We start from the raw sequence: 230,686 nt of genomic DNA, 5'->3' as shown, positions 1-230,686 counted from the left end.
TGCCGCCGCGCCGGACCATCCCGAGCGCCTGCGCGAACGCGCTGCGCGACACGGCCGTGACGAGCACGCCGTGCGCGCCGCCGATTTCCTTCTGGATCACTGTTGCGGGGTCGTCGATCGACGCGTCGATCGTCAGGTGCGCGCCCAGTTGCCGCGCCAGCGCGAGCTTGTCGGGGGAAATGTCGATGGCCGCGACGTGCAGGCCCATCGCCCGCGCATACTGCACGGCCACGTGCCCGAGGCCGCCGATGCCGGAAATCGCGAGCCACTGGCCCGGGCGCGTGTCGGTGACGCGAATGCCCTTGTAGACCGTGACGCCCGCGCACAGGATCGGCGCGATCTCGTCGAACGCGACCTGCGCGGGCAACTGGCCGACGTAGTCGGGATCGGCCAGCACGTATTCCGCGTAGCTGCCGTTCACCGAATAGCCGGTGTTCTGCTGACCGTGGCAGAGCGTTTCCCAGCCCGTGCAGCAGTACTCGCAATGGCCGCAGGCCGTATAGAGCCACGGCACGCCGACGCGATCGCCCTCGCGCACGTGCGTGACGCCCGCGCCGACCGCCGCGACGATCCCCACGCCTTCATGGCCCGGGATGAACGGCAGCGACGGCTTGACGGGCCAGTCGCCGTCGGCCGCGTGCAGATCGGTATGGCAAACACCCGACGCCTTGATGTTGACGAGAATCTGGCCGGGCCCCGGTGCCGGAATCGGCACTTCCTCGATGCGCAACGGCGCGCCGAACGCGTGTACCACGGCCGCTTTCATGGTCTGGGTCATGCGTCGCTCCTGTCTGGTCGATGAGCGACTCAGTATCCGGTTCCGGAATCGGAGCACGTTGATACGCGTCAACGCATCGGAACGGATGCAGCAATCGACCCGACGCGCCACGATCGGCATCGTTCGACGTGAAAGCTCGAGCCGTCGATCGCTCGCCGCCCCGCCGCTCGCGCCACCCTTTCACCGCTCCGACGGAAACCCGACGAGATCCCGCCATTCGGCTTGGAATTTGACATGATATAACATATCATTTCGCGTGCTCGTCCGCCTGACGCCGTCCCGACCCGGTGGCCGAGCCTCGCCGAGCCATGTTCCAACGGGTCATTGCGCGTCATAGACGCAACAATATATCGTATCCAGCGGTGACCCGCATCGCTCGTTATCCGATCCGATTCCAACCGATTCACCGACCATGCGCGACCTCCCTCGCTTACCGCTTCGCCCGCTCTCGTCCCTGTCGCTGATGCTGTTCGCCGCCGTCGCCCACGCGCAGACCGATGCACCGGGCGCGTCCGGCACGCCCGCCAACGCATCCGCGCCGCTTGCACCGATCTTCGTGACCGCGAACCCGCTCGGCGACACCGAACTGATCGCCCCGACCGTCCAGCTCTCCGGCGATGCGCTGACACGCCGCCAGGCCGATTCGCTCGGCGAAACGCTCAACGGGCTGCCTGGCGTGTCGACCACCACCTACGGGCCGATGGTCGGCCGGCCGATCATCCGCGGGATGGACGGCGACCGGATCCGGCTGCTGCAGAACGGCGTCGCGGCCTATGACGCGTCGTCGCTGTCGTACGACCATGCGGTGCCGCAGGATCCGCTGTCGATCGAGCGCGTCGAAATCGTGCGCGGGCCGGCCGCGCTGTTGTACGGCGGCAACGCGGTGGGCGGCGTGGTCAACACGATCGACAACCGGATTCCGCGCGAAGCGATCCAGGGCGTGACCGGCGCGCTCGACGCGCGCTACGGCGGCGCGAATTCCGTGCGTGCCGGCGCCGCGCAGGTCGAAGGCGGCAACGGCCGCTTCGCATTTCACGTCGACGCGTTCGATCGCGAAACGAGCAAGCTGCGGATTCCCGGCTACGCGCGCAGCAGCCAGCAACGCGCGATCGACGGTCCCGACACGCCGCAACCGGAAGGCAACGTGCCTAACAGCGACGGCCGCGTGCACGGCGGTGCGGTCGGCGCGTCGTACACGTGGGCGGACGGTTTCGCAGGCCTGTCGTACAGCGGCTACGAATCGAACTATGGCTCGGTCGCGGAAAGCGACGTGCGGCTGCGGATGCGTCAGGAACGCCTCGCGCTCGCGTCCGAGGTGCGCAACCTGAGCGGGCCGTTCACGACGCTGAAATTCGATTTCGCGTACACCGACTACCGTCACAAGGAAATCGACAACGGCGAGACGGCGACCACCTTCCGCAATCGCGGCTACGAGGCGCGCATCGAGGCGCGCCATCGCAAGATCGGGCCGTTCGAAGGCGCGATCGGCGTGCAGTTCGGCCAGAACACGTTCTCGGCGCTCGGCGACGAAATGCTCGTGCCGTCCACGCGCACCAACAGCGTCGCGCTGTTCGGCCTCGAGGAATGGCAGGTGGTCCCGGCGCTGAAGCTGAGCCTCGGCGGCCGCTTCGAGCATGTGAAGGTCGATCCCGATCCCGCCGGCGTCGAGAAATTCGCGGGCGCGCAGCCGCGCGACTTCAACGCGGGCAGCCTGTCGGCCGGAGCGCTGTTCACGCTGACGCCGGTCTGGTCGATCGCGGCGAACGTCGCCTACACCGAACGCGCGCCGACCTTCTACGAGCTGTATTCGAACGGCCCGCACGATGCGACCGGCCAGTTCCTGATCGGCAACCCGAACGCGTCGAAGGAAAAGGCCGTGTCGACCGACCTGTCGCTGCGCTATGCGAGCGGGCCGAACCGCGGCAGCGTCGGCGTGTTCTACAACCGCTTCTCGAACTACCTGACCGAGTACAACACCGGCCGCGTCGTGGACGACGACGGCGAACCGGTCGCGCCCGGCACCGACGGCTCGCTCAACGAGGCGATCTACCGCGGCGTGCGCGCGGAGTTCTACGGCATCGAGCTGGACGGCAAGTGGCGGGCATTCTCGCGGCGCGGCCACACGGTCGATCTCGAACTGACGGCCGACTACACGCACGCGCGCAACGTCGACACGGGCCAGCCGCTGCCGCGCATCGCGCCGCTGCGCGCGACGCTCGCGGCCGACTACGGTTACGGCCCGTTCGGCGCGCGCGCGCAGGTCACGCATGCGTGGTCGCAGCATCGCGTGCCCGACGACGACTTCTCGACGGACGGCTATACGTCGCTCGGCGTGATGCTGACGTACAAGTTCCGCGTCGGCCCGACGCACTGGCTCGCGTACCTGCGCGGCGACAACCTGACGAACCAGGAAATTCGCTACTCGACGTCGGTCGTGCGCGGCTTCGCCCCGCAAGGCGGCCGCAGCGTGATGGCCGGATTGCGCACCACGTTCTGACCCTCGCACGGCTCGCGGCGCCCGCCGCGAGCCTTTTGCCGGCGCGCACCCGAACCGCCCGCGCCTTCCCATTTATCCGTCAATCGATCGCATCGTTTCGCATTGAAACGCACGCCGGATCGCACCCCAATTCGTCCGCAACGAAATTCCGTTATTCACCGGTAAATCAGAAAGAAATCATCAGACAATTATTATAAAGAAGATGGTTTTTGTTTTATCAGTAAAACCGGTTTCAAATCCCCCCGCATAACGCATTGAATAAATGCCCTCCCGGCAGCTTATTGATCGGGATCAAGAATGCCCAAGCGACAAGGCTTTCATCACTCGAAAAGCTAATATCAGGGTTTTCGAAGGGTAAAGAATCATCGCGAATACCCGTTAAAGCCGGCACGAGCCCGTATCTGGTCGAACTAATAAATTCCATTTGCCAACCACACGCACGGGGGCCCAAACGTGAAAATCGCCAGAATGAGCATCAAAACGAAACTCCTCGGCGGCTTCGGCCTGCTCGCCGCAGTCGTCGTGATCGTGTCGGGCATGGCTCTCAAGGCACTGTCCGACACGAACGCCGAGTTTTCACGCTACATGAACGGCATCAACGCACGGGCGAACCTGTCCGCGCACATCCGCACCGCAGTCGACCGGCGCGCGATCGCCGCGCGCAACCTCGTGCTCGTCACCCGGCCGGCCGACGTCGAGGCCGAGCTGGCCGAGGTGAACCGCGCGCACAAAGACGTACAGGACCATCTCGCGAAGCTCAAGGAACTCATGGCGAACGCGACCGACACCTCCGATCGCGCACGCGAACTGGTGGCCGACATCGTGCGCATCGAAACCCGCTACGGACCCGTTGCACTGCGCATCGTCGGGCTCGCGCAGGCGGGCAAGAAGGACGAGGCAACCGCCGACATCGACGACAATTGCCGCCCGTTGCTCGCGCAACTGGTGCGGGCGACCGACGCCTATGCGACTTATACGCACGAACGCGAAACCGAGATCGCGCAGGCCTTCGCGGATCGCTACACGGTCGAGCGCAACCTGCTGGCCGGCATCTGCCTGATCGCCGTCGCGATCGCCGCCTGCGGCGGCCTGTGGCTGACGCGCAAGATCACGGTGCCGATCAGCGCGGCCGTGGACGTCGCGCGCACGGTGGCGAACGGCGATCTCGGCAGCCGCATCGAGGTGCGCGGCAACGACGAAACGCGCGACCTGCTCGACGCGCTGCGGACGATGAACGAACGGCTGATCGGCATCGTCGGCCGCGTACGCGACTCGTCGAACAGCATCGCGCACGCGGTCAGCGAGATTGCGTCGGGCAACCTCGACCTGAGCCAGCGCACCGAGGAACAGGCCGCGTCGCTGCAGGAAACCGCGGCGACGATGGAGGAATTCACGTCGACGGTGCGCCTGAACGCGGAAAACGCGCAACAGGCGAGCACGCTCGCCGCGAATGCGTCGGACGTCGCGCACCGCGGCAGCTCGGTGGTCGGCCGCGTGGTCGACACGATGACGGAGATCGGCCACAGCTCGTCGAAGATCGCCGACATCACGGGCATCATCGAAGGCATCGCGTTCCAGACCAACATCCTCGCGCTCAACGCGGCGGTCGAAGCCGCGCGCGCGGGCGAACAGGGCCGCGGCTTCGCGGTCGTCGCGAGCGAGGTGCGCAATCTCGCGCAGCGCTCGTCGACGGCGGCCAAGGAAATCAAGGAACTGATCACCGCGTCGGTACAGACGATCCGCGACGGCTCGGCGCTCGCGGGCGAAGCCGGCAAGACGATGTCCGACGTCACGCAGGCCGTGGCGCGCGTGACGGACATCATGGGCGAGATCGCGGCCGCGTCGGCCGAGCAGAGCCGCGGCATCGACCAGGTGAACCTGACGATCACGCAGATGGACGAGACGACGCAGCAGAACGCGGCGCTCGTCGAGCAGGCGGCGGCCGCGTCGAAGTCGCTCGAGGCGCAGGGCCGCGAGTTGTCCGAAACGGTCGCCGCGTTCCGGATGCCGTCCGGCGCACATGGCGCGTCGCCCGGCGCGCATGCGCAGGAAGCCGGCCCGCGTCACTGGCAGCCGGCTGCCGCGTAACGGCGGTCGCGAACGAGACGGCGATGCGCACGCTGTTTCGCTTGTGCGCGTGCGCCGCGCTGGCGCGCACCGGACGATGCGCGGCCACGCGCGGCACGCGATGCGGCAGCGCGTCGTCGTCACCCGATAACGCGTCCGGAAGTACGCATGCATGGCGACGCGCATCGCCGCTGCGTGCGACGCGTTTCCGGCACGCGCGCGTGTAGGCCGACACGCCGCGCAGCACAGCCGCATTCCGCATCGAAGGTCAGTGCCGCCGATTCGCGTGCCGTCATGCGCGCACATGGATCGCCGACAAAATCGCCCGCCATGCGCGCCACGCGCCGCCTGGCCTTGCACACATTGCGTCCGCAGCCGTGCGCAAGTTTCGGTCCCGCTCCCGCATCGCGCGTTGCCGTGCCGTCGTCACCGATACCGCGCGACAGGCGGGCCCACCTCGTCCGTCGACACAGACTTTTAAAACGCACGAATGACGAGTATCCTAAAAAAAGCACTTCTCGACCGGACGGCGAATCGCATGCCCTGACTCCCGTCCGATCGCCATGCGGCCCCATCGTATCGCGCAGCGCGCGCCGATGGCGGCGTCTGCCTCTCGCGCCTTGGCCGCACGAACCTTCCCCCAACAATCGTCAGGAGAGCTGGTGAGCCGACTCGTCGTCGTATCCAATCGCATCGCAGATCCCCGTAAAGCCGCGGCCGGCGGCCTCGCCGTCGCCGTGAAGGACAGCCTGCAGGAAACCGGCGGCGTCTGGTTCGGCTGGAGCGGCAGGCTACGCGGCGGCGACGATCAGGCCGCACGGGGCGACGACGTGCAGATCCAGAACGTCGGCGGCATCCAGCTCGCGACGATCGATCTCGATCCGCAGGATTACGACGCTTACTACCTCGGCTACTCGAACAACGTGCTGTGGCCGGTGTTTCACTATCGGCTCGACCTCGCGCAGTTCGACCGGCGCTTCGCCGACGGTTACCGGCGCGTGAACCAGCTGTTCGCGCGCAAGCTGAGCACGCTGCTGCGGCCCGACGACGTCATCTGGGTGCACGACTACCAGCTGATTCCGCTCGCCGCCGAGCTGCGCGCGATGGGGTGCACGAATCCGATCGGCTTCTTCCTGCACATCCCGATGCCGCCGCCGCCGATCATGGCCGCGATCCCGGAACACGAATGGCTGATGCGCTCGCTGTTCGCGTATGACCTCGTCGGCTTCCAGACCGAATCGGATCTGCTGCACTTCGAGCATTACGTCGAGGCGGAAGCCGGCGCGGCGCGGTTGCCGGACGGCCGGCTGCGCGCGTTCGGCCGCACGCTGTCGGCCGGCGCGTTCCCGATCGGCATCAACGTCGACGAGTTCGAGTCGCTCGCGCGCGATCGCGACGGCCTCGACATGTTCGAGCGGATGCGCGACGAATATTCGCGCCGCCAGTTGCTGGTCGGCGTCGACCGGCTCGATTACACGAAAGGGCTGCCGCAGCGCGTGCATGCGTTCCGCCAGCTGCTCGAACAGTATCCGGAGAACCGCGACCGCGCGACGCTGATCCAGATCGCCGCGCCGAGCCGCGAGGATCTCGGCGCGTACGACGACCTGCGGCGCGAGATGGACAGCCTGTGCGGCGCGATCAACGGCGACTACGGCGAGCTCGAATGGATGCCGATGCGCTACATCCACCGCACCGTCGCGCGCAAGCGCCTGCCGGGCCTCTACCGCGCAAGCCGGGTCGCGCTCGTCACGCCGCTGCGCGACGGGATGAACCTCGTCGCGAAAGAGTTCCTCGCCGCGCAGGACGCGGCCGACCCCGGCGTGCTCGTGCTGTCGCGTTTCGCGGGCGCGGCCGAGCAACTGAAGTCGGCGCTGCTCGTCAATCCGTACGACACGCAGGGCACCGCGCAGGCGATCCAGCGCGCGCTCACGATGCCGCTCGAAGAGCGCCGCCAGCGTCACGCGGCGCTGATGGCGATCATGCGCAAGACCGACGTGCACTGGTGGCGCACGCGCTTTCTCGAAGCGCTCACCGAAGCGGCCGAAGTGGCGGCCGCGGCCGAATCCTGACGCGCTGACGCGCGCTCACGCGCCGGTCGTCGCGCATTCGAGCACGACGCCGTTTGCATCGCACGCGTCGACCGAAATCGGGATGCGCGCGCGTCGCGGCCGCGAGGCCGGCCCAGGTCCGGCGGACCGACCGGCGCACGGCCATCGCGCCCACGCGCACCCTGCCCGCTTCGTTCCGCACCATATCGACATCGACATGCGCGGTGTCCGGCTGCGGATCGACGTGCTGCCGCTCCAGCGCAAACGCCACGCGGCGGCTTCAGCGATCGTGTTCATGCGGCCGGCCGTACGCGACGAAATCGCGCTCGACCGCCGACGCCTGCTCCGTTTCGATCGCGCCGCCGCGCGCGCCGGCATCGTCACCGGGCGACGCCGGCGTGGCCGACGACGGTTCGACGCGCCCGTCGATCAGCGCCTGCAGCGCGTCGCGTTCGAGCACCTCGCATTGCAGCAGCCGTCGCGCGATGCGTTCGAGCGCGTCGCGCCGTTCGCCGAGCGTCGCCGCGACGCGCACATGCGCATCGGTCAGCAGCGTGCGCACCTCGTCGTCGATCATGCGCGCGGTATGCTCGCTGCAGCGGCCGTCGGCGCCATGCCATGCGCCCGGCATACCCTGGCGCGCGTCGCCGTCGTCGAACGTCGCGAGCCCGATCTTCTCGCTCATTCCGTATTGCATGACCATGTGGCGCGCCATCGCGGTCGCGCGTTCGAGGTCGTTCTGCGCGCCGGTCGACACATCGCCGAACACGAGTTCTTCCGCCACGCGCCCGCCGAGCAGCGCGTCGATCCGGTCGAGCAACTCGCTGCGCCGCAGGACGTAGCGATCCTCGGTCGGCACCTGCTGCGTGTAGCCGAGTGCGGCGACGCCGCGCGGAATGATCGACACCTTCTTCACCGGGTCGCAATGCGCGCGGCTTTCCGCGACGAGCGCGTGGCCGGCTTCGTGATATGCGATCGTCAGCTTCTCCTGCTCGTTCATCACGCGGCTCTTGCGCTCGAGGCCCGTCAGCGCGCGGTCGATCGCTTCGTCGAAATCGGCCATGCCGATCGCCGGCTTGCCAAGTTCGGCCGCATGCAGCGCGGCCTCGTTGACGACGTTCGCGAGATCGGCACCGACGAAGCCCGGCGTGCGCGACGCAAGCTCGCCGAGATCGACGTCGGCCGCGAGCTTCACGCGCTTCACGTGCACGCCGAGGATCTGGCGGCGGCCGTTCACGTCGGGCCGGTCGATCGCGATGTGGCGATCGAAACGGCCCGGCCGCAGCAGCGCGGGATCGAGGATCTCGGGCCGGTTGGTCGCGGCCATGATGATCACGCCGGAGCCGGCCTGGAAGCCGTCCATCTCGACCAGCAATTGATTGAGCGTCTGTTCGCGCTCGTCGTTGCCCGACATCGGGCCGACGCCGCGCACCTTGCCGAGCGCATCGAGCTCGTCGACGAACACGATGCACGGCGCCTTCTGCTGCGCCTGCTCGAACAGGTCGCGCACGCGCGCGGCGCCCACGCCGACGAACATCTCGACGAACGCCGAGCCGCTGATCGAGAAGAACGGCACGGCCGCCTCGCCGGCCACCGCGCGCGCGAGCAGCGTCTTGCCGGTGCCGGGCGCGCCGACGACGAGCACGCCTTTCGGGATCTTGCCGCCGAGCCGCTGGTAGCGATCGGGGTTGCGCAGGAACGCGACGAGCTGCTGCAGTTCGGCCTTCGCTTCGTCGATGCCGGCGATGTCGTCGAACGTGATGCCGGTTTCCTGCTGCACGTACACGCGCGCCCGGCTCTTGCCCATCCCGGTGAAGTCCTGCAGCCCGCCGCGCTTGCGCAGCATCATGTTCCACACGAACACGAGCAGCATGAGCGGCAGCAGCCACGATGCGAGCGACGCGATCCAGCCGGTGTCGGGCGTGCCGTGATAGCGGATGCCGGCGGCGGTCAGCATGTCGATCAGGTGTTCGTCGGTCACGCGGCTGGTCGTGAAGCGCCACGGTGTGCCGGCCTGCTGCACGACCGCGGCGTCGGACGCCGGCAGCAGCGTGCCGGCCTGCGGCATCTTCAGCGTGCCCGAGATCGACGCGGGGCCGACCTCGAGATCGTCGACCAGCCGCGCGGCGACGAGCCGGTGGAAATCGCTGTATGCGATCGGTGTCGACGTCGGATGCAGCATCAGCAACTGCGCGGCGAACAGCACGAAGAAGCCCGCCGCGATCAGCAATCCCGGGTAGTCGAATTTCCTGTCCATGGCATCGGGCCGGCCGTATCTGCTGCACGGCGTGCGCTCACGCCGGCACGCGCGCGCAACCGGTACGCGGCCGCGGCAGCCATGCGAAAACGCCATGCATCCACGTCATCGTCGCCTCGCTGTCTCGCGTCGTTCGTCGCATCGATGCCGCCTCGGCAACCCGTGGGCCGGCGTCGCCGGGCGATCCTCGCCCGGGCGGCGCGCCGCGACGCGCCGCCCCTGATTCCAGTCTAGTTCGCGCGTGGACGTCGCGCAGCGCTCGCGGCGCAAGCGTCGAATCGTCCGACAAACGGCTTTCATCCGCCCCCTTGCCGCGCTATAGTCGCGTTCATGACATTTTTGTGACAGTCGCATCGTGCCGCCGCGCGCGATGCCGGCCGTTGCATCCCGCGCCGCATTCGCCGCAGCCCGCGCGGCCGCCGGGCGCGCATCGAACGACCAGCCCACCCGCCCACCCGAGGAGCCCACGACGTGAACGACACCCCCGATCGCCCCGACGACCTTCCCGCCGATCCCGACCGCCGCCGCTTACTCGGCGGCCTCGCCGCGCTCGGCGCCGGTGTCGCGCTCGCCGGCTGCGAAACCACCGCGGGCAACGCGCCGCGTTCGGCCGCTGACCTGCGCATCGACGAGGCGTTGCGCCAGCGCGTGCGCCACATCGTCGTGATCTATGCGGAAAACCGCAGCTTCGCGAACCTGTACGGCGATTTCCCGGGTGTCCGTTATCCGCTGAGCGAAGTGCGGCCCGAGCATGCGCAGCAGCTCGACCGCGACGGCAAGACGCCGCTGCCGGTGCTGCCGAAGATCTGGGGCGGGCTCGTGCCGCAGGCGCAGGAAGTGGACGGCAAGCGCTACGCGATCGCCGAGCGCGACATCGACAAGCTGCCGAACGCGCCGTTCCGGATTACCGATGCGCAGGGCAAGCCGCTGCCGAACGGCGTGATCACGCGCGACCTGTGGCACCGCTTCTACCAGAACCAGATGCAGATCGCCGACGGCCGCAACAACCAGTTCGCCGCATGGGCCGATTCGGGCGGCCTCGTGATGGGCCATTACCGCAATTCGGCCGACACGCTGCGGCTGTGGAATCTCGCACGGCAATACACGCTGTGCGACAACTTCTTCATGGCCGCCTTCGGCGGTTCGTGGATGAACCACATGTTCCTGATTTCCGCGCAGCCGCCGCGGTATCCGGACGCGCACAAGCATCCGCATGCGGCGAAGCTGCTGTCGAAGGTCGAAGGCGACGATCCGGCCGGCACGCGCCTGAAGCTCGCCGACGATTCGCCCGCGTCCGCGCTCGACGGCCCGCCGAAATTCGCGGTCGACGGCCCGCTCACGCCGGACGGCTACGGCGTGAACACGATGGCCCCGCCGTACCAGCCGAGCTACGTGCCGCCGCCCGATCCGGGCAATGCCGCGTATGCGGACCCGGCCGACCATCGCGTGATGCCGCCGCAGGGCTACGCGACGATCGGCGACCGCCTGTCGGAAAGGAACATCGACTGGGCGTGGTACAGCGGCGCGTGGCAGTACGCGCTCGAGCATCGCGACACGGGCACGGTGCCCGATTTCCAGTACCACCACCAGCCGTTCAACTACTTCGTGAACTACGCGCCGGGCACCGAAGCGCGCCGCAAGCACCTGCGCGACGCGGGGCTCGGCGACGAGCCGTCGACCAACCACTTCATCGCCGACATCGACGCGGGCCGCCTGCCGGCCGTCACGTTCTACAAACCGCAGGGCAACCTGAACATGCACGCGGGCTATGCGGACATCGAATCGGGCGACCGTCACATCGCGACCGTGATCGACCATATCCGGCGCGGCCCGCAATGGGAGAACACCGTGATCGTGATGACGCACGACGAAAACGGCGGCTGGTGGGATCACGTCGCGCCGCCGGTCGGCGACCGCTGGGGCCCCGGCTCGCGGATTCCGGCGCTCGTGATCTCGCCGTTCGCGAAAAAGGGCTTCGTCGATCACACGCTGTACGACACGAACTCGATCCTGCGCTTCATCAGCCGCGTGCACGGGCTCGCGCCGCTCGACGGCGTGGTCCTGCGCGACAACGCGTTCGCCGCGCGCGGCGCGACACCGCCGGGCGACCTGACGAACGCACTCGAGCTCGGCTGACCGCCATCCGGTCGCCGCAAACGACGACGCCCCGGGCCATCCGATGAATGGTCCGGGGCGTCGTTCGTTTCAGGCCCCGGCGGCGCTACGCGGCGCTGCGCACTGCGTCGCGCACGGCCTGCGCCGCATGACGGCCGGCCTGCCGGCCGAAGAACGTCGCGTCGGCCAATGACAGCCCCGAACTGTATCCGGCGCCCCAGCGCGGCAGCCCGCACGTCGTGCGACCGGCTGCGTAGAGCCCCGGCACCGGCGTACGCGTCGCATCGAGCACCTGGCCGGTGGGCAGCGTATCGAGCCCGCCGAGCGTGAAGTGCGGATAGAACGCGTAGTCGATCCGGCAATCGAGCGCGACGAACGGCGGCTCGATCAGCGGCTGCAGCCACTGCTTCGCCTTGTGGAACAGCGGATCGACGCCGTCGGCCGCATGGCGGTTGTAGACGTCGACGGTCGCCGTCAGCGTGCCGGCCGGCATCCGCAGGTCGCGTTCGACCTCCTCCCAGGTTTCGCCGGCCGCCGCGATGCCGATTCGCGCGATGGCGGGCGGCTCCTGGTACGTCGCGTGATCGACGAGCAGGTAGATGCGATCGTCGGCCTGATGGAACGCATGGTGGCCGGTGCGGCCGTGATAGCCGTCCTCGTTGACGAAGCGCTGCCCGCGCGCGTTCACGAAAATGCCCTTGATCAGCGCTTCGGGCGCGTAGAACGGCAGGCTGACGAAGCCCTCGTCCATGTGGATCGCCGCACCGCCCGCGCTCTGGCCGAGCAGGATGCCCGACCCGTCGTCGCCCGGGCTGCCGATCGGCTCGTCCGAGCGCAGGAATTGCGGCGCATGCCGGCGCACCATGTCGCGGTTCATCGCGAAACCGCCCGCGCACAGAATCACCGCACGGCGCGCACGCACGAACACCGTGTCGCCATACGCGCGCAGCACGACGCCGCGTACCGCGCCGCCGTCGTCGACGATCAGCGCCACCGCGCGCGTGTCGTAGCGCGTGGCCACGCCGAGCGCCGCGACACGCTCGGCCAGCACGCGCATCAGCAGTTGCCCGCCGCCCCAGCCCGGCCATTGCGGCGTGTGGCCGCGCGGGCACGGCTTCGCGGCCTCGCTGAACGGCCAGGCTTCCTCGCTGCCCGACCAGATCAGGCAGTCGTCCGTTTCCGGTTCGACGATCCGCTCGGCGATGAACGTGTTCTTGTACGTCACGCCCTGCGCGACGAGCCAGTCGTGGTGCGCCAGGCTCTCGTTCGCATAGAGGCGCACCTTCGCGTCGTCGGCGTCGCGGCCGCCCGCGAGCATCAGGTAGCGATACAGGTCCTCGGTGTCGTCGGTGAAGCCGGCCTGCCGCTGCGCGGGCGTGCCGCCGCTGCCGCCGAGGTAGATCTCGCCGCCCGACAGCGCGCTCGTGCCGCCGTAGCTCGACGCGCGCTCGACGATCAGCGTGTCCGCGCCGGCGCTCGCGGCCTCGATCGCGGCACACGCGCCGGCCGCGCCGAAGCCGACGATCACGACGTCGTGGTCGGCGTCCCAGCGGTGCACGTCGCGCAGGTTCAGGGGATGGGTCAGGGAATAGTCGAATGACATGACGAATGGATCGGCGTGGAGGAAATCTGCGGGATGCTGCGGGCGCGGCGATGGCCGCCCGCGTGGACGACCTGACGCGAAGCAGCGTGGTCGATACGAAGCCCATGCGCCGCGCGGATGGAACGCCGACGACATGAAACCTGACCGGCTACGCTGCCTGATGCGACACGCCACGTGTCGTATCGCGTGCGCTCGCCGAAAGCGGTCCACGCGCCATCGCGCCGCGATGGCGCCCTTCCTGCGCGGCTCGAGCCCGCACCGGCGTCACATGCCGCGCAGCGCGGCGAAACCGAAGTGCGACGGATCGATCGGCACGCACCCGGTCGGCAACCCGTTCGGATCGACCGAGCGGCATTGCAGGATGCCGGCCGCATACGGCGGCGACGGGACTTCGTCCGCGCCGTATCGCGCCATCGCCATGGCAGCGAACGTGCCCATCGCCAGTACGCACAGCTTGCGAGTCGTCAGTCTCATGATCGTCGTCCCCTCCGGTTGGCCGCTGGTGCGGTTCGTGTCCGGCGTGCCTCGCGTGCCGCACCGGATGACTGCACGGTAGCCAGCGCCAGGCCGGCGGCCATCGTCCGTTTCGACTAGGGGCAAACGCTGAGCGGACCGGGCGCCGCATGTCGCGCCGCAGCATCGATACCGACGGCATCGCATGCCTGCGGGGCAGGCAATCACGTGACACGCCTTGCTCGACCGGTCGCTTCAATCGTCAGACGCATGTCCTGCTTCGTCACCGCATCGCACCATCGACTCGCGCGCGTACGCCGCACGCCGGCCGTCCCCGGTGTTTTCCCCGACCCCGGCCCTGCTCCGTATGGGTGATGAAGGTCGACCGGTCCAGTGCGAACCTGCGCATCGACGTCGCAATGCCGCCGCGTTCGCATACGCGACGCGACCGACTCTTTCCGTTCTTCCACGGGAGCACTGCATGACCGATTCGCATTCGCGCCACGCGCTGTACGAGCTTGCGTGCCGCTACGCCCAGGCCGTCGACCGGCGCGACTGGCCTCGCCTCACCGCCCTCTTCACCGCCGACGCCACGCTGGCCGGCCCCGGCTTCCGCTTCGACGACCGCGACGCGATCGTCGCCGGCATGCGCGTGATCGAGCGTTACGACGCGACCCAGCATCACGTGCACAACCAGCTCGTCACGCTCGACGGCGGCGAGGCCGATGTCGAGACCTACGGCGTCGCATGCCACATGTACGTGCGCGACGGCGTGAAGCGCAAGCTCGACTGGGGGCTGCGCTATCGCGACCGCTGCGTGTTCGACGGCGGCACGTGGCGCTTCGCCGCGCGCACGCTGCACGTCGACTGGTCGCAGGATCTGCCGCTGGAAGGCTGAACGATGCGTGCTTCTGCTCGCTTCGCCGGCGGCATCGCAGATGCCGCGCTGTTCCTTGCCGGCGGGCTCGCGACGCGGATCACCGGCACGATGCGGGACGTCGACGGTGACGCGCTCGCGGCAGTCAGCGGGTATCGCGACCCGAACGGCTTCTAGACCCACTGCCATGCGTCGCGGGCAACGGCTTCGATTTCCGAGCAGCGGCCAGACACACCTGCCGCTTCATCCGTTCATTTCACGCGGCGCCCTTGCGCCGCCACCGGAGACACCATGAAGATCCTGATCGTCGGCGGCACGGGCCTCATCGGCGGCCACGCCGCGTTGCATCTGCACGCGCAAGGCAATCACGTGACGCTCGCCGCACGCAAGCCGGCCGCGGCCGGCAGCGCGCTCGCGCAGTTCGACGTGCTGCAACGCGACTACGTGGCCGGCAATTTCACGCGCGACGATCTCGCGCCGTTCGACGCGGTCGTGTTCGCGGCCGGCAACGACATCCGCCATCTGCCGCCCGGCACCGACGAAGCCGCGCACTGGGAACGCGCGAACGTCGATGCGGTGCCGCGTTTCTTCGCACTCGCACGCGATGCGGGCGTGAAGCGCGCGGTGCTGGTCGGCAGCTTCTACCCGCAGGTCGCGCCGGCGCTCGTCGACACCGTGCCGTACGTACGCTCGCGCCATCTCGCCGACGAACGCGTGCGCGCGCTCGCGACGCCGTCGTTCGCGGTGTGCAGCGTCAATGCGCCGTTCGTCGTCGGGTCGGTGCCGGGGTTGCGCAACGAGATGTTCGCCGCGTACACGGGGTATGCGAAGGGCCAGTTGGCGGGACTGCCGGTGTACGGGCCGGCCGGCGGCAGCAACTTCATCTCGACGCAATCGCTGTCGGAAGCGATCTGGGGCGCGCTGCAGCGCGGCGAGGCCGGCAAGGCCTATCTCGTCGGCGACGAGAACCTGAGCTTCGCCGACTACTTCGCCGCGTTCTTCCGCGCGGCCGGCAACCCGCGCGACGTGCCATCGCTCGACCAGGAGCATCCGCTGCTGCCCGACATCGCGATCTACACGGGGCGTGGCACCGTCGTGTCGTACGAGCCCGATCCGGCGGATATCGCACTGCTGCGCTACCGGCGCGGCGACGTACAGCGCGCGGTCGACGAAGTCGTCGCGCATTGCAGCGCGCGGTGAGCGAACGGGTCAAGCACGGCGTGGATACGAAAACGTCCCGCCGCCGGCAACAAACGCCGGCGGCGGGACGTCAGGGTCGATAACGATGCGTATCGCGTCAGCCGCCGATACGCTGCTCGATCTTCTTCATCGTGTCGGTCATTTCAGCCGGCAAGCGCAGCTTCAGCGTCTCGAACGGAACCACGATTTCTCGTGCGACCTACACGTCCTTCCAGTCGCTGAAATACGGCTATTTGCCCAACGCATTGAACCAGCCCGGACCGATCGGTGCATAGCCCGTGGTGCCTGCCGCCGCGGCCCGCGCATTGATTCCGAAATCAGGCCACGCGGGGTAGTACGCACTCGAGTTCGCCTGTGGCGTTCCTTCGATCTTCGCGGTGCCCGGGGTACCCGTCGAACCAGTCGTCGCACCGAGCGTCACGATGCCGAAGTACGGCTCGTAGATGTTCGTGCTGTTCGGCATCGACAACGCCATATCCGAATAGCAGTATGCGTACACCGGACCGTATGCGCCCTTCGGTTGCTGCGCGATCCATGCCATCAGCGCACGGTATTCACGCGCCTGGTTTGCTTGCGTGAGGAAAGGCGCATTCTGCATGGTCCGGAAATTGGCATTCGTATATTGCGTCGACGAGCCACCCAACGTTCCGGTGAAGTTGGTCGCGCCGTCCGTACCGGTCGTCGGCGCACCGAATTCGGTCAACGCAATGGCCTTCGCGCCATCACCGGCTGCGTTCATCTGGTCACGCAAGCTCGTGCCGGTATAACTCGAAAACGTATTACCGGTACTCGACGGCCACGCGTACGACGGCGACGAAAAGGTATGCCACATCATGTTGAACGCATTCGAGTATTGCGGATATGTCGAGTTGAGCGCCGTGCTCGGGCATTGGTCCTGAGCCGATTGCCAGTCGTCGGAGTAACAGTAAGGATGATGGGCGAGCGCATCGAAATACCCGTGCGCGCCGTTGGCGTACATCACGGCGAGCCAATCGCGCGGATCCCACTGCGTCGGGGCGGGATAGCCCGGGCTGCTCGAATCGACGAGTCCCGCCACGCCGTTCGGTGGCAGTGCACCGCTCGTGTTGTTCGGATACGTCGTGCAGGCCGCGCTTCCGCCCGCATACACATAAGCGCCCGGGTTCGCTTGCTTGATCGCCGGATATGCACTCTTCAGGATCTGTGTATACAGCACCGGATCGTGAGGCATGAAATCGATGCCGCAATTCGGTTCGTTCCAGATTTCCCATGCGTCGACCTGTCCGCCATAGCTGTCGCTGCCGTAATGCTTGGCCGCGGCCCGAGCAAAGTTGGTGTAGTGAGTTGGGTCCGGTGCGCACAGCCATGACGGAACGCCGTTCGCCTGCTGATAGCCGCCCGAGCATTTCGAACTGGCCGCCCACGGCGGGGTCAGCAAAATCAAGCCCAGCACTCGCAGCCCGTTGTTGCGTGCCGCACGGATAACCGTGTCCGTCACGCCCCAGTTCAGTCCATTGCCGCTGCCTGGATTCGGATCGTTGACGTCAATGCTGGTTTGCGACGGTTGAATGCGCGCCCAGTTGATATCGATCCGAACCCAGCGAGCATTCGTCGCGGCAAGACCGGCCATGTAGTTGTTGATCGCTTGCGTCGGGTTGCTGGCGTTCTGATTGATGATGTCGTTGATTTCGCTGCCAAGGTTGATGGCAGGCACCGGCGTATTGGTCTGGCCCATTGCGGGTCGGCCAGCCAGCAGCACGACGACGAATGCGATGCACACGAAGCCGGCCGATCTCGAGTTCGATCGGCCATTCCGGCGGCCGGACAGTACACGACCCGCCACGTCCGATAGCCACCTCATCGATTCAGCAATCATCAACGCCCCCAAGGAGTTTGTATCGGAGCGTCGCCAATTTCGCAGCCAAATTCCGACACGAGAAACGGCGCGCCCAATCCGATAACCGACGACGTCGCTGTGTCGACGGACGAGTCGTGATTGTCCCGAATCGATCGGCGCGCAAGCGTGCGTTATCGCACTCATCCATGTCGGGGAATATGCGAAACGGGCTGTCGCGAGACAGGCTGTGCCGGCCAGCAAAAATCGTTCGCCACGCGAAGCGAAGAAACAAAAACGTCCCGCCGCCGGCAACAAACGCCGGCGGCGGGACGTCAGGGTCGATAACGATGCGTACCGCGTCAGCCGCCGATACGCTGCTCGATCTTCTTCATCGTGTCGGTCATTTCAGCCGGCAAGCGCAGCTTCAGCGTCTCGAACAGCGCCGCATGCAGCTTCAGCTCCTCGCGCCATTCGTCGGCGTTCATCGACGTCACCGCATCGAACTGATCGCGCGTGAAATCGAGGCCGTCCCAGTGCAGGTCTTCATACGCAGGCGACACGCCGAACGCATGCTCGCCGCCACCGCCGGTGCCTTCGAGGCGATCGAGCATCCACTTCAGTACGCGCATGTTCTCGCCGAAGCCCGGCCACACGAACTTGCCGTTCGCATCCTTGCGGAACCAGTTCACGCAATAGATCTTCGGCAGCTTCGCGCCGGCGGCTTCGAGCTGCTTGCCGAGTTTGAGCCAGTGCGCGAAATAATCGCTGACGTTGTAGCCGCAGAACGGCAGCATCGCGAACGGATCGCGGCGCACGATGCCCTGCTGGCCGACGGCTGCCGCGGTCGTCTCGGAACCCATCGTCGCGGCCATGTACACGCCTTCGACCCAGTCGCGCGCCTCGGTGACGAGCGGTACCGTCGTCGAGCGGCGGCCACCGAAGATGAATGCGTCGATCGGTACGCCGGCCGGATTTTCCCAGTCGTCGTCGATCGACGGGCACTGCGCGGCCGGCGCGGTGAAGCGCGAGTTCGGGTGCGCGGCCTTGCGGCCGGTTTCCTTGGCTATGTCGGGCGTCCACGGATTGCCCTGCCAGTCGGTCAGCTTCGCGGGCGGCGTGTCGGTCAGCCCTTCCCACCACACGTCGCCGTCTTCCGTCAGCGCGACGTTCGTGAAGATCACGTTTTCCTTGAGCGTGGCGATCGCGTTCGGATTGGTCTTCACGCCCGTGCCCGGCGCCACGCCGAAGAATCCGGCTTCCGGGTTGATCGCATACAGGCGGCCGTCGCGGCCCGGCTTCAGCCACGCGATGTCGTCGCCGATCGTCGTGACCTTCCAGCCGTCGAAGCCCTGCGGCGGGATCAGCATCGCGAAGTTGGTCTTGCCGCACGCGGACGGGAACGCGGCCGCGACGTGATACTTCTTGCCGGCCGGCGACGTCACGCCGAGGATCAGCATGTGTTCGGCAAGCCAGCCCTGATCGCGGCCCATCGTCGACGCGATGCGCAGTGCGAAGCACTTCTTGCCGAGCAGCGCGTTGCCGCCGTAGCCCGAGCCGAAGCTCCAGATCTCGCGCGTTTCCGGAAAATGCACGATGTACTTGACCGGGTTGCACGGCCACGGCACGTCCTGCTGGCCGGCTTCGAGCGGATGGCCGACGCTGTGCACGCACGGCACGAAATCGCCGTCCTCGCCGAGCACGTCGTACACGTCGCGCCCCATGCGCGTCATGATCCGCATGTTCACCGCGACGTACGGGCTGTCGGACAGTTCGACGCCGACGTGCGCGATCGGCGAACCGAGCGGGCCCATCGAGAACGGCACGACGTACAGCGTGCGGCCGCGCATCGAGCCGCGGAACAACCCGTTGAGCGTCTCGCGCATTTCGGCGGGCTCGATCCAGTTGTTGGTCGGGCCGACGTCGTCGCGCGAGGCCGCGCAGATGAACGTACGATCCTCGACGCGCGCGACGTCCGACGGGTCGGATTGCGCGAGATACGAATTCGGGCGCTTCGCCGGGTTCAGGCGCTTGAGCGTGCCTTGATCGACCATCGCCTGGCACAGCGCATCGTATTCTTCCTGCGAGCCGTCACACCACACGACGCGCTCGGGCTCCGTGAGTGCCGCGATACGCGATACCCAGTCGATCAGCTTGCGATGTTTGACGAAAGCCGGCGGAGCGATCAGCGGGCCGTGTGTCGCTTCGGCCATGGTGTTTTGCGACATGGGGATGTCTCCAGATTATTGGCGGGGATGGGGGATGCGGGGCGAGCCCGCGAGATGGGGAATGCGTGCGGAGCGCAGGAGGATGCGGCGCGCAGGACGGGACGCGCGAGCGGAGCGCGCGTCGATGCCGCGATGCGTGCGAGAGAAGGTGAAGTCTCGTTAGAGGGTGCGAACGCGAGTTTCGCCATGCAAGCAACCTGCCATACAACTCCATGCCGGCCAGCATACCATCGCCGTTATTGGGCGGGCGTTGCGTTGCAACAAGAAACAACTGTGACGGCGCGCCGGCATGCGCGTTGCAGACAGGTCCTTTTTACAGGCGTGGTCGCGCGGGCTTTGGGGACGAAACGGCCGCGACGGCCGCCCCGCAAGGGTTTCGCACGAGCGGCAATTTCACCCTGCCGCTCGTGCGTACTCGCGACGCAAACGCGCGCCGCGCGAATTCGCGTTTTCGCTACTCAGGCAAACCCTGAATTAGGTTGCGTACACAAACATCCTGTTTGAATGCCCGCCACACGTCCCCGCTCAAAACGGTGCGCCAGGCAATCCGGGGTAATACGCGCCCGCCGCCATCCCGCCGTCGACGGCCAGTTCCGCACCGTTGCAGTACGACGCTTCGTCGCTCGCGAGGAACAGCGTCGCGCGTGCGATCTCGTCGGGCAAGCCGACGCGCTGCAGCGGCACGTTCGCATAGTGCCGGTTGATTTCCTCGAGCGGCGCGCCGGTCGGGTTCGACATCGCGGTGTTCACGCCGCCCGGATGGACGGAATTCACGCGCACACCCTGGTGACCGAGCTCGAGCGCGGCGACCTTCGTCAACCCACGCACCCCCCATTTGCTCGACACGTACGCGGCCAGCGCATTCACGCCGCGCAGCCCGTCCACCGACGAGATGTTGACGATCGATCCGCTCTGCTGCGCGATCATGCGCGGCGCGATCGTGCGGATGCCGACGAACGTGCCGACCAGATTGATCGACACCGCCCGCTCGAAATCGCGTTTCGACAGCTCGGTGATGCCGCCGAACGTCAGCACGGCCGCGTTGTTGACGAGCACGTCGATGCGGCCGAACTGCTCGACGGCCGCCTCGGCCACACGCGCCCAGCTCGCTTCGTCGGCCACGTCGAGCCGCACGAAGCGCGCCGCGTCGCCGAGTTCGCGCGCGAGCGCTTCGCCTTCCGCGTCGAGCACGTCGCCGATCACCACGCGAGCGCCCTCTTCGACGAACAGCCTGCACGTCGCGGCGCCCATGCCGCGCGCGCCGCCCGTGACGATCGCTACCTTGCCTGCCAGTCGACCCATGTCGTCCTCTCTCGATTCCGGTTTGCCGGCAGCGCTGCGCACGCATGCGGGCGGCTGCCGAATTGATGATGGGCACACGCCGTGCGACGTCAGCCCCAGTACGCCTGTCCGCCGTCGAGCGGCAGCGTCGCGCCCGTCAGATACGCGGCGTCGCGACTCGCGAGAAACACGATCGCGCGCCCGATGTCCTGCTCGCAATCGCCGACGCGGCCGAGCGGGATCGTGCGGAAGAACGCGGCCGCTTCCTGTGGATGCGCATCGATCCAGCCTTTCAGGCCCGGCGACAACGCATGCGGCGCGACCGCGTTCACGCGGATGCCGTCCGCGCCCCATTCGCATGCGGCAGCGCGCGTCAGCGCACGAATCGCCTGCTTGGTCGCTGCATACGCGCCGTAACCGGACGCATCCCAGCGCACCGCGGCCGACGACGCGAAATTGACGATCACGCCGTCGCCCTTCAGATGCGGATGGCACGCGCGCATCATCCGCAGCGTCGCGATCGGCCCCGATTCGAGTCCCGCCAGAAAATCCGCGTCGCTCACGTCGAGCAGGCGGCCGAGCGGCACGACCTGCGCGTTGTTGATCAGGATCTGCACGCCGCCGCACCGCTCGACGACGGCCTCGACGCACCGCGCGATCTGCGCGGCGTCCATCACGTCGCAAACGAACGCGTCGGCCAGGCCGCCGCGCGCACGGATCGCTTCGCACGTCGCGAGCAGCTTGTCGCGCGTGCGGCCGACCACCGCGACGTGCGCGCCTTCGGCGGCGAGCGCATGCGCGACGCCCTGGCCGACGCCCTGCCCCGCGCCCGTGACGAGCGCGACCTTGCCGTTCAGGATGCCCATGCGTGCTCCTTTAGGCGACGATCGCCGGATGGGCCTGCACCGGCCCGCCGAGCAGTTCGCGGTACGACGGCGGCTGCTTGCCGTCGAGATCGGCGATGCCGTATTGCAACGCGGCTTCCGCACCGACGAGCACCTGCCCCGACAGCGCCATGCGCCGCGGATCGTCGTGGATCGCATGAATCACGCGGCCCGTGAATTCCGGGCTTTCGGCGACGAGCGAAAACTCCTTGTACAGATCCGGATGTTCTTCCCATACGCGCGTCGTGCGCTCGGTGCGCAGCGGCCCCATCCAGATCGACACGGCCGCGACGTCGAAGGGCTTCAGGTCGACGGCCATGTCCTTCGCGAACTTGTCGACGCCGGTTTTCTGCGCGCCGTACGCCGCGCCGTGCATGTAGCAGCTCGCGCCGAACGACGACGTGAACGCGATCAGCCCGCTGCGGCGCTTCGCCATCAGCGGCGCCGCGTGCCAGCTCGCGACGTACGCGGAGCGCAGCCCGACGTCGAGGATGTTCACCAGATCGAGCGATTTCTCCCAGAACGGGCCGGGCAGGATCAATTGATCGTGCAGGTAGGTCGCGTTGTTGACGAGGATGTCGAGCCGCCCGCCGTCGCGCTCGACACGTTCGAACAGCGCCTTCACCTGTGCGTCGTCCGCGTGGTCGCAGGCCACCGCGATCCCGCGGCCGCCGAGCGCGTCGATCTCGCGTGCGGTCTCGTGAATCGTGCCGGGCAGCGGCGCATCGCCTTCGCGCTGCGAGCGGCCCGTCACGTAGACGGTCATGCCGGCCGCACCGAGCGCCCGCGCGATACCCTTGCCGGCACCGCGCGATGCGCCCGTCACGACGGCAACCGGCGCATCGTGGTTCTGTGTCATGTTCGATGTCTCCTGTGGAAGGTTCATCACGCAGCCGGCGGCTGCGCACCGGCGAACAGCACGCCCGGCGCGTCGCCTTCGTAGCGGGCCGACAGCGTCGACGTGACCACGCAGCGCGTGGCCGCGATCTTCCATTCGCCGTCGACCTTGCGATACACGTCGTCGTAGGTCGCGCCGAGCTGCGTGAGCGTGCGCGCGTGCGTGTCGATCATCTGGTAATGCAGGCCCCACGTACCGCGCGCCTGCGTGTCGTCGATCACGGTGATGTCGGGATTCACGCCGTGATGCATTTCAACGATGTGCGGATGGCAGCCAAGCCGCTCGAATACGTCGACGAGCGCGTCGCGCGTGTCGAACGTGCCGATCCGGCCGTAATCGATCTGCACGGGGCCGGCCACGAAGCAGTCGCGCATGCCCTGCGGATCCTTGCGGTCGCAGCACGTGAAGTAGCGCGCCTTCAGCCGGCGGATCGCATCGGCGTCCTCGAGCCTGCGCACGCGCGTTTCGAGCGATTCGATGAGGGTCATCCCGTCTCCTTGTTCGGTGCCCGCGCGGTTCGAAGGCCGCGTCGATGCCACGTTACCGCCGCGCGCTGCGCCGGCCATCACCCGTTCGGATGAAACCGGCGCTTCGTCGAAGCAGCGCGGCGCGCATGCGCACGCGGCTTTCGTCCGAACAGACGATGTGATGCAGGCGGCCTCGTCCCTACCATCGAACGACACCACCACGAGACACGCCGATGGACGACACGACCCGCATGCTCCACGAATACGAGCAGATCCGTCAGTTGAAGTACCGGTATTTCCGCGCGGTCGACACGCACGACTGGACGCTGCTCGCGGCGTGCCTGACCGAGGATTGCGAGGCGCGGCTGTATGGCGGCCGGTATGCGTACGACGGCCGTGACGCCTTCGTGTCGAGCCTGCGCGAACTGATCGGCAAGCCGACCTTCCTGACGATGCATCACGGCCATCACCCGGAGCTCACGCTGGTGTCGGCCGAGCACGCATGCGGCATCTGGTTTCTCGAGGATCATGCGATCAATCTCGACGACGGCTACCTGCTGCACGGCACCGCGTTCTACGACGACCAGTACGTGAAGCGCGACGGCGTATGGCGCATTCATGCGACGCGCCACGAGCGGTTGTTCGAAACCGTCACGTCGCCGATTCCACCGTCGTTCACGCTGACCGCGAACCGCTTCGCCCCCGGTGCGCATCGAGCGGCCGGATCGACCGAAACCGCTTCCTGAACCGCGGCGGCCACGCCGCCGCTCCCGTCATTCCCTTCCCGGAGCCGGAACCATGGAGAAAGTCATTTACGTGTTGTGGCGCGATGCACAGGTCGCGCCCGATCAGTGGAGCCGCGGCGTACGCGCGCAGCTCGCCGACCGGCTGCTGTCGCTCGGCGCGCACGGCGTGCAGGTGAACGTCGCCGATGCCGACGTCGCGCCCGCCGCCGGCCTGAAGCAGACCAACACGCAGCCGGGCATCGACGGGATCGTCGCGGTATGGGTCGACAGCGCGAACGCAATGTTCCGCCAGCCGTTCGACGACGCGGTGCGCGCCGTGGTCCCGCACATGGCCGCGTATCTCGTCACCGAGTCGCAGCCGATTCCGAACACGCGCTTCCCCGCGCGGCCCGGCGAGCGTACGACCGGTTTCTCGCAGCTCGCATTCCTGAAGCGCCCGCCGCGCCTCACGCACGAAGCGTGGCTCGACGTGTGGCACGGCCATCACACGCGTGTCGCGATCGATACGCAGGACAATTTCCTGTACGTGCAGAACGTCGTCGTACGTGCGCTCACGCATGCGGCGCCCGGCTACGACGCGATCGTCGAGGAATGCTTCCCGGCCGCCGCGATGACCGATCCGCACGCGTTTTTCGATGCGGTCGGCGACGAGGAGAAGTTCCAGCGCAACGTGGCCGAGATGATGGACAGTTGCGGGCGCTTCATCGATTTCGACAAGATCGACGTGGTGCCGACGAGCCAGTACGTCGTGAAGGCCGTGCGCGGGTGACGTGCCAGGCTCGGGCAGACAAAAAAAAGCCAGCCCCGCGGGGCTGGCTTCGTGCTTCGGGTCGGACGACGATCAGAACTGGTTCATCGTGTTGTCCTTGCCCGCGGCCTTCAGCGCCGCTTCGCCGCTGAAGTATTCCTTGTGATCGTCACCGATGTCCGAACCGGACATGTTCTGGTGCTTCACGCAGGCGATGCCCTGACGGATTTCCTTGCGCTGCACGCCGGCCACGTAGCCGAGCATGCCCTGGTCGCCGAAGTATTCCTTGGCCAGGTTGTCGGTCGACAGCGCGGCCGTGTGGTACGTCGGCAGCGTGATCAGGTGATGGAAGATGCCTGCTTCGCGCGATGCATCGGCCTGGAACGTACGGATCTTCTCGTCGGCCAGTTGCGCCAGTTCGGTCTCGTCGTATTCCACGCTCATCAGCTGCGCGCGGTCGTAAGCCGACACGTCCTTGCCCGCTGCCTTCATCGCGTCGTACGCCTGCTGACGGAAGTTCAGCGTCCAGTTGAACGACGGGCTGTTGTTGTACACCAGCTTCGCGTTCGGGATCACCTTGCGGATCTCGCTGACCATGCCGCCGATCTGTGCGATATGCGGTTTTTCGGTTTCGATCCACAGCAGGTCGGCGCCGTTCTGCAGCGACGTGATGCAGTCGAGCACGCAACGTGCTTCGCCCGTGCCGGCGCGGAACTGGAACAGGTTGCTCGGCAGGCGCTTCGGACGGAGCAGCTTGCCGTCGCGCTTGATGACGACGTCACCGTTGCCCAGCTGGTCGGCCGACAGTTCCTCGCAATCGAGGAACGAGTTGTATTGATCGCCCAGGTCGCCCGGCTGGTTCGTCACGGCGATCTGCTTGGTCAGGCCGGCGCCCAGCGAATCGGTACGCGCGACGATGATGCCGTCGTCCACGCCCAGCTCCAGGAATGCGTAGCGGATCGCGCGGATCTTCGCGAGGAAGTCCTCGTGCGGCACCGTGACCTTGCCGTCCTGGTGGCCGCACTGCTTCTCGTCCGACACCTGGTTTTCGATCTGGATGCAGCACGCGCCCGCCTCGATGAACTGCTTGGCCAGCAGGTAGGTCGCTTCCGCGTTGCCGAAGCCCGCGTCGATGTCGGCGATGATCGGCACGACGTGCGTGACGTGGTTGTCGATCTTTTGCTGGATCGCGGCCTTGGCGGCAGCGTCCTTCGCGGCATCCAGTTCGCGGAACAGGCCGCCCAGCTCACGGGCGTCGGCCTGGCGCAGGAACGTGTACAGCTCGCGGATCAGCGCGCTGACCGAAGTCTTTTCGTGCATCGACTGGTCCGGCAGCGGGCCGAACTCCGAGCGCAGCGCGGCGACCATCCAGCCCGACAGATACAGGTAGCGGCGTTCGGTGCTGTTGAAGTGCTTCTTGATGGAGATCATCTTCTGCTGGCCGATGAAACCGTGCCAGCAACCCAGCGACTGCGTGTACTTGGACGGATCGGCATCGTACGCGGCCATGTCGGCGCGCATGATCTTCGCGGTGTACTTCGCGATGTCCAGGCCGGTCTTGAACTTGTTCTGGGCACGCATGCGGGCGGCATATTCGGGGCTGATGGCATTCCACGCGCTGCCGTGGTTTTCCTTCAAACCAGCCACTGCCTTGATGTCGTCTTGATATTGGGACATGTCTATCTCCTGGGAACGAAGCGCATTTGAGTAAAGGGTTCAGCGTGCCCGCCGCGTGTGACGAAGCGAACTGCATGGACTCAATAGTAATCCCGTCCAGCGAAATTTCGGTCAAGTCTTATATAAGACATAAGATATAAATTTCTGTTGTTTTTCAATGAGATAGCCAGGCGTTTTTGCGATGCAAAACACGGTTTCAAGCGGCGGTAAAACGCGGCGACAGGAATCCGGCGCGTATCCCGCAATATGAAACGCCCTTTCGGCTGCTGAAGAACGACATGCCTGGGCCGCGGTCGGGCAACGACGAGCGCGCCCCCCTTTGTCACAGCCATGACAAAACGTCTATACTTGGACAATTCTTTGATCCGCGCGCATCGGCGCGCCGGCCTGCCTGCTCCGGAGCACCATGAACGACTCGCCCGTTTTCGACACGCTGTGCGAACTGCTGAATACCGCCGGCGCGCGTTTCCGCGTGCTCGAGCATCCGGCGGAAGGCAAATCCGACGCGATCGCCGCGCTGCGCGGCACCCGTCCCGAACAGGGCGCGAAGGCGATGCTCTGCACGTTCAAGGATGGCGGCGCCGCCACCGCGCTCGCGGTGATTCCCGGCCACCTGAAAATCGACTTCCGCAAGGTCGCCGATGCGCTCGGCCGGCGCAAGGCGACGCTCGCGTCGCCCGACGTCGCGGCCGCCGTCACGCGCTGCGTGATGGGCGCCGTGCCGCCGTTCGCATTCGATTCGAACGTGACGCTCGTCGTCGATCCCGCACTGGTCGAACACAATGACGAGATCGCGTTCAACGCGGGCCGGCTCGACCGCTCGGTCGTGCTCGACGCGGCCGACTACGTCCGGATCGCGCGCCCGCTGCTGGCCGGCATCACGCGATCGGAAACGACGGACACCCCGGCTCCCCAGGACCACGCATGAGCACGAACGACACACCACGGCCGTCGGAACAGGCCTCGCTGATCGAGCAGGTGCAGCGCATCGCCGAAGGGCTCGGCGCGATGTTCGCGCCGTTCACCGAGGTCGTCGTGCACGACCTGCGCACGCCGGAGCACGCGATCCTCGCGATCCACAACAACCTGTCCGGACGCGCGGTCGGCGATCCCGCGACCGAGCTCGGCCTCGCCCGCATCGCCGACGACGATTTCCCGCAGGTGCTCGCGAACTACCCGAACCGCTTCGCCGACGGCCGCACCGCGAAAAGCACGTCGATCGGCATCAAGGATTCGACCGGGCGCTACGTCGCCGCGCTGTGCCTGAATGCCGACGTCACGCTGTTCCGCGGCTTCCAGGGCATGCTGAACCAGTTCTGCCGCACGGACGGCGAGACCGTCGTCGAAACGCTCGACCCGGCCGGCGCGGACGCGATCCGGCAGCGCATCGACGCGTTCGCGACGCGCCTCGCGACGACGCCGCGCGAGTTGAAGACCGACCAGCGCCGCGAGCTGATGCAGACGCTGAAGGCCGACGGCTTCCTCGAAGTGCGCCGCGCGATGGAAATCGTGTCGCAGCATCTCGGCGTCTCGCGCGCCACCGTCTACAACGATGCGAAGTGACGCCGCGCGCCCTGCCGTCCCGTATCGAATTTCCCGTTGACTGACCTTTTCGACCTCTAGCGACCATGAACTCTCCGACTCTCCCCACGTACGACGACGTTGCCGCCGCCGCGGCCCGGCTCGAAGGCCATGCGCACCGCACACCGGTGATGACGTCGCGGACGATCGACGACGCGCTCGGCGCGCAGGTGTTCTTCAAGTGCGAGAACCTGCAGCGCATGGGCGCCTTCAAGTTCCGCGGCGCGTTCAATGCACTGTCGCGCTTCAGCGCGGAACAGCGCCGGCACGGCGTCGTCGCGTTCTCGTCGGGCAACCATGCGCAGGCGATCGCGCTGTCGGCGCGCATCCTCGGCATTCCGGCGACGATCGTGATGCCGCAGGACGCACCGGCCGCGAAGATGGCCGCGACGCGCGGCTACGGCGGCAACGTCGTGACCTACGACCGCTACACCGAGGATCGCGAGCAGATCGGGCGCGAGCTCGCGGAGAAGCACGGGCTCACGCTGGTTCCGCCCTACGATCACCCGGACGTGATCGCCGGCCAGGGCACCGCGGCCAAGGAACTGTTCGACGAAGTCGGCCCGCTCGACGCGGTATTCACGCCGCTCGGCGGCGGCGGCCTGCTGTCGGGCACCGCGCTCGCCACGCGGGCGCTGTCGCCGCACGCGAAGCTGTACGGCGTCGAGCCCGAAGCCGGCAACGACGCCCAGCAATCGTTCCGGTCCGGCACGATCGTGCACATCGACACGCCGCGCACGATCGCCGATGGCGCGCAGACGCAGCACCTCGGCAACCTGACGTTCCCGATCCTCCGCCGCGACGTCGACGACATCCTGACCGCGACGGACGCGGAACTGGTCGACTGCATGCGCTTCTTCGCCACACGCATGAAGCTCGTCGTCGAGCCGACCGGCTGCCTGTCGTTCGCCGCCGTGCGACGGATGAAGGATGCGCTGCAGGGCAAGCGCGTCGGCGTGGTGATCAGCGGCGGCAACGTCGATCTCGAGAACTTCTGCGCGCTGGTGTCGGCACCGGCCTGACCGTCGCGGCGCGCATGAAGATCCTGTCATGCGCGCGCCGCCGACCCTTCACGTCGCGTTAAGTTTCGCGCCCTAGACTGATTACGTCGTCCTGAAGTCAGTCGTGAAGGAGTCACCATGAATACGCACGCGATCGTCGCCGCCGCCCTGGCGGCCGCTTCCCTGTCGGCGTTCGCTCAACCGGGCGTGACGTCATCCGGTTTTCCCGCCGCATCGCCGGCCCCCGCAGTCGCGCAAGCGACGCACCGTTCGCCCGCCGCGTTGCCGCCCGCCGGCTTCGTGTTCGCGAAGATCGATCAGAACAATACGCCGCCCGATCGCGGCGGCGACCCGGGCGGCCGCACGCACGCCGGCACGCATATGTAACGACACGCGCCGGCCGCCGGCATTCAGAACGACGGCAGCGACGGATCGCGGGCGGCGAGGATGTCGTCGGTGCGCCGCTGCAGCGCGCCGTCGAGCGTCTCCGGTTGCGGAATCAGCCAGTAGCGCCCGGCGCGAATACCGTCGAATACCCGCTCGGCGAACGCGTCGGGCGTGAGCCCGTGTGCGTTCAGCATCGTGCGCATCGTGTCGACGAAACCGCGCACCTCGGGCCGGTCGTGCGCAGCGCCGAACGGATCGTTGAAGATGCCCGACAGCACGGGCCCCGGCGCGAGCAGCGACACGCCGACCGGTGCGCCGAGCATCTTCAGTTCGCCGTACAGCGATTCCGTCAGCGCGACCACCGCGAATTTCGTCGCCGAATACGGCGACATCAGCGGGCTCGGCAGGAAGCCGCCGACCGATGCGGTGTTCACGACCCGCGCCGGCGCGTTGCGTTCGAGCATGCGCGGCACGAAACTGCGAATCCCGTTCAGCACGCCGTGCACGTTGATCGCGAAGCTGCGCTCGAAGCGCTCCGGCGTAATTTCCCAACTGAAGCCGGTCGCCATCACGCCCGCGTTGTTGAACAGCAGGTCGACGCCGCCGAAGCGCCGCCATGCGGCTTCGGCCAGCGCGTCGACGGCTTCCGGCCGGCTGACGTCGGTCGGCACGCACAGCACGTCGGTGTCGAGCGTCGCGGCGAACGCGTCGAGTTTCGCCGGATCGAGATCGGCCAGTACGACACGCATGCCGAGCGCGGCCGCGTGGCGCGCCAGCCCGCTGCCGATGCCGCTGGCCGCGCCGGTAATCACGGCGGTGCCGCCGTCGAAGCGAATCGAATCGGTCATGTCGGTCAACGTCCTGTCGGGTCGGATGCGCGGCGCTGCGCGAGCGTGCACTGGCCGGCGAGGAACCGGCTTCGGGTGTCGGTCATGATGTCTCCTGTCATCGAGTGCGGGCCGTTCAGCTCGAACCCGCGATATCCACACGGTGCAATACGCGCCCGGGTTCCGCCTCGCCCGTTTGAACGAGATCGCGCACGCGAGCGGCAGGTTCGAACGGGAAACTGTCGAGGGAAGCGCGGCCCGCGCAACGCGCCGAGCCGGTTCCGGCTCGAGGGCACGCGCTCGCCCCGTTTCGTCAGACCAGACGCACGGCCCGCGCGCATGAAACGAAAGGATCCGGAAAGCTGACGCCGGACAATGACGTTTTTTCGCATCCGCAGGCAGCCGGACGATTGACGTGCCCGAGCGCACGCCATTACCCTTGCGCGCTGATGGTTCCCGGAGACGGGATCAAAAGGGAACGCAGGCGAGGCAACGCCTCGAAGCTGCGGCTGCCCCCGCAACTGTGAGCGGCGAATCCGTGCCACCGCATGCCACTGGGAAACCGGGAAGGCCCGCACGGATGACGACCCGCGAGCCAGGAGACCTGCCATCGACCCGAGGTCCAGGCAGCCGCACCGGGCGGGGTGTCCCGATGCGCCAGGCACCGCCCCCGGGTGGTCGCCCGTTGCATGGACGACCCGACCTCAGGATCCACCAGATGTCCATCGTTCCCGAATCCGCTTCCCGGCCGGAAGCGTCGCACCGACACGCCGTCGGCATCCGTTGCTTGTCCGCCCTCCGCTCACGATCGCCGTACCCGCTACTCGCTTTGTCCCGCCGTCTCATGAACCTTCGTCACCTGCTCGCCACGTCCGCCGCCACCGCGCTGCTTTCCCCGCTCGCCCATGCGGCCGGCGACACGGCGCCTGCGCAGCCCGCCGGGCCCGCGGAAGGGGCGGACCTGCCGACGATCAGCGTGACCGACACGCGGCACCTGCCCGAATCGTTCGACCGGCGCTACGCGTCGACCCAGGTGCTCACGCGCGACGATCTCGACCGGCTGTCGCCGGCCGACCCGAGCATCACGCAGGCGCTCGCGACGCTGCCGGGCGTGACCGTCACGCAGAACGGCGGGCCCGGCTCGTCCGCGTCGGTCAGCATCCGCGGTTCGTCGGCGAGCCAGGTCGCCGTGTTCATCGACGGCATCCGGATCGGCTCGCCGACCACCGGCATCGCGCCGTGGGCCGACCTGCCGACCGACGCGTTCGAGCGCGTCGAGGTGATCTCCGGGCCGGCCGCCGCGTCGTTCGGCAACAACGCGATGGGCGGCGTCGTGCAACTCTTCACGCGCCGCGCCGCCCAACAGCCGAACCAGACCACCGTGTCGTTCGGCGGCGGCACGAACAAGACGTTCGACACGCGGTTCCGCACGTCGGGCACGGTGCCGTCGACGGGGCCGCTGGCCGCGCTCGGCGGGCTCACCTATTCGCTCGGGCTGCACGACTACAACACGGCCGGCATCGACGCGACGCGGCCGTTCTTCTACGGTCACGAAGACGGCCGCAATCCGTATCACGCGCAGGATCTCGACGCGCGGCTCGGCTATGCGCGCGACAACTGGTCGATCTCGACGTTCGCGCTGTACCACCGCTCCGACCTGTCCTACGACAACAGCGGCTACGCGAATCGCGAACTCGATCACCAGCTGACGACCGGCGTCGCGTTCCATCTCGACATCACGCCCGATACGCAATTCGACCAGTCGTTCGGTTATGCGAACGACCGCCAGTTCATCTACGCGGACAACCCGGCCCTCGCGACGGACCAGATCAATTCGCAACGCATCAGCACGTCGACGTCGCTGACCCATCAGGCGCACGGATTTCATCTGTTCGGCCTGCCGCTGTCGGGCGAATCGAAGCTCGCCTACGATTTCACGCGCGAACAGGCGTTCCTGCCGGTCGACATTCCCGGTGGCGTACCGACGCGCAACGATTCCGCGTTCTCGCTGCACCAGTCGGCGACGCTCGGCAGCGTGACGATGTTCGTCGCGGGTCGCCACGAGATCGTCGCCGGGCAAGCGGTGAACACCGGCAACGCCGCGCTGTCGTGGGCGATCACGCCGGTCTACACGGCGCGCGTGTCGTACGGCAATGCATTCCGCCTGCCGACGTTCAACGACCTGTACTATCCCGGCTACGGCAATCCGAGCCTCAGCCCGGAACGCAGCACGTCGGTCGAGGCCGCGCTCGACGCGAACACGGCGTACGGCACCTTCACCGCGGCGATCTACGATACGCGCGTCAACAACCTGATCGCCTACAACCCGGCGACGTTCTCGCCGATGAACATCGGCCGTTCGCACATTCGCGGCATCGACCTGTCGTACAAGGGGACGATCGGCCGTTCAACGCCGGTGAGCATCGCGGTCGGCATCCTGAATCCGCAGGACGAGACCAACCAGACCTGGCTCAGCCGCCGGCCGCGCCAGACGGTCAGCCTGAGCGTCGACCACACGTGGGACGAATTGAAGCTGCACGCGCTGAGCACGGGCGCGTCGCTGCTGTACGGCGGTTCGACGTTCGACGATCCGGCCAACCGGCAGTATCTGGCGTCGTACCTGACGGTGAGCCTGCGCGCGTCGTACCGGATCAATTCGCACCTGACCGTGTCGGCGTCGCTGTCGAACCTGTTCGACCGGCAGTACATGACCGCGTACGGCTACAACACGCTCGGGCGCACCGCGTTCGGCAAGGTCAGCTATACGTTCTGACGAGCTCACGCATCCGCATGAAGCGCCACGCCGGCACGCGCGGAAAATTGACATCGCGGCCAAACCTAATAGAATTAGTTTTTTGACTAATCTGCATAGCATTCGTCATGGCGCGTGCCGGCATTACCGTGGACAAGCTCGTCGAAGCCGGCGCGCGGCTCGCCGATGAAACCGGCTTCGAGCTGCTCACCGGCGCGGCGCTCGCGCGACATTTCGACGTCAAGCTGGCGAGCCTGTATTCCCATATCCCGAGCTTCGACGATCTGAAGAGCCGGATCGCGCTGTTCGCGCTGCAGGAGCTGGCCGATCGCGCCACCGACGCGCTGGCCGGCCGCACCGGCAAGGACGCGCTGGCCGCGCTCGCGAACGTCTATCGCGACTACGCGCGGGCGCATCCGGGCCGCTTTGCGGCCGCGCGCCATCCGGTGAGCGCCGAACGGGCCGCCGAAAGCGCGGGCGGGCAGCTCGTCAGGATGACGGCGGCGGTGCTGCGCGGCTACGACCTGCCGGAAACCGAACAGGCGCACGCGATCCGTCTGCTCGGCGGCTTCTTCATGGGCTACGTGACGCTCGAAAGCGCCGGCGGCTTCTCGCACAGCGCGCCGGATTCCGACGCGTCGTGGTCGCGCAGCCTCGATGCGCTCGACGTGATGCTGCGTCACTGGCCGTCGGCCGCCTGACGCACCGAACGGAACCCGAGCGATGAAAGACAAACCCGACGGCGTCGTACTGCCGAGCCGTGTCGTTCCCTTCCCGACCTCGATCAGCGACGAAGCGCGCGCCGCGCTGCAACGCCTGACCGGCGACGACGGCGTGCCGCTGAACGCGTTGCACGTGATGCCGGCCCCGGACGATATCGACGCATGGATGCGCGTGAAGGCCAGCGCCGACGCACATTACGCGGCCGCGGTCGAGCAGCTCGCCGGCTATCTGCGTTCGAGCGTCGAGACGATCCGCGTCGGCGCCGCGGACGTGCATGTCGCGACACCGGAAGCTGGGGCTTCCAGCGCCTATGCGACCATCGACCTGCACGGCGGCGCGCTGGTCGTCGGCGGTGGCGCCGCGTGCCGTGCCGGCGCGCAGATGCAGGCCGACCGGCTCGGCGTGCGCTGCTACGGCGTCGACTACCGGATGCCGCCCGAGCATCCGTATCCGGCCGCGCTCGACGACTGCATCGCGACCTATGCCTACGTGCTGGAGCGCTACGTACCGGAACACGTCGTCATCGGCGGCCGTTCGGCCGGCGGCAATCTCGCCGCCGCGATGGTGCTGCGCGCCCGCGACGAGGGCCTGCCGCTGCCGGCCGCGCTCGTGCTGCTGTCGCCGGAAGCCGACCTGACCGAATCCGGCGACAGCTTCGAGACCAACCGCCTGGTCGACGTCGTGTTGCCGGGGCCGCTGATGGCGAACAATCTGCTCTACGCGAACGGCGCCGATCTCGCGCATCCGTACCTGTCGCCGCTGTTCGGCGATTTCGCCGCCGGCTTCCCGCCGACCTTCATCCAGAGCGGCACGCGCGACCTGTTCCTGTCGAACGCCGTGCGCCTGCATCGCGCGTTGCGACGCGCGCAGGTGCCGACCGAGCTGCACGTGTTCGAGGGGATGCCGCACGGCGGATTCATGGGCGCGCCGGAGGATATCGAGCTGAGCCAGGAAATCGCGCGCTTCGTGCACGCGCACCTGCACGCATCGAATGGAGCCGGCGATGAATAGAAACGCACCCGGCAACGACATCGGCATCGGCCGGGATCGCTGCGCTGCCCCGCGCGTCTAGATCAGTCCGCGCACGCCCGCGACCAGCTGGATCGCGCCGAATCCCGCGACGATCGCCGCCGACACGCGCGACAGCCCGTGCATGAACCCGAACGGCAGCTTCGTGCGCAGCGCGGCGCTCGTGGTGCTCAGGCACAGCCACCACATGGCCGAACCGATGAACACGCCGGCGACCATCGATCCGACGGTGGCCCCCATCGCGCCTTCCTGCGTGCCCGGCAGCGGGCCGAGCGCCGCGAAGATCCCGACGAACGACACGATCGTCATCGGGTTCGACAGCGTGAGGCCGAACGTCGTCAGGAAATCGCGCAGGACCGTCGTACGCGGCAGCTGGCGTTGCCCCGCCGGCGCGGCCGGCGCCTGGCGCGCGATGGTCCACGCGAGCCAGACGAGAAACGCGCCGCCGCCGATTTTCAGGGCGACGGTCAGCATCGGGAACGCGGTGACGAGGCCCGCAACGCCCAACGCGCCGAGCAGGCCGTAAATCGCGTCGGCGCATGCGGCGCCGATGCCCGTCGCGAATCCCGCCTGGAAGCCGCGGCTCAGGCTGCGCTGAATGCACAGCATGCCGATCGGGCCGACCGGCGCCGCGATCGACCACCCCATCACGACGGATTTGATGAACAGCATCGCCTGCCCCTTGCAGCATCCAGTGGATCGAACAGGCATCGTAGGGAAAGTCCGGCCCCCGCTGAATACGGTTTTTAAGGAAAAATAGGCACTCCACCTTAAAAACGCCCGCCGCGATGGACGATCTGGACTGGAAGATACTGGCGCTGTTGCAGGACAACGGACGCATCAGCTATACGGAGCTCGCGCGCCAGGTCCACCTGTCGGTGCCGGCGGTGACGGAACGCGTGAAGCGCCTTGAAGCAGCCGGCGTGGTCGAGGGCTACACCGCGCGGATCAACCCGTCCGCGGCAGGCTATCCGGTGAGCGCGCTGATCGGCATCACGGTGCAGCAACCGGCGAAAGCGAAGTTCCTGAAACTGCTGGAGACGATTCCCGAAGTCGTCGAATGCCATCACGTGACGGGGGCGGATTCGTACGTGATGCGGTTGGTCGCCGTCAGCATGGCTCATCTCGAACAACTGATCGAACGCATCAACCTGTACGGCGAAACGCGCACGTCGATCGTGATGTCGACGCCGCTGCCGGCGCGCGGGCTCGCACGGCCGCCGTCGAAGCCCGGCGACACGCGCAGGTAGCGGGCCGCGGTTTCAGGCTCCATCGCCGGTCCCGGCCGGGACCGAAGACGACCGATGGCCGGCGTCTCCGGTCATGCGGCCGGGTTCCCGCATGGCGATCGGCACGAGCCGGCTATTTGCCGACCGCGCCGCCGAGCAGGCCACCCACCAGCGACGTCACCGGCGCGAGCGGGTTGGCGAGCGCGCCCAGCGGCGAGCCGCCGCCGCTCGCACCGGTCTCGGCGCCACCGTGCACGGTCGCCGGTATGCCGCCGACCACGCTCGTCACCAGACCGGCGACCGGCACCGCGCCGTTCGGGCCGCTCGGGTTCACGAGGCCGCCCGCATTGGTCACCGTGTTGCCGACCGCCCGGACGAGACCGCCGACCGCGCCGACGATCGGCTGCGGCGACGTGGACGTCACCTTCCATCCGGCCGACGTGATCGCTCCGCCGACCTGCCCGAGCAGGCCCGCGACCGGCTGCCCGAGGCCCGTTGCGGTGCCGGCCTGCTGCGTGAGCTGACCGGCCGTCGTCACGAGCGGCGTGATCGCCGTGCTGAGCGCCTGCGTCGCCTGCTGGACCGGGCCCGACGACAGGGCCGAGCCGAGCATGGTGCCGCCCGACTTCAGGCCGCCGGCCACCGTGTCGAGTAGACCGCCGACGGGCGTCGTAATCGGCGCGAGCGGCGACAGCGGGCCGGAGCCGAGCGCCTTCACCGTTTCGCTGAGACCGTTGACCGGGTTGCTGGTCGAGCCGACGAGGGTGCCGAGGCCCGTCACCGTCGTGCCGACCGGGTTCGGCGTGAAGCCGATCTGGCCGATACCGTTGCTCACGGCATTCGTCGTGTCGCGGATGAGCGTGCCGACGCCGGTGACCGTGTCGGCCGGCCCGGCCGTCATGGTCTTGCCGACGCCGGGCAGTGTCACGTCGCCGAGCGTCGAGCCCGCGGCCAGCACGACTGCGCCGACGGAACTGATGATGCCGTTGGTGCCGGGTGTACCGCTGGTTCCACTCGTGCCGCTGGTTCCGCTCGTGCCGCTGGTTCCGCTCGTGCCGCTGGTTCCGCTCGTGCCACTGGTCCCGCTGGTCCCGCTGGTCCCGCTGGTCCCGCTGGTGCCACTGGTCCCGCTCGTGCCACTGGTGCCACTGGTGCCACTGGTGCCACTGGTGCCACTGGTGCCGCTCGTCCCGCTCGTGCCGCTGGTCCCGCTCGTACCACCGGTTCCGTTCGTCCCGCTCGTACTCGTCCCGATGGTGTTGCCGGCCAGCGTCGGCGCCGTAATGTCACCGCCGCCGCACGCCGCGAGCGCACACGCAGTGGCAATGGCGGCGAGTGAAACGTTCGCCTTGGTGAAGTGATTGTGCATGGAAGCCCCCGTTCGCTATTCAGCTCGATCCACGTCAACAAGCATCTAGCGTGCCATCTCCGTGGGCCTCCTTCACATTGTCACGATCGCCTTTCGATCGCGGTCCGGGCCGCACTGCGCGTCACGGCACATCGCGTGCGGATCGTGCGTCGCGGCGCGTCCCGTCCTGGCATTCCGATCGCGCTGACGTAACACCGGCCCCGCGTTACGTAGCACCGACCGGGAAAAACCGGCAGCATCCTCGTCACGGCCGCTTCACCAGCTTCACGATCGTCAGCGTGCCGTTGACGTTTTCCACCCGAACCCGAACCTTGTCGCCCACATGCAGCGGCGGGATCATCGCCGCGTCGCCGGCCTTGAATGCCATCGTCATCGGCGGCATGCCGATGTTGTCGAGCGCGCCGTGCTTCAGCGTCACGAGCCTGCGGCCGGCATCGATTGCCTTGACTTCGGCATCGGTCAGCGTCGCATTCGACGCCGACATGGTCGCGCCGCCTGCGTTCATGCCCGGCATGTCGCCGCCGGCGAGCGCCGGCATGGCAATGGTCGCCATCGCGCACGACACGACGACAGCGCTAAAACAGGTCTTCATCGAGCATCTCCCGTCGAGCCAGCGCGTTTCCGTCGCCAGCCAGCGCCACGCATCACACGATCAACGTCGCACCGGCCCACGCGATCAGCACGACACCCAGCACGCGGCCGATACGCTCGCCACCGGGCAGCACCTTCTCCACGAACACGAACAGCGACAACGCGACGATCCACACCACGTTCATCACGCCGCCGACGAACAGCAGCGCCATCAGTAACCAGCAGCAGCCCACGCAAACGATGCCGTGCCGCACGCCCAGCAGGAAACTGCCGGCGACGCCCGGGCGCCAGTGCGCGACCAGGAATGCAGCCGGCGCCCGGCATTGCCGCAGGCACGCGCGTTTCAGCGGCGAGAATTGATAAAGCCCGGCCAGCGCCAGCACGATCGCGGAAAGGCGCGCACTCTTCGACCACAGCATCATCGCGGAGATCAGCCCGGCCGGTTGCAGCAGCGCCTGAAGCAGCGCCGCGCCGATCGAGAACGCGAGCCACGTCGTCAGATAGCCGGTCAGCAGCGCCACCGACGTGAACGCCGATCCCGTCGCCCCGTCGCCGTGCTGCCGTAGCACGCGCCGGTACAGCATCACGAGCGGCGCCGCGCCGGGCGTCATCATCGCGATCATCATCACCCACCACATCGCGATCACGGTCGGCAGAGGCGGATCCATGCTGCCCATGCCGTCCGCCAGCCGATGCGGAAACAGCGCGACGGTCGTCATCTCCCGCGCCGACATGCCGGTTCCCGCGCCCGTCCACAGATAGAACCAGCACAGGCCGACGAGCGCGGCCATGCCGATCAGCGTGACGGCGCGCTCGCGGGCGAGCCAGGTGTCGAACGGCGTCATGCCGCGGCGCGATGCCGAATCAGCCCGTGGTTGTTCAGATGCAGCCGCGCGAATTGCGCATAGGTTCCGTCGAGATTCAGCGCGATGTTGCCCTGCGAGCGCCCCGTGCCCGAACCGATCTCGGCCAGCTCGTATTCGAAACCGTGCGGCAGGTCGATCCGCACACGGTGCTCGGCACCCGTCACCGGATTGTGGATGGGTTCGCCGGCTGCGTCGAACACACCGTCCACGTGAATCCGGCCGCGCCGCGCATCGACGTCAACGTCGAAATCGATCTTCGTGAAGATCGGCTCGAACGCGTGCTCGAGCGTCGACGCATACACCGAAAACATCGTCGCGAACGGATCGGTATCCTGACCGGTCATGATCTTCAGCACGGCCTCGCGCTGTGCTGGACTGGCACGCTCGTCGACGATCGGTTGGCACTTGCCCTTGCCTTCGTGAACGGCGCCCGGCCACTGGAACACCACCGCGATCCTGACGCCGTCGAGCACCACGTCGCCGTAGTGGCCGCTGTCGATCGAAATCGCCCCCATCGCTTCGCAGTTGCCGTTGGTCGGCAGCGCATTGAACTGGCAAGGGCAACCGTATGAGCAATTGCAACTGATCATTTCGGTTCCCTGAATTTCCCACGGCGTCATGGCTCCACCTCGCGCTCTGAAACAGACGAACGCTTCGAATCTAGTGCACGCGATCGGGGAAAGCAAAGCGGTCGTGGCGGCGTGAAAACCGAGGGTTCCGGCCTCACGTAAGACGTTTCAGGATGCGTTCGCCGGGTTGCGCCGGAAACCGTCTCGTCCGCCTGTTCTCACACGATCAGCGAAGCAACGATCGCGCACCACACGGCGCCTGCGCCGCACAGAAACACGCGCCGCGCGACGAACATTCGCGACTCGTCGTCGGGGGTTTTCATCGGCGACGTGGCAAGAAACGGCACGCTGGCGAGGCACGCGAAACCCGCCAGCGCGGGCACGATCACGACGTAGTCGCCGAACCGCCAGGGCAGCGCTTCGTGCAACCCCCAGTAGCCGAGAAACAGCATGCCCATCGAGAACATCGTCGCGGCGGCCGAACTGAGCGCGACCACCGATCCTGTCGGAAATTGCACGGGAACCTCCCCTCGCGCGACCCGCGCGCTGACGCCCATCTCGCCGGGGACCGCGATGACGGCGTCTGCCGGCGCAGACTCACGCGTTCATGTCCGGCTCGAACGCATCGCGTGCGCCGTCGCGACCAGGCCGCGAATGCGCGTTGTCACGGATTGACAGGCTCGACCCGATCGAATGGCCATGTCGTACCCGTTTAACGAGGACGTGCGTGGCGCTGCTAACCCGTTTTTTTCGTGCCCTGCGCAACGGAAATCCACCCGACCACCGCCGCGGCGACCCAGCAGCAGGTGATCATCAGGTCCAGATCCATCCAGCCCTCGAAATTCGTACTGTTTTCGAAACTGCAGCGCTGATGGCCCCTGACCCACATGCAGCCGCTGATCAACTGCTGGACATGCATGTAGATGCTGTACACGGCAACGGCCGAAGCGATGATGGCGACCCGCAGGCTTATGCTCTTTTTCATTGACGCTGAAGGCGTGGGATGATTTCCCGACGATCTTAAGCCAATGGCGATGCATGACGCAATCGATCCGGTATCGTCCCGATTGACCCGCATGCGTAAAAGCGCATCGATTGTGGCAACCTCGACGGAAGCCGGCATGCGTCGCGACGGCGGAAGGATTTCGCGCGTTCAGGCGCGATGCCGCATGGATCGCGGGGCGGCTCTCCGCGCCACCGCGCTCAATCGACGACCGGCCTGATCGTCTTCAGGCAATCCGCCGCCAGTTGCTGATAAATCCGCGTGCCATTCGCCTTCGCGTCGATCTCCGCGCCGCTCAGCCGGCGTACGACACGCGCCGGCATGCCCGCCAGCAGCACGCCGCGCGGCACGTCGTAGCCGGCCTTCACGAACGCACAGGCCGCGACGATCGTCGTTGCGCCGATCGTCGCACCGTCCATCACGACCGCATTCATGCCGATCATCGTGTCCGGCTCCAGCGTCGCGCCATGCACGATCGCGCCGTGGCCGATGTGGCTGTTCACGCCCAGCCGGCAGGTCTCGCCGATCCCGACGTGCAGCACGCAGCCGTCCTGCACGTTGCTGCCGTCTTCGACGACGATCGCGCCGAAGTCGCCGCGCAGGCTCGCATGCGGGCCGATGTAGCAGCGCGCGCCGATCGTCACGTCGCCGATCACGACCGCGCTCGGGTCGAGGTACGCGGACGGATCGACGCGCGGCCGCATCCCGTTGAATTCGAACAGCGGCATCGTCAGAGCGCCGCGACCGCTTCCGGCACGAGCGTGAACAGGTCGCCGACGACACCGTAATCGGCCACGCTGAAGATCGGTGCTTCGGGATCCTTGTTGATCGCGACGATCACCTTCGAATCCTTCATGCCGGCCAGGTGCTGGATCGCACCCGAAATGCCGACCGCGACGTACAGCTGCGGCGCGACGATCTTGCCGGTCTGGCCGACCTGATAGTCGTTCGGCACGTAGCCGGCGTCGACTGCCGCGCGCGATGCGCCGAGCGCGGCCTGCAGCTTGTCGGCCAGCGGCTCGAGCACCTTCGTGTAGTTTTCGCCGCTGCCCAGTCCGCGGCCGCCCGACACGACGATGTTCGCGCTGGTGAGTTCCGGCCGATCCAGTTTCGTCACTTCACGGCTCACGAAGTGCGACGTGCCGACGTCTGCCGCTGCGTCGATCCTCTCGACCGTCGCATTGCCGCCTTCCGCCGAAACCGGATCGAAGCCGGTCGCCCGCACCGTGACGACCTTGACCGGATCGCCCGACTGCACGGTCGCGATCGCGTTGCCCGCGTAGATCGGGCGCTCGAACGTGTCGGCCGATACAACGGCCGTGATCTCGGAAATCTGTGCGACATCCAGTTTCGCGGCGATACGCGGCGCGACGTTCTTGCCGTACGCGGTGGCCGGCGCGAGGATGTGCGAGTAGTCCTTCGCGATGTTCAGCGCAGTCGCTTCGACGTTTTCCGCCAGGCCTTCGGCCAGATGCGGCGCATCGGCCAGCAGCACCTTCGAAACGCCCGCGATCTTTGCCGCTGCATCGGCCGCCGCTTGCGCGTGGTGGCCCGCGACCAGCACGTGAACATCGCCGACGCCCACGGCATCGAGCGCCCGTGCCGCGGCCACCGCATTCAACGTCGCGGCCTTGATCGACACGTTGTCGTGCTCGGCCATTACCAGAATCGTCATGTCGTTGCGTTCCCTGTTACAGCACCTTGGCTTCGGTCTTCAGCTTGCCGACCAGCGTCTGCACGTCCGGCACCTTCACGCCGGCTGCGCGCTTCGGCGGCTCGCTCACCTTGAGCACTTTCACGCGCGGTAATACGTCGACGCCGAGATCGTCGGGCTTCACCGTTTCCAGCGGCTTCCTCTTTGCCTTCATGATGTTCGGCAGCGTCACGTAGCGTGGCTCGTTCAGGCGCAGGTCGGTCGTCACGACCGCGGGCAGTCGAAGCGACAGCGTCTGCGCGCCGCCGTCGACTTCGCGCGCCACCGTCGCATGGCCGTCGGCGATCACGACTTTCGACGCGAACGTCGCCTGCGGCAGACCGGCCAGCGCGGCGAGCATCTGGCCCGTCTGGTTCGCATCGTCGTCGATCGCCTGCTTGCCGAGAATCACCAATTGCGGCTGCTCCCGCTCGACCAGCGCCTTCAACACCTTCGCGACGCCCAGCGGTTCGACGCCTTCATTCGACTCGACGAGAATCGCGCGATCCGCGCCGATCGCCAGCGCCGTGCGCAGCGTTTCCTGCGCCTGCGCGACACCCACCGATACCGCGACCACTTCGGTCGCGACTCCAGCCTCCTTCAACCGCACCGCTTCTTCCACCGCGATTTCGTCGAACGGGTTCATCGACATCTTCGCGTTCGCGATATCGACGCCCGTCCGGTCGGATTTCACGCCGACCTTCACGTTCGCGTCGACCACGCGTTTCACTGCCACGAGCACTTTCAACTGCCTGTCTCCTGTTCCGTTGCGCGAGCGCGCCGTATCAGCGCGCGGTAAACCCGCCGTCGATCACGAGCTCCGCGCCCGTCACGTAGCGGCCTGCCGGCGACACGAGATACAGGATGCCGGCCGCGATATCGCGCGGATTGCCGATCTTCGCCATCGGCACGTGCGTCTGCATGTACTCGAACGCGCGATCGGGGTCCTGGCCCATCTGGCGAAACGCGTCCTCGAGCATCGGCGTGCGGATATAGCCGGGATGCACCGAGTTCGCGCGGATGTTCTTCGCCGCGTACAGCATCGCGTCGACCTTTGCCATCATCCGCACCGCGGCCTTCGACGCGTGATACGCGGGCACGTCGGGGCCGCCGACGATCCCGTACATCGACGACAGGTTCACGATCGATCCGCCGCCGGCTGCGTCGATATGCGGAATCGCCGCGCGCGTGCACAGGAACACGCCGTTGACGTTCACGTCCTGCACGCGCTGCCATTGCGCGAGCGTGAGCTCGTGCGTCGGCACGTTGTGCCCTTCGATGCCCGCGTTGTTCACGAGCACGTCGAGGCGCCCGAAGCGCGCGACGATCTCGTCGAACACGCGCGCCACATCCGCCTCGTGCGTGACGTCGAGCGACCAGAATGCGGCCTGGCCGCCCTGTGCGCGGATGTCCTCGACCAGCGCTTGCGCCGGCTGCGACAGCACGTCGAGAATCGCGACGCTCGCGCCGGCCGCGGCCAGCGTACGCGCCGTCTCGGCGCCGATACCGCGCGCGCCGCCGGTGATCGCGGCCACCTTGCCGCGCAGGTCGAACAGTTCTTCGATGAGTTTCATGTCGTCTCCTTGTATTCGGATGGGCGCCTGCGAGCGCATCCGGCGTTATCGCGTATTCCGCGCCGCAAGAAAATCGAGGCATTCCCGATTGAAATAATCGGCGTGCTCCACCATCACCCAATGGCCGCAGCGGTTCATCAGCACGAAGCGCGCATCGCGGCAGCGTTCGAGGAAGGTCAGCGCGCCGCCGACCGGATTGAAGCGATCGTCCGTACCCCAGAAACCGAGCACCGGGCTGCGCAGATCGCCGAGCGCCGCGGTCAGGTTCGGCACGCTCATCGTCGACAGCACTTCGGTCGGCTGCTCGACGCATACCTTCATCCGCTCGGCGACGAGCGCGTCGGTGACGATCGCCGGATCGTGCACGAGCAGCGTCAGCAGTTCGCGCATCGTGTCGTCATTCATCTGGCGATGGGTGAACAGCTTCACCATCCGCTGAATCCCTTCCATCCGGAAATAGGTGTCGCGATCCTCGACGCCGCCGGGCGCCATCATGATCAGCCCGTCCACTTCGTCCGGGTAGTCGAGTGCGTATTTCAGCGCGATCGCGCCGCCGAGCGAATTGCCGAGCAGGACGGCCGGCCCGATCCCGAGCGCGGCGAGTTGCGCATGCAGCGCACCGACGAAGAAATCGAGCGTATAGGCGACGTCGGACGGCTTCGACGACTGCCCGTAGCCGGGCAGGTCGACGACGATCGCGCGATGGCCGGCCGCCGCGAACGCCGGATAGTTGTGCTTGAAGTTGCTGAAGCCGCTGGCGCCCGGCCCGCTGCCGTGAATGAACACCACCGGCCGGCCCTCGCCCGCCTCGAAATGATGCAGGCGCATGCCGCCCGGTACGTCGGTGAAGATGCCGGCCGGCGGCGTCGTGGGGGTCGTCATCGCGGGTTGTCTCCTTCGTCGTTCGATGGATGCCTGCCACGATGATTGCGCCGCCGGCGCCGGCCGACATCATCCTTTCAGACTACGAAGCCGCGCGCACTTGTTCCTATCATCGGTCCACCGAAACGGAGGCGACGATGAACGGATTCGACTACAGCGGCAAGACGGTGCTCGTGACGGGCGGCACCAAGGGCATCGGGCGGCGCATCGCCGAACGGTTTCTCGCGGCCGGGGCGCGCGTGTTCGTCTGCGGACGCAGCGCGCCCGATACGCCGCCGTCGGCGAATGGCCGCACGGCTGCCTTCGTCGCGGCCGACCTGCGCGACATCGAGCAGGTCGACGCGATGCTCGCGACGATCCGCGACATGGCCGGCGGCCTCGACGTGCTCGTCAACAACGCGGGCGGCTCGCCGTTCGCGCTCGCGGCCGATGCGTCGCCGCGCTTCACCGAATCGATCGTGCGGCTGAACCTGATCGCGCCGCTGCAACTCGCGCAGCGCGTGAACGCGATCATGCAGCCGCAATCCACGGGCGGCGTGATGCTGTTCATCGCGAGCGTCAGCGCATCGCGGCCGTCGCCCGGCACGGCCGCATACGGCGCCGCGAAAGCCGGCCTCGTCAACGCGGTCACGTCGCTCGCGGTCGAGTGGGCGCCGCGCGTGCGCGTGTGCGCGATCAGCCCGAGCCTCGTGCAGACCGACGCGGCGACCGAAGGCCACTACGGCGACGATGCCGCGCTCGACGCGATTCGCGCGACGATTCCCGCCGGCCGGCTCGCGACACCCGACGACGTCGCCGCCGCCTGCCTGTTCCTCGCATCGCCCGACGCGTCGTACACGTCGGGCGCGAACCTGCGACTCGACGGCGGCGGCGAACGGCCCGCGTTCCTGTCGGCCGCACGGACGGACGCGCGCTGAACCATGCGATGCACACGGTGCGCAGCCGGTCGTTGCCGATGCTAGGGAAGTCCTCTAGTTCATTTTGACGATTCCCTGCTACCGCGATCTCCCTACTCTGCCTCTCACGACAACACACAGAGTCGACCGTCGTCGATACCCCAAGAGGAGACACCATGCATCAACGGATTTCGCGCCGTACCGACAAGCGGGCCGCCGCCACGCTGTCGACGCTGGCCGCCGCGCTGCTGACGTGCGCCGTTCCGGACGCACACGCCGGCAGCACGATCGCGCTCGGCGCCGACACGACGCTGGACTATACGTTCACGCTCAGTTACGGCCTCGGCATGCGCACCCGTGCGCCGAGCGGCAATCTGCTGACGCCGGCGAACATCAACGGCGACGACGGCGATCGCAACTTCGCGAAGAACAAGCTGATCGAGAACCAGGTCAGCCTGCTCGGCGAAGTGAACCTGAAGCATGACGACTGGGGGATATTCGTTCGCGCGGACACGTTCTACGACCAGGCGTATCGGCGCCCGAACTACAACGACGCGCCGGGCACCGTGAACCACTCCGGCCAGTACAACGACTTCACGAGCGACGCGCGCTACTGGTCGGGCGGCCACACGACGCTGCTCGCCGCGTACGCGTACAACACGTTCCATCTCGGTTCGACGAGCCTGAACGTGAAGGTCGGCGATCAGGTGGTCGCCTGGGGCGAAAGCCTGTTCTTCCCGAACATCGCGGGCGCACAGGGGCCGTCCGACGCGACCAAGTCGTACATGGCCGGCGCCGAGGTCAAGGACATCCTGCTGCCGGTGCCGCAGATCTCGACGCAGTGGCAGATCACGCCGAACTTCAGCCTGCTCGGCTACTACCAGTTCTCGTACCAGCAGAACCGGCTGACCGCGCCCGGCACGTACTGGAGCTACTCCGACGTCACGGGCCCCGGCGCGCAATACATCATCGGCCCGGGCGGGATGATCATTCCGCGCGGCCCGGACGACAAGCCGAGCGCACGCAACCAGTGGGGGATCGGCGCGCGCTTTCGCATACTCGGCGACACCGAGCTCGGCGTGTACCACCTGCACTACAACGACATGAACCCGAGCGTCGTCACGACGTACTTCCCGACGCTGCAGTACCAGCAGAAGTATTTCAGCAACATCAAGCTGACCGGCGCGAGCTTCTCGACGCAGGTCGGCCCGGTGAACGTCGCGGGCGAAGTGTCGTACCGCCAGGGCGCGGCCGTGCTGGTCAATACGGCGACCGGCCCGCAGTCGACCCGCGCGAACGTGCTGCAGACCAACCTGTCCGGCATCTACTCGATCGGGCCGAGCTTCCTCGCGAACTCGCAATCGCTGATCGGCGAACTCACGTACGTGCACGCAGGCAGCATCTCGGCGCTCGACGGCTCGACCACGCTGTCGAATTCGCGCAACGCGCTCGCGATGGAGATCGCGTGGACGCTCAGCTACAAGAACGTGTTCAACGGCTGGGATCTCGACGTGCCGCTGACCTACACGCACGACCTGACGGGCACGTCGCCGCTCGCTGGCGCACTCGGCTCGCTGACGGGCCAGGGCGATCACCGCGTGACGGCCGGGCTGACCTTCACGCGCCTGAGCAACCTGCAGCTGTCGCTCGTCTATGCCAAGTTCCTCGGCTCGCCGAACCCGGTCACGCGTCCGCTCTCGGATCGCGACTACGTACTGGCCACGGCGACCTATCACTTCTGAGCGGCCCGACCGCTCGTCACTCAGCAACAAGAGGATTGATATGAAACGCATTCATCTCCCCCTCCTTCGCGCCTCGGTGATGGCCGCGTGCGCGGTCGTCGCGACGGCGTCGTTCCCGAAGGTCACGCCGGACGACCTGAAGGCGCTCGACGGCCCGCTGACGCCGATGGGCGCGCTGCGCGCCGCGAGCAAGGACAACGGCGTGCCGGAGTGGTCGGGCAAGTGGCTCGGCACGCCGCCCGACGTGCAGTACAAGCGCGGCGGCCGCTACCCCGATCCGTTCGCGAACGAGAAGCCGATCGCGACGATCACCGCGGAAAACATGGCGCAGTATGCGGAGCATCTGACCGACGGTCAGAAGGCGATGTTCAAGCGCTATCCGGCCACGTTCAAGATCAACGTCTACCCGAGTCATCGCGATTTCCGCTACACCGATTCCGTCTACAAGGACATCCGCACGTACGCGCCCGATTCGACGATGACGTCCGACGCGAACGGGCTGACCAACGCGCCGCCGCAGGTGCCCTATCCGATCCCGAAGACGGCCGCCGAGCTGCTGTGGAATCAGCGCATGTCGTCGGCGATCGGTGCAGAACAGGCAACCTACGACCAGGCGGTCGTCTATTCCGACGGCAACATCGCGTGGGGCAAGGTGCGCTACGACATCTACTCGCCGCGCAACGTCGGCAAGTACGACGTGAAGAATGACCTGAACAACCGCACGTTCTACCGCAACGCGACGGAGCTGCCGCTGTCCGACCGCGGCTCGCTGATCGTCGGCTTCCAGAACTGGGACAAGGCCGGCGCGGACAACGCGTCGCGCACGTGGATGTACAACCCCGGCACCCGGCGCGTGCGTCAGGCGCCGGAATACGGCTATGACCAGCCGCAGGGCCCGGGCGGCTTCCGCACCGTCGACGACGATCGCCTGTACAACGGCCCCGGCGACCGCTACGACTGGAAGATCGTCGGCAAGCGCGAGATCTACGTGCCGTACGACAACTACAAGGCGATGGACAGCTCGGTCAAGTATGCGGACCTGCTGACCAAGGGGCATGAAAACCCGGCGTACATCCGCTACGAACTGCATCGTGTGTGGGTGCTGCAGGCGACGCTGAAGAGCAACTACCGTCATCAGTATGCGAAGCGCGTGCTGTACATCGACGAGGATTCCTGGATGACGCTGCTCGCCGACAACTACGACGCGCGCGGCCAGCTGTGGCGCACCAACGTCGCGACGACGCTGTATGCGTATGACGCGAAGACGTTCTATCCGGGCGTCGTGTTCTTCCACGACCTGATCTCCGGCGCATACATGGCCGACCGCCTCACCAACGAAGGCCCGATGCCGAAGCTCGACAACAGCCCGCAGTTCAGCGAAGCGTACTTCTCGCCGGACGCGATCCGTAGTTCGGGTAACTGATCGATCGACGCGGCCTGCCCGCGCTCCACGCGCCGGAGCCCCGCTCCGGCGCACGACGCCGCCCGCGACGGCGGCCTTTTTCCATTCGAGGGCCCTTTCATGTCTTCCCGCCTGCATACGACGCTCGGCGACGAGCTGTACGCCGCGTGGCACGCGCGCGCGCCGGTCGCGCCGCTGTCGAGCCGCCCGCGCCGTCTGTCGCTCGACGATGCCTATCTCATCCAGCAGCGCTTCATCGAACGCCGCGTCGAACACGGCGAAGCGGTCGTCGGCAAGAAGATCGGCGTGACGAGCCAGGCCGTGCAGGACATGCTCAACGTGCGCCAGCCCGATTTCGGCATCCTGCTGTCCGGCATGCACCATGCGGCCGGCGAAGCGATCGCGACCGACTCGCTGATCGCGCCGCGCGCCGAGGGCGAGATCGCGTTCATCCTCGCGCACGACCTGCGCGGCCCCGGCATCGACCGCACCGACGTGATCGCCGCGACGGCCGCCGTCGCGCCCTGCTTCGAGATCGTCGACTCGCGCATCCGCGACTGGGCGATCCGGATCGAGGACACCGTCGCCGACAACGCCTCGTGCGGTGTGTACGTACTCGGCGATGCGCGCGTCGATCCGCGCACGCTCGATCTCGCCGCCTGCGAGATGACGATCGAGAAAAACGGCGAGCCCGTCGCGCGCGGTCGCGGCGATGCGGCGCTCGGCCATCCCGCCGATGCGGTCGCGTGGCTCGCGAACACGCTCGCCGCCTACGACGTGCCGCTGCTTGCCGGCGAGATCGTGCTGTCCGGCTCGCTCGCGAAACTGATTCCGGTCACGGCCGGCGACACGCTGTCGATGCACATCGCCGGCATCGGCGGCTGCGACGTCCGCTTTATCTAAAGGAGCACTCCCGATGAAGAAAATCAAATGCGCATTGATCGGGCCGGGCAACATCGGCACCGATCTGTTGTACAAGCTGCGCCGTTCGCCGGTGCTCGAACCCGTGTGGATGGTCGGCGTCGACCCGGCATCCGACGGCCTCGCACGCGCGCGCGAGTTCGGCCTGAAAACCACCGACAAGGGGGTCGACGGGCTGCTGCCGCACGTCGTCGGCGACGAGATCCGCATCGCGTTCGACGCGACGTCGGCATACGTGCATCGCGACAATTCCGACAAGCTCACCGCGCTCGGCGTGAAGATGATCGACCTGACGCCCGCGGCGATCGGGCCGTATTGCGTGCCGCCGGTGAACCTCGACGCGCATCTCGACAGCGCGCAGACGAACGTGAACATGGTGACCTGCGGCGGCCAGGCGACGATTCCGATGGTGTATGCGGTGTCGCGCGTACAGCCGGTCGCGTACGGCGAGATCGTCGCGACCGTGTCGTCGCGCTCGGTCGGCCCCGGCACGCGCAAGAACATCGACGAGTTCACGCGCACGACGTCCGGCGCGATCGAACAGGTCGGCGGCGCACGCAAGGGCAAGGCGATCATCGTCATCAACCCGGCCGAGCCGCCGCTGATCATGCGCGACACGATCCACTGCCTGACCGACGGGCCGCCCGACGTCGACGCGATCACCGCGTCCGTGCATGCGATGGTCAAGGAAGTGCAACGCTACGTGCCCGGCTACACGTTGAAGAACGGCCCGGTGTTCGACGGCAATCGCGTGTCGGTGTTCATGGAAGTCGAGGGGCTCGGCGACTACCTGCCGAAGTACGCGGGCAACCTCGACATCATGACCGCCGCCGCGGCCGCCACGGCCGAGCGTTTCGCCGAACAGATGCTGGCCGCGACGGCCGCCACCGCTTGAGCCGAGGAGCCACACGATGTCACTTGCAGGCAAGAAGATCACCGTCCACGACATGTCGCTGCGCGACGGGATGCACCCGAAGCGCCACCAGATCACGCTCGACCAGATGCGCGACATCGCGCGCGGGCTCGACGCGGCCGGCGTGCCGCTGATCGAGGTCACGCACGGCGACGGCCTCGGCGGCGCGTCGGTCAACTACGGGTTTCCCGCGCACACCGACGAGGCATACCTGAGCGCCGTGATTCCGGAGCTGAAACAGGCCCGGGTGTCCGCGCTGCTGCTGCCCGGCATCGGCACCGTCGAGCACCTGCGCATGGCGCACGCACTCGGCGTCGGCACGATCCGCGTCGCGACGCACTGCACCGAGGCCGACGTGTCCGAGCAGCATATCGGCCTCGCACGCACGCTCGGGCTCGACACGGTCGGTTTCCTGATGATGGCGCACATGTCGTCGCCGGCACAGCTCGTCGTACAGGCGAAGCTGATGGAGTCGTACGGCGCGAACTGCATCTACATCACCGATTCGGCCGGCCACATGCTGCCCGACGACGTGACCGCGCGAATCGGCCAGGTGCGCGACGCGCTGAAGCCGGAGACGGAGCTCGGCTTCCACGGCCACCACAACCTCGCGATGGGCGTCGCGAATTCGGTCGCGGCGGTCGCCGCCGGCGCGAACCGGATCGACGCGGCGGCGGCCGGCCTCGGCGCCGGCGCGGGCAACACGCCGATGGAAGTGTTCGTCGCGGTGTGCGACCGGATGGGGATCGAAACGGGCGTCGACGTATTCGCGATTTCCGACGTCGCCGAGGATCTCGTCGTGCCGATCATGGATGCGCCGATCCGTCTCGACCGCGATGCGCTGACGCTCGGCTATGCGGGCGTCTACTCGTCGTTCCTGCTGTTCGCGAAGCGTGCGGAAGCGAAGTACGGGATTCCGGCGCGCGACATCCTCGTCGAGCTGGGCCGTCAGCGGCTCGTCGGCGGGCAGGAGGACATGATCGAGGATGCGGCGCTGACGATGGTGCGGGCGCGAAAGGTGGCGGCGTAGGCGGACGCGATCGTTCACGGCCAACCAACGGAAACGGGGCGCAAGCCCCGTTCGTCGTTGGATGCACGGGCATGTCGATTGCGCGCGCCCGGGGCGCCCGCCTGCTGACACCACGCTGTCAGCAGGCGGGCCCTAAGCTCGAACGTCCGACACCCGAGGAGCATCGCCCGTGGCCCATACCGGAGAACTGGCCGCACTGGCCGAGCGCGCCGTCAAACGGCGCGGTGTCACCCTGCTGACCCTGTGCCTCGCCGTACTCGTCGCGCAGGTCGACACGGCCGTCGTCAATCTCGCGACGCGCGCCATCGGCGCCTATTTCCACGCCGGCGTCGGTGCATTGCAATGGGTCGTCGACAGCTACAACCTCACGTACGCGGTGCTGCTGCTGACCGGCGGCCTGCTCGCCGACCTGTACGGCCGGCGCCGCATCTTCATGGCCGGCACGGCCGTTTTCACGCTTGCGTCGCTGCTGTGCGCGCTCGCGCCATCGGTATCGGTGCTGATCGCCGCACGTGCGCTGGCCGGCATCGGCGCGGCGTTGTTGCTGCCGGCGTCGCTTGCGATCGTGCGCGTCGTGTGGCGCGATCCGGTCGCGCGCGGCCGCGCGCTCGGCATCTGGGCCGCGTGCAACGGCGTCGCGATGGCGCTCGGCCCGACGCTCGGCGGCGTGCTGATCCGGCACTTCGGCTGGCGCAGCATCTTTTTCGTCGTCGTGCCGCTGAGCGTCGCCGCGATGCTGCTCGCGATTCCGGCCGTGCCCGAATCGTCCGATCCGCACGGCCGTCATTTCGACGGTGCGGCGCAAGTCGCGGGCGCACTCGCGCTCGGCGCGCTCGCGTATGCGGCGATCGTGTTCCGCGACGCACCGGTCGCCTGCACGATCGCCGGCTGCATCGCGGTCGCGTCGTTCGTCGCGTTCGTGGCGATCGAGCGCCACCACGGAGAATCCGCGCTGGTGCCGCTGGACCTCTTCCGGATCAGCGCATTTCGCGGCGCGATCGCCGCGACCACCGGCATGACGTTCGGAATGTACGGCGTGCTGTTCCTGCTGCCGCTGACGTGGCAAAGCGTCGGCCGCCTCGATTCGACCGGCGCGGGGCTCGCGCTGCTGCCGATGGCACTCGTGTTCGTCGTCGTGTCGCCGTGGTCGGGGCCGTTGTCGGAGCGTATCGGCACGCGTGCGACGACGGCCGGCGGTGTCGCGGTGATCGCGAGCGGGCTCGCCGCGATCGGCGCATCGGCCGAGTCAGCGAGCCTGCTCGGCGCCGAAATCGGGCTGGCGTTGACGGGGCTCGGGATGGGGATCGCGACGGGCCCGCTGATGACCGTCGCGGTCGGTGCGGTCGACGCGGCGCGTTCGGGCACCGCCAGCGCGCTCGTCAACGTCGCGCGAATGACCGGCGCGACGCTCGGCATCGCGGTGCTCGGCACGGCGTTCGCAGCCGCGCATGGCGGCGCGGCCGGCCTGCGCGTCGCGATGCTCGCCGGCGCGGCGGTTCAACTGACGGGCGCGGCGGTATCGGCGGTCAGCGTGCAGCGGGCGGCATGACGCGACACATGCGCACCCGCCGTTCGCTCAATGGTGCTTCCCGCCATGTTTGCGCGCCCGGTGCTCGGCGCGCTTGCGCAGCAGCACCGGCATCAGTTCCTCGATGTACTGGCTGTACTGGCGCGCCTGCCCGCGCGTGACGATCTCGCTGAAGCGCTGATGCGCGTGATCCTGGCCAACCAGCGCCGCATGCGCTTTCCTCAGGATGTGCAGATAGGCGATCAGGCTCGTGCCATCGCGCACGGGCAGTGCATCGCGCGGGTCCGGCGTCGGGGCGGTACTCATGCTCGGATCCTTTGTGGACAATCGGTCCGGCAGGTTGTCGTGACGAGCCCGCACCGAAGGGATTGAAAGCCGCGTGCGGGCCGCGAATTGCCGACGAGTGTACGACCGCGCCGGCCCGCGCGTAAAGCCGCAGGCGAACGACGTCGCAACGGGTGCGTTCAGTCGCCGGCCGATGCGGACGACGATGCGTTTCGCCCGGCTCGTGCGGTTCGGAACGGGGAGACTTGCTGCAGGACGCGGCCGCCTGAGCGTGGTACACGCACGGCGCCGGCAAAGGCGGGAGAAGCCGCCGCGGCGCGATGGCGCCGCCGGCGACCGGCGAACGGCACACCGTGCGCCGCTCAGCCGGTTCGTCCGGCCGTGCGGCCGGACGGGTGTCGATCGGTGCGCGCTGCGGCGCACCGATGGTGGCCGCTTAGCGGCGCGGCTGCCCGCTTCGCGGCGGACGCGGCGAATTCGCGTCCTTGTGCCGGAAGTTGATGCGGCCCTTGGTGAGGTCGTACACCGACAGTTCGAGCGTCACGCGATCGCCCGCGAGAATGCGGATGTGGTTCTTGCGCATGCGGCCCGACGCGTATGCGCCGACCACGACGCCGTTTTCCAGCGTGACACGGTATTTGCTGTCCGGCAGCACTTCGTCGACGATTCCGTCCAGTTCCAGCAGTTCTTCTTTTGCCAAACCAATTCCTCCAGACAAGGTGATTGACCGCGGCCGGCGACTGCCCGGCGCCGATTCCCGCAAACGGGACGGCGGCCGGCAGGCTGCCGGGATCGGTTCGTTCAGACGGGCCTCGGGCCTGTCTTGCGATCGGAGCCCGGCGCGTTGCGACGTTCGGGCGGTCGGTGGCTGCGGCGCCAGCAGCGCCGCGCAAGTCGGGACCGCGCCAGCTACGGCATGGCGGCGGTCTGCTCGGGTTGATGCGTTGAAGCGGTGATGCGCTCGCAAAACGGCTTGCGCTTCGCGAGGGCGTTGCGTCGCATGCGGTTCAGGCATGCGATGAGGGAGGCGTCACGACCGATGCATCGTGAATGTCGCGATGCATCGGTCGTGCGCATCGGAACGCACAGGCCGCCGTCAGGCAGCGCCCCGCGCGATACTCCATCCGGCAACGGCCGCCGATCGGCGACCGCTGCCGATGCGGCTTACTGCGGCGTGATGTTCGACGCTTGCAGACCCTTCGGGCCACGCTTCACTTCGAAGCTGACCTTCTGGCCTTCGGCCAGGGTCTTGAAGCCCGTGCCGCGAATTTCCGAGAAATGGGCGAACAGATCGTCGCCGCCGTTGTCCGGGGAAATGAAACCAAAGCCCTTGGTTTCGTTGAACCACTTGACGGTACCGGTATCCACAAATACTTCCTTAATACAAATGACGAATGGTGAACATGCGCCCGCGACGGGCACAGAAAGAATCAAAGAGGGAGAGACCAACGACTGCCGCACGGTGTGCGGCCAATGATGAGCAATCGAACTTCTTGACGACTTCGGTCTCGGACACTACGCGGTAGCGACCGTTTCGTCAAGTTCTTTTGGTGCGGCGCACAAGCGCAGGTGCCCGGCGCGCCTTCTGCGGCGGGTGTTGCCGGCCGATCGACGCGCTTTCGATACGCCCCTCTTTTCCGGCCGGCCTGCCCCCTTTTTTACTGCGGCTCGAACACGTGATGCAGCGCCGGCGGCGCGTCGCCTTCGCGAATGCGCATCTCGAACGCCTTGCGCGCGACGCTCGCGGGCCGCACGTCGGCCACGTCCAGGTAGAACTGCGAATACCAGTCGCGCATCTGGTACAGCGGGCCGTCGCCTTCGCACAGCAGCGGGTTGTCGATCCGCGTCTTGCTGTGCCAGATGTCCACGTCCTCGTAGAACGCGCGCTGCGCTTCCTTCACGTACGCATTCGCGATCTCCATGTTCTGCTCGTCGGACAGTCCGGCCACCTTCTTCACGATCACGCCGTACCGCAGCTCGAAGCTGTTCATGTCGATCGGCACGTGGCAGTTCAGCAGCACCGAATGGATCGGCTGCCCGTTGCTCTGCCCCGTCATCTGCGTGATGTGCACGGCCGGCCCGAAATAGGTCGACAGCGCGGTCAGGCTGTCGCCGCCGAGCTTCTCGCTGCGGCCGACCAACAACTGTGTCGCCTTGTGGTGCTCGAACAGGTTCGCGAAATAGTCGATCGGCGCACGGTGCACGGTCGCGAAGTGCGCGACGTCCGAGATGTTGTCGACCAGCTCGCGGCAATTCGCGTGGATCACCATCTTGTCGATGACCCAGCCCGACCATTCGTCCGAGAAACACACGTCGAGGCGCGGAATCGCGACCTCGGCCGGCGGCGCATGGCCTTCCGGGTCGTTCCACACGAACAGCAGGTTGTTTTCCTCGCAGGTCGGCCACGCGCCGATGCGCGCCTTCGGCGGAATCCGCTTGCAGTACGGAATCGACGCGCACTGGCCTTCGCCGTTCCACGCCCAGCCGTGGAACGGGCACACGAGGGTGTCGCCCTGGACCGTGCCGAGGCTCAGGTCGGCGCCCATGTGCGGGCAATAGGCGTCGACGACGTTGACCTTGCCGGTCGAATCGGCGAACGCGGCGAGCTTGCGGCCGAAGATGTTCAGCGTATGCGGCTTGCCGTCCTGGTAGTCGCGGGCGAGGCCGAGGCAGTGCCAGCCGCGCGCATAGCGCTGCGCGAGCGGCTGGGCTTCGATCTTGTAAGGGCGTGCGGACATGTGGGTTGACTCCTCTTGTGGAGAGCGCGCGGCGGCCCGCCGCGCGCGGGGAAAATCGGCGCGCCGTTCAGCGCACCGGGTTGCCGTGTTCGAGTGCGGGCGCCGGCTGCGGCGGCGCGGGGGTCGCCGGCGACGGCTGCTGCTTCGGCAGGCGGCGCTCGGCACGCTCGACGCCGAGCCACGCGGCGAGCGCGGGCAGCAGGAACACCGCGCCGAACAGGTTCACGAGGAACATGAACGCGAGCAGCACGCCCATGTCGACCTGGAACTTCAGCGCGGAGAACGCCCACGTGCCGACGCCGATGAACATCGTGACGGCCGTGAACAGCGCCGCCGTGCCGCGCTGGCGCATCGCATCGGCGAACGCGTCCGGCAGCGTCGCGCCGTGGCGGAGGTCGTGCTGCAGGCGCTCGTACAGGTAGATCCCGTAGTCGACGCCGACGCCCACGCCGAGCGTGATCACCGGCAGCGTCGCGACCTTCAGCCCGATGCCGAGCCGCGCCATCACCGCGTTGCACAGGATCGACACGAGCGTGAGCGGCACGATGATGCACAGCACCGCGCGCCACGAGCGGAACGTGAGCGCGCAGAGCAGCGCGATCGCGCCGAAGATCGACAGCAGCATCGCGATCTCCGCGTCGCCGACCGCCTCGTTGGTCGCGGCCATCACGCCGACGTTGCCGCCCGCGAGCCGGAACGCGACGTTCGGCGTCGGATTCTCGGCCGCGAAGCGCTTGATCTCGTCGACGATGTGCGCGATGGTCGTGCCTTCGTGGTTCTTCGTGTAGATCAGGACCTGGATCGCCTTGCAGTTCGCGGTGTTCATCCCGTTGTCGGGATCGAACGCGTTGGCGCCCTGCGTGAGTCCGTCGCTGGAACGCGGCAGCGCGGCCCAGCGCGGGTTGCCTTCGTTGAACGCGGCGATGAACACCTTGCCCTGCGACGCCACGCTCGTCACCGACTGCACGCCGGCCACGCCGCGCATGTTCATCTCGAAGCGTTCGATCGCGCTCATCACCGGGTAATGCAGGCATGCGTCGTCGAAGCCGGTCGTCTCGACGATCACCGACAGTACGTCCACGCCGATGTTGTACTGGTGCGTGATCGCCGCGTTGTCGACGTTGTAGCGCGAGTTCGCGCGCAGCTCCGGCGCGCCGGTGCCGATGTCGCCGATCTCCAGCCGGCGCGATTCGAGCGTGCCGTACGCGAGCAGCGCGAGCGCCACCGCGCACACGCCGAGCGCCGGCGCCGGCCGCGCGAACACCGCGAAGCGCGACCACATCCGGCTGCCGCCGGCCGCCGCGGTGCGCTGCGCGCGCGCCAGCGTGCCGGGCTCGAGCCGCGTGTACGACAGCAGGATCGGCAGGAACACCTTGTTGGTCACGATCATCAGCAGCACGCCGAGGCATGCAGTGATGCCGAGCTCACGCACGATGTCGATCCTGATCCGCATGATCACCATGAAGCCGAGCGCGTTGGTCAGCAGCGCGACGGTGCCCGGCACGAACAGCTTGCGGAACGCGTCGCGCGCGGCATCGACCGACGACGCGCCGCGCACCAGCGCCTGCTTCCACGCGTTGGTCATCTGCACCGCGTGCGACACGCCGATCGAGAAGATCAGGAACGGCACGAGGATCGACATCGGGTCGATGCCGAGCCCGAGCAGCGGCAGTGCGCCGAGCAGCCAGACGACCGGCAGCAGCGCGACGACGAGCGCCAGCGCGGTGGTCTTCAGCGAACGCGTATACGCGAACAGCAGCGCGGCCGTGACGAGGAACGCGAGCGCGAAGAACGCCATCACGCCGGCGATCCCGGCTTCGACGTCGCCCACCAGCTTCGCGAAGCCGATGATGTTCACGTCGATGCCCCGTTTCGCGTACTTCGCGCGAATCTCCTCCAGCTGGTGCGCGACCGCGCTGTAGTCGAGCCGCTTGCCGGTCGCGGGATCGGTCTCGCGCAGTTCCGCGCGGATCAGCGCCGACTTCAGGTCGTTGCCGACCAGCCGGCCGATCTGCCCCGAGCGCGCGACGTTGCGGCGCACCTTCGCGAGATCGTCCGGGTTCGCGCTCGAGAACTGGCCGGGCACGACCACGTCGCCGCGAAAACCGGCCTCGGTCACCTCGGTGTAGTGGACGTTCGGCGTGAACAGCGAGAACACGCGCGAACGGTTCACGCCGGGGATGAAGAACACGTCGTCGGTCGCGTGGCGCAGCGCGTCCATGAAGGTCTGGTTATAGATGTCGCCGTCACCCTTCCAGCGCAGGCTCACGAGGATCGTGTTCGCGCCGGGGAACGCCCCCGCGTAGCGTTCGAACACCTGCATGTACGGGTGCTGCATCGGGATCATCTTGTTGAAGCCCGGATCGAGCTTCAGCCGCGTCGCGGACAGCCCGAGCGCGAGCGTCACCGCGACGCACAGCAGCATCAGCAGCCGGCGCCGGCGGATGATCGTGTTGGCGCAGCGCTCGACGAACGTGGCGAGGCGCGACGCGGAAACGGCTTCAGGGGGACGGGACAGGTCGTTCATGGAATTCTCGTGTCGGGACGGACGGGCGATGCGAAACGAACGGATACGGGCGAAAAACGGCGGCTGCATCGATCGCGGCCGCCGGGCCGCGCGTCAGGACGGCAACACGGCGAGCGGCGCGACACCGGATTCGCCGCCGAGCAGCAGCGCGCCGTGCCCCATGTCGAGCACGGCCGCGAGGCTCTGCACGCCGCCGAGCTTGCGTACGTCGAAAGTCAGCCCGCCGTCTTTCGACACGACGATCGCGCCGCCCTGGCCGACCAGCACGAGTTCGCCATCCGCGAGCTGCGTCGCGCCGAAATACGACACCGGCACGTGGCTGTCGACGTGCGTCCAGGTCGCGCCGTGATCGGTGCTGCGCACCACGTTGCCGCGCATCCCGTATGCGACCCAGTCGCCGTTCGCGAGCATCAGCGCGCCGAACAGCGAACCCGCGTACGGCGACGGCGGCTTGTCCCACGTGACGCCGTTGTCGGCCGAGCGCAGCAGCGTGCCGCTCTCGCCCGCGACCAGCAGGTTGCCGCGGCCGTCGCCGACGATCGCGTTCAGGTGGCGGTCGCCGGCCGGCGTCTTCACCGTCCGCCAGTTGACACCCGCATCGTCCGAGCGCAGCAGCTGGCCGAAGCTGCCGGCCGCGAACAGCGGGCCGTCGGCGGTACCCCAGATCGACAGCAGCGGATCGGAATGGTCGTGGTCGATGTGCACCTCGCGCCAGTGCATGCCCGCGTCGTCGCTGCGCACGATCCGCCCGTCGTGGCCGACCGCGATCCCGAGCGTCGGCGTGATGAAGCGCACCTGCGTGAGCGTCGATGCCGGGTCGTGCGCGATCGCCGCCGGCCGCCAGTGCGCACCCGCGTCGTCGCTCAGCAGGATCACGCCGCGCTCGCCGACCGCGACGATGCGCGTCGTGCCGGCACGGGCGAGCCCGTTGATCTGCAATCGGTCGGCATGGATCGCGGTGACCGGGAACGCCGGCAGCGGGCGCGGCGAGAATGCGAACAGCGCGGCGCCGAGCACGAGCGCCGATATCGCGAGTCCGGGCAAGGTTCGTTTCATGCTTGTCTCCTGTGTCTGCGATCGACGGCGGCAGGCGCCGAAGCGCCGGCCACCGTCGGCCGCCAGTCTCTGGGCCGTCGGTCGTTGCCGCGGCCTCGAAGGGTCCTGAATGGATGGCCGCTCGTGCGGCGCGGCTCGTCCGCGTGCCGCTACCGGACGTTATGCGCCGACGTCGAACAGCGCGGCCGCCCCCATCCCGCCGCCGATGCACATCGTCACGACCGCGTGCCGCACGCCGCGCCGCGCGCCTTCGAGCAACGCGTGCATCGTCATCCGCGTGCCCGACATCCCGAACGGATGGCCGAGCGCGATCGCGCCGCCGTCCACGTTCAACCGGTCGTCCGGGATGCCAAGCGTGTCGCGGCAGTACAGCGCCTGGCACGCGAATGCCTCGTTCAGCTCCCACAACCCGACGTCGGCCACGGTCATCCCGAAGCGCGCCAGCAGCTTCGGAATCGCGAACACCGGGCCGATACCCATCTCGTCCGGCGCGCAGCCTGCCACCGCGAGGCCGCGGAACGCGCCGAGCGGCGTCAGCCCGCGACGCGTCGCCTCGGCGCGCGACATCACGACCACGGCCGCCGCGCCGTCCGACAGCTGCGATGCGTTGCCCGCGGTCACGAACTCGCCCTGCTCGACGAGCTTGCCGCCGCTCCACGACGGCTTCAGCCCCGCGAGCCGCTCGGCCGTCGTGTCGGCGCGCACGCCCTCGTCGCGCGCCGCGCGCACCGCTTCGTGGCCGGCCGGATTGCCTTCCTCGTCGAACAGCGCGCGCCGCACGTCGAGCGGCGCGATTTCCGCGTCGAAGCGGCCGGCTGCCTGCGCGCCGGCGGTGCGCTGGTGGCTCTGCAGCGCGAATGCGTCCTGCGCCGCGCGCGAAATGCCGTAGCGGCGCGACACGATCTCGGCCGTTTCCATCATCGCGATGTACGCGTCGGGCTGGTGCTCGAGCACGGCCTGCGAACGCGCGCGATACGCGTTCTTGTGCTTGTTCTGCGTGAGCGAGATCGACTCGACGCCGCCCGCGACGACGATCCGCGCATCGCCCGCGCCGATGCTGCGCGCCGCGCTCGCGATCGACATCAGGCCCGACGAGCACATGCGGTCGATCGCCATCCCCGGCACCGACGCCGGCAGCCCGGCCGCCGCGGCCGACAGGCGGCCGATGTTGTAGCCCTGCGTGCCCTGCTGCGCGGCGCAGCCGATCAGCACGTCGTCGACGTCGGCCGGCGCGACGCCCGCGCGTTCGAGCGCGGCGCGCACGACGTGGCCGCCCAGCGCGGGCGCCTCGGTGTCGTTGAACATGCCGCGAAACGCCTTGCCGATCGGCGTGCGTGCGACGGAAACGATGACTGCGTCTTCCATGTGCTGGCTCTCTGAATCGGAAACTAGAAGTAATAGCGGCTGATCGTGTCGGCCACGCAGCCGGGCCTGGGCTCGCCGTCGATCTCGACGGTCACGCGAATCCATGCCTGCACGCCGCCGTCGAGCGGCTCGACGCGCAGCAGCTCGCCCACGCCGCGCACGCGTGCGCCGACCTTCACCGGCGCGGGAAAACGGATCCTGTCGCAGCCGTAGTTGACGCCGAGCCGCGCGCCGTCGATGCGCACGATCTGCGGCAGGAAATGATTGACGAGCGCCAGCGTCAGGTAGCCGTGCGCGATGCACGCGCCGAACGGGCCGTCCTTCGCGCGCACCGGATCGACGTGCACCCACTGGTGATCGCCCGTCGCATCGGCGAAGCCGTCGATGCGGATCTGGTCGATCGCGAGCCACGCGCTCGCGCCGAGCGTGTCGCCGACGGCGGCCGCGAGTTCGCCGGGATGCGCGAACACGCGCGGCGTCGCGCGGACGGAGTCGAGGGTCGTATCCATCATGCGTGCTGGCTGCTGACCGACAGCACTTCGCCCGTCATGTACGACGCGTAATCGCTTGCCAGGAACACCATCACGTTCGCAACCTCCCAGACTTCGGCGGCGCGCCCGAAGGCTTCGCGCGACGCCAGTTGATTCAGCAAATCGGCCGGAGCCGACTTCTTCAGAAAATCGTGCATCGCGATGCTCGGCGCGACCGCGTTGATGCGCACGCCGTACGGCGACGCCTCGAGCGCCGCGCAGCGCGTGAGCGCCATCACGCCCGCCTTCGCCGCCGCGTAGTGCGCCTGCTCCGCCTGCGCACGCCAGCCGAGCACCGATGCGTTGTTGACGATCGCGCCGCGGCCGCGGGCCTGCATGTGCGGCAGCATCGCGCGCGTCATCCGGAACGTCCCGGTGAGGCTAATGTCGATCACGCGCGACCATTCGGCATCGTCCATATCGACGATGCGGGTCGATCCGCCGAGCCCGGCGTTGTTGATCAGCACGTCGACGCCGTCGAGCCTGTCCTGCGCTTCGGCGACCAGCGCCTGCACGTCGGCCTCGACCGCGACGTTGCACAGGCGGCCATGGACCTGCTGCAGCCCGGTTTCCGCGCGCAGCGTCTCGACGGCCTGTGCGAGGCGCTTGTCGTGGATATCCGAAATGAACAGCGCGCGGCAGCCTTCCTCCGCGCAGCGGCGCGCGGCCGCGAAGCCGATGCCGGCGCCCGCGGCAGCCGTGATCAACACCGATTTGCCGGCGAGCAACTGATGGCCGGGAACGTATGCCGGCGCTTTCTGGATCTGGGGTTCGGTCATGCTGTGCCTCGTGGTTCTCTTGGCATGCCGAGCCCGCGCTCGGCCATGATGTTGAGCTGGATTTCGTTGGTGCCCGCGTAGATCGTGTCCGCGCGGGAGAACAGGAATACGCGCTGCAGATGGGTGAGCTTGTCGTCGGCCGGATCGAGCACGTTCGCGCGCGGGCCGAGTGCGTCCATCGCGAGCTGGCCGAGATCGCGGTGCCAGTTCGACCAGAAGTACTTGTAGATGAGCGCCTCGCGCCGCAGCGACGCACCCGAGCCGCCGTCGGCATCGTCCGCGCCGGACAGCATCCGCAGCGCGTTGTAGCGCATCACGCGCAGCCCGGCCCACGCGCGGCCGATCCGCTGGCGCAGCACGGGGTCGCGGTCCGCGCCCGATTCGCGCGCCGCGTCGATCACCCATTCGAGTTCGCGGACGAACTGCATCTGCTGGCCGAGCGTCGACATCCCGCGCTCGAAGCCGAGCAGCGTCATCGCGATCCGCCAGCCGTCGCCGGCCGCGCCGATCAGATCGCGTGCGTCGGCCCGCGCGCCGTCGAAGAACACCTCGTTGAATTCCGCGCCGCCGTTGAGCTGCCTGATCGGCCGGATCTCGATGCCCGGCTGGTCGAGCGGCATCAGCAGGAACGACAGCCCCTTGTTGCCCGTCGACGCGGGATCGGTGCGGGCGAGCACGAAGATCCAGTCGGAATCGTGCGCGAGCGACGTCCATACCTTCTGGCCGTGCACGCGCCACGCGCCGTCCGCGTCCTGCTCGGCGCGCGTGCGGACGTTGGCGAGGTCCGAACCCGCGCCGGGCTCCGAGTAGCCCTGGCACCAGAACTGCGTGCCGGCCAGGATGCCGGGCAGGAAGCGCGCGCGCTGGTCGTCGGTGCCGCACGCGACGAGCGTCGGCCCAAGCAGCCCTTCGCCGATGTGGCCCATCCGTCCGGGACCGCCGGCGCGCGCATATTCCTCGTGAAAGATCACCTGCTCGGCGACCGAGAAGCCGCGCCCGCCCTGGCGGGTCGGCCAGCCGAGGCCGGTCCAGCCGCCGTTGGCCAGTTCGCGCTCCCACGCCTTGCGCAACGCGGGCCACGCTTCCTCGTCGCCGGGGCCGCCGCGGTATTTCAGGCATGCGAATTCGCCGGTCAGGTGCGATTGCACCCAGTCCGCCACTTCGTGCCGCAATTGCCGTTCACGCGTTTCGCTGTTCATTGGAGGGCTCCTGCGCGCGCGACCGATGCACGCGTGGCGATCGAAACCGGCGACGCTGCCCGGGCTTCGTCGCGCGGCGATGCGCCGCCGTCGATCGCACGGGATGCGATCCATTCGAGCAGGTGCGGCGTGCTGCCGAACTGAGCGCTCGACGCCTGTGCGCGCTTGAAATAGAGATGCGGGTCGTATTCCCACGTGAAACCGACACCGCCATGCAGCTGGATCGCTTCCTGCGCGCAGAACGCATACGCATCGTTCGCGGCGGCCTTCGCGGCCGCGATGTCGGCGCGCAACGCGGCGCCCGGCATCGCGCCGGTTTCGGCATCCCATGCGTGCGCGGCGCCGAGTACGGCCGAACGCGCCGCTTCGATCAGCACCATCATCTGCGCGCATCGATGCTTGACGGCCTGGAACGACGCGATCGCCCGGCCGAACTGCACGCGCTGGCTCGTGTAGTCGAGCGTCAGGTCGAGGCATTGCTGCGCGCCGCCGAGCTGTTCGGCGGCCAGCGCGAGCGCCGCGAACCAGGCGGTGCGTTCCATCGTCCGGGCCGCGGCGGCGCCGACGGCGAGCAGCGCGTCGCGGCTCACGCGCGTTTCGTCGAGAACGATGCGCGCGATCGGCCGCGTCGCATCGAGCGTGTCGAGCGGCGTGACGGTCAGGCCCGTTGCCGTTGCGACGTCGATCGCGAACAAACCGATCGACTGCCCTTCGTTCGCGATCCGGGCGGGAATCAGCAGCAGATCGGCGCGCACGCCGTCGATCACCTGCGCGATCTCGCCGGACAGCGCGTAGCCGCTCGCGGCCTCTTCCGCGACGACCGGCAACGACCACGAACCCGCGGGCATCTCGAATGGCAGCGCCAGCGTCGCGCTGCACGCGCCTTCGGCGATCTTTGCAAGCCAGCCGGTGGCGCCGGCCGCCTCGCGGCAGCCAGCCAGTGCGGTCGCCGCCAGGCACGCGGTCGAAAAATACGGCACGCACGCGACGCGCCGGCCGAGCTGCTCCATCAGCACCGTCTGCTCGACCGCGCCGAGCCCGAGCCCGCCCGCCGCTTCCGGCAGCGCAAGCGCGTTCCAGCCGAGCTCGCCCGCGAGCGCGGCCCACAGCGCATCGTCGCGGCCGGCCGATTGCTCGATCGCGCGGCGTACGTCGGCGGACGCGCTGCGTTCGGCGAGCACGTCGGCCGCCGCGTCGCGGATCATCGCCTGTTCGTCGGTGAGCGCCAGATCCATCGGTCAGCTCCCGTACACGCGCTGCACGGGCCGCGCGTCGGCCAGCAGTCGAGCGACCGCCGGGCCAACCTCGGCCGCCGCCCAGCGCGCGCCGCGATCGACACGGGGGCCGGTGCGCCAGCCTTCGGCGACCGCGATCATCCCGCCCGCGACCTCGAACACCTGGCCCGTCACGTCGGCCGATTGCGCGCTGCCGAGCCACACCACCAGCGGCGCGACGTTGGCCGGATCGAAATAATCGAAGCCGCCGTCCTCGGGCTTCTTCATCATGTCGGCGAACACGCCTTCGGTCATCGACGTGCGCGCGGCCGGCGCCAGCGCGTTCACGCGCACGCCATAGCGCTGGAGTTCCGCCGCCTGCATCAGCGTGAGCGCGGCGATCCCCGCCTTTGCCGCGCCGTAGTTCGACTGGCCGATCGAGCCTTGCAGCCCGGCGCCCGAACTCGTGTTGACGATCCGCGCGTCGACCGGGTTACCGGCCTTCGCGGCGTCGCGCCACGCGCGTGCCAGCACGCTCGACAGACAGAAGTGGCCGCGCAAATGCACGCGCATCACGTCGTCCCAGTCGGTTTCGGTCATGCTCGTGAACATCTTGTCGCGGCAGATGCCCGCGTTGTTGACGAGCACGTGCACGTCGCCGAACGCAGCGCGTGCGGCATCGACGATCCGCTGCGCCGTGTCGACCCGGGTGATGTCGTCCGAATTCGCGAGCGCGCGGCCGCCGCGCCGCGCGATCTCGTCGCACACGGCCTGCGCGGCGTCGTGCCGGATGTCGTTGACGACGACCGCCGCGCCCTCGGCCGCGAACGCGAGCGCGTATTCGCGCCCGAGCCCGCCGCCCGCGCCGGTGATGATGACGGTGCGTCCGTTGCAGATTCCCATGCTGGTGCCTCGTGGATCCTGAGATGGTGAAAGTGACGCGCTCACAGGCGCTCGATGATCGTGACGTTCGCGAGGCCGCCGCCTTCGCACATCGTCTGCAGCCCGTAGCGGCCGCCCGTGCGTTCCAGCTCGTGCAACAGCGTCGTCATCAGCCGCGCGCCGGTTGCGCCGAGCGGATGGCCGAGCGCGATCGCGCCGCCGTTCGGGTTGGTCTTTTCGTGCGGAAAACGCGTATCGGCCAGCCACGCCTGCGCAACCGACGCGAACGCCTCGTTCAGCTCGACGACGTCGATCCGCGCCAGATCGAGCCCGCTCTTCTTCAACGCAGCCCGGGTCGCCGGAATCGGCGCGGTGAGCATCCACAGCGGATCGTCGCCGAGCACGCTCAGGTGATGAATGCGTGCGCGCGGCGTGAGGTCGTAGCGCTTGAGCGCGTCCTCCGACACGATCAGGAGCGCCGCGGCCGCATCGCAGGTCTGGCTCGCGACGGCGGCCGTCAGCGAGCCGCCCGGCGTCAGCGGTTCGAGCGTCGCCATCTTGTCGAGCGACGTGTCGGGGCGCGGCGTCTCGTCATGCATCACCCCTTCGAACGGCACGATCTCCCGCTTGAAATGGCCGCCCTCGATCGCCGCGACCGCGCGGCGGTGACTCTCCAGCGCGTAACGCTCCATCGCGTCGCGCGACAGGTTCCAGTGATCGGCGATCCGCTGCGCGGCGACGAACTGCGACACCGGCGCGTCGCCGAAGCGCGCGCGCCAGCCGGCGCTGCCCGAGAACGGATCGGTGAAGCCGAGCGGCGCCGCGCAGGTCATCGCGGACGAGATCGGGATCTGCGTCATCGTCTGCACGCCACCGGCGACGACCACGTCCTGCACGCCGCTCATCACGGCCTGCGCGGCGAAGTGCACGGCCTGCTGCGACGAGCCGCACTGGCGGTCCACCGTCACGCCCGGCACCTGCAGCGGCAGCCCGGCCGCGAGCCAGCAGGTGCGCGCGATGTTGCCCGCGAGCGGGCCGATCGTGTCGACGCAGCCGAACACCACGTCGTCGTATTCGTCGGCCGGGATCGCGTTGCGCTCGACGAGCGTCTTCAGCACGAAGCCGCCGAGGTCCGCCGCATGCACGTGCGCGAGCCCGCCCTTGCGGCGGCCGGTGGGCGTGCGCAGCGCGTCGACGATATAGGCTTGTTTCATCGGTTCGTTTCCTCGAAATCGAAGGTCTGCGCGGGGCCGATCGGCAATGCGTCGCCGAGGATCGCGTCGGCCACGCGGGCCTTGTGGAACGCGCTGTCGCCCCAACTGCCGGACAGCGCCCAGATGCGCTTCATGAAGATCTGCAGGTCCAGCTCCCACGTGTAGCCGATCGCGCCGTGCACCTGCATCGCGTGGCGCGCGGCCAGTTGCGCGGCCGACATCGCGGCGAGCTTCGCGTGCGACACGAACACCGCGCGCTGCGGGTGATCGTCGGCGATCGCCTGCGCGGCGCGCGCGACCACCGGCCGTGCGAACTCGTAGCGGATGGCGACGTCGGCGAGCAAATGCTTGAGCGCCTGGTACGAGCCGATCGCCTTGCCGAACTGCTTGCGCTGCGCGCTGTAGTCGATCGCGACGTCGAGCACGCGCTGCGTGAGGCCGAGCAGTTGCGCGGCGACCGCGAACGCGCCATGGTCGAGCGCGCGGTTCAGCAGCGGCGCGGCTTCGTCGGCGCTCGCGATGCGGGTGGCCGCCGACGGCTCCCAGTCGAGCGTGAACAGGCGCCGCGACGGGTCGACGCTGTCGACCGCGCGCCATGCGCACTGCGCGGGATCGACGCGGTGCAGCTCGCCGCGGTGTTCGCACAGCAGCGTGTCCGCGACATGCACGTCGGCCGCATACGGGTTCACCGGATGCACGAGCGCGACGCGCGCCCGCCCTTCGGCGATGTCGCGCAGCAGCGCGTCGCGCCAGTCGCTCGCGGGCAGCCGCGCCAGCACGCCGGCCGACACGAGCGCCGTGTCGAGCAGCGGCTCGGGGCTGCCGAAATAGCCGTAGGCCTGCGCGAGCAGCGCCCATTCCGCTTCGGTCAGGCCGAGGCCGCCGTGTGCTTCGGGCACCGACACGGCGGTCAGCCCCTGCGACGCGAACAATGCCCACAGGTCATCCGAGCGCCCGGTCGGCGTCGCCCACAGCTCGCGGATCAGCTCGGGCGTCATCTCGGTCATCAGCAGGCGCTTGACGCTGTCCGCGAGCGCTTCCTGGTCTTCATCGAATACGAAATCCATACGATGTCCGTTCAGTGAGTGTCGCCGGCGCGCTTACGCGCGCGGCATGCCGAGCATCCGTTCGGCGACGATGTTGCGCTGGATCTCGTTGGTGCCCGCGTAGATCGTGCCGGCCTGCGCGAACAGGAAACCGTCGAGCCAGTGGCCGAGCGTCGCGTGCTGCGCGGCCGTCTGCGGGACGACCTCGCCGTGCGCGCCGAGGATGTCGAGCGCGGTCTGATGCATGCGCAGGTCGAGCTCCGACCAGAACACCTTGTTGGTGCTCGACTCCGCGCCGATGTGGCCGCCCTTCAGCAGCCGGCTCGCGGTCGCATAGGTCGACAGCGCATACGCCTGCGCGTCCATCCAGGCCTGCACCACGCGTTCGCGCAGCGTCGGATCGCGGTCCGCGCTGTCGCGGTGCGCGAGATACAGGTCGCGCAACGCCTGCGCGGTGCGCTGGAAGCGCGCGGGCGAACGCAGCATCAGCCCGCGCTCGAAACCGGCCGTCGCCATCGCGACCTGCCAGCCGGCGCCTTCGGCCGCGAGCCGGTTCTCGACCGGCACGCGCACGTCGTCGAAGAAAATCTCCGCGAAACCGGTCTGCCCGTTCAGCTGGCGGATCGGCCGCACCGTGATGCCGGGCGCGGACAGCGGCACCATCAGGAACGTCAAGCCGTGGTGACGCGTCGATTCGGGATCGCTGCGGAACAGCCCGAACAGCCAGTCGGCCCACACCGCGCGGGTCGACCAGATCTTCTGGCCGTTCAGCACGTATTCGTCGCCGATCCGGGTGGCGGTCGTGCGGATCGCGGCCATGTCCGAGCCCGCGTTCGGCTCCGACCAGCCCTGCGCCCACACGTGCTCGCCGGCCGCCATCGCGGGCAGGAAGCGCGCCTTCTGCGCATCCGTGCCGAAATCCATCAACGTCGGCCCGAGCAGGAAGATGCCGTTCTGGTTCACGCGCATCGGCGCATCCGCGCGCCAGTACTCTTCCTCGAAGATCAGCCATTCGATCAGGTCGCAGCCACGCCCGCCCAGCTCGCGCGGCCACGTGACCATGCTCCAGCGGCCCGAGTGCAGCGTGCGCTCCCATTGGCGGTGCGCGGCGAAGCCTGCCTCGGTGTCGAAGCTCGGCAGCCGCTCGCGCGGCACGTGCGCGGCGAGCCATGCGCGGATTTCCGCGCGAAACGCCTGCTGTTGCGGCGTATAGGTCAGGTTCATGCGCGTGCCTCCGCGGCGCTGGCGCGTGCGTCGAAATGCGCGTCGCGCTTCTCGACGAACGCGGCGCGCGCTTCCGTCGAATCGTTCGTCATGTATGCCTGCAGCGTGAAGCCCTGCTCCCAGCGGTACTTGTCTTCGAGATCGCCGTCCTCGACGCCGTTCAGCGCCTCCTTCGCGAGCCGCACCATCGCCGGGCTCTTCGCGGCGATCTTGCGGGCGATCGCGAGCGCCGCGTCGCGCAGCGCGTCGCGCGTCACCACCTGCTCGAGCGCGCCGAGCCGGTACGCTTCGGCCGCGTCGATCATGTCGCCGGTGAAGTACATCGCGCGCACCTTCTGCACGCCGAACAGCCGCTGCAGGTGCGCGCCGCCGCCCATCGCGCCGCGGTCGATCTCGGGCACGCCGAAACGCGCGCAGTCGGCCGCGACGACGATGTCCGCCGCGCCGCAGATGCCGATCCCGCCGCCGAGCACGAAGCCGTGCACCGCCGCGATCACCGGCTTCGGATTGCGGTGCACCGCGCGGAACGTCTCGTAGTTGCCCGCGTTGACCGCCACGATCCGCTCCGGATGCGCGGCCAGCTCCTTGATGTCGACGCCCGCGCAAAAGCCGCGGCCTTCGCCGCGCACAACGATCACGCGCACGTCGTCGTCCTCGCCGAGCGCGTCGAGCGCGCGGGACAGCGCCTGCCAGCCGTGCGCGTCGAGCGCGTTCACCGGCGGATGGGCGATCACCAGCTCGGCGATGCCGTCCGCGCGATCGATCCGGAACGGCATCGCGCCGGCCGGTTGATTGGTTGCTGCCATCTCCATTGCCTCCCTGTGATGTTCGTCATGCGGCCTGCGCCGCTGCCGCGCCGCGCAGCGCGGCCAGTGCGTCGAGCCGCTCGCCGGCTTCCGCGACGATTCGCGCGATCAGTGCATCGCACGATTCGATCGCGCCGATCATCGCGGCCGCCTGGCCGCTCGGCAGCACGCCTTCGTCGGGGCGGCCTTCGACGATCGCGCGCTGGATCAGGAACGGCGCGTTCGCGGCCATCAGCGTCTGGCTGGCCGTGTAGTCGTGCGAGCGCAGCGCCTTGATCGCGAGGCCGAGCATGTCGGCCGTGCTCAGCCCGTTCTGGCGCCGCCACGCGTCGGCCGTCTTCAGCGCGAACCACGTGCGGCGCAGCGGGCCGAAGCGTTCGAGCTTCAGCAGGTACGGGTTGTCGATCATTCGTTGCGGCAGCCCGTCGAGCGCGTCCGACACGCGGATGCGCGCCGGGTCGCCGACCGCCACGTAGCGCTCGAGCGTCGCGCGCGGCACCGGCGATTCCGCGCTCATCAGGAAGCGCGTCCCCATCGCGATGCCGGCCGCGCCGTACGCGAGCGCGGCCGCCAGTCCGCGCCCGTCGAAGAAGCCACCGGCCGCGACGACCGGCACGCGCACCGCGTCGAGCACCTTCGGCAGCAGCAGCGTGGTCGGCACCGCGCCCGTGTGGCCGCCGCCTTCCGCGCCCTGCACCGTCACGATGTCCGCGCCGAGTTCGACGGCCTTCGCCGCATGCTTCGGCGCGCCGACGGTCGGCATGCAGACGATGCCGGCATCCTTGAAACGGCGGATCGTCTTCGCATCGGGGCCGCGCCCGTAGCTGACCGCGCGCAGCCGGTGCTCGATCGCGAGATCGACCACCTGCGCGGCGTTCTTCTGGAACATGTGGAAGTTGATGCCGAACGGCCGATCCGTCAGCGACTTCACCTTCAGGATCTCGGCCTCGACCTGCTCCGGTTCGAGCGTCGCTCCGGCCAGGAAGCCGAATCCGCCGGCGTTGCTCGTGGCGGCGACGAGCCGCGCGTCGGCCACCCAGCCCATCGCGGTCTGCACGATCGGGTAGCGGCAGCCGAGCAGGTCGCACAGCGGCGTATGCAGCGGGCCGTGAAGCGTCGTGCTCATGCGGCGGCTCCGTTGACGGCGACCGGTGCCGGCGCGTCCGCGCGGTCCGCGCCGTTCGGCTGGCGTTGCGAGCTGGCCATGCTGCGGGCGTCGTAACCGCCGAGGCGGTCGCCGCTCACGAGCTCGTTGTGCGCATGCGCGAAGTGATGCCACGCGAACGCCGCGTCCATCGCCGCGCGCTTGCCTTGCAGTTCCTCGACGTGATTCAGCGCCTGCTTGGTCAGCGTGAGCCCGAGGCGCGGCATCGTCGCGATCTTCGCGGCGATCGCGTAGGTCGCGTCGCGCAGCCGCTCGCGCGGCACCACGCGGTTGACCATCCCCATCTGGTACGCGCGCTCGGCCGGCATCCGCTCGCCGAGAAACAGGAATTCCTTCGCGATGCGCGGATTCAGCTCGTACGCGTGGGCGAAATACTCGACGCCCGGAATCCCCATCCGCACGACCGGATCGGCAAAGAACGCATCCTCCGACGCGACGATCAGGTCGCACACCCACGCGAGCATCAGCCCGCCGGCGATGCACGCGCCCTGCACCATCGCGATCGTCGGCTTCGGCAGGTCGCGCCAGCGCCGGCACATGCCGAGATACACCTCCTGCTCGCGCGCATAGAGGAATTCGCCGCCTGCCTTGTCGACGTGGTCGTACCACAGCGACGCGCGCTCGAACGACTCGTGGATGTCGCGGCCCGGCGTGCCGATGTCGTGACCCGCCGAGAAATGCTTGCCGGCGCCCGCGAGCACGATCGCCTTCACCGCGTCGTCGTGCGCCGCGCGCCGGAACGCCGCGTCGAGCGCATACGTCATCTTCGAGTTCTGCGCGTTGTGGTAGTCGGGGCGGTTCATCGTGATCGTCGCGATGCCGTCCTCGAGCGCGTAGTCGACGACACCGTCGCCGAACGTCATCCGGGTCGCTTCCATGTCGGCCCTCATCCCCGGCGCGGCGCCGGATTGTTGCGCACGATCGTCGCGCGCAGGTTGTGCGGATCGAGCGCGCGCACGATGCGCAGGTCTTCCGCGTTCGGCGCTGCCGTCGTGCCGATGTCCGGCGAGGCAAGCAGCGGGAAACCGGTCGCGTCCTGCACCTCGTCGAAGCTCACGCCCGGGTGCAGCGAGCGCACGCGGATCGCGTGGTCGGGCCCGCCGAAATCCATCACGCACAGGTCGGTGACGATGCTGCGCAGGTCGACGAAGGTCTTCATCCCGGGCAGCCGGCGCGCCGGGTTGTAGCCGACCGTGCACACCATGTCGACTTCGCGTTCGACGAACGTGCGCTTGCCGTGGCCGCTGACGAAGAACGAGTTCGCGTGGTTCGTCGTGTTGCCGGGGAAGCCGCGTGCGCCGAGCAACTGGGTTTTCGGGTGCGCGTAGTCGTCGCCGAGCCACGAAATGTTGGCCTGGCCGAAGCGATCGATCTGCGTCGGCATCACCAGCGCATGGCGGCGCCCGTGCCACAGGCAGTCGAACACGCGCTCGTAGGTCATCCAGCCGCTCGCCTTCACGCGATAGCCGTCGGGGCGCGGGCCGAGCGGCACCGGCTCCTCGACGAGATACGCTTCGCCGTCGGTCAGCATCAACCCGTTGTTGTACGCGAGCCGCGCGAGGCCGGCCGCGAGCCGCGGGCCCGTGCCGATGCCGGTCGCCAGCACTTCGCCGTCGTCGCGCCACAGTCGCGCGGACGCGACGATCATCAGTTCCGCGAGGGAATGGTCGAGAGATTCGCTCACAGGCGCTCCTTTACAGAATCGGCAACGGCAGCGTCGTCACGTGCGACAGCCCGCCGACGCCTTCGAGGTACTGACGTTCGTCCTGGCCGACCACGTCGCGCAGGTACGCCGCCGTCCTGGCGTCGTCTTCCGCGCTGGTGCAGTACGCGCGCAGGTGCGGCAGGTCCCAGCCGTAGGCCGGCCCGCACGACGTCGGATGCGCACCACCCGGTGCGTGCACGACGCCCGTGACGAGCGAGCGCTCGAACGGATTGCGGCGCGCGGCGTCGAGGTCGTCGCTCGCGAGCGACGCATCGACCGTTTCCGCCGATACGTAGCAGCGCCGCGCGGCGCGCGCCATCCACGCATCGAAGAACGGATCGGGGCCGTCGATGCGCGTATTGCCCATCCGGTCGGCCGCGTTCACGTGCAGCAGCGCGACGTCGAGTTCGATCGCCGGCATCGCGAGCAGCGTCTCGCCGTCGTCGTACGGCGACTGCACCGTGCGCAGTTGCGGCGCGTGATCGAGCAGCGCGGTGCCGAGCCCGGCGCGCGTCGGCAGGAACGGCAGGCGTGCGGCGGCCGCGCGCAGGCCGAGCTGCAGCATCCCTTCGTCGAGTTCGAGCACGTCGACGCGGCCCTGCTCGCGGGCGCGGCGGAAATGCGGCTCGAGCGGGATCACGTCGAGCGACACGAAGCCGAACACCACCTTGCGCACCTTGCCCGCCGCGCACAGCAGGCCCACGTCGGCGCCGCCGTACGCGACGATCGTCAGGTCCTTCAGGTTCGAGCGCGCGATTTCGCGCACCAGCGCCATCGGCTTGCGCCGCGGCCCCCAGCCGCCGATGCCGATCGTCATGCCGTCGGCGAGTTGCGCGACCACGTCGCGCGCGGACATCGTCTTGTCGAGAGGTTTCATCGTCATCGTGCTGGCTTACCGGTATCCGATGCTGAAATCGTGGCCCCACTGGCTCACCTTCGTGGCCTCGAACACCGCGTGCTTCGACCAGTCGACCGTGAGGCCGCCGAAGCCGTATTCGAGATCGAAGCCGCCGGGGGTCTTCATGTAGAAAGAGATCATCTGGTCGTTGCAGTGCCGGCCGAGCGTCGCGGACATCTTCACGTCGTGCGCGGCGACGCGGTCCAGCGCGCGGCCCACTTCGTCCATCGAATCGACTTCGGCCATCACGTGCACGCAGCCGGACGGCACGGCCATCTCGAACAGCGCGAGGCTGTGATGGCGCGCGTTGCGGCAGTGCATGAAATGGATGCGCTTTTCCGGTTCGGCCGGGTCCGGCGTGAACTTCACGCGGTAGATGTCGGACAGCTCGAAGCCGAGCACGCCGCGCACGAACGCATCGGTCGCGTCGAACTGCGGCGCGGGCAGCACCGCGTGGCCGAGCCCCATGTCGCCGGTGACGAAACGCGCGACGCCCAGCGGCGACACGAAGCGGCGAAAGTCGCAGCGTGCGCCCCAGTACAGCTCGTGGCGGTTGCCGGACGGATCGGTGCACCACGCCATCGCCTGCACGCGGCGCAACGCGGCTTCGTCGCGGCTGGCGCGCACCGGCTCGACGCCGGCGCGCTGCAGCGCCGCGAGCGCGGCGTCGAACGCGGCGCCGTCGGACAATTCCCAGCCCGATGCGAAATAGCGGTCGGCCGCGCCGGGAACGATCACGTAGCGGAAATCGCGCTCGTCCATCTTCAGATAAAGCGCGCCGTCGGGCGCGTCGAGCGCCTGCATGCCCAGCACGTCTTCCGCGTAGCGGCGCCACGCATCGACGCGCGTCGCCTCGACGACGACGTAGCCCAGCGCACGGACATCGATCATGTCGGCCTCCTCCTGGTTCAGAATCCGTTGTTCGTGAAAGGATTCTGGCCGGTCGGGGGTGGCGTTACATCGTCTGTTGGGACGAGAGGACGGGCGGTAAAAGCCGGGGATGGCGGCGCGGAAGCGCGCCGCAGGAGGATTCGGTGCTCGGCGGGTGAAAGGTGGCGGCCGGTCACGGCAGCCAGGGCGGTGCGCTCGCCTGCCGGGCGGTCACCGCCCGCCCCGGCTTCGCGCGACCGGCAGGCCGCCTGCCGCGACGTTACTCGAACGGATTCAGCAACCGGACGCCGGTGCGAGCGAAATCGTCGACGTTGCGCGTGACGACCGTCAAATCGTTGATCAATGCGGTGGCCGCGATCAGCTTGTCGAGTTCGTGCGTCGGATCGGGCACGCGCAAATGCCCCCACATCTGGCCGGTTTCGACATCGACCGGCAGGATGTTCGGCGCATAGCCGGACAGGATCATCGTGAGCCAAGCCTCGAGCGCCGACGCCTGGCTGTGATCGCCGCGATGACGGATCAGGTCGACACCGCGCCGCAGCTCGGCCACCGTCACGACGGACAGGTAAAGCGGGCTCGCGTCGGCTTCGGCCTGCCTGAAGAACGCCCGCACGCCGCGGTTGGTTCGCTTGCCCTTCCTGATTTCGCTGATGACGTTCGAATCAATCAAAAACACGCCTGACCTCGCCTGAATCCTGAACACGTTGGAAATCCGCGTCTTCGCCCACCTCCGGCATGCTCATCAGCACTTGCGCGAATGTGCGCCGCTTCGGCCGGCCGAGCGCTTCGGCCAGAATGGCTCGATGTTCGGCCTCGGCGCTCCTGCCGTTGGCCGCAGCCTGCTCGCGCAGGCTTTGAACGAGAGTGTCATCCACGTTACGCACCAGAAGATTTGCCATGATTACCTCCATCCAGATTTGCTATCAATGATAGCGTCATGAAGGTAAATTGCAAGCATTGCTATCACCTTCCTGACCGGACGGACCCTGGAGTCGGCGTGAGCCCGTGGCAGCGGACGACAGGAATTCGTCCCCCTTCCGCCGCTGGCCCGACGCATCGAACTGCTGTCGCTCAAGGTAAGCCGGAGCGCGACGATCCGGAAGCCGGCCAAATGGCCAGTCGGGTGGCGTCGACCACGATGAAGGTCCGGCGGCAAGGAACGGAATTTGCGGCGCGACCCGCCGTTGGCGACATCGGCGACCGATACGCGCGTCGCACCGGTTCGCGCTGAAACATCATGTTGCACAACGAGCCGCGACCGTCGCACATCGTTTGATACCATCGAACGACAAGACCGGCGATCGAACGCCGTGCGAAGCGCGCAGAAGACCTTGCATCGACGCGGACCCTCCGTGCCTGAAATCCCGATCCAAGACACGAGACGCTCTTCAGTGGACCTTGTTACGCCTGCCCTGCAAACCCTGTTCTCCCCGACACCCGACAAACTCTACTTCCCGGCATGCCTGGCGGCCGTGGCGATCATCGCGTGGCGCGTCGCCCGGCACGTGCCGTTCTACCGGGCGGCCGTCGACAAATCGCTGTCGATGCGCTACCGCAATCTCGACGGCTTCCGCGGCATCCTGGCCACCTCCGTGGTGTTCCATCACTTCGCGTGCAACCAGGCATTGCTGTCGACCGGCGTCTGGGGCGCCGGCACCGATTTCCTGCGCAATCTCGGGACGATTCCCGTCGCGATGTTCTTCATGGTCACCGGGCTGCTGTTCTGGGAGCGCGCATGCAGAGGCACGCTCGACGTGCGGACCTTCTTCGTCGGGCGCGTGCGACGCCTCGCGCCGCTCTATCTGTTTTATGCGGCCGTCATCGTCATCTGCACGCTTTACTGGTTTCCCCGCAACGCCGTCGGCGCACCGGTGCAGTTGCTGGCCGATCTGCTCAAGACCGTTTCGCTCGGCTGGTTCGGCGCGTTCCCGATCAACGGAGCGGCGCGCACGCCCTATCTGAGCGGCGTCTGGTGGACCCTCGCGTACGAATGGCGGTTCTACGTCGCCGTTCCGTTTCTCGCATGGTTCGTCGCCACGCGTGCATGGCGCAAGCTGCTCGCGCTCGCGATCGTCCTCGCCTGCGCCGCGCTGTTCGGGCCGCCCGGCGGGATGGCGCTGCTGTTCGCGTTCGGCGCCGTGGCCTACGAGGTGTCGCGGCACCCCGCGATCCGCGCGCGGCTCGCCACGAAGGCGGCGGCGACCGTCGCGCTGCTGATCCTCGCGATGTCGCCGTCGCCAGCCGAACGCTATTCGATCGCAGGCGCGCTGCCGCTGCTTCCGGTGTTCTTCTGCATCGCATGCGGGAACACGTTCTACGGCGTGCTCAAGACCCGCCCGCTCGCGCTGCTCGGCACCGCGAGTTTCAGCATCTACATGATCCACATGGTGATCGTGTACATGATCATTCACGCATTCAACAAGTTCGTGTTCCCGATCAATTCGACCGACGACTCGGGCATCTGGGCGCTCGCGCTCGTCTGCGCGCTGGTTGCCGTCCTGTGTTCGCTGCTCACTTACCGCTACGTCGAGCATCCGTTCATCGCGAAGCGCAACGACGCACGCGCAGCACGCCGCGCGGCCGAACCCGCTCGCGAGCGCCAAACGGTCGCGCCGTGACCGGGCGCGTTCAGAAGCGGTACGAGATGCCGATCTGCAGGACCGGATACCACCGGTAGCGCGACATCATCTGCCGCAGCGAGTCGAGCCCGCTCGCGACCAGTACCTGGCTCTTCGCCGGTCCGGCCGCCGCGGCCAGTTCCGGCGACAGCGTGTACGAACATTTCGGTATCCCGTACGCGACGCCGATGTCGGCGACGAACCCGAGCCCTTTCGACGCCGGTCGATGTCCGTAGCCGATCCCGACATACGGCATCACGGTCGGATAGCGCGCTTCCGCGACCGCGTACATCCCCGGCAGCGCCGGATAGCGCTTGCCGCCGAACACGTAGGTTCCGTTGGTCGGCACCGACACGCCGTGAAGCTCGTCGTCGTTGAAGCGCAGCCCGAGCGTCGCGCGAAAGCCGCTGCCTCGCCATGGGAAGATGTCCGCATAGATGCCGCCCTGGCGCAGCTTCAGGTCGTCCTGATAGCGGTTGCCGGCCACCGTGAAGTCATGCGTCAGATTGATCGCGTTGAAATCCGCGTGCGCGCCCAGCATCGAATTGAAGCTCACGGCCGCGCCGATGCCGACGCCCTGCGTGCCGCCCTGCAGGTAGATTTCCTGCGCGTGCGCGCTCGCGACGAACATCACCGCGACCGCTGCCCATTGGTTCGCTGTCGTTTTCACGGGCGTCTCCCCCGACATGTGCCGGGCGCGACGCGACGCACACGCGACCTTCGTCGCGATGCGCGATGCGAACCCCGGCACGACACCTTGCAAGCACGCTTGCTGTTTGACGGATCGGGGACGCGTTGCGCGGTGCGCATGACCGATACGACATGCGCTGCGCAGGCGCCGTGGCACACGGCGCGCGCGACCCGATCCGATTCCCCGTCTGTTTCGATGTCGTTACATGCCGCCGATGCGCGGATCGTTCTGGCGAAATGCGTCTGCGCGGGCGACATCGGGGGAACCGCAAAGGGCGTGCCATGCGGCGCGGACCGAAGCGGAAGAAGCGCTACCCATCGGGACGGGGCGTGGCGCGGATCGCAAACGAGGGGAAATGTTTCAGGAACGTATCCGTATTCGGCGAGCGGCGCCGAAACACGCGAAAGGCGGCCTCTCGCGCCGATCGCGCGATGCAGGCACAACGAGGCCGGACGGCCGTCAGCGCACGCGGATCGCCGTTGCGATCACTCGTGCGCGGAGGAATACGTTGAAAAAGCGTTGCAAAAGTGCGACCTCGTGCCGGTCGCAAGCGGCGCTGATGCGCGCTCGTGCGTGACGAGGCAGGGCAAATACCGATGCGTGCGCATGCATCTGGTCGGCGTCACGCGCAACGGAGATACGCGGTTACAACCCGTACCCGCCCGAGACGTTCAACTGCTGCCCGGTGATGTAACCCGCCCGATCCGACGCGAGAAACACCGCCGCGCGCCCCACGTCGTGCGCCTTGCCCCAGCGCTTGAGCGCGAGCATCTTCCGCGTCTCGTCGATCCACGCCGGGTCGAACTGTCCCTGTTCGAGCAGCACCGGAAACATCCCGGCCTCGATCACGCCGACCAGGATCGAATTCGCGCGAATGTCGTAACGCCCTTCCTCGCGCGCCAGCCCCTTGACCAGCGCCTCGTTCGCCGCCTTCGGCGCGACCGACAGCCCGTCGCGATCGGGCCAGCGCAGATGGCCGGCCGAGCCGAGCGTCACGAACGAGCCACCGCCCGACGCACGGAAATGCGGCAGGGCGGCTTTCGCGGCGACGAAGAAGCCGATCGTCTCGACGTCGATCGCGCGGCGCCAGTCGTCGTGCGTCATGTCGCCGATATGGCGCTGGTTCACGAATGGCCCCGCCGCCCAGACGACCGTATGCACGCGCCCATGCGCGTCGATCGCCGCCGCGAGCGCGGCATCGACCTGCGCGGGATCGGTCACGTCCACGCAGTGCGTGGTGGCCGCGACGCCCTCGCCGCGAATATCGCGCGCCACGCGCTCGGCGACGTCGGCCTTGCTGCGGTAACCGACCGCGACCGGCACACCGGCGCGCGCGAACTCGAGCGCGACGCCCTGCCCGATGCCGCCGCTGCCACCGAACACGAGTACCGCGCCCGCGGGAAATCCGTTGTCGTTCATGTGTTCATCCCGTTCAGGGTGGTGGCTTCTTCGCTCAGGCCGCCGCCTCGGTCGCCGCGCGCAGCCGGTACTTCAGCACCTTGCCGGCCGCGCTCGTCGGCAATTGCGCGACGAACGTGAAATACCTCGGCACCTTGTAGTTCGCCATGTTGCGGCGCGCCCAGTCGTTCAGTTCGTCGGCATCGGCGTGCGCGCCGGGCCGCAGCACGACATAGGCGTGCCCGACTTCGCCGAGCCGCGTGTCGGGCACGCCGACCAGCGCGACCTGCGCGATCGCCGGATGCGCGGCGAGCAGCCGCTCGATCTCCGCCGGATAGCAGTTGAAACCGCCGACGATGAACATGTCCTTGATACGGTCGGTGATCTTCAGATTGCCGTTCGCGTCGACGCAGCCGAGATCGCCCGTATGCAGCCAGCCCGCCGCATCGACGGTCTCGCGCGTGGCGTCCGGCTGCTTGAAGTAGCCGTGCATCACGTTGTAGCCGCGCACCCAGATCTCGCCGGTCTCGTCCGGCCCGAGCGGCTCGCCGCCCGGCCCCGCGATGCGCAGCTCGACGTCCGGCATCGGCCGGCCCGACGTACGGGCGACCGTCTCGGCATCGTCGCCCTGGCGGCACAGCGTCGCGAAGCCGCACGACTCGGTGAGCCCGTAGCCGGTCAGCACCGTCTCGAAACCGAGCTCCGCGCGCATCCGCTCGATCAGGCTCGGCGCGATCGCAGCCGCCCCCGTCACCGCGATCCGCAGCGACGACAGATCGCGCGTCGCGCGATCGGGCGCGTCGAGCAGCGCGTAGTACAGCGTCGGCGGGCCGGGCAGCACCGACACGCGGTCCGCGGCGACGCGCCGCAGCACGTCGTCCGGCTGGAACACCAGATGCGGCAGCACGGTCGCGCCGCTCGACAGCGCGGCGAGCCAGCCGGCCTTGTAGCCGAACGTATGGAAGAACGGATTGACGATTAGGTAACGGTCGTCCGGGCGCACGCCGGCGATCGCCGCCCACGCCTGCGCGGCACGCAGGTTCTGGCCGTGCGCGGTCATCACGCCTTTCGGGCGCCCCGTCGTGCCGGAGGTGAACATCAGGTCCATCACGGTGTCGGGCGTGACCTGCGCCTCGCGTTCGCGCACCGCGGCAAGCGGCACCGCCGCGCCGCGCGCGAGAAACGCGTTCCAGGTCTCGTCGTGCGCCCCCGAAGGCGGTTCGCCGTCGAACACGACGACGCGCTCGAGCGTCGCCGGCCGATGCGGCGCGAGCATCGCCGGATAGGATTCGCCGAGGAAGGTGCCGCAGCAGAACAGCAGCCGCGCACCGCCGTCGTGCAGGATGCCGCCGACCTCCATCCCCTTCATCCGCGTATTGACCGGCACGAGAACCGCGCCGACGGTATGGATCGCGAGCGCCGCGACGATCCATTGCGGCAGGTTCGGCGCCCAGACCGCGATGCGGTCGCCGGGATCGATGCCGCTCGCGAGCAGCGCGCGGGCCGCATCGATGCGCGCGGCGTCGAGTTCCGCGTAGGTCAGCCGGCCGTGCTCCGACTCGATCGCCGGATGCGCGCCGTGGCGCGCGGCTGCCCGCGCGATCAGCGCGGGCGTGGTCAGGATTTCGTTGTCCATCGTCATAGATCAGGTTGCCGCGCGCGCCGCCGGCGCGCCACGGCTCAGTCGGGAAACACCACGCGCAGCGCATCGCTCGCGGGCCGCGCGCAACAGGCGAGCGTCCAGCCGGCCGCGATCTCGTCGTCGTCGAGCACGTGGTTGCGGTCGAGCGCGACCGCGCCGCGCTCGATCCGGCACATGCACGCGCCGCATTGCCCCATCCGGCACGAATTCGGCGCCGGGACGCCCGCGCGCAGCATCGCGTCGAGCAGCGTTTCGCCGGGCGCGCCGTCGAACGCGAATGCGTCGCCGTCGAGCACCGTCTCGATCGCGGCAGCTGCACCGGACGTCGACGTTGCCGGCGCCGCGTCCACCGGCGCGCCGCCTGCCTGCGCCGGCGCATCGGGCAGCGACGCGAACCGCTCGACGTGCACGCGCGCACGCGGCAGCCCGAGGCCGAGCATCGCGGCCAGCGCGTTCTCCATGAACAGCGCGGGCCCGCAGATGAACGTCTCCTGCTGGCTGAACGGCCGCGCGAGTTCCTCGAGATGGCGCTGTTGCGGAATGCCCTGCACGCTGTCGAGCCAGTGCATCACGCGCAGGCGGCCCGGATGGCGCTGCGCGAGCTGCTGCAGTTCGTCGCGGAAAATCACCGCGCGTTCGTCGCGATTCGCATAGATCAGCGTCAGCATCCCGCGGCCGTGCACGAGCGCCGATTTCAGGATCGACAGCACGGGCGTGATGCCGCTGCCGCCCGCGAACAACAGCAAATCGGCGTCGAGCGTGCGCGGCGTGAACACGCCGGCCGGCGGCAGCACGTCGAGCGCGTCGCCCGCCTTCACGCGATCGCACAGCCAGTTCGATGCGCGACCGTCACGCACGCGCTTGACGGTGATCTTCGGCGCCGCATCGATGCCGGGTGCGCTGGACAGCGAATAGCAGCGCGCGACGGTCGCATCCGCGCACGGCACGTTCAGCGTCAGGAACTGCCCCGGCCGGTACGCGAACGCGTCGCGCAACGCGGCCGGCACGTCGAACACGAACGAGCACGCGTCGTCGCTCTCGGCAATCACGTCGGCCACGGTCAGCCGATGGAAGCGTGAATCGCTCATGGCCGGTTCCTTGCGTCACGCGGCCGCATGGGCCACCGGCGCGCCGGGTGTCGTATAGGCGCCGTCGAGATAGACGAGCGGATCGACGTCGCCGCTCATCAGCACCTCGCGGATGCGCCCGATGAACACCGTATGCGTGCCGTATTCGAAGCGGCCGTCCTGCTCGCACACGAGGCTCGCCTGCGAATCGCGCAGATACGGCACGCCGTGCGGCGACGTGTGCCAGTCGCCGGTCGTGAAGCGCGCTTCGCCCTTCAGGCGGCCGCTGCAGTCGATCGCGATGCCTTCGTGGCGCGCGGACAGCACGTTCACGCAGAATGGCGCGCCCGCATCGAGCGGCGGATACAGCGACGCGGTGCGGTTGATGCAGATCAGCAGCGACGGCGGATCGGTCGACAGCGAATCGACCGCCGTCGCCGACATCGAGTAGCGCCGGCCGTCGTGCGCGCTGCTGATGACCGTGACCGAACGCGCGAGGCGACGCATCGCGAGCAGCATGTCGGTGCGCAGCGGATGGGGGGTGAGATCGCTCATGATCGGACTCCGTCAGGTTCTGTCGTGGATGGTCGGGCGGACCGCCCGCCGGCGTCGGCCGCACAGGCGGCCAGGTGATCGGCGGCGAGATACCCGAAGGTCATCGCCGGACCGAGCGTCGAGCCCGCGCCGGGGTAGCTCGCGCCCATCATCGATGCGCTGGTGTTGCCGATCGCATAGAGGCCGTCGATCGGTTCGCCGTCGGCGCGCAGCACGCGGGCGTGCGCGTCGGTGACGAGCCCGCCCTTCGTGCCGATGTCGCCGGCGTCGATCCGCACCGCATAGAACGGCGGCTGGTCGACCGGCCCCAGGCACGGGTTCGGCTGGTTCCGCGGGTCGCCGTAATACGTGTCGAACGCGTTGTCGCCCTTGCCGAACGCTTCGTCGACACCGGTGATCGCGTAGCGCGCCATGTCGCGCAGCGTGGCGTGCAACCCCGCCGCGTCGACGCCGATCCGCGCGGCCAGCGCGTCGATCGTGTCGGCCTTCACGAGCACGTCGCGAAACGCATCCGGGACCCTCGAATCGGGCATCATCGACGCCGGCATGATCGGCCCGCACGGATACTTGCGGCGAAAGCGCGCGTCGAACACCATCCATGCCGGCACGCTCGCGCCGGTGCGCGCATGATCGCGATACATCGCGGGCACGAATTCGGAATACGGCGCGGCCTCGTTGACGAAGCGCCGGCCGAGGCCGTTGACGATCACGCAGCCCGGCAGGTTGCGTTCGACGAACAGCGCGCGCTGCTTCTCCTCGCCCGCGACGCCGACGGTCGGCGCACCCCACACGTGCTCCATCAGCGCCAGCGCGCCGCCGAGCCGGTGACCTTCCGCAATCGCATCGCCCGTGTTGGACGGCGGCGTCGCGCTCCACTGCGTCCGGGTCGGCTGCGGCAGGTAACGTTCGCGCATCGGCTGGTTGCGCTCGAAACCGCCCGCGCCGAGGATCACGCCGCGCCGCGCGGCGATCGTCACCGGCTGTCCGAAGCGCTGCACGCGTACGCCCGTCACGCGGCCGTCCACCTCGAGCAGGTCGCGCATCGGCGTCTCGAGCCACACGGGCACGTGACGGTCGAGCAGTGCGCGACGCAGCCCGCCGATCAGCGCATTGCCGAGCGTCAGGCGCCGGTCGCGCCGCGTGCGGCGGCGCATGCCGACATCGAGCCAGTAGCGGCCGAACTGCGCGATCGCGAGCCGCATGAAACCGGGGCCGCGCGAGAACAGCGTATGCGCTTCCTTCGACGTCACCGCGACGCGCCCGCCGATCAGCGTGCCGGGCGACGGCGGCCGCAGCCGCTCGAACTCGTCGCCGAGCAGCCCGCCGTCGAATGGCAGCGGATCGAGCGCGCGATACCCCGGCATCGCGCCCGGCAGCTTCTGGAAATAGTCCGCGTACATCGGCAGCGCCTGATAGCGCACGGGCGTCTTCGATTCCAGATAGCGCAGCATCTCCGGCGCGCGGTCGAGATACGCATCGAGCTTGTCGGGCGTCGAGGCGCCGGCCGTACACGCGTCGAGATAGCGGCGCGCGGCGTCGCGCGAGTCGGTCGCGCCGAGTTCGGCGATATGGTGATTGCACGGCACCCAGATGCCGCCGCCCGATACCGCCGACGTGCCGCCGTACCGCGCCGTCTTCTCGATCACCACGACGGACAGCCCGTGGTCGGCCGCGCGGCACGCGGCGAGCAGCGCACCCGCGCCCGAGCCGACGACCACCACGTCGAACGCGTATTGCCGTGCTTGCGTGTCGTTCATCCTGGCCCCGTCAGATGAAGAAGTCGGTGTTCTCGCGGCCGAGCATCACCGCGCCGAGGTTCTGGCCGAAGCGGTCCACGTTGTTCGCGTAGTGCGCGCGGGCCGCATGCAGGTCGAGGAAGCGGCGCACCAGCGGATTGCGGTGATAGATGCCGTTGCCGCCCGCATAGCGCAGCAGCGCGTTCGCGGCCTGCGCGCAGCGTTCGGCGACCTGCGCGGACTGGTAGCGGAAATGCACGCGGCGCTCGATCGACACCGCCGGGCCGCCGGTCACCGACGCCATCAGTTCCGCGAAATTGCGCTGGAGCAGCACCTTCATCTCGTCGATCGCCACCGCCGCGTTCGCGCATGCGTGCTGCGCGCCCGGATCGTCGGTCGTCTTCGCGCCGCTGTTGGCGGACACGCGCGTCGCCGCATAGCCGGTGAAATCGTCGAGCGCACCCTGCAGCGCGCCGATGCACGACGTGCACACCGCACGCACGAAAATCTGCGCGAACGGCAGCTTGAACAGCGGCGCGTCGTTGACCGCCAGCCCGGGGCTCGTGCCCATCATCCCGTCGATCGCCTTGTGCGTGCGGTACGCAGGCACGAACGCGTCGTCGACGACGATGTCGTGGCTGCCCGTCGCGCGCAGGCCGAGCACGTCCCAGTCCTGCTCGATCCGGTAGTCGGCTTTCGGCAGCAGGAAGGTGCGGTATTCGGGCGGCTGGCCGGCCTCGGCCGGCGGCACCAGCGCGCCGAGGAACACCCATTCGCACAGTTCGCTGCCGCTCGAGAACTTCCAGTGGCCCGACAGCCGGAAGCCGCTGTCCACCGGCGTCACGCGGCCGACCGGCATGTAGGTCGACGCGATCAGCGTCGCCGGATCGTTGCCCCACACGTCCTGCTGCGCGCGTTCGTCGAACAGCGCGAGCTGCCAGTTGTGCACGCCGACGACGCCGTACACCCACGCGGTCGACATGCAGCCGCGCGCGAGCGCCATCTGGATCTCGAAGAAGGTCTGCGGATCGAGCTCGTAGCCGCCGTAACGCTTCGGCTGCAGCACCTTGAAGAAGCCGGCGGCCTGCATGTCGGCGATCGTCTCGGCCGGGATGCGGCCCTGCGCTTGCGCGTGCGCGGCGCGGCCGGCCAGCGTCGGCGCCAGCGCCTCGGCCCGGGCGATCAGCGTGGCGGCCAATGCGTTCGAATCGTTGTCGCGATGCACGAATGTCTCCTGTGGAACGGGGGCGGCGCCGCGGCGCCCGCCCCGCTCCCGTTCAAAGTTGTTCGGCGCGGCCTGGCCGCGGGCGATGCTCGCCACCACCGATGGTCGGCTTCGCGCGAGCGCGCCGCATCGTCCGACCGGACGACGGGCGCGGCCCGGTGCATCACGCGCAGGCCCGTTCCTTCTCGCGATTGAAGAACGGGATCACGTGCTCGCCGATATTGCGGATCGTCTCCATCTGCGCTTCGTGCGGCACCGTACCCATCTGGCACAGGAACAGCACTTCGTCGACACCGGCTGCCTGCAGGCGGCCGACATAGCCGATGCAGTCGTCCACCGTGCCGTACGCGTGGTTCGGGTTCATCATCGCGAGCGCCGGGTCGGCGAAGTTCACGACGACTTCCTCCGACGCGAAGCGCGAGCGGATCACCATCTCGCCGGTGTCGGCCTGCACGAGGTCGTCGCCCCACTTCGCCGGGTCCGGCCGCTCGCCGCCCGTGTACCAGTACGCGAGCGATTCCATGAAGTAGCGCTGGCCGCGGATGCCGATCTTGCGGGCCGCCTGGCCGTCCGCCATCACGACCGTCGGGCACAGCGCGGCGAGGTGCTGCGTCGGGCGGAAGCCGACCTGGTCTTCCGGCTTGCGGTTCGCCCATGCGTCGCGGTACACCGCGTTCTTCTTCGCGACTTCGTCGGGGCCGCCGAAGCCAAGCACCAGCGCGCCCATCCCGCGCTGGCCGGCGCGCAGCAGCGCGTCGGTGTTGGTGCATGCGAGGTACATCGGCGGGTGCGGGTCCTGGAACGGCTTCGGGTGGATCGGGCGCTTCGGAATCTTGATGTACTGGCCGTCGTGCTCGATCTCGTCCTGCACGAACATCTTCGGCACGAGGTACATCGATTCGTCGATCATCGGCTGCAGCGCGTCGAGGTCGTAGCCGAACGCGCCGGCTTCCTGCTGGCTGCCGCCCTTGCCGACGCCGAAATGCACGCGGCCACCCGACAGGATGTCGAGCAGCGCGACCCGCTCGGCCACCTTGATCGGGTGATTCATCGCCGGCGGCAGGCACACGACGCCGTGGCCGAGGCCGATGCGCGTCGTGCGGCCGGCCAGGTACGCGAGGAAGGTTTCCGGCGCGCTCATGTGCGCATAGTTGGTCAGCGACGTGTGTTCCACGCACCAGATCGTGTCGAAACCGACCTGCTCGGCGAGCAGCGCCTGTTCGACCGTTTCCTTGAACACCCGGTGGTCGCCCTCGCGCGACGCGTCGGTGGTCTGGGCTTCGTAGATGAGGGAAAACTTCATTGCGTGCGTCTCCATGTCTGTTGGACGAATCGGGGTCGCGCAGGCCGCCCGCACGATACGGACGAATAGCGACGGTCCACGAATGGGAGTGTCGGCGCGCCGGCTGGCGCGGGCATCATCTGTTCGGAGTAGCCGGACGCCCGCGGCGACAGAGGGGTTTCACGGTCATCCGATCGGACTGCGTGAGCGCGCGAGCGGCGCGCTAGCATCGGACGACGGCGCACTGCACGCCGCCCACATCAAGACAAGGGAGAACCGGGATGAAGGTATCGATGCTGCTGTATCCGGTCGACGACATCGACACGGCGTTGCCGCTGTTCGTCGACGGGCTCGGCCTGAACGTGAAGTTTCGCGACGGCGACCGTTATTGCGCGCTCGACGGCGGCCCGCTGACGATCGCGCTGGTCGCGGGCGACGAGCAGATCGTCGAGCGCGCGGCGCTCACGCTGCGCGTCGACGAGGACGACGACCTGTATGCGGCGATGGCGCGGGTCGTGAAGGCCGGCGCATCGGTGCGCGTGCCCGTGCAGGCCGGACCGCACGAATACCGCGCGGTGCTGGAGGACAGGAACGGCGCGTTGCTGGTGATTTCGCAGAAACGGTCGGCATGACGATGCGCGGCGCGGCCGCCGGATGCGCGCGCCGGATGCCGCGCGGGCGTAGCCGGCGTCACGCGTCCGCGCCCGACGCGCGCAGATCGCTGGTTTCCAGCAGCTCGAGCAACGTGCCGGCCGGCTGGCTGAGCCGCTTCGCGGCCAGCGCGATGAATTCGACGTCGGGCAGCGCGGGCAGCCCGTCGCCGTTCACGGGCGGCGCCAGGCCGCGCGCGGACAGGTACTGCGACGTCGCGGTCAGCCCGAGCCCCGCGCGCGCGGCCGCGATGCAGCCCGGCTGGCTGCTGCTCGAACACACGACTTCCCAGCCGATGCCCTTTTCCGCGAGCGCGTTCAGCACCACCGCGCGCGTGACGCTCGGCTCGGCCACCAGCACGAGCGGCAGCGGGCGCTCCAGATCGACGACGGTGCCCGGCCGCGCGACCCATTCGAGCCGCGCGCGCAGCAGCGGCGTGCCGCGCCGTTCGCCGAGCCGCCGCTTGCCGATCATCAGGTCGAGCGCGCCCGCGTCCATCAGTGCGTAGAGCCGGCTCGTCATGCCGGTGGTGATTTCCAGCGCGACATCGGGATGCGCGGCGCGGAACCCGGCCAGCACCTCCGGCAGCGCGACGAGCGCGAGATCGTCCGACGCGCCGAGCCGCACGCGCCCCTGCAGCCGCGGCTTGCGAAATTGCGATTCGGCGCGGTTCAGCGCCTGCAGGATCACGTTCGCGTGCACGAGCAGCGCCTCGCCGTCGGCCGTCATCGCGATCGAATGGGTATCGCGCACGAACAGCCGGCGGCCGACGCTCTCTTCGAGGCGACGGATGTGTTCGCTGACGCTCGACTGGTTGAGCCCGAGCTGCCGGCCCGCTTCGGTGAAGCTGCGGCAGTTCGTGACGGTCGCGAACGTCTTGAGCCAGACGGGATTGAGCATCCCGCATTGTCATCGTCATTTCCGATGACAGTCAATGCCTTGAGGCGGCTTCCCGATGACCAGCGGAATCGGTACCATCGAGCGCTCGACGTCCGGCACGCGCCGCGCGACCGCGCAGCGGCGCCGCCCGCCGGACTTTCGCCCACCGATTTCGCCATGTCCCGGGAACCCACACACTCCGCGCTGCTCTGGATCGTCGCCGCTGCGTTCTTCATGCAGTCGCTCGACACGACGATCGTCAACACCGCGCTGCCGTCGATCGCCCAAAGCCTGCAGGCGTCGCCGCTCGCGATGTAGCCCGTCGTGGTCGTCTACACGCTGACGATGGCGATGCTCACGCCGGCGTCCGGCTGGCTCGCCGACCGGTTCGGCACGCGCCGCGTGTTCTCGGTCGCGATCCTCGTGTTCGTGCTCGCGTCGATCGGCTGCGCGGCGTCGCATACGCTCGGCCAGTTGGTCGTCGCGCGCGCCGTGCAGGGCATCGGCGGCTCGATGCTGCTGCCGATCGGGCGGCTTGCCGTGCTGCGTCGCGTGCCGGGCGAACAGTACGTCGCGGCGATCGCGTTCGTGTCGATCGCCGGCCAGCTCGGCCCGATCGTCGGGCCGACGCTCGGCGGCTGGCTCACGCAGGCGATTTCGTGGCACTGGGTGTTCATCGTCAACGTGCCGGTCGGCGTGGTCGGCTTCATCGCCGTGCAGCGCTACCTGCCGCACGACCAGGCGACGCAGCCGCCGCCGTTCGACTTCGTCGGCTGCGCGCTGCTGTCGGCCGCGATGATCGCGCTGTCGCTCGCGATCGACCCGCCGATGTCCGCGCACCGCGCCGCGTGGGCGGCCGCGCTCGCGGTGCTCGGGCTGGCAAGCGCGCTCGCGTACCTGCCGCACGCACGGCGACGCGCGCAGCCGCTGTTCCGGCTCGGGCTGTTCCGCGAGCCGAACTTCGGGTCCGGGCTGCTCGGCAACCTGCTGTGCCGGATCGGCACGAGTTCGGTGCCGTTCATGCTGCCGCTGTTGATGCAGGTGCAGCTCGGCTATACGCCGCTGCAGTCGGGGCTGATGATGCTGCCGGCCGCGATCGCGGGCGTCGTCGCGAAACGGTGGATCGCGCCGCTCGTGAAGCGCTTCGGCTATGCGACGTTTCTGGTCGTGAATACGGGGATCGTCGGCTGCGCGATCGCGGGGTTCGCGCTGGTGTCGGCGCGGCCCGCGCCGGTGCTGGAAGGCGTGCTGCTGATCGTGTTCGGCGCGGCGAATTCGATGCAGTTCGCGGCGATGAACGGCGTGACGCTCAAGGGGCTGTCGCATGCCGACGCCGGCAGCGGCAACAGCCTGTTCACGATGATGCAGATGCTCGCGATGGGTCTGGGCGTCTCGATCGGCGGCGGGCTCGTCAACCTGTTCGCCGCCTATCGCGGCTCGATGGCGCACGGGTTCATGCTGTCGTTCGCGTGCATGGGCGCCGTGACGCTGCTGTCGTCCGTCGTGTTCCGGCGGATCGATACGGCCGCGCCGTCGGCCCATGCGGCGGCGCGCCCTTCCGCGTGATCGCGGCCGTCAGTTCACCGGGCGGCGCTCGACGACGCGCTTGAGCACCCAGCGGATCGACGAACCGTCGGCCGGCGGCTGCGCGACGCGATATTCGTCGACTTCGAGCGTGTACAGGTAGCCGGGCTGGTACGCAAAGCCTTCGATACCCGCGTACCACAGGCTCCACGGCTCGCCCGGGCTGCCGCGCACCTGCAGGCACTCCATCGGCGCGACGCCCGTGCAGCGCGCGGACTGCGGCGCGACGTAGACGGTCCGGGTCACGGGCTTGCCGTCGGCCGGGCGGGCCGCGGCCGGCGCGGTGGCCGCCATATCGGTCTGGCATCCGGCGAGGAGCGTGCTGCCGGCAAGGATGGCCGCGCCAAGCAGCGTTCGGGAGGGGCGAATCATCTGATGTTCCTCTGGGAGCGTTGGAGGGCCGATTAGACGAGCCGCGCGGCGCGAAAGTTCACAAATACCTTACAAAACCGGTTCGACCACCCTCATTTATGGGATGTCGCGCGCGCGCCGATACGTTACCGTGTTCCGGTTCCGCTCTGCGCAGCCGCCGGCGGTCCGCACGTGCACGCCGAGCGCATCGCGACCCGGCGGCCGCAACAGGAGACAACCCGAATGACCACGGCGACCGCGGCCCTGCCGCCGCATCTTGCCCAGTCGAAACTGACGCTCGAGCAGTTCGACGCCTTGCTCACGAAGATCTACGAAGGCCCGCTCGAGGACGTCCCGTGGGGCGGCGCGCTCGAACAGATCCGCGTGCACCTGCACGCGAACTACGCGACGATGATCCTGCGCTGGCCCGCCAGCGGCCATGCGGGGCTGATGATCAATGCGTCGGAAAACAGCGCGCCGCTGCCGGGCGTCGCGTCGTACAACAGCTACTACTACGCGCTCGACCCGTTCGTGAACCTGCCGACCGATCGCGTCGTCACGGTCGACGAGTTGCTCGGCGCCGGCGTCTGGCGCAACAGCGCGATGTATGCCGAATTCCTGAAGCCGCTCGACGTCGGCCATCTGATGGGCGCCGACCTGCGCACGCAGGACGGCGTCGAGTGCCGCTTTCGCGTGTGCCGTTCGCATCGCGACCACGCGTTCTCGGCGACCGACAGGGCCGTGTGCAACGCGCTGCTGCCGCACCTGAAGCGCGCGGTGCGGCTGCACGCGAAGTTCGGGATGGTCGAATCCGAGCGCACGCTGTATGCGAGCACGATCGACCGCATGCTCGTCGGCACCGCGATCCTCGACGAGCGCGGCGCGATCATGAAGACCAATTCCGTCGCCGACGAGATCTTCGCCGAATGCGACGGCCTGCGCGTGCGCGGCGGCGCGCTCGAAGCGTCGTATCCGCTGGAGGACCGCAAGCTGCAGAAGCTGATCCGCCAGGTGCTCGCGGAACGCACGGGCAGCACGCCGTCGGTCGCGCACGCGATCGCGGTGCCGCGCCCGTCCGGCAAGCCGCGGCTCGGCGTGCTGATCCGCGCGGTGCCGCTCAGCGAGTGGTCGGAGGACAATCCGCGCCGGCCGGCGTGCGCGGTCTTCATCCGCGATGCCGAGCGCAAGTCGCAGGCGTCGCACGAGATCGTGCGCAAGCTGTTCGACCTGACGCCGGCCGAGACCGCGCTGGCGCTCGCGCTCGTCAACGGACAGACGCTCGAGGAAGCGGCCGACGAGCTGGCGATCAGCAAGAACACCGCGCGCTCGCATCTGCGTGCGATCTTTTCGAAGACCGGTGTCACGCGGCAGGCGACGCTGGTGCGGCTGTTGTTGAACAGCGTGCTGTCGCTGGGGTGAAGCGTTCGCCGCAATGCCGCCACCGCCGAATCCGCCTAGTCCGTTTCAACGTCGAAGCATCGGCGCAGCCCGCCTAACCTGTCCGTCCGACCCGCGCTTCAGGAGACAGGAATGGAACGCTTCGCAGGACAAGTCGCCGTCGTGACCGGCGCGGCGACCGGCATCGGACGCCAGGCCGCGCTGTGCTTCGCCGAAGCCGGCGCGCAGGTCGCGCTGCTGGACACCGCCGTGGCGGCCGCGGAAGACACCGCGCACGAGATCGAGCGCCTCGGCGCGAAGGCGATCGTGCTGCGCACCGACGTGTCGCACGACGCCGACGTGCGCCATGCGATCGACATGACGGTCGACACCTTCGGCCGCCTCGACCTCGCGTTCAACAACGCGGGCATCGCGCCGCGCGGCGCACCGGCCGCCGAATTCGACGAGGACGAATGGGACCGCACGATCGCGGTCAACCTGAAAGGCGTGTGGCTGTGCATCCGGCACGAATGCCGGCACATGCTGCAATCGGGCGGCGGCGCGATCGTCAACACGTCGTCGATCATGGGGCTCGTCAGCGGCCCCGGGCTCGCCGCGTATTCGGCGTCGAAAAGCGGTGTCGTCGGCCTCACGAAAGCGGTGGCGATCGACTATGCGAGCCGCGGCATTCGCGTGAACGCCGTGTGCCCCGGCGGCATCGCGAACACGGCGATCACCGACCGGCCGGACAACCGCGCCGACATGGCGCGGCTGATGCAGGCCACGCCGATGACACGGCTCGGCGAGCCGCGCGACGTCGCGGAAACGGTGATGTGGCTGTGCTCGCCCGCCGCACGCTTCGTGACCGGCCAGGCGATCGCCGTCGACGGCGGCTTCACCGTGTGGTGATCGTGTACCATCGGCGCTTCCCGATACGCTTTGGCGCGCTGCCTTCGTCCGCCCGGCCACGCCCGCGCGGTTCGCGCAGCGCGTTTCCTTCGCATGACCTCATCCGCTTCGTCCGACGACACCGCGCTGCGCCCGCTGCCGATCGATACGCTGGCCGTGCCGGCCGCGCTCGACGGACGCACGGGCACCAACCGCTCGGGCAGCGCGCACCCGCAGATCGCCGCGACCCATGACCTCGACGCCGTGCGCGCCTGGCTCGCGCGCTTCGTCGATACGCCGGCCACGTTCCAGAACTACCGCAAGGAAGCCGAGCGCCTGCTGCTGTGGGCCGTGATCGCGTGCGGCAAGCCGCTGTCGTCGCTCACGCACGAGGATCTCGTCGTGTACCGGCAATTCCTGCTCGCGCCCGCGCCGGCCGAGCTGTGGTGCGCGAACGGCGGCCGCAAGCATCCGCGCGACGATCCGCGCTGGCGGCCGTTTTACGGGCCGCTGTCGGCAGCCAGCCAGCGGCAGGCGCTGGTGATCCTGAACGTGATGTTCTCGTGGCTCGTGCAGGCCGGCTATCTGGCCGGCAATCCGCTCGCGTTGTCGCGGCAGCGGCAACGCCGGCCCGCGCCGCGCGTCACGCGCCATCTCGGGCAGCCGCTGTGGCAAGCGGTGAAGGATGCGATCGCCGCGATGCCGCGCGACGATGCGCGCGCCCGCTTCCATGCGGATCGCGCGCGCTGGCTGTTCACGTTGCTGTATCTCGGCGGGCTGCGCATCACCGAAGCGGCCGATACGACGATGGGCCGGTTCTTCTGCCGCCGCGATGCGGACGGGCACGAACGCTGGTGGCTCGACGTGACGGGCAAAGGCGGCCGGCAGCGGCTCGTGCCGGCCACCGACGAGATGATGACCGAGCTGGCGCGCTACCGGCGTGCGCACGGCCTGCCCGCGCTGCCGGTCGACGGCGAGCCGACGCCGCTCGTGCTGCCGGTCGGCCAGGCGCGCAAGCCGCTCACGCGTGCGGCGCTGCACCGGATCGTGAAGCAGGTGTTCCGGCACGCGGCCGACCGGCTGCGCGCGAACGGCGAAGCCGGCGAGCAAGCGGCGCGCGTGCTCGAACAGGCGTCCGCGCACTGGCTGCGTCACAGCGCGGGCTCGCACATGGCCGACGGCCGCGTCGATCTGCGGCTCGTGCGCGACAACCTCGGCCATGTGTCGCTCACGACGACGAGCCAGTATCTTCACGCGGACGACGACTGGCGCCATCGCGAGACGCAAGCGAAGCACCGGATCGGGTGGGACTAGACTGCGTTCCGCCGCTCGACGGACGAGGTCGATCCCGCCGAGATCCGCCGGAGCAAGCGGCACTTCGCATCGCCGCTTGCTCCGGCGCGTCGATCCCGCCGCGTGACACGTCGACACGCTTGCCGTGTCAGTACACCGCCACCCAGTGCCCGGGCACCCACGCCCAGTGATTGCCGGCCCACCGGTAATGCCCCCTGGCCCAGCGATAGCCGGGTGCGGGCGGCGGCGGCGCCACCTCGGCGACGGGCGCGGGCTGCGGCGGCCGCACGGGCTCGACCACGCACGCGGACATCAGCACGGCGCTCGCGCTCACCAGCATGGCGAGCGAAACAGACCGGATCTTCATTGTCGATGCTCCCTGTTGTGTCATCGGTTGTCGGCCGATCGCGGCGACACGACGCGTCACGCGGCTGCGCGAATCAGGCCGCTCATCGGCCGTGCCGCACCGCTTTCCGCGAACAGCGCGGATGCGGTGCGGCGCGGGTCGAGCCGCAGGCTGTCGGCGGCGGCGCCCGCGATCAGCGCATCGAGCGACGCAGTCGGCTTCAGGTCGCGCCCTTCGTACAGGTCGCCCGGCCGTAGCCCCGGCCAGTCGGCGATCACGCGGCCGCCTGCCACCGCGCCGCCCGCGAGCATCGCGACCGACGCCTGCCCGTGATCGGTGCCGCCCGTGCCGTTCACCGCGGCCGTGCGGCCGAACTCGGTCGCGACCAGCACCGTGGTCTGCTGCCACGCGGGCCCGAGGCCGTCGCGCAGCGCGGCGAGCATCGTGTCGAGCGCCTTCAACTGATTCGCGAGCCGCGCGTTCTGCGCGCTATGGGTATCCCAGCCGCCCGTCTCGATCATCGCGATCCGCGGGCCGTCGTCGCGCGCGAGAAACGTCGCGGCGAGCTTGCCGACGCCGGCCGGGTCCTGTCGCGCATGCGCGTCGCCGGCGAGGCCGCGTGCTTCCATCGCGGATTGCCACAACGGGCCGAGCTGCGCGTCGGCTTCGTAGAGCGCCGACACGCGCGTGAGCAGATCGTCCGGCGCGGCCGGCAAACCGGACGGCGCATACGACGCGGCCTGCACCGCGCCGCGCAGCGCGAGCGGTACGGTCGGCGCGAACGCGATTGCGTTGTCGCGCGTCGCCGGCAGCAGCGCGGCGAGCCGGTTCAGCCAGCCGTCCTTGACCTGGTACGGCGCCCGGCCGCCCGTTTCGAGCACGTTCTGGCCGTCGAAATGCGAGCGGTCGCGATACGGCGACGCGATCGCATGGACGAACAGCGCCTGACCGTCGCGGTACATCTGCGCGGTTTGCGCGAGCGACGGATGCAGCGCGAACGTGCCGTCGAGCCGCGTCGCGGCCGTCGTGTCGATCGCGAGCGGGCCGCGCAGCGACGCATACGCGGGCTCCGCATACGGGACGACGATGTTCAGGCCGTCGGCCGCGCCGCGCTGGATCACGAACACGAAGCGCCGGTCGGTCTCGACATTCGCGAACACGAGCCGCGGCGCGACGAGCATCGCGCCCGCGCCGGCCGCGGCCACACTGAGGAATCGTCGGCGGGACAGTGCCATGGTCATCTCCGTTGGAAATCGGGCGAAACGAGCAGCAGTGCGAGCGACGTCGTCGCGCTTTCGGCGCGCGCGAGCGCGGTCGCGGTCGGCGCGCTCAGCGAACCGGCGAGCAGCGTGTTGCCGAGCGTGCGCGGATCGAGCCGGTCGCCCGTGCGTGCGGCCAGACGCTGCGCGATCTCGACGCGGCGCACCAGCGCATCGGGCGCGGCCCAGCTCGCGGCGACGTCGTCGTAGCCGGCCGGTGAACCCGGCCGCCACACCGGCTGGCCGAGCTGGGCGAGCAGCGGCGCGGCCTTGAGATCGCCGGTGTCGCGCCAGCCGAGCCCGCGCAGCGACGACACGGCCCACTCCCACGGCGTCTTGAACTTGCGGTTGACCGGCGACCACGCGTCGGGCGCGTCGACGAGCGCGCGATAGACGGTCGGCAGGTCGCCGCCGCTCGCATCGAAGGCGCGCGCGAGCCGCTCGGTCAGCGCGGGCGGCGGATTGTCGGCGACGACATGACGGGCGAGCTGGAACGCGATGTGTCGGCCGGTCGCCGACGATCGCGCGAGGTCGCGCAGGATCGCGCGCGCCTGCGCTTCACCCGGTTGATCGTAGGTGCGGCCCATCACCGTGCGCGTGCCGGGTTCGTGCAGATTCGGCCGGAACACGAATGCGCCCGGCGCCGCATCGCCCGGTTGCGCCCCGCGCCCGCCGGCGATGCTCCAGCCGGTCAGTGCGCGGGCGAATTCCGTCACGTCGGCCTGCGTGTAACCGGTGCGCACGCCGAGCGTGTGCAGCTCCATGATTTCGCGTGCGAGGTTCTCGTTGAGCCCGCGCTTCGCGGACGGATCGCGTGCCTGCGCACGCAGTGCGGCCGGGCTGTCGGGACCGACCGAGCGCGCCTGGTCGAGGAACACCTGCATCGCGGGATGCTGCTCGACGGCGACGAGCATGTCCTCGAAACGGCCGAGCACGTGCGGACGGATCGCGTCGCGTTCGAATGCGCCCGCGTACGCGGCCACCTGCCCCTTGTCGACCGACACCGCGAAATGATTCGCCCAGAAATGCACGAGACGCTCGACGAACGGCGTGGACGTGTTCAGCGCGCTGTTCATGCGCGCGGCGACGGCGCCGCGATACGCGTCGTAGCCGTCGCGGCGGATCGATTGCGCGGTGGCACGCTTCGCGGCCGCGTCGTCGCCCGTCGTCGCGTTGCGGGTGTTCGCGAAGCGCGTGGCGAGCGTGACCGCGTCCGGCTCGCCGGCCCATGCGGCGGGTCGCGCATCGTAGCGGTCGAACTGGGCGAGCAATGCGGCCTTCGGGTCGGCGGGCGGGGCTTCGTCGGCGCGCGCGCCGAGACCGAAGCGGTTCAGCGCGATCGCGGCCGGCGTGGCGTCGTTCGGGTGGTCCATGACGGGCTCTCTTGCGGTGCGTATTCACGTTCAACGCAAGCACGCCGGGAAATCCGTCGCGGGGCGGGAAAATATTTTTTGCTGTGGAAGCGCCGGGCGGAAATCGCGCAACACGGCGGCGTGGATCGTCAGCGGACAACGACCGCGCGATTCGCCGGAACCGGCGCACGCATGACGCACGAGCGGCGCGCAGATCGCGCGCCGCCCACGCGCGGCTTACTCGCTCGTCGACGCGTCCGGTTTCTTCTGCAGCCTCGGCGGCAAACGCCAGTTGCCGCTGTGCTGCAACCCGTCGACGAACTTCGCGCGCTCGTCGGGCGTCAGCGTCGCCGCGAAATCGACGACGCTGCGCTCGACCTGCGCACGCATCGCGGTGTCGGCCGCGCGCGTGCGGTCGAGCGCCGCATCGATCGCCGCGCGATCGAGTTGCGGCGCGGCGAGCAGGTCCAGCACGGTGATCCGGCCGTCGCGCCCTTCGCGCGCGAAATCGCGACCGCTCTTGCGAGCCGCCTTCAGCGCCGCGGCGAACTCGCGCTGCCGCGCATCGGGCAAGCCGTCCGCCGCGAAACGCAACGCGGTGCGCGATGCGGGCGTGCCCGCCGCGTGCCCGTCGCGGTGAGTCGAGAACCATTGATACGCGCCGCCGCCGATCGCGCCGAGCATGAACACGTTCAGCACGACCGAGCCGACGAGGGTGAATTTCCAGCCGCGTTCGGTCATTCGTCACTCCCGTCCACGCTCGGACCGCCAAACGTCGTCGTCAGATAGCCCGGCTCGTGCTGCGCCGGCGACGCGCTGCCGAGCATCAGCATCGACACGGCCACCGCCCCCGCGAGCGCGCCGGCCAGGCCGACGCCCGCGAACGCCGCGCCCGACCACCATACGGCGCCGCGCCGGCGGGCGCGCTGCGGCGCGGGCGCCGTCGCGACGATGCGCTCGACGAGCGCCGGCGCCGGAGGCGCGACCGTGTCGTACGCGAGCCACGCATCGAGGTCGGCCGCATCGTCGAGCGCCAGCAGCGCTTCGCGCGGGTTCGCGTGCGCCCACGCCTCGGCGGCCGCGCGCTCGCCGGCCGGCCAGCGCCGCGCGTCCGAGCCGTACGCGGCGACGATGGTACGAAATCGTTCGGGTGTCATCGCTTGTCCTCGCTAGGTGGGTCGCCGGCCAGTTGCGCGCGCAGGTTGCGCCGCGCACGGGCGAGCAGGCTTTCCAGCGCATCGACGGTGATGCCCATCAGGTTGGCCGCTTCCACGTTCGACATGTCCTGATAGTACTGGAGCACCAGCGCTTCCCGCTGCCTCGGCGGCAACGCGGCCAGCGCCTGCCGCACGCGCGCATCGCGCGAACGCAGTTCCGCATGCGCGGCCGGCTCCGGTTGCGTGTCGGGCACGTCGGGCAGCGTATCGACGGGCGCCTCGCGCCGGCCGCGCAACCGGTCGTAGCACAGGTTCAGCACGACGCGATGCAGCCACGTGTCGAAGCGGGCTTCGCCTTCGCGCCAGCGCGGCGCCTGGTTCCAGATTCGCAAGAACGTCTCCTGTGCGACGTCCTCGGCTTCGCTCCGGTCGCCGAGCATGCGCGTCGCCAACGCGAGCAGCCGCGGCAGCTTGCGCGCGACGAGCACGCGCACCGCCGACGCATCGCGCGCACCGACGCGTGCGACGAGTTCCGCGTCCGGATCGCGGTCGCCGCGATCGCTCAACGCCGCCTGCTCCGTCGCGCGGCGCGTGCGCGCCGCACTGTCACGGCGGCGGGACCCGCCGCCCGGCTGAAGCTCATCGTCGTGCTCTCCTTGCATGCGTCGGGCCATCGCCGGACGGCGCCACGCCGACGGTGCGTCGACGCCGCGCGCGTCGCGCCCGGCATCGCACACGGTGCCGGCCGAGCCGGGTTCATCGACATCCGGTTCGCGCCGCATGTCGATCCTCGCAGCCCGCCACGCGAGCGTGGGCCGGCGCGCTCAATATACGACGACCGGCGCGGGCCGGTAATACACCGGACGGGCCGGCACCACGACGCAGCCGGCCAGCGCGATCGCCGCGGCCGCCAGTATCACGATGATTCGAAAAGGCATCGCTTCGACTCATGATGTTGCGTGAAATATCCGCTGCGCCAGCATCGCGTGCCGCGCGGCGGCCTGCACGTCAGGCCCAGTGGCCCGGCACCCAGCGCCAGGCCGGGCCGCGCGCGGCCCAGTGTCCGGGCACCCAGTGGTAACCGACCCGCACCACTTGCCAGTGGCCCGGAATCCACACGTAGCGGCCCTGCCGCCAGTGCCAGTGGCCCTGATCCCATACGTAACCGGCACGCGGCGCCGGCATGACTTCGACGCGCGGCGGCGGCGGCGCGTAAGGCGCGACGATGACGGCCTGCGCGAATACGGCGGACGTCGCGAGCGCAGCCAGGCATCCGACGGCCAATCGCAATGGAACGGAAAGTTTCATGAAAGACTCCGAAATAACGGGCATCGACCGGAAGCGGTCGTTCATGCGTTAAACGGAGCGGACGGGAGAAATCCGTCGCGGTATCGGCAAATAAATTTCGGAGAAAGTGAACGGGCGCGGGAGCGGACCGGCAGCCACGACGCGCGCCTCTGCACATCGGCGGCCGCAGGCGCAGGGTTGCGGCACTGTCACAACGCGGCAAAACTGCCCTTCGACAATGCACGCGACCGGGATCCCGCTCGTTTCCGGCCCACGCCCCGGCCGTGCGCGCGCATGGCCGCGCGGTTCCGCGTCTCGCGCCCCATCAACGAAAAACACCGACCATGTCGAACCAGGACACTCTCCCTGACCAGCCGAACGAGCCGGCCGCCTCCGTGTCGCGTCGCGGCTTCCTGAAACTCGCCGGCGTCTCCGGCCTCGCCACCGCCGCCGGCGGGCTCGCGGCGGCCCGCGCCGCCGCGTCGAACCCGGACGGCACGCCCGAGCAGGTTCACCTGACGTGGGGCAACGACCCGACGTCCGAAGTCGTGATCTCGTGGGCGTCGCTCGCACCGGCCGTCAATCCGCGCGCGCGCATCGTCGCCGACGGCGAGCCGGCGCGCACCGTGCACGGCGTCCAGCGCCTGTACACCGACGGCCTGAACGGCGAGACCGTGTTCGCGTACCACGCGCGCGTGCACGGGCTGAAGCCGGATACGCGCTACCGCTACGAGATCACGGCGGACAACGACGGCAATGCGGCACAGCCGTTCTCCGCGCACTTTTCGACCGCGCCGCGCGGCCGGGCGCCGTTCCGTTTCACGAGCTACGGCGATCTCGCGACGCCCAACGGCGCGTGGGTGCTGTCGTCGCCGCAAAGCCGCTTCGCGGTGCAGGCCGTCGAGCAGTTCCAGCCGCTGTTCCACCTGCTGAACGGCGACCTCTGCTACGCGAACCTGAACCCCGCGCACCAGCCCGAGGTGTGGCGCGATTTCGGCAACAACAACCAGACGTCGGCCGCGAATCGCCCGTGGATGCCATGCCCCGGCAATCACGAGATCGAGTTCAACAACGGTCCGCAGGGGCTCGACTCGTATCTCGCCCGCTATACGCTGCCGGAGAACGGCACGCATTTCCCCGGCCGCTGGTATAGCTTCCGTGTGAGCTCCGTGCTGTTCGTGTCGCTCGACGCCGACGACGTCGTGTACCAGGACGCCGCCGCGTTCGTCGGCGGCCCCGCGCCGCTCGTGCCGGCCGCGAGCACCGGTCGCCCGCCGATCGAGCCCGGCACGTCGTTCTACGTACGTGGCTACAGCAACGGCGAGCAGACGCGCTGGCTCGAACGTACGCTGCGTCACGCCGCGCATGACGACGACATCGACTGGATCGTCGTGCAGATGCACCAGGACGCGCTCAGTTCGTCGAAGACGGGCAACGGGTCCGACAAGGGCATTCGCGAAGCGTGGCTGCCGCTGTTCGATCGTTACGGCGTCGATCTCGTGCTGTGCGGCCACGATCACGACTACGAGCGCAGCTATCCGGTGCGCGGCTGCAATCACCGCGCGGGCGTCGACGCGAAGACCGGCGAAGTGGTCGAAACGCTGCAGCCGCGCCCGGTCGGCTCGAACGATCCGAACCGGACGACGTTCGACACGAGCCACGGCACGATCCACCTGATCCTCGGCGGCGGCGGCACCAGCGCGCCGCTCGACGTGTACGGCGAAAACCCGTCGACCGGCTTTGCGCAGGCGAAGGTGTTCACGAAGCCGAACCGGCCGGTGCCCGGCACCGCGCCGAACACGTTCGTGCGCCAGCCGGCCGATGCGCTCGAGGATGCGATCTGGTCCGCGCGCCGCGACACGGGCACCGGCTACGGGATCGCGGTGTTCGACCACGATCCGGGCAAGCCGGGCGGCCACACGACGATCACGATGCGCTACTACCACGCGCCGGGCGCCGACCAGCACCCGACCGCGCAGTACGAGCTGTTCGAGACGATCGAACTGAGCAAGAAGCGGCACGAGCGGTGACCGGACGGGCGCCCGCTGCGGCGGGCGTCTGACGCTTCGATCGCCCGGCTCGTTGCGCGCGCAACGTGACGGGGCGATCAGGATGCCGCGATTCGCGAAGTACTGGTCGAACGTCGCGCGCGGCATCGCCACGTTTTGCTGCGTGCGCACGTCGAACCCGGACGGGTTGTGGAACAGCCAGTCGCCCGTGTCGCGGTTGGTGCCGAACATGAGGACCTGATGCCCGCCGCGCGACGGCGGCTCGAAACCGTCGTGCCGGATGACAAGGCGGCTCTCTCTTGGTGGTTTCGTGAAATTCGATATCCGCGACAACTGCCTCGGGACTATACCCGGTCGCCGGACGAAACGATCGCACGGTGTCGTCAGCCCGAATACCGCGAAGCCGCGCCGGCACGCGGACGTCGACACGGTGAGCTTCGCCGACCCGACGGACCCCGGCGGCAATTCCTCGAGTACTCGGCCGAATTCGACCTGAAGCGCATCGTGCTAGAGTGCGGCGGCAAGAATCCGGCGCTCGTGCTGCCCGATGCGCCCGATCTCGACGCGGTCGCGCAGCCGATCGTCGACGGCGCGTTCCGGAGCATGGCGGGCACTGCCCGGCGCCGTCGCGTCATCCGAAATCGAATTGGCATGTTGAAACAGGCAGCAAGCATGAAACGCAAGAACAAGGCAACGCTCATCGGGCTCGGTGCAGTGCTGTTATGGGCCTCGGTGGTCGCGCTCGTTCGCGGCGTCAGCGAAAGCCTCGGCGCGACCGGCGGCGCGGCGATGATCTATACGGTGGCGTCCGTGCTTCTGCTGTTCTCGATCGGCTTCCCCGACCTGAGCCGATTCCCGAAAAACTACCTGCTGTGGGGCGGGCTGCTGTTCGTGTCGTACGAGCTGTGCCTGTCGCTGTCGATCGGCTATGCGAGCAACGGTCGGCAGGCGATCGAAGTCGCGATGGTCAACTATCTGTGGCCGAGTCTCACGCTGATCGCCGCCATCGCGTTCAACCAGCAGCGCGCGAATCTGCTGGTCGTGCCCGGCGTCCTGCTGTCGATGCTCGGCATCTGCCGGGTGCTCGGCGGCGACCAGGGGCTCGATCCGGCCGGCATGCTGCGCAACGTCGCGGACAATCCGCTCAGCTACGGGCTGGCGTTCGTCGGCGCGCTGATCTGGGCCGGCTATTGCACGGTCACCGCGCGCATCGCCGACGGCAAGAACGGCGTCACGCCGTTCTTCATGCTGGTCGCCGCGGTGCTCTGGATCAAGTTCGCGATCGAAGGCGGCGGCGGCATGACGTTCAGTTTGCACGCGGTCGGGTATCTCGTGCTGGCGGCGTCGGCGCTCGGCTTCGGCTATGCGGCCTGGAACACCGGCATCATGCACGGCAACGTGACGGTCATCGTCGGCGCGTCGTATTTCACGCCGGTGCTCGCCGCCGCCGTCGCCGCCACGCTGCTGCACGCGCCGCTGTCGGCCGAGTTCTGGCAAGGCGCGTCGATGGTGTGCGGCGGCTCGATCCTGTGCTGGCTCGCGACGCGCAGCCGCCGTGACAAGGCCAGGCCCGTGCGGATCGTCAACGAGGCCGACGGTAGCTGCCACGGGTGACGAGACCCGGTGCCATCGTCAATTTTGCGACTCCAGCGCGATCCGCACGGCCAGCCCGGCCAGCACCGTCCCCATCAGCCAGCGCTGAACCGCCGCCCAGAGCGGCCGCCCCGCGAGAAAACCCGCGATCGAACCCGCCGCGCACGCGATCAGCGCGTTGACGCTGACGCTCACCGCGATCTGCACGCAGCCGAGCGCCAGCGATTGCGCGAACACGCTGCCGTGCCCCGGCACGATGAACTGCGGCAGCAACGACAGATACATCACCGCGATCTTCGGGTTCGCGAGGTTCGTGACGAAGCCCATCGCGAACAGCCTCGCGCGGCTGTCGTGCGGCAACTGCCGGACCTGGAACGCGGAGCGCCCGCCCGGCTTCAGCGCCTGCCACGCCAGGTACGCCAGATACAGCGCGCCGGCAACGCGCAGCGCATCGTACGCATACGGCACGGTCATCACCAGCGCGGTGATGCCCACGGCCGCGCACACCATGTAGAACACGAATCCCAGCGCGACGCCGCCGAGCGACACCAGCCCGGCGCGGCGGCCCTGGCAGATCGAGCGCGAAACCAGATAGATCATGTTCGGCCCGGGCGTCAGCACCATGCCGAGCGACACGAGTCCGAACGCAAACAGGGTGGGCAAGGCTGGCACGGCGCACTCCTTCAGGGCAACGATCACGAGGTCAGAACAATGTATTGCATGTTGACCTTCGCCATCGTGAATAAACTGCAAGCGCCCCATGAGCGCCGTTCATCGTGTCCGCCCGTCGCTATCTGCCCTTTTTCGCACGGGTCCGGACCGTCTTTTCCGCCTTCGCGCGTTGCGCGTCGACGAGCCGTACGAACGCGTCGGTGACCGCGTTGCCGGCGGTATTCCACGCCAGTCGCACCGAGCGATGCAGCCGTGGCGACAGCGCCAGCACGCGCCCGCCGAACGGCGTGTACGTGAGCGTGATGCGCGGCACGATCGACACACCCATGCCGGCCTCCGCCATCGACAGGATCGTGCGCATCTCGACCACGTTGAATGCGGGCCGAAGCGGCGCGCCGCCGCGCGCGAAGTAATCCGCGATCACCGGCCCGCATCCCGCCTTCGAGAAAATGAACGGCGCCGCGGCCAGCTGCCGGGCCGACACGCTCTTGCGGCCGGCGAACATGTCGTCGGCGGCCACCGCGACGAAATCCTCGTCGAGCAGCGGCAGGTGGTGCGCGAACGTCTTCGTGCCGGCCACCACGCCGACGTCGGCCGTGCCGTCGTCGAGCCACCCTTCGACTTCGCTGTCCGTGCCTTCGAGCAGCACCGCCGATACGCCCGGGTGCATCTCCTTCAACGCCTCGATGGCGGGAACGACGAACGCCAGCGACACGCTCGGCAGCGACGCAACCACCAGTTTCCCTTCGAGCTTGCCGCGCGACAGGCTGAACTGCTGGCGCAGCATCTGCGCTTCCCGCACCACGCTCTGGACATACGGCCACAGGCGTTCGCCGGCCGCCGTCAGCACGACCGGCTGCCGGTCGCGCCAGAGCAGCTTGACCTGCGTGAGGTCCTCCAGCTCCGTCAGCGCATGGCTGATCGCGGATTGACTGCGACTGAGCCGGTCTGCCGCGGCCGTCAGCGAGCCGAGTTCGACCACGGCAGCGAGGGCCTGCAACTGGGCGAGCGTCATCGGGTTTCCTCGTTAGAAGGTATGTATGCCGCGCATGAGACGGCCGATTCACTTGAATTATATTGAACCGGTGCGACGGTCATGCAGCCGACACGCGCACCGCGCCATCCGCGAGCCGAATGCCGGATGCAACGCTCGGGTAAGATGCGTGATCGAACCGCCGCGTCGATGCAGGCGCATCACGCTGCACGACGGGCCGGGCCGCACAACCGGCCGATCAGGTTCGCACCGATCCCGAACACCTTGCGTGCACGATGCACGCGACCGCCACGGGCGCCGTCGACGACGCTCGCTGCCGGCTACGCCGCGACATGCCATTCCATGATGCATTTCAATCTGACTGAAGGGGTGCTGGTCTCCAGCCTGCAGGGGCTCCCCGCGTTCGAACTGGCCGGCATCGCCGTCGCGCTGCTGCTCGGCGGGATGGCCAAGGGCATCACCGGCATCGGCGTGCCGCTGATCGCGATGCCGATCCTCAGCCAGTTCCTGCCGATCCGGCATGCGGTGCTGCTGCTGTCGATGCCGATCATCCTCGGCAACATCCCGCAGGCGCTGGAAGGTGGCCAGGTGCTCGCGACGGCACGCAAGATCGCGGCCCCGATCGCCGGCACCGTGATCGGCAATGTCGTCGGCGTGGCGATCCTGCTGTCCCTCAATCCCGGTCACGCACAGGCCGCCTCCGGCGCGCTGCTGATCGTGGCCGCGACATTGATGCTCGCGGCGCCGAAGCTCGACCTGCCGCAAGCGTGGCAAAAGCCCGTCGGTTTCGCGCTCGGCTTCGGTGCGGCGCTGATGGAAAGCATCGCATCGGTGCCCGGCCCGCTGCTCGCCACCTACCTGATTTCGTCGGGCGCGACCGGGCGCGTATTCACGAAGCAGATCGCGATCATCCTCGTGGTGTCGATCGTCACGCTGATCACGACGTTCAGCGGCGCGGCGCACGCGAGCGGCGCCGACCTCGCGATCTCGGCGGCCGCCAGCCTGCCGGCGATTGCCGGCATGTGGCTGGTTCGCCCGCTGCGGGACAAGATGTCGCCCCGGATCTTCAGGATGGTCGTCCTGCTGTTCGTGCTCGTCGCGGCGGCGCAGATGATCTGGAAGTCGGGCGTATTTCGGCACGGCGGATCGGCCACGGCCCAGACGGGTGGCGTGCACGCGACCCAGCCGTCGATCGCGCATGCGTTCTGAAAGCTGCCACGCGTAGTATGCGCAGACCACCCGGCGTATCGCTCCGACCGACAGCGCGGACGATACGCGGCCGGCTTTGCTGCGCGTACGCTGATACCGATGTCAGCATGGCCATGTCGTCAGAGGCAAGAAATGGAAACGTATGTATTGCTGGGCTGCGGATTGGGCCTTGGCCTGTTGATCGCGATCTGGGGCATCTGGTCGCTCCGCTGACGCGCGGCGGCCCCGTCCGCGCGCAAGGCATCCGTCTGGAGCAGGACGCGAAACCGTCGTGTCGATGAACGGTTCCGGTCGATTTGATTCGCAATCCGATTCAGCCTGCCATCGCCCGCCTCCGAGCCGTCGGCCATCGCCGCCGCCCGGCACGCAGCCCGTCCGGCCCCGCGCCCTGCTCCATTCCCGAAGACGCGTTAGACTAGTCGGATGGAACAATGCCGTTATTGCCAGAGAATCCGCGATGAATGGGATTGCCACGGCGACGAATGCCGCCGGGCAATCGCCAAGGCGCTGCGCCGGCAGCGCGCCGGCCTGCCGATGGTCCCCGACCGCATCCGCAACGAGCTGCCGTCCGGCGCGCCGACCCAGCAGGTGATCGCCGTCCTGTCCCGCCAGCGCCTGCGCGCGCGGCGCGGCAACGAAGAACGCCGCGAGCGCAAGGAAATCGACGACGACGGGGTCTGATCCGACAGCCCCGCCGCTTCGACGCGATATTCGGCGGCCCTTGCCGCCGCGCGCATGCCCGTGCCCGCCCCTCTGTTCACGCTCCCGCCAATTGCTTGCAATCCCCGCAATACCGAATGGGGACGGAAGACGTTCGTCTCGAAATTATTACCTCGAGCGCAACGATCTTTCACTCAAACTCGCGTTTACCCTAGGTGAAGCGACGCCTACGATGTAATCAACCGCTGACGACATGGTGTCGAACGCGGAAAGCCAATAAACATCGGAGGTCATCATGAAATCGCTCGTTTCCGCAGTCGTTGCCGCCGCCGCCCTGTCCGCGTCGTTCGGCGCATTCGCCCAAAGCACCGTGACCCGCGCCCAGGTGCGCAATGAACTGGTCCAGCTCGAAAACGCGGGCTACAAGCCCAGCCAGTCGAGCCCGTACTACCCGGCCGACATCCAGGCCGCGCAAGCCCGCGTGCACGGCATCGACAACAGCGGCGCCGGCTCGCAACCGGCCGCGACCGTCGAGGGCGGCGCACCGGTCGTCCGCGCGCAGAACCCGCGCGACTCGGTCTACTTCGGCCACTAAGCCTGCCGCTGCGCGCTTCGCACCTGCAGCCCGCCCATGCGACGAGCCCGTCCCGCGACGGGCTCGTCGCGTTTCGGCCCGCGGTCAGCGGCTGCCGCCGGATGCGACGCGGCCAGTCTCGTCGGGTGCGCCGCTGCGCACCAGATCCTGGTAGCGCACGCACACGCACTGCGGGGACGCCTTCGCCGCGTACATCGCCGCGTCGGCCTTGACGAGCAACTCCTCGGCCGACGCGCCATCCGCCGGAAACTCGCTGACGCCGATGCTCGCGCCGACGGCCATGCGCCCTTCGTCGAACTCGAGCGCCTCGGCCATCACGATCTGGATGCGCGACGCGACATCGCCGATCACCGCCGGCGAACGCACATCCGAAATCAGCACGATGAATTCGTCGCCGCCCAGCCGCGCCACCATGTCGCCGCTGCGCAGCACCTGGCTCAACCGCTTCGCGACCGCGACGAGCGTACGGTCGCCAGCCGAATGCCCGTGCTGGTCGTTGATCTGCTTGAAGCGGTCGAGATCGACGAACATCACCGCCAGCCCCTCGCGCACCGCGGCCGCATGCCGGATCGCGGCATCGAGATGCTCCATGAACAGCAGGCGGTTCGGCAGGCCCGTCAGCGGATCGTGGCCGGCGAGGTGCGTGAGCTCCTGCTGCTTCGCGCGCAGCATCGCGACCTGTGTGCGGATCTCGACGCGCATGCTGTCGAAACAACGCGCGAGCACGCCGATCTCGTCGGCCCGCGCGACCGGCAGCCGTTCGGCCGCCGGATCGTCGAACACGTGCGTGGCGGCGCGCGCGAGCGTCTGCAACGGCCGCGTGATCGCCCGCGCGAACAGGATCGCGAGGATGACCGCCAGCAGGCTCGATACGAGCACCATCCTGACGATCCGTTCGCCCAGCATGCCGGCCGGCGCGAGCACGTCGGCGAGCGGCCGGCCCATCCCCAGCACGACGAAGCGGTTGCCTTCGTCGTGCCCGAACGGCGTGCGGACGAACGCGAACATCTGGCCGGGCGCCGCATCGGGCTGCGCAAGGCCATTGAGCGTCACGTTCATGCGTCCGCTGTCGAACAGCGCGCGCGTGACGGCAAAGCGATCCTGCATCAGCACGCGCCGGCCGCGATCGAAGCCGAACGTCTGTTCCGGATCGGGATGCACGAGAAAATCGCCCCACTCGTTCGCGAGATAGACCGCATAGTCGTCCGGCAAATCGCGTTCGAGCCGGCCGAACACGCGCGACAGCTCGACGTCGACGACGAGCGCGCCGACCGTCTGCCCCGCTGCGTCGACCACCGGCGTGCCCACGCGCAGGATCGGCAGCCCCTCCGCCGCGTGCGAGCCCGTCTCGTGATTGACCACGATCGGCGACAGGTAGATGTGGCCAGGCGCCGTCGCGAGCGTATCGAATACATAGGAGAACTGCCCTTTCTCCTGGAATTCGCGTTCGGGCAGCACGACGATGCCGCGCGCGTCGCGATCGAGGCGAATGCGTTCGATCCCGAAATGCCCGCGCGCGATCAGACGGATCTGCAGGTATTCCGCGTGATTCCGCATGAAGCTGTAATACACCTGTTCGAGCCGCATGCGGCGCGCGTCGTCCGGATGGTCGGCGCCCGCGACGAACGCGGACGACGGCAACTGCGCGAGCACGAGCGCATCGTCGGCGACGTCGGCGAGCGCGGTCGTGAAGCGCTGCCCGAGCAGTTGCGTCGACATCAGCAGACTGTGCTGCGCCTCCTGCACGAGCATCGCGCGGTTGGCGCGATACGCGTAGTAGCCGGTCGTGCCGGACGCGATCACGCCAATGCACGCGAACAGCACCGACAGCTTCGACGTGAGCCCGAGCCGGATCATTTTCCGAACCGCTCCGGCCGGTCGCCCGACACGATGCGGCCCCACAGCGATTCGCGGCGCGCGATGTCCTCCACGGGCTGAAGCCATACGAGATGCTCGTGCCCGGTGTCGAGGCCGCGCGGCGGCTCGAGCGTGTTCGCGAGCCCCTGGCGCTCGGTCAGCAGCGCGCCGATCGCCGGTTCGAGCATGTAGTTGATCCACGCGAACGCGAGCTCGGGACGCAGCGCGCCGCGCGTGACGGCCCAGCAGTCGAGCCACGCGAGCGCGCCTTCGTCCGGGATCACGTAGCCGACGTCCGCGCCGGCGCGGCGCAACTGCTCGACCTGCTGCGTGCCGTAGTTGCCGAACATCAGCGCCGCGCGATGCTGGACGAACAGCGCGGTCGCCTCTTCCGGAAGCGTGTAGTAGGTCAGCAGGTTGCGGCGCAGGTCGATCAGCTTGCGCGCGACGGCAAGTGTCTGCGCGGGCGACAGACGGAACGGATCGGGATAGCCGAGCGCCAGCGCCGTGAACGAGAAATTGTGCTGCGCGCTGTTGAAGTCGAGCACCTTGCCGCGATAGCGCGGATTCCACAGTTCGCGCATCGAGCGCGGCGCGGCCGGCACCTGCTTGCGGTCGTAGATCAGCCCCATCGACGAATAGGTGAACGGGACTGCGTAGGACGCGCCGTCCTGCACGAGGCCGCCGATCATCGCGAGCTGCTGGAAATTCGGCAACTGCCGCCGCCGGTTCGGGATGCGCGACAGGTCGACCGGCGCGAGCAGGTGCTCATGCGCATAGCGCTGGATCTCGGCCGTGTTCGCGGCCAGCACGTCGTACGGCGGCGGCGATGCGCTGTGCAACCGCGTCCACAACGCTTCGTCGGAATCGACCAGCGTCACTTCCACACGCACATGAAACTGCGCCTCGAATGCGCTGACGATATCGCTGTCCGCATAACCGGGCCACGCCAGCACGCGCAGCACGTTGTCGTTGACGGTTTCGGGTGAGGCGGCGACGGCCGGCGGGACGGGCGCCAGTAAGCCTACCGTCAATATGACAAGCAGCGTACGCACGGCGCGGCGCGCGCGCGTGCCTGCGCCGATTCCCCTGATCAATCGGACCCCGCGTGAATCGCCCGGCTGCATTCGACTGTCCTTTTTCGAGTCGATGCGATATCCCGCAACGAGACCATAAAACGCAGGGTCACGCAATCGGAACAAGCCGCACACGGCGCATATTCATTGGCCTTGCGACTGAATGCGACGCAGTTACCGGGGCCTGCATCGCGGCGCGAATGCACGCATGCGCGGATACGCGAAGACGAACGTCAGCGCCAGGCCTGCGTGAATTCCGCGATCACGCGCGACAGGTGCGCGCGCATCGCGTCGCGCGCACCGTCCGCGTCGCGCGCCATGATCGCCGCGAAGATCCGCTGGTGATCTTCCTGCGACGCTTCGCGCAGCGCGGTCGAGTGAAAGTGCTCCTCGATCTTGTCCCACAGCGGATCGCTGCGCGCGCAATCCCACATCGCCGTGACCATGTGCAGCAGCACCGTGTTGCCGGTCGATTCCGCGATTCGCAAGTGGAACTGGCGATCGGCCGCGTCGTAGGCGGCCTTGTCGTTCATCTGCTCGCGCATCGTCGTCAACGAGAAAAACAGGCGGTCGAGATCGGCATCCTTGCGTTCGGTCGCCGCGAGCGCCGCGACTTCCGCCTCGATCAGCCCGCGCGCGCGCAGCGTCTCGATCGGCCCGGGGCCGCGCGGGACTTCGAACGTCACCGGCCGCGCGGCATCGGCCGCCGACACGTAGATGCCCGAGCCGATCCGCACCTCGACGATCCCCTGCACCTCGAGCGCGATGATCGCCTCGCGCACCTGCGTGCGGCTTACGCCGAACTGGTCGGCCAGGCTGCGTTCCGACGGCAGCCGCGCACCGGCTTCGAACGCGCCGGCGGCCACCATCGCGTGAATCTGCCGCGCAAGGCCGATATAGGAGCGGTCCGCGGCATCGGTGTCGCGGCTGGCGGGCAGGCTGGAAAGATCGGTCATCGGAAGGCTCGCAACAGGCTGGCGGGCGCCGCTGCGGCGCCGGATCGTCAAAATGGTACACCAATTTGGCGACACCCCGGCTCGCCCGTGGGCCGGCCTCGCCTGACGCTTTCGGAAACGTCACGCAGGCCGACGCTTGCCAGAACAACTGGTAAACCACTATCCCCCAAAATTGGCATACCAATCATAATCCGCACACCGACGACGGCCGGCACGCTGCCGCCCCGCTCGTCCAACGCATGAACCGCCAGCCAGGAGCCGCTCCAGTGAAGATGTCTTTCCGTTGGTACGGCGAGTCCGATCCGGTCTCGCTGCAATACATCCGCCAGATCCCCGGCGTCACGCACATCGTGTCCGCGATCTACGACGAACCGGTGGGCGAAGTCTGGCCCGCGCACAAGATCGAAGCGCTGAAGGCGACGATCGAACGCGCCGGCCTGCAGTTCGACGTCGTCGAATCGGTGCCGGTGCACGAGGACATCAAGCTCGGCAAGCCGGGCCGCGACCGCCTGATCGACCACTACCGGCAGACCATCCGCCATCTCGGCGCGGCCGGGATCCGCGTCGTCTGCTACAACTTCATGCCCGTGTTCGACTGGACGCGCACCGAGCTGTCGAAGACGCTCGACGACGGCTCGACCTGCCTCGCGTTCAGCACCGCCGCGGTCGACCGGATCGATCCGAACGACGGCATCGCGCTGCCCGGCTGGGATTCCAGCTACCGGCCCGAACAGTTGCAGGCGCTGCTCGCCGACTACCGCGACGTCGACGAGAACGCGCTGTGGGCCAACCTCGAATACTTCCTGAAAGCGATCATTCCGGTCGCCGAGGAAGCCGGCGTGAAGATGGCGATCCACCCCGACGATCCGCCGCGCCCGATCTTCGGGCTGCCGCGCATCGTGAAGAACCGCGACGATCTCGCGCGGATCGTGCGTCTCGTCGACTCGCCCGCGAACGGGTTGACGCTGTGCTCGGGCTCGCTCGGCGCCGGTCCCGAAAACGACGTCGAAGCGCTCGTGCGCGAGTTCGGCGCGATGGGCCGCATCCATTTCGCGCACATCCGCAACGTGAAGGTCGACGCGAACGGCGATTTCGAGGAAACCGCGCATCTGTCGAGCTGCGGCTCGCTCGACATCGCCGCGATCGTGAAGGCGTACCACGACACCGGTTTCACCGGCTACGTGCGCCCCGACCACGGCCGCATGATCTGGGGCGAGACGGGCAAGCCCGGCTACGGCCTCTACGACCGCGCGCTCGGCGCGGTCTACCTGAACGGCCTGTGGGAAGCGCTGGCGAAGTTCGACCGCGCGCCGCAAGCGTCGCAGTAATTCGCCTTTCGAGGCGGCCGGCGCAGCGGATCGCCGGTCGCCCGCCACGACATTCCGCGCGGAGACACCGCCATGCCACGCATCCGATGGGCCATGATCCTGATGTGCTTTCTGGCCAACGTCATCAACTTCATCGACCGCGCGAACCTCGCGATCGCGGCGCCCAGCATCCGTGCCGACCTCGGGCTCGACGCGGTCGGCATGGGGCTCGTGCTGAGCGCGTTCTTCTGGACCTATGCGTTCCTGCAGTTACCGGCCGGCTGGTTCATCGACAAGGTCGGCGTGCGCGTGAGCCTCGCGCTGGCCGTCGGCTGGTGGTCGGTGTTCACCGTCGCGACCGGCGCCGCGCGCGGCCTCGCGCAACTGGTCGGCGTGCGGCTGATGCTCGGCGTCGGCGAAGCGGCCGCGATCCCGTCGTTCGCGAAGGTCGCGTTCAACTGGTTCCCGCGCAGCGAGCGCGGCCTCGCCAGCAGCATCTTCGACAGCGGCTCGCGCGTCGGCTCCGCGCTGTCGCTGCCGCTCGTCGCGTGGCTGATCTCGCTCGTCGGCTGGCGCGGGTCGTTCGTGATCACGGGCGGCATCGGCATCGTGTGGGCGCTGGCGTGGTGGTTCGTCTATCGCGACCCGGAACGCTATCGCGCGATCGCGCCGGACGCCGTCGATGCGCTGCTCGCGCAACGCGGCGCGCCGACGGTTGCGGCCGCAACCGACGGCCCGACGGTGTCGTGGCTCGACCTGTTCCGCTACCGCACCGTGTGGGGGATGATGATCGGCCTGTTCTGCCTGAACTTCGCGATCTATTTCTTCATCACGTGGTTCCCGAGCTACCTGCTGCAGTCGCGCGGCTTCTCGCTCGCGTCGCTCGGCACCTGGGGCATGCTGCCCGCGCTGCTCGCGATTCCCGGCGGCTGGCTCGGCGGCTACGTGTCGGACAGCCTGTTCCGCCGCGGCTGGAGCGCCACCGCCGCGCGCAAGACCTGTCTCGTGCTCGGCATGCTGCTGTCGTCGTCGATCGCGCTGTCCGCGTTCGTCGAAAACGTGTGGGCCTGCCTCGGCCTGTTCGCACTCGCGTATGCCAGCCTGTCGTTCGCCGGCGCCAACGTGTGGACGCTCGTCGGCGAAGTCGCGCCGACGCCCGCGCACGTCGCGTCGCTCGGCGGCATCCAGAACTTCGCGGGCAATCTCGCGGGCATCTTCATCACGACCTTCACCGGCGTGATGCTGTCGATCACGAAAGGCTCGTTCGTGGTGCCGCTCGCGGTGGCCGGCGCGCTATGCGTGGTCGGGGCGCTGTCGTACCTGTTCGTGGTCGGCAAGGTCGAGCCGCTGCCGCCGCTGCGTCGCGGCGGCAGCGGGCGGAATGTCGAGCCGAACGCGGCTTGACGCGGCGGGACGGCGCGGCCGAAACACCCGCGCTTTCCTTTTCGGGCCGCGCATCGGACAATGAGCCGCGCCCGCCGGCGCGGCGCCGCTCCGGCCCGCGTGCGGCGACGCAGCGCTCCACCCACGCCGATGAAACGCTACGAAACCCTCGCCCATACGATCGCCGACGACATCCGCAACGGCAACCTCGCCGTCGGCACGCGCCTGCCGTCGTTGCGACAGATCATCGCGCAGCATGGCGTGAGCCAGTCGACGGTATTTCGCGCGTATTACCTGCTCGAACAGTGGGGGCTGATCCGCGCGCGCGAACGCTCGGGCTACTACGTCGCGCCGGGCGCGCAGCCGGCCGCGAGCCCGGCGACGAAACGCCGTACGCGCCGCACCGACGCAACCCGCAAGGTCGACATCAGCAATCTCGTGTTCTCCGTGCTCGATGCGGCCACGCAGCCCGGCATCGTGCCGCTCGGTTCCGCGTTCCCGGCGCCGCAGCTGTTTCCGCTGCCGCGTCTGGCGAAGTCGCTCGCGCAGGCCACGCGGCTCGTGAGCCCGTGGAGCACGGTCGTCGACCTGCCGCCCGGCAACGAGGCGCTGCGCCAGCAGATCGTGCGGCGCTATCTCGCCACCGGCATCTCGCAGCCGATCGACGAACTCGTCGTCACGAACGGCGCACTCGAAGCGCTGAACCTGTGCCTGATGGCCGTCACGCGGCCGGGCGACGTCGTCGCCGTCGAAGCGCCCGGTTTCTACGCGGCGCTGCAGGCGATCGAGCGGCTCGACCTGCGCGCAGTCGAGATTCCCGTCGATCCGCGCACCGGCCTCGATCTCGCCGCGCTCGCGAACGCGCTCGACCGGCACGACATCCGCGCGTGCTGGTTCATGACCAATTTCCAGAATCCGACCGGCGTCACGCTGACCGCCGACAAAAAGCGCGCGCTCGTCGAATTGCTCGCGGCGCGCAACGTGCCGCTGATCGAGGACGACGTCTACGGCGAACTGCATTTCGGCCCGGACTATCCGCTGCCCGCGCGCGCATTCGACCGTCACGGCCTCGTGATGCACTGCAGCTCGTTCTCGAAGACGCTCGCGCCCGGCTACCGGATCGGCTGGGCCGCCGCCGGCCGGTTCGCGGAGAAGGTGCAGCGGCTCAAGCTGATGACGACGCTGTCGGCCAGCATTCCCGCGCAGGCCGGCATCGCGAACTATCTCGAGCACGGCGGCTACGACCGGCACCTGCGCGTGCTGCGCGGCACGCTGCACGCGCAGCTCGACCGGATGGACGACGCGCTGCGGCGCTGGCTGCCGGCCGACGTCGAGTGGGTGCGGCCGGAAGGCGGGTATTTCCTGTGGCTCGCGTTTCCCGACGCGATCGACGCGATGGCGCTGCATCGCGAGGCGATCGCACGCGGCATCAGCTTCGCGCCGGGTCCGCTGTTTTCGGCCGCGCACGGCTTCGAGCGCTGCGTGCGCGTGAACTTCGGCCATCCGTGGAGCCGCGACATCGAGCGCGCGATCCGCGTGCTCGGCGAACTGGTCGCGCAGCCGTCGGTCCGCAAGGCCGGCTGAGCGCGCAGGAAGCGCGCCGCGCTGCCGGTGTCGCGGCCATGCAGCCGATCCGCGCGCGGGTTACATTGCAGGTCCAACCGCCCCTTCACGATTGCCCATGAGCCCACTGCCTTACCTCGATCACGACGCGCTGCTGACACTGACGGCCGAAGCGGCGCACGTCACGCAGCCGTGCACGTGCACCAAGACCTCGCTCGCCGGCTGGACGACCCTGCCGCTGTCGCTGCCGGACACGCAACTGCTCGAAGTGGCCACGCTCATGCCGCCGGGCGATGCCGAGCCGACCTACGCGGAATATCATCCGGCCGGCACGCACTATGCATCGGACGATGCGCCGATCGCGCCGCGTCATTTCCCGTACAACCGCTGCACCGTCAGCCGCTGCCGCCCGTGCGGCCGCCTGTTCCTGCGCTACCAGGAAGGCGGCGGCTACTTCATCGACCAGCGCATCCGTGCGCTCGATCCGGCGCTCGTCGTCGACGCCTGACCGCGCTCACGGGCATGCACGCATGCCCGGCCTGCGCCGGCGCCCCGCCGGCCATCTGCTGCGCCTTTTCCGTCCCGATCTGCTGCTTGTCCCGCCGCACCGCGTTCCCTACGCTGTCTTCCGTTGCCTGACATCCGTCGCAACGCCCTGCCGCGCCGCGCGCCCTGCGCGCCGCGGCGCCTCTCGCGTATCACGTCATGTATCGATATACCGATTTCGACCGGGCACTCGTGCGCAGCCGCGCCGCCCAGTTCCGCGACCAGCTCGAACGCTGGCAGCAAGGCACCCTCGGCGAGGATGCGTTCCGGCCGCTGCGCCTGCAGAACGGCTGGTACGTGCAGCGCCACGCGCCGATGCTGCGCGTCGCGGTGCCGTACGGCGAGCTGTCCAGCGCGCAGCTTCGCGTGCTCGCGCGGATCGCGCGCGACTACGACGTGCCCGACGACGCCACCTACCGCGCCGCGTGCGACGCGCAGGCCTTGCTCGGCACGTTGCGCCTGCCGACCCGCAGCGCGCACTTCACGACCCGCACCAACGTGCAGTTCAACTGGATTCCGCTCGCGAAGGCGGCCGACGTGATGGATCTGCTCGCAACCGTCGACATGCACGGCATCCAGACCAGCGGCAACTGCATCCGCAACATTTCGTGCGACGAACGCGCGGGCGTCGCGCCAGACGAGATCGCCGATCCGCGCCCGTTCGCCGAGGTGATGCGTCAATGGACGACGCTGCACCCCGAATTCGCGTTCCTGCCGCGCAAGTTCAAGATCGCGATCACCGGTGCGACCGAGGACCGCGCGGCGACCGACTGGCACGACGTCGGGCTGAAGCTCGTGCGCGACGACGCGGGCGCGCTCGGCTTTCGGGTGAGCGTCGGCGGCGGGATGGGCCGCACGCCGATGATCGCGACGCTGCTGCGCGCGTTCCTGCCGTGGCAGCACGTGATGAACTACATCGAGGCGATCGTCCGCGTGTACAACCGCTACGGGCGGCGCGACAACAAGTACAAGGCGCGGATCAAGATCCTCGTGAAGACCGAAGGGCAACGCTACATCGACGACGTCGAGGAAGAGTTCCGCCAGATCGTCGACCTCGACGGCGGCCCGCACACGATCCCGCAGGCCGAATTCGAGCGCGTCGCCGCGTCGTTCGTGCCGCCGCGGTTGAAGCCGCGCACGCTTGACCTCGCCGACGCGAATGCGCGCGTCGCCGCGCAGGCGAGCCGTCATCCGGCGTTCGCGCGCTGGCTCGCCCGCAACGTCGCCGACCACCGCGACCCGGCGCTGCGCATCGTCACGCTGTCGTTCAAGCGCCGCCTGCAGGCACCGGGCGATGCGTCGCCGGAGCAGCTCGACGCGCTCGCCGAGCTCGCCGACCGCTTCTCGGCCGGCGAGGCCCGCGTCACGCACACGCAGAACGTCGTGCTGCCGTGGGTGCACGTCGACGACCTGTTCCTGCTGTGGGAAAACGCCCGCGCGATCGGGCTCGCGAGCGCGAACGTCGGGCTGCTGACCGACATGATCGCGTGCCCGGGCGGCGATTTCTGCGCGCTCGCGAACGCGCGCTCGATTCCGGTCGCCGACGCGATCGCCGAGCGCTTCGACGATCTCGACCTGCTGCACGACGTCGGCGACATCGACCTGCACATCAGCGGCTGCATCAACTCGTGCGGCCATCATCACAGCGGCCACCTCGGCATCCTCGGCGTCGACAAGGACGGCGCGGAGTGGTACCAGGTCACGCTCGGCGGCTCGGACGGCTCGAGCGCGAGCGGCCCCGCGCGGCCGGGCAAGGTGATCGGCCCGTCGTTTTCGGCGGACGAGATCGTCGATGTCGTCGACGCGATCGTCAACGCCTATCTCGACGCGCGCATCGACGCGAACGGTCGCGGCGAACGATTCATCGACACGGTGCGCCGCATCGGCACGGAACCGTTCAAGGCCGCCGCGAACGCCGCACGTCATCAGGAAGAGCCGGCATGAAGCACGAGACCTCGAACCCATCCGCACGCATCCGGCTGCTGACGCCGGCCGAGCACGCAGACGACACGCAGCAGCACGACGCGACGACACTGACGATCGGCAACGACGAGGAACTGCCGCCGCTGGCCGCACGCATCGCGCACGCCACGCGCATCGACCTGCAGTTTCCGTCGTTCACCGACGGCCGCGCATACAGCCAGGCCTACCTGCTGCGCAAGCGCTACGGCTTCGCCGGCGACCTGCGCGCGACCGGCGACGTACTGGTCGACCAGTTGCTGCTGATGGAACGCACGGGGTTTTCGAGCGCGGTGCTCGGCGACGCCGCCGATCTCGCGGTCGCACGGCGACAGCTCGACCGGTTTCCGGGCTTCTATCAGCGCGATGCGCGAACGGTCATGCCGCCGCGGGACGCGGCGGCGCAGCCCGGAAAATGAAACGGGCGGCTCGCTGGCCGCCCGTCCGATGAACCGGAACCAAACCGGCCGGCGCCTGCCGTCACGCGGGCGCCGGCCGATGTTCAGCGCGCCGCCACCGGCTTGCCGAACCCGCCGAGGATCTTCTTCTCGAGCGCGATGTAATCGCGGCCGAAGTGGTGATCGCCCTGCGTCCTGATCACGTCGGCGCCCGTGTTCGCGAGCGCCGGACACATCGTGTCCGTCTCTTCCGCACCGTAGAAGCACTGCACGAGCGCCGGCGGCACCTTCGCGATTTCCGGCGCGACCTTCAACGCCTTGTCGCTCGCGGGCATGCCGAGCCAGCCCGTCACGCGGATCTGGAAATCGGCCGACGGCGCGAAGCCGAGCAGCGACACCACCGCGACCTTGTCGCGCAGGTCGGCCGGCAGCCGGTTGTACGCGAACGGCATCACGTCCGCGCCGAACGAGTAGCCGACCAGCGCCACGCGGCCGGCATGCCAGCGCGCCATGTAGGTGCGCATCACGCGGGCCAGATCGCGGCTCACCTGCGCGGGCGGCTTCTCGCTCCAGAAATAACGCAGGCTGTCGATGCCGACCACCGACACGCCGTCGCGCTGCAGCGCCTCGGCGATCGTCTTGTCGAGATCACGCCAGCCGCCGTCGCCCGAAATCACGATCGCGAGCCGGTCGCTGCCACCCTTGGCCGGCAGCTCGACGAGCGGCAGGTCGGAGACGTCGAGCTCGTCGCTGCCGCCGGTGGTGTCGCGCAGGTGCGGCGTGACGAGCGACACGAGCTTCGCGGTGTCGCCCGCGGCAGCCGTTTCGACGAAGCCCGGCATCGCGCGTCGCACGATCGTCGGATCGGGCGGGCACGGCTTGAAGCGCGGATCGAGCTTCGCGGCCGGACCGACCGCGACGACGCCGGCGATCGTGTTCTCCGGCGCCATCGCGAGGATCTGCTTCGCGATCGCGCCGCCCTGGCCCACGCCCGCGACGATCGGCGTGAAATAGCGCGACGACTGCGCGAGACGTTCGAGCTGATGGCTGACCGCCTCGGCGTCGCCGTCGAGGTGGTGGCAAGTCTCCTGCTTCGCGGCGAGATTCGCCGCGTAACGCGTGGAATCGACGCCGACCGTCATCGCCCCGGCTTTCGCGAGCGCGTCGGCCGCCTGCTGATCGGCGGCCCGCCAGCCGCCCTCACGCGAGAACAGCACGACGAACCCGCGCAGCGGCCCGCTCGGCCTGGTCACGGTCACGGGCCCGTAGCGGCCGCCGGACACGGTTTCGGCTTTCACCGCGGCCGGCTGCGTGGCGCACGCGGCGCCGGCCAGCATCATTCCCGCGCAGGCGGCTGCCGCCCGCGCGATACCCTTCTTCGACATCATGAACGCCGACCTCCAGCCAGCAATGACAGATCCGCCAGCGTGACGAACACGCCGACCGAGCCCGAGGCCGCGAGATAACGCGGCTCCCAGTGCGGTTCGAACTTGCTCTTGAAAGCGCGCAAGCCGCGGAAGTTGTAGAAGCGGCCGCCGAAGCGCCAGACCATCAGGCCGAGCCGGTGGAACGGCGACGGCATCTTCGCCGCCCCCATCCCCGAGAACGGCGCGATACCCAGGCTCAGCTTGCGGAACCCCGCTTCCTTCAGATGCAGCGCGAGCTGCGTAAACAGATACTCCATCGCGTACGGCGAAGCCTCCGGCAGATGGCGCATCACGCCGACCGTCGCCTCGGTGTTGAGGTCGGTCGTCATGAACGTGACGAACGCGATCGGCTTGTCGGCCTGCCGCACCAGCATCACCGACTGCGTCGCGAGATAGCCGTCGTGGAACGCGGCCACCGAGAAGCTCTTTTCGCGCGCATCGCGGCTGTCGAGCCAGCCGTCCGAGATGCCGCGCAGCGCCGGCAGCGCGGCAGGCACGTCGCCCGGCGCGATCACCTCGACCGTCAGCGCATCCTTGTCGCCGCGCCGCAGCGCATAGCGCAGATGCGAACGGTTCGATCCCTTCAGGTCGAACTGGTCGAGCGCGATGTGCGCTTCCTCGCCCAGCTTCATCAGCGTGAGCCCCGCGTCGAGATACAGCGGCAGCGCGTTCGCGCGCACCTGGTAGAACGCCGCGCGGCCGCTGTGCGCATGCGCGAGCGCAATGAACTTGCTGATCAGCGCCGGCCACTCTTCACGCGGCCCGACCGGGTCGTGCAGCGCGGCCCACGTGCGGCCGTTCTTCGCGTACATCAGGAACGCGCGCCGCGACTCCGAGAACAGGAACGACTTGTCGCCCATCAACGCCAGGCCCGCATCGCTGCATTCCTGCGCGCGGATGATCTGCTCCGCGTCGACCAGATCCTGCTCCGCGGGCTTCACGAATCGGCCGGGCGCCGGGCGCAGCAATTGCCACAGCGCGAACAGCGCAACGAACACGCCGGACGCGAGCGTCGCGCGCAGCGCCCGCGGCGCACGCGCGTCGAACGAGAAATGCGACCACAGCTCGCGCGTGTAAGGCACGTCGCGGAACGCGAAGAACAGCACCCACACGGCCAGCATCAGCACCATCGCGACCGACACGAACCAGCTGACGGTGAAGCGCTCGGCCAGCAGCGACGAATGACGATTGAAGCGGCGGCGGCTGACGAGCAAAAGCACGAGCAGCGTGCCGAGCACGCCGGCCTCGACGAACGCGAGGCCCTTGGCCAGCGACAGCGCGAGGCTCGCGAGCGTCAACGCGAAGGTCATCCACCACGCACCGTCGAGCCGGCGCAACAGCCCGCGCGCGACGAACAGCAGCGCGACGCCGAGCACGCTGCAGATCACCTGCGAGCCTTCGAGCACCCACAGCGGCACGATGTGGCGCAGGATCGCGATCCGGTGCCAGAACGCGGGCGTCGCGCTCGAGATCACCAGCATCCCGCCGACCGCGAACGTCACGAGGCTCAGGAACACCGGCGCGAGCTGCGACACGCGCACGGCCTGCCGCGTCACGAGCCGGCGCCGCAGCGCGCGGCCCTCGAAGCCGGCCAGCAGGCCGGCCGACAGCACGAGCGGCACGCCGAAATAGATCGCGCGATACGCGATCAGCGCGGCGACCATCGCGTGCGCGGGCACTTCGCGACCGAGCGTGAAGACCATCGCCGCCTCGAACACGCCGATCCCGCCCGGCGTATGGCCGATCATCCCGAGCAGCAACGCGGCCGCATAAACGGTAATGAAGGTCGGGAAGCCGACCGGCGCTGCCGGCAGCAACACCCACAGCGTCAGGCCCGCGGCCACCACGTCGAGCACCGCATAGACGACCTGCGCGACGAGATCGCGCCGCGCCGGCACGTCGAACGACAGCCATTTGAAGCGCGTGACGACCGGGCGCGCGGTGTTGCCGCACAGCGCGACCAGCGCGGCGAGCGCGACGAGCAGTGCCGCGCCCGTCCACGTGAGCACGCCGGGCCCGACGTGCAGCATCGCGGCGAGCGCCTCCGGCACGCAGACCATGCCGACCGCCGTCATCAACACCATCGCGAGCGCCAGCGTGCCGCTGGTGAACACCGTCATCCGGCCGATCTGGGCCGGCGTGACGCCCGACACACCGTACACGCGCGCACGCACCGCGCCGCCCGTCAACGCGCCGAAGCCGGTCGCATTGCCGAGCGCGGAACCGGCAATTGCGCCGATCCACAGCGCGACGCGCGGCACCTTGGCCGCGACATAGCGCAGGCCGACCGCATCGCGGGCGACGAGCGCGAGATAGCTGAGGGCCGTCGCGGCCAGCGACGCGCCCCACTCGGCGACGGACATGTGACGCAACTGGCGGATCACCGACCGGTAGTCGACGGATTCCGACAGATGCTGGAAAACCACGATCAGCAGCAGGCCGATGCCGAGCGCGAGCAGCGGCGACAGCACGCGCTCGTTGCGGATCAGCGCCCGGGCACGGGCGATCACCGCCGCGGCACGGCCGGGCGAACCAGAGTGGCGGGAAGACATAACGTGTTCAGTGGTGGTGCATAGCGTGTCGCGGCGCGGGTTGGCCGGCGGCGACGTATCTGGTTGTTCTGCATGGGCGGCCGGCCGAAGACGGGCTCGTGGCGCCTGGATCAGAACTTACGAGTATACGGAATTAATATTACAGAATCTTTCACGTCGGCTTTGTGCGGATTTGTGGTGTCTCTCGCATCAAAACGCATAAAGAAACCGTGCGTCCTACGAACGCAAGGTGCGCATCATACCGGGAACCGGGGCGGTTTTTTCATCGGATGAATGACTTGCGATGCATTTGGGAGGAATCTGCCGGCACGACGCCAGCCGAAGAGGACGAAAGCGTCGTGTCGCGAGGCTTTCCCGGAATGGGGGCAGATTGATTCGGACCTCCGCGTGCGCGCAGAAACGTCCGGCCTCCCTTACTTCGCCCGCTCGTGCTCCCCCAACCCGATCGCCTTGTAATCGTAAGTCGGATAGAACTCCGTCCGGTACACCCCCCACGCCGTATCCTCCAGCACGCGATTGACCTCGCGCAGCCGCGCCGCCGGCAATCGCAGCACGACGATCTGCCCGATTCCCATCGTCACCGTCCAGCTCACCACCTCGACGCCCGGCGGCGGAAACGCCTTGTAGAACCCCTGCTTCGCAAGCTGCGCATTCAGCTCGGCGAGCGGCCGCGATTCGTCGTGTTTCAGGAAAACGGTCAGCAGGACCGCGTTGTCGGGCGTCGCGACGGCCGATCCTGCCGGCACCGTCGACGTCTGGCCGACGGCCGGTGCGCTGGAAATCGCGGCGGCCGCCAACGCTGCGGCAATCACCCCGGTTCGAATCGAAAAATGCGGAAATCCGGTCATCACGCAACTCCATGGCGTCGTGGCGGGAGTCGCCATCATGCGCCGACGAATCGATCGCTGCAGTGAGCCGCGCCGATGCGACTACGCCGCGTCCGCGCCAGCGCGCTCGCGCAGCACGTCGATGAACGCGCGCAGCTTGGCCGGCACGTGCTTGCGATTCACGTAATACAGCCACATCGGCGGCAGCGTGCGGCACGTACCGGGCAGCACCTCGACGAGCGTGCCGTCGCGCAGGTCCTGCTCGATCCGCTCGCGCATGAACGCGAACGCAATGCCGACGCCCGCGCGCGCCGCATCGATCACCGCATCGGCATCGTTCGTCACGAATACGCCGTCCGGGTCGAGATCGACGTCGCGTCGCCCGTCGTGCAGCAGCCATTTGTGCAACCGCCCGCTTTCCGTAAACCGGAAACGGATGCACGCGTGACGCTCGAGCTGCGCAATCGACGCCGGCGCACCGTGCCGCGCCAGATAACCGGGCGACGCGACCAGCGCACACGTCAACGCAGGCGCGATCCGCACGCCGATCATGCCCGGCTGCAGCCGGTCGGCGAGGCGAATGCCCGCATCGAATCCCTCCTTTGCGATGTCGACGAGTTCGTTCTCGTAGCGGATTTCGAGCCGGACTTTCGGATAGCGCTCACGAAACGGGGCGAGCACCGGCGCGATCACGAGCAAGCGCGCGAGCGGCAGCGCGGTCACGCGCAACAGCCCGCTCGGCTCGCTGCGCGCATCCTTCAGCGCGTCACGCGCCTGCATGACCTGACGGTACGCGGGCTCGGTCTGCCGGCAGTAACGCTGGCCGGCTTCCGTGAGACTCACGCCGCGCGTGCTGCGGTTGAACAGCTTCACGTTGAGCTCGCCCTCGAGCTGCCCGATCGACAGGCTGACGGCGGCCGGCGTCAGGCCCAGCGCGGCGGCGGCCCGCGTGAAGTTGCCGGCCGTCGCGACGGTCATGAACACGTGCAGGCCGGCCATCGGATCGCGTCTGCTCATCGCTTGCCCATCATTAAAAAAACTTGAAACTGCTTCGAGTGGAATGCGGATTCTCCCATATACCGCCACTGCCTACACTGGCGCTGTCGTCCTGTCGGAGCCCTTCGCATGAACCCGCTCACCGCCGCGCTGCCGCTCGCCGTCGCCCGCCGCACGATCGACGCGGCCCTCGCGCATGCCGCGTCGCTGCAGGTAGCCGGCGTCGCGATCGCCATCGTCGATGCCGGCGCGAACCTGCTCGCGTTCGTGCGCACCGACGACTGCTTTCTCGGCGCGATCGATCTCGCGCAGCGCAAGGCGCTGACGGCGGTCCGCTTCCGCGCGTCGACCGGCGCGCTCGGCGCGATGTCGGGCGACGGCCCGCTGCGCGGCATCGAACACAGTCACGGCGGGCTCGTCACGTTCGGCGGCGGCGAGCCGCTCGTCGACGGCGACGGACGCTGCGTCGGCGCGATCGGCATCTCGGGCGGCAGCGTCGACGAAGACACCGCGATCGCGCAGCACTGCCGCGACCTTTTTCAGGCAACGTTCCACTCCACAAGGTAAGCACATGGCACAGAAACGCATCCTCATCACCGGCGCGGGCACCGGCTTCGGCCGCGAAGTCGCGCTGCGGCTCGCCGAGCGCGGTCACGACGTGACGGCCGGCGTACGCGCCACGGCCGAGATCGACGACGTCGCGGCCGCCGCCGCGCAACGCGGCACCACGCTGCGCGCGATCAGGCTCGACGTCACGTCGGCCCACGACCGCGCGCGCGCGGCCGAGCTCGACATCGACGTGCTCGTGAACAACGCGGGGGTCGGCGAAGCCGGCGCGCTGGTCGACCTGCCGGTCGAGATCGTCCGCGCGCTGTTCGACGTGAACGTGTTCGGGCCGCTCGAGCTCACGCAGCAGATCGCGCGCGGGATGCTCGCGCGCCGGCACGGCAAGATCGTGTTCGTGTCGTCGATCGCGGGCCTGATCACGGGGCCGTTCACGGGTGCGTACTGCGCGTCGAAGCACGCGATCGAATCGGTGGCCGAGGCGATGCACGCGGAACTCGCGCCGCACGGCATCCGCGTCGCGGTCGTGAACCCCGGCCCGTACCGCACGGGTTTCAACGACCGGATGATGGAAACGACGCGGCGCTGGCACGATCCGGCCGTGCATACCGTGACGCCCGAGCGGCTGACGTTCCCGCTCGAACAGCACGACCCGGAGGAAATGGTCGCGAAGATGGTCGACGTGATCGACGGCGACGGCGGCGCGTTCCGCAACCTGCTGCCGGCGGCGTCGGAAGCGTTCGTGCGCGCCGAGCAGGCGCGTGCTTGGGAACGGCAGCAGTAAGCTGCCGCCGGCGAAGCGGCGGACCGACCGTCCGCCGCTCGCGCGATTGCGCGATTCTCAGTACACGTCGCGCATGTAGCGCCGCGCCTTCGAAAGCCGCGCGACGTAGTCGTTCGCGGCGTCCTCCGACATGCCGCCGTGCCGGGCGACGATCGCCTTCAACGCCGCATCGACGTCCTTGGCCATCCGCGCGGCGTCGCCGCACACGTAGAAGTGCGCGCCTTCCTCCAGCCACGCGAACAGCTCGGCGCCGTGCTCGCGCATCCGGTCCTGCACGTAGACCTTGTCGGCCTGGTCGCGCGAGAACGCGAGATCGAGCCGCGTCAGGAAGCCGCTGTCGCGCATCTCGCTCAGCTCGTCGCCGTAGTAGAAGTCGGTCTGCGCGTGCTGCTCGCCGAAGAACAGCCAGTTGCGCCCGCGCGCGCCGCGCGCCCGCCGCTCGTGCAGGAAGCCGCGGAACGGCGCGACGCCGGTGCCCGGCCCGACCATCACGATCGGCACGTCGCCGTTCACCGGCGGCCGGAAGTGCGCGGACTTCTGCACGAACACCGGCACGCGGCCGTCGTCCGCGCGATCGGCGAGGAACGTCGACGCGACGCCTTTGCGCGCGCGCCGGCCGTTGTGATAGCGCACGGCCGACACGGTCAGGTGAATCTCGCCCTCGTGCGCGCTCGGGCTCGACGCGATCGAATAGAGGCGCGGCTGCATGCGCTTGAGCATGCCGACCAGCTCGGCGCCCGACAGCTCGATCGGATATTCGTGCAGCACGTCCGCCAGCTGCTGCCCCCACAGCCATTGCTTGAGGTCGCCCTTGCGATCGTCGCCGAGCAGCGACTTCAGCGCGCCGTTCGCGCTGCGCGACGCGATGAAGGCCAGCGTGTCCGGATGCGGGCGCGTGATGTCGAAGTGGCGTGCGAGCGCATCGCCGAGCCGGACATCGCCGACGCCCGGCACCGACACGGGCGCATCGGCCTTCAGCGCGGTGACGGACAGCAGTTCGTCGACCAGCTCCGGACAGTTGGTGGGCCACACGCCGAGCGCGTCGCCGGCTTCGTATTCGAGGTTCGCGCCCTGGGTCGACAGCGACACATAGCGCGTGTCCTTAGCGGCGCCCGGCCGGTTCAGCCGCAGGTTCGCGACGAGCTTCGACGGCGCGGGATGCGCCTTCGTCGGCAGCAGCCCCGACGGGCTCAACCCGCCGGACGGCACCGCGTGCAGCGCGGCATCGGCTTCCTTGATGCGCGCGACCACGCGTTCGAGCCACTGGTCGGCCTCGTGCTGGAACTCGACGTCGCAATCGACGCGGGCGCACAGACGTGCCGCGCCGAGCTCCGCGAGCCGCGCGTCGAGCCGGCGGCCGTGGCCGCAGAACCGGTCGTAGTTGCGGTCGCCGAACGCGAGCACCGCGAAATGCACGCCGTCGAGACGCGCGGCGCTGCCGGCCTGCAGCGCGTCCCAGAACTCGCCGCCGTTGTCGGGCGCATCGCCGTCGCCGAACGTGCTCGTCATCAGCAGCACGTATTGCGCGCCGGCCAGCGACGCGACCGGATAGTCGGACATGCACGCGGTGCGGATCTCGAAGCCCGCGTTCATCAGCTTCGTCGCGTAATCCTCGGTCAACGATTCGATGTTGCCGGTCTGCGACGCCCACAACAACGTGACCTTCGGGCGCGGGCGCACGATCCGCACGCCGCCCGCCGCGGCGGCGTCGGCCGGCAGCGCCGGCGCCGCGCCGGTCTGCGCACCGGCAGGCAGCGCGCGGCTGAACAGGCCCGCGAGCATGCCGTCGAGCCAGAACCGCACGGGCGGCGTCAACGGCGCGCCGGCCGGCAGCACGGGCACGCTGCCTTCGCGACGGCCAGCGCTCGCCTTCAGCCCGCTGACGAGGCCCGCCACGTACAGCCGCTCGGTGTCGGTCAGCGGCGGCGGCGCGAGATCGGCGACGCCGAGCGCGGCCGCGAAAGTGTCGATGTCTGCCATGTCGGATTCCTGTGAAGCAGTCGCGTGCATCATCGCCGGCGCGGGCCGCGCGTCGTCGGCGCATGCATCGGGTTGCGCGGTGTCGTCGTCGACCGGCGCGAACGCATCGGCTTCGACCCGCGTCAGCGCGACCGCGCAGTATTTCAGTTCGGGTTGCTGCGATTCGGGGTCGATCGCGTCGTTCGTCACCGCGTTGATGCACAGGTCGTCGCCGTATACGTCGTTCCAGTGCATCGGCGCGAAACAGTTGCCGCGCCGCACGCGCTCGGTCACGACGGCCGGCAGCACCGCGCGGCCGCGCGCCGAACGGATCTCGACGCTGTCCTTCGCGGCGATGCCGAGCGCGCTCGCATCGTCCGGGTGCAGTTCGACGAACGGGCGCGGGTTGAGCTTGTTCAGCATCGCGACCTTGCCGGTCTTCGTCATCGTGTGCCACTGATGCTGCAGCCGCCCGGTGTTCAGCACGATCGGGAACGTGTCGTCCGGCAGCTCGGCCGGATCGACGTGCGGCCGCGCGAAAAAGCGCGCCTTGCCCGACGGCGTCGGGAACGCGATGCGCGGGGCGTCGCCGCCGTCGGCTGCGGCGCGCAGCGGCTGGTTCACGCCGTCGTTCAGGTAGCGGATCGGGTGCCGCGCGCGCGCGGTGCCCGGCGCGACCGGCCACTGCACGGGCCCGTCGCGCAGCGCCGCGTGGCTCGCGCCGCGCAGGTCGTAGCCGGTCGCGGGGTTCGAGAAACGGACGATCTCGTCGAACACGTCGGCCGCCGACGCATAGTCGAACGCGTCGCCGAACCCCATCGCGCGCGCGACTTCCGCGACGATGCGCCAGTCGGGCAGCGCGTCGCCGGGCGGCGCGACCGCCGCGCGCATCAGCGTCATGTTGCGCTCGGAGTTGATCATCACGCCGTCGCCCTCGGCCCACAGCGCACCGGGCAGCAGGATGTCCGCGTAGCGGTTGGTCTCGGTGTCGAGGAACGCGTCCTGCGCGATCACGAGCTCCGCGGCCTGCAACCCGGCGATCACGGTGCGCCGGTTCGGCACGGTCGCGACCGGGTTCGTGCAGACGATCCAGCACGCCTTGATGTCGCCGGCCGCCATCCGTTCGAACAGGTCGACCGTGCCGTTGCCGGTGTCCTTGCGCAGCGTGCCGGCCGGCACGCGCCACAGGGTCTCGACGAAGCGGCGGTCGTCGTCGGACGTCACCGAGCGCTGGCCCGGCAGCCCCGGCCCCATGTAGCCCATCTCGCGCCCGCCCATCGCGTTCGGCTGGCCGGTCAGCGAGAACGGCCCGCTGCCCGGGCGGCAGATCCTGCCGGTCGCGAGATGCAGGTTGCAGATCGCGTTGGTGTTCCACACGCCGTGCGTGCTTTGGTTGAGCCCCATCGTCCAGCAGCTCGTCCATTCCGGCGCGTCGCCGATCCATTGCGCGGCCGTGCGGATGTCGGCTTCCGCGAGCCCGGTGATCCCGGCGACACGCTCGGGCGTGTAGTCGGCGAGGAACGCGGGCATCGCGTCCCAGCCTTCGGTGTACGCGTCGATGAACGCGGCGTCGGTGCGGCCGCTCGCATGCAGCAGATGCAACAGCCCGTTGACCAGCGCGAGATCGGTGCCCGGCCGGATCTGCAGGAACAGATCGGCCTTGTCGGCGGTGCCGGTGCGGCGCGGATCGACGACGATCAGCTTCGCGCCGGCCTTCACGCGATCCATCATCCGCAGGAACAGGATCGGGTGACAGTCGGCCATGTTCGCGCCGATCACGAAGAACAGGTTCGCGCGATCGAAATCCTGGTACGACCCGGGCGGGCCGTCCGCGCCGAGCGACTGCTTGTAGCCGGTGCTCGCGCTCGCCATGCACAGGCGCGAGTTCGACTCGATGTTGTTGGTGCCGACGAAGCCCTTCGCGAGCTTGTTGACGAGGTATTGCGCCTCGATCGACAGCTGCCCCGACACGTAGAACGACAGCGCATCGGGCCCGTGCGCATCGAGCACCGCGCGCAGCCGGCGCGCGGTCTCGGCGATCGCGTCGCGCGCCGGCAGCGGCACGAGGTCGTCCTCGCGCGCGCGGCGCACGAACGCGCGATCGAGCCGCCCCGAGCGGCGCAGCGCGACGTGCGCCGACGAACCTTTCGTGCACAGCCGCCCGAAGTTGGTCGGATGGTCGGCGTCGCCGGACACCTTGACGACTTCGCCCTCCTCGACGTGCAGCACCATGCCGCAGCCGACGCCGCAGTACGGGCACACGCTCTTGACGGGGGTCGCGGTCATGGGCGCTCCGGGACGGTCAGGCCGCGACCCACACGAAGCCGTCCTCGACCCGCGACGGATACGCGTTCACCGACTGCTCGGGCGCTTCCAGGCATTCGCCGGTACGCAGGTCGAAGTGCTGCTTGTACAGCGGCGACGCGACCACGACGCGCTCGCCGAGGCTGCCGATCAGTCCGCGCGACATCACGGCGGCCTGCGATACGGGATCGACGTTGTCGATCGCGAACACGCCGCCGTCGGCATGCGCGACGTGAAACACCGCGATCTGCTCGCCGTTGACGAGCGCGCACACGCCGGTGTTCGGCACGATGTCGTCGAGCGGGCATACACGGGTCCAGGACAGCGGAAGGCGATCGTTCATGATGGGCTCCTTGCAAGGTGGCGGATGTCGGTCACGCGGTGGCGGTTTCGGTCGCGGCTCGGGTCGCCGCCGCGGCGACGACCGGGATCGGCACGGGCTTGCCGCCCGCGCGCTCGCCGGGCGTCGCGGGCCGGATCTGGCCGCGCGTCTCGACGAACTCGATGGTCGTATCCGGCGCGTCGCTGTTCACGAAGTGGCGGAAGCGCTTGCGCGTGTCGGGATCGGTGACGGCCTTCTTCCACTCGCACTCGTAGGTGTCGATCACGTGCTGCATGTCGGCTTCGAGTTCGTCGGCGATCGCGAGCTTGTCGTGCACGACGACGTCGACCAGGTAGTCGAGGCCGCCTTCGAGGTTGTCACGCCACACGCTGGTGCGTTGCAGCCGGTCGGCCGTGCGCACGTAGAACATCAGGAAGCGGTCGATGTAGCGGACCAGCGTCGCACGATCGAGGTCGGACGCGAGCAGCTCCGCGTGGCGCGGCTTCATCCCGCCGTTGCCGCACACGTACAGGTTCCAGCCTTTCTCGGTCGCGATGACGCCGACGTCCTTGCCCTGCGCTTCCGCGCACTCGCGCGTGCAGCCGGACACGCCGAACTTGATCTTGTGCGGCGCGCGCAGCCCCTTGTAGCGGTTCTCCAGATCGATCGCGAGGCCGACCGAATCGTCGACGCCGTAGCGGCACCACGTCGACCCGACGCACGATTTCACGGTGCGCAGCGCCTTGCCGTACGCGTGACCCGATTCGAAGCCGGCCGCGATCAGCTCCTCCCAGATCGACGGCAGTTGCTCGACGCGCGCACCGAACAGGTCGACGCGCTGGCCGCCGGTGATCTTCGTGTACAGGCCGTATTTCTTCGCGACCTGGCCGACCGCGATCAGCCCTTCCGGCGTGACTTCGCCGCCCGGCATGCGCGGCACGACCGAATACGTGCCGTCGCGCTGGATGTTCGCGAGGTAGTAGTCGTTCGAATCCTGCAGCCCCGCGTGCTCCTTCTTCAGCACGAACTCGTTGAAGCACGACGCGAGAATGCCCGCGACGGCCGGCTTGCACACGTCGCAGCCGAGCCCGCGGCCGTGCTTGTGCAGCAGCGCGTCGAACGTCGTGATGCGCTCGACGCGAATCAGGTGGAACAGCTCCTGGCGCGAATACGGAAAGTGCTCGCACAGATGGTTGTTGACCGCGAGGCCCTGCTTCTTCATCTCGGCCTTCATGATCTGCGTGACGAGCGGCACGCAGCCGCCGCACGACGTGCCGGCGCCCGTGCACGTCTTCAGCGCGCCGAGGCTCGTCGCGCCGTCGGCCACCGCCGCGCAGATCTGCGACTTCGACACGTTGTTGCACGAGCAGATTTGCGCGCCTTCCGGCAGCGCATCGACGCCGATCGCCGGCTTCGCGGCGCCGTCCGACGACGGCAGGATCAGGAATTCCGGCGATTCGGGCAACTCGATGCGGTTCAGCATCATCTGCAGCAGCGTGCCGTACTCGGCCGCATCGCCAACCATCACCGCGCCGTGCAGGAACTTGCCGCAGTCGGACACCACCAGCTTCTTGTAGACCTGGCGGCGCTCGTCCGCGTACTGGTAGGTGCGGCTGCCGGCCGTCGTGCCGTGCGCGTCGCCGATGCTCGCGACGTCCACGCCCATCAGCTTCAGCTTGGTGCTCATGTCGGCGCCCGCGAACGCGGCCGCCGCTTCGTCGGCGCCGCCCGCGAGTTGCTTCGCGACCACGCGCGCCATGTCGTAGCCGGGCGCGACGAGGCCGTACACGATGCCGTTCCAGGCCGCGCATTCGCCGATCGCGTAGATGTCGGCGTCGCTCGTGCGGCACGCGTCGTCGATCGCGACGCCGCCGCGCGGGCCGATGTCGAGCCCGCACGCGCGGGCCAGTTCGTCGCGGGGCCGGATACCGGCCGAGAACACGATCATGTCGGTGTCGAGATGCGTGCCGTCGGCGAACGCCATCCGGTGCGTGCCTTCGTCGCCGTCGACGATTTCGAGCGTGTTCTTGCCGGTATGCACGGTCACGCCGAGCGCCTCGATCTTCGCGCGCAGCATCCGGCCGCCGCCGTCGTCGACCTGCACGGCCATCAGGCGCGGCGCGAATTCGACGACGTGCGTGTCGAGCCCCATGTCGCGCAACGCCTTCGCGCATTCGAGGCCGAGCAGGCCGCCGCCGACCACGACGCCGCGCTTCGCGTGCGCGCCGCACGCCTGCATCGCCTCGAGGTCCTCGATCGTCCGGTACACGAAGCAGCCGGCGCGATCGCGGCCCGGCACCGGCGGCACGAACGGACGCGAGCCCGTGGCGAGCACCAGCTTGTCGTACGCGAGCGTTTCGCCCGACACGAGCGTGACCGTATGCGCGGCGCGGTCGATCGACGCGACCTGCGCGTTCAGGCGCAGGTCGAACTGCGGATGACGCTCGAAGAAGCCGGGTTCGACGAGCGACAGATCGTCCGCCGACTTGCCCGCGAAGAATTCGGACAGATGCACGCGATCGTAGGCCGCGCGCGGTTCCTCGCCGAGCACCGTGACCTGCGGCGCGCCGGCCGCGGCGGCCTCCGCCGCGACGCATTCGAGAAGCTTGTGGCCGACCATGCCGTGGCCGATGACGATGAGTTTCATGATGGCGGTTCCTTCGGTCGATCAGTTCGCGGCGTTGGCGGCGGCCAGCGCGCGATCGCGCAGCTCGGCTTCGCGCGCCTTGTGTTCTTCGCTGAAGCGCACGGCCATCGCGCACAAGGCGGTCGCGGTGACCGCCAGGCCGAGCAGGCTCAGCGCCTGCTGGACGTCGCCGACACCCTTCAGCAGGAAAGCCGCGGCGACCGCGCCGACGTTGCCGCCCGCACCGACGATCCCCGCGACGCCGCCGAGCGCCTTGCGATCGATGAACGGCACCAGCGCGTAGGTCGCGCCGCACGCCATGTGCGTGAAGAGGCCGAAGGTCAGCATCGCGACGAGCGCGATGCCGATGCCTTGCGCATGCGAGAACCAGATCAGCCCGAGCCCTTCGCCGATGATCAGCGCGCACAGCAGCGTCGCGCGCACGTCGAGGCTGCGGCGCGCGGCGATCTTGTCGGACAGCCAGCCGCCGAGCGCGCGGGCGAACAGCGCGAGCAAGCCGAACATCCCGACCGCGAAACCGGCGTCCTTCAACGACAGCTTGAAGTGATCGACGTAGTACAGCGCGGCGATGTTGTGGATGAACACCTCGACGCCGAAGCACGCGCCGTACGTGACGAACAGCATCCACACGCGATAGTTGCCGCACGCCGCGAAGAAGCTCGCCCAGCCGCCCTTCTTGCCGCTGTCGATCGTCACGCCTTCCTTGCGCAGCGCGACGAAATCGCCTTGCGGGCAGTCCTGCGTGAAGCGCCAGTACGCCCACGCCATCACGAGCATCGCCACGCCCGGCACGACCAGCGCGATGCGCCACGACGCATCCTCGCCGAAGCCGAGCATCAGCCCCGCGGCAACGAGCAGCGGCATCAGCGCCTGCGTCGCGCCCGCGCCGGCATTGCCCCAGCCGGCCGTCGTCGCGTTCGCGGTGCCGACCACGTTCGGCGCGAACATCACCGACGTGTGGTATTGCGTGATCACGAAGCCCGCGCCGATCGCGCCGATGCCGAGCCGGCAGATCAGGAACCACAGGTAGTCGTGCGTGAACGACACGGCGAACACGGGGATCGCGCCGAGCAGCAGCAGGCCCGCATACACGCGGCGCGGGCCGAAGCGGTCGCACAGCGGGCCGACCAGCAGCCGCACGGCGATCGTCGCGGCCACCGCGGCGATGTTGATGTTGGCGACTTGCGCCGCGGTGAGATGGAATTCGCGCGCGATCAGCGGCATCAGCGGCGCGCACGCGAACCACGCGAAGAAGCATACGAAGAACGCCATCCACGTCAGATGGAACGCGCGCATCGGCGCGGTGCGGAGGCTGAAGAGATCGATACGGGTAGCTTTGTCGGTCATGTCATCCGCCAAACGAAAAACGGCGTCCTGCGCACCCGGTCTCGTCGAGACCTGATACGTAGGACGCCGTTGCCCATGAAGCCCGTTGCCGGGCGCTTCGGTATTCGGTACTGCGGACGAATCGCCATTGACCCGCCCGAACGAGCTAACGCAAGCGACGTGCCATGTCGGCGTCAATCGCGCCGGGAACCCCACCGCACAAGGCGCAGCGGGTATCGGGCACGTCACCGCGACGCGCGACGCGCTCTCCGTCGCGATGCACCGAGGCACAGATGTGGTGCGCTGCAGCACTGTCGTCGTGCGGCATCGCGGTGCGCGCGAGCGCGGCACGCTGCGCGCCGATGCGGCATCGCGACTGCTCGCGCGTCGCGAGCACATGCCCGCTCGCGGTCATCGCACGGTGCGCCGCGTCGCGCAAAGGCGCCATCGTCGCGCCGGTTGGCCCGGATATTGCTGAACCTTCACTACACCGGCAACGGCGCCGGTGGGCAGTCCCCGCAAACCCGGCCCGCCCTTCACGGCGAGCCTTTCCGGACAACGGCGTCCCTCCGTGCACGGCACGGCCGGATGCCGGTGCGTTTCGACCGCCCGCCGCCGCCGAGCAACAACGCGAAGCAGACCGCCGCAGGCATGCGATGCGGCACAGGAACACGACATGACGACAGGCAAAGTCACGCTGCTGGGCGCCGGCCCCGGCGACCCCGATCTCCTCACGCTGAAGGCGGTGAAGGCGCTGGCCGCCGCCGACGTGCTGCTGCTCGACGATCTCGTCGCGCCCGGCATCGTCGAACTCGCGCCGCAGGCGCGCGTGATCCGCGTCGGCAAGCGCGGCGGCTGCCGCTCCACGCCGCAGGCGTTCATCGAGAAACTGATGCGCCGCCATGCGCTGCGCGGCGCGCACGTGGTGCGCGTGAAAGGCGGCGATGCGCTGCTGTTCGGGCGCGCCGGCGAAGAACTCGCGACGCTGCGCGCGGCCGCGATTCCGGTCGAGATCGTCAACGGCATCTCGTCGGGATTCGCGGCCGCCGCGAGCCTCGGCATCTCGCTCACGCATCGCGAACACTGCCAGGGCGTCACGTTCGTCACCGCGCATCGCCAGGACCACGGCGAACCCGACTGGGCCCGGCTCGCGGCGACCGGCACCACGCTCGCGATCTACATGGGAATGAGCCGCGTCGACAGCATCGCGGCGGGCCTGCTCGCCGCGCTCCCCGCGTCGACGCCGGCGGCGGCCGTGCAATGGGCCGGTACGCCCGAAGAGCGTCGCTGGACCGGCACGCTCGACACGCTCGCAAGCGGCATCGAAACCGCGCGGCTCGGCAGCCCGGCCGTGATCCTCGTCGGCGGCGCGATCGGCGAAACGGCCGCGCAGGAGGCGGACGCGGCAATCGGCGCGGCGCTGCCGCGGGCCGCCTGACATGGGCGGCATCGCGCGGCTTCGGCCGCTCCCCGTTTCGTTCACCCCCGGCCGCGCGTGCGGCCCGACTGCCTCGTTCGCCCCTTGCACCGACGCATCGCTGCCCCTGTCGCCCGCCTCATGAGTTCGTCCGCCCTGCCCGTCCGCCTGCGCGTGCTGCTCGTCACCGATACCGACAAGCCGATCGGCGAACTCGGCAATGCGCTCGCGCGCCTCGGCTACGAGATGCTGAACGACGTCGCGACGCCCGCGCGCCTGCCGGCGGCCGTCGAGGAGCAACGCCCGGACGTCGTGATCATCGATACCGATTCGCCGTCGCGCGACACGCTCGAACAGCTCGCCGTCATGCATGCGACCGCGCCGCGCCCCGTGCTGATGTTCAGCCACGACGCCGACCAGGAACTGATCCGCGCGGCGGTCGGCGCGGGCGTCAGCGCGTATCTCGTCGAAGGGTTGTCGGCCGAGCGCCTCGCGCCGATTCTCGAAGTCGCGCTCGCGCGCTTCTCGCACGACGACGCGCTGCGCCGCCGGCTGGCCGACGTCGAGCGCGAACTCGAGGAACGCAAGCTGATCGACCGCGCGAAACGCGTGCTGATGGACCAGCGCAAGCTGTCCGAACACGATGCGTATGCGGCGCTGCGCAAGCGCGCGATGGATCAGGGCCTGCGCATCGTCGACGTCGCGCGACAATTGCTCGACGCGTCACCCCAGTCATGAGTGCCATGCATACCTCTCCGCCCGCCGCGCCGGAACGCGCGCATCTTCGCCTCGGGTTCGTCGCGCTGAGCGACGCGGCCCCGCTGATCGTCGCGCAGCGCCTGAATCTCGGCGCGCGTCATGGCCTCACGCTCGAATTGAGCCGCCAGCCGTCGTGGGCGGCCGTGCGCGACAAGCTGCTCAGCGGTGAGCTCGACGCCGCGCACGCGCTCTACGGGCTCGTCTGCGGGCTGCAGCTCGGCATCGGCGGCCCGCGGGCCGACATGGCCGCGCTGATGGTGCTGAACCGCAACGGGCAGGCGATCACGTTGTCGCGCGGCCTCGCCGACGCGTACCGCGAAACCGCCAACGTGCGTGCCGCGTTCGCGACGCTCGGCCGCAAGCCGCTGCTCGCGCAGACCTTCCCGACCGGCACGCACGCGATGTGGCTAAACGCGTGGCTCGCGTCGCACGGCGTCGATCCGCTGCGCGACGTGCGCAGCGTCGTGATTCCGCCGCCCGAGATGGTCGCCGCGCTCGCGGGCGGCGAGCTCGACGGCTTCTGCGCGGGCGAGCCATGGCACGCGGTGGCCGAAGCGTGCGGCGCGGGCCGCACCGTCGCCGTCACGAGCGAGATCTGGCCCGATCATCCGGAGAAGGTGCTCGCGACCCGGCGCGATTTCGTCGCGCTGTATCCGGCCACCGCGCGTGCGCTGGTCCGCACGCTGGTCGATGCGTGCGCATGGCTCGACAGCGCCGCGCACCGCCGCGAGGCGGCCGACTGGCTCGCGTCGCCCGACGCACTCGGCGTGCCGGCCCGGCTGATCGCGCCGCGCCTGCTCGGCGACTACGGCGCGGGGCCGTTCGCCACGCCGCCGCTGCCGATCCGCTTCCACGACGGCGGCGCCGTGAACCGGCCCGATCCGCGCGAGGCCCTGTGGTTCCTGTCGCAATACCGGCGCTGGGGCATGCTCGACGGTTCGCACGACGATGCGGGGATCGCCGCGGCGATCGCGCAAACCGCGTTGTATGATGCTGCGGTCGCCGAAGGCGGCGCAGCGGGCCCGTCGCGGGCGTGACGCGCGCCGCACGGTGCAGCCCGCGTGTGCCGCCGGGCCACGGCGCCCGGCCGCTGCCCGCGTGCGCCGCCCACGCGGCACCGCCTTGCCACTCCGTCCCCGCTCCGAATCGATGCCGAAACGAACGCGCGCGCCGCTCGACGTGCTGCTCACCGAAATCCGCGCGTGCCGTGCATGCGAAGCCGACCTGCCGCTCGGCCCGCGCCCGGTCGTGCGCGCTCATCGCGACGCGCGCATCCTGATCGTCGGACAGGCGCCGGGCGCACGCGTCCATGCGAGCGGGATTCCATGGGACGACGCGAGCGGCAAGCGGCTGCGCGACTGGCTCGGCGTCGACGCCGAGACCTTCTACGACGAGACGCGCTTCGCGATCGTGCCGATGGGCTTCTGCTACCCGGGCCGCGGCGCGAGCGGCGACAACCCGCCGCGCCCCGAATGCGCGCCCCTGTGGATCGACCGGCTGCTGGCCGAACTGCCGTCGATCCGGCTCACGCTGCTGATCGGCCAGTACGCGCAGCGGCATTTCCTGCGCGGCGCGCGCAAGGCGACGCTGACCGATACCGTGCAAGCCTGGCGCGACTACGGCCCGGCCGTCCTGCCGCTGCCGCATCCGTCGCCGCGCAACCAGGCCTGGTTCAAGCACCATCCATGGTTCGACGCCGAGGTCGTACCCGAGCTGCGGCGCCGGATCGCGCCGCTCGCGGCAGGCTGAGCGGGGCCCGCGAGGCGGCGCCCGGCCCCGGCGCGCCCGGTTCGCTGTACCATCGCGGCTCAACCGCGTCACGAACAGCACAATCCTTCATGCCCTCCACCGCCCCGCCGCGCCTGTACGGGATGCCCGAACGCAGCGACCGGCTCGATTTCTACATCCGCGACCAGGCGTCGCGCCAGGCGATCACCGAGCCGCATCGGCACGCGTATTTCCAGATCCAGTTCAACCTCGGCGGCGACACCGAGCAGCGCATCGGCGGCGTCACGCGGCCGTTTCCGCGCGGCGCGCTCGCGTTCGTGCTGCCGCACCGCGAGCACCTGATTCCGCATCCGGAAGGCGCGCACTTCATCGTGATCAATTTCAGCCAGGCGTTCCTGCGCGCCGATCTCGACGTCGATCCGCTCGATCTCGAGGACGTGCCCGCGCACCGCTTCCCCGAACTGACGCCGTTCCGCTTCCAGGAGCACCTCGATTTCATCCTGACCGGCGATACGTACGACGAAGCGCGCCGCCTCGCGCTGTGCATGCTCGACGCCGATCGCGTGCGCACCTTCGGCTCGACCACGTTGCTGCGCGGCTACCTGCTGCAACTGATCGGGCTCGTCTGCACGCAGTACGCGGGCGCGCTCGACAAGCTCGCGCAGCGCGGCGCCCAGCGCGCCGGCCGGCGCGACGCGCTGGCCCGCGTGCTGCGCCACGTGCGGGCGAACCTGACGCGTGAGGACCTGACGCTCGCCGCGACCGCCGAAGCCGCGTTCCTGTCGCCGAACTACCTCGCACACCTCGTTCGCAAGGAAACCGGCAGCACCTTCACCGATCTCGTCACCGAGCGCCGGATCGCGCTCGCGCAGTCGCTGCTGGCCCACACCAGCCGGCGCATCGCGGACATCGCGCGCTCGGTCGGCTTCCGCGACGAAGGGTATTTCGCGCGGCGCTTCCGCGCGCGGGTCGGCGTGTCGCCGAAGGCGTACCGCGACGCGAACGCCGCGCTGCCCGCCGCCGACGACACGCAGGCGGCCGCCGACGCGTAGTTTTGTCCCGGTAAAACGCAGTTGCGTCGCATCCGGGCGCATGCGCGTCGGGTATCGTTGCACGCATGCCGGCCGCTGCGCCGGCCATCCGTCTTCCTACCGAACGAGGCCATCCGATGTCCGCCTATGTCATCGACGCCGCCGAGCGTCCTTCCGTCGAAGTCGACCAGTCGTCCGCGCGCTTTCCGGTGCGCCGCGTCTTCTGCGTCGGCCGCAACTACGCCGACCACGCCCGCGAAATGGGCGCCGACCCCGACCGCGAACCGCCGTTCTTCTTCACCAAGCCCGCCGACGCGATCGTTCCGGCCAGCGGCACGGTCGCCTATCCGCCGCTGACGAACGATCTCCATCATGAAATCGAGCTGGTCGTCGCGATCGGCAAGGACGGCCGGTCGATCGACCCGGCCGACGCGCTGTCGCACGTGTGGGGCTACGGCGTCGGCGTCGATCTGACGCGCCGCGACCTGCAGGCCGAAGCGAAGAAGCTGAGCCGGCCGTGGGACTGGGCGAAGGGGTTCGACGCGTCGGGCCCCGTAACCGCGCTGCGCGCGGCGACGGCCACCGGCCATCCGGCCGCCGGCCGCATCTGGCTCGCGGTCAACGGCGACACGCGCCAGCAAGGCGACCTGGCCGACATGATCTGGCCCGTGCCCGACGTGATCGCGTACGTGTCGCGCTCGGTCGAGCTGAAGGCCGGCGACCTGATCTTCACCGGCACGCCGGCCGGCGTCGGTGCGCTGCAGCCGGGCGACCGCGTGACGGGTGGCGTCGACGGCATCGCGACGTTCGAATTCGTGGTCGGCGCGAAGCCGTAACGCGGCACGCACGGCGGCGCCTGTCCGGGCCGCCGCGCGAGATCCCGATGCCGGTCAGTCGTAGCGGCGCAGAAAGGCGTCGGCGACGGCCGGCGGATTCAGCGCTTTCGCCGACGCGTTTTCCAGCGCCTCGGCCGCATCGTCGTCGCTGATCGACACGAACAGCGTGATCGCCGCCCGGTCATCGCCCGTGCCGAACACGCCGTCGCGATCGAGCAGCCGCAATGCCTCGATCATGTCGGCGTGCAGTTGCCGGGAAAATTCGCTGAAGCGCGACGGGACGAACTGCGGGCTCAGCACTTCGTCGGCCAGCCGGCCGCAGATCGCGTTGAACGGCGAAGCCTCGGCCGCCGCGTACGCCCACTCGGCCACGCCCCACACGAACCACGGGTCGTCGTCCGCCACCGCCTGCCGCGCGCGGACCCGGCGCAGCCCTTCGACCGAATTGGCCGCCGGCACCACCGTCATCGCACCGCTGTCGGTGTACAACGCAAACGCGTAGAAATGCTCGTCCGGGTGCAACGCCCGCAGCGCCCGGAAGGTCGCCCTCGCGGCATCGGCAATATCCCGCTGGAAATCAGAAAAGTCGCTCATCGCATCCTCGTCCAGTCGCCTTTTGCGCTCGTCGGGACACGCGGCGCGCGGCTCGTGCGTCGTCTCCCGGCATGCGGCGGATTGTCCGTCATTCGGCCGCGCGCCGGTACCGGGGCGCACCCGCGCTCACCGCCCGGCGTCCTGTCCGTCGAACACCCGCACGCACACGGCGGCCGCCAGCGCGATCGCCGCCGACAGCAGCATCATCGCGAGCGGCAGGTAGCCCGCGTTGCCGACGGTCAGCAGCGCGCCCGTCAACGACGACAGCGCGGCGCCGCCGCCGATCGTCATCGCGCCGGCCAACCCCGACGCGCTGCCCGCCAGTTCCGGGCGCACCGACACCGCGCCCGCGTGGGCGCCCGGGTTGCTCAGCCCGTTGCCGATGCCGACCAGCACGCACGGCCCGAACCATGCGAGCGCGTGCGTCGCGCCGCCGACCATCAGCGCAAGCCCGATCAGCGGCCCCGCGCACGCGACGACCCGCCCGCCCAGGATCGTCGTGGCCAGCGCGTAGCGGCGCGCGCCCCGCGCGGCCAGCAAGCTGCCGCACACGAAACCGGCCGTGATCGTCCCCATGTAGACGCCGATCTCCGCCGGCGCGATGCCGAATCGCGTTTTCGCGGCGAGCGGCGCGCCGGCCAGGAACGCATAGAACGCGCCCGTCGAAAACGCCATGCACAGCGTATAGGCCCAGAAGCGGCGCGCACGGAGCAGCGCCGGATACGCGCGAAGCTGCTGCCCGAAGCTCGACGACCGGCGCGTATGGGTTTCGACGAGATCGCGCGCGCACCAGGCGAACAGTGCGACGCCGACCGCGCCAAGCAACCAGAAGCTCGCGCGCCAGCCGACCGTCTGGTCGAGTGCGCCGCCGAGCGTCGGGCCGAGCATCGGCGCGAATGCGGCCGCCATCGCCGCATAGCCGATCCGGCTCGCCGCGCGCGCGCCGCCGCCGGTGTCGCGGATCGCCGCCATCGACACCGGATAGACCGACGTGATCGCCGCCTGCATCAGCCGGCAGCCGAGAAACACGCGGATATCGGCCGCCATCGCGCAACCGAGCGACCCGAGCGCGAATAGCGCGACGCTCGTCAGCACGATCGGCCGCCGCCCGAACCGGTCGGACAGCGGCCCCGTCACGAACTCGAGCGATGCGGCCACCGCCGCATACCCGCCGAGCGACAGCGCGACGAGCGCATAGTCGGTGTGCAGGTCGCGCACGATCGCCGGCAGCGACGGCAGGAACAGGCTCAGCGGCAGGACCGACAACGCGCACAGCAGGATCAGCGTGGCGTGCCGCGGCGACGCCGGGTCGGACGCGGTCGACAGGTTCGATGACAAGCGGATGCCCTCCCGCGCACGGGCCGCACGGCCGTGCGCAACACAAAAAAAAGCCCCCGAACGAGTCGGGGGCGCATGGGTGCCGGCGCGATCCCGCTACCGGACCCTGCGCCTGTGGATGACTACGATGAAGCAAGCCGTTTTCATGCTGAATGGCTCCTGGATGCGTGGCGGACCGCCAGCGATATCGGACGATGTTAGGCGGACGACGGCAGCCGCGTCAACGCCCTAACGCGCGCGCACCGACACGAACTTCCGCGCGTTGTTGCGCTGGATCAGCACGGCGATCACGCTGCCGCCGCTCGCTTCGAGCGTCGGTACGTCGTCCGGCGTCTCGAGCAGCGTGTCGTTGAGCTCCAGCACCACGTCGCCCGGCTGGATACCGGCGCGCGCGGCCGGGCCATGCACCGCATCCACCATCATCCCGACCGCGAGCCCGGTCGAACGGCGCTCGTCGTCGCTCAACGCGTGCATCGTCAGGCCGAGGCGGTCGCCGTGGTCGCCTGCATCGCCCGCCCCCGAACCCGGCCCCGGCCGCGCGGCGGCCTTCGGCGCGGCCATGCCGACCGTGGCGACCGCGCTACCCGCGTCGTCGGCGCCGGTGATCGTCAGCATCATCGGCGCACGGTTGCGGATCACGCGCAGCCGCGCCTTGCCGCCCGGTGGCAGCGCGCCGGCCAGATCGTTCAGTTCGGCCGAGTGGCCGATCGTCTTGTCGCCCACCTTCACGATCACGTCGCCGGGTTTCAGGCCGGCCGCGGCGGCCGGCGAGCCGGGCGCGACCCCGTTGACGAGTGCGCCCGCCGCACGCGGCAGTCCGAACGCCGCGGCCAGGCCGACGCCCACGTCCTGCACGTCGACGCCGAACGCATTGCCCGACGACGCCTCCGCCGCGGGCGGCGGAGCCTGCTGCGCCTGCTGTTGCGCACGCAACTGGGCGCGCACCTTCGTCGCGAACGCGATCGGGATGGCGAATGTCGTGCTCGCGTAGCGGTCGGCGCCCGTATAGACCTGCACCGCGATGCCGATCACGTCACCCGCGCGATTGAACACCGGGCCGCCCGAGTTGTCGGGGTTCGGTGCGATGTCGGTTTCGAAGAACGGAAACGCGCTGCCGTCCGGCAGCCGGCGCGACGTCGCGCTGACGATGCCGGCCGTGACCGTGTTGCCCGAGCCGTCCGGCGCGCCGATCGTCATCACCGGTTCGCCCGCGCGCACTTTCGACGAATCGCCGACGCGCACGAACGGCAGCTTCGTCGCGTCGACGCGCAGCACGGCCACGTCGCTTTGCGGATCGACGGCCAGTACCGTCGCCTTGAATTCGCGCCGGTCGGTGAGCCGCACCGTCACGTCGGTCGCCTCGTCGACCACATGAGCGGACGTGAGGATCAGGCCATCGGCGCTGACGATGAAACCCGAGCCGCTGCCGGACACCGCACGCGGCGCGGTATCGGGCGCCGGCGCCTGCGGCCCCTGCGCGGACGGCGGTGCGCCATGGCGGAAGAACGCGGCGAGCGGATCGTCGGGATCGAGCATGGCAAAGGCCGGGCCGCCGGTTTGCGGGTCGGGCGTGGCGGCCATGATGGTCACGACCGCCGGGCCGTAGCGCTCGACGATCGCCGGGAAGTCGACCGGCATCGCGTAAGGCGCGGCGGGCGGCCGCGCCTTCATCGCGGGCGGTGCGGCGGGCGGTGCGAGGGTGCCGGCGATGGCGGCGGGCGGCGGCAAGATTCCGGCAAGCACGCCCCCGATCAACGCGGTGCGAAGCACGGCGCGAGCAAGCGTCTGGCAGACCACGGTGCACCTCCCCCGGGCAGTCGCGACGCCACCCTGCGCGAGACGCGCAGGCGCCCGACGAGCACCGGTACACGCCTCCATTTATAGCCCACGCGCCGGTTGGAACATACGAATCGAAACCCGTATGCCGGGAGGTGCCCGGGCGGCGGAACCGCGAGGGCGGCCGCTTCGAACAAAGTGCACGGTTCGTCAATCCGAATATCCACCACGCATTGGGGTGGACGTCGGTGCCGGGGTCTTCGTCACGGTCTGCGGCCGGGCATGCCATCTGTCGCACATCGCGGACAGGCCGAGCGCAATCACGATCACGCAGCAGGAAGTTCGAGGTGGCGAAACCCTACCATCACGCGTGCCCCGCGCCCACCCGCTCCGCGATCGCCGACACCATCCGCAACATCGGCTCGAACGCATCGGCCGACGTATTGCCGAAACCGAGCACGAGCCCGTTGCCGGCGCGCGCCGCATCGATCGCGAAACCCGACAGCGGAAACGGCCCGATGCCATGCGCGCGCGCCGCTTCGACGATCGCGCGATCGCGATAACGCGCCGGCAGCCGCAGCGCGAGATGCAGCCCGCACGGACCGCCCTCGATCTGGTGCGGCACGCTCAGGCTGCTATCGAGTGCGGCGAGCAGCAACCGCCGCCGGTCGCGATACAGCCGGCGCATCCGTCCGAGATGCCGGCCGTACTCGCCCGTCTCGATGAAATCGGCCAGCGCGAGCTGCACGTGGCGCGTCCCGCCGCGCAGCATCTCCGGCAGCGCCGGCCGCACGGCGGCCAGCAACGCGTCGGGCAGCACGAGAAAACCGATCCGCAGCGCCGGAAACATCGTCTTGCTGAACGAGCCGAGATAGACGACCGGCGAATCCGGCGCGAGCCCGTGCATCGCGCCGATCGGCTCGCCGGTGTGACGGAATTCGCTGTCGTAGTCGTCCTCGATGATCCACGCGCGATGGCGGCGTGCCGCATCGATCAGCGCGAGCCGGCGCGAGATCGACAGCACGGCGCCGGTCGGGAACTGGTTCGACGGCGTCGTGTAGACGAGGCGCGGCGGCCGCTCGCGCCAGTCGTCCGGTTCCGCACGCAGCCCTTCCGCGTCCACCGGCATCGGCACGACGTCGAGGTCGGCCGCCTGCATCGCGGTGCGCGCGCCGCGATAGCCGGGCTCCTCGACCCACACCGTATCGCCCGGATTGGTCAGCAACTGTGCGCACAGCGCGATCGCGCCTTGAGCGCCTTCGGTGATCACGATCTGTTCGGGATCGCAGCGCACGCCGCGCGTGACGGCCAGATGGCGCGCGATCGATTCGCGCAGGGCGGATTCGCCGAGCGGGTCCCCATACGCGAGCAGCTCGCGGCCGGCACGGCGCAGCGCGCGATCGATCGCGTGCCGCCATGCATCCACCGGGAAATGCGACAGCGCGGGCACGCCCGGCCGGAAGCCCTCCGATTCGCCGGTGCCGACGAGGCTCGGACGAATCCGGCCGAGCCGCTGCGCGACGGCCGGCGGCGCGGCCCGCCTGCGCGGCGGCGCCGGCCGCGACAGCCCGACGACCCGCGTGCCGCGACGATCCGACTGCAGGAAGCCTTCGGCGACGAGCTGCTCGTACACGGCGGCCGTCGTATTGCGCGACACGCCGAGCGTTTCGGCCAGCGCGCGCGTGCCGGGCAACCGCGTGCCGGCCGGCATCGCGCCGCCGAGGATCGCGTCGCGCAAGCGGCGCAGCAACTGGCGCTGCAGCGACGGTGCGCCGGGCGTACGTGCCAGCGGCGCATCGAGCGGCAGCAACGGCGCGGCGCCGGAAGGAAAGGCAGTCGTCATCGGAATATCGCGGCGTGAAAAGTCGAACCTGCGGTGATTGGCGAACGGCTGCGATCACGACTCGTGGCACCATAAATTTACCGTTCTCTGGCGCTTCTCATGGTACCTCGCCGGGACTACGATCGTCTGCATGCCGGCATGTCGCCGGCCGCCAACCGAAGCGAGATCGACCTTGCCCACGCTCACCAACGCTTTCCAGCAGCCCATCGGCCAACCCGTTCCCGACTGGTCCGCGCGTCCGCGCCCCGAGCGCATCGCGCTCGAAGGCCGTTACTGCCGGCTCGAACCGCTCGACGCCGAGCGCCATGCGGCCGACCTGTACGCGGCCTACGCGCAGGCGCCCGACGGCAGCGACTGGACCTATCTCGCGCACGGCCCGTATGCCGACGAGTCGAGCTACCGCGACTACGCGCGCGGCGCGCAGGCGAGCACCGATCCGCTGCACTACACGGTGATCGACCGCGCCACGGGTCGCGCGGTTGGCACGCTCGCGCTGATGCGCATCGATCCGGCCAACGGCGTGATCGAGGTCGGCTCCGTCACGTTCTCGCCGCTGCTCAAGCGCACGCCGGTTTCGACCGAAGCGCAGTTCCTGCTGATGAAGTACGCGTTCGACACGCTCGGCTACCGGCGCTACGAATGGAAGTGCGACGACCTGAACGCGCCGTCGCGCAAGGCGGCCGCCCGGCTCGGCTTCCGCTACGAAGGCACGTTCCGGCAGGCGATCGTCTATCGCGGCCGCAATCGCGACACCGCGTGGTTCTCGATCATCGACGGCGAATGGCCGGACGTCCGCGCCGCGTTCGAAGCATGGCTCGCACCGGAGAACTTCGATGCCGAAGGCAACCAGCGCCAGCCGCTCACCGCGATCCGCCACGCGCAGGCCAGCGCGCGCGACGCAGCCAGCCGCGCGAACGACGCCACGCGCGTCACGGTGCGCCCGCTCGTCGCCGCCGACGAAGCCGCGTGGCGTCCGCTGTGGCAGGGTTACCAGAAGTTCTATGACACGGCGCTGAGCGACGCGGTGTTCGCGACGACCTGGGCGCGCCTGATGGATCCGGCCGAGCCGATGTTCGTGCTCGGCGCGTTCGACGCGTCCGGTGCGCTGGTCGGGATCGTGCATTCGATCTACCACCGCTCGTGCTGGACCGAAGGGCCGTACTGCTATCTGCAGGACCTGTACACGGCGCCCGACGCGCGCGGGCAAGGTGCCGGCCGCGCGCTGATCGAGGCCGTGTACGAACGGGCCCGCGAAGCCGGCGCGAGCCGCGTGTACTGGCTCACGCACGAGACCAACACCGCCGCGCGCGCGCTGTACGACAAGCTCGCGAACAACGCCGGTTTCATCCAGTACCGGCACGACCTGAAGAAGTAACGTCGCCGCTCCGACGGCCGATGTTCAGCCCGGAACATCGGCCGGATCGCGTGCGTCGCCGTCCCGCGGCGCGCCATCGCACGCCGCACCGCCCCTACCCGGCACCGACGCCGGGCAGATCATCTCGTCGCCGTTGGCCGGCACCGGTCGCCGCACCGGCCGGAACACCGGCTCGCCCGGCTCGATCGGCTGCCCGGAAAGCGCGCAGCGACCGGGCTGCAACGCGACGCGCAGCCGCCAGCGCTGCTCGCCGTAGTGACACCGGCCGCTCTCGACCCATCGCACCAGCAGTCCGTCGTCGCCCGCCTCCAGCACCGTGACGAACAGTTGCGGGCGCAACGGCGACGCCGCGGCCGTCCCCTGCTCCGGAATCGGCGCGCGGCCGATCGTCACGAGCGGGTGGGCGATCACGCCGCCGCGCGACGGCATCGCGTCGTCTTCGTCGAACGCGGACGCGTCGCACGACAGGTCTTCTTCGCAGATCGGGCTTTCCATGGTGTTGAGCATGCTTGACGAATTTCCGTGCAGGTTGAACGACGCCGGCGCGTTCAGCGCCGGCCCATCGGTTCGCGCAGCAGGGACAGGCCGATCGCCGCGCCGACGGCGGCGGCCGCGAGCATCAGCCCGATGCCGCCCGACCAGCCAAACGCACCGACGATCGCGCCGATCGTCAGCGGCCCGATCACCTGGCCGAGATAGTTGCCCTGCACGACCCAGCCGATGCTGAGCGGCGCCAGCGACGGCGACGGGGCGGAGCCCGGCGCGCACGCGAGAATGGTCGCGGGCAGCATCCCGGCCATCGCCGAAAACGCGAACCCGAGCGCGACCGCGAGTGGCGCGGGTGTCGCCGCGCCGAAGAGGCCCGCGCCCGCCGCGCCGATCGCGACCGACGTCGCCGCCATCACGATCCCCGGTCGCGCCCCGCGCGACAGCAGCCAGCCGGCCGTCAGGTTGCCGATCACGCACGCGGCGACGATCGCCGCGCTGATCAGCCCCGCCGCGCCGACCGCGACGCCGAGGCGCTGCATCAGGAACACCGGCAGGAACGTCATCACCGCGAAGAACTGCACGTTGTAGGTCGCGAAGCCCAGTGCGAGGAGCGTGGTCGAGCACGACGCGAGCACGGTGCGCAGCGCGGGGCCGATGCGCGTCGTCGCCTGCCGCGACGGCGCGTCGGCCGACGTCGTGACCGGCACCGCGGCCGCCGCGACGAGCGTCAGCGCCGCGGCCGCGAGCCAGCCGTTGCGCCAGCCGCCGAGCAGCGGCCCGACCAGCATCGACAGCGCCATGCCGGCCGGCATGAAGGTGCTCCACAGGCCGAACGCGAAATTGCGCCGTTCGGGCGGCGTCACGCGGTTCAGCACGGCCGGCGCGGCGACCACCACGATCACGAACCCGAGGCCTTCCGCGAAGCGCGTGGCCAGCAACAGCGCGAAGCTGCCGGCCCAGGCGCCGGCCACGCTCGACAGGCCGAGGATGACGAGCCCCGTCACCAGCAGCCGCCGGTCGCCCCAGCGCCGCACCAGCAGGCCGGCGGCGATCCCGCCGAACACGCCGACGAACGGAAACACCGACATGATCCCGCTCAGAGACGCCAGCGAGCCGCCGAACTCGTGCTGCAGCGACGGCAAGCCGATCGTCGCCTTGCCGACGTGCAGCGCCGACACGATGCTCGCCAGCACGACGTTCGCGACGGCGGCCCGGTAGCTGCGCGCCGGCAGCGTGGCGGCATCGGCCGCGACAGGCGATTCGGTCATCTTCACCTCCGTTGAAGCGGCGGCGTGCAACGGGATGTCTCACGCGACCGCAATCGGACTGGCGCACATGATACAAATTGAAGTTAACTTCAAGTAAAGGGGCAGCGCGCGCAACGATCCGTTTCGGCGATGGTGACAATGGCCGGCGCGACACGCGACGGCATCCTGGTCTAAGCTGTCCGCTTCGTCCGACAACGCCGCGCCGCGTCCCTCCTTATGTCAACCGCCTCCCCTGCACCGGCCACGCTGTTTCCGCTCGACGAAGCCTGGACGGATTTCCCCCGCCGCAAGGCGGCCGTGCGCACCTTCATCGCCGGGTACTGCGCCGCGCGCGGCCGGCGCGATGCGCCGCTGCACGACGGCCCGGACGGCCATGTCGTGCAGTTCGACGGCGCGATGGGCCGGCCTTTCGAGCATTTCATGATCGAGGGCGCGCCCGTGTCCGGCGCCGGCCCGTTTGCGGTTGGCGCGTGGATCACGCGCTACGGCGCGGCACCGCTGCCGCCCGCGCTGCACGGCCGGACGCGCCGGCTGACCGACGAGCATTTCATGGCCGCCGACATCGACGGGCTGTCCGGCGACGACGCGCTCGCGCTTTCGCTGGCCTGCGACACGCCTGGCGCGATCGACGCGTTCAACGCCAGCGGCGCCTTCGCGCCGTTCCAGCCGAATCCGGCCGCGTTCCTGTTCGCGCACCGGCTCGACGGACAGATCGCGGCCACCGCGCGCTACGGCTTCGCGTCGCCGCGCGATATCGTCGTCGACCGCGTCGGGACGGCGGACGCATACCGCCGCCGCGGCCTGGCGACGCAACTGCTCGCCGCGATCGTCGCGCACGCACGGCACCGGGGTGCGCGCCGCGTGTGGCTCATATCGACCGAGGTCGGCCAGCCGCTGTACCGCGCCGCCGGATTCACGCCGCTCGCCGCGGTCGCCGTGGACGAAGTCGTCGCCTGAACGCGGATCGAACGGCGCCGCCCGTCGCCGTTCGTCTCGCGATTCGTCTCATTGCGCTGAGACGAACGTCCCGGCGTCTCACGCGCTTCGCTGTGGCGCTATCGCAGCAAATTCGACGCTCCGTTCCTTCCAAATCGTTGCCGTTCGGCGGACAGCGACATGGTGCAGCGCACCCGACGCACATTTTCCGGCCGCCACGCATCGCCCGGCTTCACGCTGGCCCCGTTCCTGCATACCGGTCGAACGCGCAATCGCGCGACGGGCGCGCCGGCAACATCGCCGCACGCCCGACGACAACCTGACGGAGACAGCAACGTGAGTACACCGGCACCGATCACTCCCCCCAGCATGAAAGCCGCCGTCTGGCACGGCCGCCACGACATCCGCGTCGAAGAGGTTCCCGTTCCGGAACGCCCGCCGGCAGGCTGGGTCACGATTCGCGTGCACTGGTGCGGCATCTGCGGCTCCGACCTGCACGAATACGTCGCCGGGCCGGTGTTCATCCCGGTCGACGCGCCGCATCCGCTGACCGGCCTGAAAGGCCAGTGCATCCTGGGCCACGAGTTCAGCGGCGAGATCGCCGAGCTCGGCGCGGGCGTGTCGGGCTTCGCGGTCGGCGACCGCGTGACGGCCGACGCATGCCAGCATTGCGGCACCTGCTGGTATTGCCGGCACGGGCTGTACAACATCTGCGAGAACCTCGCGTTCACCGGGCTGATGAACAACGGCGCGTTCGCCGAATACGTGAACGTGCCGGCCGAACTGCTGTACAAGCTGCCCGACCATTTCCCGACCGAGGCCGGCGCGCTGATCGAACCGCTCGCGGTCGGGCTGCATGCGGTGAAGAAGGCCGGCAACATCGTCGGGCAGACCGTCGTCGTGGTCGGCGCGGGCACGATCGGCCTGTGCACGATCATGTGCGCGAAGGCCGCGGGCGCCGGACGCGTGATCGCGCTGGAAATGTCGGCCGCGCGCAAGCAGAAGGCGCTGGAGGTCGGTGCGAGCGCGGTCGTCGATCCGAAGACGTCCGACGCGATCGCGGAAGTCCGGGCGCTGACGGGCGGCTACGGCGCGGATGTCTCGTTCGAGTGCATCGGGCACACGGCCACCGCGAAGCTCGCGATCGACGTGATCCGCAAGGCCGGCAAGTCGGTGATGGTCGGCATCTTCGAGGAACCGGCGCCGTTCAACTTCTTCGACATCGTGTCGACCGAGAAGGAAGTGATCGGCTCGCTCGCGTACAACGGCGAATTCGCGGACGTGATCCGCTTCATCGCGGACGGCCGCATCGACGTGCAGCCGCTCATCACCGGGCGCATCGCGCTCGGCGACATCGTCGCGCACGGCTTCGAGGAACTGGTCAACCACAAGGACCGCAACGTGAAGATCATCGTCCGGCCGGCCGTTTCCTGAGCGCACACGCGCGGCCGCGGGATCGATTCCCGCCGCGCCGCGCCGGCCGCCGTACAGGCGTATAGCGGTCCCCCGTCGAGCGTCGCCCCGTGCGCGGGCGGCGCGCCTGCGTGCGCATCCCTTCCCTCTGTCGTCACCGTCCAAGGCAGCCGCCATGTCGCGCTCCCTCCGGAAGCGGCGCGCCCGAACATTCGCAATCCCTAACATTCACCGCAACGCGCGATCCGCACCGGTGCGCGATCAGGGTTTCTCCGCATCAAGCACGATGCGTCCGGCGTCGACAGGATGGTGGCGCAACGCGATCCGGTGCCGCGTGCGATCCGGCTTCCCGGGCGCGATCGTTGCCGCCCCGTCACGACGGAACACCTGTCGAACCTCACGGCGCCACGGCGCCGACAGGCCGAGAATACGGGCCTCCCAGGGATAGTTCGCAAAACACGGTGTGCCATGAATCTCTCGTTCAATCGGGAACGCGCAAACGACGTTCGCTCGCTGACGATCCAGCAGAAAACCCATCTCGGCTTCGCGCTCGTCACCACGCTGCTGGCCTTGCTGTGCGGCACGATCATCGCGGGCAGTGTCCGCCAATACCGGCAGGAAAACGCCGACCTGCAAAGCTTCGAATTCGTCCACGGCGCGATGATCGCCGCCAACATGATCTCGGCCGAACGCGGCCCGACGAACGACCTGCTCGTGCGCGCGCAGCCCGACGCCGCGACGGAGCGGCGCAACCTGCGCGCCGCGCGCGAGCGTTCCGACCGCGCGCTCGCGCATTTTCGGGCCGGCATCGGGCACGCGGCGGCGCTCGACGACCGCGAGCGCGGCAACCTGCTGCACGCGGTCGATGCGATCCGGATCACGCTCGCCGATGCGCGCGCGGAAATCGACGCACTCGACGCGCGGCCGCTCGCGTCCCGCACGGTGCGCGACATCCAGCATGCGCAGGCGCGCCTGTTCCGGGTCGTCGACACGGTGTCGCTGCTGATCGACGGCGCGATGACCGACACGGCCATGCGCGACCCGCGCACGTCAGGCGCGATCCTGCTCGCGCGGCTGCTGAGCGACCTGCGGGAATACGCGGGACGCACGGGCTCGCTGCTCGTCGCGCCGATGTTCGCGCGGCAGGCGCTCGATCGCACGCAGTTCGCGGAGATCATGCTGATGCGCGGACGCATCGAACAATTGCGCGCACTGATCGACGGCGCGTTCGGCGCGCGGCTCGACGATGCGGACGTGGCCCGCGAGTACGCGCAGCTCAACGCGGCGTTCGACCGTCACCTGCTGCCGCTCGTCGACGCGATCGTCGCGAACGGCCGGACAGGCGCCTACGCGATGAGCGCCGGCGATTTTTCGAGGACGATCGTCCCGTATTTCGGGCCGTGCGAACGGCTGCGCGACCGCGTGATCGACGCGGCGCGGCGCCGCGCCGTCTCGGACCGGAATACCGCGCGGATCAAGGTGGCGGTATCGGCATGCGCGACCGCGCTCAGCGTCGCGATCCTGCTGTCGCTCGCGCGCGGCACGCAGCGGCTGCTGTCGACGCCGCTCGATGCGCTCGGCCGCCGGATCGTCGCACTCAGCGACGGCGATACGACGCCCGTCGCGATGCCGCGCGGCGTCGGGCCGGAGATCACCCGCATCGACCGGGCACTGGAGACCTTGCGCCATGCGCATGTGCGCCGCGACATGCTCGAACGCCAGCGCAACGACATGCTGACGCTGTTCTCGCACGACATGCGCGCGCCGCTGACGTCGCTGATCATCCTGATCGACGCGCAGGAACACCGCGCGAACGACGCACCGACAAAGCGGCAATTCGAGAGAATCGGCAGGCTCGCCCGCCATACGCTGGCGATGGCCGACGGTTTCGCGCAGTTGTCGCGTGCGGAAGCCAGCGAATACGAGCGCGTGCCGGTCAACCTCGCCGACCTGATGAACGAGGCGCGCGACGCCGTATGGCCGCTCGCGCATCGCAAACGCATCTCGATCGACGACGTGCCGCGCCGCGACGACACGATCGTGCACGGCGACCCTGCGTTGCTGTCGCGCGCGCTGATCAACCTGCTGGATAACGCAATCAAGTACAGCCCGTCGCTGACGAGCATCGAATGCCGGGTGGAACCGGGCGCCGACGGCCGGGCCGTGCACTGCACGATCCGGGACCGCGGCTGCGGGATCAGCCACACGGACCAGACGCGGCTGTTCGAACGCTACCGGCGCTTTCGCACGGCCGGGCAACCGGACACGGGCGGCGTGGGGCTCGGAATGGCGTTCGTCAAGGCCGTCGTCGAACGGCACGCGGGCGACATTCATGTGCAGAGCGCCGTGCTGCAGGGCACCACGATCACGATCGCGCTGCCGGCGGCGGCGAACCCGTGACGTCGCAACCCCGCGCGATTCTTCGATATACTGAACCGAACCCTTTTCGGGGCAACCGGGGGCAACCCGCCTTCCGCGCGTCCGCCCCGCCTGCGTGGAAGCGCGCACCGTGAAACCGCGAACCGGACTGATTCTCGAACTCTTCGTCAACCTCGTGCTGCCCTGGGTGGCCTATCGGGTCGCGCATCCGTATTTCGGCGAAACGGGCGCGCTGTACGCGTCGGCGGTTCCGCCGATCATCTGGTCGATCGTCGAATTCATCCGCTCGCGCCGCGTCGACGCGGTGGCGGCCATCGTGCTGCTCGGCATCACGCTGTCGATCGTCGGGATGGCGTTCGGCGGCAGTCCGCGCACGCTGCTGATGCGCGAATCGATCGGGTCGGGCACGATCGGCATCGTGTTCCTGCTGTCGTTGTTCCGCGAACGCCCGCTGATCTACTATCTGGCCCGCGCGACCGTGGCCCGCGAGATGGACGGCGGCGCCGCGCACTTCGAAGCCGTCTGGGACGCGCAGCCGGGCCTGCGGCAGATGCTGCGGCTGATGACGTTCGTGTGGGGCGCCATCATGACGGTCGAGATGCTGCTGCGCTGGTGGATGGTCGTCAGCTGGCCGGTCGAACGCGTGCTGGTCGTGTCGCCGGTCATGGGCTACACGGTGTTTGCCTGCCTGCTGCTGTGGACGTTCTGGTACCGGCGGCGGATGCGCGTGCGCAACAGCGTCGACATCCCGGGCCGCGGCGGCGTCACCGAAACCGCCGGCCGCTGACACGCGGCGCGCCGGCTGCCCGGCAGCGTGTCACGGCACCTGCTGTATGATGCGCGGCGTCTCGTCCGCCTGTCCGCTTCCCGTCATGTCCCTTTCGCTCCTTCCGTGTGCCACGATCTGGCTCGCCCTGTTCGCGGCCGCCGCATTCGCGTGGCATCGCCCACTGCACGGCCTGAGCATCGGCGTCGCCGCGCTCGGCTACGCGGGCGCGCTGGCATTCGGCCAGCTCGCGCCGATCACGCTGGCGCCATTCGCGCTGCTGATCGCGGCCGGCTGGGGCGTGCTGCCCGCGCGCCCGCTCGCGGTGCGCATCGCCGCGCATCTCGTCTTCGCCGCGCTCGCGATCGCGCTGAGCCTGCACCTGATTCCCGGCTTCCACAATCCGCGCGTGATCGCGCCGACCCGTTTCACGCCGGACGCCGTGCCGTTCACGATGTACCTGAATTTCGACAAGCCGCTCGTCGGCCTGTGGCTGTTGTGGGCGCTGCCGTGGGTCGCGCCCGACGTCGCGCTGTCGCGCGCGCTGCGCACCGGTGCGGTGGCGGCCGCCGCAACGGCCGCCGCGTGCCTGGCCGGCGCGCTCGCGTTCGGGATGGTCGGCTGGGCCCCCAAATGGCCGCCGTCCGGCTGGCTGTGGCTCGCGAACAACCTGCTGCTGGTGACGCTCGCCGAGGAAACGCTGTTCCGCGGCTACGTCCAAGGCGGGCTGACCCGCGTGTTGCGCGCGTATTCCTGGGGCCCGTGGGTCGCGCTCGCGGCCGGCGCGGTGCTGTTCGGCGCCGCGCACGCCGCGGGCGGCTGGCAATGGATCGTGCTCGGCACGGTGGCCGGCGTCGGCTACGGGCTCGCGTGGCGGCGCGGCGGCCTGCTCGCCGCCGCGCTCGCGCATGCGGGGCTGAACGTCGTCCACTTCGGCCTGTTCACCTACCCGATGCTCGCCGCCGCGCGCTGAACGCGGTGCGCGGCGCCGCCCGCGTTGCCGCTCAGTTGAACCCGGCCACCGCGTGCGGCACGTACGGGCGTTCGAGCGTCGCGATTTCGTCGTCGGTCAGCTTCAGCGCGAGCGCCCCGAGCGCATCGTCCAGTTGCTGCGGCTTCGAAATGCCGACGATCGGCGCGGTCACGCCGCGCTTTTGCGCGACCCACGCCAGCGCGACCCGCGCCCGCGGCACGTTGCGCGCGGCGGCGATCGCCGCGACGGCCTCGACGACCGCCTTGTCGGCATCGATCGTCGCGTTGTACAGCTGCTGCCCGACCTCGTCCTTCTGCTGCCGTTCCGACGATTCGTCCCAGTTGCGCGTCAGGCGCCCGCGCGCGAGCGGGCTCCACGGAATCACCGCGATGCCTTCGTCCTCGCACAGCGGCAGCATTTCGCGCTCTTCCTCGCGATACAGCAGGTTCAGGTGGTTCTGCATGCTGACGAAGCGGGTCCAGCCGTGCTGCTTCGACGTGTGCAGCGCCTTCGCGAACTGCCATGCGAACATCGACGAGGCGCCGATATAGCGCGCCTTGCCGGCCTTCACGACGTCGTGCAACGCCTCGAGCGTCTCCTCGATCGGCGTGCCGTAGTCCCATCGGTGAATCTGGTAGAGATCGACGTAGTCGGTGCCGAGCCGCTTCAGGCTCTGGTCGATGTCGGTCATGATCGCCTTGCGCGACAGCCCGGCGCCGTTCGGCCCCGGCCGCATCCGGTAGAACACCTTGGTCGCGATCACGACGTCGTCGCGCTTCGCGAAATCGCGCAGCGCGCGGCCGACGATCTCCTCCGACGTGCCGTCCGAATACATGTTCGCGGTGTCGAAGAAGTTGATGCCGGCCTCGATCGCCCGCTGGATGATCGGCCGGCTTTCCGCTTCCGGCAGCGTCCACGGGTGCGTGCCGCGCAACGGCTCGCCGAACGTCATGCAGCCCAGCACCAGCTTCGACACGTCCAGCCCGGTCGACCCGAATTTCACGTATTCCATTGCACGCCTCGCCACTCAAGTTGGGGTTGCGGCCGGATGCGCGCCGCGCATCCGCCAGACGTCGCATGGTATCCCGCATGCGGCGAACGCGTATGACCGCGCGCCGCGTGCAGGCTGCGTGAAAGGTCGAACCTTGACGGCCGGACCGGGCGGCCCGGTTACTTGACCTGGTCGGCGATCGGCTGCAGGAACGCGGAGAAGCCGGTCAGCATGATCTGCACGCCGATGCACAGCAGCAGGAACGCCGACACGCGCTTCGCGACCTTGGTCCCTTCGCTGCCGAGATAGCGCGCGAGCAGCGCGGAGCGGCTGTAGACCTGCCAGATCACGAGCGCGACGAGCACGGACACCGCGATCGACACGATGCTCGACAGCATGAATTCCGACAGCTTGTGCGTGCGGTTCGCGTTCAGCGCGATCGCGGTCGCGATCGAGCCGGGACCGACCGTCAGCGGCACCGTCAACGGGAAGAACGCGCGCGTCATGATCGCGTTCGCGTCGATCGGCTTGACCGGCGTGTCGCCGCCGCCCGGCCCGTCGGGCTCGTTCAGCATCTGCCAGCCGGCCACCGCGACCGCGAAGCCGCCGCCGATCCGCAGCGCTTCCATCGAGATCCCGAAGAAATGCAGCACCGGCGTGCCGGCGAAGAACGCGACCATCAGGACGACGAACGCGTTGAACGCGACCTTCCTCGCGAGCAGATCCCGTTCGTACGCGGTGAGCGCCTCGGTCCGTTCGAGAAACAGGAACGCGATGCCGATCGGATTGATGATGCCGATCAGGCCGGTAAAGCCGAACAGGATCTCGGAGACAAGGCGGTTGACGATCATCGTGCGAAGCATCGGTCGGGGCTGGGCCGGCAGCGCGCCGGGGGTCACGCATTGTAGTGCAAGCGCTCGCGCCCGAGACGCAAAATACGGCCGGCCCGGTTGCGCCGACGGTCGCGGTCGAGTTTCGTCGTGCAGCCTTATTCGGCGCCCGCCTCCCACGCCGGCGGCCGCTTCGCGAAGAAGGCCGCGAAGCCTTCCTTCGCTTCCGGCGTCGCCCGCACCCGCGAGATCGTCTGCGCGGTGAACGCCGCGCGTTCGTCCGACGGCGGGTATTCGCCGATCGCATCGAAAAAGCGCTTGATCTCCATCAGCGCGTGCGGGCCGTTGCGGCCCAGTTCCGCGAGCGTCCGTTCGAGCGTGTCGTCGAGCGCATCGAGCGGCACGGCCTGGTGGATCAGCCCGATCGCGACGGCTTCGGCGGCCGCGAGCTGCGTCGCGGTCAGCGCGAGCCGGCGCGCCTGGCGCTGGCCGACCGCCTCGACCAGATACGGGCCGATCACGGCCGGCAGGATCCCGAAACGCGCCTCGCTGACCGAAAAGCGCGCGTGATCGCTGGCTATCACGATGTCGCAGGCCGCGCACAACCCGACCCCACCGCCGAACGCGTGGCCCTGCACGCGCGCGACCGTCGGTTTCGGGCACTGCCGGATCGCGCGCATCATCGCGGCGAACCGCTCGGCGTCGCGCAGGTTCGCGGCCGCGTCGTTCGCGCTCGCACGCTGCATCCACTGCAGGTCGGCGCCCGCGCAAAATGCGCGACCGTCCGAACGCAGCACGATCGCACGCACGTCGTCGCGCCGGCCAAGCGTCGTGAACGCGTCGGTCAGCTCCGCGATCATCGTCTCGTCGAACGCGTTCAGCACGTCGCCGCGCTGCAGCGCGACGGTCGCGATGCCGCGCGCATCGACCGTGACGGCCAGGGTCTTCAATTCATCCATCGAACAGGTTTCCTCGGGTAGAACGGCACACCTCGACATCAGGCGGCCTGACGGCGATCGATCACGCGGCGCGCCTTGCCGGTCGCGGTCGCCGGAATGCCGCCGGCTGCCAGCACCGTCACGCCGGACGACACGCCGACCATCGTCTTGATCCGGTGCTGCAACTCGCGCGCGAGCGCCGCGCGCTCGCCGTCGGTGACGGACGCCGCCGCCTCGGAGCGCAACTCGACCGCGAGGTCGAGCCGGTCCATGTGACCGTCGCGCGACAGCGTGATCTGGAACTGGCCCGACAACATCGGCAGCGCGACGACGATCTCCTCGATCTGGCTCGGAAACACGTTCACGCCGCGCACGATCAGCATGTCGTCGGAGCGGCCCGTGATCTTCGCGAGCCGGCGCATCGCGCGCGCGGTCGGCGGCAGCAGCGCGGTGAGGTCGCGCGTGCGGTAGCGGATCACCGGCATCGCCTCCTTCGTCAGCGACGTGAACACGAGCTCGCCCTGGCTGCCGTCGGGCAGCACTTCGCCGGTGACGGGATCGATGATCTCCGGGTAGAAATGGTCTTCCCAGATCACCGGGCCGTCCTTCGTCTCGACGCATTCGCACGCGACGCCCGGGCCCATCACTTCCGACAGCCCGTAGATGTCGAGCGCGTCGATGCCCACGCGCGTCTCCACTTCATTGCGCAGCGCCTGCGTCCACGGTTCGGCGCCGAAGATGCCGATCTTCAGCGACGATTCGGCCGGGTCCATCCCCTGCCGCACCATCTCGTCGATCAGGTTCAGCATGTACGACGGCGTGACGAGGATGATCTTCGGCTCGAAGTCGCGAATCAGTTGCACCTGCTTCTCGGTCTGCCCGCCGGACATCGGCACGACCATGCAGCCCAGCCGCTCCGCGCCGTAGTGAATCCCGAGGCCGCCGGTGAAGAGACCATAGCCGAACGCGTTGTGCAGCGTATCGCCCGGGCGGCCGCCGGCCGCGCGGATCGAGCGCGCGGTCACGTTCGCCCACGTGTCGATGTCGCGCGCGGTGTAGCCGACCACGGTCGGCTTGCCGGTCGTGCCGCTCGACGCGTGCACGCGCACGACCTGCTCGCGCGGCACCGCGAAGAGGCCGAACGGATAGTTGTCGCGCAGGTCGTTCTTGGTCGAGAACGGGAATTTCGCGAGATCGGCGAGCGATTTCAGGTCGTCCGGATGCACGCCGGCCGCGTCGAACGTGCGGCGATAGTGCGGGACGTTGTCGTACGCGTGGCGCAGCGACCACTTGAGGCGTTCGAGCTGCAGCGCCTGCAGTTCGTCGCGGCTGGCGGTCTCGATCGGCTCGAGGGCGGCGGCGGGATGCGTCGGGTGAGTCATCGGGGTGCTCCTCCAATGGCGTGATGTCGTTATCGTGTTCGAAGTAACCGGGGCGGGCGGCTACGACCGGAACGTGCGGCCGGCCGCATGCAGCGCGGCGAGGCGCGGCGACACGCGATAGCGGTCCTCGCCATAGCTCGCTGCCAGGTTCGACAGCACGCGGTGCACGCGGCCGAGGCCGATCGCGTCGGCCCACGCGAGCGGGCCGCACGGATAGTTCACGCCCTTCTCCATCGCGAGATCGAGGTCGGCCGGCGAGCACACGCCCTGGTTCACCGTGTCGGCCGCCTCGTTCGCGAGCATCGCGACGGTGCGCATCGCGACCATCCCCGGCACGTCCGCGACGCCGACGACACGAAAGCCCGCCTGCTGGAACAGGCCGACCGCATCCGCATAGGCCGCGTCGCCGCACTGGAGCGCGCGGGTCAGCGCGACGAGCCCCGCCTGCGCGTAATCGCGCGCGAGATCGACGAGCACGAGATCCGCCACGCCCGTTTGTGCGGCGCGCGCGGTGGCCGTCCGGCCATCGGTCAGCGCGATCGACGCGCGGCCGGCCGTGGCCAGCAGATCGTCCGGCTGCGCACCGGCCTGACGGGCGCCTGCGATACGGTCGACGAAGCGCGCATGCAGCGCGGCGGCCGGGCCCTCCTGCGCAAACAGCACGACGTCCGCCGGCGCGGCGCGCGGCGGCTCGAGATCGGGGGCAGGCGGCGTCGCGCCGTCCGCATACGAATAGAAGCCGCGTCCGGACTTGCGTCCGAGGAAGCCCGCGTTGACGAGTTCCTGCTGGATCAGCGACGGCGTGTAGCGCGGATCGTTGAAGTACGCGCGGAACACCGACTCGGTCACCGCGAAGTTCACGTCGTGGCCGATCAGGTCCATCAACTCGAACGGCCCCATCCGGAACCCGCCGGCTTCGCGCATCACCGCATCGATCGACGCCGGTGCGCCGCCCTGCTCGTTCAGCACGCGCAACGCCTCCGCGTAATACGGCCGCGCGACGCGGTTCACGATGAAGCCCGGCGTCGATTTCGCCATCACCGGTTGCTTGGCCCACGCAGCGGCGGTCGCATACAGCATCTGCGCAACCTCGGGCGCGGTCGCGAGCCCGCTGACCACCTCGACGAGCGCCATCAGCGGCGCGGGATTGAAGAAATGCAGGCCGGCGACGCGCTGCGGCACGCGCAGCCCGGCCGCGATCGACGTGATCGAGATCGACGACGTGTTGGTCGCGAGCACGCACGCGTCGTCGACATGACGTTCGAGCGTCGCGAAAATCTCGCGCTTCACGTCGAGCCGTTCCGCCGCCGCCTCGACGATCAGCGCCGCACCCGCGAAATCGGCCAGCGCGCGCACCGCGCGGACCCGGTTGCCGGCCGCGTCGGCCTGCGCCGGTTCGAGCCGGCCCTTCTCGGCCAGCCGGGCGAACTGGGCACGGATGCCGGCCAGCGCCTTGTCGCAGGCCGCTTCGTTCAGGTCGTAGAGCAGCACCGCATGGCCGGCCGCCGCCGCGACCTGCGCAATGCCCGCGCCCATCGCGCCGGCGCCGATCACGCCGACGACGGCCGACGGCGCGAGTGCGCCCGAGTTCACCGAATGTGCAGAGGAAACAGCCATCGCTTGCGATCCGTCATGAAGTGGAAGTGCGAGCATTATAAACCGACCGGTCGGTAGATTTATGTCAGGGCGAGCCCGAATTTGTCGTGCAAGACATCGTTACGGAAACTGCAACGACAAAAAAATCGAAACGTCGGGCAACTTTTTATCAACCGAAAGGTCAACGTAAGCGTTCGAATATGAGATAGTGACCCCCGAACGCCTGATAAAATTCGACAAATTGCCGGATTTCAGGGGGAAAGCGTGTCGCGCCGTCACCGCCGTCCATCGTCGCCCGCCCTGTCGGGGTCGGATCGAGCCGCCGGCCACGCGTCGTCACGTGCGCTCGTCTCGCCATCCGCGGGCAACCGCATCGAACCGTTTCATCCCGCGACGGGCCTCGGCCCGCCCGCGCCCCTCGCCGCCTCACGGCAGCGAACCCAGGGCAGCGCCGTTGCGCGCCGCCACCTTTTCGGTTTCATCGTCCTCGTTCGGCGGATAGTACGGCCGGGCTTCGTCAACCCGTGACGGCGCGTCGCGCGCCGCCACTCGCATAAGGAAACCCTCCATGCCGCTGTCGTCCAACCAGCTCCCGCGCTGGACCCTCTGGGCCCCGCTTGCCGCCTGGCTGGTACTCGCGCTGTCGCGCGCGGTGCCGGCCGAAGGCCTCGTCATCGCGGTGTTCGCCGCCGCGCTCGCCGGCGCCGTGTTCGCCGCCGTCCACCACGCGGAAGTCGTCGCGCACCGCGTCGGCGAACCGTTCGGCACGCTCGTGCTCGCGGTCGCCGTGACCGTCATCGAGGTCGCGCTGATCGTGTCGGTGATGCTCGGCGCGGGCCCGGAGAAATCGGGCCTCGCCCGCGACACCGTGTTCGCCGCCGTGATGATCATCTGTAACGGCATCGTCGGCATCTGCCTGCTGGTCGGCGCATGGAAGCACGGCGAACAGGACTTCCAGGGGCGCGGCGCGAGCAAGGCGCTCGCGGTGCTCGCGTCGCTGTCGGTGCTGTCGCTCGTGATGCCGAACTACCTGAGCGCCGCCCCGGGCCCGTTCTTCTCGAAATCGCAGCTCGCGTTCGCCGGCGTCGCGTCGCTCGTGCTGTACGGCGCGTTCGTGTTCGTGCAGACCGTGCGCCACCGCGACTACTTCCTCGCCGCGCACGACACCGCGGACGAAGCGGTGCACGCGGCGGCGCCGAGCAACCGCACCGCGATCACCAGCATGGTGCTGCTGTTCGCGAGCCTCGTCGCGGTCGTGCTGCTCGCGAAGCTGCTGTCGCCGGCCGTCGAGCATGCGGTGCTGAAGCTCGGCGCGCCCGAAGCCGCGGTCGGTATCGTGATCGCCGCGCTCGTGCTGCTGCCGGAAGGGCTCGCGGCCGTCACCGCCGCACGGGCGAACCGCCTGCAGACCAGCATGAACCTCGCGCTCGGTTCGGCGCTCGCGAGCATCGGGCTCACGATCCCGACCGTCGCGGCCGTGTTCATCTGGGTCGGCCAGCCGCTCACGCTCGGGATCGGCGCGATGGAAACGGTCCTGCTCGCGCTCACGCTGCTGGTCAGTACGCTCACGCTGAGCCAGGGGCGCACGACGGTGCTGCACGGCGTCGTGCACGTCGCGCTGTTCGCCGCGTACCTGTTCCTGTCGATCACCCACTGACGCTCCAATGCAAGCGGCCCGGCGGATTCGCTCCGGCGGGCCGCTTGCACTTCTTCAAGTCCCTTCCCTGTCCTTCGCTTCACGCCGCCGTGACCCAACGGGGGCGGCAGCGCGTCACGCGACGGTTTCGCGCTGCGTGTCCGTCTCGAATCCATAGAGCGCAGCCGCGTTGTCGACCAGAATCGCGCGGGCAATCGCGTCGTCCGCCGCGCAATCGTGCAGCCAGCCGAGCAGGCGTGCATCGTCCGGCAGCGGCGACGCGTTCGGATGCGGCCAGTTGCTGCCCCACACGCAGCGTGTCGAATGGCCGCGCGCGAGCACGGCGGCGAGGCGCGCGACGTCGTCGTAGCCCGGTGCGCCGGATTGCGACGTCTCGTACGGCGCGGACAACTTCACCCATGCGTGGCCGCGATCGAGCAGGCGTCGCAGTGCGACAAACGACGGTGCATCCGGGGCGACGGGCGTCAGGAATTTGCCCGTGTGATCGATCACCACGCGCGCCGGCAGCCGCGCCAGCGTCGGCTCGATATCGGCCAGTGTGCGACCGTCGAACTGCAGGTCGATATGCCAGCCGAGCGGCGCGATCCGCGCGGCCATCCGTTCCAGATCGCTCCATTGCGCGGTGCCGCCCGCCAGCATCATGAAGCGCACGCCGCGCATGCCGGCGGCATGCAGCCGCTCCAGCTCCGCATCCGGCACGTCGACCGGCAACGTCGCGACGCCGCGCGCCTGCGGACCGAACGCGGCCAGTGCAGCGAGCGTGCATCGGTTGTCGGCGCCATAGCCGGTCGGCTGTACGATCACCACGCGCGTGAGGCCGAGCGTGCGCTGCACGCGCCGATACGCGTCCGCCGGCGCATGGGGCGGCCGAAACGTCGCCGTCGGCGCGAGCGGGTACGCATCGTCGTAGATATGGATATGGCAATCGCACGCGTCCGGGAACCGCGTGCCGCCCACGCCGTCGCGGATCATCGCCCGCCCGGCGCGACGGATGCGTGCGACGCGCGCCAGCGCGCGAGCCGCGTCGCCTGCGCGGCGTTGACCGCGCCGGTCGGCACGCGCCCGTCGAGCAGCGCGGCGAGCTGGTCGACCGTCTCCAGCGCCTGATGCTCGATCGCCGGCAGCGTCAGCCCGCCGATGTGCGGGGTCGCGATGACGCGCGGATGCGCGGCGAGCGCGGGCGTCGGCATCTGGTCCGCAGCACGGCCGACGTCGAGCGCGCAACCGGCCAGCCGCCCGCTGGCGAGCGCGTCGGCCAGCGCCTGCTCGTCGACGAGTTCGCCGCGCGACGCATTGATGAAGCACGCGCCCGGCTTCATCGCCGCGAATGCCGCCGCATCGATCAGGTTCGCGGTGGCCGGCGTCGCCGGCGCAAGGCAGACGACGTAATCCGAATCGCGCAGCACCGTGGCGGCGTCGACCTGTTCGGGCGGCGGCGCGTCGACCCGCACGTACGGATCGCTGACGAGCACGCGCATGCCGAGCGCCGTCGCGACGGGGGCGAGATGGCGCGCGATCTGCCCATAGCCGATCAGGCCGAGCGTGCTGCCGCGCAGTTCGCGCCCCATCCGTGGCACCGGCGGCGCGCCACGATGGTACGCGTCCGCGTAGCCGCCGATCCCGCGCGCGAGGTCGATCATCGCGCCGACGACCCACTCGGCGACGGCCGGCCCGAAGCCGGGGCTCGCCTGCGTGACCAGCACGCCGCACGCGCTCGCCGCGGCGACGTCGACCGTCCGGATGTCGACCGCGCAACGCAGGAACGCGGCAAGTACCGGCAGCCCCGCGAACAGCGCGCGAGGCGCCGGGGTCTGCCGGTACGCGATGATCGCGTCGCATCCCTGCGCGGCGGCAATCAGTTCGTCCGTGTCGAGTTCGCGATCGTGCGGATTGCAGGTGACGTCCGCGATCGCGCGCAGCGCGCGCAACGCCCTGGCGCCGAAGTAGTGGTCGATCATCCCGCTCGGATGCGTGACGTAGACGCGCGTCATGCGTGACCTCCGTTCGTGCCGGCCGCCTGCGCCGGCGGCGGCGCGACCGAGGCGCGCTCCACGAGCGTCACGTCCGCGAACACGCATGGCCCGGCGGACGGTGCGTCGCCCTCCTGCCGCATCACGCGCCGCACCATCTCGCCGGCCATTTCGGTGACCGGCAGTTGCACCGTGGTCAGCGCCGGCCACGAGATCGCCGACAGGAAATGACCGTCCATCCCGATGACGGAGACATCGTCCGGCACCCGCAAGCCGCCGTCGCGCAGCCCGGCCATCAGGCCGAGCGCGAACAGGTCGTTGACCGCGACGATGCCGGTCGGCCGCGCGGGATCGGCCGCGAGCTCGACGCCGAGCGCACGCCCGACGTCGACGATCACCGAGTCGCCGTATTCGTTCGCGGGACCGCCGTCGAGCACGCGCGCCTGGGTGGCGCCGCCCGCCTCGCTTGCCACGGCGAGAAAGCCGCGGATCTTGTCGCTGCGGCTCACCGTGATGCCGGCCACCGTCGCGAACGCGAGCCGCGTATGGCCGGCGTCGACGAGCCGGCGTGTCGCGAGCCGCGCGGCCGCCTCGTTGTCGGCCGTCACGTGATCGACCTTCGATTGCTCGCCGGGTGTCGCGCGCCGGTCGTAGCTGACGACCGCCATCCCGCGTTCGGCCGCGCGCTCGAGGTGGCTTTCGTCGGCGAGCGACGAGATCACGATCACGCGCCGCACGCCGTGCGCGTACAGATCGTCGAAGAACGACGCCTCCTTGCGCGCATCGCGGTAGGTGTTGCCGATCAGCACGCGATGGCCATACCGTTCCTGCGCGCAGGCCTCGATCTCGCGCGCGATGTAGCCGTACATCGGGTTCGCCATCGACGGCACCAGCAGCCCGACGAGCGGCGTCTGCCCCGTCTTGAGCTGGCGCGCGAGCGTGCTCGGCCGGTACTGCAGCGCGTCCATCGCCGCCTTCACGCGCTCGAGCGTCTCCGGCTTCATCTGGTCGGTGCGTCCGTTGAGCACGTTCGAAACCGTGCTGACCGAAACGGCCGCATGACGGGCCACGTCCTGAATCGTACTCATGTCGTCTTGCATAGAACGGGCTACAGGCCGAAATGGGCCGGCAGCCACAACGAAAACGCCGGTGCGAAGATCAGCGCCACGAGGGCGGCGAACAGCACCAGCAGATATTTCACCATCGGCCGGGCCACGCGCCCGACCTCGGTGCCCGTGATCGCGCAGGTCGTGAACAGCCCGAGGCCGACCGGCGGCGCGAACAGCCCGAACCCCATCGCCACCACCACGACCGTGCCGAAATGCAGCGGATGGATGCCGAGCTGCAGCGCGATCGGCGCGAGCAGCGGCCCGAAGATGATCAGCGCGGGCGCGCCTTCGAGCACGGCGCCGAACACGATCATCAGCAGCGCCGCCAGCAGCAGGAACATCGTCGCGCCGTATTGATGGGCAAACGCCGTCATTGTGCCCGAGACGAGGGCCGGAATCTGCTCGATCGACAGCGCGAACGACACGCTCGACGCCGCCGCGACGATGAACAGGATACCGCTCGCCATCGACGCGGCGCGCACGAACACGCGGCCGACCGAGCGCCACGTCAGTTCGCGGAACGCGAGCCAGCCCACGACGAGCGCGTAGACCACCGCGAACGCGGACACTTCGGTCGACGTCGCGATCCCCGACGTCACGCCCTTGCCGATCATCGCGACCATGACCAGCGCGACGAGCGCGCCGCCCGCGAGCGGCAGCCACGCGCGACGCAAGCCGAACACCTCGGCCACGTCGATCCTGCGCCCGGTGATCACCGTCACGACCGCGAGCGACGCGGCCAGCACGGCCGCCGGCACGATCCCCGCGACGAACAGCCCGGCGATCGAGATGTTCGCGACGAAGCCCATGATGATCATGTTCACGCACGGCGGAATCGTTTCGGCCATCACCGCGCTGCACGCGAGCAGCGCGGCGGTTTCGTTGGGGTCCTGCCGCGCGCGGCGCACCGCCGGCATCACGACGCCGCCCACCGCCGCGATATCGGCCAGTTTCGAGCCCGACACGCCGGAAAAGCACGCCGTCGCGAAGATCACGATCAGGCCGAGCCCGCCCCGCACGCGCCCGAAAATTCGCAGCAGCAACTCGACGAGCCGCGCGGACATCCCGTTGGTCTCCATCAGCAGCCCGGCCAGCACGAAGAACGGCACCGCAAGCAGCACGAAGTGATCGGCGCCGGCCATCACCTGTTGCGAGTAGACCAGCAGCGGCAGCGTCGGATCCGCGAGGAAATACAGCAGCGCCGAGAACGCCAGCACGAACCCGATCGGCACGCCGAGCACCAGCCCGCCGACGAAGCCCGCGACCAGCAGCGTGCCCGGCGCGACCGCATGCGCGGGCCACAGCGCGTTCCAGCCGTACACGGCGCCCGCGAGCGCCGCGCAGCACGCGAACGTGCCGATCACCCGGCGGCGCGGCGCGTTCAGCGCATTCGCAAGCGCGAATACCGTCATGAACAGCGCGCCGAACATCATCGGATACCCGTTGATCCAGCCCGGCAAGCCGCCCGTCGTCAACTGGTCGTACGAATCCGTGAGCAACTGGCACGACGACACCAGCAGGTTCAGCGCGACGGCCGCCACGATCCAGTGGCCGACCTGGATCAGCGCGCCCTGCCAGCGTGCCGGCAGGCGGCCGCGAAACACGTCGATGCCGACATGCTGGCTGCGCCCGAGCACCGTCGCCGCGCCGAAGAACACGAGCACGATCATCAGCGCGCTGGCCACTTCCTCGGCCCAGTCGACCGGGTCGTGCAGGAAATAGCGGAACACGACCGACACGAACACGACGAGCACGTCGACGCCGAGCACCGCGGCCGACAGGTACTCGAGCCAGCGCAGCAGCGCATCCAGTACGCGGGCGGCGCGATGCGCCGGTTGGCCTGCAGCGGGAGCCGGCGCGGCGCCCGACACGGAGTGCATGTCCATCGCTCAACCCCGCGCGGCGGCGATCGCCGGAAACAGCGGCGCGGTGGCCGGATATTGCTTCGCGAACGCCACATACAGGCGGTCGTGCATCGTCTGCCGCAACGCCGCGCGCTCGGCGTCGGCCAGCGGGTAAAACGCCATGCCGCGCTGCTTCAGCGCCTGCTCCGCCTGCGCGGCCTTCTGCGCGGCAATCGCACGCTGCTGCGCGGTCGCGTCGGCCACCGCGCGATCGAAGGCCGGCCGCAGATTGGCCGGAATCCGGTCGAGCGCACGCCGCCCCATCACGACGGTCATCGCCGCGAACACGTGGCGCGATTGCCAGCACGACTTCACGATCTCGTCGAAGCGGCTCGCGAGCACCGTGGCGGGATCGTGCTCGAGACCGTCGACGACGCCCGTCTGCACGGCCATGTACAGCTCGCCGAACGGAATCGGCGTCGGCACCGCGCCCATCGCCTTGAAGGTATCCATGAACGCGGGCGTCGGCAGCACGCGCAGCTTCGTCCCCTTCAGCCCGGGCAACGCCGTCACCGGCTGCTTCGTGAATACGCAGCGCCCGCCGAAATGCGAACCCCAGGTCAGCACCGAGCATCCGGCGCGCTTTTGCAGCAGCGCGTTCAGGCTCGTACCGACCTGACCGTCGAGCGCCTTCGCGACGTGCGCGTAGCTGTCGAACAGGTAGCCGAGATCGAGCATCCCGAGCTCCGGCGCGATCGTGGCCCAGATCGACGAGCCCGAGATCATCATGTCGATCGCGCCGATCTTGACCTGCTGCACGACATCGTTTTCCTTGCCGAGCTGGCTGTTCGGAAAGTAGTCGACCCGGATCGCATCGCCCACGCTCGCCTTCAGGTTCGCGGCGAGACGCTCGTACCACACGTAATGCGCGGCGTTCTGGTCGGCCGGCATCGACGACGAGCAGCGCAGCGTGACGACCGGCTGCTGCGCGCGCACGCCTTCCGGCAAGCCGCCCGCGGCCGCCAGCGTGGCGGCGGACACCGTCTGCAGAAAGCGCCGCCGGGTGTAGGTATTCATGAGCCGTCTCCTTTGCGAGTGCGTCTCGCGACGCGACTGTATCGATTTAGTGTATCGATACAGTAATACGACGACCGATGAGAGAAAAATGGGGGTTTCCCCTGTTCAGGACAAAAAATCCGGATCGTGTGGCGCGTATTTCGGGCGGAATTCGTATGAAAAATCGCCGTTTTTCACGCGTGGGAGGGACGCCGCAAACAATTCGCGCCCGCGTCTTGGATCATCGGACGACCGACTTTCGGTGGTACGCGGCAGGCCGCTCAGGCGAGCAGGCGCAGCGCTAAACGCCCGGATCGTCCGCGCTGTCCGTCAGAAACCGCTCGACCATCGCGTTGAACACCGGCAGCGCCGGATTGTCGTTGTCCGCGCGCCATGCGAGATACAGCTCGGCCGCCACGTTGACGCCGGCCAGCGGCCGGAACACCACGCCGTCCACATGAAGCTCGCGCGCCGACGCCGGCACCAGCGCCGCACCGAGCCCCGCGCGCACGAGGCCGAGGATCGTATGCGTCTGGCCGACGTAGTGCAGGTAGTTCGGCAGCCGCCCGGCGCCCGCGAACATCCCCGAGATCATGTCGTGGAAATACTTGCCCTCGTTCGGCGAATACGCGATGAACGGCTGCCGGTCGAGCTCGTCGGGGCCGATCTGCTCGTAGGTCGCGAGCGGCGCGCCCTCCGCGACCGCGACGAGCATCGGTTCGCGCTGCACGAGCCGGTATTCGAGCGGCTGGCGCGCCGCGCGCTGGCGCACGAAACCCGCGTCGAGCATCCGCGACGCGAGCGCGTCGATCTGCACGGTCGACACCATCTCGCGCAATTCGACGTCGACGTCCGGCAACGCATGCGCCGCGTGCGCGAGCAGCACCGGAATCATCCGGTACGCACTGACGGCCGTGAAGCCGAGCGTGATGCGCCCGGCCCCGCCATGCGCGACGCGCTGCGCGGCCTGCTCGGCGCGCGCGGAAAATTCGAGGATGTGCCGCGCGTCGCGCAGGAAGCGCTCGCCGGCCGCGGTCAGGCTGACCTGCCGGCTGCTGCGCTCGAGCAACGCGATGCCGAGCGCGTGCTCGAGCAACTGGATCTGCCGGCTGAGCGGCGGCTGGGTCATGAAGAGTCGCCGGGCCGCGCGGCCGAAATGCAGCTCTTCGGCGACCGCGACGAAACAGCGAAGCTGGTGCAGTTCAATCATTCAAATCTTGAATCAATCGATAGTCTTTTGATGTTAGACCGATATCGATACGATTTCTATACTCGGTTCCACCTGATGCACGGCCCGCGCCGCGCACGACGACCGAGACCTTCATGACCATCGACATCCTGCTGACCCAGCCGCTTCCCGACACCATCGACGCCGAACTGTCCGCCCGTTATACCGTGCACCGGCTGTATGCGGCCGAGCAACCGGAGGCGCTGCTCGATCGCGTGGCGCCGCGCATTCGCGGCGTCGTGACGGGTGGCGCGAACGGCCTGTCCGCCGCGCTGATGGACCGGCTCGCCGCGCTCGAGATCATCGCGATCAACGGCATCGGCACCGACGCGGTCGATCTCGACCGCGCCCGGGCGCGCGGCATCCACGTGACGACGACCCCCGACGTACTGACCGATGACGTCGCCGACATGGCGCTGGGCCTGATCCTGATGACCCTGCGCGACCTCGGCGCCGGCGAGCGGATCGTGCGCGCCGGCCGCTGGGGCAAAACGGCGCAGCCGCTCGCGACGCAGGTCACCGGCAAGCGGCTCGGCATCGTCGGGCTCGGCCGTGTCGGACGCGCGATCGCGCAGCGCGCGCAGGCGTTCCGGATGCCCGTCAGTTACTTCGGCCCGCGCGAGCATCGCGACAGCGGCTATCGCTTCGTGCCCGACCTCGCCGCGCTCGCACGCGACAGCGACGTGCTCGTGATCGCGGCCTCGGCCGATCACGGCAACGTGCTGGTGACGGCCGATGTGCTCGCGGCGCTCGGCCCCCAAGGATTCCTGATCAACGTCGCACGCGGCAAGCTGGTCGACGAAACCGCGCTCGTGCGCGCGCTGGCCGACGGCACGATCGCCGGCGCCGGTCTCGACGTGTTCGCGAACGAACCGCACGTGCCGGCCGCGCTGCTCGAACTCGACCGCGTCGTCGTGCAGCCGCACCGCGCGAGCGCCACGCACGAAACGCGCGAGGCAATGGGCCGCATCGTGCTCGCGAACCTCGCCGCATGCTTCGCGGGCCAGCGCCCGCCGACCAGCGTCACCCGCTGAGCGCCACACCGCCCGCCCGTTACAACACCGGATGCCTCCGCACGACGGAGGCCAGGAGACACGCATGTCCCATCGATCCAGCGGCGCTGCCGTCGCCGCCTCGCCCGCCGCCTCGCGCACGATCGGCCGCGTCCGTTACGCGGTCCTCGCGCTGATTTTCGCGGTCACCGTCGTCAACTATGCGGACCGCGCGACGATGTCGATCGTCGGCACCGGCGTCGCGCACGATCTCGGGCTCACGCCGGTCCAGCTCGGCGTCGTCTTTTCCGCGTTCGCGTGGGCCTATGCGATCGGCCAGATTCCGGGCGGCTGGCTGCTCGACCGCTTCGGCGCACGGCGCGTGTATGGCCTGAGCCTGTTGCTGTGGTCGGTGTTCACGATGCTGCAGGGCACGGTCGGCGCGTTCGCCGTGCAGGGCGCGGCCGCGACACTCGCGCTGTTCGTGATGCGCTTCATGCTCGGCCTCGTCGAATCGCCGGCGTTTCCGGCCAATTCGCGGATCGTCGCCTGCTGGTTCCCGACGGCCGAACGCGGCACCGCGTCGGCGCTGTTCAATTCCGCGCAGTACATGGCCGTCGTGCTGTTCACGCCGGCGATGGCGTGGCTCACGCATGCGCTCGGCTGGGAGCACGTCTTCCTGTGGATGGGGCTGCTCGGCATCGCGCTCGCCGCGCTGTGGTTCGCGTGGTATCGCGAGCCGCACGGCCATCCGCGCGTGACCGACGCGGAGCGTGACTACCTGCGTGCTCACGGCGCGCTCGTCGATCTGGAAGCGAACCGCGTGCGCGAGCGGCCGCGCGTGTCGTGGCACGACGTGTCGCAACTGTTCCGCCACCGGAACCTGTGGGCGATCTACATCGGCCAGTACTGCATCACGGCGCTCACCTACTTCTTCATCACGTGGTTCCCGATCTACCTGATCAAGGGGCGCGGGATGACGATCATGGAAGCCGGCTGGGTCGCCGCGCTGCCGGCGATCTGCGGCTTCACGGGCGGCGTGCTCGGCGGCGTGCTGTCGGACTGGCTGATCCGGCGCGGCATGCATCCGTCGAGGGCGCGCAAGACGCCGTTCGTCGCGGGGATGGCAATGGCGACGCTGCTCGTGCTCGCGAACGGCGCATCGTCGAACGCGGTCGTGATCGCGCTGATGACGATCGCGTTCTTCGGCAAGGGGCTCGCAGCGGTCGGCTGGGCCGTGCTCGCCGACACGGCGCCGGAAGGCATGGTCGGGCTGAGCGGCGGCGTGTTCAACGGCCTCGGCAACATCGCCGGGATCGTCACGCCGCTCGTGATCGGCTACTTCGTCGCCAGCACCGGCTCGTTCGCCGGCGCGTTGTGGTTCGTCGCCGCGCACGGACTGATCGGCATTGCGGCGTACGTATGGCTCGCGGGCCGCTTCGAGCGCATCCGCATCGCGCCGGCCGCATGAGCGCCGCGGCCGCACGCCGGCGCCGTCACGCGCGCTGGCGGCTGCTCGGCACGTGCTCCGTCGTCAGCCGGTCGAGTTCGCGCAGATCGTTCTCCAGCGCGGGCGTGAGCGTCGTGCGCAGGTGGTCGAGGAAGGTGCGGATCTTCGCATCGAGATAGCGGCGCGTCGCGTAGACCGCATAGACGCTCACCGTCTGCAGCCGGTACTCGGGCAGCACGCGGATCAGGCGCCCTTCGCGGATATCGTCGAGCACCGTATACAGCGCCACGCACGCGATCCCGCGCCCGGCGCGCACCGCGACGCACAGCGCGTCCGGCACGTTGACCTGGAACGGCGCCGGCTGCAGCTCGTAGACGGTTTCCTCGCCGTCGCTGCGCTCCAGGCGCCATTCGCCGGCCGGCGACGCGGGCGTGTCGAGGCGCAGGCACACGTGGTTCGGCAGTTCGTCGGGCGTCTGCGGCGTGCCGTGCCGCGCCAGGTATTCGCGCGACGCGACGAGTACGCTGCAGCTCGTGCCGCAGGTCTGCGCGACATAGCCCGAATCGGGCAGCTGCGACGCGGTCACGATCGACACGTCATACCCCTCTTCGACCAGGTTCGGCATCCGCTGCGCCAGCGTCAGCTCGACCGATACGTCGGGGTTGTCCTCCTGGTAGCGGACGATCGACGACACGACATGACTCTGCCCGAGCCCCGTCATCGCGTGAATGCGCATCTTGCCGCTCGGCCGCAGCAGCGCGTTACGCGCCTCCGCGTTCGCGTAGTCGATTTCCGCGAGGATCGATTTCGCGCGCTCGAAATAGCGCTCGCCGCTTTCGGTCAGGCCGAGGTGGCGGGTCGTGCGATGCAGCAGGCGCGTCTGTACGTGGGCTTCGAGGTTCGAGACCGCGCGCGACACCTGCGCGGTGGTCGCGTCGATTTCCTTCGCGACCGCAGTAAAACTGCCGGCTTCGACGACGCGCACGAACAGGCGCATGTTTTCGAGCATGTCCATTGAATTGGCTTGGGGAGAGTCAGTGGGGAGGCGTCGGCGGCGCTCGCGTCAGAGGGGCAACGGAACACGGCCGCGAACCACGTCGAATCGATCACCGTGCCGGGGAGAAGGCGGGAGAGCGGGCATCGCGTACGGGGTTCTGGCATGACGGGGGAATTCAGTGCGCCGAATTGTACGCCGCTGCAGACGAATTTGGGCGATTGTGCGCACGCAAGTTCTCATCCGGTGAAAGCATTTTGCAAGACTTGCGCGTCGCACGCGTGCAACGACGCGATGCCGCGCGACAATTTGTATCACAACACGATATAATTCCGCGCTTGGCCGCCACGCCCTCGCGTTGTCATTTTTACCGCTTACCGTCCATGTCGTCAGGCTCCTCCCCGTCGCGCCGCACGTTGCGGCAGTGGCTGCACAGCTTCATTCCCCATCCGATGACACTCGGCTGGCGCGAGCGCCTGCGCTCGTGCACCGGCGCGCTCGTCGGCATCGCGACGGTCGGCGTCACGATGCGGCTGCTGCCCGGCGTGCCGGGCCTCGTGCCGCTGCTCGTCGCGCCGATGGGCGCGTCGGCCGTGCTGCTGTTCGCGGTGCCGGCGAGCCCGCTCGCGCAGCCCTGGTCGATCATCGGCGGCAATCTCGTCGCGGCGACGGTCGGCGTCGCGTGCGCGCAATGGATCGCCGACCCGATCACGGCCGCCGCGGTCGCGATCGCCTGCGCGATCGGCGGCATGTTCGCGTTGCGCTGCGTGCATCCGCCGTCGGGCGCCGTCGCGCTCACGGCCGTGGTCGGCGGCCCGGCGATCCATGCGCTCGGCTTCGGCTTCGTCCTGCAGCCGATCGCGCTGCAATCGGCGATCCTGCTGTCGGCCGCGCTCGTCTACCACGCGCTGACCGGGCACCGCTACCCGCACGGCGGCGTGCGCCCCGAAGCGAAACCGCAGACCGGCGGCGCCGCCCCGGCGCGCGGCGGCTTCACGCGCGGCGACCTCGACGCGGTGCTGAAGCGCCGCAGCGAATGGCTCGACGTCGATCCGGACGATCTCGAAACGCTGCTGCGCGAAACCGAAATGCAGGCTTATACGCGCACATTCGGCCAGTTGAAGTGCGCCGACCTGATGACGAAGCATGCGATCGAGGTCGCGCCGTCGACGTCGGTCGCGACCGCGCTCACGCTGCTCGATCGCCACCGCGTGAAGGCGCTACCGGTGGTCGACGGCGAAGGCCGCCTGACCGGCATCGTCACGCGCGCCGACCTCACGCGTCAGTTGCGCCGTCCGGCCCCGCTGTGGCAGCGCCTGTCCGCGCGGTTGCCGCAATCGTTCGGCGGCCAGCCCGCGAGCGTCGCGTCCGTGATGACGCGCGACGTCGCATCGGTGCCGGAAACCATGCCGATTACGGCGCTCGTGCCGCTGTTCACGCATTCGGGCCACCACCATATTCCGGTCGTCGATGCGTCGCGCCGGCTCGTCGGCATCATTACGCAGACGGATCTCGTCACGGGCCTGTATCAGCAGACCCAAATGCTCGAGGCCGCGTAGCGCGCACCCCGTCACGTCACCGCCTGCGACACGCGGAATGCGATCATTCCGCCTGATTTCGGCCATTTATATCATATTGTGATATATTTACCGCCACCGTAACCGACTGCCCGACCGACCTCGATGAACGATACCCGACGCGCGCTGACGAAAGGCGATTTCCAGCAACTGTCCGAGTTCCGCTACCAGATGCGCCGCTTCGAGCGCTTCTCCGAACGCGCCGCGCAAAGCGAAGGCGTGACGCCGCTGCAATACCTGCTGCTGCTGCACATCAAGGGCTATCCGCATCGCGAATGGGCGACCATCGGCGAACTCGCGGAACGCCTGCAGGCGCAGCACCACGGCGTCGTGGCGCTGGTGACGCGCTGCGAAGCGCTCGGGCTCGTGAAGCGCAAGCCGAGCGAAGCCGACCGCCGCCAGGTCGAAGTCCACCTCGAGCACGCCGGCGAAACGCTGCTCGCCCGCCTCGCGGCCATGCATCGCGCCGAACTGAAGTCGCTCAAGGACACGTTCCAGGTTCCCCAGATCGATTACTGACCCTTGCCACTCCGATGAACGCCCCACATAAACGCGATTTCTCGACCAACGAACGCCTGCCCAGGATCGCGTTGCTTGCCGCCGTGATCGGCCTGCTCAGCACGCTTGCCGCGTTCGTGCTGCTGAGCCTGATCCACCTGTTCACGAACCTGTTCTTCTTCCAGCAGTTCTCGTTCGCCGATCATTCGCCCGCGAACAACACGCTCGGCGCCTGGGTGATCGCCGTCCCGGTGATCGGCGGGCTGATCGTCGGCCTGATGGCGCGTTTCGGTTCGGAGAAGATTCGCGGCCACGGCATTCCGGAAGCGATCGAGGCGATCCTGTTCGGCAAGAGCCGCATGTCGCCGAAGGTCGCGATCCTCAAGCCGCTGTCGTCCGGCGTCGTGATCGGCAGCGGCGGCCCGTTCGGCGCCGAAGGCCCGATCATCATGACGGGCGGCGCGCTCGGCTCGCTGATCGCGCAGTGCGTGCACGTGACCGCCGCCGAGCGCAAGACGCTGCTCGTCGCCGGTGCAGCCGCCGGCATGACCGCCGTGTTCGGCACGCCGGTCGCCGCCGTGCTGCTCGCGGTCGAGCTGCTGCTGTTCGAATGGCGCCCGCGCAGTTTCCTGCCGGTCGCGCTGGCGTGCGCGGTGGCCGGCTTCGCACGCGCGGTGTTCTTCGGCGTCGATCCGCTGTTTCCGCTGACGACCGCCGCGCCCACGCCCGTCGCGCTGCTGTCGTGCATCGTCGCGGGTCTGCTGTCGGGTGCGCTCGCATGCGGCCTGTCGGCGGCGCTCTACCGCGTCGAAGACACCTTCGCGAAGCTGCCCGTGCACTGGATGTGGTGGCCCGCGCTCGGCGCGATCGTGATCGGCGTCGGCGGCTGGCTCGAGCCGCGCGCGCTCGGCGTCGGCTACGACGTGATCGGCGACCTGCTGCACCAGCACATCGTGCTGAAGATCGCGCTCGCGCTGCTGATCGTGAAGGCCGTGATGTGGGTGATCGCGCTCGGCTCCGGCACGTCGGGCGGGGTGCTCGCCCCGCTGCTGATGCTCGGCGCCGGCCTCGGCACCGTGCTGTCGCCGGTCTTGCCGGGCGGCGATCCGGCGCTGTGGCCGCTCGTGTGCATGGCCGCGACGCTCGGCGCGACGCTCGGCGCCCCGCTCACCGCGATCGTGTTCGCCTTCGGTCTCACGCACGACACCAATGCGCTGCTGCCGCTGCTCGCGGCGACGCTCGTCGCGCACGGCTTCGCGACCATCGTGATGAAGCGCTCGATCATGACGGAAAAGATCGCACGCCGCGGCTACCACATCTATCGCGAATACGGCGTCGATCCGCTGGAGCGGCACGACATCGGCGAAGTGATGACGTCGGCCGATCTGCTCGTCGCGATCGACGGCACCGCGACGCTCGATACCGTCGAGACGCAATACTTCGGCGCGAAGCAGACACACCGCGCGTACCCGGTCGTGCAGAACGGCCGCCTGCTCGGCCTCGTCGATCGCGCGACGCTCGACGCGCAACGTGCGCAGGCTGGCGCCGACACGCCGATCTCGGCCGCGTTCGCCGATCGTGCACCGGCCGTCGCGCTGGCGCACGAAACCTGCCGCGTCGTCGCGTCGCGCCTGGCGATGCTCGGCCTCGAACGCCTGCCGGTGGTCGCCGACGAGCAATCGCTGCGCATCACGGGGATCGTGTCCCGCAGCGACCTGATCAAGCCGGCGCTCCAGCACTTCGACGACGAACACAAGCGCGAGCGCTTCCGTCCGGTCGTCCCGGTCAACCTGCGCGGCATCGGCTCGCGCAAGGCCGGCTGACGTCGTTCGCGTGCGCGGCGCTCTGCCGCGCGCCGCTTCCCTGCCTCACGCCGCGCCACGATACGGTGCGCCCGTCGCGCGCCGCATCGCCTTCCCGTCGCTTTCCGCCGTTTAAAGTTGGTTAACAATTCAACAGACGAAAGTTTGTCATCATGGTGCTCATGCGACGGGGCCATCCAATAGCCATTCCACTTCGCCATTCGATAAAGAGTCGCGGCGCGGCATGCACGTACATGCCGCCTGCCGCGACCGTCACCTCACCACACCACGACCGGGCAGCGCACCGACCGCGCCACGCATGACGTCGAGCCGTACACGACGCATGCCGCGCCGCAGCAACATGCGCAGCATCCGAGCCGCCATTTGGCAAGCGCGTTAACAACTTGTTTCGGAATGACCGGAACCGTGCCCGCCCGATGCGATCTCACTTGCACGCAGCACTGCTGCGCATCCCACTCAATCAATCACGACTCGAGGGAGATAACGTGAACGTGAAATACTTACCGCTCATCGCATTGACCGTGGCAATTTCTGCTCATGCCGCTGAACCTGCCGTGCAAAACGTGGGACAAAGCCAGAAAGACGCTCCCGACGTTTCGGCGTGCATCGCCAAGACCTGGGCCGACAAGTCGCAACAACAGGTGATCTCGCAGAACGTGCTGGCCAACGGCCTCGCGACCGATGTGTATGCACCGGGCCAGCAGCCGCCGAACGGCGCCGCCGCGATGGTGCGTCCGTCGTGGAAGCCGGGTGCGAAGACGTGGGTCGGCGTGCGCGGCGATGCAGCGTCCGCCGGCGACATCAACGCCTGCCTGTAACGATGTAACGAGAACAGGCGCACCGGATGGCCTTGCGCCATCCGCTTGCGACGAGCCCCGCTTCGGCGGGGCTTTTTCTTTGCGGCGCGGAAAGCGTCTTACAGGTAGCTGCAGACGTAATCGAGCGTCTCGAGCACTTCGATGTCGAAGCGGCTCTTGCCCGGCACCGAGAACGATTCGCCGGCGCCGTAGGTCTGCCATTCGCTGCTGCCGTCGAGCTTCACGCGGCACTTGCCGGCCTGCACTTCCATCAATTCGGGCGCATCCGTGCCGAAGTTGAGCGCGCACGGCAGGATCACGCCGAGCGTCTTGCGCGTGCCGTCCGGGAAGAGCACGGTATGCGACACGCACTTGCCGTCGAAATAGACGTTCGCGCGCTTGACGACCGATACGTTGTCGAATTGGGTTGCACTGGTCATGTGATGCCTCTGATTGCTGGATGCCGGATGGCGATGGAGTTGGAGGCCGGCCGGAGCGGCGGGCCGGCCGCTATGATACCGGCTCGCGCAACGTGTATCGGAATGGCGCGCTACCGGTGCGTGCCGGGCCCACGATCGTCAGGATCACTACGTGATTCATGTGGGGTGCCGGTTCACCGCAACCCCTTGCGCCGCGCGGAATCGCGCAGGCAATCGAGCAGCATCGCCGCGGCCGGCGTCAGCGGGCTGTCGCGGCGCGTGACGACCTGAACCGATACGCCCGGCAGGCGCTCGCGAATCGGCAGCACCGCGAGCTGCTCGCGCGCCCACTCGCCTTGCAGCAGTTGCTCGGGCATCGATGCGATCAGGTCGCAGCCGGTCATCAGGCTGTGCGCAAGACCGAAGCTCGGGCATTCGACGACGCGCGCCGGCACCGGCAGCCCGTACGCGACGAACGAATTGAACAACACCTGCGTAGAGCTTTCCGGCGACGGATTCATCAGCCAGTCGGCCTCGACGAGATCGGCGAGCGACGTGGCCGACGCGAGCGGATGCCCTTTGCGCGCGACGATCAGCGAGCGGCTCGCGTAGAGCTCCGCATGATCGAACTCGGCGGCGAGCAGTTCAGGCACGACGACGGCCACCGCGAAATCGAGCGAGCCGTCGTGCAGGCGCGGCAGCGCGACCCCCGGGAACCCTTCGACCAGATTGACGCGCGCCACCGGAAAGCGGCGCCGGAACGCACGGAATGCGTCGGGCAGGATCGTCACCGCCGCCGCGGGCGTGATCGCCGCCGCGACGGAACCCGTCATCGCGCCCTGCGCCTGCTCGATGTCGTCGCGGGCGCGCTGCATTTCGGCGACGATGAGCCGCGCGCGCACCTGCAGTTGCTGGCCGAACGCGGTGAGCTGCACGCCGCGCGCGGTGCGCACGACGAGCGACACGCCGAGCGCGATCTCCAGCTCCTTCACCGCCTTCGTCAACGCGGCCGGCGACACGTTCAGGCGCCGCGCGGCCGCGCGAATGCTGCCCTCCTCCGCGGCGGTGACGAACGCTTTCAGCTGATGGTATTTCATGGGGCAATGCGTGATCCGTGGAAACCCTGTGCGGCGCGCGGCGCCATCGCTCAGGGTATTCCCGAGCGGCAACCGACGGTGTGCACCAAAGCAATTTAGCAGCTTCTGGTACGCAAAAGAAATTTATATGCTTGGTCGTCGCATGCGCATCAGACGCCCCACCCGGCCCCACAGGAGACACCATGCTGCAAGCCGTGAACCCCGTCATCCCCGGCATCGCCGCGATCGCCCCCGAGCTCGTCGAAGTCCGCCGCCGCATCCACGCCCATCCCGAACTCGCATTCGAAGAGACGCTCACCAGCGATCTCGTCGCCGAACTGCTCACCGGCTGGGGCTACGACGTGCATCGCGGCATCGGCAAGACGGGCGTGGTCGGCGTGCTACGCGCAGGACAAGGCACGCGTACCGTCGGCCTGCGCGCCGACATGGACGCGCTGCCGCTCGCGGAAACCACGGGCCTGCCGTACGCAAGCCGCCACGCGAACAAGATGCACGCATGCGGCCACGACGGCCACACCGCGATGCTGCTGTGCGCGGCACGCCACCTCGCGGCGACGCGCCATTTTTCCGGCACGCTGAACCTGATCTTCCAGCCGGCCGAGGAAAATTTCGGCGGCGCGAAGGCGATGATGGACGACGGCCTATTCGACCGTTTCCCGTGCGACGCGATCTTCGCGATCCACAACATGCCGGGCCGCGCGGCCGGCGACATGGCGTTTCGCACCGGCGCCGCGATGGCGTCGGCCGACCGCGTGACGATCACGCTGCGCGGCGTCGGCGGCCACGGCGCGATGCCGCATTTCGCGCGCGATCCGATGTCGGCCGCGGGCAGCATCATGGTCGCGCTGCAGACGATCGTCGCACGCGAAGTCGACGCGCAGCATGCGGCCGTGATCACGGTCGGCAGCGTGCAGGCCGGCGAGACGTTCAACATCATTCCGGAAACCGTCGTGATGAAACTGTCGGTGCGTGCGCTGAACGCCGACGTGCGCGCGCTGCTCGCGCGCCGTATCGACGCGCTCGCGAAGGGGCAGGCGGAGAGCTTCGGCGTCACCGCGGAAGTCGACTACGACTATGGCTACCCCGTGCTCGTCAATCACGCGGAACCGACCGCGTTCGCGGCCGACGTCGCACGCCAGATGCTCGGCGCCGACCGCGTCGAAACCGAAGCCGCGCCGCTGATGGGCAGCGAGGATTTCGCGTTCATGCTCGAAGCGCGCCCCGGCTGCTACGCGTTCATCGGCAACGGGATCGGCAGCAAGGGCGGCTGCATGGTGCACAACCCCGGCTACGACTTCAACGACGACATCCTCGCGATCGGCGCGAGCTACTGGGTTCGCGTCGCCGAAGCCTGGCTCGCGGCCTGACGGCCCTTCACCACGCAGTTTCGCGCTCAACCGGGGGAACCCCATGGAAACGTCCGCCCTTCCGTTCGCCGGTACGCCGGCCGATGCCCGCGCCGCCGCGAAGAAACGCCGGCTGATCGCGGCCGCCGCCGTCGGCAACGCGCTCGAGTTCTACGACTTCACGGTCTACAGCTTCTTCGCGATCCTGATCGGCAAGCTGTTCTTTCCCGTGCATTCGTCGTTCGGGCAGTTGATGCTCGCGGTCGCGAGCTTCGGTGTCGGCTTCGTCACGCGTCCGCTCGGCGGGCTCGTGATCGGCATGTATGCGGACCGCGCCGGCCGCAAGAAGGCGATGATCCTCACGCTGCTGCTGATGGCGCTCGGCACCGCGACGATCGCGATCGCGCCGACCTTCGCGCAGATCGGCATCGCCGCGCCGCTGCTGCTCGTGCTCGCGCGGCTGCTCCAGGGGTTCGCGTCGGGCGGCGAAGTCGGCGCATCGACGACGCTGCTGCTCGAACAGGCGCCGCAGCATCGTCGCGGCTTCTACGCATCGTTCCAGTTCTCGAGCCAGGGGCTCGCCGCATTGGCGGGCGCACTCACCGGCGTTGCGTTGACGTCGACGCTGACGGCCGCGCAGCTCGAAAGCTGGGGCTGGCGCGTGCCGTTCATCATCGGCACGCTGTTCGTGCCGATCGGCTACTGGCTGCGCCACACGGTCGAGGAAGTGCCCGCTGCCGCGCCGGCTGCCGCGCACGACGAGCCGGTCGCCTCGCTGCCGCTCGCCGACGTGCTGCGCCACCATGGCAAGGCCGTGTTCGCGGGTCTCGGCGTGACGATCGGCGGCACGTCGATCCACTACATCATCGTGTTCTACATGGCGATCTACGGCGTGCAGGTGCTGCACTTGCCGACCTGGCTGTCGATGACGGCCGGCTGCGTCGCCGGTGCGATCCTGATGCTCGTGACGCCGATCGGCGGCCATCTGTCCGACGTATATGGCCGTAACCGGATCGTCTGGTGGACGCGCATCGTGCTGATGGCCGCGATCTATCCGGCGTTCATCGCGCTGAACCGCTGGCCGGGCGCCGCGTCGCTGCTGTCGATCATCGCCGCGCTGTCGATCGTGCATGCGATCAACATCGGTGCGACGGGCGCGATGCTCGGCGAGTTGTTTCCGCGGGCGGTGCGTGCGACGGGCGGTGCGCTGGTGTATAGCGTCGGCGTCGCGATCTTCGGCGGCTTCGCGCAGTTCTTCGTCACGTGGCTGATCTCGGCGACCGGGAATCCGAATGCGCCTGCGTGGTATGCGATCGGGTGTGGCGCGATGACGTTGCTTGCGATTCGTTGCATGGACGAGAAGGCCGGGAAGGCGCTGGATTGAGCGGCGCACGATGCGCGACGCGTGAAGCGTCATTGACGTCGCGCGCGCGCATCGGGCATCATCGGCCCATGCACAACGCCACGATCACCCTTTCGACGACCACGCGCACGACCGCCTTCGGCGGGCCCGTGCGGCGAGTGCGCGCAAGATCGTAGCGGCTCAATTCCCACAGGCCCCGCCGGTTCCGGACGGGGTCTCGTCGTTTCTCCGTCCGCATCGGCCACTCAGGAGAAACGCAATGTCCGAAGCCCCTTCCCCGAAACGCGCGCTGCTCGTGATCGACATGCAGGTCGGGCTGTTTCATGGTCCCGATCGTCCGCATGACGGCGAACGCGTGCTGGCCAATATCAACTGGTTGATCGAACGCGCGCATGACGCCGGCGCGCCGGTGTTCGCCGTGCGTCACACCGGCCCGGCCGGCTCTCCGATCGCGCCCGACGCGCCGCTCGCCGCGCTGCTGCCGGAACTCGCGATCGATACCGCACGCGACATCGTGTTCGACAAGACCCGGCCGAGTTGCTTCGCGGGTACGCGGCTCGCGGCGTGGTTGCATGCGGCGGGTATCGGCGAGATCGTGATCGCGGGGATGAAGACGCAATACTGCGTCGATACGACGTGCCGTGCGGCCGCGGATCTCGGGTTTCGCGCGGTGCTCGTGGCCGATGCGCACACCTGCACGGATACGCCCGCGCTGCCGGCCGAGCGGATCGTCGCGCATCATAATGCGACGCTTGGCGGGCCGTTTGCGGTGTTGACGACGACCGAGGCATGCGTGTTCTGATGCAGCGCGCCGGTCGGACTGCGGTAAGCGAGTGCGCGCGTTGCAATAGCGTCAGAAGGGGCCGTCAATTCGCAGGAATCGGCTTGCCGATCGTTCGATGCGTCATGCCGACCTTCGAGAACGGGACTGACCTCGAAGCAGCAGAAGAGCACGTGCGAGACCCTGTCGCGTCCGCTCATGGACAGCGACGATACGGCATGCACAGTAAAAGCAAAAAGACACGGGGCTTTCGCCACCCGTGCCTTTTTCACCTACACAAACCGCCCGCACTCAAAACGTATGCATCATCCCCACATACGCACCCGTCTGCGACTCGCCCGTCATCGGGCTCGTCCCCGACGTCGCGTCACGCGGCGTCGCGAGCAGCGAGAAGTTCGAATTTCCGCCGTTGCGCGCATACGCGACCGTGCCGTACAGGAACGTGCGCTTCGACAGGTTGTACGTGGTGCCGAGCACATACATGATCGCGTGCCCTGACGGATCGTGCGACGCATCGCCGCCGCCGTCGCCGACCTTCACGTAGTAGCCACCACCCGTCACGGCCCACTGCGGCGTAGCCGAATAGGTCGCGCCAAGCCAGTAGTGATCGGCACGGTCGGCGACACCGGCCGGGCTGTCCGGCGCCTGGTAGTGCGTATACGCACCCTGGATCTTGAACTTCGACACCTTCACGTTCGCCCCGACGAAGTACTCGCGCGACGCCGTGAAAATGTTGCTGAACTTGCCGTTGTTGTCGCGCAGTTCGTCGTAGATGCCGCGCACGTCGAGCACCGGCGAGTGGTACGAGATCATGATCCCGTCCGAGCGGCCGAAATCGTCGGCCGCGCCGTAGTTGAAGCCGCGCGACTGGTTGCCGAACGCGTATTGCGCCTGCACGTCGAAGCCGCCGATCACCGGGCTGTGATATTCGATGTTGTTGCTGCTCTGCTGCCAGTTGCGGCCACGCACGAGCGAGGCCGACGAAAACGCCTGCTGGACGAACGGGTCGAATTCCCACACGCCGTCGCTGTCGATGAACAGGTTGCGGCCGGCCTGCAACTGGCCCCACGTGTTGCTCTTCAACCCGACGTACGCGCGCCGTGACCACATGCGCCCGCCGCCCGTCTGACCGTTCATGACCTGGAACGCGGTTTCCAGGTTGAACACCGTCGACAGCCCGCCGCCGAGATCCTCGACGCCCTTCAGCCCGAACATGCTGGTACCCCAGTCGCCGCTTTCCGCGCTCCAGCGCGACTTGCTGCCGTTCGGTGTCGCGATGTGGTTCAGGTATTCGATACCGCCGTCGATCCGGCCGTACAGCGTGACGCTCGTCTGTGCAAACGCGGCCGCCGGCGTGGCGGCCGCAATCAGCCATGCGAAGTATTTGAGTCGCAAAATGATGCCCCCTCGAAGTCTCGACCGTCCGACGCGCACCCCATGCACGCGCCTCGGGTCTGCTTATCCGCGATCGATCGAAAAACGTCCGGGGCCCGCCGCGCAGAGCGCGAGCAAGCCGCCCGAGATCGCGATGTTCTTGTAGAAATGAATCATGTTGTTGATCTGCTCGCCGCCCGTCATCGTCCAGTAGTGGTGGCCGATGATGCCGGTACCGATCGTGTACAGCGCAAGCAACAGCGCGAGCGGCCGCGTCTGGAAACCGACGAGGATCGCAATCCCGACGATGAGCTCCATCACGACGGAGATCGCCGCCGAGATGATCGGCGCCGGCGCGCCCTCGCTGCCCATGAACGCGATCGTACCGGAGAAGTCGATAATCTTCTTCCAGCCGAACATCACGAACAGGATCACGAGCAGGATTCGGGACAGCAGCAGCAGCACATCGCGCTGGGACGCGAGAAACGGTTGGTTCGGTGTCATGGTCTCGATCAACGAAAACGATGCGCGGCGTGCGCGCACCGGATTGCCTGTGAACCAGGACGGGCGGCCGCCTGCGCCGCCCGTCCCGCTCTGCAACAACCGGCATCGGGGCCCGCCCGATGTGCTGTGCTCCTCCTCTTTTCTATTGTTGCCCTGCTTCGCCGCGTGCCGCGTTTCAGCGCAGCTTCGCGACGTCCTGCTCGGTCACCTTCGCGGCCGGATTGCCGAACTGCCCGGTCAGGTAGTTCGTCAGCGCGGCGATCTGCGCATCCGACAGCTCGTGGCGGAACGCGGGCATCCCGACGTCCTCGCTGCCGGCCTTGCGCTGCACGCCGTTCAGGATCACCTGCACGAGGTTGGTCGGATTCGACGCGCCCACCGTCGAGTTGTGGAACAACGGCGGGTAGTAACCGTCCGGCGTGCCCTTGCCCTGCATCTGGTGGCAGGTCGCGCAGTTGCCGAGATACAGCCGTGCCGGATCGATGCCCGACGACGCAAGCGCGACGCCGCGCAGCTTCAGGCCATCCTCGGCCGGCTTGCCCCACGACGAGCGCGACTGCTTCGCGTCGCCGCTGGCGACGGCCGGCACCGTACGGATGTACGTCGAGATCGCGCCGATGTCGGCTTCGGTCATCTTCGAGAAGCTGTGCTCGATCGCCTCGGCCATCGGGCCGGCCGCCTGCGCGAGGCCCGGCACGCTGCCGGTGCGCAGGTACTGGACGAGCTGCTGCTGCGTCCAGCCGCCGATCCCCGCGTTCGGGTCGGACGTGATGTTGTAGCCGTCCCAGCCCGCGAGCACCGAGCCCGACAGGAAGCTGCCGCCCGTTTCGTCGAGCGACTTCTCCTGCATCGCGATGCCGCGCGGCGTGTGGCACGTGCTGCAGTGCGCGAGGCCCTGCACGAGATAGGCGCCGCGGTTCCACTCGGCGCTCTGCTCGGGCTTCGGCTGGTACACGCCGTCCTTCAGGAACAGCCAGTTCCAGATCTTCAGCGGCCAGCGCATGCTCAGCAGCGCGGGGATCTCGTTCTTCGGCGGCGCCTGCTTGACCGGTTCGACGCCGTGCATGAAGTACGCGTACAGCGCCTGCACGTCGTCGTCGTTGATCTTCGCGTACGACACGTACGGCATCGCCGGGTACAGGTTGTCGCCGTTCTTCGATACGCCGTGCCGCACCGCGCGCTCGAAGTCCTCGAACGTCCAGTTGCCGATGCCGGTATCGGGATCCGGTGTGATGTTGCTCGTATAGATCTTGCCGAGCATCGGCACCGGCATGCCGAGGCCGCCCGCGAACGGCTTGCCGCCCTTCGCGGTGTGGCATGCCATGCAGTCGCCCGCGACGGCGAGGTATTCGCCGCGCTTGACCTGCGCCGGATCGACCGAATCGGCAGCGCGTGCGAGGCCGGGCAGCGCGAGGCAGCCGGCGAGGAGGAAGGTGAGAGTAGATTTCCGCACGGTCAGACTTCCTTCTTCAGCGTGTCCGACATCCGCAGCGCGAGCGCCGCGATCGTCAGCGTCACGTTCACCGTACCGACGGTCGGCATCGTCGAGCTGCTCGAGATGAACAGGTTCGGATGGTCGAACGTGCGGCAGTCCTTGTCGACGACCGAGTCGCGTGCATCCGCGCCCATGATCGTCGCGCCCGTGATGTGGTTGTTCGGCGCGAACTCGTCGTTGAAGACGACGTCGGTGCCGCCCAGCACCTTCGCGGCCGTCGCGTAGACCTCGCGCGTGTGCACGGCGCCGCGCTTCACGTAATCGTCGATCGCATACGTGATCTCGGGGCGCGGGATGCCGATCGCGTCGGTGGCCGTCTTGCTCGGCACGATGCGGTTCTCGGGCTGCGGCAGAATCTCGTGGAAGCAGTCGAACTGCACGTAGCGCGCGGAACGGTCACGGATCTGCGCGTCGAGCTCCTCGTGCTTCATCAGCTTGCCGGCCTTGAAGATCTTCTGCGTCTCCTGGTTGATGCGGGACATGTTCGACAGATGGATCTTCTTCGCGGCTTCGGTCGCGCGGAACGGGCCGTCGCGGAAACCGATCAGCGACGTCATCTCCTGCGGGCCGCGGCCCGGCCACAGCTTCTCGTTCGCGTAGAACGACACGCCGGTGCCCGGGTGGTCCATCAGGTTGCGGCCGACCATGTCGGAACTGTTCGCGACGCCGTTCGGGAAATCGCGGTTCGCGGACATCAGCAGGATCTTCGGCGTCTCGATGCCGTTCGCGGCGAGCACGAAATACTTGCCTTCGACGCGATGGTCGGCGCCCGTCTTGTCCTTGTAGATCGCGGCGACGATGCGCTTGTCCGGGCCCGTCTCGAGCTTGTAGACGACCGCGCTGTCGATCAGCTTCGCGCCGGCCTGCTCGGCCTTCTCGACGTGGACGATGCCGTTGTACATCGCGCCGATCGGGCAGATCGGCATGCAATTGTTGTTCCCGCAACAGGTGGGCCGGCCGTCGTACGGGCGGCTGTTGCGGGCGACCGGCTCGGTCACCACGTGGAACTTCGGGTCATAGCCGTTGAGCGCGCTCTTGATGGTCTGCTCGTTGAACGACAACGGCAGCGGCGGCATCGGGTACGCCTGCTTGCGCGGCGAGTACAGGTCTTCCTCGGGGCCCGGGCCCCACACGCCGAGTTCCTCCTCGGCGCGCTGATACCAGTGCTCGAGGTCGTCGTACTGGATCGGCCAGTCGCGGGCGACGCCGTACACCGTCTTCATCTTGAAGTCGTTCGGGATGAAGCGCCACGCGGAGGCGGCCCAGTGCCACGTCGTGCCGCCCACCGCGCGGATGTACTGCGAGTTGAACTTGTGCTCGCCCTTCAGGATCAGGTAGTCGTTCGGCGGGCCGTATTCCGGATGCGGGGCCCACGGGCTCGACGGGTACGGCGCCATGAAATCGGTCTTGTCGGGCTGGTTGCGAAAGCGCTCGACGATTTCCCAGCGCGGCATGCGCGGGCCGGCTTCCAGCAGGATCACGGACTTGCCCGCCATCGCGAGCTGGTGCGCAACGATCGCGCCGGCGACACCCGATCCGACGACGACGACGTCGGCTTTTTGCGTATCGGTATCGGCCATCAGGCTTGCCTCTCGATCGGTTTTTCGGCCCAGAAGCCGGGTTTGTTGGGGCAATACGAAGGGATCACGAGCGTATCGGACACCACGCTGAACATTAATGCTTCCTCGTAGGTAATCACGACGTTGTCGACGATGCCGAGATACCACGCGCCGAGAATCGTCAATGCGAGCGATTCCTGGTCGGGATTCAGCGAACCGGATGCGAGCGCACCGGCGAGTTGCGGCAGGCTGTCGGCCGTCTTGAACGAGCCCTTCTGCAAGGCCTGCAGATAGCGCTGGCCGGTGACGCGGCTCAGCCCTTTCTTGCCGGTCAATGCTTCGGAGAGCGTCATGAACGTATCGAGCGGCGCGGTGCCGGGATCGTCGGCCAGGGCCCGCAACGCCAGCGAGCCGGTGAGGCCCGCCGCCGTCAGCGCCAGTGCGCCCTGCAGCCATTGACGCCGCGTGATGCCGGTTGCGGCTGCGTCGTCGTCACGACGCGATTGGGGGGTGTTGTCGTTGTGCATGTTTCCTTCTCTCGAACACCGGATTCGGGAAAACCACGCTTGATATTTCTCAAACATTGGCGCGGACCTGCAATGTACGCGCACAAATCGGATCGAACAATCTTTTTATAGTCCATTAAATGTTCCGCAATCCGGGACAATCGATATTTCGCTGCATTTTTGTGTCGTCGACGCGACAAATCCGCCGCAGGCACGCGCGTGTCGCGTGCCGACCACACACCACACCTGCACGCCACACTGCGCACGCATGACGGTCGGTTAGAATTCCGTGCAATCAAACAGAAAGCTTCCCTCCGAGGGCAATCGAGCGATGAAGCAGCGCGACAAGTACAACAAAGAAACGAACCAAACCAACCACACGACCCGGCTGCTCTGGCGCATCGGCGCCGTCGCGGCGCTCGGCGCCGCCGCGGCCCTGTCGCTGCACGCCGGCGCGGCGCGCACGGTGAGCGTGTCGCCGCAAGGCACCGTCACCGAAGAAGTCCGGCAGAGCGTCGTCAAGTTCGACGAACCGATGGTCGCCTTCGGCTCGGCCTCCGCGCCGAATCCGGCGCGCGTGACCTGTAACGATTCGGCGGCCGCGCGCGGCCAGGGCCACTGGCTCGACGACAAGACCTGGGTTTACGATTTCGAAAGCGACCTGCCGCCGGGCGTCCGCTGCGCGGTCGCGCTCAACGACACGCTGCGCTCGGTCGCCGGCAATGCGGCGAGCGGCCCGCGTCGCTTCACGTTCCAGACGGGCGGCCCGTTCCCGGTGTCGGTGCGCCCCGGCTCCCGCGAGATCGAGGAGCGTCAGGTCTTCGTGATGAAGCTGAACGGCCCGGCCGAGCCGCGTTCGGCGCTCGCGAACATCTGGTGCGAAGCGGCCGGCATCGGCAACCGCATTCCGGTCACGGCGGCCGACGACGATACGCGCAATGCGCTGCTCGATCATTTCGGGCTGAAGAAGGAGGCGGCGCGCGTGCTGACGCTGTCGTGCTCGCAGGCGCTCCCGGCGAGCGCGAAGATGCAGCTCGTGTACGGCAAGGGCGTCGCGAGCCCGAGCGGCATCGCGAACGAAACCGAACGGCGCTTCGATTTCACCGTGCGCGCACCGTTCGCCGTGAGCTTCTCGTGCGAACGCGAGAACGCGAAGGCGCCCTGCACGCCGCTGCGCCCGCTCACGCTGTCGTTCAACGCACCGGTCGCGCGCAAGCAGGCCGAAGCGATCAAGCTGCGTGGCCCCGACGGTTCGCTGTCACCGACCTTCGCGGCCGACGATCATAGCGAGGAAGTGACGACCGTCACGTTCAACCCGCCGCTGCCCGCGCAAGCCGCCCTGACCGTCGAGCTGCCGTCGGGCCTGCACGACGTGACCGACCGGCCGCTGTCCAACGCCGACCTGTTCCCGCTCGCGACGCGCACCGCGCCGATGCCGCCGCTCGCGAAATTCTCGTCGGGCACCTTCGGGATCGTCGAGCGCTTCGCCGAACCCGGTACGCCGGCGCTGGTGCCCGTCACGCTGCGCAACGTCGAGGCCGACCTGCATATCGCCGGCCTCAATGCGGGCGGCGCGCAATTCGCGAACCTGAAGGTCGAGAACGACACCGCGATCCGTCAATGGATGCGCACCGTCGATCGGTTCGACAACTGGTCGATGACGGCCGGCTCGATCGACGACCAGATTCCCGGCCTGCTGCAACGCAAGGGCCAGCACCCCGTGTACGTGCCGCTCGAAGCCGGCGAAAAGCAGCCGGCGCCGAAGAACCGCCGCATCGACGTGCGCTCGCTGTCGCTGCTGACGGGCGAGCCCGGCGCGCAGGTGCTGACGCTGCCGAAGGCCGACCCGAAGACGCTGCGCCCGTTCGAAGTGGTCGGCGTGCCGATCGACAAGCCCGGCTTCTACGTGCTCGAACTCGCGTCGCCCGCGCTCGGCCGCTCCCTGCTCGCGAAGCCGTCGAGCATGTACGTGCGCACCACCGTGCTCGTCACGAACCTCGGCGTGCACCTGAAGCAGGGCCGCGAGAACAATCTCGTGTGGGTCACGACGCTCGACAAGGGCAAGCCGGTGCCGAACGCGCAGATCCGCGTGTCGGACTGCAACGGCGACGAAATCGCGGCCGGCAAGACCGACGCGCAAGGCCTGCTGAAGATCGACGGGCCGTTCGAGCCGAAGCGCGCGTGCAGCTCGTCGGAGCAGCGCTTCGACGACTACTTCGTGTCGGCGCGCGTCGACGACCCGAAGACGGGCCCCGACATGGCGTTCGTCAGCTCGGGCTGGAACCGCGGGATCGAATCGTGGCGCTTCAACGTGCCGACCGACACCGACAGCGCGCCGACCGTGCGCGCGCATACGGTGTTCGACCGCACGTTGCTGCGCGCCGGCGAAACCGTGTCGATGAAGCATTTCATCCGCACCGAGACGCTGCAGAGTCTCGCGTTCCCGTCGCAATACCCGACGCGCGTCGCGATCCGCCATCTCGGCACGGGCCAGACCTACAAGCTGCCGCTCACGTGGGCGGCCGACCACAGCGCGGACTCGCAGTTCACGCTGCCGGCCGCCGCGAAGCTCGGCGAATACAGCGTCGAACTCGAAGGCGGCCCGGAAGATGCGCCGAGCGCCACCTACTACAGCGGCAGCTTCCGGGTCGAGGCGTTCCGCCTGCCGGTGCTGAAAGGCTCGATCGGCGCGCGCGACGCGCAGAAGAGCCCGCTCGTCGCCGCGAAGGAAGCGCCGCTCGCGGTGCAGATCGACTACGTGTCGGGCGGCGGCGCATCGAACCTGCCGGTACAGGTGTCGGCGCTGATGAAGTGGGCGTCGCCGCCGTTCGCCGATCGTTTCGAGGATTTCAGCTTCACGCCGTATCGCCCCGACACGAGCGACGGCAACGCCGACGACGATGCGCAGGACGGCGACAACGCGTCGTCGTCGAACCACGACCCCGACGCGACGAAGCTGATCGCCGACAAGCTGCCGCTGACGCTTGACCGCAACGGCGCGGGCACCGTCACGCTCAAGGGCCTGCCGGACGTCGACGCACCGAAGCGCATCGCGCTGGAGGCGACGTTCGCGGACCCGAACGGCGAAGTGCAGACGATCCGCGGCGACACGATCCTGTGGCCGGCCGCGGTGGTGGCCGGCATCAAGGCCGGCCGCTGGGTGTCGGTCGGCCAGCGCGTGCCGGTGCAGGCCCTGGCGGTCGACCTGCAGGGCAAGCCGCGCGCGTCGGTGCCGATCGAGATCAAGGGCGTCGCGCGCATCACGACGTCGTCGCGCAAGCGGATGGTCGGCGGCTTCTATGCGTACGACAACAAGAGCGATACGCGCGACCTCGGCGTGCTGTGCTCGGGCAAGACCGACGACAAGGGCCGCATGGCCTGCGACGCGACGCTCGAACAGGCCGGCAACGTGCAGCTGATCGCGGTCGCGAAGGACGGCGACGGCCGCACGTCGAATGCATCGACGTCGGTGTGGGTCACGCGCGAGGACGAACTCTGGTTCGGCGGCGACAACACCGACCGGATCGACGTGATCCCCGAGAAAACGTCGTACGAACCGGGCGAAACGGCCCGCTTCCAGGTGCGCATGCCGTTCCGCTACGCGACCGCGCTCGTCGCGGTCGAGCGCGGCGGCGTGATGGAAACGCACATCGTCGAGCTGAACGGCAAGAACCCGACCGTGGACCTGAAGGTCGGCGACTCGTGGGGGCCGAACGTCTACGTGTCGGTGCTCGCGCTGCGCGGCCGGATTCGCGAGGTGCCGTGGTACTCGTTCTTCACGTGGGGCTGGAAGGCGCCGGTCGAATGGGCGCGCGCGTTCTGGCGCGAAGGCCGCCACTATGAAGCGCCGACCGCGTTCGTCGACCTGTCGAAGCCCGCGTTCCGCTACGGGCTCGGCGAGATCAAGGTCGGCACGGGCGTTCACCGCCTCGGCGTGACCGTGACGACCGACGCGACGCGCTACACGGTGCGCGGCAAGGCGCAGGCGCACGTGAAGGTCACGCTGCCGAACGGCCAGCCGGCACCGGCCGGCACGCAGATTGCCATTGCGGCCGTCGACGAGGCGTTGCTCGAACTGATGCCGAACAACAGCTGGGACCTGCTCGACGCGATGCTGCGCCGGCGCGCGTACGGTGTCGAGACGGCCACCGCGCAGATGGAAATCGTCGGCCGCCGCCACTTCGGCCGCAAGGCCGTGCCGGCCGGCGGCGGGGGCGGCAGCGCGCCGACCCGCGAGCTGTTCGACACGCTGCTGCTGTGGAACCCGCGCGTGACGCTCGACGCCAACGGCAGCGCGACCGTCGAGGTGCCGCTGAACGACGCGCTCACGCGCTTCCGGATCGTCGCGATCGCGGCGGTCGGCCCCGACCGTTTCGGCACGGGCAGCACGTCGATCCGCAGCACGCAGGATCTGCAACTGATCTCCGGCCTGCCGCCGCTCGTGCGCGAAGGCGACGCGTTCCGTGCGCAGGTCACGCTGCGCAACACGACCGACCGCGCGATGCAGGTCGTCGTGACGCCGCACGTGACGGGCCTCGACGTCGCACCGCAAACCGTGTCGCTGGCGGCGAATGCGGCCACCGAAGTCGCGTGGACGATCACCGTGCCCGAACAGGCGCTCGATGCGGCCGGTGCGCTGAACTGGCGCATCGAGGCGGCCGAGCAAGGCGGCAAGCGCGCGTCCGACGCGCTGGCGGTCGCGCAGAAGGTCGTGCCCGCGCTGCCGGTCACGGTGCAGCAGGCGACGCTCGCGCAGGTCGATGGCACGCTGACGGTGCCCGTGTCGGCCCCGGCCGGCGCGGTGAGCAACGCCCAGGGCGTACCGCGCGGCGGCATCGCCGTGTCGCTGCAGTCGAAGCTCGCCGACGGCCTGCCCGGCGTGCGCCGCTGGTTCGAGCGCTATCCGTACCGCTGCCTCGAACAGCAGACGTCGCGTGCGATCGGGCTGCGCGACCCCGCGCAATGGCAGGCGCTGATCGCGCGCATGCCCGTCTATCTCGACAGCGACGGGCTGGCGAGCTACTTCCCGCCGTCGTCCGACGATTCGCACCATGGCAGCCCGACGCTGTCGTCGTACCTGCTCGTGGTGTCCGACGAAGCCAGCCGTCTCGATCCGCGCTTCGCGCTGCCGGAAGACCTGCGCACGCAGCTCGAAGCCGGGCTCGCGCGCTTCGTCGACGGTCGCCTCGAGCGCAACGCGTGGGCGCCGCGCCAGGATCGCGACCTGCGCAAGCTCGCCGCGATCGAGGCGCTGTCGCGCTACGGCGCCGCGCAGGGCCGCATGCTGGGTTCGATCGAGATCGCGCCGAACCAGTGGCCGACGTCGGCGGTGATCGACTATCACGCGATCCTGACGCGCGTGAAGGACATTCCGCAACGCGACGAGAAACGCGCGCAGGTCGACCAGATCCTGCGGGCGCGCCTGACGTACCAGGGCACGCAGCTCGTGTTCTCGACCGCGCGCGACGACGACCTGTGGTGGCTGATGACCAGCAACGAGACCAATGCCGCACGCCTCGCGCTGGAATTCGCGGGCGACCCGGCATGGAAGGATGAAATGCCGCGCGTGACCGCCGGCCTGCTCGCGCTGCAACGCCAGGGCGCCTGGCAGACGACCACGTCGAACGCGCTCGGCCTGCTCGCGGTCGAGCGCTTCTCGCGCACCTACGAGAGCACGCCGGTTGCCGGCACGACGAAGATCGCGCTCGGCGGCAACGAACGCGCGATCTCGTGGTCGCAGGCAGGCTCGGCCGCGCCCGCCGATACGCCCGCGTCGGCGGCGCCGTCGGCGTCGGCCACGCCCGCGACCCGCGCGGCCGCCGCGCACAGCGTGCTGATGCCGTGGCCGCGTGCGTCACAGGGGCCGGCGACGCTGTCGGTCACGCAGGACGGCACCGGTCGCCCGTGGGCGACCGTCGAAAGCCTCGCCGCCGTGCCGCTGCGCGCGCCGTTCGCGGCCGGCTACCGGATCACGAAGACCGTCACGCCCGTATCGCCGGCCGTCAAGGGCGTGCTGACGCGCGGCGACGTCGTGCGCGTGCATCTCGACATCGATGCGCAGAGCGACATGACGTGGGTCGTCGTCAACGATCCGATTCCGTCCGGCGCGACGATCCTCGGGTCGGGCCTCGGCCGCGATTCCGAAGCCGCGACGCAGGGCGAGAAAACGCCGGACGGTGCATGGCCAGCGTTCATCGAGCGCGACTTCGACGGCTATCGCGCGTACTACGACTATTTGCCGAAGGGCAAATTCTCGGTCGAGTACACGGTGCGGCTGAACAACGTCGGCACGTTCGGCCTGCCACCGACGCGCGTCGAGGCGCTGTATGCACCGTCCGTGTACGGCCTGTGGCCGAACCCGCCGCTGACCGTGAAGCCGGCCGACGCGGGCAAGTAACGAGCAAGTGATGATCGATCTGGCTTTGCCGCGGCCGGCGCGTTTCGCCGGCCGCGTATTCGTCGCCGTCGTACTGGCCGCGCCGCTCGTCGCGCATGCGCTGCCCGGCTACGACGACGTGCGCCGCAACTGGCGCAGTTCCGACTGGGTGCTGCTCGCGCGCGACGGCACGCCGCTGCAGCGCACGCGCATCGACCTCACCGAACGGCGCGGCGACTGGGTGTCGCTCGCCGACGTATCGCCCGCGTTCCGCGAGGCGATCGTCGTGTCCGAGGACAAGCGCTTCTACGAACACAGCGGCGTCGACTGGCGCGGCATCGCCGGCGCCGCGTGGGGCAACCTGTGGAACGAGCGCACGCGCGGCGCGTCGACCGTCACGATGCAGCTCGCGGGCTTGCTCAGCGATTCGCCGCGCCGCTCGGGTCAGCGCTCGCTGCCGCAGAAAGCCACGCAGGCCGTGAACGCGCTGTGGCTCGAACGCAGCTGGCGCAAGGACCAGATCCTCGAGGCCTACCTGAACCTGGTGCCGTTCCGCGGCGAGACGATCGGGCTCGGCGCGCTGTCGCAGGTGCTATTCGGCAAGGCGCCGTCGGGCCTCGACGCGCGCGAGGCCGCGATCGCGGCCGCCCTCGTGCGGGCCCCGAACGCGGCACCCGCGAAGATCGCCGAGCGCGCGTGCCGGATCCTGCGCGACATGCATGCCGAGCAGGCATGCGCGTCGCTCGACGGCTACGTGCAGCTCGTCGTCGCACGCCCAGCCAATACCGTCCGCGACGACGGCGCCGCCCTCGCCCCGCACTTCGCGCGGCGCATCGCGGCCGAGGTCAAGCCGGCGGCCGGCGCGCAGATCCGCACGACGCTCGATGCGCCGCTGCAGCGCTTCGCGCGCGACACGCTGACGCGCGCGCTGACCGAGCTCGACGCGCCCGCGCACCGGCGCAACGTACAGGACGGCGCGGTGGTCGTGATCGACAACGCGACCGGCGAGATCCGCGCGTGGGTCGGTTCGTCGGGGGCGCTGTCGAGCGCGCGCGACGTCGATGCCGTGCTCGCGCCGCGTCAGGCCGGCTCGACGCTCAAGCCGTTCCTCTATGCACAGGCGCTCGACGAGAAGCGGCTGACGGCCGCGTCGCTGCTCGACGATGCGCCGATCAACCTCGCCGCCGGCGGCGGCTTGTACATTCCGCAGAACTACGACAAGGATTTCAAGGGCTGGGTGAGCGTGCGCAGCGCGCTCGGTGGTTCGCTGAACGTGCCGGCCGTGCGCACGCTCGTGCTCGTCACGCCGCACCGCTTCGCGCGCACGCTGACCGCACTCGGCCTGCCGCTCGCGCAGGAAGGCGATTACTACGGCTTCAGCCTCGCGCTCGGCAGTGCCGACGTCACGCTGCTGTCGCTGACCAACGCATACCGCGCGCTCGCGAACGGCGGCGTCGCGCGCAAGGTCGTCGACCTGCCGGCCGCGGCGCCGACGGCGGCAGCCGGCGCAGCGGCGCCCGCGCGGCCGGACGCCGGCACGCGCGTGTTCAGCGAGGCGGCCAGTTTCGTCGTCACCGACATCCTGTCCGACAACAATGCGCGCGTGCGCACGTTCGGCTTCGACAACCCGCTCGCGACGCGCTTCTTTTCCGCGGTCAAGACCGGCACGAGCAAGGACATGCGCGACAACTGGACCGTCGGTTTCACGTCGCGCTATACGGTCGGCGTATGGGTCGGCAATGCGGACGGCTCGCCGATGTGGGACGTGTCGGGCGTCACGGGCGCGTCGCCCGTGTGGTCGGCCGTCGTCGGCTATCTGCACCGCGACCTGCCGAGCCGTGCGCCGCGTGCGCCGGCCGGCGTCGAGACGCGCCGCATCGCGTTCGAGCGCGACATCGAGCCGGCCCGCAACGAGTGGTTCATCGCGGGCACGGCGGTCGACACGATCCGGCTCGCGGCGCCCGTCACGCCGGGCAAGGACGGCGCGCGCGCGCCGTTGACGATCGGCGCGCCGACCGACGGCACGATCTTCGCGATCGACCCGGACATTCCGCCGAAGAACCAGCGGATCTGGTTCGAGCGCTCGTCCGGGCGCGCGGCGAAGTTCGCGTGGCGGCTCGACGACAAGGTGATCGGGCATGCCGATCGCGTCGCGTGGCTGCCATGGCCGGGCCGGCACCGGCTCGAACTCGTCGATGCGCGCGGCAACGTCGCCGATGCGATCGGCTTCGAGGTGCGCGGCGCGTTCGCGAAGCCGGCCGCGCGCAAGCCCTGAGGCGGCGAGCCGGCCGTACTGGCCGGCCGTATTCGCCTTCGGCGGCCGGCCGGAGAAGTCGAGTGCAGTCGCCCGATTATTCGACCGGACCGGCCAAGCCGCAAATCATTGTGGACGGGATGAATTAGTTCGACAATATCGCGCATGCGGTGCATTCGGGCACCGACGACGAACCGACGCAGGCCGATCCCGGACCGACAACGATGACACCCGAAACCGAGGGCAAACTGCTCCGGCATGGCGTACAGATCATCCCGCTCTGCTTGGGCCTGTATGCCGCCGACAGCCTGTGGGACGCGTATCGCAACGGCGGCATCCTGGAATGCCACCAGGCTCGCATGCATCCGATAAGCTGCTGGTGGATCACGCCGGACATGGGCGAACACTTCCAGCGATTGCTCGCCAGCCACTGGCACGTGCTCGGGCTCAGCGTTCTGCTGAGCCTGTTGCTCGCTTACGTCTTGGCGCCGGCCCGCCACCCGCGCCAATGACGCCCCGGCCCGGCCATACCGCGCGCAAGCCGCCAGCGGCAGACCGAACGGGCCAGCAGCACCGCGGTTCAGCACCTAGAATGACAGCAGCGCCGCATTCCCGACGCGCACCGGTTGCCTCATTCTCTCGATGGCCTGCGACCATGAACATCCGCCACGAACGCTTCACCCGCCCCGCGCTGGGCGTCTTGTGCGTTGCAGCGCTCGCCGCCCTCCAGGCCTGCAACGGCGATGCCTGCTTCGGTGTCGACGTATGCTTCAACGACAACACGCAGACCGTCGCGCTATCAGGCACGGCCGCGACGGGCGACGCGCTCGCGAGCGCGCAGGTCACGGTCAATTGCGCGGTCGGCTCGGCAACGACGCTGACGGACGGCGGCGGCAACTACCGTGTGACGCTCGACGCCGCGCTGCCATGCGTCATCACCGTGGCGTCGGGCGGCGCGAGCCTGCATTCGCTCGCCTATGCGGGCGGCACCTTCAACACGACGCCCGAGACCGAGCTGATGCTGGTCTATCTCGCGGCGCAACTCGGGACGAACACGGCCGGGCTGATCGGCAATTTCCAGGGCAGCCTGCGCTACCAGCGGGCCATGAACAGCCCGGACACCGTGCAGGCCGCGCAATCGGCCGTCGTGACGAACCTGCAGCAGCGCTATGCGGTCTCGCTCGCCGCGCCGGCGTTCCTGACCACCTCGTTCGTGGTCGGGCAACCGGGCGTCGACGGCGATCTCGTTGCGCTGGCGAAGGCTGGCGCGATCGATCCGAACGGACTGCCGGATCCGGTTGCCGTGTCGCTGTTGCAGCAGGCCGGGGCCGCGCATCCGCTGCAAGGAATGTGAGCGGGACGGGAATCGACCGTCAGGTGCCGGCTTCGCGCGCGTCGTCGGTCAGCAATGCCCAAACGCTCGTGGTCGCGCCATTCGCCGCCGATGCGCAGATAGCGCGGCGAACATCCCGCTTGCCTGAACCCGAGCCGTCCAACCAACGCGATCGACGCACGGTTGCCGGATGGTTCGCGACGATCACGTCAGCGGCGTCGGACCGGGCGACGCGATTCAGCAGGATCCGGCTCGTGGGCCGCGGTCACCACATGGCGCTTACGCCGCCTCCCCGCTCCCGCACACCACCGGCGCCGCCTGCTGCTGCGACAGATACCGCAGCAGCTTCGTCACCATCCACACGACGATGAACGACAACGCGACGAAAAACACCGCCAGCGGCGTCAGCACGTGAATCGACACGAAACCGGCCAGCCCCATCATCGCGGACGACACGAGCAGCAGCGCACAGCCGAGAATCGCGCTCGTCAGGCCGGCGATATGCGGAAACAGCGAATTGCCCTTGGCCATCAGCGTCGGATACATCGCACCGGCGCAGAAACCCATCACGAGCACCGGCGTCGCGAGCGTCCACACGCGCAGGCCGACGGTCAGCGCCAGCACCAGCATCGCGACCGACGCGCCCGCCATCACGCGCGCGCCGATCCGCAGCCGTTGCTCGGCGCTCGGCAGCCCGCGCCCGTGAATCCGGTTCGACAAACCGCCGAGGAAATACATGAGGCCGATGCCGAGCGCGAGATAACCGAAGAAGGTCGGCGGCTTGTGCAGCGTGGTCTGCACCATGAACGGCCCGACGATGTTGAACACCAGCAGGATGCTGTAGCACAGCCCCTGGGCGAGGAAGCAGCTCTGGAACACCGGGCTGGCCAGCACCTTGCCCGCGTTCGCCATCAGCGTGCGCGGCTCGAGATGCACCGGCTTCGGCAAGGTCTCGCGGTAGCGCCACAGCAGCGCCCACATCGCCAGCGAGTAGACCAGCAGGAACACGAGGCAAGCACGCCAGCCGAACCATTCCTGCAGGTGCGCGCCGATCACCGGCGCGATGATCGGCGCCAGCCCCCATGCGATCGACATGTACGTGAACGCGTGCATCAGCGCCTGGCCGGAAAACGAATCGGTGATGATCGCCTTCGCCAGCAGGTTGGTCGTCGCGATCCCGAAGCCCTGCAGGCAGCGTGCGAGCACGAACGTCTCCAGGTTCGGCGCGCCGAGGGACAGCAGGCAGCCGATCGTGTAGATCACGAGCCCGAACGCGAGCACGCGCTTGCGGCCGTAGGCGTCGGCGATCGGCCCGAAGATCAGCTGACCGAGCGCGTAGGCCGCCATGTAACCGGACACGCTCGACTGGATCGCCTGCGGCGTGGTCGCGAACGAACGTGCCATGTCGGGCAGCGCGGGCACGTAGATGTCGATCGCGAGTTGGCCGGCGGACGCGAACAGGCAGATCAGGAACAGCAGGAAGCGCGGCGAATTCGACTCGCGCGCGGGAGTGAGCGTGGCGTTCATGACGACTGGGAAGGAGGTCGGACAGCAGTGCCGCACCGCCAATGTTCGAATGTCGAACATGCGTGCGATCGTGGCGAATTCCGTATTGTGCCTGTTGTTGCATCCGGCGACAGGATTTCCCTGGCGCGGGCGAGGTTGAATGGCCGGTCCCGACATGCGCCGATCGGGCCGCCGGCGGCGGTTTTAATGTTGATTTAAGCCGGCGGCGGCATTGTCTCGGGTGGCTCACTCCGTGAGCCGCACGTCATTGTTGATTCGATCAGTCTCGTTTGATGGAGATACGAAGATGCGATTCCGTTCGTATATGGCGGCGGGCGCGCTGGCGCTGGTGCCCGTGTTCGCGCTGGCCGGGCAGCCCGGCGCGGCGGCCGCCGCCCAACCGATGTTCGTCAATGTCAACGGGCAGGCCGTGCCCGTGAAAGCCGAGACGCGTGTCGTCCAGACGGCCGTCGGCCCGATGAAGGTCAGCACGTGGAGCTGGCACAGCCCGCAAGGCGGTGCGAGCTTCGAGATGCAGACGTCGTCGTCGGGCGGCATGCCGCCCGCGGCAGCGTTGCGGCAAATGCAGGCCGTGCAGTACCGGATGCAGGCGGCGCAGGCGCAGATGGTCGCGATGCAGCAGCAGATGATGGCGCTCCAGCACATCGCGCTCGCCAACGCGTTCGCGATGCCGATGCCGCAGCCCGTCGGGTTCGCGATGGCGCCGTGGGCCATGCCGGAACCGGTCGTCGTGATCGTGCCGGTGCAACCTTCGGCGCGTTCGATGGCGCCCGCTCCCGCCCCGGCGGCGCCGGCACGGCCGGCCGCACGCGGGCCTGAAATCAAGGCCTGACGCGCGCGTCCGGCGCACGAGCGACCGGGCCGCAAAGCGAAACCGCCGGCACGTGCCGGCGGTTTTTCATGGGTGGCGCGACATCGCCACGACGCGGTGCTCAGTACTGCGCCTGATCCGTCGGATTCTTGAACAGCTGCTTCATCTCCGCCGACAGCGGATAGTTCAGGCTCACGCCCTTCGGCGGAATCGGCTGCGTGAACCACTGGTCGTACAGCTTCTCGGCCGCGCCCGAGGTCTGCATCTTCGCGATCACGCCGTCGACGACGCGCTTGAACGGCGGATCGTCCCTGCGCATCATGCACGCGTAGTTTTCATGAACGAGCGGCGTACCGGTGACCGTGTACGCGCCCGGGTTGCGATCCTTCGCGATCTCGCCGTACAGCAGCGGCTCGTCCATCACGAACGCCACCGCGCGCCCGGTCGTGACGTTCATGAACGCTTCGGCATGATCCTTCGCGCTGATGATCGTCATGTTCATCGCCTTCTCTTCGTTGAGCTTGCGCAGCAGGCGCTCGTCCGACGTACCGGCCGTCGTCGCGACCGTCTTGCCGGCCAGGTCCGCGAAGTCCTTCACGCCCGAATCCTTGCGCGTGCTGAAGCGGATGCCGTACAAAAAGATGCTGTTCGAGAACGCGGCCTGCTTTTGCCGTTCGAGCGTATTCGTCGTCGAACCGCATTCGAAGTCGATCGTCCCGTTCTGCAGCAGCGGAATCCGGTTCTGCGACGTAATCGGGATTTCCTTCACCGCGAGGTTCGGCAGGTTCAACTCCGTCTTCAACTGGTCGATGATGCGCGACGCGATGTCCCGCGAATAGCCGATGTTCTTCTGCTGGTTGTCCGAATACGAAAACGGCACCGACGACTCGCGAATGCCCAGCGACACGACGCCCGTGTCCTTGATCTTCTTCAGCGTACCGGTAAGAGCCTGCGCGTGCGCGGTGCCGGCCAGCGCACAGGCCAGCGCGACGGCAAGCCAACGGAAACGACGATCCATGCTTGTCTCCTGACGAAACGTTGATCGAGTCGCGATCGTACGCCCGACAATATTCGCGTCATATCAGGGGAAGCGTAAACCACCTTCCGCCACGGCCGGATCCTGAAAGACGTTTTCCGTGCCGCGCAAACCCGCTCGCCCGCGCCTCTTGCCCGACCGGTCCGCGCACCGGCTCTGTGCCGGTCGTTCCAAACGCGCGTTCATGCTGCGACGCACCAACGTAATCGTTTGCGGTACCGCCTGTTTTTCTCGCGAAACACACTCAAGAAGCCGCCGCGCACGCCGTTACCCAGTGCATGGCGCGTCGCAGCAACCTGCTGCAACCGTCAGACAAAAACGACAAGGTCCGGCTCGCCCGGACCAGCGCCACCGCCGGCACGACGGTTATCTACGAGGATCGACTTTCAACATGAGAGCCAAACGTTTCAATTTCGCGCTGGCGCGCCCCGCACATGCGCGCATGCTCGCCGGCATGCTGTCCGCCGCCGCCCTGCTGCCCCTTGCCGGTTGCGGCGGAGGCGGCGGCGACGGCAGCAACCCGTCTTCGTCCAACGCGTCACCCGCACCGGCGCCTGCGCCTGCGCCGGCGCCCACGCCCGCGCCGACCACCCCGCCCGCGTCGTCCGGCACCAATGCGTGCACGTCGCAGCAGGCCGCCGTGCAGATGGCCGCGCAGACCGCACCGGTCGAGCCGCCGGTCGATCACCTCATCGTCAAGCTGAAGACGCTGACGGCCCCCCGAGCGATGGCGGCCGTCGACAACGGTGCGCGACTCGACGCGGTGATCCAGCGCGCGATGACGCGCTGGACGGCGCCGGTGACCGGCAGCGCCCGTGCGTACGCGAGCACGGTCGCGCAAACGCCGGTGAACGTGCAGGTCGAGCGCACCATCTCGAACGGCGCGGCCGTGCTGTCGCTCGGCCAGCGCATGGCCGCCACCGATGCCGCCGCGCTCGCGCAGGCGTTCGCGGCCGACGGCGATGTCGACTACGCGGAACCCGATCACCCGATGCAGATCCGCGACACGCCGAGCGACCCGCTCTACAACCAGCAGTGGTATCTGTCCGACCCGACCGCCGGCATCGACCTGCCGCCCGCATGGAACGTGACCAAGGGTTCGCCGACCGTCGTCACGGCCGTGCTCGACACCGGCTATCGGCCGCACGGCGACCTCGTCGGCAACCTGCTGTCCGGCTACAGCTTCATCAGCAACGTCAACACCAGCAACAACGGCTTGACGCGCGGCCCGGACGCGACCGATCCGGGCGACTGGGTCACGCAGCAGGAACTCGACAACGCCAACGGCCCGTTCTATCACTGCGCGAGCCAGCCGAGCGACAGCAGCTGGCACGGCACGCGCGTGATGGGCGTGATCGGCGCGACCGCCAACAACGGCACCGGTATCGCCGGCGTATCGTGGCTCGGCCAGATCCTGCCGGTGCGCGTACTCGGCAAGTGCGGCGGCGTGACGAGCGACATCGCCGACGGCATGCGCTGGGCAGCCGGCATTCCGGTGACCGGTGTACCGACGAACCCGCGGCCGGCGAAGATCATCAACCTGAGCCTCGGTGGAGTCGGCGCGTGCAGCACGACGTTCCAGCAGGCGATCGACGACGTGACCGCGAAAGGCGTGACCGTGGTCGTCGCGGCCGGCAACGACGGCCTGTCGACCGGGCTCGACCAGCCCGCCAACTGCCGCGGCGTGATCACCGTCGGCGCGACCGATGCGACGGGCCGCCGCGCATCGTTCAGCAACTTCGGCGCCGATGTCGCGCTGAGCGCACCGGGCGTCAACATCCTGTCGACGTCGAACACCGGCACGACGACGCCGGGCTCGGACACCTACGGCCTCGCGAACGGCACCAGCCTCGCGACGCCGCAGGTGACGGGGGTCGCCGCGCTGATGCTGTCGGTGAACGGCAACCTCACGCCCGCGCAGATCCTGCAGAAGCTGCAAGGCGGCACGCGCGCGGCGAAGCTGGCGGCCGGCACGTCGTGCACCGCGCTGCCGGCCGGCTCGGGCATCCTCGATGCGGGCGCCGCCGTCGCGACCGCGAACCAGTAACCGGCACCGCGTTCGACGCAGCCGCGCGCATGCCGACAAGGTGTGCGCGCGGCTGTTTCGTTGCGGGCTGTCCGGCGCGCCCGCGAACGCACACCGGCGCGATCAAGCATCTCGAAATAACGCCTGACAAAAGGGTTGACGCTTCGCACAGCGAGCCATTACCATCGCCCCCGTCTAGTTACATGGAGTGTTCTGTGAACACCGATGCGAGTTGTAGTTGGTCCCTGGCCAACTTGACTGCTGCCTGAGGAAAACGCGCAGAGCCTCGTCTTCTGCCGCATCCCGGGAAGCAGGATGCGGCGCCCTTCCGGCCTGACCACGGGCCAGATCTCCCGCCGAATTTTTCGATGTTGTCGAATGCACGCGACGCGCCGTCGCGCGCGTGCGTTCGTGTTGCGCGCGGCGCCAGCCGCGTGCGCTCTCCGTTCGCGTGCCGTCCGGCCGCGCGCCTCGTTGCGCGCGCCGCCGCCGATCGCCCGTGCCGACTATCCGCAACCGACAGGAGTGCAGATGAACTCAGACGACAGTAGTCGATTACCGCTCGCCGGTGCGACGCTGCGCATCGACACGCCGTCCGCATCATGCGCGCCGGCGAGCGTTCCCGCCTTTACCGATCCACAGCCGATCGCGCCTGACGCGACGCGGCGGGGAGCGCTCGTGCGTCGATAGCGTCACGGTCGCTCCCCGCCCGCCGCCTCGTGCGCAAGGAGCGATTCATGACGACACGACACAACACCTCGCACAAGAAACAGCGCGGCTTCATCAAGGCCGGCGCCGGCCAGCAGAACGAACCGCGCACCATGCGCGCCGCGCAGGAAGCGGCCCGCCCGCTCGAAGACACGCTGAAGTCGCTGCACACCAGCACGCGCGGCCTCACCTACGACCAGGCCGCCGACCGCCTGCAGCAGCATGGCCCGAACGAAATCGCGCACGACAAGCCGCCGCACTGGACCCGGCAGTTGCTGCTCTCGTTCCACAACCCGTTCGTCTACGTGCTGCTGGTTCTGGCCGCCATCAGCTTCTTCACCGACGTCTACTTCGCGGCGCCCGACGAGCGCGACTACGTCGGCATGACGATCCTGCTGACGATGGTCACGATCAGCGCGCTGCTGCGCTTCGTGCAGGAATTCCGTTCGCTGCGCGCGGCCGAGAAGCTCAAGGCGATGGTCCGCACGACCGCGACCGTGCAGCGCGCGGTGACCGACACGGCCGAGCCGTCGCGCCGCGAAGTGCCGATGCGCGACGTCGTCGTCGGCGACATCGTGCATCTTTCCGCCGGCGACATGATCCCCGCCGACGTGCGGCTGCTCGCGTCGCGCGACCTGTTCATCAGCCAGGCGGTGCTGACCGGCGAGGCGCTGCCCGTCGAGAAGTACGACACGCTCGGCGCGGTGGCCGGCAAATCCGCGGGCACGCACGCGGCGAGCGCGGCCAATGGCGCACCGGCGTCGCTGCTCGATCTCGAGAACGTCTGCTTCATGGGCACCAACGTCGTCAGCGGCACGGCGACGGCCGTCGTCGTCGCGACCGGCGAAGAGACCTACTTCGGCTCGCTCGCGCGCAACGTCGTGAGCCACAAGCGCATCGAGACGAGCTTCGACCGCGGCGTCGCGAGCGTCAGCTGGCTGCTGATCAAGTTCATGTTCGTGATGGTGCCGATCGTGTTCATGATCAACGGCCTGACCAAGGGCGACTGGCTGAGCGCCCTCACGTTCGCGCTCGCGGTGGCCGTGGGCCTCACGCCGGAGATGCTGCCGATGATCGTCAGCGCGAACCTCGCGCGCGGCGCGGTCGCGATGGCGCGCCGCAAGGTCGTCGTCAAGCGGCTGAACTCGGTGCAGAACTTCGGCGCGATGGACGTGCTGTGCACCGACAAGACCGGCACGCTCACGCAGGACAAGATCATCCTCGAACATCACCTCGACCTGTCCGGCCACAAGAACGAGGACATCCTGCGGCTCGGCTGGCTGAACAGCTTCCACCAGAGCGGCCAGAAGAACCTGATCGACATCGCGGTCGTCGCGCGCGCCGACGAGATCGGCGAACGCGTGAAGCCGCAGGGTTACAAGAAGATCGACGAACTGCCGTTCGACTTCGTGCGGCGCCGCCTGTCGGTCGTCGTCGAGGACACGCGCGGCACGCATCTGCTGATCTGCAAGGGCGCGGTCGAGGAAATGCTGGCGGTGTCGACGCACGTGCAGGATGAAGACGGCGTACGCCCGCTCGACTACGTGGCCCGCAAGCGGCTGCTCGAACAGGCCACCGCGTACAACGAGGACGGCTTTCGCGTGCTCGTGCTCGCCACGCGCACGATCCCGCGCGGCGACGAGCGTGCGCAATACCGCACCGCCGACGAACACGATCTCGTCGTGCGCGGCTTCCTGACCTTCCTCGATCCGCCGAAGGAGTCGGCCGCACCGGCGCTCGCCGCGCTGCGCGAGAACGGCGTCGCGGTGAAGGTGCTGACGGGCGACAACCCGACCGTCACGATGAAGGTGTGCCGCCAGGTCGGCCTCGAACCGGGCAAGCCGATGCTCGGCACGGAAATCGAAGCGCTCGACGACGACACGCTCGCCAAGGTGGTCGAACGCACGACCGTGTTCGCGAAGCTCACGCCGCTGCAGAAGGCGCGCATCGTCAAGGCGCTGCAGGCGAACGGTCACACCGTCGGCTTCCTCGGCGACGGCATCAACGATGCGCCCGCGCTGCGCGACGCCGACGTCGGCATCTCGGTCGACAGCGGCGCCGACATCGCGAAGGAAACCGCCGACATCATCCTGCTCGAAAAGAGCCTGATGGTGCTGGAGGAAGGCGTGATCAAGGGCCGCGAGACGTTCGGCAACATCCTGAAGTACCTGAACATGACGGCCAGCTCCAACTTCGGCAACGTGTTCTCGGTGCTGGTCGCCAGCGCGTTCCTGCCGTGGGAGCCGATGCTCGCGACGCAACTGCTCGTGCTGAACCTGATCTACGACACGTCGCAGATGCTGCTGCCGTGGGACAAGATGGACCCCGAGTTCCTGAAGAAGCCGCGCAAGTGGGAAGCCGGCAACATCAGCCGCTTCATGCTGTGGGTCGGGCCCACGTCGTCGGTATTCGACATCACGACGTACATCCTGATGTGGACGGTGTTCGGTGCGGGCGCGCTGTATCACCTGAACGGCGGCGCGAGTGGCCAGATCGTGATGAACTCGGGCTGGTTCATCGAGAGCCTCGTGTCGCAGACGCTCGTCGTGCACCTGCTGCGCACGCAGAAGATCCCTTTCCTGCAGAGCACGGCGTCGCTGCCGGTGCTGCTGTCGACCTTCACCGCGATCGCGATCGGCTGCTGGCTGCCGTTCTCGCCGTTCGCGGAAGCGATCGGCTTCATGCACCTGCCGGGCACCTACTGGCTGTGGCTCGCCGCGACGATGGTCGGCTACATCGTGCTTGCGCAGATCGTCAAGACGATCTACGTGCGCCGCTACAAGCAGTGGTTCTGATCGCGCTCGGATGACGATGCGCCGGCCCGTGCGCCACCCGCACGGGTCGCCCCCCGATCTGCCGTCGTTCGGCGATGAACGGGCCGCCTCGGCGGCCCGTTTTTTCATTCAGCGGGCATCGTTCGCGCCGAACAGCTGCGCGCACACCGCGCGCCCCTCGCCGGTCAGCGCGGCACTGCCGGTCCCGTCTTCGTTCAGCGTCGTCGCGCTCAGGCCGGCGGCGTCGAGTTGCGTCAACACGCGGCGCAGCGTGCTCATCGGCAATTGCGCGCGCTTCGCGATCTTCGGCAGCGACCATGGCTTGCCGGCCGGACCGCTGGCGGCTTCGTTCAGCGTCGCGAGCGTGGCGACGAGCGCGGGATCGAGCGGGGATTCGTCGGATTCTGAAGTCATCGGTTCGGGTTCGTCGGCCGGCGTCGCGCCGGCATGCAGGAAGAAAGCGATCGCGGACACTATACGCCGCGTCACGCCCCCTTGAGCGCCGCGCGCATGAACGACACGAAACGCGTGGTGACGGGATCGTCGCGATCGGAGCGCCACGCGAGCCCCACGCGCCACTTCGCGTCCCGGCCGTCGAGCGGCAGCACCGTCGCGTCGCGCAACAGGTACTGTGCGCTCGACGGGATGAACGCGACACCACCGCCGGCCGCGACCGACGTCAGCACCGATTGCACGTCCTCCGCCTGCTGCATCACGTGCGGCACGAAGCGCCGCGCGACGCACCATCGGTCGATCTGCGCGGCCAGCCCGGGACCACGCGCACGCTGCAGCGCGATGAAGCCGATCTCGTTGAGCACGTCGAGGTCGGCCGGCACGCGCTTGAAGCCGAGATGCGGCGGTACCGCGAGCGCGAGCGCTTCGTCGATCACCTTGAACGACGACAAGCCTTCGTCGGAAGGCAGGCGCAGGAAACCGGCGTCGAGCTTGCCGGTGCGCAGCCGGCGCGTCTGTTCGGACGACGACAGGTCGCTCAGCGTCACCGCGATACCCGGATTGCAACGGCGGAATTCGGCGATCAGTTTCGGCACGAGCGTCAGCACGGACAGGCAGATGCCGAGCCGCAAATGCCCGCGCTGCCCGCTGGTCGCTTCCCGCGCACGCGCCAGGATTTCGTCGGCATCGCGCACGAGCGCCTGCGCGTCGGGCAGAAAGCGTTCGCCGAACGGCGTCAGCTCCGCGCCATGCCGACCGCGCTCGAACAGCTTGCCGCCGAGGCTCGCCTCGAGCGCGCCGATCTGCTTGCTGAGCGCAGGCTGACTCATGTGCAGCGCATCGGCCGCACGGCTGAAATGGCACAGCTCGGTGACCGTCAGGAATGTGCGCAGCAGTTTCAGTTCCATTCTTTAACGGAATCGTAACGATCGAAATATTCATTTTACCGATCGAATGCAATGGCGTTCAATACGGACATGCCCTTTCCGGAATTCACGTTCATGTCCCTCGATCCAGCGGCCGACTGCGTGGCCGAGCCGTCATGCGATGTCGCGGGTGCAAACGCTCGCGCAGTGGCCGCCGAGACCCGCGCACCGAAGCGTCGTGCCGAGCGCACGGACGGGCGCAGCCGCCGCTTTCGCTTCGGCGATGCCCTGGAAGACGCGCCGCCACGCGCGGTGACCGGTTCGATCGCGATCAGTTTTGCGGTCGTGTCGCGGCGGAACTGGCCGCGCTGAACCGCGTGGCTGCGCGCCTTTCACCCCACACCCACCGCGGCCCGACAGCGCGAAAACGACCGAAATCCTCCCGCATCACGCGTCAATGCGCGTCATCCCATCGTCATCGCCCCGCGATCGACCGTATAATTTCCCGCACCCGCTGACCGCCCACGCATTCCGCGCAGCCGCATCGCGCGTGAAAAGGAGACTTTCGCTTGACCGGCCTCATCGCGCGCCTGCCTCGCGCCCGGACCACCCTGATCCTCGCCCTGTCGTTCCTGCTGCTCGCATTCGCCGCGAATGCGTCTGCGCAACGCGTACAACCGCATCGCGCCGCCCATGTGCAACCGCATGCCCATACGAAGGCCGTCAAGAAGAAACCCCATCGCAAGAAAAAGGCCGTCAAGCATCGTCGCTCGCGCGTGACGCATCAGGCGGCCAAACGCCACGCGGCGCCCGCGCCGCAGCAGCGGCGCGCGAAACGCACGGCCGCCGTGCGGCCGCGCCCGCCCGCGAAGCCGAAGCTGCTCGCCAGTTGCGGCTATACGCCGCGCGCGGTCGGTTCGCTGCATTCGCGCGCGGCCTACGTGCTCGACGTCGATTCCGGCACCCCGCTGCTGGCGCGCAACGCGCGTACCGTCCGGCCGATCGCATCGATCTCCAAACTGATGACGGCCGTCGTCGCGCGCGACGCCGATCGTCCGCTGAACGGCGTGCTGCGCGTGACCGCGCGCGATCGCGACACGATCAAGTTCACCGGTTCGCGGCTGCAGGTGGGCTCGGAACTGTCGCGCCGCGAGATGTTCCATATCGCGCTGATGTCGTCGGAGAATCGCGCGGCCGCCGCGTTGAGTCGCGACTATCCGGGCGGGCGCGTCGCGTTCGTCAAGGCGATGAACCGCGAAGCACGTCGGCTCGGCATGCGGCATACGCACTTCCGCGAGCCCACCGGCCTGTCGCCGCACAACGTATCGACCGCGGAAGATCTCGCGCGGCTCGTCGGCGCGGCCGCGCAGGATCCGTTGATCCGCTATTTCTCGACCGATCTGTCGACCACCGTGCGCCCCGGCGACGGCGAACTCGTGTACGTGAATTCCGACCCGCTCGTGCGCTACCGCCGCCTGCCGATCCGGCTGCAGAAAACCGGCTTCATCAACGAATCGGGGCACGGCGTCGTGATGCGCATGCGCGTGAAAGGCCGCCGCGAAACGGTCGTGCTGCTCGGTGCGCCGACGCGCGCCGGCGTATCGAGCGACGCCATCCGGATCCATCGCTGGCTGTCCTGTTCGATCCGGTAAACACACGCAGGCAGCCCGCACATTCACGCCAGGGGAGCGACGCCATGCAGGACGAATACCGCTTCAACGCATTCGGTCGGCTGCTCGCCGTCGTGCGCATGGACGGCCGCTGGGCCGTGTTCGATCTCGGCGCCGAAGGCAAGCGACGCCCGGCCAATCTGCAGATTCCGTCCGCGCTCGCCGCGGACGAACTCGGCCAGTATCTCGGCGATCTACTGCACGAAAACGCGACCCCGCGCTACAGCGAAGTCGTACCGGTCGCGCATCGGCGTACGTAATCGCGTGCCGGACGGCGTCGCCAACGGGCAATCAATTCGACAGTTAAACTTGCAAGTTTAACTGTCTTATTCTATGATTCGCCGCATGAACCCGCCACGCAAACCCGGCGTTTCCGCCGACGCCGTCGCCGCCGACCTGACCCTCGCGGTCGGCCAGCTCATCCGCCGGCTGCGCTCCGAGATCGATTCCGAAGGGCTCGGCATGTCCCAGACGAGCGCACTCGCACGGCTTCACCGGCACGGGCCGATGACGACTGCCGATCTCGCGCGCGCCGAAGCGATGAAGCCGCAGTCGATGAAGGCGATCCTCGCGAGCCTCGAGGAAGACGCGCTCGTCGAGCGCGAACCGCATCCGACCGACGGCCGCCAGATCCTGTTCAAACTCACCGCCGCCGGCCTCGACGCACGACACAAGCGCAACGCCGCGAAAAACAAGTGGCTCGGCGCCGCGATCGAGAAGCTCGATCCGCACGACATCGACACGCTCGCCGCCGCCATCCCGCTGATCCGCCGCATCGGCGAGCAATGAACCCGGCCGGCGCGCGACGCGGCATGCGCGCGCACGGCTTTCCCCGCCCTGTCCCCGGAGCCCCATCATGAGCGCAACCCGTCTCGACACGAACACGGCGCTGGTCGTCATCGACCTGCAGAAAGGCATCGTCGCCCTCCCCACCGCGCACCCGGTCGCACCGGTGATCGCCCGCACCCGCGAACTGCTCGACGCGTTCCGCAGCCGCGGCCTGCCGGTCGTGCTGGTCAACGTCGCGGGCGGCGCACCGGGCCGCACCGAGCAAGCGCCACGCACGGCGCAGCTTCCGGCCGACTGGACCGAACTCGTGCCCGAGCTGAACCGCCAGCCGACCGACCACGTCGTGACGAAGCAGACCTGGGGCGCTTTCACCGGCACCGGTCTCGACGCGCACCTGAAGGCAGCCGGCGTCACGCAGATCGTGCTGACCGGCGTCGCGACCAGCATCGGCGTCGAATCCACCGCGCGGCAGGCGCACGAACTCGGCTACAACGTGACGCTCGCCGTCGACGCGATGACCGACCTGAACGCGGACGCGCACGTCAACAGCGTCGAGCGGCTGTTCCCGCGTCTCGGCGAAACGGGCACGACGCAGGACATCGTCGCGCTGCTCGACCGGCGCGGCGCGTGAGCGACAAGCGCATCCGGCCGGCGCCGGGCCACGCGGCCGGCCGGCTCGATCCATCGATCTGGAAAGTCGGCGCGGTCGCGACGCTCGGCTCGCTGCTGTCGCAACTCGATGCGACGATCGTCAACGTGTCGCTGTCGAGCCTCGCGACCGACCTGCATGCCAGCCTGTCGACGATCCAGTGGGTGACGAGCGGCTACCTGCTCGCGCTGACGCTGGTGCTGCCGCTGAACGGCTGGCTCGTCGACCGCATCGGTGCGAAGGCGCTGTATCTGTGGTGCTTCTCGGCGTTCACGCTCACGTCGGCGCTGTGCGGGCTCGCGTGGTCCGCGCCGTCGCTGATCGCGTTTCGCGTGTTGCAAGGCGTCAGCGGCGGCCTGCTCGCGCCGATGGCGCAGATGATGATCGCGCGCGTCGCCGGCCAGCAGATGGCGCGCGCGATCGGCTACGCGGCGGTGCCGGTACTGCTCGCGCCGATCCTCGGCCCGGTCGTGGCCGGCGCGATCCTGCAGCACACGTCGTGGCGCTGGCTGTTTCTGGTGAACCTGCCCGTCGGCGCGCTCGCGCTCGCACTGGCCGCGCGGTTCCTGCCCGGCGACCAAGACGATGCGCCGCGGCGCGAACTCGACTGGCTCGGCCTCGCGTTGCTGTCGCCGGCGCTCGTGCTGTTTCTGTACGGCGTCGAGCGGATCGGCTCGACGCTCGGCATCGCGGCGGTCGCAAGCTCGGCGCTGCTGCTCATCGCGTTCCTGCGCTTCGAGCGCCGCCAGCGGGAACGTGCGCTGATCGACCTCGCGCTGTTTCGTTCGCGCGTATTCGGCGCGGCAGCGAGCACGCAATTTCTGTCGAACGGCGCGATGTATGCAGGCCAGATGCTGATTCCCGTGTTCCTGATCCAGGCGTGCGGGCGCTCGCCGGGAGAGATGGGCTGGCTGCTCGCGCCGCTTGGGCTCGGCATGCTCGTCACCTATCCGTCGATGGGCGCGCTGACGAACCGGTTCGGCGTGCGTCGGCTGGCCGCCGCCGGGGCATTGCTCGCACTCGTCGCCACGCTGCCGTTCGTCTTCATCGCGCTGACCGGGTACGATCCGCTCGTGCTCGTACCGGCGCTGTTTCTGCGCGGCATGGGCCAGAGCGCGATCGGCGCGCCGTCGATCGCCGCCGCGTACGCGTCGGTCGAGCGCCGCAACTTGCCGATGGCGACCACGTCGCTCAATATCGTGCAGCGGCTCGGCGGCCCGACGTTCACGACGCTGTGCACGCTGTTTCTCGCGTGGCGGCTGCAGGCCGAATCGACGACGGCCGGCGGCACGCAGGCCGTCGCCTATGCGTGGGCGTTCGGCCTGCTGTGCGCGCTGCATGCGGCAAGCTTCGTGACGACGCTGCGGCTGCCGTTGCGATCGTCCCGCGCAGGCGGCGGCGACTGACCTCGATATCCTGCCGGCCGGCGGCGGCCTGCCCGTCCTGCCGAATTTCTCGATCAACCTGCATGTGCCGCGCGGCCAGCACACGCCGGCCGCGGCGGAACTGGCCCGCTGCCTGCGCAACGGTTTCGCGCGCCTGCGCGCGCTCGCGTAGCGCCGCATCGCGCTACACCGTGCCCGGCTCCTGCGGCGCGGGTGTCGTACCGGCCGCCTCCAGCGCCTGATGCAGCGTGGCAAAGATGCACGTCGCGCCGACCACCTCGGTGATCCCGTGACGATCCATGTCCGCGCGCAGATAACGGTTCACGCGCCCGAACAGCACGCCGATCCCGCGCGCATGCAGCGACCTGACGAGATCGGTCAAGGTCCGCGCGGCCGAATAGTCGACGTCGGTGATCGCACCCGCATCGACGACGAACCAGCGCGGCGGGACGGGCGCCGCCTCGACGAGCTCGGTCACTTCGGCAGCGAACCGGTGATCGTTCGCGAAGAACAGGTCGGCGCCGAACCGGTAGACGATCAATCCGGGCGCCGTCATCGCGCCGCGCCGGGTCGGCACCGGCTGCCACCGGCCGTTGCCGGCCACGGGTTCGAGCACCATCGTATGCGGCTGGTAGCTGTGGCGCACGTGCCGCATCAGCGACAGCGCGACGGCCAGCAGGATGCCCTGCTCGACGCCGACCGTCACGACGGCCGCGGCCGTGATCAGCGCGAGCGTGAATTCGCCGGGGCTTTCCTCGCGGATCGCCGCGAGACTGCGCACGTTGATCAGCCCGAGCGCGATCGTGAACACGATGCCGGCCAGCACCGCATGCGGCAGATACTGCAAATACGGACTGAAGAACAGCAGCACGACGGCGACGACGACGGCGAACGCGAGATGCCCGATCTGGCTGCGCACGCCCGCGCCGTCGGCCATCGCCGTTTGCGTCGGGCTGCCGTTGACGACGAACGCACCGCCGAGCGCCGCCGCCGCGTTCGCGGCCGCGAGCCCGAGGATGTCGGCGTTGGTGTCGACGTCCTCGCCGTACTGCTGCGCGAATACGCGCGCGGCGGCCGCGCTCTGCGCGATGATCATCACGAAGCACGAAGCGGCAACCGGCACGAGATCGAGAAACTGCTGCCACGTGACGGACGGCCAGCGCAGCGGCGGCAGCCCGCCCGCCACGGGCCCGAGCACCGCGATGCCGTGCGCGGCGAAGCCGAACGCAGCGCTCGCGGCGATGCTGCCCGCGACCGCGATCATCGGCATCGGCACGCGCGGCAAGAACCGCTTGCACGCGAGAATCGCGACGACGACGAGCGCCGCGAGCGCGAGCGTCGGCCAGTGCGTGTGAGCCAGGTGCGTGACGACGTAGTCGAGTTGCGCGAGGCTGCGCGACGCCGGGTATGGCACGGCCAGGCCGAGCATGTCGCCGAGCATCGCGATCGACACCTGCACGCCGACGCCGGCGAGAAAACCGACCAGCACCGTGCGCGACAGGAAATCGGCGAGAAAGCCGAGCTTGAAGATGCGCGCGAGCAGCAGCATCGCGGCGGTCAGCAACGCGACCATGCCGGCCAGCGCCGCATAGTCGGCGCTGCCGGCCGGCGCCATCGACGACAGCCGGCTCGCGAAAATCGTCGCGGTCGCGGAGTCGGCGGCGACCACGAGATGGCGCGACGCGCCGAAGCACGCGAATGCAACGAGCGGCAGGAACACCGTGTAGAGCCCGGTGACGGCCGGCATGCCGGCGATGCGCGCGTAGCCGAGCACCTGCGGGATATCCATCGACGCGAGCGAAATGCCCGCGACGATGTCGCGTATCGCCGCCGCGCGGCGGATCGGAAGGAGGCCTTTCAGCAGCCGCACGCGTGACGGACGGCTTTCGTTGGAATCTGGCATGCGTGAAATGCGTGAGGTCGAAATGACGAGGCCGCGAACGGGTGCGCGACGGTGTCGCGTGTCGCTCACCGTCGCCGGACCGGCCGCGCACCAACGCGAACGACGCACCGACGACGCGTGTGACGTCCGCATGATTGCATGGATCGGCTATCGCGCGCATCGAAGCGCAACAGCCGGCCGTCGCGGCTTCCGGACGATCGCGCCCCGTGAACGACACGTCCGGCGCCCTGCTCGCACACCGGCTTGCGGTGACGTCGATTCGCCGCTCGTCTTCACCTTGATAGAGAGGATACCTGCACAAAGGTGAGCCGATTCGGGAGCCGATCGCCCGCCTTCGCGGCACGCCTCCGGAACCCGAAGGCACAATCACGGTCCCTTTCATGTGCCCTTCACCGGGCGCGCGCCGCGTCGCGGCGCCGATTCAACGCACAAGAAGGCCCCAGTCTGCTCCTATGACCCTGAACGAATCCTGGTTGACGCCGCTCGTCGGCATCCTCGTCCTGCTCGCCGCCGCCGGCGCGATCGCCGCCGTCGTGCATTTCCTGCTGTTTCGCGTGGTCGCGCGACTCGCGCGGCTGTCCGCCACGCGCGTCGACGACGCGTTGTTCGAATTCGGCGCCTTCAAATGGCTGAACCGCATCGTGCCGTTCGTCGTGATCAAGCTCGGGCTCGGCGCGGTGCCCGGCATTCCGGGCCTGGCCGCGCAGGTCGCCGACAAGGTGCTGTTCGCGCTGATCGTGTTCCTCGTGACGATGACCATCAGCGCGACGCTGTCCGCGCTCGAACACACGCACCGCACGTCCCGGCGCGACCAGCCGCGCCTGTCGCTGAAAGGCGCGATGCAGCTCGTCAAGCTCGTGATGTTCATCACGGCCGCGCTCGTCGTGATCGGTGATGCGACCGGCAAGCAGATCGGCCTGCTGCTGTCCGGCATCGGCGCGATGTCGGCGGTGCTGATGCTGATCTTCAAGGACACGCTGCTCGGCCTCGTCGCCGGCGTGCAGCTGTCGTCGAACGACATGCTGCGGATCGGCGACTGGATCACGATGCCGTCGGCCGGCGCGGACGGCACGGTGATCGACATCACGCTGAACACCGTCAAGGTCGCGAACTTCGATCACACGATCATCACGGTGCCGACGTGGAAGCTGATCACCGAGAGCTACCAGAACTGGCGCGGGATGACCGAGGCGGGCGGCCGCCGCATCAAGCGCGCGCTGTTCATCGATGCGACGAGCGTGCGCTTTCTGTCGAACGACGAGATCGAACGTCTCGAACGCCTGACGCTGCTGAAGGATTATCTCGAAGACAAGGTCGATGCGATCGCGCAATGGAACGGCACGCTGGGTGCGGCCGGCGACTGCCCGGCGAACCGCCGCCAGCTGACCAATCTCGGCACGTTCCGCGCATACGTCGCGAACTACCTGAAGGGCCATCCGCGCATCCGCCGCGACATGACGAACATGGCGCGGCAACTGCCGCTCACGGCCGAAGGCATTCCGCTCGAACTGTACTGCTTCACCGATACGACGACGTGGGTCGACTACGAGACCATCCAGGCCGACCTGTTCGACCACCTGATCGCGGTGCTGCCGGAGTTCGGGCTGCGCGTCTACCAGCATCCGTCGGGCTTCGACATGCGGCAGATGGTCGACACCGCGCAAGCCGCGCTGCAGGCGCCGCACGCGGGCTGATACCCGGCACGGCGGGCTGCCCTGCCGTCAGGCTGGGGCGCTCACCGCGCCGCGCACTCCGACGCGAGCCGCCCCAGCACCTTCAGCGCGTCCTCGATCTGCCGCGACCACGGGTAGCTGTAATTGAGCCGGATGAAATGCCGGTAATCGGCGCCGGCCGAGAACATGTGTCCGGGCCCGACCGTGATCCGCTGCGCGAGCGCCAGCGAATACAGCTTCATCGCGTCGACCTGCGGCGGCAGCTCGACCCACAGCACGTACCCGCCCTGCGGCTGCGACAGCCGCGTGCCTTCCGGGAAGAAACGCCGCACCATCGCGCTCATCAGGCTCGCCTGCTGCGCATACTGCTTGCGCATGCGCCGCAGGTGAAAGTCGTAGCCGTCGTATTTCAGGTACTCGGCGATCGCGAGTTGCTCGATCGCGGGCGTCGCGAGCGTATTCAGGAATTTCAGCTTCTCGACCTGGTCGCGGTAGCGGCCCGGCATCGCCCAGCCGATCCGGTAGCGCGGCGACAGGCTCTTCGTGAACGACGCGCAATGCAGCACCAGCCCGTCGCGATCGAACGACTTCAACGCGCTCGGCGCCGTGTCGCCGAAGTGCAGCTCGTGATAGACGTCGCTCTCGATCACCGGCACGCCGTGCTTCGCGAGCAGTTCGACCAGCGCGCGCTTGCGCGCATCGGGCATCTGGAAGCCGAGTGGATTCTGGAAGTTCGGCATCACCATGCACGCCGCGATGCGCTCGCTCGCGAGAATCCGCCCGAGCGCGTCGAGATCGATGCCGTCGCCCGGATGCGTCGCGACTTCCAGCGCGCGCATGCCCATCCGCTCGATCGCGTGCAGCATCGCGTAGAAGGTCGGCGACTCCACCGCGATCGTGTCGCCCGGTTTCGCGACCGCCTGCAGGCACAGGTTGATCGCCTCGGTCGCGCCGATCGTCATCACGATCTCGCCGGGCTCGACCGCGACTCCGCGCTCCGCATAGCGCCGCGCGATCTGGCGGATCAGCTCCTGGTTGCCGGGCGGCAGGTCGTCGATCACGCCCCAGCGCGTGCGGCGCCGCCCGATCGCCTGCGCATAGCGCGCGAGGCGCTGCACCGGAAACTGCGACGCGTCGGGATACGGCGAGCCGAGCGGCACCGCGTCGTCGCGCGCGATCGAGCGCAGCGTCGACAGCACGAGCCGGCTCACGTCCACGGCCGACGGCTCGGCGGCCGGCGCGGAGACATGCAATTCCGCCTCGGCCGGCGCCACGGCGCGCGCCCGCACGAAGTAGCCCGACTGCGGCCGGCTTTCGATCAGGCCGCGGCTTTCGAGCACGAGGTACGCGCGCAGCACGGTCGTGACGCTGAGCTGCTGCTGCCGGCTCGCCTGACGCACCGACGGAATCCGCTCGCCGGGCCGGTATACGCCCCGCTCGATCTGCGCCTGGAGATCGTCGGCCAGTTGTTCGTAACGCTTCACGCGCCTCCCTTTCAGCTTCCCTTCAGCAACACAGTTGCGATCCGCACTGTATGAATGGCCGAAACTGTACTCTTTTTTGAAGTGAACAGGTGTACACACAGCGGGACGGGTGCCGCGCGTACTCTGCACGCATCGACCCCGACACCCGCATCATGAAAAAGAAATCCGCCACCGCGCGCATCGAACCGTACACCCACCCGGCCGCCGGCTGGGGCGCGCTGAAAGCCGTCACGATCAACCTGATCAAGGAAAAGGTCGCCGGCGGCAACTACCGCACGCTGCTGCGCCAGAACCAGCCGGACGGCTTCGACTGCCCGGGCTGCGCGTGGCCCGACCGCCAGCACGCGTCGACGTTCGAATTCTGCGAGAACGGCGTGAAGGCCGTGGCCGCGGAAGCGACGAGCAAGCGCGTGACGCCCGACTTCTTCGCCGCGCACACGGTGACCGAACTGCTCGAACAGTCGGATTTCGAGCTCGAACAGCACGGCCGGCTCACCGATCCGATGGTGTACGACGCGCGGACCGACCGCTACGTGCCGATCGCATGGGACGACGCGTTCGAACTGATCGCCCGCCACCTGCGCGCACTGCCCGACCCGAACCAGGCCGCGTTCTACACGTCCGGCCGCGCCAGCAACGAGGCCGCGTTCCTGTATCAATTGTTCGTGCGGCGGTACGGCACCAACAACTTCCCCGACTGCTCGAACATGTGCCACGAGGCGACGAGCCGCGGGCTGCCGGCGTCGGTCGGGGTCGGCAAGGGCACCGTCACGCTCGACGATTTCGAGCATGCGGACACGCTGCTGATCTTCGGCCAGAACCCCGCGACCAACCACCCGCGGATGATGGGCGAGCTGCGCGAATGCGCGAAGCGCGGCGCGACGATCGTGTCGATCAACCCGCTGAAGGAGCGCGGCCTCGAACGCTTCGCCGATCCGCAAAGCCCGCTGGAGATGCTGACGATGTCGGGCACCAGGATCGCATCGACGTTCATCCAGCCGACGCTCGGCGGCGATTTCGCGCTGATCAAGGGAATGGCCAAGCGCGTGCTCGAACTCGACGACGACGCGCGCGCCGCCGGTGCGCCGCGCGTCATCGACACCGCGTTCATCGGCGAGCACACGGCCGGCTTCGACGCGTTCGCCGACGACCTGCGCGCCGAAAGCTGGTCCGCGCTGACGGCCGAAAGCGGCGTGCCGTACGAGCAGATCGACGCGCTCGCGCGGCTCTATGCGCGCAGCGAACGCGTGATCGCGACGTGGGGGATGGGCATCACGCAGCACAAGCATTCGGTCGCGACGGTGCAGATGCTGACCAACCTGATGCTGATGCGCGGCAACATCGGCCGCCCCGGCGCCGGCCTGTGCCCGGTGCGCGGCCATTCGAACGTGCAGGGCAACCGCACGGTCGGCATCGAGGAAAAGCCGTCGCAGGCGTTCCTCGACCGGCTCGGCCACGTGTTCGACTTCGAACCGCCGCGCCATCACGGCTACGACGTCGTCGAGACGATCGAAGCGATGCTCGACGGCCGCGTGAAGGTGCTGATCGGCCTCGGCGGCAACTTCGCGATGGCGACGCCCGACACGCCGCGCACGTGGGAAGGCATGCGCCGCTGCGAACTGTCGGTGCACATCACGACGAAGCTGAACCGCAGTCACCTGATCCACGGCCGCGACGCGCTGATCCTGCCGACGCTCGGCCGCACCGAGATCGACCTGCAGGACGACGTCGCGCAAGGCGTGACGGTCGAGGACTCGATGAGCATGGTCCACGTGTCGTACGGGATGAACAAGCCGGCTTCGCCGAACCTGATGTCGGAGCCCGCGATCGTCGCGCACATGGCGCACGCGCTGTTCGGCAGCGACACGATCGACTGGCTCGCGTACAAGGACGACTACGCGAAGATCCGCGATGCGATCGAGGCGACGCTCGACGGCTTCTACGACTACAACACGCGCATCGCGCGGCCGGGCGGCTTTCACCTGCGCGTGGCGTCGCGCGACCGCGAATGGCTCACGCCGACGGGCAAGGCGAATTTCATCGCGCACGCGCTGCCGACCGACACGCCGATCCAGCGTGCCCGCGCGCTGCACGGCGACCGGCTGATGACGCTGATGACGACGCGCTCGCACGACCAGTACAACACGACCGTCTACGGACTCGACGACCGCTATCGCGGCGTGTTCGGCCAGCGCCGCGTGGTGTTCGTCAACCGCGACGATCTCGCGATGCTCGGCCTGAAGGCCGGCGAATGGGTCGACATGGAAACCGTGTGGCACGACGGCATCGAGCGGCGCGCGGACGGCTTCCTGCTCGTCGAGTATGACATCCCGCGCGGCTGTATCGGCGCGTACTACCCGGAAACCAACCCGCTCGTGCCGCTCGACAGCGTCGGCGACGTGTGCAACACGCCGACGTCGAAGTCGGTGCCCGTGTTGCTGCATCGCGCGGCCGCGCCGGCGTCGATCGCCGCCTGACGGAGCACGACGATGATCGTTCGTCCGCGCGAACACTGGCTGCGGATGCTGCTCGTCTGGAACGGCTCGGTGCTGCCGACCATCCTGCCGCAACTCGTGCTGACGCTCGCGATCAGCCTCGTCGCCGTGTGGGGCGGCGGCCGCGTGCTCGGCGAGAAGGTGCCGCTGAATCCGACGCCGTTCACGCTGATCGGCCTGACGCTCGCGATCTTCGCCGGGTTTCGCAACAACGCCAGCTACGAACGCTATCGCGAGGGCCGGCAGCTGTGGGGCGGCGTGCTGACCGCCACGCGCACGCTGGTGTCGCAGGCGCTCTGCTACGGCGCGGTCGACCATGACGACGCATCGCGCCGCGCGTTCGTGCGCACGGTCGTCGCATTCGTCTACACGCTCAAGCATCAGCTGCGCGGCACCGATCCGGCCGCGGACCTGCGCGGGCTGCTCGACGGCGCGACCTATACGCGCGTCGCCGCTGCCCGGTTTCGTCCGGTCGTCGTCGTGCACGCGCTGCGCGAAGCGTTCGCCGCGCGCGCCGATGCGGGCCAGCTCGCCGACACGCGGCTGTGGATGCTCGATGCGCGCCTCGACGATCTCGTCGCGATGGTGAGCGGCTGCGAGCGCATCGCATCGACGCCGATTCCGTTTTCATACGACGTGCTGCTGCACCGGACCATCTACGCATATTGCGTGTTGTTGCCGTTCGGCCTCGTCGATTCGATCGGCGCGGCGACACCTTTTGTAACAGTTTTCGTCGCCTATACGCTGATCGCGCTCGACGCGATCGCGCATGCGATCGCCGAACCGTTCGGTGACGGGCCGAACCATCTCGCGCTCGATGCGATGACGCGGCAGATCGAGCGCACGCTGCTCGAACTGAACCGCGAGCCGCTGCCGGCCGAGGTGACGCCCGGCCCGTCGTACCGCCTCACCTGACCGGCCGCCCCGCCCGATCGCGCCGGCCGCGCAGGAAGTCGCCATGCTCGGCGGCCGCATCCGCGATCCGCCGCAGCAGGACCACGCCATTCAGCAACGCATGCGCGGCGTCGCCGTCGCGCGCGGCCACGCGACGGCGCAACAGGCGGGCCGCCGCGTCGCAGCTCCGTTCGAGCCGCGCGAAATCCGCCCGCGCAACGCGCCCGCGCACCGCCGCCGCCGCGCGGCGCGCGGCCGGTTCCCGCGTGGCCAGTTCAGCGAGCGCCAGCAGGCTGTCGCCGATTCCCCAGATCGCGAGCAGATCGCGCATGTCGTGCTCGATCTGCGTCTGCGGCACGCTGCCCGCGAACCCGAGCTCGCGCGCGAGCCGGTCGGCCGTGCGGCTCAGCCACGCGCTCGCCGACCACGCCCGCGGATCGCGCGCGATCCGCACCAGATCGCGGCGCACCGCGCGATGCAGGCGTCGCCGGCTCGTGCCGGGATCGCCGGGAAACACCAGCGCGAACACCAGCGCACCGAACGCGATGCCGAGCAGCGTCGCGAGCGCGCTGTTCAGGAACGCGGCGTCGCCGATGCGCGCCGTGTTGTTCGGCGACGTGAAATTCCAGAAGAAGATCGAGAACGCGCTGCCCATCGCGGCCGTGCGCGGATGGCGTATCGCCAGGCCGGTGCCGATCAGGAACACGCCGAGGATGTAGGCCAGCATCTCGAAGCCCGACACCGAGGGCAGCAGCGCGAAGTTGCAGACGACGCCCGCGACCGCCGCGCATGCCGTGCCTTTCATGAAACCGACGATCGCGCGCACCGAATTGGGGCGTGTCGAGAACAGTGCGCTCACCACCGCCGTGATCGCGACGAACCCGCCGCCCGCCGGCCACGCGGTGAAGATCCAGATCGCCGACGCGGCCAGCACCGCGATGAACGCGCGGACGCCGTTGTGACACGCGAGCACCGGATCGCGGTGGAACGCATAGCGCACGCGTGCAGGCGGCGGCACCGGCCGCTCGAGCAATGCCTGGCTCGCGAATGCGCGGTCGAAGCCGCCGAGCAGCGCCGACAGCCGGTCGAGCGTGAGCAGGCGCGACGTGTCGGTGCCGGCCGGCACGGCCACTTCGACCCGCAGGGCGGCGTCCACCCGTACGCGCAGCGCCGCCATCTCGTGCCCCGCGTCGCCCGACACGGCGACCCGGTCGAGCACGCCTGCCGCCTCGTCGACGAGCGGCTCCGGCGCACCGCCGGCGCGCGCCGCATGCTCGCGGATCGCCTGCCCGGCAGCCTGCGCGGCGAGCACACCGAGCGCCGCCACGCGCAGATGGCCGATCATGTTGCGCACCGGCGGCGCGCCGGCCGCCGCGTATTCGGCCGCCGTGTCGAGTTCGAGCGCGTCCGCGAACAGCCGGTGCACGGCCGCGTCGTTCGGCTCGCGGCGCAGCGCGCCCGCGCCGACCGCCACCGCGCGGTCGAGATAGCGCGCGAGCCGCGTGCGGACGTCCTTCAGCGGCGCGCCTGGTGCGAAGACCGTTTCAAACAGCGCACCGCACAGGATGCCGACCACCACGTACAGAAACCGCGCGACCGCGATATCGAACGCATGCAGCGGCGCCGATACCGCGTCCATCGCGACGATCGCGGCCGTATAGCCCGCGAGCACCGCCGCATACGCACGAAAATTCCGCTGGAACGTCGCGATGCCCGCGCACAGGCCGATCCACGCGGCGAGCGCGGGCAGGAACAATTGCGGCGTCTGCTCGAATGCGCTGGTCAGCGCGAGCGCCACGGTCGCCCCGATCGCGGTGCCGAGAATCCGGTACTGACTCTTCGACAGCCCCATCCCGCGGCTGCCCTGCGCGACGATCCACACGGTCGAGGCGGCCCAGATCGGATCGTCGAGATTCATGCGGAACGCGATATAGAGCGCGAGCAACGACGCGGCGGTATTGCGTAATGCGAAGCCGAGCGCGCCCGGCGGCAAGGTGGGCCACGCATCGCGCAGCGCGGCGCGCACGGCCGCGATCGGCGGCAGGCCGGGGACGGAAAATTTCATGCGTCGAGCATACGAGCGTGCGACGCGCGCCACTACCGGCCGAAACGGAATGCGGTATTGCAGCGCACGGAATAATCTGGACAACTGACATGAAAATGCAGTGGCAGGACCGACAACGGTAAGATGCGCGCAGGTTGAACACGTAACCAATTTGTATGGACCTCGATAGCATCCGAATCTTCTTGCGCGTAGTGGAACGCGGCAGTTTCACCGCCGCGTCCGTGGAACTCGACATGCCGCTCAGTCGCGTGAGCCGCAAGGTCAAGCACCTCGAGGACGATCTCGGCGTGCAACTGCTGTACCGGACCACACGCCGCGTGTCGGTCACCGAAGCCGGGCGCGATTACTACGATCGCTGCCTGCGCGCCGAGGACATCCTGCTCGACGCGGACCGCCAGGTCCGCACGCTTCGCACCGACCCCGAAGGCACGCTGCGCGTGCTGGTGCCCTATGCGATCGGCCTGTTCCAGCTCGAACCGGCGCTCGCCGAATTCCGCCGGCGCTACCCGCTGGTGCAGCTGGTGCTGATCTACGACAACAGTCCGCTCGACCTCGTCGAGCATGGCTTCGACGTCGCGCTGCGCGCGGGTCTGCTGAACGATTCGGGCTACGTCGCGCGCTCGCTCGGCTGGTCGCATGCGAAGCTCGCCGCGAGCCCGGCCTACCTGGATCGCACCGGCCGGCCGCGCACGCCGGACGATCTCGCGCAACACGACATCCTGTTCGTCGGCCGCGATGCGCCGGGCCTGACGCTGCGGCTCAGCAACACCGACGGCGAGCGGGCCGACGTCCCGGTGCAGCCCGTGCTGATCTCGAACGAATCGGTCACGGTATTGCGCCAGGCCACGAGCGGCGGCGGCATTGCGCTGATCTCCACGCATTTCACCGCGCGACGGCTCGCGAGGAACGAGCTCGAGATCGTGCTGCCCGACTGGCACCGTACGAACGACGTCGAGCTTCACGCGCTCTATCCGCGCCGCGCGACGCTCGACAGCAAGGTGCGGGCATTCGTCGAGTTCCTCACCGAACTGTTCGCCACCTGGCGAACCGCGCCGTAACCGCCTCGCACGGCCGGCAATCGATGCACGTCGACTACATTATTGCAGCGCAGGAAAGGAATTAATGAGCGCGCAAGCGTTGATCGTCGTTCGCCGCATGGTTAGCCTGTGGCGATGAAAAACGACCACACACGCCACGGCAGCCATGTGAGTGCTGCCCGCCGACGCGTCACGCGCGTCGCGCCCTCCTGAGCGGCGATAGCCGCCCCGCGAAGCCCGCCCCGGCTTCGCCATTCCGATTCACCGATCGAACCGCACACCGCACGCGACCGCGCCGCTTGTCGGGCCGCCGTGCGGCGTGCGTGCGCCCGTTCGTTTCGCGCTTCGTCCCCGCATTGCACGTCACATGCATGCGCGGCGTACGGCGCGCGCCGTACGGCCTTCGTCCATCACGCAGGAACGCCATGTCCTCTCCCTCGTCTTCAGGCCCGCTGTCGGGCGGCCGGCTCGTCATCGGCACGATCGCGGTATCGCTGGCGATGTTCATGAACGTGCTCGATTCGTCGATCGCGAACGTCGCGATCCCGACGATCTCGGGCGACCTCGGCGTGTCGGTCGACGAAGGCACATGGGTGATCACGATCTTCGCGGCGGCGAACGCGGTGTCGATTCCGCTCACCGGCTGGCTCACGCAGCGCTTCGGCCAGGTACGCCTGTTCGTCACGTCGATCCTGCTGTTCGTGTTCGCGTCGTGGCTGTGCGGGATCGCGCCGAACCTGCCGACGCTGCTCGCCGCGCGGATCCTGCAAGGCGCGGTGGCGGGGCCGCTCGCGCCGCTGTCGCAGGCGCTGCTGCTCGGCGCGTGGCCGCGGCAGAAGTCGTCGACGGCGCTCGCGCTGTGGTCGATGACGGCGCTCGTCGGGCCGATCGCGGGGCCGTCGCTCGGCGGCTGGATCACGTACGACTACAACTGGTCGTGGATCTTCTACATCAACATTCCGGTCGGCTTCTTCGCGGCGGCCGTCACGTGGTTCGTGTTCCGCGATCGCGAATCGGCCACGCGCCGCCTGCCGATCGATACGGTCGGCCTGCTGCTGCTCGTACTGTGGGTCGCATCGCTGCAGATCATGCTCGACAAGGGCAAGGATCTCGACTGGTTCAATTCGCCCGTCGTCGTCGCGCTGGGCATCGTCGCGCTGATCGGCTTCGCGTTCTTCCTCGTGTGGGAGCTGAACGAAGCCAATCCGATCGTCGACCTGCGCCTCTTCACGCAGCGCAATTTCGCGGGCGGCACGATCGCGATCTCCGTCGCGTACGGGATGTTCTTCGGCACGCTCGTGCTGCTGCCGCAATGGATGCAGGGCTATCTCGGCTACCGCGCGGTCGATTCGGGGCTCGCCACCGCGCCGCTCGGGGTGTTCGCGATCCTGCTCACGCCGGTCATGGGGCGCCTGCTGCCGCGCACCGATCCGCGCTATATCGCGACGCTCGCATTCGTCGGCTTCGCGGTCGTGTTCATGATGCGCACCACGTTCTACACCGACGTGTCCCACTGGGATCTCGTGCTGCCGACGCTGCTGCAAGGCATTCCGATGGCGATGTTCTTCGTGCCGCTGACGTCGATCATCCTGTCCGGGCTCCCGCCGGAGAAGATTCCGGCCGCGGCCGGCCTGTCGAATTTCGGCCGCACGTTCTGCGGCGCGGTCGGGACGTCGCTGATCAGCAACGCGTGGAACGACCGCACGATCCTGCACCACGTGCGGCTCACCGAACAGGCGAGCGTCACCAATCCGGTTTTCACGCAGCAGCTCGACACGACCCGTTCGCTGCTGCACCTGAGCCCCGATTCGGCGCTCGCGTTCTTCAATGCATCGGTCGATTCGCAGGCGGCCGTGATGGGCCTGAACGACATCTTCTATGTGTCGGCGATCATCTTCATCGCGATCATCCCGCTCATCTGGATCACGAAGCCGTCGCGCTCGGGCGGCGGCGATGCCGATGCGGCGGCGGCCGGCGCGCATTGACCCGCATGCGTTGCGGCGCCGCTCCGTGCACCGGCATCGCGACGACCGCGGGATCCGCCGGTAACGGCGAGCACCGAGCAAGCGCCCGTCCGGCAGCGGGCGCTCGTTGTGTATCGAATCGTTTCAACGCGCCAACGGCGTCAAATGCTGCGGGTATACTCCGTCGTCAGCCGCCTGCCGTCTCGTCGTCCGCCAAAAGCGGCCCGATTCCGGGCGGCTTCGTCGCGAAGCTTCGCGTTTCGCTACCCCGCGCCCCAGCCTCGATACGAGACACCCGACGACCGACCATGAAACGATTCCTGCTGCTCCTTCCCGCCGCCCTGCTCGCCGCCTGCGGTTCCGCGCCCTCGTCCGACTCGGCCGGCTCGGGTGCCGCGCCGATGATCTACGTGTCGTCGCAACGCCCGGCCTACGCGGTCGCGAACTGCCTCGACAGCCGCCTGTCGGGCACCGAACAATCGCAGCACAACGGCGTGACCGACATCGCCGTCGGTTCGAATTCGTACTTCGTCACGCTGACGCCGTCGGGCAACGGCTCGGTGATCAAGGTCGTGCGCGGCTCCGGCAGCGAGCCGGCCGAGGAAGCGATGCGCTTCGCGATCGCACGCTGCGCGATCTGACCACCTCCCGCGCCGGGCGCCCGCCCGGCCCGTCGCCACGCGCCAGCCGGCGCGCCCGCCGAATATTTTCATCCGGGTGCCCGTCGATGAGAGAATCGCACCACGATTCCCTTTCGATGGAGCCCGCATGAAGCACCTGCTGTCCCGGCTGTTCGTCAGCGCCGCGCTCGTCGCGCTTGTTCCGGCGCTGCCGGCGCAGGCTGCCACGCCGCCCGGCATCTTCGTCGTCGCCACGCAGCTCGGCGAATTCACGACCCTCGACCCGAGCGGGATCTACGAACTGGTGCCGTCCGAATACGTTGCGAACACCTACGAGCGGCTGGTGCGCGTCGACCTGAAGGACCCGACGCGCTTCGACGGACAGATCGCGCAATCGTGGACGGTCGGCGCCGACGGCGTGACCTACACGTTCAAGCTGCGCCCGGGCCTCACGTTCCATTCCGGCAACCCCGTGACCGCCGACGACGTCGCGTGGTCGCTGCAGCGCACCATCCTGCTCGACAAGGGGCCGGCCGGCGTGCTCGCCGATCTCGGCCTCACGAAGGCGAACGTGACGCAAAAGGTGCGCGTGGTCGATCCGCAAACCGTCGTGCTCGAAACCGACCGCAAATACGCGCCGAGCTTCGTGCTCAACGTGCTGAGCGCATGCCCGGCCTCGGTCTTCGATAAAAAGCTGCTGCTGTCGCACCAGCAAGGCAACGATTTCGGCAGCGGCTGGCTGCGCACCAACGACGCGGGCTCGGGCCCGTACCAGCTCGTCAAGTGGACGCCGAACGAAACCATCGTGCTGCAGCGCTTCGACAAATACCGCACGCCATACCCGATGAAGCGCGTGGTGCTGCGCCACGTGCCCGAAGCGTCCGCGCAACGGCTGTTGCTGGAGAACGGCGACGCCGACGCCGCGCGCAACCTGAGCCCCGACAGCCTCGCCGCGCTGTCGAAGGCCGGCAAGATCAAGGTCGCGTCGTGGCCGGTGTCGGCCCTGCTGTACCTGAGCCTGAACACGAAGAACCCGAATCTCGCGAAGCCCGAGGTGCAGCAGGCGATGAAGTGGCTCGTCGATTACGACGGCATCCAGCGCAACGTCGTCAGTACGACCTACAAGGTGCATCAGACCTTCCTGCCCGAAGGCTTCCTCGGCGCGTCGAACGCGCGGCCGTACAAGCAGGACGTCGCGAAGGCGAAGGCGCTGCTCGCGAAGGCCGGCCTGCCGAACGGTTTCGACGTGACGATGGACATGCCGAACGACTATCCGTACCTCGAGATCGCGCAGGCGCTGCAGGCGAACTTCGCGCAGGGCGGCATCCGCGTGAAGCTGATCCCGGGCGACGCGAAGCAGGCGATCGGCAAGTACCGCGCGCGCCAGCACGACATCTTCATCGGCGAATGGTCGCCCGACTACATGGACCCGAACAGCAACGCGCGCGGTTTCGCGTGGAATCCGGACAACTCGGACCAGTCGCCGACCAAGATGCTCGCGTGGCGCAACAGCTGGAACATTCCGCAACTGACGAAGGACACCGAGGCCGCGCTCGTCGAGCCGTCGCCCGCGAAACGCGCGCAGCGTTACGAAACGCTGCAGAAGGCCGTGCTCGCGAACTCGCCGTTCATCATCATGTTCGAGAAGGTCGTGCAGGTCGCCACGCGCCCCGGCGCGACCGGACCGGAAATCGGGCCGATCAACGACCTCGTGTCGTACCGGACGCTCGCGAAGTAATCGCCGCCGCCCGCGCGCGGCCACGCCGGCGCGCGGGCCAGCGCCGCGGGCCGCCGAGCCGGCGCGGGGCCTGCGCCGGGCCGTGCGGCGGCGATCTACAATGGCCGGCATCGCGCGGACACCGCGCCGGGCACACGTAACGGGACACCAACATGCATTCGAGCGAGCACGCAGTCTGCGTGGCGATCAACGACAACAACCGCGCGTGGTACGAAATGCTCGTGCCGTTCCTGCTGTCGCTGCGGCACGCCGGCTACGACGGGCGGATCGCGGTGATCGGCTACGGGCTGTCCGAGCGCAAACGGCAGATTCTCGCGAGCCAGTCGGTCGACGTGATCGACGCGTCGAGCGCCTACGCGCTGCCGGTCGGCCGCTTCATCGAGGCCGCCGGGTATTGCGCGCGCCATCCGCAGATCCGCAAGCTCGCGCTGTACGACGCGGACATCTGGTTCTGCGCGCCGCAGTTCGACCTGTTCTCGCAGATCGGCGACGACCGGCTCCACGTGTGCCCCGACCCGCTGTTCTGCACGTTCGTCGTCACGCCGCTGATCGGCGAGCGGCGCGACCATCACTGGCGCCTCGTCGTCGACGAAGTCAACGCGCGCCACGGCGGTGCGCTGCAAGCCGGGCTCGTCGCCGGAACCGCCGACGCATGGGCGCGTTATGCCGACCACCTGCGCGACTGCATCGCCCGCATCGGCACCGATTTCCAGGAATGCTTCGGCATCGATACGACGTTCCTGCACCTGTGGAGCGCGCAAGGCGAAACGGCGCTGCTCGACCCGGTCCAGAACTTCGTCAGCAAGTACGGCATTCACGAATCGTTCGACGCGGGCACCGGCACGACGACGCTCAGGTATCACGGCGAGCCGATCCGTGCGTTGCACATGACCGGCGACATCCGCTTCCTCGACCGGTGGCGCTACTACGCGAACCACACCGACGCCTCGCTGCGCGACGGCCAGCCGTTCGCGCTGTCGGACGGCACGCCGGCGCCGTCCGATGCGGTCGCCGCCCGCATCGCGGCGGCGGATTACGTGCGTTCGGCCGGGCTGACCGTTGCGTCCGCCGCGATCGAGACAAGCGCGGGCGCGTACCTGCAGGCGATCGACGAACCGGGCGGCACGATGCTCGTCGGCAGCGGCAACCACGAAGTCGTGTTCACCGCGACCCGCGACATCGCACGGCTGAACGTCTACGTCACGCATCCGTCCGGTTCGCCGTCGCCGCTGCTGTGCGAGGTGCGGGTCGACGGCCACGCGCAGCGCAAGGGCACCGAACTGATGGCGCATTTCTGGTACCAGGTGGCGGCCGGCGCCGTCATCACGCTGCGTGCGACGAGCCTCGGCGGCCAGCAGTGCAACGCGATCTGGCGGCTGCGTGAAGCGCCGGACATGCAGCAGTAAGCGCCGGCCCGCACCGGCTCAATTGAAGGCCGCCCATACCAGGTACGCATTCAGCCCGACGATCACGACCGTCGCCGCGCCGGCGACGATCCGCAGCGGCATCCGCAGCGCGTAAGCGCCCATCACGTCTTCGCGCGCCGACAGTATCAGCAGCGCGATCATCGGCATCGGCAGCACGAAACTCAGCACGACCTGGCTCGCCACCATCGCCCGCGTGACATCGCAGCCGAGCGCGACCACCACGAACGCGGGCGCGATCGTCACCGCGCGCCGCACCCAGAGCGACATGCGGCGGTGGATGAAGCCCTGCATCACGACCTGCCCGGCCATCGTGCCGACCACCGAGCTCGACACGCCCGACGTCAGCAGCGCGACGAGAAACAGCGCGCCGGCCGCCGGCCCGAGCACCGGGATCAGCGTGTGATAGGCGTCGCCGATGTCGGTCATGCCCGGCGCAGTCGCGTGAAACGCCGACGATGCCATCATCACCATCGCGAGATTCACGAACCCGGCGAGCCCCAGCGCGACCACCACTTCGCGATTCGAGAACCGCACGAGCCGCCGCCGCTCTCCGTCGTCGCGCGGGGCGGTGCGATCCTGCGTGAGACCCGAATGCAGATACAGCGTGTGCGGCATGATCGTCGCGCCGATGATCCCGACCGCGATCGTCAGCGCCGCGTGATCCGGAATCTGCGGGACCACCAGATGGAACGCGGCCGCGTGCCAGTCCTGCGGCGCGATCAGCAGTTCGCCGAGATAGCACGCGCCGATCACGCCGACCAGCGCCGCGATCGCCGCTTCCAGCGGCCGGAAGCCTCGCTTTTCGAGCGCGAGGATCGCGCAGGTCGCGCACGCGGTCGC

198 protein-coding genes, 4 pseudogenes and 1 riboswitch (2 of these 203 cut by a window edge) are annotated in these 230,686 nt (G+C 68.7%); of the genes and pseudogenes, 89 read left to right on the top strand and 113 right to left on the bottom strand.

Features of this window, described 5'->3' with window-relative positions; all coding sequences use genetic code 11:
- Nucleotides 1-778 carry the 5' portion of an alcohol dehydrogenase AdhP gene (adhP, locus tag DFS13_RS02425; protein WP_006483046.1) on the bottom strand. Its footprint begins 251 nt before the window's first position, so only the first 778 of its 1,029 coding nucleotides appear in the window; its start codon is at nt 776-778; its stop codon lies beyond the left edge, outside the window.
- A 412-nt stretch (nt 779-1,190) separates the two neighbouring features.
- Here adhP and DFS13_RS02420 point away from each other — a divergent pair, with 412 nt between their 5' ends.
- From DFS13_RS02420 to otsA, 3 genes are all read left to right on the top strand, one after another.
- Nucleotides 1,191-3,275, top strand: a complete 2,085-nt coding sequence (locus DFS13_RS02420) for a TonB-dependent receptor (protein WP_012493345.1) — start codon at nt 1,191-1,193, stop codon at nt 3,273-3,275.
- Nucleotides 3,276-3,743: 468 nt separating this feature from the next.
- Nucleotides 3,744-5,363, top strand: a complete 1,620-nt coding sequence (locus tag DFS13_RS02415; protein WP_080431208.1) for a methyl-accepting chemotaxis protein — start codon at nt 3,744-3,746, stop codon at nt 5,361-5,363.
- A 641-nt stretch (nt 5,364-6,004) separates the two neighbouring features.
- On the top strand, nt 6,005-7,411 hold the full coding sequence (otsA, locus tag DFS13_RS02405) for an alpha,alpha-trehalose-phosphate synthase (UDP-forming) (protein ID WP_006483013.1): 1,407 nt from the start codon (nt 6,005-6,007) through the stop codon (nt 7,409-7,411).
- A 259-nt stretch (nt 7,412-7,670) separates the two neighbouring features.
- Here the strand turns inward: otsA and ftsH are convergent, their stop codons facing one another.
- A complete protein-coding gene (gene ftsH / locus DFS13_RS02395) occupies nt 7,671-9,647 on the bottom strand; it encodes an ATP-dependent zinc metalloprotease FtsH (RefSeq protein WP_109342490.1) in 1,977 nt (658 codons plus the stop codon).
- A gap of 471 nt (nt 9,648-10,118) precedes the next feature.
- Between ftsH and DFS13_RS02385 the strand changes: the two genes are divergently transcribed.
- Nucleotides 10,119-11,783 carry an acid phosphatase gene (locus DFS13_RS02385; protein WP_060211135.1) on the top strand — a complete coding sequence of 555 codons (1,665 nt, stop codon included), beginning with the start codon at nt 10,119-10,121 and terminating at the stop codon, nt 11,781-11,783.
- A gap of 85 nt (nt 11,784-11,868) precedes the next feature.
- Here DFS13_RS02385 and DFS13_RS02380 read toward each other — a convergent pair whose 3' ends face one another.
- Both DFS13_RS02380 and DFS13_RS02375 read right to left on the bottom strand, forming a co-directional pair.
- Nucleotides 11,869-13,365 (bottom strand): FAD-dependent oxidoreductase, encoded by a 1,497-nt coding sequence (locus tag DFS13_RS02380; protein ID WP_060211136.1) that lies wholly within the window; start codon nt 13,363-13,365, stop codon nt 11,869-11,871.
- A 264-nt stretch (nt 13,366-13,629) separates the two neighbouring features.
- A complete protein-coding gene (locus DFS13_RS02375; RefSeq protein WP_006483048.1) occupies nt 13,630-13,839 on the bottom strand; it encodes a hypothetical protein in 210 nt (69 codons plus the stop codon).
- A gap of 460 nt (nt 13,840-14,299) precedes the next feature.
- On the opposite strand from DFS13_RS02375, the gene DFS13_RS02370 reads away from it, so the two are divergent.
- From DFS13_RS02370 to DFS13_RS02365, 3 genes are all read left to right on the top strand, one after another.
- Nucleotides 14,300-14,716: a nuclear transport factor 2 family protein gene (locus tag DFS13_RS02370; RefSeq protein WP_006483012.1), complete on the top strand. Its 417-nt coding sequence runs from the start codon at nt 14,300-14,302 to the stop codon at nt 14,714-14,716.
- A 3-nt stretch (nt 14,717-14,719) separates the two neighbouring features.
- On the top strand, nt 14,720-14,872 hold the full coding sequence (locus DFS13_RS40185; protein ID WP_162838546.1) for a hypothetical protein: 153 nt from the start codon (nt 14,720-14,722) through the stop codon (nt 14,870-14,872).
- 114 nt (nt 14,873-14,986) lie between these two features.
- Complete coding sequence (locus tag DFS13_RS02365; protein WP_059722762.1) at nt 14,987-15,895, top strand: NAD(P)-dependent oxidoreductase; 909 nt, start codon at nt 14,987-14,989, stop codon at nt 15,893-15,895.
- Between the two features lie 229 nt (nt 15,896-16,124).
- Here the strand turns inward: DFS13_RS02365 and DFS13_RS02360 are convergent, their stop codons facing one another.
- The 6 genes from DFS13_RS02360 to DFS13_RS02330 form a co-directional block, all read right to left on the bottom strand.
- Nucleotides 16,125-17,609 carry an EVE domain-containing protein gene (locus DFS13_RS02360; RefSeq protein WP_226245070.1) on the bottom strand — a complete coding sequence of 495 codons (1,485 nt, stop codon included), beginning with the start codon at nt 17,607-17,609 and terminating at the stop codon, nt 16,125-16,127.
- 461 nt (nt 17,610-18,070) lie between these two features.
- Complete coding sequence (locus DFS13_RS02355; protein ID WP_060211138.1) at nt 18,071-19,936, bottom strand: phosphoenolpyruvate carboxykinase (GTP); 1,866 nt, start codon at nt 19,934-19,936, stop codon at nt 18,071-18,073.
- 525 nt (nt 19,937-20,461) lie between these two features.
- Nucleotides 20,462-21,238 (bottom strand): glucose 1-dehydrogenase, encoded by a 777-nt coding sequence (locus DFS13_RS02345; RefSeq protein ID WP_034202312.1) that lies wholly within the window; start codon nt 21,236-21,238, stop codon nt 20,462-20,464.
- An 89-nt stretch (nt 21,239-21,327) separates the two neighbouring features.
- On the bottom strand, nt 21,328-22,083 hold the full coding sequence (locus DFS13_RS02340; RefSeq protein WP_060211139.1) for an SDR family NAD(P)-dependent oxidoreductase: 756 nt from the start codon (nt 22,081-22,083) through the stop codon (nt 21,328-21,330).
- A gap of 10 nt (nt 22,084-22,093) precedes the next feature.
- Nucleotides 22,094-22,960: an SDR family NAD(P)-dependent oxidoreductase gene (locus DFS13_RS02335; RefSeq protein WP_060211140.1), complete on the bottom strand. Its 867-nt coding sequence runs from the start codon at nt 22,958-22,960 to the stop codon at nt 22,094-22,096.
- A 26-nt stretch (nt 22,961-22,986) separates the two neighbouring features.
- The gene (locus DFS13_RS02330) at nt 22,987-23,487 is read right to left on the bottom strand and encodes a nuclear transport factor 2 family protein (protein ID WP_006483068.1); all 501 of its coding nucleotides are present in this window, start codon (nt 23,485-23,487) and stop codon (nt 22,987-22,989) included.
- Nucleotides 23,488-23,699: 212 nt separating this feature from the next.
- Here DFS13_RS02330 and DFS13_RS02325 point away from each other — a divergent pair, with 212 nt between their 5' ends.
- Together DFS13_RS02325 and DFS13_RS02320 are read left to right on the top strand one after the other, a co-directional pair.
- Nucleotides 23,700-24,212 carry a nuclear transport factor 2 family protein gene (locus DFS13_RS02325; protein WP_060211141.1) on the top strand — a complete coding sequence of 171 codons (513 nt, stop codon included), beginning with the start codon at nt 23,700-23,702 and terminating at the stop codon, nt 24,210-24,212.
- Nucleotides 24,213-24,264: 52 nt separating this feature from the next.
- Nucleotides 24,265-24,981, top strand: coding sequence for an EthD domain-containing protein (locus tag DFS13_RS02320; protein ID WP_006483047.1), 717 nt, complete (start codon nt 24,265-24,267; stop codon nt 24,979-24,981).
- A gap of 72 nt (nt 24,982-25,053) precedes the next feature.
- Here the strand turns inward: DFS13_RS02320 and DFS13_RS02315 are convergent, their stop codons facing one another.
- A complete protein-coding gene (locus tag DFS13_RS02315; RefSeq protein ID WP_006483004.1) occupies nt 25,054-26,637 on the bottom strand; it encodes an isocitrate lyase in 1,584 nt (527 codons plus the stop codon).
- A 406-nt stretch (nt 26,638-27,043) separates the two neighbouring features.
- Between DFS13_RS02315 and DFS13_RS02310 the strand changes: the two genes are divergently transcribed.
- From DFS13_RS02310 to DFS13_RS02295, 4 genes are all read left to right on the top strand, one after another.
- Nucleotides 27,044-27,565, top strand: coding sequence for a YbaK/prolyl-tRNA synthetase associated domain-containing protein (locus tag DFS13_RS02310; RefSeq protein ID WP_034202309.1), 522 nt, complete (start codon nt 27,044-27,046; stop codon nt 27,563-27,565).
- The gene (locus DFS13_RS02305) at nt 27,562-28,200 is read left to right on the top strand and encodes a transcriptional regulator (RefSeq protein WP_048988232.1); all 639 of its coding nucleotides are present in this window, start codon (nt 27,562-27,564) and stop codon (nt 28,198-28,200) included. Before DFS13_RS02310 ends, DFS13_RS02305 begins: the two co-directional genes overlap by 4 nt.
- 65 nt (nt 28,201-28,265) lie before the next feature.
- A complete protein-coding gene (locus DFS13_RS02300) occupies nt 28,266-29,240 on the top strand; it encodes a threo-3-hydroxy-L-aspartate ammonia-lyase (RefSeq protein WP_006483053.1) in 975 nt (324 codons plus the stop codon).
- A gap of 117 nt (nt 29,241-29,357) precedes the next feature.
- The gene (locus DFS13_RS02295) at nt 29,358-29,606 is read left to right on the top strand and encodes a hypothetical protein (protein ID WP_058903150.1); all 249 of its coding nucleotides are present in this window, start codon (nt 29,358-29,360) and stop codon (nt 29,604-29,606) included.
- Nucleotides 29,607-29,629: 23 nt separating this feature from the next.
- Here DFS13_RS02295 and DFS13_RS02290 read toward each other — a convergent pair whose 3' ends face one another.
- On the bottom strand, nt 29,630-30,454 hold the full coding sequence (locus DFS13_RS02290) for an SDR family NAD(P)-dependent oxidoreductase (RefSeq protein WP_006483043.1): 825 nt from the start codon (nt 30,452-30,454) through the stop codon (nt 29,630-29,632).
- Nucleotides 30,455-30,866: 412 nt separating this feature from the next.
- Nucleotides 30,867-31,060: riboswitch (cobalamin riboswitch) on the top strand.
- 217 nt (nt 31,061-31,277) lie between these two features.
- Here DFS13_RS02290 and DFS13_RS02280 point away from each other — a divergent pair.
- The 3 genes from DFS13_RS02280 to DFS13_RS02270 all read left to right on the top strand — a co-directional run bounded on the left by DFS13_RS02280 (nt 31,278) and on the right by DFS13_RS02270 (nt 34,919).
- The gene (locus tag DFS13_RS02280; protein WP_060211142.1) at nt 31,278-33,206 is read left to right on the top strand and encodes a TonB-dependent receptor domain-containing protein; all 1,929 of its coding nucleotides are present in this window, start codon (nt 31,278-31,280) and stop codon (nt 33,204-33,206) included.
- A gap of 128 nt (nt 33,207-33,334) precedes the next feature.
- Nucleotides 33,335-33,886, top strand: coding sequence for a TetR/AcrR family transcriptional regulator (locus DFS13_RS02275; RefSeq protein WP_226245071.1), 552 nt, complete (start codon nt 33,335-33,337; stop codon nt 33,884-33,886).
- Nucleotides 33,887-33,908: 22 nt separating this feature from the next.
- On the top strand, nt 33,909-34,919 hold the full coding sequence (locus DFS13_RS02270; protein ID WP_060211143.1) for an alpha/beta hydrolase: 1,011 nt from the start codon (nt 33,909-33,911) through the stop codon (nt 34,917-34,919).
- Nucleotides 34,920-34,976: 57 nt separating this feature from the next.
- Here DFS13_RS02270 and DFS13_RS02265 read toward each other — a convergent pair whose 3' ends face one another.
- Entirely contained in the window at nt 34,977-35,609 is a 633-nt protein-coding gene (locus DFS13_RS02265; protein ID WP_060211144.1) for a LysE family translocator, read from the bottom strand.
- A gap of 116 nt (nt 35,610-35,725) precedes the next feature.
- Here DFS13_RS02265 and DFS13_RS02260 point away from each other — a divergent pair, with 116 nt between their 5' ends.
- Nucleotides 35,726-36,187 carry an Lrp/AsnC family transcriptional regulator gene (locus DFS13_RS02260; RefSeq protein ID WP_006483067.1) on the top strand — a complete coding sequence of 154 codons (462 nt, stop codon included), beginning with the start codon at nt 35,726-35,728 and terminating at the stop codon, nt 36,185-36,187.
- A gap of 112 nt (nt 36,188-36,299) precedes the next feature.
- On the opposite strand, the gene DFS13_RS02255 is transcribed toward DFS13_RS02260, so the two are convergent.
- The 11 genes from DFS13_RS02255 to DFS13_RS02200 all read right to left on the bottom strand — a co-directional run bounded on the left by DFS13_RS02255 (nt 36,300) and on the right by DFS13_RS02200 (nt 44,713).
- Nucleotides 36,300-37,535: a collagen-like triple helix repeat-containing protein gene (locus tag DFS13_RS02255; RefSeq protein WP_111441338.1), complete on the bottom strand. Its 1,236-nt coding sequence runs from the start codon at nt 37,533-37,535 to the stop codon at nt 36,300-36,302.
- Between the two features lie 244 nt (nt 37,536-37,779).
- A complete protein-coding gene (locus tag DFS13_RS02250) occupies nt 37,780-38,127 on the bottom strand; it encodes a copper-binding protein (RefSeq protein WP_060211146.1) in 348 nt (115 codons plus the stop codon).
- A 52-nt stretch (nt 38,128-38,179) separates the two neighbouring features.
- The gene (locus DFS13_RS02245) at nt 38,180-38,971 is read right to left on the bottom strand and encodes a DUF2182 domain-containing protein (RefSeq protein WP_006483061.1); all 792 of its coding nucleotides are present in this window, start codon (nt 38,969-38,971) and stop codon (nt 38,180-38,182) included.
- Nucleotides 38,968-39,612, bottom strand: a complete 645-nt coding sequence (locus tag DFS13_RS02240; protein ID WP_006491659.1) for a DUF1326 domain-containing protein — start codon at nt 39,610-39,612, stop codon at nt 38,968-38,970. The genes DFS13_RS02245 and DFS13_RS02240 overlap by 4 nt, the downstream gene beginning before the upstream one ends.
- A 167-nt stretch (nt 39,613-39,779) precedes the next feature.
- Entirely contained in the window at nt 39,780-40,079 is a 300-nt protein-coding gene (locus tag DFS13_RS02235) for a hypothetical protein (RefSeq protein WP_011547642.1), read from the bottom strand.
- 218 nt (nt 40,080-40,297) lie between these two features.
- Nucleotides 40,298-40,684, bottom strand: coding sequence for a hypothetical protein (locus DFS13_RS41215; RefSeq protein WP_370538985.1), 387 nt, complete (start codon nt 40,682-40,684; stop codon nt 40,298-40,300).
- Between the two features lie 80 nt (nt 40,685-40,764).
- A complete protein-coding gene (locus DFS13_RS02220; protein WP_006494792.1) occupies nt 40,765-41,292 on the bottom strand; it encodes a transferase hexapeptide repeat family protein in 528 nt (175 codons plus the stop codon).
- Nucleotides 41,293-41,294: 2 nt separating this feature from the next.
- Nucleotides 41,295-42,239: an electron transfer flavoprotein subunit alpha/FixB family protein gene (locus DFS13_RS02215; RefSeq protein ID WP_060211147.1), complete on the bottom strand. Its 945-nt coding sequence runs from the start codon at nt 42,237-42,239 to the stop codon at nt 41,295-41,297.
- A 16-nt stretch (nt 42,240-42,255) separates the two neighbouring features.
- The gene (locus tag DFS13_RS02210) at nt 42,256-43,005 is read right to left on the bottom strand and encodes an electron transfer flavoprotein subunit beta/FixA family protein (protein WP_060211148.1); all 750 of its coding nucleotides are present in this window, start codon (nt 43,003-43,005) and stop codon (nt 42,256-42,258) included.
- Between the two features lie 37 nt (nt 43,006-43,042).
- Nucleotides 43,043-43,831, bottom strand: coding sequence for an SDR family NAD(P)-dependent oxidoreductase (locus DFS13_RS02205; protein ID WP_006483065.1), 789 nt, complete (start codon nt 43,829-43,831; stop codon nt 43,043-43,045).
- Nucleotides 43,832-43,876: 45 nt separating this feature from the next.
- Nucleotides 43,877-44,713 carry an alpha/beta fold hydrolase gene (locus tag DFS13_RS02200; protein WP_006483031.1) on the bottom strand — a complete coding sequence of 279 codons (837 nt, stop codon included), beginning with the start codon at nt 44,711-44,713 and terminating at the stop codon, nt 43,877-43,879.
- Between the two features lie 137 nt (nt 44,714-44,850).
- Here DFS13_RS02200 and DFS13_RS02195 point away from each other — a divergent pair, with 137 nt between their 5' ends.
- The 7 genes from DFS13_RS02195 (at nt 44,851) to DFS13_RS02165 (ending at nt 53,166) form a co-directional block, all read left to right on the top strand.
- Complete coding sequence (locus tag DFS13_RS02195; RefSeq protein ID WP_006483021.1) at nt 44,851-45,630, top strand: SDR family oxidoreductase; 780 nt, start codon at nt 44,851-44,853, stop codon at nt 45,628-45,630.
- Nucleotides 45,631-45,785: 155 nt separating this feature from the next.
- Entirely contained in the window at nt 45,786-47,351 is a 1,566-nt protein-coding gene (locus tag DFS13_RS02190; protein WP_006494789.1) for a DUF1302 domain-containing protein, read from the top strand.
- 40 nt (nt 47,352-47,391) lie between these two features.
- Entirely contained in the window at nt 47,392-48,774 is a 1,383-nt protein-coding gene (locus DFS13_RS02185; RefSeq protein ID WP_034202300.1) for a DUF1329 domain-containing protein, read from the top strand.
- 99 nt (nt 48,775-48,873) lie between these two features.
- A complete protein-coding gene (gene dmpE / locus DFS13_RS02180; RefSeq protein WP_034202299.1) occupies nt 48,874-49,656 on the top strand; it encodes a 2-oxopent-4-enoate hydratase in 783 nt (260 codons plus the stop codon).
- Nucleotides 49,657-49,669: 13 nt separating this feature from the next.
- Nucleotides 49,670-50,569, top strand: a complete 900-nt coding sequence (locus DFS13_RS02175; RefSeq protein ID WP_006483009.1) for an acetaldehyde dehydrogenase (acetylating) — start codon at nt 49,670-49,672, stop codon at nt 50,567-50,569.
- A 16-nt stretch (nt 50,570-50,585) separates the two neighbouring features.
- Nucleotides 50,586-51,617, top strand: coding sequence for a 4-hydroxy-2-oxovalerate aldolase (dmpG, locus tag DFS13_RS02170; protein ID WP_060211149.1), 1,032 nt, complete (start codon nt 50,586-50,588; stop codon nt 51,615-51,617).
- A 169-nt stretch (nt 51,618-51,786) separates the two neighbouring features.
- Complete coding sequence (locus DFS13_RS02165; protein ID WP_060211150.1) at nt 51,787-53,166, top strand: MFS transporter; 1,380 nt, start codon at nt 51,787-51,789, stop codon at nt 53,164-53,166.
- Between the two features lie 27 nt (nt 53,167-53,193).
- Here the strand turns inward: DFS13_RS02165 and DFS13_RS02160 are convergent, their stop codons facing one another.
- The 23 genes from DFS13_RS02160 to DFS13_RS02045 all read right to left on the bottom strand — a co-directional run bounded on the left by DFS13_RS02160 (nt 53,194) and on the right by DFS13_RS02045 (nt 75,568).
- On the bottom strand, nt 53,194-53,451 hold the full coding sequence (locus tag DFS13_RS02160) for a hypothetical protein (protein ID WP_058903164.1): 258 nt from the start codon (nt 53,449-53,451) through the stop codon (nt 53,194-53,196).
- A 415-nt stretch (nt 53,452-53,866) separates the two neighbouring features.
- A complete protein-coding gene (gene infA / locus DFS13_RS02150) occupies nt 53,867-54,130 on the bottom strand; it encodes a translation initiation factor IF-1 (protein ID WP_006483034.1) in 264 nt (87 codons plus the stop codon).
- A gap of 464 nt (nt 54,131-54,594) precedes the next feature.
- Nucleotides 54,595-54,798, bottom strand: coding sequence for a cold-shock protein (locus DFS13_RS02145; protein WP_006483056.1), 204 nt, complete (start codon nt 54,796-54,798; stop codon nt 54,595-54,597).
- 290 nt (nt 54,799-55,088) lie between these two features.
- Nucleotides 55,089-56,168, bottom strand: coding sequence for a Rieske 2Fe-2S domain-containing protein (locus DFS13_RS02140; protein WP_006483025.1), 1,080 nt, complete (start codon nt 56,166-56,168; stop codon nt 55,089-55,091).
- 67 nt (nt 56,169-56,235) lie between these two features.
- Entirely contained in the window at nt 56,236-58,695 is a 2,460-nt protein-coding gene (locus DFS13_RS02135) for an RND family transporter (protein WP_111441337.1), read from the bottom strand.
- A gap of 93 nt (nt 58,696-58,788) precedes the next feature.
- The gene (locus DFS13_RS02130) at nt 58,789-59,751 is read right to left on the bottom strand and encodes a YCF48-related protein (protein WP_006494780.1); all 963 of its coding nucleotides are present in this window, start codon (nt 59,749-59,751) and stop codon (nt 58,789-58,791) included.
- A gap of 159 nt (nt 59,752-59,910) precedes the next feature.
- Complete coding sequence (locus DFS13_RS02125) at nt 59,911-61,116, bottom strand: acetyl-CoA C-acyltransferase (RefSeq protein WP_058903167.1); 1,206 nt, start codon at nt 61,114-61,116, stop codon at nt 59,911-59,913.
- Between the two features lie 23 nt (nt 61,117-61,139).
- Nucleotides 61,140-61,625, bottom strand: coding sequence for a MaoC family dehydratase (locus DFS13_RS02120; RefSeq protein WP_111441336.1), 486 nt, complete (start codon nt 61,623-61,625; stop codon nt 61,140-61,142).
- Nucleotides 61,625-62,425 carry an SDR family oxidoreductase gene (locus DFS13_RS02115; protein WP_006481546.1) on the bottom strand — a complete coding sequence of 267 codons (801 nt, stop codon included), beginning with the start codon at nt 62,423-62,425 and terminating at the stop codon, nt 61,625-61,627. Before DFS13_RS02115 ends, DFS13_RS02120 begins: the two co-directional genes overlap by 1 nt.
- Complete coding sequence (locus DFS13_RS02110; protein ID WP_111441335.1) at nt 62,422-63,624, bottom strand: acyl-CoA dehydrogenase family protein; 1,203 nt, start codon at nt 63,622-63,624, stop codon at nt 62,422-62,424. The genes DFS13_RS02115 and DFS13_RS02110 overlap by 4 nt, the downstream gene beginning before the upstream one ends.
- Nucleotides 63,621-64,859, bottom strand: coding sequence for an acyl-CoA dehydrogenase family protein (locus DFS13_RS02105; protein WP_048988192.1), 1,239 nt, complete (start codon nt 64,857-64,859; stop codon nt 63,621-63,623). The genes DFS13_RS02110 and DFS13_RS02105 overlap by 4 nt, the downstream gene beginning before the upstream one ends.
- Nucleotides 64,860-64,862: 3 nt before the next feature.
- The gene (locus tag DFS13_RS02100) at nt 64,863-65,741 is read right to left on the bottom strand and encodes an SDR family oxidoreductase (RefSeq protein WP_060211154.1); all 879 of its coding nucleotides are present in this window, start codon (nt 65,739-65,741) and stop codon (nt 64,863-64,865) included.
- 41 nt (nt 65,742-65,782) lie between these two features.
- A complete protein-coding gene (locus DFS13_RS02095) occupies nt 65,783-66,934 on the bottom strand; it encodes an acetyl-CoA C-acetyltransferase (RefSeq protein WP_060211155.1) in 1,152 nt (383 codons plus the stop codon).
- Nucleotides 66,931-68,001, bottom strand: coding sequence for an acyl-CoA dehydrogenase family protein (locus DFS13_RS02090; RefSeq protein ID WP_006494774.1), 1,071 nt, complete (start codon nt 67,999-68,001; stop codon nt 66,931-66,933). Before DFS13_RS02090 ends, DFS13_RS02095 begins: the two co-directional genes overlap by 4 nt.
- 33 nt (nt 68,002-68,034) lie before the next feature.
- Nucleotides 68,035-69,204, bottom strand: a complete 1,170-nt coding sequence (locus DFS13_RS02085; protein ID WP_006481533.1) for an acyl-CoA dehydrogenase family protein — start codon at nt 69,202-69,204, stop codon at nt 68,035-68,037.
- Nucleotides 69,201-70,016 carry an enoyl-CoA hydratase family protein gene (locus DFS13_RS02080; RefSeq protein ID WP_034202288.1) on the bottom strand — a complete coding sequence of 272 codons (816 nt, stop codon included), beginning with the start codon at nt 70,014-70,016 and terminating at the stop codon, nt 69,201-69,203. Before DFS13_RS02080 ends, DFS13_RS02085 begins: the two co-directional genes overlap by 4 nt.
- 19 nt (nt 70,017-70,035) lie before the next feature.
- Nucleotides 70,036-71,136: a nitronate monooxygenase family protein gene (locus tag DFS13_RS02075; RefSeq protein ID WP_034202287.1), complete on the bottom strand. Its 1,101-nt coding sequence runs from the start codon at nt 71,134-71,136 to the stop codon at nt 70,036-70,038.
- Nucleotides 71,133-72,053 (bottom strand): enoyl-CoA hydratase, encoded by a 921-nt coding sequence (locus DFS13_RS02070; protein ID WP_006481536.1) that lies wholly within the window; start codon nt 72,051-72,053, stop codon nt 71,133-71,135. Before DFS13_RS02070 ends, DFS13_RS02075 begins: the two co-directional genes overlap by 4 nt.
- A gap of 8 nt (nt 72,054-72,061) precedes the next feature.
- Nucleotides 72,062-72,859 carry a CoA-transferase subunit beta gene (locus DFS13_RS02065; RefSeq protein ID WP_006481539.1) on the bottom strand — a complete coding sequence of 266 codons (798 nt, stop codon included), beginning with the start codon at nt 72,857-72,859 and terminating at the stop codon, nt 72,062-72,064.
- 10 nt (nt 72,860-72,869) lie between these two features.
- Nucleotides 72,870-73,763, bottom strand: coding sequence for a CoA transferase subunit A (locus DFS13_RS02060; protein ID WP_043204678.1), 894 nt, complete (start codon nt 73,761-73,763; stop codon nt 72,870-72,872).
- Between the two features lie 9 nt (nt 73,764-73,772).
- Nucleotides 73,773-74,669, bottom strand: coding sequence for a VOC family protein (locus tag DFS13_RS02055; protein ID WP_006481531.1), 897 nt, complete (start codon nt 74,667-74,669; stop codon nt 73,773-73,775).
- Nucleotides 74,670-74,928: 259 nt separating this feature from the next.
- Nucleotides 74,929-75,345, bottom strand: coding sequence for a type II toxin-antitoxin system VapC family toxin (locus DFS13_RS02050; protein WP_171984140.1), 417 nt, complete (start codon nt 75,343-75,345; stop codon nt 74,929-74,931).
- Nucleotides 75,332-75,568, bottom strand: a complete 237-nt coding sequence (locus tag DFS13_RS02045; protein WP_006481537.1) for a DNA-binding protein — start codon at nt 75,566-75,568, stop codon at nt 75,332-75,334. Before DFS13_RS02045 ends, DFS13_RS02050 begins: the two co-directional genes overlap by 14 nt.
- A gap of 492 nt (nt 75,569-76,060) precedes the next feature.
- Between DFS13_RS02045 and DFS13_RS02040 the strand changes: the two genes are divergently transcribed.
- On the top strand, nt 76,061-77,287 hold the full coding sequence (locus DFS13_RS02040) for an acyltransferase (protein WP_034202283.1): 1,227 nt from the start codon (nt 76,061-76,063) through the stop codon (nt 77,285-77,287).
- Between the two features lie 10 nt (nt 77,288-77,297).
- Here the strand turns inward: DFS13_RS02040 and DFS13_RS02035 are convergent, their stop codons facing one another.
- The 8 genes from DFS13_RS02035 to DFS13_RS01990 form a co-directional block, all read right to left on the bottom strand.
- Complete coding sequence (locus DFS13_RS02035; protein WP_077176171.1) at nt 77,298-77,975, bottom strand: hypothetical protein; 678 nt, start codon at nt 77,973-77,975, stop codon at nt 77,298-77,300.
- 648 nt (nt 77,976-78,623) lie between these two features.
- Complete coding sequence (locus DFS13_RS02025; protein WP_006481545.1) at nt 78,624-79,397, bottom strand: SDR family NAD(P)-dependent oxidoreductase; 774 nt, start codon at nt 79,395-79,397, stop codon at nt 78,624-78,626.
- 34 nt (nt 79,398-79,431) lie between these two features.
- Nucleotides 79,432-81,018 (bottom strand): FadD3 family acyl-CoA ligase, encoded by a 1,587-nt coding sequence (locus DFS13_RS02020; protein ID WP_006494764.1) that lies wholly within the window; start codon nt 81,016-81,018, stop codon nt 79,432-79,434.
- A gap of 38 nt (nt 81,019-81,056) precedes the next feature.
- Nucleotides 81,057-82,106: a ferredoxin--NADP reductase gene (locus tag DFS13_RS02015; protein ID WP_060211157.1), complete on the bottom strand. Its 1,050-nt coding sequence runs from the start codon at nt 82,104-82,106 to the stop codon at nt 81,057-81,059.
- Nucleotides 82,107-82,121: 15 nt separating this feature from the next.
- Nucleotides 82,122-82,640: a flavin reductase family protein gene (locus tag DFS13_RS02010; protein ID WP_006483126.1), complete on the bottom strand. Its 519-nt coding sequence runs from the start codon at nt 82,638-82,640 to the stop codon at nt 82,122-82,124.
- On the bottom strand, nt 82,637-84,397 hold the full coding sequence (locus DFS13_RS02005) for an FAD-dependent oxidoreductase (RefSeq protein WP_058903180.1): 1,761 nt from the start codon (nt 84,395-84,397) through the stop codon (nt 82,637-82,639). Before DFS13_RS02005 ends, DFS13_RS02010 begins: the two co-directional genes overlap by 4 nt.
- Before the next feature lie 10 nt (nt 84,398-84,407).
- The gene (locus DFS13_RS02000; RefSeq protein WP_060211235.1) at nt 84,408-85,601 is read right to left on the bottom strand and encodes an acyl-CoA dehydrogenase family protein; all 1,194 of its coding nucleotides are present in this window, start codon (nt 85,599-85,601) and stop codon (nt 84,408-84,410) included.
- A 163-nt stretch (nt 85,602-85,764) separates the two neighbouring features.
- Nucleotides 85,765-86,904: an LLM class flavin-dependent oxidoreductase gene (locus DFS13_RS01990; RefSeq protein WP_006493091.1), complete on the bottom strand. Its 1,140-nt coding sequence runs from the start codon at nt 86,902-86,904 to the stop codon at nt 85,765-85,767.
- Nucleotides 86,905-87,164: 260 nt separating this feature from the next.
- Here DFS13_RS01990 and DFS13_RS01985 point away from each other — a divergent pair, with 260 nt between their 5' ends.
- On the top strand, nt 87,165-87,515 hold the full coding sequence (locus DFS13_RS01985; protein WP_006483121.1) for a VOC family protein: 351 nt from the start codon (nt 87,165-87,167) through the stop codon (nt 87,513-87,515).
- 58 nt (nt 87,516-87,573) lie between these two features.
- On the opposite strand, the gene DFS13_RS01980 is transcribed toward DFS13_RS01985, so the two are convergent.
- Nucleotides 87,574-88,434 carry a LysR family transcriptional regulator gene (locus DFS13_RS01980; protein WP_006483122.1) on the bottom strand — a complete coding sequence of 287 codons (861 nt, stop codon included), beginning with the start codon at nt 88,432-88,434 and terminating at the stop codon, nt 87,574-87,576.
- Nucleotides 88,435-88,590: 156 nt separating this feature from the next.
- Between DFS13_RS01980 and DFS13_RS01975 the strand changes: the two are divergent.
- Nucleotides 88,591-89,979: pseudogene (locus tag DFS13_RS01975) on the top strand (DHA2 family efflux MFS transporter permease subunit).
- 9 nt (nt 89,980-89,988) lie between these two features.
- On the opposite strand, the gene DFS13_RS01970 reads toward DFS13_RS01975, so the two are convergent.
- Nucleotides 89,989-90,369: a DUF4377 domain-containing protein gene (locus tag DFS13_RS01970; protein ID WP_043204676.1), complete on the bottom strand. Its 381-nt coding sequence runs from the start codon at nt 90,367-90,369 to the stop codon at nt 89,989-89,991.
- Nucleotides 90,370-90,591: 222 nt separating this feature from the next.
- Between DFS13_RS01970 and DFS13_RS01965 the strand changes: the two genes are divergently transcribed.
- From DFS13_RS01965 to DFS13_RS01955, 3 genes are all read left to right on the top strand, one after another.
- The gene (locus DFS13_RS01965) at nt 90,592-91,767 is read left to right on the top strand and encodes a LuxR family transcriptional regulator (RefSeq protein WP_111441334.1); all 1,176 of its coding nucleotides are present in this window, start codon (nt 90,592-90,594) and stop codon (nt 91,765-91,767) included.
- A gap of 111 nt (nt 91,768-91,878) precedes the next feature.
- Nucleotides 91,879-92,634: an SDR family NAD(P)-dependent oxidoreductase gene (locus tag DFS13_RS01960; protein ID WP_060211160.1), complete on the top strand. Its 756-nt coding sequence runs from the start codon at nt 91,879-91,881 to the stop codon at nt 92,632-92,634.
- Nucleotides 92,635-92,727: 93 nt separating this feature from the next.
- A complete protein-coding gene (locus tag DFS13_RS01955) occupies nt 92,728-93,927 on the top strand; it encodes a tyrosine-type recombinase/integrase (protein ID WP_034202275.1) in 1,200 nt (399 codons plus the stop codon).
- Between the two features lie 127 nt (nt 93,928-94,054).
- On the opposite strand, the gene DFS13_RS01950 is transcribed toward DFS13_RS01955, so the two are convergent.
- The 7 genes from DFS13_RS01950 to DFS13_RS01920 all read right to left on the bottom strand — a co-directional run bounded on the left by DFS13_RS01950 (nt 94,055) and on the right by DFS13_RS01920 (nt 99,328).
- Nucleotides 94,055-94,273 (bottom strand): YXWGXW repeat-containing protein, encoded by a 219-nt coding sequence (locus DFS13_RS01950; RefSeq protein ID WP_006483699.1) that lies wholly within the window; start codon nt 94,271-94,273, stop codon nt 94,055-94,057.
- Between the two features lie 56 nt (nt 94,274-94,329).
- The gene (locus DFS13_RS01945) at nt 94,330-95,487 is read right to left on the bottom strand and encodes a DUF1501 domain-containing protein (protein ID WP_058903185.1); all 1,158 of its coding nucleotides are present in this window, start codon (nt 95,485-95,487) and stop codon (nt 94,330-94,332) included.
- Nucleotides 95,488-95,489: 2 nt separating this feature from the next.
- A complete protein-coding gene (locus DFS13_RS01940) occupies nt 95,490-96,884 on the bottom strand; it encodes a DUF1800 family protein (protein WP_034202274.1) in 1,395 nt (464 codons plus the stop codon).
- 216 nt (nt 96,885-97,100) lie between these two features.
- On the bottom strand, nt 97,101-97,604 hold the full coding sequence (locus DFS13_RS01935) for a periplasmic heavy metal sensor (protein WP_048988148.1): 504 nt from the start codon (nt 97,602-97,604) through the stop codon (nt 97,101-97,103).
- The gene (locus DFS13_RS01930) at nt 97,601-98,020 is read right to left on the bottom strand and encodes a hypothetical protein (protein WP_006494754.1); all 420 of its coding nucleotides are present in this window, start codon (nt 98,018-98,020) and stop codon (nt 97,601-97,603) included. The genes DFS13_RS01935 and DFS13_RS01930 overlap by 4 nt, the downstream gene beginning before the upstream one ends.
- Entirely contained in the window at nt 98,017-98,802 is a 786-nt protein-coding gene (locus tag DFS13_RS01925; RefSeq protein WP_077056834.1) for an RNA polymerase sigma factor, read from the bottom strand. Before DFS13_RS01925 ends, DFS13_RS01930 begins: the two co-directional genes overlap by 4 nt.
- A 226-nt stretch (nt 98,803-99,028) precedes the next feature.
- The gene (locus DFS13_RS01920) at nt 99,029-99,328 is read right to left on the bottom strand and encodes a YXWGXW repeat-containing protein (RefSeq protein WP_006493271.1); all 300 of its coding nucleotides are present in this window, start codon (nt 99,326-99,328) and stop codon (nt 99,029-99,031) included.
- A gap of 323 nt (nt 99,329-99,651) precedes the next feature.
- Between DFS13_RS01920 and DFS13_RS01910 the strand changes: the two genes are divergently transcribed.
- The 4 genes and pseudogenes from DFS13_RS01910 to yddG all read left to right on the top strand — a co-directional run bounded on the left by DFS13_RS01910 (nt 99,652) and on the right by yddG (nt 102,930).
- Nucleotides 99,652-101,337: a metallophosphoesterase family protein gene (locus DFS13_RS01910; RefSeq protein ID WP_006485997.1), complete on the top strand. Its 1,686-nt coding sequence runs from the start codon at nt 99,652-99,654 to the stop codon at nt 101,335-101,337.
- An 82-nt stretch (nt 101,338-101,419) separates the two neighbouring features.
- The gene (locus tag DFS13_RS40180) at nt 101,420-101,557 is read left to right on the top strand and encodes a hypothetical protein (protein WP_154641555.1); all 138 of its coding nucleotides are present in this window, start codon (nt 101,420-101,422) and stop codon (nt 101,555-101,557) included.
- Between the two features lie 168 nt (nt 101,558-101,725).
- A pseudogene (locus tag DFS13_RS40725) lies at nt 101,726-101,922 on the top strand (aldehyde dehydrogenase family protein); the annotation flags it as partial.
- Between the two features lie 66 nt (nt 101,923-101,988).
- Nucleotides 101,989-102,930, top strand: coding sequence for an aromatic amino acid DMT transporter YddG (gene yddG, locus DFS13_RS01905; RefSeq protein WP_166677901.1), 942 nt, complete (start codon nt 101,989-101,991; stop codon nt 102,928-102,930).
- An 18-nt stretch (nt 102,931-102,948) separates the two neighbouring features.
- On the opposite strand, the gene DFS13_RS01900 is transcribed toward yddG, so the two are convergent.
- Complete coding sequence (locus DFS13_RS01900; RefSeq protein WP_034202273.1) at nt 102,949-103,581, bottom strand: LysE family translocator; 633 nt, start codon at nt 103,579-103,581, stop codon at nt 102,949-102,951.
- A gap of 118 nt (nt 103,582-103,699) precedes the next feature.
- Nucleotides 103,700-104,596 (bottom strand): LysR family transcriptional regulator, encoded by an 897-nt coding sequence (locus DFS13_RS01895; RefSeq protein ID WP_060211161.1) that lies wholly within the window; start codon nt 104,594-104,596, stop codon nt 103,700-103,702.
- 321 nt (nt 104,597-104,917) lie between these two features.
- Between DFS13_RS01895 and DFS13_RS01890 the strand changes: the two genes are divergently transcribed.
- The 3 genes from DFS13_RS01890 to DFS13_RS01880 all read left to right on the top strand — a co-directional run bounded on the left by DFS13_RS01890 (nt 104,918) and on the right by DFS13_RS01880 (nt 107,039).
- A complete protein-coding gene (locus DFS13_RS01890; RefSeq protein ID WP_060211162.1) occupies nt 104,918-105,784 on the top strand; it encodes a sulfite exporter TauE/SafE family protein in 867 nt (288 codons plus the stop codon).
- Nucleotides 105,785-106,207: 423 nt separating this feature from the next.
- Nucleotides 106,208-106,465 carry a hypothetical protein gene (locus DFS13_RS01885; protein WP_006478949.1) on the top strand — a complete coding sequence of 86 codons (258 nt, stop codon included), beginning with the start codon at nt 106,208-106,210 and terminating at the stop codon, nt 106,463-106,465.
- A 274-nt stretch (nt 106,466-106,739) separates the two neighbouring features.
- Nucleotides 106,740-107,039, top strand: coding sequence for a DUF4148 domain-containing protein (locus tag DFS13_RS01880; RefSeq protein WP_006486001.1), 300 nt, complete (start codon nt 106,740-106,742; stop codon nt 107,037-107,039).
- An 84-nt stretch (nt 107,040-107,123) separates the two neighbouring features.
- Here DFS13_RS01880 and DFS13_RS01875 read toward each other — a convergent pair whose 3' ends face one another.
- From DFS13_RS01875 to DFS13_RS01865, 3 genes are all read right to left on the bottom strand, one after another.
- Entirely contained in the window at nt 107,124-108,896 is a 1,773-nt protein-coding gene (locus DFS13_RS01875; RefSeq protein WP_006494746.1) for a sensor domain-containing diguanylate cyclase, read from the bottom strand.
- A complete protein-coding gene (locus tag DFS13_RS01870) occupies nt 108,893-110,023 on the bottom strand; it encodes a PotD/PotF family extracellular solute-binding protein (protein WP_060211163.1) in 1,131 nt (376 codons plus the stop codon). The genes DFS13_RS01875 and DFS13_RS01870 overlap by 4 nt, the downstream gene beginning before the upstream one ends.
- Before the next feature lie 182 nt (nt 110,024-110,205).
- The gene (locus DFS13_RS01865; RefSeq protein WP_006486005.1) at nt 110,206-110,928 is read right to left on the bottom strand and encodes a FadR/GntR family transcriptional regulator; all 723 of its coding nucleotides are present in this window, start codon (nt 110,926-110,928) and stop codon (nt 110,206-110,208) included.
- A gap of 266 nt (nt 110,929-111,194) precedes the next feature.
- On the opposite strand from DFS13_RS01865, the gene uxuA reads away from it, so the two are divergent.
- The 6 genes from uxuA to DFS13_RS01835 all read left to right on the top strand — a co-directional run bounded on the left by uxuA (nt 111,195) and on the right by DFS13_RS01835 (nt 118,105).
- Entirely contained in the window at nt 111,195-112,256 is a 1,062-nt protein-coding gene (uxuA, locus tag DFS13_RS01860; protein WP_171984038.1) for a mannonate dehydratase, read from the top strand.
- Between the two features lie 72 nt (nt 112,257-112,328).
- Nucleotides 112,329-113,639, top strand: coding sequence for an MFS transporter (locus tag DFS13_RS01855; protein ID WP_006485998.1), 1,311 nt, complete (start codon nt 112,329-112,331; stop codon nt 113,637-113,639).
- A gap of 129 nt (nt 113,640-113,768) precedes the next feature.
- Nucleotides 113,769-115,202 carry a PLP-dependent aminotransferase family protein gene (locus tag DFS13_RS01850; protein WP_077021159.1) on the top strand — a complete coding sequence of 478 codons (1,434 nt, stop codon included), beginning with the start codon at nt 113,769-113,771 and terminating at the stop codon, nt 115,200-115,202.
- Nucleotides 115,203-115,299: 97 nt separating this feature from the next.
- On the top strand, nt 115,300-115,689 hold the full coding sequence (locus tag DFS13_RS01845) for a hypothetical protein (RefSeq protein WP_006486014.1): 390 nt from the start codon (nt 115,300-115,302) through the stop codon (nt 115,687-115,689).
- 197 nt (nt 115,690-115,886) lie between these two features.
- A complete protein-coding gene (locus tag DFS13_RS01840) occupies nt 115,887-117,671 on the top strand; it encodes a nitrite/sulfite reductase (protein ID WP_034202267.1) in 1,785 nt (594 codons plus the stop codon).
- Nucleotides 117,668-118,105, top strand: coding sequence for a DUF934 domain-containing protein (locus DFS13_RS01835; RefSeq protein ID WP_006486022.1), 438 nt, complete (start codon nt 117,668-117,670; stop codon nt 118,103-118,105). The genes DFS13_RS01840 and DFS13_RS01835 overlap by 4 nt, the downstream gene beginning before the upstream one ends.
- 83 nt (nt 118,106-118,188) lie before the next feature.
- On the opposite strand, the gene DFS13_RS01830 is transcribed toward DFS13_RS01835, so the two are convergent.
- The 4 genes from DFS13_RS01830 to DFS13_RS01810 form a co-directional block, all read right to left on the bottom strand.
- Nucleotides 118,189-119,472, bottom strand: a complete 1,284-nt coding sequence (locus DFS13_RS01830; protein ID WP_060211165.1) for a virulence factor family protein — start codon at nt 119,470-119,472, stop codon at nt 118,189-118,191.
- Nucleotides 119,469-122,063 (bottom strand): bifunctional lysylphosphatidylglycerol flippase/synthetase MprF, encoded by a 2,595-nt coding sequence (gene mprF, locus DFS13_RS01825; protein ID WP_048988129.1) that lies wholly within the window; start codon nt 122,061-122,063, stop codon nt 119,469-119,471. Before mprF ends, DFS13_RS01830 begins: the two co-directional genes overlap by 4 nt.
- Nucleotides 122,064-122,476: 413 nt before the next feature.
- The gene (locus DFS13_RS01815) at nt 122,477-122,911 is read right to left on the bottom strand and encodes a hypothetical protein (RefSeq protein ID WP_006486003.1); all 435 of its coding nucleotides are present in this window, start codon (nt 122,909-122,911) and stop codon (nt 122,477-122,479) included.
- Between the two features lie 81 nt (nt 122,912-122,992).
- Entirely contained in the window at nt 122,993-123,907 is a 915-nt protein-coding gene (locus DFS13_RS01810; RefSeq protein WP_111441332.1) for a LysR family transcriptional regulator, read from the bottom strand.
- 108 nt (nt 123,908-124,015) lie between these two features.
- On the opposite strand from DFS13_RS01810, the gene DFS13_RS01805 reads away from it, so the two are divergent.
- Both DFS13_RS01805 and DFS13_RS01800 read left to right on the top strand, forming a co-directional pair.
- Complete coding sequence (locus DFS13_RS01805; protein ID WP_034202264.1) at nt 124,016-124,453, top strand: heme-binding protein; 438 nt, start codon at nt 124,016-124,018, stop codon at nt 124,451-124,453.
- A gap of 4 nt (nt 124,454-124,457) precedes the next feature.
- On the top strand, nt 124,458-125,234 hold the full coding sequence (locus tag DFS13_RS01800) for an SDR family oxidoreductase (RefSeq protein ID WP_034178341.1): 777 nt from the start codon (nt 124,458-124,460) through the stop codon (nt 125,232-125,234).
- Between the two features lie 57 nt (nt 125,235-125,291).
- Here DFS13_RS01800 and DFS13_RS01795 read toward each other — a convergent pair whose 3' ends face one another.
- The 5 genes from DFS13_RS01795 to DFS13_RS40175 all read right to left on the bottom strand — a co-directional run bounded on the left by DFS13_RS01795 (nt 125,292) and on the right by DFS13_RS40175 (nt 134,240).
- Nucleotides 125,292-129,479, bottom strand: a complete 4,188-nt coding sequence (locus DFS13_RS01795) for a bifunctional nitrate reductase/sulfite reductase flavoprotein subunit alpha (RefSeq protein ID WP_111441331.1) — start codon at nt 129,477-129,479, stop codon at nt 125,292-125,294.
- A 16-nt stretch (nt 129,480-129,495) separates the two neighbouring features.
- Complete coding sequence (gene nirD, locus DFS13_RS01790; RefSeq protein WP_006488749.1) at nt 129,496-129,840, bottom strand: nitrite reductase small subunit NirD; 345 nt, start codon at nt 129,838-129,840, stop codon at nt 129,496-129,498.
- 31 nt (nt 129,841-129,871) lie between these two features.
- Nucleotides 129,872-132,466 carry a nitrite reductase large subunit NirB gene (gene nirB / locus DFS13_RS01785; protein WP_006494733.1) on the bottom strand — a complete coding sequence of 865 codons (2,595 nt, stop codon included), beginning with the start codon at nt 132,464-132,466 and terminating at the stop codon, nt 129,872-129,874.
- 21 nt (nt 132,467-132,487) lie between these two features.
- The gene (locus DFS13_RS01780; protein ID WP_006494732.1) at nt 132,488-133,813 is read right to left on the bottom strand and encodes an MFS transporter; all 1,326 of its coding nucleotides are present in this window, start codon (nt 133,811-133,813) and stop codon (nt 132,488-132,490) included.
- A gap of 145 nt (nt 133,814-133,958) precedes the next feature.
- Complete coding sequence (locus DFS13_RS40175; protein ID WP_166677898.1) at nt 133,959-134,240, bottom strand: hypothetical protein; 282 nt, start codon at nt 134,238-134,240, stop codon at nt 133,959-133,961.
- Nucleotides 134,241-134,468: 228 nt separating this feature from the next.
- On the opposite strand from DFS13_RS40175, the gene cobA reads away from it, so the two are divergent.
- From cobA to DFS13_RS01745, 6 genes are all read left to right on the top strand, one after another.
- A complete protein-coding gene (gene cobA / locus DFS13_RS01770) occupies nt 134,469-135,230 on the top strand; it encodes a uroporphyrinogen-III C-methyltransferase (RefSeq protein WP_006488745.1) in 762 nt (253 codons plus the stop codon).
- Between the two features lie 120 nt (nt 135,231-135,350).
- Entirely contained in the window at nt 135,351-135,947 is a 597-nt protein-coding gene (locus DFS13_RS01765) for an ANTAR domain-containing response regulator (RefSeq protein ID WP_006494730.1), read from the top strand.
- 5 nt (nt 135,948-135,952) lie between these two features.
- Complete coding sequence (locus DFS13_RS01760) at nt 135,953-137,005, top strand: CmpA/NrtA family ABC transporter substrate-binding protein (protein ID WP_069351917.1); 1,053 nt, start codon at nt 135,953-135,955, stop codon at nt 137,003-137,005.
- A 112-nt stretch (nt 137,006-137,117) separates the two neighbouring features.
- Nucleotides 137,118-137,717 carry a uracil-DNA glycosylase family protein gene (locus DFS13_RS01755; RefSeq protein WP_006483783.1) on the top strand — a complete coding sequence of 200 codons (600 nt, stop codon included), beginning with the start codon at nt 137,118-137,120 and terminating at the stop codon, nt 137,715-137,717.
- A gap of 89 nt (nt 137,718-137,806) precedes the next feature.
- On the top strand, nt 137,807-138,748 hold the full coding sequence (locus DFS13_RS01750) for a helix-turn-helix transcriptional regulator (protein WP_006483777.1): 942 nt from the start codon (nt 137,807-137,809) through the stop codon (nt 138,746-138,748).
- A gap of 116 nt (nt 138,749-138,864) precedes the next feature.
- The gene (locus DFS13_RS01745; RefSeq protein ID WP_006483786.1) at nt 138,865-139,563 is read left to right on the top strand and encodes a fumarylacetoacetate hydrolase family protein; all 699 of its coding nucleotides are present in this window, start codon (nt 138,865-138,867) and stop codon (nt 139,561-139,563) included.
- A 54-nt stretch (nt 139,564-139,617) separates the two neighbouring features.
- Here the strand turns inward: DFS13_RS01745 and DFS13_RS01740 are convergent, their stop codons facing one another.
- The 4 genes from DFS13_RS01740 to DFS13_RS01725 form a co-directional block, all read right to left on the bottom strand.
- A complete protein-coding gene (locus tag DFS13_RS01740) occupies nt 139,618-140,157 on the bottom strand; it encodes a DUF4303 domain-containing protein (RefSeq protein ID WP_006494727.1) in 540 nt (179 codons plus the stop codon).
- Between the two features lie 126 nt (nt 140,158-140,283).
- Nucleotides 140,284-141,495, bottom strand: a complete 1,212-nt coding sequence (locus tag DFS13_RS01735; RefSeq protein WP_111441329.1) for an MFS transporter — start codon at nt 141,493-141,495, stop codon at nt 140,284-140,286.
- 228 nt (nt 141,496-141,723) lie between these two features.
- A complete protein-coding gene (locus DFS13_RS01730) occupies nt 141,724-143,292 on the bottom strand; it encodes a trypsin-like peptidase domain-containing protein (protein WP_181461601.1) in 1,569 nt (522 codons plus the stop codon).
- Between the two features lie 343 nt (nt 143,293-143,635).
- On the bottom strand, nt 143,636-145,114 hold the full coding sequence (locus tag DFS13_RS01725; RefSeq protein WP_048988101.1) for a PLP-dependent aminotransferase family protein: 1,479 nt from the start codon (nt 145,112-145,114) through the stop codon (nt 143,636-143,638).
- 172 nt (nt 145,115-145,286) lie between these two features.
- On the opposite strand from DFS13_RS01725, the gene DFS13_RS01720 reads away from it, so the two are divergent.
- Complete coding sequence (locus DFS13_RS01720; protein ID WP_006487338.1) at nt 145,287-146,489, top strand: GNAT family N-acetyltransferase; 1,203 nt, start codon at nt 145,287-145,289, stop codon at nt 146,487-146,489.
- A gap of 24 nt (nt 146,490-146,513) precedes the next feature.
- Here DFS13_RS01720 and DFS13_RS01715 read toward each other — a convergent pair whose 3' ends face one another.
- Together DFS13_RS01715 and DFS13_RS01710 are read right to left on the bottom strand one after the other, a co-directional pair.
- Entirely contained in the window at nt 146,514-146,996 is a 483-nt protein-coding gene (locus DFS13_RS01715) for a DUF3331 domain-containing protein (protein WP_069351913.1), read from the bottom strand.
- A 41-nt stretch (nt 146,997-147,037) separates the two neighbouring features.
- Nucleotides 147,038-148,246: a CynX/NimT family MFS transporter gene (locus DFS13_RS01710; RefSeq protein WP_111441327.1), complete on the bottom strand. Its 1,209-nt coding sequence runs from the start codon at nt 148,244-148,246 to the stop codon at nt 147,038-147,040.
- Between the two features lie 216 nt (nt 148,247-148,462).
- Between DFS13_RS01710 and DFS13_RS01705 the strand changes: the two genes are divergently transcribed.
- From DFS13_RS01705 to DFS13_RS01680, 5 genes are all read left to right on the top strand, one after another.
- Nucleotides 148,463-149,203 (top strand): GNAT family N-acetyltransferase, encoded by a 741-nt coding sequence (locus DFS13_RS01705; protein ID WP_034202247.1) that lies wholly within the window; start codon nt 148,463-148,465, stop codon nt 149,201-149,203.
- Nucleotides 149,204-149,551: 348 nt separating this feature from the next.
- Entirely contained in the window at nt 149,552-150,616 is a 1,065-nt protein-coding gene (locus DFS13_RS01695) for a 2,3-butanediol dehydrogenase (RefSeq protein ID WP_059720797.1), read from the top strand.
- Between the two features lie 447 nt (nt 150,617-151,063).
- A complete protein-coding gene (locus tag DFS13_RS01690) occupies nt 151,064-152,995 on the top strand; it encodes a HAMP domain-containing sensor histidine kinase (protein ID WP_111441325.1) in 1,932 nt (643 codons plus the stop codon).
- 109 nt (nt 152,996-153,104) lie between these two features.
- Nucleotides 153,105-153,761, top strand: a complete 657-nt coding sequence (locus tag DFS13_RS01685; RefSeq protein WP_006488931.1) for a VC0807 family protein — start codon at nt 153,105-153,107, stop codon at nt 153,759-153,761.
- An 85-nt stretch (nt 153,762-153,846) separates the two neighbouring features.
- Complete coding sequence (locus DFS13_RS01680; RefSeq protein ID WP_111441420.1) at nt 153,847-154,713, top strand: CPBP family intramembrane glutamic endopeptidase; 867 nt, start codon at nt 153,847-153,849, stop codon at nt 154,711-154,713.
- A 31-nt stretch (nt 154,714-154,744) separates the two neighbouring features.
- On the opposite strand, the gene DFS13_RS01675 is transcribed toward DFS13_RS01680, so the two are convergent.
- From DFS13_RS01675 to DFS13_RS01650, 6 genes are all read right to left on the bottom strand, one after another.
- Nucleotides 154,745-155,725 (bottom strand): aldo/keto reductase, encoded by a 981-nt coding sequence (locus DFS13_RS01675; protein WP_048988089.1) that lies wholly within the window; start codon nt 155,723-155,725, stop codon nt 154,745-154,747.
- A 158-nt stretch (nt 155,726-155,883) separates the two neighbouring features.
- Nucleotides 155,884-156,555 (bottom strand): MarC family protein, encoded by a 672-nt coding sequence (locus DFS13_RS01670; protein ID WP_006483966.1) that lies wholly within the window; start codon nt 156,553-156,555, stop codon nt 155,884-155,886.
- A 137-nt stretch (nt 156,556-156,692) separates the two neighbouring features.
- Nucleotides 156,693-157,493, bottom strand: a complete 801-nt coding sequence (locus DFS13_RS01665) for an enoyl-CoA hydratase-related protein (RefSeq protein ID WP_060263386.1) — start codon at nt 157,491-157,493, stop codon at nt 156,693-156,695.
- 38 nt (nt 157,494-157,531) lie between these two features.
- Nucleotides 157,532-158,854 (bottom strand): phenylacetate--CoA ligase PaaK, encoded by a 1,323-nt coding sequence (gene paaK, locus DFS13_RS01660; RefSeq protein ID WP_060211178.1) that lies wholly within the window; start codon nt 158,852-158,854, stop codon nt 157,532-157,534.
- 60 nt (nt 158,855-158,914) lie between these two features.
- On the bottom strand, nt 158,915-160,471 hold the full coding sequence (locus DFS13_RS01655) for a 3-hydroxyacyl-CoA dehydrogenase (RefSeq protein WP_060263387.1): 1,557 nt from the start codon (nt 160,469-160,471) through the stop codon (nt 158,915-158,917).
- Between the two features lie 405 nt (nt 160,472-160,876).
- Nucleotides 160,877-161,020 carry a hypothetical protein gene (locus DFS13_RS01650; RefSeq protein WP_193372798.1) on the bottom strand — a complete coding sequence of 48 codons (144 nt, stop codon included), beginning with the start codon at nt 161,018-161,020 and terminating at the stop codon, nt 160,877-160,879.
- Between DFS13_RS01650 and DFS13_RS01645 the strand changes: the two genes are divergently transcribed.
- The gene (locus DFS13_RS01645) at nt 161,019-162,107 is read left to right on the top strand and encodes a calcium:proton antiporter (protein WP_006483972.1); all 1,089 of its coding nucleotides are present in this window, start codon (nt 161,019-161,021) and stop codon (nt 162,105-162,107) included. The two genes, DFS13_RS01650 and DFS13_RS01645, sit on opposite strands and share 2 nt — an antisense overlap.
- A gap of 114 nt (nt 162,108-162,221) precedes the next feature.
- Here DFS13_RS01645 and DFS13_RS01640 read toward each other — a convergent pair whose 3' ends face one another.
- From DFS13_RS01640 to DFS13_RS01615, 6 genes are all read right to left on the bottom strand, one after another.
- On the bottom strand, nt 162,222-163,079 hold the full coding sequence (locus DFS13_RS01640) for an amidohydrolase (RefSeq protein ID WP_006483969.1): 858 nt from the start codon (nt 163,077-163,079) through the stop codon (nt 162,222-162,224).
- Nucleotides 163,076-164,098, bottom strand: a complete 1,023-nt coding sequence (locus tag DFS13_RS01635) for a hydroxyacid dehydrogenase (RefSeq protein WP_060263388.1) — start codon at nt 164,096-164,098, stop codon at nt 163,076-163,078. Before DFS13_RS01635 ends, DFS13_RS01640 begins: the two co-directional genes overlap by 4 nt.
- On the bottom strand, nt 164,095-165,177 hold the full coding sequence (locus DFS13_RS01630) for a LacI family DNA-binding transcriptional regulator (RefSeq protein WP_059720791.1): 1,083 nt from the start codon (nt 165,175-165,177) through the stop codon (nt 164,095-164,097). Before DFS13_RS01630 ends, DFS13_RS01635 begins: the two co-directional genes overlap by 4 nt.
- 8 nt (nt 165,178-165,185) lie before the next feature.
- On the bottom strand, nt 165,186-167,072 hold the full coding sequence (locus tag DFS13_RS01625; RefSeq protein ID WP_111441324.1) for a TRAP transporter large permease subunit: 1,887 nt from the start codon (nt 167,070-167,072) through the stop codon (nt 165,186-165,188).
- 3 nt (nt 167,073-167,075) lie between these two features.
- Nucleotides 167,076-168,107 (bottom strand): TRAP transporter substrate-binding protein, encoded by a 1,032-nt coding sequence (locus DFS13_RS01620; RefSeq protein WP_006494693.1) that lies wholly within the window; start codon nt 168,105-168,107, stop codon nt 167,076-167,078.
- 280 nt (nt 168,108-168,387) lie between these two features.
- Nucleotides 168,388-169,296, bottom strand: coding sequence for a LysR substrate-binding domain-containing protein (locus DFS13_RS01615; protein ID WP_006482957.1), 909 nt, complete (start codon nt 169,294-169,296; stop codon nt 168,388-168,390).
- A 113-nt stretch (nt 169,297-169,409) separates the two neighbouring features.
- Between DFS13_RS01615 and DFS13_RS01610 the strand changes: the two genes are divergently transcribed.
- Together DFS13_RS01610 and DFS13_RS01605 are read left to right on the top strand one after the other, a co-directional pair.
- Nucleotides 169,410-170,348 (top strand): 2-hydroxyacid dehydrogenase, encoded by a 939-nt coding sequence (locus DFS13_RS01610; RefSeq protein ID WP_111441323.1) that lies wholly within the window; start codon nt 169,410-169,412, stop codon nt 170,346-170,348.
- 64 nt (nt 170,349-170,412) lie between these two features.
- A complete protein-coding gene (locus DFS13_RS01605; RefSeq protein ID WP_111441322.1) occupies nt 170,413-171,777 on the top strand; it encodes an MFS transporter in 1,365 nt (454 codons plus the stop codon).
- Nucleotides 171,778-171,802: 25 nt separating this feature from the next.
- Here DFS13_RS01605 and DFS13_RS01600 read toward each other — a convergent pair whose 3' ends face one another.
- The gene (locus DFS13_RS01600) at nt 171,803-172,771 is read right to left on the bottom strand and encodes a LysR family transcriptional regulator (protein WP_006494690.1); all 969 of its coding nucleotides are present in this window, start codon (nt 172,769-172,771) and stop codon (nt 171,803-171,805) included.
- Between the two features lie 362 nt (nt 172,772-173,133).
- On the opposite strand from DFS13_RS01600, the gene DFS13_RS01595 reads away from it, so the two are divergent.
- From DFS13_RS01595 to DFS13_RS01580, 4 genes are all read left to right on the top strand, one after another.
- Nucleotides 173,134-174,309 (top strand): HPP family protein, encoded by a 1,176-nt coding sequence (locus DFS13_RS01595; RefSeq protein WP_048988079.1) that lies wholly within the window; start codon nt 173,134-173,136, stop codon nt 174,307-174,309.
- A 123-nt stretch (nt 174,310-174,432) separates the two neighbouring features.
- Nucleotides 174,433-174,846 (top strand): MarR family winged helix-turn-helix transcriptional regulator, encoded by a 414-nt coding sequence (locus DFS13_RS01590; RefSeq protein WP_006482973.1) that lies wholly within the window; start codon nt 174,433-174,435, stop codon nt 174,844-174,846.
- 14 nt (nt 174,847-174,860) lie between these two features.
- Nucleotides 174,861-176,648, top strand: coding sequence for a chloride channel protein (locus DFS13_RS01585; RefSeq protein WP_006482970.1), 1,788 nt, complete (start codon nt 174,861-174,863; stop codon nt 176,646-176,648).
- A 485-nt stretch (nt 176,649-177,133) separates the two neighbouring features.
- Entirely contained in the window at nt 177,134-177,466 is a 333-nt protein-coding gene (locus DFS13_RS01580) for a hypothetical protein (RefSeq protein WP_006482964.1), read from the top strand.
- Between the two features lie 98 nt (nt 177,467-177,564).
- Here the strand turns inward: DFS13_RS01580 and DFS13_RS01575 are convergent, their stop codons facing one another.
- Nucleotides 177,565-177,885, bottom strand: a complete 321-nt coding sequence (locus DFS13_RS01575) for a pyrimidine/purine nucleoside phosphorylase (protein ID WP_006478890.1) — start codon at nt 177,883-177,885, stop codon at nt 177,565-177,567.
- A 173-nt stretch (nt 177,886-178,058) separates the two neighbouring features.
- Nucleotides 178,059-178,961, bottom strand: coding sequence for a LysR substrate-binding domain-containing protein (locus tag DFS13_RS01570; protein ID WP_006482963.1), 903 nt, complete (start codon nt 178,959-178,961; stop codon nt 178,059-178,061).
- Nucleotides 178,962-179,143: 182 nt separating this feature from the next.
- On the opposite strand from DFS13_RS01570, the gene DFS13_RS01565 reads away from it, so the two are divergent.
- The 3 genes from DFS13_RS01565 to DFS13_RS01555 all read left to right on the top strand — a co-directional run bounded on the left by DFS13_RS01565 (nt 179,144) and on the right by DFS13_RS01555 (nt 182,472).
- Nucleotides 179,144-180,328 (top strand): M20 aminoacylase family protein, encoded by a 1,185-nt coding sequence (locus DFS13_RS01565; protein ID WP_060211183.1) that lies wholly within the window; start codon nt 179,144-179,146, stop codon nt 180,326-180,328.
- Nucleotides 180,329-180,371: 43 nt separating this feature from the next.
- Entirely contained in the window at nt 180,372-181,691 is a 1,320-nt protein-coding gene (locus tag DFS13_RS01560; protein WP_034202236.1) for an MFS transporter, read from the top strand.
- 238 nt (nt 181,692-181,929) lie between these two features.
- A complete protein-coding gene (locus DFS13_RS01555) occupies nt 181,930-182,472 on the top strand; it encodes a cysteine hydrolase family protein (protein ID WP_111441321.1) in 543 nt (180 codons plus the stop codon).
- Between the two features lie 270 nt (nt 182,473-182,742).
- On the opposite strand, the gene DFS13_RS01550 is transcribed toward DFS13_RS01555, so the two are convergent.
- The 5 genes from DFS13_RS01550 to DFS13_RS01530 form a co-directional block, all read right to left on the bottom strand.
- Nucleotides 182,743-183,846 (bottom strand): porin, encoded by a 1,104-nt coding sequence (locus tag DFS13_RS01550; RefSeq protein ID WP_006482966.1) that lies wholly within the window; start codon nt 183,844-183,846, stop codon nt 182,743-182,745.
- 63 nt (nt 183,847-183,909) lie between these two features.
- Nucleotides 183,910-184,329 (bottom strand): DoxX family protein, encoded by a 420-nt coding sequence (locus DFS13_RS01545; RefSeq protein ID WP_012493376.1) that lies wholly within the window; start codon nt 184,327-184,329, stop codon nt 183,910-183,912.
- 175 nt (nt 184,330-184,504) lie between these two features.
- The gene (locus DFS13_RS01540) at nt 184,505-185,782 is read right to left on the bottom strand and encodes a cytochrome c (RefSeq protein ID WP_060263394.1); all 1,278 of its coding nucleotides are present in this window, start codon (nt 185,780-185,782) and stop codon (nt 184,505-184,507) included.
- 2 nt (nt 185,783-185,784) lie between these two features.
- Complete coding sequence (locus DFS13_RS01535; RefSeq protein WP_006482972.1) at nt 185,785-187,404, bottom strand: GMC family oxidoreductase; 1,620 nt, start codon at nt 187,402-187,404, stop codon at nt 185,785-185,787.
- The gene (locus DFS13_RS01530) at nt 187,404-187,910 is read right to left on the bottom strand and encodes a sugar dehydrogenase complex small subunit (RefSeq protein ID WP_006482974.1); all 507 of its coding nucleotides are present in this window, start codon (nt 187,908-187,910) and stop codon (nt 187,404-187,406) included. Before DFS13_RS01530 ends, DFS13_RS01535 begins: the two co-directional genes overlap by 1 nt.
- 310 nt (nt 187,911-188,220) lie before the next feature.
- Here DFS13_RS01530 and DFS13_RS01520 point away from each other — a divergent pair, with 310 nt between their 5' ends.
- From DFS13_RS01520 to DFS13_RS01505, 4 genes are all read left to right on the top strand, one after another.
- The gene (locus DFS13_RS01520; RefSeq protein WP_111441320.1) at nt 188,221-194,286 is read left to right on the top strand and encodes an alpha-2-macroglobulin; all 6,066 of its coding nucleotides are present in this window, start codon (nt 188,221-188,223) and stop codon (nt 194,284-194,286) included.
- A 10-nt stretch (nt 194,287-194,296) separates the two neighbouring features.
- A complete protein-coding gene (gene pbpC / locus DFS13_RS01515) occupies nt 194,297-196,540 on the top strand; it encodes a penicillin-binding protein 1C (protein ID WP_111441319.1) in 2,244 nt (747 codons plus the stop codon).
- 203 nt (nt 196,541-196,743) lie between these two features.
- Complete coding sequence (locus tag DFS13_RS01510; RefSeq protein ID WP_012493379.1) at nt 196,744-197,031, top strand: hypothetical protein; 288 nt, start codon at nt 196,744-196,746, stop codon at nt 197,029-197,031.
- Between the two features lie 143 nt (nt 197,032-197,174).
- A complete protein-coding gene (locus tag DFS13_RS01505) occupies nt 197,175-197,873 on the top strand; it encodes a hypothetical protein (protein ID WP_006488705.1) in 699 nt (232 codons plus the stop codon).
- Nucleotides 197,874-197,892: 19 nt separating this feature from the next.
- On the opposite strand, the pseudogene DFS13_RS40720 reads toward DFS13_RS01505, so the two are convergent.
- Together DFS13_RS40720 and DFS13_RS01495 are read right to left on the bottom strand one after the other, a co-directional pair.
- Nucleotides 197,893-198,040: pseudogene (locus tag DFS13_RS40720) on the bottom strand (GNAT family N-acetyltransferase); the annotation flags it as partial.
- Nucleotides 198,041-198,131: 91 nt separating this feature from the next.
- A complete protein-coding gene (locus DFS13_RS01495) occupies nt 198,132-199,379 on the bottom strand; it encodes a multidrug effflux MFS transporter (protein WP_006488708.1) in 1,248 nt (415 codons plus the stop codon).
- A gap of 286 nt (nt 199,380-199,665) precedes the next feature.
- Between DFS13_RS01495 and DFS13_RS01490 the strand changes: the two genes are divergently transcribed.
- The gene (locus DFS13_RS01490) at nt 199,666-200,211 is read left to right on the top strand and encodes a hypothetical protein (protein ID WP_006488701.1); all 546 of its coding nucleotides are present in this window, start codon (nt 199,666-199,668) and stop codon (nt 200,209-200,211) included.
- Nucleotides 200,212-200,311: 100 nt separating this feature from the next.
- Here the strand turns inward: DFS13_RS01490 and DFS13_RS01485 are convergent, their stop codons facing one another.
- Nucleotides 200,312-201,208, bottom strand: a complete 897-nt coding sequence (locus DFS13_RS01485) for a glutamate/aspartate ABC transporter substrate-binding protein (protein ID WP_006488707.1) — start codon at nt 201,206-201,208, stop codon at nt 200,312-200,314.
- A gap of 409 nt (nt 201,209-201,617) precedes the next feature.
- On the opposite strand from DFS13_RS01485, the gene DFS13_RS01480 reads away from it, so the two are divergent.
- On the top strand, nt 201,618-203,273 hold the full coding sequence (locus DFS13_RS01480; protein WP_111441318.1) for a S8 family peptidase: 1,656 nt from the start codon (nt 201,618-201,620) through the stop codon (nt 203,271-203,273).
- A gap of 716 nt (nt 203,274-203,989) precedes the next feature.
- Nucleotides 203,990-206,755: a magnesium-translocating P-type ATPase gene (mgtA, locus tag DFS13_RS01465; RefSeq protein WP_077021517.1), complete on the top strand. Its 2,766-nt coding sequence runs from the start codon at nt 203,990-203,992 to the stop codon at nt 206,753-206,755.
- Between the two features lie 108 nt (nt 206,756-206,863).
- Here the strand turns inward: mgtA and DFS13_RS01460 are convergent, their stop codons facing one another.
- Both DFS13_RS01460 and DFS13_RS01455 read right to left on the bottom strand, forming a co-directional pair.
- Nucleotides 206,864-207,148: a hypothetical protein gene (locus DFS13_RS01460; protein WP_034203332.1), complete on the bottom strand. Its 285-nt coding sequence runs from the start codon at nt 207,146-207,148 to the stop codon at nt 206,864-206,866.
- Nucleotides 207,149-207,219: 71 nt separating this feature from the next.
- Nucleotides 207,220-208,095: a LysR family transcriptional regulator gene (locus tag DFS13_RS01455; RefSeq protein ID WP_006481620.1), complete on the bottom strand. Its 876-nt coding sequence runs from the start codon at nt 208,093-208,095 to the stop codon at nt 207,220-207,222.
- A gap of 51 nt (nt 208,096-208,146) precedes the next feature.
- Here DFS13_RS01455 and DFS13_RS01450 point away from each other — a divergent pair, with 51 nt between their 5' ends.
- From DFS13_RS01450 to DFS13_RS41135, 7 genes and pseudogenes are all read left to right on the top strand, one after another.
- Complete coding sequence (locus DFS13_RS01450; RefSeq protein WP_006481623.1) at nt 208,147-208,425, top strand: hypothetical protein; 279 nt, start codon at nt 208,147-208,149, stop codon at nt 208,423-208,425.
- Between the two features lie 197 nt (nt 208,426-208,622).
- Nucleotides 208,623-209,705 carry a serine hydrolase gene (locus DFS13_RS01445; RefSeq protein ID WP_006481625.1) on the top strand — a complete coding sequence of 361 codons (1,083 nt, stop codon included), beginning with the start codon at nt 208,623-208,625 and terminating at the stop codon, nt 209,703-209,705.
- A 44-nt stretch (nt 209,706-209,749) separates the two neighbouring features.
- Entirely contained in the window at nt 209,750-209,983 is a 234-nt protein-coding gene (locus tag DFS13_RS01440) for a hypothetical protein (protein WP_006481634.1), read from the top strand.
- Nucleotides 209,984-210,056: 73 nt separating this feature from the next.
- Nucleotides 210,057-210,512 carry a MarR family winged helix-turn-helix transcriptional regulator gene (locus tag DFS13_RS01435; protein WP_006481621.1) on the top strand — a complete coding sequence of 152 codons (456 nt, stop codon included), beginning with the start codon at nt 210,057-210,059 and terminating at the stop codon, nt 210,510-210,512.
- 67 nt (nt 210,513-210,579) lie between these two features.
- On the top strand, nt 210,580-211,143 hold the full coding sequence (locus DFS13_RS01430; RefSeq protein ID WP_006481616.1) for an isochorismatase family protein: 564 nt from the start codon (nt 210,580-210,582) through the stop codon (nt 211,141-211,143).
- On the top strand, nt 211,140-212,567 hold the full coding sequence (locus tag DFS13_RS01425) for a DHA2 family efflux MFS transporter permease subunit (RefSeq protein ID WP_111441317.1): 1,428 nt from the start codon (nt 211,140-211,142) through the stop codon (nt 212,565-212,567). The genes DFS13_RS01430 and DFS13_RS01425 overlap by 4 nt, the downstream gene beginning before the upstream one ends.
- Nucleotides 212,566-212,718, top strand: a pseudogene (locus DFS13_RS41135) (transcriptional regulator); the annotation flags it as partial. The gene DFS13_RS01425 and the pseudogene DFS13_RS41135, both read left to right, overlap by 2 nt.
- Nucleotides 212,719-212,730: 12 nt before the next feature.
- On the opposite strand, the gene DFS13_RS01415 reads toward DFS13_RS41135, so the two are convergent.
- Entirely contained in the window at nt 212,731-214,449 is a 1,719-nt protein-coding gene (locus DFS13_RS01415; protein WP_034202221.1) for a SulP family inorganic anion transporter, read from the bottom strand.
- Nucleotides 214,450-214,901: 452 nt separating this feature from the next.
- Between DFS13_RS01415 and DFS13_RS01410 the strand changes: the two genes are divergently transcribed.
- Entirely contained in the window at nt 214,902-216,143 is a 1,242-nt protein-coding gene (locus DFS13_RS01410; protein ID WP_111441316.1) for a mechanosensitive ion channel family protein, read from the top strand.
- A 41-nt stretch (nt 216,144-216,184) separates the two neighbouring features.
- Here the strand turns inward: DFS13_RS01410 and DFS13_RS01405 are convergent, their stop codons facing one another.
- Nucleotides 216,185-217,606 (bottom strand): PLP-dependent aminotransferase family protein, encoded by a 1,422-nt coding sequence (locus DFS13_RS01405; protein WP_109342548.1) that lies wholly within the window; start codon nt 217,604-217,606, stop codon nt 216,185-216,187.
- A 152-nt stretch (nt 217,607-217,758) separates the two neighbouring features.
- Between DFS13_RS01405 and DFS13_RS01395 the strand changes: the two genes are divergently transcribed.
- Both DFS13_RS01395 and DFS13_RS01390 read left to right on the top strand, forming a co-directional pair.
- Nucleotides 217,759-220,083 (top strand): FdhF/YdeP family oxidoreductase, encoded by a 2,325-nt coding sequence (locus tag DFS13_RS01395; RefSeq protein WP_006494665.1) that lies wholly within the window; start codon nt 217,759-217,761, stop codon nt 220,081-220,083.
- Between the two features lie 12 nt (nt 220,084-220,095).
- Nucleotides 220,096-221,016, top strand: coding sequence for a bestrophin family protein (locus tag DFS13_RS01390; RefSeq protein ID WP_006481614.1), 921 nt, complete (start codon nt 220,096-220,098; stop codon nt 221,014-221,016).
- Here DFS13_RS01390 and DFS13_RS01385 read toward each other — a convergent pair.
- The gene (locus tag DFS13_RS01385) at nt 221,009-223,060 is read right to left on the bottom strand and encodes an FUSC family protein (RefSeq protein WP_111441315.1); all 2,052 of its coding nucleotides are present in this window, start codon (nt 223,058-223,060) and stop codon (nt 221,009-221,011) included. The two genes, DFS13_RS01390 and DFS13_RS01385, sit on opposite strands and share 8 nt — an antisense overlap.
- Before the next feature lie 155 nt (nt 223,061-223,215).
- Here DFS13_RS01385 and DFS13_RS01380 point away from each other — a divergent pair, with 155 nt between their 5' ends.
- From DFS13_RS01380 to DFS13_RS01360, 5 genes are all read left to right on the top strand, one after another.
- Nucleotides 223,216-224,118 (top strand): LysR family transcriptional regulator, encoded by a 903-nt coding sequence (locus DFS13_RS01380; protein WP_006483836.1) that lies wholly within the window; start codon nt 223,216-223,218, stop codon nt 224,116-224,118.
- Between the two features lie 404 nt (nt 224,119-224,522).
- On the top strand, nt 224,523-226,082 hold the full coding sequence (locus DFS13_RS01375) for a DHA2 family efflux MFS transporter permease subunit (RefSeq protein WP_006483833.1): 1,560 nt from the start codon (nt 224,523-224,525) through the stop codon (nt 226,080-226,082).
- 287 nt (nt 226,083-226,369) lie between these two features.
- Nucleotides 226,370-226,702: a hypothetical protein gene (locus tag DFS13_RS01370; protein ID WP_006483835.1), complete on the top strand. Its 333-nt coding sequence runs from the start codon at nt 226,370-226,372 to the stop codon at nt 226,700-226,702.
- Between the two features lie 127 nt (nt 226,703-226,829).
- Nucleotides 226,830-228,419: an ABC transporter substrate-binding protein gene (locus DFS13_RS01365; RefSeq protein ID WP_034202217.1), complete on the top strand. Its 1,590-nt coding sequence runs from the start codon at nt 226,830-226,832 to the stop codon at nt 228,417-228,419.
- Nucleotides 228,420-228,571: 152 nt separating this feature from the next.
- Nucleotides 228,572-229,825 (top strand): hypothetical protein, encoded by a 1,254-nt coding sequence (locus tag DFS13_RS01360; RefSeq protein WP_043205543.1) that lies wholly within the window; start codon nt 228,572-228,574, stop codon nt 229,823-229,825.
- A gap of 18 nt (nt 229,826-229,843) precedes the next feature.
- Here the strand turns inward: DFS13_RS01360 and DFS13_RS01355 are convergent, their stop codons facing one another.
- Nucleotides 229,844-230,686, bottom strand: the 3' portion of a protein-coding gene (locus DFS13_RS01355; RefSeq protein WP_048988039.1) for an Nramp family divalent metal transporter. It continues 465 nt past the right edge of the window; the window shows 843 of its 1,308 coding nt (coding positions 466-1,308); its start codon lies off the right edge, out of view; its stop codon occupies nt 229,844-229,846.

The sequence above is a fragment of the Burkholderia sp. 28_3 genome, assembly GCF_003253915.1.
GTDB lineage: Bacteria > Pseudomonadota > Gammaproteobacteria > Burkholderiales > Burkholderiaceae > Burkholderia > Burkholderia cenocepacia.
This window is presented reverse-complemented; position numbering and strand designations above follow the sequence as displayed.

Bases quoted from the DNA above. Each gene is read 5' to 3' on its own strand.
- DFS13_RS01745 (WP_006483786.1), top strand. From the start codon at position 138,865: ATGTCCGCCTATGTCATCGACGCCGCCGAGCGTCCTTCCGTCGAAGTC.
- DFS13_RS01620 (WP_006494693.1), bottom strand. From the start codon at position 168,107: ATGAATACCTACACCCGGCGGCGCTTTCTGCAGACGGTGTCCGCCGCC.
- DFS13_RS01800 (WP_034178341.1), top strand. From the start codon at position 124,458: ATGGCACAGAAACGCATCCTCATCACCGGCGCGGGCACCGGCTTCGGC.
- DFS13_RS02115 (WP_006481546.1), bottom strand. From the start codon at position 62,425: ATGACCGAACCCCAGATCCAGAAAGCGCCGGCATACGTTCCCGGCCAT.
- DFS13_RS01960 (WP_060211160.1), top strand. From the start codon at position 91,879: ATGGAACGCTTCGCAGGACAAGTCGCCGTCGTGACCGGCGCGGCGACC.
- DFS13_RS02185 (WP_034202300.1), top strand. From the start codon at position 47,392: ATGAAACGCATTCATCTCCCCCTCCTTCGCGCCTCGGTGATGGCCGCG.
- DFS13_RS02370 (WP_006483012.1), top strand. From the start codon at position 14,300: ATGACCGATTCGCATTCGCGCCACGCGCTGTACGAGCTTGCGTGCCGC.
- DFS13_RS02005 (WP_058903180.1), bottom strand. From the start codon at position 84,397: ATGAACGACACGCAAGCACGGCAATACGCGTTCGACGTGGTGGTCGTC.
- DFS13_RS01655 (WP_060263387.1), bottom strand. From the start codon at position 160,471: ATGGCTGTTTCCTCTGCACATTCGGTGAACTCGGGCGCACTCGCGCCG.
- DFS13_RS01600 (WP_006494690.1), bottom strand. From the start codon at position 172,771: ATGGACATGCTCGAAAACATGCGCCTGTTCGTGCGCGTCGTCGAAGCC.
- DFS13_RS01760 (WP_069351917.1), top strand. From the start codon at position 135,953: ATGCATACCTCTCCGCCCGCCGCGCCGGAACGCGCGCATCTTCGCCTC.
- DFS13_RS02085 (WP_006481533.1), bottom strand. From the start codon at position 69,204: ATGAACCTGACCTATACGCCGCAACAGCAGGCGTTTCGCGCGGAAATC.
- DFS13_RS40175 (WP_166677898.1), bottom strand. From the start codon at position 134,240: ATGGCGCCTTTGCGCGACGCGGCGCACCGTGCGATGACCGCGAGCGGG.
- DFS13_RS01670 (WP_006483966.1), bottom strand. From the start codon at position 156,555: ATGATCGTCAACCGCCTTGTCTCCGAGATCCTGTTCGGCTTTACCGGC.
- DFS13_RS01835 (WP_006486022.1), top strand. From the start codon at position 117,668: ATGAAGCACGAGACCTCGAACCCATCCGCACGCATCCGGCTGCTGACG.
- DFS13_RS01415 (WP_034202221.1), bottom strand. From the start codon at position 214,449: ATGCCAGATTCCAACGAAAGCCGTCCGTCACGCGTGCGGCTGCTGAAA.
- DFS13_RS01845 (WP_006486014.1), top strand. From the start codon at position 115,300: ATGAGCCCACTGCCTTACCTCGATCACGACGCGCTGCTGACACTGACG.
- DFS13_RS01740 (WP_006494727.1), bottom strand. From the start codon at position 140,157: ATGAGCGACTTTTCTGATTTCCAGCGGGATATTGCCGATGCCGCGAGG.
- DFS13_RS01890 (WP_060211162.1), top strand. From the start codon at position 104,918: ATGATGCATTTCAATCTGACTGAAGGGGTGCTGGTCTCCAGCCTGCAG.
- DFS13_RS01440 (WP_006481634.1), top strand. From the start codon at position 209,750: ATGCAGGACGAATACCGCTTCAACGCATTCGGTCGGCTGCTCGCCGTC.
- DFS13_RS01490 (WP_006488701.1), top strand. From the start codon at position 199,666: ATGCGATTCCGTTCGTATATGGCGGCGGGCGCGCTGGCGCTGGTGCCC.
- DFS13_RS01640 (WP_006483969.1), bottom strand. From the start codon at position 163,079: ATGATCCGCGACGGCGTGGGCGGCACGCGGTTCCCGGACGCGTGCGAT.
- DFS13_RS01935 (WP_048988148.1), bottom strand. From the start codon at position 97,604: ATGACCGAACGCGGCTGGAAATTCACCCTCGTCGGCTCGGTCGTGCTG.
- DFS13_RS02095 (WP_060211155.1), bottom strand. From the start codon at position 66,934: ATGAAACAAGCCTATATCGTCGACGCGCTGCGCACGCCCACCGGCCGC.
- DFS13_RS01695 (WP_059720797.1), top strand. From the start codon at position 149,552: ATGAAAGCCGCCGTCTGGCACGGCCGCCACGACATCCGCGTCGAAGAG.
- DFS13_RS01595 (WP_048988079.1), top strand. From the start codon at position 173,134: ATGTCGTCAGGCTCCTCCCCGTCGCGCCGCACGTTGCGGCAGTGGCTG.
- DFS13_RS02190 (WP_006494789.1), top strand. From the start codon at position 45,786: ATGCATCAACGGATTTCGCGCCGTACCGACAAGCGGGCCGCCGCCACG.
- DFS13_RS01725 (WP_048988101.1), bottom strand. From the start codon at position 145,114: ATGACGACTGCCTTTCCTTCCGGCGCCGCGCCGTTGCTGCCGCTCGAT.
- DFS13_RS01560 (WP_034202236.1), top strand. From the start codon at position 180,372: ATGGAAACGTCCGCCCTTCCGTTCGCCGGTACGCCGGCCGATGCCCGC.
- DFS13_RS02160 (WP_058903164.1), bottom strand. From the start codon at position 53,451: ATGAGTACCGCCCCGACGCCGGACCCGCGCGATGCACTGCCCGTGCGC.
- DFS13_RS02250 (WP_060211146.1), bottom strand. From the start codon at position 38,127: ATGAAGACCTGTTTTAGCGCTGTCGTCGTGTCGTGCGCGATGGCGACC.
- DFS13_RS01390 (WP_006481614.1), top strand. From the start codon at position 220,096: ATGATCGTTCGTCCGCGCGAACACTGGCTGCGGATGCTGCTCGTCTGG.
- DFS13_RS01765 (WP_006494730.1), top strand. From the start codon at position 135,351: ATGAGTTCGTCCGCCCTGCCCGTCCGCCTGCGCGTGCTGCTCGTCACC.
- DFS13_RS01950 (WP_006483699.1), bottom strand. From the start codon at position 94,273: ATGAAGATCCGGTCTGTTTCGCTCGCCATGCTGGTGAGCGCGAGCGCC.
- DFS13_RS01570 (WP_006482963.1), bottom strand. From the start codon at position 178,961: ATGAAATACCATCAGCTGAAAGCGTTCGTCACCGCCGCGGAGGAGGGC.
- DFS13_RS02125 (WP_058903167.1), bottom strand. From the start codon at position 61,116: ATGGAAGACGCAGTCATCGTTTCCGTCGCACGCACGCCGATCGGCAAG.
- DFS13_RS02070 (WP_006481536.1), bottom strand. From the start codon at position 72,053: ATGGAAGCGACCCGGATGACGTTCGGCGACGGTGTCGTCGACTACGCG.
- DFS13_RS01505 (WP_006488705.1), top strand. From the start codon at position 197,175: ATGAACATCCGCCACGAACGCTTCACCCGCCCCGCGCTGGGCGTCTTG.
- DFS13_RS41215 (WP_370538985.1), bottom strand. From the start codon at position 40,684: ATGCCGGCTTCCGTCGAGGTTGCCACAATCGATGCGCTTTTACGCATG.
- DFS13_RS02300 (WP_006483053.1), top strand. From the start codon at position 28,266: ATGAACTCTCCGACTCTCCCCACGTACGACGACGTTGCCGCCGCCGCG.
- DFS13_RS01645 (WP_006483972.1), top strand. From the start codon at position 161,019: ATGCCGCTGTCGTCCAACCAGCTCCCGCGCTGGACCCTCTGGGCCCCG.
- DFS13_RS01430 (WP_006481616.1), top strand. From the start codon at position 210,580: ATGAGCGCAACCCGTCTCGACACGAACACGGCGCTGGTCGTCATCGAC.
- DFS13_RS01365 (WP_034202217.1), top strand. From the start codon at position 226,830: ATGAAGCACCTGCTGTCCCGGCTGTTCGTCAGCGCCGCGCTCGTCGCG.
- DFS13_RS01815 (WP_006486003.1), bottom strand. From the start codon at position 122,911: ATGACCGGATTTCCGCATTTTTCGATTCGAACCGGGGTGATTGCCGCA.
- DFS13_RS01380 (WP_006483836.1), top strand. From the start codon at position 223,216: ATGGACCTCGATAGCATCCGAATCTTCTTGCGCGTAGTGGAACGCGGC.
- DFS13_RS01680 (WP_111441420.1), top strand. From the start codon at position 153,847: ATGTCCCTTTCGCTCCTTCCGTGTGCCACGATCTGGCTCGCCCTGTTC.
- DFS13_RS02205 (WP_006483065.1), bottom strand. From the start codon at position 43,831: ATGAAACTCATCGAAGAACTGTTCGACCTGCGCGGCAAGGTGGCCGCG.
- DFS13_RS01925 (WP_077056834.1), bottom strand. From the start codon at position 98,802: ATGCGGCGCGAACCGGATGTCGATGAACCCGGCTCGGCCGGCACCGTG.
- DFS13_RS01870 (WP_060211163.1), bottom strand. From the start codon at position 110,023: ATGCAGCCGGGCGATTCACGCGGGGTCCGATTGATCAGGGGAATCGGC.
- DFS13_RS40180 (WP_154641555.1), top strand. From the start codon at position 101,420: ATGCCGCGATTCGCGAAGTACTGGTCGAACGTCGCGCGCGGCATCGCC.
- DFS13_RS02140 (WP_006483025.1), bottom strand. From the start codon at position 56,168: ATGTCCGCACGCCCTTACAAGATCGAAGCCCAGCCGCTCGCGCAGCGC.
- ftsH (WP_109342490.1), bottom strand. From the start codon at position 9,647: ATGGACAGGAAATTCGACTACCCGGGATTGCTGATCGCGGCGGGCTTC.
- DFS13_RS01590 (WP_006482973.1), top strand. From the start codon at position 174,433: ATGAACGATACCCGACGCGCGCTGACGAAAGGCGATTTCCAGCAACTG.
- DFS13_RS01690 (WP_111441325.1), top strand. From the start codon at position 151,064: ATGAATCTCTCGTTCAATCGGGAACGCGCAAACGACGTTCGCTCGCTG.
- DFS13_RS01455 (WP_006481620.1), bottom strand. From the start codon at position 208,095: ATGGAACTGAAACTGCTGCGCACATTCCTGACGGTCACCGAGCTGTGC.
- DFS13_RS01895 (WP_060211161.1), bottom strand. From the start codon at position 104,596: ATGACGCTCGCCCAGTTGCAGGCCCTCGCTGCCGTGGTCGAACTCGGC.
- DFS13_RS01650 (WP_193372798.1), bottom strand. From the start codon at position 161,020: ATGGAGGGTTTCCTTATGCGAGTGGCGGCGCGCGACGCGCCGTCACGG.
- DFS13_RS01780 (WP_006494732.1), bottom strand. From the start codon at position 133,813: ATGACCGACAAAGCTACCCGTATCGATCTCTTCAGCCTCCGCACCGCG.
- DFS13_RS01370 (WP_006483835.1), top strand. From the start codon at position 226,370: ATGAAACGATTCCTGCTGCTCCTTCCCGCCGCCCTGCTCGCCGCCTGC.
- DFS13_RS02120 (WP_111441336.1), bottom strand. From the start codon at position 61,625: ATGGATACGACCCTCGACTCCGTCCGCGCGACGCCGCGCGTGTTCGCG.
- DFS13_RS01980 (WP_006483122.1), bottom strand. From the start codon at position 88,434: ATGCTCAATCCCGTCTGGCTCAAGACGTTCGCGACCGTCACGAACTGC.
- DFS13_RS01910 (WP_006485997.1), top strand. From the start codon at position 99,652: ATGTCGAACCAGGACACTCTCCCTGACCAGCCGAACGAGCCGGCCGCC.
- DFS13_RS40185 (WP_162838546.1), top strand. From the start codon at position 14,720: ATGCGTGCTTCTGCTCGCTTCGCCGGCGGCATCGCAGATGCCGCGCTG.
- DFS13_RS01855 (WP_006485998.1), top strand. From the start codon at position 112,329: ATGCCACGCATCCGATGGGCCATGATCCTGATGTGCTTTCTGGCCAAC.
- DFS13_RS01625 (WP_111441324.1), bottom strand. From the start codon at position 167,072: ATGGACATGCACTCCGTGTCGGGCGCCGCGCCGGCTCCCGCTGCAGGC.
- DFS13_RS01675 (WP_048988089.1), bottom strand. From the start codon at position 155,725: ATGGAATACGTGAAATTCGGGTCGACCGGGCTGGACGTGTCGAAGCTG.
- DFS13_RS01460 (WP_034203332.1), bottom strand. From the start codon at position 207,148: ATGACTTCAGAATCCGACGAATCCCCGCTCGATCCCGCGCTCGTCGCC.
- DFS13_RS01495 (WP_006488708.1), bottom strand. From the start codon at position 199,379: ATGAACGCCACGCTCACTCCCGCGCGCGAGTCGAATTCGCCGCGCTTC.
- cobA (WP_006488745.1), top strand. From the start codon at position 134,469: ATGACGACAGGCAAAGTCACGCTGCTGGGCGCCGGCCCCGGCGACCCC.
- DFS13_RS02380 (WP_060211136.1), bottom strand. From the start codon at position 13,365: ATGTCATTCGACTATTCCCTGACCCATCCCCTGAACCTGCGCGACGTG.
- DFS13_RS01940 (WP_034202274.1), bottom strand. From the start codon at position 96,884: ATGGACCACCCGAACGACGCCACGCCGGCCGCGATCGCGCTGAACCGC.
- DFS13_RS01715 (WP_069351913.1), bottom strand. From the start codon at position 146,996: ATGCTCAACACCATGGAAAGCCCGATCTGCGAAGAAGACCTGTCGTGC.
- DFS13_RS01755 (WP_006483783.1), top strand. From the start codon at position 137,118: ATGCCGAAACGAACGCGCGCGCCGCTCGACGTGCTGCTCACCGAAATC.
- DFS13_RS02265 (WP_060211144.1), bottom strand. From the start codon at position 35,609: ATGCTGTTCATCAAATCCGTCGTGATGGGGTGGTCGATCGCGGCGCCG.
- DFS13_RS02130 (WP_006494780.1), bottom strand. From the start codon at position 59,751: ATGAAACGAACCTTGCCCGGACTCGCGATATCGGCGCTCGTGCTCGGC.
- pbpC (WP_111441319.1), top strand. From the start codon at position 194,297: ATGATCGATCTGGCTTTGCCGCGGCCGGCGCGTTTCGCCGGCCGCGTA.
- DFS13_RS01610 (WP_111441323.1), top strand. From the start codon at position 169,410: ATGACCATCGACATCCTGCTGACCCAGCCGCTTCCCGACACCATCGAC.
- DFS13_RS01395 (WP_006494665.1), top strand. From the start codon at position 217,759: ATGAAAAAGAAATCCGCCACCGCGCGCATCGAACCGTACACCCACCCG.
- DFS13_RS01875 (WP_006494746.1), bottom strand. From the start codon at position 108,896: ATGATCCGGCTCGGGCTCACGTCGAAGCTGTCGGTGCTGTTCGCGTGC.
- DFS13_RS01510 (WP_012493379.1), top strand. From the start codon at position 196,744: ATGACACCCGAAACCGAGGGCAAACTGCTCCGGCATGGCGTACAGATC.
- DFS13_RS01615 (WP_006482957.1), bottom strand. From the start codon at position 169,296: ATGATTGAACTGCACCAGCTTCGCTGTTTCGTCGCGGTCGCCGAAGAG.
- DFS13_RS02315 (WP_006483004.1), bottom strand. From the start codon at position 26,637: ATGTCCCAATATCAAGACGACATCAAGGCAGTGGCTGGTTTGAAGGAA.
- DFS13_RS02220 (WP_006494792.1), bottom strand. From the start codon at position 41,292: ATGCCGCTGTTCGAATTCAACGGGATGCGGCCGCGCGTCGATCCGTCC.
- DFS13_RS02325 (WP_060211141.1), top strand. From the start codon at position 23,700: ATGGACGACACGACCCGCATGCTCCACGAATACGAGCAGATCCGTCAG.
- DFS13_RS01520 (WP_111441320.1), top strand. From the start codon at position 188,221: ATGAAGCAGCGCGACAAGTACAACAAAGAAACGAACCAAACCAACCAC.
- mgtA (WP_077021517.1), top strand. From the start codon at position 203,990: ATGACGACACGACACAACACCTCGCACAAGAAACAGCGCGGCTTCATC.
- DFS13_RS01930 (WP_006494754.1), bottom strand. From the start codon at position 98,020: ATGACACCCGAACGATTTCGTACCATCGTCGCCGCGTACGGCTCGGAC.
- DFS13_RS01705 (WP_034202247.1), top strand. From the start codon at position 148,463: ATGTCAACCGCCTCCCCTGCACCGGCCACGCTGTTTCCGCTCGACGAA.
- DFS13_RS02340 (WP_060211139.1), bottom strand. From the start codon at position 22,083: ATGGGCATCCTGAACGGCAAGGTCGCGCTCGTCACGGGCGCGGGGCAG.
- DFS13_RS01545 (WP_012493376.1), bottom strand. From the start codon at position 184,329: ATGACACCGAACCAACCGTTTCTCGCGTCCCAGCGCGATGTGCTGCTG.
- DFS13_RS01375 (WP_006483833.1), top strand. From the start codon at position 224,523: ATGTCCTCTCCCTCGTCTTCAGGCCCGCTGTCGGGCGGCCGGCTCGTC.
- DFS13_RS02100 (WP_060211154.1), bottom strand. From the start codon at position 65,741: ATGGGAATCTGCAACGGACGCACCGTCATCATCACCGGCGCGGGCGGC.
- yddG (WP_166677901.1), top strand. From the start codon at position 101,989: ATGAAACGCAAGAACAAGGCAACGCTCATCGGGCTCGGTGCAGTGCTG.
- DFS13_RS02280 (WP_060211142.1), top strand. From the start codon at position 31,278: ATGAACCTTCGTCACCTGCTCGCCACGTCCGCCGCCACCGCGCTGCTT.
- DFS13_RS02215 (WP_060211147.1), bottom strand. From the start codon at position 42,239: ATGACGATTCTGGTAATGGCCGAGCACGACAACGTGTCGATCAAGGCC.
- DFS13_RS02020 (WP_006494764.1), bottom strand. From the start codon at position 81,018: ATGACGATGGACAACGAAATCCTGACCACGCCCGCGCTGATCGCGCGG.
- DFS13_RS01945 (WP_058903185.1), bottom strand. From the start codon at position 95,487: ATGGCACTGTCCCGCCGACGATTCCTCAGTGTGGCCGCGGCCGGCGCG.
- DFS13_RS02335 (WP_060211140.1), bottom strand. From the start codon at position 22,960: ATGACACAGAACCACGATGCGCCGGTTGCCGTCGTGACGGGCGCATCG.
- DFS13_RS02260 (WP_006483067.1), top strand. From the start codon at position 35,726: ATGGACGATCTGGACTGGAAGATACTGGCGCTGTTGCAGGACAACGGA.
- DFS13_RS02270 (WP_060211143.1), top strand. From the start codon at position 33,909: ATGAAAGACAAACCCGACGGCGTCGTACTGCCGAGCCGTGTCGTTCCC.
- DFS13_RS01565 (WP_060211183.1), top strand. From the start codon at position 179,144: ATGCTGCAAGCCGTGAACCCCGTCATCCCCGGCATCGCCGCGATCGCC.
- DFS13_RS01830 (WP_060211165.1), bottom strand. From the start codon at position 119,472: ATGATGTCGAAGAAGGGTATCGCGCGGGCGGCAGCCGCCTGCGCGGGA.
- DFS13_RS02295 (WP_058903150.1), top strand. From the start codon at position 29,358: ATGAATACGCACGCGATCGTCGCCGCCGCCCTGGCGGCCGCTTCCCTG.
- DFS13_RS01885 (WP_006478949.1), top strand. From the start codon at position 106,208: ATGGAACAATGCCGTTATTGCCAGAGAATCCGCGATGAATGGGATTGC.
- DFS13_RS02200 (WP_006483031.1), bottom strand. From the start codon at position 44,713: ATGACGACCCCCACGACGCCGCCGGCCGGCATCTTCACCGACGTACCG.
- DFS13_RS02035 (WP_077176171.1), bottom strand. From the start codon at position 77,975: ATGTCGGGGGAGACGCCCGTGAAAACGACAGCGAACCAATGGGCAGCG.
- DFS13_RS01990 (WP_006493091.1), bottom strand. From the start codon at position 86,904: ATGAAGTTTTCCCTCATCTACGAAGCCCAGACCACCGACGCGTCGCGC.
- DFS13_RS01360 (WP_043205543.1), top strand. From the start codon at position 228,572: ATGCATTCGAGCGAGCACGCAGTCTGCGTGGCGATCAACGACAACAAC.
- DFS13_RS01840 (WP_034202267.1), top strand. From the start codon at position 115,887: ATGTATCGATATACCGATTTCGACCGGGCACTCGTGCGCAGCCGCGCC.
- DFS13_RS02240 (WP_006491659.1), bottom strand. From the start codon at position 39,612: ATGACGCCGTGGGAAATTCAGGGAACCGAAATGATCAGTTGCAATTGC.
- DFS13_RS02105 (WP_048988192.1), bottom strand. From the start codon at position 64,859: ATGGATCTGGCGCTCACCGACGAACAGGCGATGATCCGCGACGCGGCG.
- DFS13_RS02290 (WP_006483043.1), bottom strand. From the start codon at position 30,454: ATGACCGATTCGATTCGCTTCGACGGCGGCACCGCCGTGATTACCGGC.
- DFS13_RS02375 (WP_006483048.1), bottom strand. From the start codon at position 13,839: ATGAGACTGACGACTCGCAAGCTGTGCGTACTGGCGATGGGCACGTTC.
- DFS13_RS01485 (WP_006488707.1), bottom strand. From the start codon at position 201,208: ATGGATCGTCGTTTCCGTTGGCTTGCCGTCGCGCTGGCCTGTGCGCTG.
- DFS13_RS01385 (WP_111441315.1), bottom strand. From the start codon at position 223,060: ATGAAATTTTCCGTCCCCGGCCTGCCGCCGATCGCGGCCGTGCGCGCC.
- DFS13_RS01865 (WP_006486005.1), bottom strand. From the start codon at position 110,928: ATGACCGATCTTTCCAGCCTGCCCGCCAGCCGCGACACCGATGCCGCG.
- nirB (WP_006494733.1), bottom strand. From the start codon at position 132,466: ATGAAACTCATCGTCATCGGCCACGGCATGGTCGGCCACAAGCTTCTC.
- DFS13_RS02365 (WP_059722762.1), top strand. From the start codon at position 14,987: ATGAAGATCCTGATCGTCGGCGGCACGGGCCTCATCGGCGGCCACGCC.
- DFS13_RS02310 (WP_034202309.1), top strand. From the start codon at position 27,044: ATGAACGACTCGCCCGTTTTCGACACGCTGTGCGAACTGCTGAATACC.
- DFS13_RS01635 (WP_060263388.1), bottom strand. From the start codon at position 164,098: ATGACGCGCGTCTACGTCACGCATCCGAGCGGGATGATCGACCACTAC.
- mprF (WP_048988129.1), bottom strand. From the start codon at position 122,063: ATGTCTTCCCGCCACTCTGGTTCGCCCGGCCGTGCCGCGGCGGTGATC.
- DFS13_RS01575 (WP_006478890.1), bottom strand. From the start codon at position 177,885: ATGACCAGTGCAACCCAATTCGACAACGTATCGGTCGTCAAGCGCGCG.
- DFS13_RS02025 (WP_006481545.1), bottom strand. From the start codon at position 79,397: ATGAACGACAACGGATTTCCCGCGGGCGCGGTACTCGTGTTCGGTGGC.
- DFS13_RS02195 (WP_006483021.1), top strand. From the start codon at position 44,851: ATGAACGGATTCGACTACAGCGGCAAGACGGTGCTCGTGACGGGCGGC.
- DFS13_RS02010 (WP_006483126.1), bottom strand. From the start codon at position 82,640: ATGAGCGATCTCACCCCCCATCCGCTGCGCACCGACATGCTGCTCGCG.
- DFS13_RS02110 (WP_111441335.1), bottom strand. From the start codon at position 63,624: ATGAACAGCGAAACGCGTGAACGGCAATTGCGGCACGAAGTGGCGGAC.
- DFS13_RS02060 (WP_043204678.1), bottom strand. From the start codon at position 73,763: ATGACGATGAAACCTCTCGACAAGACGATGTCCGCGCGCGACGTGGTC.
- DFS13_RS02255 (WP_111441338.1), bottom strand. From the start codon at position 37,535: ATGCACAATCACTTCACCAAGGCGAACGTTTCACTCGCCGCCATTGCC.
- DFS13_RS01585 (WP_006482970.1), top strand. From the start codon at position 174,861: ATGAACGCCCCACATAAACGCGATTTCTCGACCAACGAACGCCTGCCC.
- DFS13_RS01605 (WP_111441322.1), top strand. From the start codon at position 170,413: ATGTCCCATCGATCCAGCGGCGCTGCCGTCGCCGCCTCGCCCGCCGCC.
- DFS13_RS02305 (WP_048988232.1), top strand. From the start codon at position 27,562: ATGAGCACGAACGACACACCACGGCCGTCGGAACAGGCCTCGCTGATC.
- DFS13_RS02055 (WP_006481531.1), bottom strand. From the start codon at position 74,669: ATGATCGATGTCCGTGCGCTGGGCTACGTCGTCGTCGAGGCGACGCGC.
- DFS13_RS02080 (WP_034202288.1), bottom strand. From the start codon at position 70,016: ATGGAGATGGCAGCAACCAATCAACCGGCCGGCGCGATGCCGTTCCGG.
- DFS13_RS02090 (WP_006494774.1), bottom strand. From the start codon at position 68,001: ATGGATTTCGTATTCGATGAAGACCAGGAAGCGCTCGCGGACAGCGTC.
- dmpG (WP_060211149.1), top strand. From the start codon at position 50,586: ATGTCACTTGCAGGCAAGAAGATCACCGTCCACGACATGTCGCTGCGC.
- DFS13_RS02360 (WP_226245070.1), bottom strand. From the start codon at position 17,609: ATGGGCCAGACCAATACGCCGGTGCCTGCCATCAACCTTGGCAGCGAA.
- DFS13_RS01810 (WP_111441332.1), bottom strand. From the start codon at position 123,907: ATGAGCAGACGCGATCCGATGGCCGGCCTGCACGTGTTCATGACCGTC.
- DFS13_RS01410 (WP_111441316.1), top strand. From the start codon at position 214,902: ATGACCCTGAACGAATCCTGGTTGACGCCGCTCGTCGGCATCCTCGTC.
- DFS13_RS01555 (WP_111441321.1), top strand. From the start codon at position 181,930: ATGTCCGAAGCCCCTTCCCCGAAACGCGCGCTGCTCGTGATCGACATG.
- DFS13_RS01535 (WP_006482972.1), bottom strand. From the start codon at position 187,404: ATGGCCGATACCGATACGCAAAAAGCCGACGTCGTCGTCGTCGGATCG.
- DFS13_RS01530 (WP_006482974.1), bottom strand. From the start codon at position 187,910: ATGCACAACGACAACACCCCCCAATCGCGTCGTGACGACGACGCAGCC.
- DFS13_RS02015 (WP_060211157.1), bottom strand. From the start codon at position 82,106: ATGAGCGATTCACGCTTCCATCGGCTGACCGTGGCCGACGTGATTGCC.
- DFS13_RS01805 (WP_034202264.1), top strand. From the start codon at position 124,016: ATGAACCCGCTCACCGCCGCGCTGCCGCTCGCCGTCGCCCGCCGCACG.
- DFS13_RS02330 (WP_006483068.1), bottom strand. From the start codon at position 23,487: ATGACCCTCATCGAATCGCTCGAAACGCGCGTGCGCAGGCTCGAGGAC.
- DFS13_RS01985 (WP_006483121.1), top strand. From the start codon at position 87,165: ATGAAGGTATCGATGCTGCTGTATCCGGTCGACGACATCGACACGGCG.
- DFS13_RS01880 (WP_006486001.1), top strand. From the start codon at position 106,740: ATGAAATCGCTCGTTTCCGCAGTCGTTGCCGCCGCCGCCCTGTCCGCG.
- DFS13_RS01850 (WP_077021159.1), top strand. From the start codon at position 113,769: ATGAAACGCTACGAAACCCTCGCCCATACGATCGCCGACGACATCCGC.
- DFS13_RS02045 (WP_006481537.1), bottom strand. From the start codon at position 75,568: ATGGCAAATCTTCTGGTGCGTAACGTGGATGACACTCTCGTTCAAAGC.
- DFS13_RS01435 (WP_006481621.1), top strand. From the start codon at position 210,057: ATGATTCGCCGCATGAACCCGCCACGCAAACCCGGCGTTTCCGCCGAC.
- dmpE (WP_034202299.1), top strand. From the start codon at position 48,874: ATGTCTTCCCGCCTGCATACGACGCTCGGCGACGAGCTGTACGCCGCG.
- DFS13_RS02075 (WP_034202287.1), bottom strand. From the start codon at position 71,136: ATGAGCACGACGCTTCACGGCCCGCTGCATACGCCGCTGTGCGACCTG.
- DFS13_RS01750 (WP_006483777.1), top strand. From the start codon at position 137,807: ATGCCCTCCACCGCCCCGCCGCGCCTGTACGGGATGCCCGAACGCAGC.
- DFS13_RS02135 (WP_111441337.1), bottom strand. From the start codon at position 58,695: ATGAACGACCTGTCCCGTCCCCCTGAAGCCGTTTCCGCGTCGCGCCTC.
- DFS13_RS02175 (WP_006483009.1), top strand. From the start codon at position 49,670: ATGAAGAAAATCAAATGCGCATTGATCGGGCCGGGCAACATCGGCACC.
- DFS13_RS01970 (WP_043204676.1), bottom strand. From the start codon at position 90,369: ATGATTCGCCCCTCCCGAACGCTGCTTGGCGCGGCCATCCTTGCCGGC.
- DFS13_RS01450 (WP_006481623.1), top strand. From the start codon at position 208,147: ATGGCGTTCAATACGGACATGCCCTTTCCGGAATTCACGTTCATGTCC.
- nirD (WP_006488749.1), bottom strand. From the start codon at position 129,840: ATGAACGATCGCCTTCCGCTGTCCTGGACCCGTGTATGCCCGCTCGAC.
- DFS13_RS02245 (WP_006483061.1), bottom strand. From the start codon at position 38,971: ATGACGCCGTTCGACACCTGGCTCGCCCGCGAGCGCGCCGTCACGCTG.
- DFS13_RS01665 (WP_060263386.1), bottom strand. From the start codon at position 157,493: ATGGATGAATTGAAGACCCTGGCCGTCACGGTCGATGCGCGCGGCATC.
- DFS13_RS02320 (WP_006483047.1), top strand. From the start codon at position 24,265: ATGGAGAAAGTCATTTACGTGTTGTGGCGCGATGCACAGGTCGCGCCC.
- DFS13_RS01920 (WP_006493271.1), bottom strand. From the start codon at position 99,328: ATGAAACTTTCCGTTCCATTGCGATTGGCCGTCGGATGCCTGGCTGCG.
- DFS13_RS01710 (WP_111441327.1), bottom strand. From the start codon at position 148,246: ATGACCGAATCGCCTGTCGCGGCCGATGCCGCCACGCTGCCGGCGCGC.
- DFS13_RS01480 (WP_111441318.1), top strand. From the start codon at position 201,618: ATGAGAGCCAAACGTTTCAATTTCGCGCTGGCGCGCCCCGCACATGCG.
- DFS13_RS02415 (WP_080431208.1), top strand. From the start codon at position 3,744: ATGAGCATCAAAACGAAACTCCTCGGCGGCTTCGGCCTGCTCGCCGCA.
- DFS13_RS01955 (WP_034202275.1), top strand. From the start codon at position 92,728: ATGACCTCATCCGCTTCGTCCGACGACACCGCGCTGCGCCCGCTGCCG.
- DFS13_RS02420 (WP_012493345.1), top strand. From the start codon at position 1,191: ATGCGCGACCTCCCTCGCTTACCGCTTCGCCCGCTCTCGTCCCTGTCG.
- DFS13_RS02345 (WP_034202312.1), bottom strand. From the start codon at position 21,238: ATGGGTCGACTGGCAGGCAAGGTAGCGATCGTCACGGGCGGCGCGCGC.
- DFS13_RS01630 (WP_059720791.1), bottom strand. From the start codon at position 165,177: ATGCAAGACGACATGAGTACGATTCAGGACGTGGCCCGTCATGCGGCC.
- DFS13_RS01795 (WP_111441331.1), bottom strand. From the start codon at position 129,479: ATGACCGCGACCCCCGTCAAGAGCGTGTGCCCGTACTGCGGCGTCGGC.
- DFS13_RS01965 (WP_111441334.1), top strand. From the start codon at position 90,592: ATGACCACGGCGACCGCGGCCCTGCCGCCGCATCTTGCCCAGTCGAAA.
- DFS13_RS02355 (WP_060211138.1), bottom strand. From the start codon at position 19,936: ATGTCGCAAAACACCATGGCCGAAGCGACACACGGCCCGCTGATCGCT.
- paaK (WP_060211178.1), bottom strand. From the start codon at position 158,854: ATGACTCACCCGACGCATCCCGCCGCCGCCCTCGAGCCGATCGAGACC.